Annotated in this window: 195 protein-coding genes and 6 pseudogenes (1 of these 201 running past the window's edge); 114 read left to right on the plus strand and 87 right to left on the minus strand. The window is 73.3% G+C overall.

All coding sequences use genetic code 11. The features are described 5' to 3' along the window. Window positions 1–130: 130 nt before the first annotated feature. On the minus strand, window positions 131–961 hold the full coding sequence (locus ACIRQF_RS08670) for a DUF1206 domain-containing protein (RefSeq protein WP_376634367.1): 831 nt from the start codon (window positions 959–961) through the stop codon (window positions 131–133). A gap of 135 nt (window positions 962–1096) precedes the next feature. Between ACIRQF_RS08670 and ACIRQF_RS08675 the strand changes: the two genes are divergently transcribed. Next, window positions 1097–1354 (plus strand): WhiB family transcriptional regulator, encoded by a 258-nt coding sequence (locus tag ACIRQF_RS08675; RefSeq protein WP_376634365.1) that lies wholly within the window; start codon window positions 1097–1099, stop codon window positions 1352–1354. A 101-nt stretch (window positions 1355–1455) separates the two neighbouring features. Here ACIRQF_RS08675 and ACIRQF_RS08680 read toward each other — a convergent pair whose 3' ends face one another. Together ACIRQF_RS08680 and ACIRQF_RS08685 are read right to left on the minus strand one after the other, a co-directional pair. Continuing rightward, window positions 1456–1935 carry an ATP-binding protein gene (locus ACIRQF_RS08680; RefSeq protein ID WP_382486173.1) on the minus strand — a complete coding sequence of 160 codons (480 nt, stop codon included), beginning with the start codon at window positions 1933–1935 and terminating at the stop codon, window positions 1456–1458. A gap of 78 nt (window positions 1936–2013) precedes the next feature. Beyond that, complete coding sequence (locus tag ACIRQF_RS08685; RefSeq protein WP_404090096.1) at window positions 2014–3228, minus strand: PP2C family protein-serine/threonine phosphatase; 1215 nt, start codon at window positions 3226–3228, stop codon at window positions 2014–2016. A gap of 107 nt (window positions 3229–3335) precedes the next feature. Here ACIRQF_RS08685 and ACIRQF_RS08690 point away from each other — a divergent pair, with 107 nt between their 5' ends. Then, window positions 3336–3848, plus strand: coding sequence for a MarR family winged helix-turn-helix transcriptional regulator (locus ACIRQF_RS08690; RefSeq protein ID WP_404090098.1), 513 nt, complete (start codon window positions 3336–3338; stop codon window positions 3846–3848). Between the two features lie 139 nt (window positions 3849–3987). Here ACIRQF_RS08690 and ACIRQF_RS08695 read toward each other — a convergent pair whose 3' ends face one another. The 4 genes from ACIRQF_RS08695 to ACIRQF_RS08710 all read right to left on the minus strand — a co-directional run bounded on the left by ACIRQF_RS08695 (window position 3988) and on the right by ACIRQF_RS08710 (window position 12264). Further along, a complete protein-coding gene (locus ACIRQF_RS08695) occupies window positions 3988–5163 on the minus strand; it encodes a PP2C family protein-serine/threonine phosphatase (RefSeq protein WP_404090100.1) in 1176 nt (391 codons plus the stop codon). A gap of 62 nt (window positions 5164–5225) precedes the next feature. Then, a complete protein-coding gene (locus ACIRQF_RS08700) occupies window positions 5226–5594 on the minus strand; it encodes an STAS domain-containing protein (RefSeq protein WP_404090102.1) in 369 nt (122 codons plus the stop codon). A 46-nt stretch (window positions 5595–5640) separates the two neighbouring features. Continuing rightward, entirely contained in the window at window positions 5641–8124 is a 2484-nt protein-coding gene (locus ACIRQF_RS08705; RefSeq protein WP_404090104.1) for a SpoIIE family protein phosphatase, read from the minus strand. Between the two features lie 111 nt (window positions 8125–8235). Next, window positions 8236–12264 (minus strand): HAMP domain-containing protein, encoded by a 4029-nt coding sequence (locus ACIRQF_RS08710; RefSeq protein WP_404090106.1) that lies wholly within the window; start codon window positions 12262–12264, stop codon window positions 8236–8238. Window positions 12265–12629: 365 nt separating this feature from the next. Here ACIRQF_RS08710 and ACIRQF_RS08715 point away from each other — a divergent pair, with 365 nt between their 5' ends. Beyond that, complete coding sequence (locus ACIRQF_RS08715; protein WP_376634349.1) at window positions 12630–12857, plus strand: DUF5133 domain-containing protein; 228 nt, start codon at window positions 12630–12632, stop codon at window positions 12855–12857. Window positions 12858–13043: 186 nt separating this feature from the next. Here ACIRQF_RS08715 and ACIRQF_RS08720 read toward each other — a convergent pair whose 3' ends face one another. Together ACIRQF_RS08720 and ACIRQF_RS08725 are read right to left on the minus strand one after the other, a co-directional pair. After that, window positions 13044–13205: a hydrophobic protein gene (locus ACIRQF_RS08720; protein WP_376634348.1), complete on the minus strand. Its 162-nt coding sequence runs from the start codon at window positions 13203–13205 to the stop codon at window positions 13044–13046. 150 nt (window positions 13206–13355) lie between these two features. After that, window positions 13356–13742, minus strand: coding sequence for a hypothetical protein (locus ACIRQF_RS08725; RefSeq protein WP_404090108.1), 387 nt, complete (start codon window positions 13740–13742; stop codon window positions 13356–13358). 162 nt (window positions 13743–13904) lie between these two features. Between ACIRQF_RS08725 and ACIRQF_RS08730 the strand changes: the two genes are divergently transcribed. Beyond that, complete coding sequence (locus tag ACIRQF_RS08730; protein ID WP_404090110.1) at window positions 13905–15497, plus strand: FMN-binding glutamate synthase family protein; 1593 nt, start codon at window positions 13905–13907, stop codon at window positions 15495–15497. Between the two features lie 164 nt (window positions 15498–15661). On the opposite strand, the gene ACIRQF_RS08735 is transcribed toward ACIRQF_RS08730, so the two are convergent. Together ACIRQF_RS08735 and ACIRQF_RS08740 are read right to left on the minus strand one after the other, a co-directional pair. Further along, window positions 15662–16015, minus strand: a complete 354-nt coding sequence (locus ACIRQF_RS08735) for a PRC-barrel domain containing protein (RefSeq protein WP_404090112.1) — start codon at window positions 16013–16015, stop codon at window positions 15662–15664. A gap of 60 nt (window positions 16016–16075) precedes the next feature. Next, complete coding sequence (locus ACIRQF_RS08740) at window positions 16076–16300, minus strand: DUF6458 family protein (RefSeq protein WP_376634341.1); 225 nt, start codon at window positions 16298–16300, stop codon at window positions 16076–16078. Between the two features lie 237 nt (window positions 16301–16537). On the opposite strand from ACIRQF_RS08740, the gene ACIRQF_RS08745 reads away from it, so the two are divergent. Beyond that, entirely contained in the window at window positions 16538–17686 is a 1149-nt protein-coding gene (locus ACIRQF_RS08745; RefSeq protein ID WP_404090114.1) for a serine/threonine-protein kinase, read from the plus strand. 165 nt (window positions 17687–17851) lie between these two features. Here the strand turns inward: ACIRQF_RS08745 and ACIRQF_RS08750 are convergent, their stop codons facing one another. Beyond that, a complete protein-coding gene (locus tag ACIRQF_RS08750) occupies window positions 17852–18454 on the minus strand; it encodes a TIGR03086 family metal-binding protein (RefSeq protein WP_404090116.1) in 603 nt (200 codons plus the stop codon). Between the two features lie 584 nt (window positions 18455–19038). On the opposite strand from ACIRQF_RS08750, the gene ACIRQF_RS08755 reads away from it, so the two are divergent. The 4 genes from ACIRQF_RS08755 to ACIRQF_RS08770 all read left to right on the plus strand — a co-directional run bounded on the left by ACIRQF_RS08755 (window position 19039) and on the right by ACIRQF_RS08770 (window position 23180). Continuing rightward, window positions 19039–20919 carry a transketolase gene (locus ACIRQF_RS08755; protein ID WP_389759464.1) on the plus strand — a complete coding sequence of 627 codons (1881 nt, stop codon included), beginning with the start codon at window positions 19039–19041 and terminating at the stop codon, window positions 20917–20919. A 123-nt stretch (window positions 20920–21042) separates the two neighbouring features. Then, window positions 21043–21216 (plus strand): hypothetical protein, encoded by a 174-nt coding sequence (locus ACIRQF_RS08760; protein ID WP_376634334.1) that lies wholly within the window; start codon window positions 21043–21045, stop codon window positions 21214–21216. A gap of 137 nt (window positions 21217–21353) precedes the next feature. Continuing rightward, on the plus strand, window positions 21354–21623 hold the full coding sequence (locus tag ACIRQF_RS08765; protein WP_376634332.1) for a GlsB/YeaQ/YmgE family stress response membrane protein: 270 nt from the start codon (window positions 21354–21356) through the stop codon (window positions 21621–21623). Between the two features lie 126 nt (window positions 21624–21749). Next, entirely contained in the window at window positions 21750–23180 is a 1431-nt protein-coding gene (locus ACIRQF_RS08770; protein ID WP_404090119.1) for a DEAD/DEAH box helicase, read from the plus strand. A gap of 177 nt (window positions 23181–23357) precedes the next feature. On the opposite strand, the gene ACIRQF_RS08775 is transcribed toward ACIRQF_RS08770, so the two are convergent. The 4 genes and pseudogenes from ACIRQF_RS08775 to ACIRQF_RS08790 form a co-directional block, all read right to left on the minus strand. Next, window positions 23358–24485, minus strand: a complete 1128-nt coding sequence (locus ACIRQF_RS08775; protein ID WP_404090121.1) for a glutamate--cysteine ligase — start codon at window positions 24483–24485, stop codon at window positions 23358–23360. A 230-nt stretch (window positions 24486–24715) separates the two neighbouring features. Further along, a complete protein-coding gene (locus tag ACIRQF_RS08780) occupies window positions 24716–26431 on the minus strand; it encodes a PP2C family protein-serine/threonine phosphatase (RefSeq protein ID WP_404090123.1) in 1716 nt (571 codons plus the stop codon). Window positions 26432–26653: 222 nt separating this feature from the next. Continuing rightward, a complete protein-coding gene (locus tag ACIRQF_RS08785) occupies window positions 26654–27619 on the minus strand; it encodes an LLM class F420-dependent oxidoreductase (protein ID WP_404090125.1) in 966 nt (321 codons plus the stop codon). A 453-nt stretch (window positions 27620–28072) separates the two neighbouring features. Then, window positions 28073–28531: pseudogene (locus ACIRQF_RS08790) on the minus strand (SRPBCC family protein); the annotation flags it as partial. A gap of 197 nt (window positions 28532–28728) precedes the next feature. On the opposite strand from ACIRQF_RS08790, the gene ACIRQF_RS08795 reads away from it, so the two are divergent. The 7 genes from ACIRQF_RS08795 (at window position 28729) to ACIRQF_RS08825 (ending at window position 37133) form a co-directional block, all read left to right on the plus strand. Beyond that, window positions 28729–28938 (plus strand): hypothetical protein, encoded by a 210-nt coding sequence (locus tag ACIRQF_RS08795; protein ID WP_404090127.1) that lies wholly within the window; start codon window positions 28729–28731, stop codon window positions 28936–28938. Window positions 28939–29133: 195 nt separating this feature from the next. Continuing rightward, window positions 29134–30513 carry a glutamate--cysteine ligase gene (locus ACIRQF_RS08800; protein WP_404090129.1) on the plus strand — a complete coding sequence of 460 codons (1380 nt, stop codon included), beginning with the start codon at window positions 29134–29136 and terminating at the stop codon, window positions 30511–30513. After that, entirely contained in the window at window positions 30501–32285 is a 1785-nt protein-coding gene (locus tag ACIRQF_RS08805) for an N-acetylglutaminylglutamine amidotransferase (RefSeq protein WP_404090131.1), read from the plus strand. Before ACIRQF_RS08800 ends, ACIRQF_RS08805 begins: the two co-directional genes overlap by 13 nt. After that, on the plus strand, window positions 32258–34321 hold the full coding sequence (locus ACIRQF_RS08810; protein ID WP_382486320.1) for a S9 family peptidase: 2064 nt from the start codon (window positions 32258–32260) through the stop codon (window positions 34319–34321). Before ACIRQF_RS08805 ends, ACIRQF_RS08810 begins: the two co-directional genes overlap by 28 nt. 352 nt (window positions 34322–34673) lie before the next feature. Then, on the plus strand, window positions 34674–35891 hold the full coding sequence (locus ACIRQF_RS08815; protein WP_404090133.1) for an amidohydrolase: 1218 nt from the start codon (window positions 34674–34676) through the stop codon (window positions 35889–35891). Window positions 35892–36108: 217 nt separating this feature from the next. Continuing rightward, window positions 36109–36681, plus strand: a complete 573-nt coding sequence (locus ACIRQF_RS08820; protein WP_404090135.1) for a hypothetical protein — start codon at window positions 36109–36111, stop codon at window positions 36679–36681. Between the two features lie 170 nt (window positions 36682–36851). Next, window positions 36852–37133 carry a hypothetical protein gene (locus tag ACIRQF_RS08825; protein WP_404090137.1) on the plus strand — a complete coding sequence of 94 codons (282 nt, stop codon included), beginning with the start codon at window positions 36852–36854 and terminating at the stop codon, window positions 37131–37133. Window positions 37134–37275: 142 nt separating this feature from the next. Here ACIRQF_RS08825 and ACIRQF_RS08830 read toward each other — a convergent pair. The 4 genes and pseudogenes from ACIRQF_RS08830 to ACIRQF_RS08845 all read right to left on the minus strand — a co-directional run. Beyond that, window positions 37276–37546: pseudogene (locus ACIRQF_RS08830) on the minus strand (transposase); the annotation flags it as partial. A gap of 229 nt (window positions 37547–37775) precedes the next feature. After that, on the minus strand, window positions 37776–38114 hold the full coding sequence (locus ACIRQF_RS08835; protein WP_376634307.1) for an ArsR/SmtB family transcription factor: 339 nt from the start codon (window positions 38112–38114) through the stop codon (window positions 37776–37778). A 190-nt stretch (window positions 38115–38304) separates the two neighbouring features. Continuing rightward, on the minus strand, window positions 38305–38679 hold the full coding sequence (locus tag ACIRQF_RS08840) for a hypothetical protein (RefSeq protein WP_376634305.1): 375 nt from the start codon (window positions 38677–38679) through the stop codon (window positions 38305–38307). 372 nt (window positions 38680–39051) lie between these two features. Beyond that, window positions 39052–39753, minus strand: a complete 702-nt coding sequence (locus ACIRQF_RS08845; RefSeq protein ID WP_376634303.1) for a 2-phosphosulfolactate phosphatase — start codon at window positions 39751–39753, stop codon at window positions 39052–39054. Window positions 39754–40119: 366 nt separating this feature from the next. Here ACIRQF_RS08845 and ACIRQF_RS08850 point away from each other — a divergent pair, with 366 nt between their 5' ends. The 8 genes from ACIRQF_RS08850 to ACIRQF_RS08885 all read left to right on the plus strand — a co-directional run bounded on the left by ACIRQF_RS08850 (window position 40120) and on the right by ACIRQF_RS08885 (window position 57540). Next, window positions 40120–41400, plus strand: coding sequence for an extracellular solute-binding protein (locus ACIRQF_RS08850; RefSeq protein ID WP_404090140.1), 1281 nt, complete (start codon window positions 40120–40122; stop codon window positions 41398–41400). Between the two features lie 417 nt (window positions 41401–41817). After that, on the plus strand, window positions 41818–43062 hold the full coding sequence (locus tag ACIRQF_RS08855; RefSeq protein ID WP_404090142.1) for an SUKH-4 family immunity protein: 1245 nt from the start codon (window positions 41818–41820) through the stop codon (window positions 43060–43062). Between the two features lie 312 nt (window positions 43063–43374). Continuing rightward, a complete protein-coding gene (locus ACIRQF_RS08860; protein ID WP_404090144.1) occupies window positions 43375–44259 on the plus strand; it encodes a DUF4132 domain-containing protein in 885 nt (294 codons plus the stop codon). Next, window positions 44256–49169, plus strand: a complete 4914-nt coding sequence (locus ACIRQF_RS08865; RefSeq protein ID WP_404090146.1) for a DNA-binding protein — start codon at window positions 44256–44258, stop codon at window positions 49167–49169. The genes ACIRQF_RS08860 and ACIRQF_RS08865 overlap by 4 nt, the downstream gene beginning before the upstream one ends. A 267-nt stretch (window positions 49170–49436) precedes the next feature. Beyond that, on the plus strand, window positions 49437–50591 hold the full coding sequence (locus ACIRQF_RS08870) for an AAA family ATPase (RefSeq protein ID WP_376634800.1): 1155 nt from the start codon (window positions 49437–49439) through the stop codon (window positions 50589–50591). Further along, window positions 50588–54700: a DUF5682 family protein gene (locus ACIRQF_RS08875; RefSeq protein WP_404090148.1), complete on the plus strand. Its 4113-nt coding sequence runs from the start codon at window positions 50588–50590 to the stop codon at window positions 54698–54700. The genes ACIRQF_RS08870 and ACIRQF_RS08875 overlap by 4 nt, the downstream gene beginning before the upstream one ends. Then, entirely contained in the window at window positions 54697–56694 is a 1998-nt protein-coding gene (locus ACIRQF_RS08880; RefSeq protein WP_404090150.1) for a hypothetical protein, read from the plus strand. Before ACIRQF_RS08875 ends, ACIRQF_RS08880 begins: the two co-directional genes overlap by 4 nt. 189 nt (window positions 56695–56883) lie before the next feature. Beyond that, complete coding sequence (locus ACIRQF_RS08885) at window positions 56884–57540, plus strand: hypothetical protein (RefSeq protein ID WP_389758422.1); 657 nt, start codon at window positions 56884–56886, stop codon at window positions 57538–57540. A gap of 256 nt (window positions 57541–57796) precedes the next feature. On the opposite strand, the gene ACIRQF_RS08890 is transcribed toward ACIRQF_RS08885, so the two are convergent. Continuing rightward, window positions 57797–58510 (minus strand): alpha/beta fold hydrolase, encoded by a 714-nt coding sequence (locus tag ACIRQF_RS08890; RefSeq protein ID WP_404090152.1) that lies wholly within the window; start codon window positions 58508–58510, stop codon window positions 57797–57799. Window positions 58511–58613: 103 nt separating this feature from the next. On the opposite strand from ACIRQF_RS08890, the gene ACIRQF_RS08895 reads away from it, so the two are divergent. Beyond that, window positions 58614–59366 carry a hypothetical protein gene (locus tag ACIRQF_RS08895; RefSeq protein WP_404090154.1) on the plus strand — a complete coding sequence of 251 codons (753 nt, stop codon included), beginning with the start codon at window positions 58614–58616 and terminating at the stop codon, window positions 59364–59366. Here the strand turns inward: ACIRQF_RS08895 and ACIRQF_RS08900 are convergent. Continuing rightward, window positions 59315–59864 (minus strand): annotated as a pseudogene (locus ACIRQF_RS08900) (IS5 family transposase); the annotation flags it as partial. The gene ACIRQF_RS08895 and the pseudogene ACIRQF_RS08900 overlap by 52 nt on opposite strands. Window positions 59865–60062: 198 nt before the next feature. Between ACIRQF_RS08900 and ACIRQF_RS08905 the strand changes: the two are divergent. Continuing rightward, window positions 60063–60770, plus strand: a complete 708-nt coding sequence (locus ACIRQF_RS08905) for a response regulator transcription factor (protein WP_404090156.1) — start codon at window positions 60063–60065, stop codon at window positions 60768–60770. A 197-nt stretch (window positions 60771–60967) separates the two neighbouring features. Here ACIRQF_RS08905 and ACIRQF_RS08910 read toward each other — a convergent pair whose 3' ends face one another. After that, entirely contained in the window at window positions 60968–61765 is a 798-nt protein-coding gene (locus ACIRQF_RS08910) for a CAP domain-containing protein (protein WP_404090158.1), read from the minus strand. A gap of 248 nt (window positions 61766–62013) precedes the next feature. Between ACIRQF_RS08910 and ACIRQF_RS08915 the strand changes: the two genes are divergently transcribed. The 8 genes from ACIRQF_RS08915 to ACIRQF_RS08950 all read left to right on the plus strand — a co-directional run bounded on the left by ACIRQF_RS08915 (window position 62014) and on the right by ACIRQF_RS08950 (window position 70112). Next, a complete protein-coding gene (locus tag ACIRQF_RS08915) occupies window positions 62014–62562 on the plus strand; it encodes a hypothetical protein (protein WP_382484910.1) in 549 nt (182 codons plus the stop codon). Window positions 62563–62836: 274 nt separating this feature from the next. Then, window positions 62837–63634 carry a thioredoxin family protein gene (locus tag ACIRQF_RS08920; RefSeq protein ID WP_404090160.1) on the plus strand — a complete coding sequence of 266 codons (798 nt, stop codon included), beginning with the start codon at window positions 62837–62839 and terminating at the stop codon, window positions 63632–63634. Between the two features lie 35 nt (window positions 63635–63669). Then, on the plus strand, window positions 63670–64242 hold the full coding sequence (locus ACIRQF_RS08925; protein WP_404090162.1) for a TlpA family protein disulfide reductase: 573 nt from the start codon (window positions 63670–63672) through the stop codon (window positions 64240–64242). After that, window positions 64239–65021, plus strand: coding sequence for a cytochrome c biogenesis CcdA family protein (locus ACIRQF_RS08930; RefSeq protein WP_404090164.1), 783 nt, complete (start codon window positions 64239–64241; stop codon window positions 65019–65021). The genes ACIRQF_RS08925 and ACIRQF_RS08930 overlap by 4 nt, the downstream gene beginning before the upstream one ends. Window positions 65022–65306: 285 nt before the next feature. Further along, a complete protein-coding gene (locus ACIRQF_RS08935; protein ID WP_404090166.1) occupies window positions 65307–65750 on the plus strand; it encodes a hypothetical protein in 444 nt (147 codons plus the stop codon). A gap of 257 nt (window positions 65751–66007) precedes the next feature. Further along, the gene (locus ACIRQF_RS08940) at window positions 66008–67396 is read left to right on the plus strand and encodes a HAMP domain-containing protein (protein ID WP_404090168.1); all 1389 of its coding nucleotides are present in this window, start codon (window positions 66008–66010) and stop codon (window positions 67394–67396) included. A 189-nt stretch (window positions 67397–67585) separates the two neighbouring features. Then, on the plus strand, window positions 67586–69655 hold the full coding sequence (gene ligA / locus ACIRQF_RS08945; protein ID WP_404090170.1) for an NAD-dependent DNA ligase LigA: 2070 nt from the start codon (window positions 67586–67588) through the stop codon (window positions 69653–69655). Between the two features lie 229 nt (window positions 69656–69884). After that, complete coding sequence (locus tag ACIRQF_RS08950; protein WP_382484927.1) at window positions 69885–70112, plus strand: hypothetical protein; 228 nt, start codon at window positions 69885–69887, stop codon at window positions 70110–70112. Between the two features lie 330 nt (window positions 70113–70442). Here the strand turns inward: ACIRQF_RS08950 and ACIRQF_RS08955 are convergent, their stop codons facing one another. Together ACIRQF_RS08955 and ACIRQF_RS08960 are read right to left on the minus strand one after the other, a co-directional pair. Continuing rightward, complete coding sequence (locus tag ACIRQF_RS08955; RefSeq protein ID WP_404091741.1) at window positions 70443–71780, minus strand: MFS transporter; 1338 nt, start codon at window positions 71778–71780, stop codon at window positions 70443–70445. 259 nt (window positions 71781–72039) lie between these two features. Then, on the minus strand, window positions 72040–72999 hold the full coding sequence (locus tag ACIRQF_RS08960) for an adenosine kinase (protein WP_404091744.1): 960 nt from the start codon (window positions 72997–72999) through the stop codon (window positions 72040–72042). 342 nt (window positions 73000–73341) lie between these two features. Between ACIRQF_RS08960 and ACIRQF_RS08965 the strand changes: the two genes are divergently transcribed. Then, on the plus strand, window positions 73342–74556 hold the full coding sequence (locus ACIRQF_RS08965; RefSeq protein ID WP_404090172.1) for an aromatic acid exporter family protein: 1215 nt from the start codon (window positions 73342–73344) through the stop codon (window positions 74554–74556). 108 nt (window positions 74557–74664) lie between these two features. Next, complete coding sequence (locus ACIRQF_RS08970) at window positions 74665–75084, plus strand: archease (protein ID WP_404090174.1); 420 nt, start codon at window positions 74665–74667, stop codon at window positions 75082–75084. Window positions 75085–75133: 49 nt separating this feature from the next. Here the strand turns inward: ACIRQF_RS08970 and ACIRQF_RS08975 are convergent, their stop codons facing one another. Then, window positions 75134–75811 (minus strand): response regulator, encoded by a 678-nt coding sequence (locus ACIRQF_RS08975; RefSeq protein WP_404090176.1) that lies wholly within the window; start codon window positions 75809–75811, stop codon window positions 75134–75136. Next, entirely contained in the window at window positions 75808–77037 is a 1230-nt protein-coding gene (locus tag ACIRQF_RS08980) for a sensor histidine kinase (RefSeq protein ID WP_404090178.1), read from the minus strand. Before ACIRQF_RS08980 ends, ACIRQF_RS08975 begins: the two co-directional genes overlap by 4 nt. A gap of 367 nt (window positions 77038–77404) precedes the next feature. On the opposite strand from ACIRQF_RS08980, the gene ACIRQF_RS08985 reads away from it, so the two are divergent. Together ACIRQF_RS08985 and ACIRQF_RS08990 are read left to right on the plus strand one after the other, a co-directional pair. Next, window positions 77405–79642 carry an MMPL family transporter gene (locus ACIRQF_RS08985; protein ID WP_404090180.1) on the plus strand — a complete coding sequence of 746 codons (2238 nt, stop codon included), beginning with the start codon at window positions 77405–77407 and terminating at the stop codon, window positions 79640–79642. 592 nt (window positions 79643–80234) lie between these two features. Next, entirely contained in the window at window positions 80235–81320 is a 1086-nt protein-coding gene (locus ACIRQF_RS08990) for an NUDIX domain-containing protein (protein ID WP_404090182.1), read from the plus strand. An 85-nt stretch (window positions 81321–81405) separates the two neighbouring features. Here the strand turns inward: ACIRQF_RS08990 and ACIRQF_RS08995 are convergent, their stop codons facing one another. Next, window positions 81406–82140, minus strand: a complete 735-nt coding sequence (locus ACIRQF_RS08995) for an SDR family oxidoreductase (RefSeq protein WP_404090184.1) — start codon at window positions 82138–82140, stop codon at window positions 81406–81408. A gap of 92 nt (window positions 82141–82232) precedes the next feature. Between ACIRQF_RS08995 and ACIRQF_RS09000 the strand changes: the two genes are divergently transcribed. Beyond that, on the plus strand, window positions 82233–83096 hold the full coding sequence (locus tag ACIRQF_RS09000; RefSeq protein WP_404090186.1) for a LysR family transcriptional regulator: 864 nt from the start codon (window positions 82233–82235) through the stop codon (window positions 83094–83096). Between the two features lie 90 nt (window positions 83097–83186). On the opposite strand, the gene ACIRQF_RS09005 is transcribed toward ACIRQF_RS09000, so the two are convergent. Further along, window positions 83187–83597 carry a hypothetical protein gene (locus ACIRQF_RS09005; protein ID WP_404090188.1) on the minus strand — a complete coding sequence of 137 codons (411 nt, stop codon included), beginning with the start codon at window positions 83595–83597 and terminating at the stop codon, window positions 83187–83189. Between the two features lie 195 nt (window positions 83598–83792). Here ACIRQF_RS09005 and ACIRQF_RS09010 point away from each other — a divergent pair, with 195 nt between their 5' ends. Beyond that, window positions 83793–84224, plus strand: a complete 432-nt coding sequence (locus tag ACIRQF_RS09010) for a hypothetical protein (RefSeq protein WP_389758363.1) — start codon at window positions 83793–83795, stop codon at window positions 84222–84224. Between the two features lie 87 nt (window positions 84225–84311). Here the strand turns inward: ACIRQF_RS09010 and ACIRQF_RS09015 are convergent, their stop codons facing one another. Continuing rightward, the gene (locus ACIRQF_RS09015; protein WP_404090190.1) at window positions 84312–84890 is read right to left on the minus strand and encodes a hypothetical protein; all 579 of its coding nucleotides are present in this window, start codon (window positions 84888–84890) and stop codon (window positions 84312–84314) included. Between the two features lie 275 nt (window positions 84891–85165). Between ACIRQF_RS09015 and ACIRQF_RS09020 the strand changes: the two genes are divergently transcribed. After that, window positions 85166–85468 (plus strand): hypothetical protein, encoded by a 303-nt coding sequence (locus ACIRQF_RS09020; protein ID WP_376634853.1) that lies wholly within the window; start codon window positions 85166–85168, stop codon window positions 85466–85468. Between the two features lie 146 nt (window positions 85469–85614). Beyond that, entirely contained in the window at window positions 85615–86163 is a 549-nt protein-coding gene (locus ACIRQF_RS09025) for a GNAT family N-acetyltransferase (RefSeq protein WP_382484955.1), read from the plus strand. A gap of 114 nt (window positions 86164–86277) precedes the next feature. Here the strand turns inward: ACIRQF_RS09025 and ACIRQF_RS09030 are convergent, their stop codons facing one another. Both ACIRQF_RS09030 and ACIRQF_RS09035 read right to left on the minus strand, forming a co-directional pair. Then, window positions 86278–88131: a glycerol-3-phosphate dehydrogenase/oxidase gene (locus tag ACIRQF_RS09030; protein ID WP_404090193.1), complete on the minus strand. Its 1854-nt coding sequence runs from the start codon at window positions 88129–88131 to the stop codon at window positions 86278–86280. Further along, a complete protein-coding gene (locus tag ACIRQF_RS09035) occupies window positions 88128–88745 on the minus strand; it encodes a TetR/AcrR family transcriptional regulator (RefSeq protein ID WP_382484959.1) in 618 nt (205 codons plus the stop codon). The genes ACIRQF_RS09030 and ACIRQF_RS09035 overlap by 4 nt, the downstream gene beginning before the upstream one ends. 224 nt (window positions 88746–88969) lie before the next feature. Between ACIRQF_RS09035 and ACIRQF_RS09040 the strand changes: the two genes are divergently transcribed. Together ACIRQF_RS09040 and ACIRQF_RS09045 are read left to right on the plus strand one after the other, a co-directional pair. Further along, entirely contained in the window at window positions 88970–90580 is a 1611-nt protein-coding gene (locus ACIRQF_RS09040) for an FAD-binding oxidoreductase (RefSeq protein WP_404090196.1), read from the plus strand. A gap of 372 nt (window positions 90581–90952) precedes the next feature. Further along, a complete protein-coding gene (locus ACIRQF_RS09045; RefSeq protein WP_404090198.1) occupies window positions 90953–91834 on the plus strand; it encodes a YegS/Rv2252/BmrU family lipid kinase in 882 nt (293 codons plus the stop codon). A gap of 171 nt (window positions 91835–92005) precedes the next feature. On the opposite strand, the gene ACIRQF_RS09050 is transcribed toward ACIRQF_RS09045, so the two are convergent. Together ACIRQF_RS09050 and ACIRQF_RS09055 are read right to left on the minus strand one after the other, a co-directional pair. Further along, window positions 92006–92857, minus strand: coding sequence for a TauD/TfdA family dioxygenase (locus ACIRQF_RS09050; protein ID WP_404090200.1), 852 nt, complete (start codon window positions 92855–92857; stop codon window positions 92006–92008). A gap of 273 nt (window positions 92858–93130) precedes the next feature. Continuing rightward, a complete protein-coding gene (locus ACIRQF_RS09055; protein ID WP_404090202.1) occupies window positions 93131–93970 on the minus strand; it encodes a YqjF family protein in 840 nt (279 codons plus the stop codon). 359 nt (window positions 93971–94329) lie between these two features. Here ACIRQF_RS09055 and ACIRQF_RS09060 point away from each other — a divergent pair, with 359 nt between their 5' ends. Both ACIRQF_RS09060 and ACIRQF_RS09065 read left to right on the plus strand, forming a co-directional pair. Next, window positions 94330–95229 carry an NAD-dependent protein deacetylase gene (locus ACIRQF_RS09060; protein WP_404090204.1) on the plus strand — a complete coding sequence of 300 codons (900 nt, stop codon included), beginning with the start codon at window positions 94330–94332 and terminating at the stop codon, window positions 95227–95229. A 195-nt stretch (window positions 95230–95424) separates the two neighbouring features. Beyond that, window positions 95425–96465, plus strand: coding sequence for a vWA domain-containing protein (locus tag ACIRQF_RS09065; protein WP_376634869.1), 1041 nt, complete (start codon window positions 95425–95427; stop codon window positions 96463–96465). A gap of 170 nt (window positions 96466–96635) precedes the next feature. On the opposite strand, the gene ACIRQF_RS09070 is transcribed toward ACIRQF_RS09065, so the two are convergent. Continuing rightward, window positions 96636–97691, minus strand: a complete 1056-nt coding sequence (locus tag ACIRQF_RS09070; protein WP_404090206.1) for a GlxA family transcriptional regulator — start codon at window positions 97689–97691, stop codon at window positions 96636–96638. Window positions 97692–97956: 265 nt separating this feature from the next. Between ACIRQF_RS09070 and ACIRQF_RS09075 the strand changes: the two genes are divergently transcribed. Then, a complete protein-coding gene (locus ACIRQF_RS09075) occupies window positions 97957–98769 on the plus strand; it encodes a dienelactone hydrolase family protein (protein WP_404090208.1) in 813 nt (270 codons plus the stop codon). Between the two features lie 144 nt (window positions 98770–98913). Here ACIRQF_RS09075 and ACIRQF_RS09080 read toward each other — a convergent pair whose 3' ends face one another. The 3 genes from ACIRQF_RS09080 to ACIRQF_RS09090 are packed head-to-tail and all read right to left on the minus strand — an operon-like array spanning window position 98914 to window position 101782. Next, the gene (locus ACIRQF_RS09080; RefSeq protein ID WP_404090210.1) at window positions 98914–100149 is read right to left on the minus strand and encodes a cytochrome P450; all 1236 of its coding nucleotides are present in this window, start codon (window positions 100147–100149) and stop codon (window positions 98914–98916) included. A 24-nt stretch (window positions 100150–100173) separates the two neighbouring features. After that, entirely contained in the window at window positions 100174–101565 is a 1392-nt protein-coding gene (locus ACIRQF_RS09085; protein ID WP_404090212.1) for an NAD(P)/FAD-dependent oxidoreductase, read from the minus strand. Further along, complete coding sequence (locus ACIRQF_RS09090; RefSeq protein ID WP_404090214.1) at window positions 101555–101782, minus strand: ferredoxin; 228 nt, start codon at window positions 101780–101782, stop codon at window positions 101555–101557. Before ACIRQF_RS09090 ends, ACIRQF_RS09085 begins: the two co-directional genes overlap by 11 nt. A gap of 389 nt (window positions 101783–102171) precedes the next feature. Here ACIRQF_RS09090 and ACIRQF_RS09095 point away from each other — a divergent pair, with 389 nt between their 5' ends. The 3 genes from ACIRQF_RS09095 (at window position 102172) to ACIRQF_RS09105 (ending at window position 104249) form a co-directional block, all read left to right on the plus strand. Then, window positions 102172–103059 carry a DUF4436 family protein gene (locus ACIRQF_RS09095; protein ID WP_404090216.1) on the plus strand — a complete coding sequence of 296 codons (888 nt, stop codon included), beginning with the start codon at window positions 102172–102174 and terminating at the stop codon, window positions 103057–103059. Between the two features lie 94 nt (window positions 103060–103153). Beyond that, the gene (locus ACIRQF_RS09100) at window positions 103154–103645 is read left to right on the plus strand and encodes a hypothetical protein (protein ID WP_404090218.1); all 492 of its coding nucleotides are present in this window, start codon (window positions 103154–103156) and stop codon (window positions 103643–103645) included. Beyond that, window positions 103602–104249, plus strand: a complete 648-nt coding sequence (locus ACIRQF_RS09105; protein ID WP_404090220.1) for a class I SAM-dependent DNA methyltransferase — start codon at window positions 103602–103604, stop codon at window positions 104247–104249. Before ACIRQF_RS09100 ends, ACIRQF_RS09105 begins: the two co-directional genes overlap by 44 nt. Before the next feature lie 55 nt (window positions 104250–104304). On the opposite strand, the gene ACIRQF_RS09110 is transcribed toward ACIRQF_RS09105, so the two are convergent. After that, window positions 104305–104943: a TetR/AcrR family transcriptional regulator gene (locus ACIRQF_RS09110; RefSeq protein ID WP_404090222.1), complete on the minus strand. Its 639-nt coding sequence runs from the start codon at window positions 104941–104943 to the stop codon at window positions 104305–104307. Between the two features lie 89 nt (window positions 104944–105032). On the opposite strand from ACIRQF_RS09110, the gene ACIRQF_RS09115 reads away from it, so the two are divergent. The 9 genes from ACIRQF_RS09115 (at window position 105033) to ACIRQF_RS09155 (ending at window position 114200) form a co-directional block, all read left to right on the plus strand. Beyond that, window positions 105033–105452, plus strand: a complete 420-nt coding sequence (locus ACIRQF_RS09115) for a DUF4345 domain-containing protein (protein ID WP_404090224.1) — start codon at window positions 105033–105035, stop codon at window positions 105450–105452. A gap of 410 nt (window positions 105453–105862) precedes the next feature. Beyond that, a complete protein-coding gene (locus ACIRQF_RS09120) occupies window positions 105863–106252 on the plus strand; it encodes a tyrosinase cofactor (protein ID WP_376634890.1) in 390 nt (129 codons plus the stop codon). A gap of 23 nt (window positions 106253–106275) precedes the next feature. Continuing rightward, a complete protein-coding gene (locus ACIRQF_RS09125; RefSeq protein ID WP_376634892.1) occupies window positions 106276–107103 on the plus strand; it encodes a tyrosinase family protein in 828 nt (275 codons plus the stop codon). 375 nt (window positions 107104–107478) lie between these two features. After that, a complete protein-coding gene (locus tag ACIRQF_RS09130; RefSeq protein ID WP_404090226.1) occupies window positions 107479–108615 on the plus strand; it encodes a helix-turn-helix domain-containing protein in 1137 nt (378 codons plus the stop codon). Window positions 108616–109257: 642 nt separating this feature from the next. Beyond that, a complete protein-coding gene (locus tag ACIRQF_RS09135) occupies window positions 109258–110646 on the plus strand; it encodes a rhodanese-like domain-containing protein (protein WP_404090228.1) in 1389 nt (462 codons plus the stop codon). Between the two features lie 299 nt (window positions 110647–110945). Continuing rightward, window positions 110946–111542 carry a rhodanese-like domain-containing protein gene (locus ACIRQF_RS09140; RefSeq protein WP_404090230.1) on the plus strand — a complete coding sequence of 199 codons (597 nt, stop codon included), beginning with the start codon at window positions 110946–110948 and terminating at the stop codon, window positions 111540–111542. Next, entirely contained in the window at window positions 111539–112477 is a 939-nt protein-coding gene (locus ACIRQF_RS09145; RefSeq protein WP_404090232.1) for a sulfite exporter TauE/SafE family protein, read from the plus strand. Before ACIRQF_RS09140 ends, ACIRQF_RS09145 begins: the two co-directional genes overlap by 4 nt. A gap of 76 nt (window positions 112478–112553) precedes the next feature. After that, complete coding sequence (locus ACIRQF_RS09150) at window positions 112554–112820, plus strand: metal-sensitive transcriptional regulator (RefSeq protein ID WP_376634901.1); 267 nt, start codon at window positions 112554–112556, stop codon at window positions 112818–112820. A gap of 174 nt (window positions 112821–112994) precedes the next feature. After that, on the plus strand, window positions 112995–114200 hold the full coding sequence (locus ACIRQF_RS09155) for a PP2C family protein-serine/threonine phosphatase (RefSeq protein ID WP_404090234.1): 1206 nt from the start codon (window positions 112995–112997) through the stop codon (window positions 114198–114200). A 318-nt stretch (window positions 114201–114518) separates the two neighbouring features. Here ACIRQF_RS09155 and ACIRQF_RS09160 read toward each other — a convergent pair whose 3' ends face one another. Beyond that, complete coding sequence (locus ACIRQF_RS09160) at window positions 114519–115400, minus strand: hypothetical protein (protein WP_404090236.1); 882 nt, start codon at window positions 115398–115400, stop codon at window positions 114519–114521. 276 nt (window positions 115401–115676) lie between these two features. Next, window positions 115677–116486: a hypothetical protein gene (locus tag ACIRQF_RS09165; protein ID WP_382487727.1), complete on the minus strand. Its 810-nt coding sequence runs from the start codon at window positions 116484–116486 to the stop codon at window positions 115677–115679. Window positions 116487–116649: 163 nt separating this feature from the next. Here ACIRQF_RS09165 and ACIRQF_RS09170 point away from each other — a divergent pair, with 163 nt between their 5' ends. The 4 genes from ACIRQF_RS09170 to ACIRQF_RS09185 all read left to right on the plus strand — a co-directional run bounded on the left by ACIRQF_RS09170 (window position 116650) and on the right by ACIRQF_RS09185 (window position 120698). Continuing rightward, window positions 116650–117417, plus strand: coding sequence for a class E sortase (locus ACIRQF_RS09170; protein WP_404090239.1), 768 nt, complete (start codon window positions 116650–116652; stop codon window positions 117415–117417). 237 nt (window positions 117418–117654) lie between these two features. Further along, entirely contained in the window at window positions 117655–118755 is a 1101-nt protein-coding gene (locus tag ACIRQF_RS09175; protein ID WP_404090241.1) for an NADH:flavin oxidoreductase/NADH oxidase, read from the plus strand. A gap of 385 nt (window positions 118756–119140) precedes the next feature. Then, entirely contained in the window at window positions 119141–119536 is a 396-nt protein-coding gene (locus ACIRQF_RS09180; RefSeq protein ID WP_376635256.1) for an iron chaperone, read from the plus strand. Between the two features lie 121 nt (window positions 119537–119657). Continuing rightward, entirely contained in the window at window positions 119658–120698 is a 1041-nt protein-coding gene (locus ACIRQF_RS09185; RefSeq protein ID WP_376634912.1) for a LacI family DNA-binding transcriptional regulator, read from the plus strand. Window positions 120699–120783: 85 nt separating this feature from the next. On the opposite strand, the gene ACIRQF_RS09190 is transcribed toward ACIRQF_RS09185, so the two are convergent. Further along, window positions 120784–123564: a glycosyl hydrolase gene (locus tag ACIRQF_RS09190; protein WP_404090243.1), complete on the minus strand. Its 2781-nt coding sequence runs from the start codon at window positions 123562–123564 to the stop codon at window positions 120784–120786. A gap of 320 nt (window positions 123565–123884) precedes the next feature. Here ACIRQF_RS09190 and ACIRQF_RS09195 point away from each other — a divergent pair, with 320 nt between their 5' ends. From ACIRQF_RS09195 to ACIRQF_RS09225, 7 genes are all read left to right on the plus strand, one after another. Continuing rightward, window positions 123885–125189 (plus strand): extracellular solute-binding protein, encoded by a 1305-nt coding sequence (locus tag ACIRQF_RS09195; RefSeq protein WP_404090245.1) that lies wholly within the window; start codon window positions 123885–123887, stop codon window positions 125187–125189. Between the two features lie 117 nt (window positions 125190–125306). Then, window positions 125307–126263 (plus strand): carbohydrate ABC transporter permease, encoded by a 957-nt coding sequence (locus ACIRQF_RS09200; protein ID WP_382483462.1) that lies wholly within the window; start codon window positions 125307–125309, stop codon window positions 126261–126263. Continuing rightward, a complete protein-coding gene (locus ACIRQF_RS09205; protein WP_404090247.1) occupies window positions 126260–127165 on the plus strand; it encodes a carbohydrate ABC transporter permease in 906 nt (301 codons plus the stop codon). The genes ACIRQF_RS09200 and ACIRQF_RS09205 overlap by 4 nt, the downstream gene beginning before the upstream one ends. A 122-nt stretch (window positions 127166–127287) precedes the next feature. Continuing rightward, window positions 127288–128715, plus strand: coding sequence for a GH1 family beta-glucosidase (locus ACIRQF_RS09210; RefSeq protein ID WP_404090249.1), 1428 nt, complete (start codon window positions 127288–127290; stop codon window positions 128713–128715). A gap of 668 nt (window positions 128716–129383) precedes the next feature. Then, the gene (locus tag ACIRQF_RS09215; RefSeq protein ID WP_404090251.1) at window positions 129384–131387 is read left to right on the plus strand and encodes an ATP-binding protein; all 2004 of its coding nucleotides are present in this window, start codon (window positions 129384–129386) and stop codon (window positions 131385–131387) included. Window positions 131388–131529: 142 nt separating this feature from the next. Then, a complete protein-coding gene (locus tag ACIRQF_RS09220; RefSeq protein ID WP_376634926.1) occupies window positions 131530–132720 on the plus strand; it encodes a cytochrome P450 in 1191 nt (396 codons plus the stop codon). 77 nt (window positions 132721–132797) lie between these two features. Further along, window positions 132798–132989, plus strand: coding sequence for a ferredoxin (locus ACIRQF_RS09225; protein WP_376634928.1), 192 nt, complete (start codon window positions 132798–132800; stop codon window positions 132987–132989). A gap of 275 nt (window positions 132990–133264) precedes the next feature. On the opposite strand, the gene ACIRQF_RS09230 is transcribed toward ACIRQF_RS09225, so the two are convergent. Beyond that, complete coding sequence (locus tag ACIRQF_RS09230) at window positions 133265–134698, minus strand: M48 family metalloprotease (RefSeq protein ID WP_404090254.1); 1434 nt, start codon at window positions 134696–134698, stop codon at window positions 133265–133267. A 262-nt stretch (window positions 134699–134960) separates the two neighbouring features. Between ACIRQF_RS09230 and ACIRQF_RS09235 the strand changes: the two genes are divergently transcribed. Continuing rightward, complete coding sequence (locus tag ACIRQF_RS09235) at window positions 134961–135332, plus strand: PadR family transcriptional regulator (RefSeq protein WP_376634932.1); 372 nt, start codon at window positions 134961–134963, stop codon at window positions 135330–135332. Continuing rightward, window positions 135329–135901 (plus strand): HAAS signaling domain-containing protein, encoded by a 573-nt coding sequence (locus tag ACIRQF_RS09240; RefSeq protein WP_404090256.1) that lies wholly within the window; start codon window positions 135329–135331, stop codon window positions 135899–135901. Before ACIRQF_RS09235 ends, ACIRQF_RS09240 begins: the two co-directional genes overlap by 4 nt. Before the next feature lie 105 nt (window positions 135902–136006). Here ACIRQF_RS09240 and ACIRQF_RS09245 read toward each other — a convergent pair whose 3' ends face one another. Continuing rightward, the gene (locus ACIRQF_RS09245; RefSeq protein ID WP_404090258.1) at window positions 136007–137803 is read right to left on the minus strand and encodes a S8 family serine peptidase; all 1797 of its coding nucleotides are present in this window, start codon (window positions 137801–137803) and stop codon (window positions 136007–136009) included. A gap of 363 nt (window positions 137804–138166) precedes the next feature. Here ACIRQF_RS09245 and ACIRQF_RS09250 point away from each other — a divergent pair, with 363 nt between their 5' ends. Continuing rightward, on the plus strand, window positions 138167–138529 hold the full coding sequence (locus ACIRQF_RS09250; protein WP_376634936.1) for a YrdB family protein: 363 nt from the start codon (window positions 138167–138169) through the stop codon (window positions 138527–138529). 52 nt (window positions 138530–138581) lie between these two features. Here the strand turns inward: ACIRQF_RS09250 and ACIRQF_RS09255 are convergent, their stop codons facing one another. The 3 genes from ACIRQF_RS09255 to ACIRQF_RS09265 all read right to left on the minus strand — a co-directional run bounded on the left by ACIRQF_RS09255 (window position 138582) and on the right by ACIRQF_RS09265 (window position 141177). Next, window positions 138582–138983: a hypothetical protein gene (locus ACIRQF_RS09255; protein ID WP_404090260.1), complete on the minus strand. Its 402-nt coding sequence runs from the start codon at window positions 138981–138983 to the stop codon at window positions 138582–138584. Between the two features lie 83 nt (window positions 138984–139066). Continuing rightward, window positions 139067–139528, minus strand: coding sequence for a hypothetical protein (locus tag ACIRQF_RS09260; RefSeq protein WP_404090262.1), 462 nt, complete (start codon window positions 139526–139528; stop codon window positions 139067–139069). Window positions 139529–140238: 710 nt separating this feature from the next. Then, complete coding sequence (locus tag ACIRQF_RS09265; RefSeq protein WP_404090264.1) at window positions 140239–141177, minus strand: LysR family transcriptional regulator; 939 nt, start codon at window positions 141175–141177, stop codon at window positions 140239–140241. A gap of 83 nt (window positions 141178–141260) precedes the next feature. On the opposite strand from ACIRQF_RS09265, the gene ACIRQF_RS09270 reads away from it, so the two are divergent. Continuing rightward, a complete protein-coding gene (locus ACIRQF_RS09270) occupies window positions 141261–142712 on the plus strand; it encodes an MFS transporter (protein WP_404090266.1) in 1452 nt (483 codons plus the stop codon). Window positions 142713–142986: 274 nt separating this feature from the next. Here the strand turns inward: ACIRQF_RS09270 and ACIRQF_RS09275 are convergent, their stop codons facing one another. Then, window positions 142987–143892 carry a dihydrodipicolinate synthase family protein gene (locus ACIRQF_RS09275; RefSeq protein WP_404090268.1) on the minus strand — a complete coding sequence of 302 codons (906 nt, stop codon included), beginning with the start codon at window positions 143890–143892 and terminating at the stop codon, window positions 142987–142989. Between the two features lie 71 nt (window positions 143893–143963). Between ACIRQF_RS09275 and ACIRQF_RS09280 the strand changes: the two genes are divergently transcribed. Further along, window positions 143964–144869 carry a LysR family transcriptional regulator gene (locus ACIRQF_RS09280; protein WP_404090270.1) on the plus strand — a complete coding sequence of 302 codons (906 nt, stop codon included), beginning with the start codon at window positions 143964–143966 and terminating at the stop codon, window positions 144867–144869. A 114-nt stretch (window positions 144870–144983) separates the two neighbouring features. On the opposite strand, the gene ACIRQF_RS09285 is transcribed toward ACIRQF_RS09280, so the two are convergent. Then, window positions 144984–145514 (minus strand): GNAT family N-acetyltransferase, encoded by a 531-nt coding sequence (locus ACIRQF_RS09285; RefSeq protein ID WP_404090272.1) that lies wholly within the window; start codon window positions 145512–145514, stop codon window positions 144984–144986. A gap of 93 nt (window positions 145515–145607) precedes the next feature. On the opposite strand from ACIRQF_RS09285, the gene ACIRQF_RS09290 reads away from it, so the two are divergent. Beyond that, window positions 145608–145958: a hypothetical protein gene (locus ACIRQF_RS09290; RefSeq protein WP_404090274.1), complete on the plus strand. Its 351-nt coding sequence runs from the start codon at window positions 145608–145610 to the stop codon at window positions 145956–145958. Between the two features lie 28 nt (window positions 145959–145986). On the opposite strand, the gene ACIRQF_RS09295 is transcribed toward ACIRQF_RS09290, so the two are convergent. Together ACIRQF_RS09295 and ACIRQF_RS09300 are read right to left on the minus strand one after the other, a co-directional pair. Continuing rightward, a complete protein-coding gene (locus ACIRQF_RS09295) occupies window positions 145987–147000 on the minus strand; it encodes a phosphotransferase (RefSeq protein ID WP_376634952.1) in 1014 nt (337 codons plus the stop codon). Window positions 147001–147206: 206 nt separating this feature from the next. Then, complete coding sequence (locus ACIRQF_RS09300; RefSeq protein ID WP_376634954.1) at window positions 147207–147614, minus strand: DUF5997 family protein; 408 nt, start codon at window positions 147612–147614, stop codon at window positions 147207–147209. A 151-nt stretch (window positions 147615–147765) separates the two neighbouring features. On the opposite strand from ACIRQF_RS09300, the gene ACIRQF_RS09305 reads away from it, so the two are divergent. Further along, entirely contained in the window at window positions 147766–148524 is a 759-nt protein-coding gene (locus tag ACIRQF_RS09305; RefSeq protein ID WP_376635258.1) for a LysR family substrate-binding domain-containing protein, read from the plus strand. An 88-nt stretch (window positions 148525–148612) separates the two neighbouring features. Here the strand turns inward: ACIRQF_RS09305 and ACIRQF_RS09310 are convergent. Further along, window positions 148613–148711, minus strand: a pseudogene (locus ACIRQF_RS09310) (3-ketoacyl-ACP reductase); the annotation flags it as partial. A gap of 20 nt (window positions 148712–148731) precedes the next feature. Beyond that, complete coding sequence (locus ACIRQF_RS09315; protein ID WP_404090277.1) at window positions 148732–150183, minus strand: MFS transporter; 1452 nt, start codon at window positions 150181–150183, stop codon at window positions 148732–148734. A 152-nt stretch (window positions 150184–150335) separates the two neighbouring features. On the opposite strand from ACIRQF_RS09315, the gene ACIRQF_RS09320 reads away from it, so the two are divergent. The 5 genes from ACIRQF_RS09320 to ACIRQF_RS09340 all read left to right on the plus strand — a co-directional run bounded on the left by ACIRQF_RS09320 (window position 150336) and on the right by ACIRQF_RS09340 (window position 154701). Next, on the plus strand, window positions 150336–150803 hold the full coding sequence (locus ACIRQF_RS09320; RefSeq protein WP_404090279.1) for a MarR family winged helix-turn-helix transcriptional regulator: 468 nt from the start codon (window positions 150336–150338) through the stop codon (window positions 150801–150803). A 70-nt stretch (window positions 150804–150873) separates the two neighbouring features. Next, window positions 150874–151596, plus strand: coding sequence for a (Fe-S)-binding protein (locus ACIRQF_RS09325; protein WP_404090281.1), 723 nt, complete (start codon window positions 150874–150876; stop codon window positions 151594–151596). Then, complete coding sequence (locus tag ACIRQF_RS09330) at window positions 151593–153011, plus strand: lactate utilization protein B (RefSeq protein WP_404090283.1); 1419 nt, start codon at window positions 151593–151595, stop codon at window positions 153009–153011. The genes ACIRQF_RS09325 and ACIRQF_RS09330 overlap by 4 nt, the downstream gene beginning before the upstream one ends. After that, window positions 153008–153673 carry a lactate utilization protein C gene (locus ACIRQF_RS09335; RefSeq protein ID WP_376634963.1) on the plus strand — a complete coding sequence of 222 codons (666 nt, stop codon included), beginning with the start codon at window positions 153008–153010 and terminating at the stop codon, window positions 153671–153673. Before ACIRQF_RS09330 ends, ACIRQF_RS09335 begins: the two co-directional genes overlap by 4 nt. Window positions 153674–153771: 98 nt before the next feature. Beyond that, on the plus strand, window positions 153772–154701 hold the full coding sequence (locus ACIRQF_RS09340) for a tellurite resistance/C4-dicarboxylate transporter family protein (protein ID WP_404090285.1): 930 nt from the start codon (window positions 153772–153774) through the stop codon (window positions 154699–154701). Here the strand turns inward: ACIRQF_RS09340 and ACIRQF_RS09345 are convergent. Beyond that, window positions 154674–155858 carry a 4-hydroxybenzoate 3-monooxygenase gene (locus tag ACIRQF_RS09345; protein ID WP_404090287.1) on the minus strand — a complete coding sequence of 395 codons (1185 nt, stop codon included), beginning with the start codon at window positions 155856–155858 and terminating at the stop codon, window positions 154674–154676. The two genes, ACIRQF_RS09340 and ACIRQF_RS09345, sit on opposite strands and share 28 nt — an antisense overlap. A gap of 204 nt (window positions 155859–156062) precedes the next feature. Between ACIRQF_RS09345 and ACIRQF_RS09350 the strand changes: the two genes are divergently transcribed. Further along, on the plus strand, window positions 156063–157715 hold the full coding sequence (locus ACIRQF_RS09350; protein ID WP_404090289.1) for an IclR family transcriptional regulator C-terminal domain-containing protein: 1653 nt from the start codon (window positions 156063–156065) through the stop codon (window positions 157713–157715). Window positions 157716–157878: 163 nt separating this feature from the next. On the opposite strand, the gene ACIRQF_RS09355 is transcribed toward ACIRQF_RS09350, so the two are convergent. The 7 genes from ACIRQF_RS09355 to ACIRQF_RS09385 all read right to left on the minus strand — a co-directional run bounded on the left by ACIRQF_RS09355 (window position 157879) and on the right by ACIRQF_RS09385 (window position 164070). Further along, window positions 157879–158373: a hypothetical protein gene (locus ACIRQF_RS09355; RefSeq protein WP_382483491.1), complete on the minus strand. Its 495-nt coding sequence runs from the start codon at window positions 158371–158373 to the stop codon at window positions 157879–157881. Between the two features lie 320 nt (window positions 158374–158693). Continuing rightward, the gene (gene pcaD / locus ACIRQF_RS09360; protein ID WP_404090291.1) at window positions 158694–159812 is read right to left on the minus strand and encodes a 3-oxoadipate enol-lactonase; all 1119 of its coding nucleotides are present in this window, start codon (window positions 159810–159812) and stop codon (window positions 158694–158696) included. After that, entirely contained in the window at window positions 159809–161116 is a 1308-nt protein-coding gene (gene pcaB / locus ACIRQF_RS09365) for a 3-carboxy-cis,cis-muconate cycloisomerase (protein WP_404091749.1), read from the minus strand. The genes pcaD and pcaB overlap by 4 nt, the downstream gene beginning before the upstream one ends. A gap of 149 nt (window positions 161117–161265) precedes the next feature. Continuing rightward, complete coding sequence (gene pcaG / locus ACIRQF_RS09370) at window positions 161266–161832, minus strand: protocatechuate 3,4-dioxygenase subunit alpha (protein ID WP_404090293.1); 567 nt, start codon at window positions 161830–161832, stop codon at window positions 161266–161268. A gap of 5 nt (window positions 161833–161837) precedes the next feature. After that, complete coding sequence (gene pcaH / locus ACIRQF_RS09375; protein ID WP_376635262.1) at window positions 161838–162572, minus strand: protocatechuate 3,4-dioxygenase subunit beta; 735 nt, start codon at window positions 162570–162572, stop codon at window positions 161838–161840. A gap of 32 nt (window positions 162573–162604) precedes the next feature. Then, a complete protein-coding gene (locus ACIRQF_RS09380) occupies window positions 162605–163321 on the minus strand; it encodes a CoA transferase subunit B (protein WP_382483493.1) in 717 nt (238 codons plus the stop codon). Beyond that, window positions 163318–164070 carry a CoA transferase subunit A gene (locus ACIRQF_RS09385; protein ID WP_404090296.1) on the minus strand — a complete coding sequence of 251 codons (753 nt, stop codon included), beginning with the start codon at window positions 164068–164070 and terminating at the stop codon, window positions 163318–163320. Before ACIRQF_RS09385 ends, ACIRQF_RS09380 begins: the two co-directional genes overlap by 4 nt. A gap of 223 nt (window positions 164071–164293) precedes the next feature. Between ACIRQF_RS09385 and ACIRQF_RS09390 the strand changes: the two genes are divergently transcribed. Continuing rightward, window positions 164294–164755 carry a MarR family winged helix-turn-helix transcriptional regulator gene (locus ACIRQF_RS09390; protein ID WP_376634980.1) on the plus strand — a complete coding sequence of 154 codons (462 nt, stop codon included), beginning with the start codon at window positions 164294–164296 and terminating at the stop codon, window positions 164753–164755. A gap of 25 nt (window positions 164756–164780) precedes the next feature. Here ACIRQF_RS09390 and ACIRQF_RS09395 read toward each other — a convergent pair whose 3' ends face one another. Both ACIRQF_RS09395 and xylB read right to left on the minus strand, forming a co-directional pair. Then, the gene (locus tag ACIRQF_RS09395) at window positions 164781–166139 is read right to left on the minus strand and encodes an MFS transporter (protein WP_404090298.1); all 1359 of its coding nucleotides are present in this window, start codon (window positions 166137–166139) and stop codon (window positions 164781–164783) included. A 528-nt stretch (window positions 166140–166667) separates the two neighbouring features. Then, window positions 166668–168143 (minus strand): xylulokinase, encoded by a 1476-nt coding sequence (gene xylB / locus ACIRQF_RS09400; protein ID WP_404090300.1) that lies wholly within the window; start codon window positions 168141–168143, stop codon window positions 166668–166670. Between the two features lie 108 nt (window positions 168144–168251). Between xylB and xylA the strand changes: the two genes are divergently transcribed. Together xylA and ACIRQF_RS09410 are read left to right on the plus strand one after the other, a co-directional pair. Next, window positions 168252–169421: a xylose isomerase gene (xylA, locus tag ACIRQF_RS09405; protein ID WP_404090302.1), complete on the plus strand. Its 1170-nt coding sequence runs from the start codon at window positions 168252–168254 to the stop codon at window positions 169419–169421. Window positions 169422–169463: 42 nt separating this feature from the next. Beyond that, window positions 169464–169592 (plus strand): annotated as a pseudogene (locus tag ACIRQF_RS09410) (sugar ABC transporter permease); the annotation flags it as partial. 1 nt (window position 169593) lies between these two features. Here ACIRQF_RS09410 and ACIRQF_RS09415 read toward each other — a convergent pair. After that, complete coding sequence (locus ACIRQF_RS09415) at window positions 169594–170193, minus strand: exonuclease domain-containing protein (RefSeq protein WP_404090304.1); 600 nt, start codon at window positions 170191–170193, stop codon at window positions 169594–169596. Between the two features lie 219 nt (window positions 170194–170412). Between ACIRQF_RS09415 and ACIRQF_RS09420 the strand changes: the two genes are divergently transcribed. The 3 genes from ACIRQF_RS09420 to ACIRQF_RS09430 all read left to right on the plus strand — a co-directional run bounded on the left by ACIRQF_RS09420 (window position 170413) and on the right by ACIRQF_RS09430 (window position 172356). Beyond that, window positions 170413–170775: a DUF1304 domain-containing protein gene (locus tag ACIRQF_RS09420; RefSeq protein WP_376634988.1), complete on the plus strand. Its 363-nt coding sequence runs from the start codon at window positions 170413–170415 to the stop codon at window positions 170773–170775. A gap of 5 nt (window positions 170776–170780) precedes the next feature. Further along, entirely contained in the window at window positions 170781–171338 is a 558-nt protein-coding gene (locus ACIRQF_RS09425; protein WP_382483504.1) for a TetR/AcrR family transcriptional regulator, read from the plus strand. A 97-nt stretch (window positions 171339–171435) separates the two neighbouring features. Next, window positions 171436–172356: a poly-gamma-glutamate hydrolase family protein gene (locus ACIRQF_RS09430; protein WP_404090307.1), complete on the plus strand. Its 921-nt coding sequence runs from the start codon at window positions 171436–171438 to the stop codon at window positions 172354–172356. 211 nt (window positions 172357–172567) lie between these two features. Here ACIRQF_RS09430 and ACIRQF_RS09435 read toward each other — a convergent pair whose 3' ends face one another. From ACIRQF_RS09435 to ACIRQF_RS09450, 4 genes are all read right to left on the minus strand, one after another. Then, window positions 172568–173065 carry a DUF1269 domain-containing protein gene (locus tag ACIRQF_RS09435; RefSeq protein WP_376634993.1) on the minus strand — a complete coding sequence of 166 codons (498 nt, stop codon included), beginning with the start codon at window positions 173063–173065 and terminating at the stop codon, window positions 172568–172570. A 56-nt stretch (window positions 173066–173121) separates the two neighbouring features. After that, complete coding sequence (locus ACIRQF_RS09440; protein ID WP_404090310.1) at window positions 173122–174216, minus strand: chemotaxis protein; 1095 nt, start codon at window positions 174214–174216, stop codon at window positions 173122–173124. Window positions 174217–174292: 76 nt separating this feature from the next. Next, entirely contained in the window at window positions 174293–174781 is a 489-nt protein-coding gene (locus tag ACIRQF_RS09445) for a DUF1269 domain-containing protein (protein WP_376634997.1), read from the minus strand. 209 nt (window positions 174782–174990) lie between these two features. Then, window positions 174991–177912 (minus strand): glycoside hydrolase family 48 protein, encoded by a 2922-nt coding sequence (locus ACIRQF_RS09450; RefSeq protein ID WP_404090314.1) that lies wholly within the window; start codon window positions 177910–177912, stop codon window positions 174991–174993. 263 nt (window positions 177913–178175) lie between these two features. Here ACIRQF_RS09450 and ACIRQF_RS09455 point away from each other — a divergent pair, with 263 nt between their 5' ends. From ACIRQF_RS09455 to ACIRQF_RS09465, 3 genes are all read left to right on the plus strand, one after another. After that, entirely contained in the window at window positions 178176–179720 is a 1545-nt protein-coding gene (locus tag ACIRQF_RS09455; RefSeq protein ID WP_404090318.1) for a cellulase family glycosylhydrolase, read from the plus strand. Window positions 179721–179735: 15 nt separating this feature from the next. Next, window positions 179736–181496 (plus strand): glycoside hydrolase family 6 protein, encoded by a 1761-nt coding sequence (locus tag ACIRQF_RS09460; RefSeq protein ID WP_382483514.1) that lies wholly within the window; start codon window positions 179736–179738, stop codon window positions 181494–181496. Between the two features lie 180 nt (window positions 181497–181676). After that, window positions 181677–182423 carry a GNAT family N-acetyltransferase gene (locus ACIRQF_RS09465; RefSeq protein ID WP_404090321.1) on the plus strand — a complete coding sequence of 249 codons (747 nt, stop codon included), beginning with the start codon at window positions 181677–181679 and terminating at the stop codon, window positions 182421–182423. 176 nt (window positions 182424–182599) lie between these two features. Here ACIRQF_RS09465 and ACIRQF_RS09470 read toward each other — a convergent pair whose 3' ends face one another. Further along, on the minus strand, window positions 182600–183631 hold the full coding sequence (locus ACIRQF_RS09470; RefSeq protein WP_404090323.1) for a LacI family DNA-binding transcriptional regulator: 1032 nt from the start codon (window positions 183629–183631) through the stop codon (window positions 182600–182602). A 282-nt stretch (window positions 183632–183913) separates the two neighbouring features. Between ACIRQF_RS09470 and ACIRQF_RS09475 the strand changes: the two genes are divergently transcribed. The 5 genes from ACIRQF_RS09475 (at window position 183914) to ACIRQF_RS09495 (ending at window position 189547) form a co-directional block, all read left to right on the plus strand. Then, window positions 183914–185263 (plus strand): ABC transporter substrate-binding protein, encoded by a 1350-nt coding sequence (locus tag ACIRQF_RS09475; RefSeq protein WP_404090325.1) that lies wholly within the window; start codon window positions 183914–183916, stop codon window positions 185261–185263. Window positions 185264–185361: 98 nt separating this feature from the next. After that, window positions 185362–186372 (plus strand): carbohydrate ABC transporter permease, encoded by a 1011-nt coding sequence (locus ACIRQF_RS09480; protein ID WP_376635011.1) that lies wholly within the window; start codon window positions 185362–185364, stop codon window positions 186370–186372. Window positions 186373–186377: 5 nt separating this feature from the next. Next, window positions 186378–187298 carry a carbohydrate ABC transporter permease gene (locus tag ACIRQF_RS09485; RefSeq protein ID WP_404090328.1) on the plus strand — a complete coding sequence of 307 codons (921 nt, stop codon included), beginning with the start codon at window positions 186378–186380 and terminating at the stop codon, window positions 187296–187298. Between the two features lie 77 nt (window positions 187299–187375). Then, complete coding sequence (locus tag ACIRQF_RS09490) at window positions 187376–188821, plus strand: GH1 family beta-glucosidase (protein ID WP_404090330.1); 1446 nt, start codon at window positions 187376–187378, stop codon at window positions 188819–188821. Window positions 188822–188899: 78 nt separating this feature from the next. Next, window positions 188900–189547 (plus strand): maltokinase N-terminal cap-like domain-containing protein, encoded by a 648-nt coding sequence (locus ACIRQF_RS09495; RefSeq protein WP_389751816.1) that lies wholly within the window; start codon window positions 188900–188902, stop codon window positions 189545–189547. A 71-nt stretch (window positions 189548–189618) separates the two neighbouring features. On the opposite strand, the gene ACIRQF_RS09500 is transcribed toward ACIRQF_RS09495, so the two are convergent. Next, window positions 189619–190536: a glutaminase gene (locus tag ACIRQF_RS09500; protein WP_376635018.1), complete on the minus strand. Its 918-nt coding sequence runs from the start codon at window positions 190534–190536 to the stop codon at window positions 189619–189621. Between the two features lie 123 nt (window positions 190537–190659). On the opposite strand from ACIRQF_RS09500, the gene ACIRQF_RS09505 reads away from it, so the two are divergent. Next, the gene (locus tag ACIRQF_RS09505) at window positions 190660–191598 is read left to right on the plus strand and encodes an endonuclease/exonuclease/phosphatase family protein (RefSeq protein ID WP_404090335.1); all 939 of its coding nucleotides are present in this window, start codon (window positions 190660–190662) and stop codon (window positions 191596–191598) included. A 306-nt stretch (window positions 191599–191904) separates the two neighbouring features. After that, window positions 191905–192669: a VOC family protein gene (locus ACIRQF_RS09510; RefSeq protein WP_376635022.1), complete on the plus strand. Its 765-nt coding sequence runs from the start codon at window positions 191905–191907 to the stop codon at window positions 192667–192669. 292 nt (window positions 192670–192961) lie between these two features. Here the strand turns inward: ACIRQF_RS09510 and ACIRQF_RS09515 are convergent, their stop codons facing one another. Continuing rightward, entirely contained in the window at window positions 192962–194038 is a 1077-nt protein-coding gene (locus ACIRQF_RS09515) for an enoyl-CoA hydratase/isomerase family protein (RefSeq protein ID WP_404090338.1), read from the minus strand. 156 nt (window positions 194039–194194) lie between these two features. On the opposite strand from ACIRQF_RS09515, the gene ACIRQF_RS09520 reads away from it, so the two are divergent. From ACIRQF_RS09520 to ACIRQF_RS09535, 4 genes are all read left to right on the plus strand, one after another. Next, window positions 194195–194680 carry an SRPBCC family protein gene (locus tag ACIRQF_RS09520; RefSeq protein ID WP_376635025.1) on the plus strand — a complete coding sequence of 162 codons (486 nt, stop codon included), beginning with the start codon at window positions 194195–194197 and terminating at the stop codon, window positions 194678–194680. Window positions 194681–194782: 102 nt separating this feature from the next. Continuing rightward, on the plus strand, window positions 194783–197554 hold the full coding sequence (locus ACIRQF_RS09525; RefSeq protein ID WP_404090341.1) for a SpoIIE family protein phosphatase: 2772 nt from the start codon (window positions 194783–194785) through the stop codon (window positions 197552–197554). A gap of 44 nt (window positions 197555–197598) precedes the next feature. Then, window positions 197599–198009 carry a VOC family protein gene (locus tag ACIRQF_RS09530; RefSeq protein ID WP_376635029.1) on the plus strand — a complete coding sequence of 137 codons (411 nt, stop codon included), beginning with the start codon at window positions 197599–197601 and terminating at the stop codon, window positions 198007–198009. A gap of 212 nt (window positions 198010–198221) precedes the next feature. Then, entirely contained in the window at window positions 198222–198806 is a 585-nt protein-coding gene (locus tag ACIRQF_RS09535; protein ID WP_389751808.1) for a TetR/AcrR family transcriptional regulator, read from the plus strand. A 57-nt stretch (window positions 198807–198863) separates the two neighbouring features. On the opposite strand, the gene ACIRQF_RS09540 is transcribed toward ACIRQF_RS09535, so the two are convergent. Both ACIRQF_RS09540 and ACIRQF_RS09545 read right to left on the minus strand, forming a co-directional pair. Further along, window positions 198864–200132 carry a phosphoribosyltransferase family protein gene (locus ACIRQF_RS09540; protein WP_404090345.1) on the minus strand — a complete coding sequence of 423 codons (1269 nt, stop codon included), beginning with the start codon at window positions 200130–200132 and terminating at the stop codon, window positions 198864–198866. Between the two features lie 49 nt (window positions 200133–200181). After that, window positions 200182–201312, minus strand: a complete 1131-nt coding sequence (locus ACIRQF_RS09545; protein ID WP_404090348.1) for a CapA family protein — start codon at window positions 201310–201312, stop codon at window positions 200182–200184. A gap of 142 nt (window positions 201313–201454) precedes the next feature. On the opposite strand from ACIRQF_RS09545, the gene ACIRQF_RS09550 reads away from it, so the two are divergent. Next, entirely contained in the window at window positions 201455–202813 is a 1359-nt protein-coding gene (locus tag ACIRQF_RS09550; protein ID WP_404090351.1) for a serine hydrolase domain-containing protein, read from the plus strand. Here the strand turns inward: ACIRQF_RS09550 and ACIRQF_RS09555 are convergent. Then, window positions 202810–203403, minus strand: coding sequence for a hypothetical protein (locus ACIRQF_RS09555; protein ID WP_404090354.1), 594 nt, complete (start codon window positions 203401–203403; stop codon window positions 202810–202812). The two genes, ACIRQF_RS09550 and ACIRQF_RS09555, sit on opposite strands and share 4 nt — an antisense overlap. Window positions 203404–203549: 146 nt before the next feature. Between ACIRQF_RS09555 and ACIRQF_RS09560 the strand changes: the two genes are divergently transcribed. Further along, entirely contained in the window at window positions 203550–204197 is a 648-nt protein-coding gene (locus ACIRQF_RS09560) for an NADPH-dependent F420 reductase (protein WP_404090356.1), read from the plus strand. 6 nt (window positions 204198–204203) lie between these two features. Here ACIRQF_RS09560 and ACIRQF_RS09565 read toward each other — a convergent pair whose 3' ends face one another. Then, the gene (locus ACIRQF_RS09565) at window positions 204204–205631 is read right to left on the minus strand and encodes an aspartate ammonia-lyase (RefSeq protein ID WP_376635043.1); all 1428 of its coding nucleotides are present in this window, start codon (window positions 205629–205631) and stop codon (window positions 204204–204206) included. Window positions 205632–206042: 411 nt separating this feature from the next. Beyond that, window positions 206043–207083, minus strand: a complete 1041-nt coding sequence (locus ACIRQF_RS09570) for an asparaginase (protein ID WP_404090359.1) — start codon at window positions 207081–207083, stop codon at window positions 206043–206045. A 108-nt stretch (window positions 207084–207191) separates the two neighbouring features. Between ACIRQF_RS09570 and ACIRQF_RS09575 the strand changes: the two genes are divergently transcribed. From ACIRQF_RS09575 to ACIRQF_RS09585, 3 genes are all read left to right on the plus strand, one after another. Next, window positions 207192–207647, plus strand: a complete 456-nt coding sequence (locus tag ACIRQF_RS09575; RefSeq protein WP_404090362.1) for an Lrp/AsnC family transcriptional regulator — start codon at window positions 207192–207194, stop codon at window positions 207645–207647. 178 nt (window positions 207648–207825) lie between these two features. Next, complete coding sequence (locus ACIRQF_RS09580) at window positions 207826–208140, plus strand: hypothetical protein (protein ID WP_404090365.1); 315 nt, start codon at window positions 207826–207828, stop codon at window positions 208138–208140. Window positions 208141–208171: 31 nt separating this feature from the next. Beyond that, window positions 208172–208969: an endonuclease I family protein gene (locus ACIRQF_RS09585; protein ID WP_376635050.1), complete on the plus strand. Its 798-nt coding sequence runs from the start codon at window positions 208172–208174 to the stop codon at window positions 208967–208969. Between the two features lie 190 nt (window positions 208970–209159). Here ACIRQF_RS09585 and ACIRQF_RS09590 read toward each other — a convergent pair whose 3' ends face one another. The 3 genes from ACIRQF_RS09590 to ACIRQF_RS09600 all read right to left on the minus strand — a co-directional run bounded on the left by ACIRQF_RS09590 (window position 209160) and on the right by ACIRQF_RS09600 (window position 211704). Next, the gene (locus ACIRQF_RS09590) at window positions 209160–210251 is read right to left on the minus strand and encodes a sensor histidine kinase (protein ID WP_404090369.1); all 1092 of its coding nucleotides are present in this window, start codon (window positions 210249–210251) and stop codon (window positions 209160–209162) included. Then, window positions 210244–210936, minus strand: a complete 693-nt coding sequence (locus tag ACIRQF_RS09595) for a response regulator transcription factor (protein ID WP_376635056.1) — start codon at window positions 210934–210936, stop codon at window positions 210244–210246. Before ACIRQF_RS09595 ends, ACIRQF_RS09590 begins: the two co-directional genes overlap by 8 nt. A 63-nt stretch (window positions 210937–210999) precedes the next feature. Further along, window positions 211000–211704: a VanZ family protein gene (locus ACIRQF_RS09600; protein WP_404090372.1), complete on the minus strand. Its 705-nt coding sequence runs from the start codon at window positions 211702–211704 to the stop codon at window positions 211000–211002. 544 nt (window positions 211705–212248) lie between these two features. Here ACIRQF_RS09600 and ACIRQF_RS09605 point away from each other — a divergent pair. The 4 genes from ACIRQF_RS09605 (at window position 212249) to ACIRQF_RS09620 (ending at window position 216004) form a co-directional block, all read left to right on the plus strand. Next, window positions 212249–212980: a flavodoxin family protein gene (locus ACIRQF_RS09605; protein ID WP_404090375.1), complete on the plus strand. Its 732-nt coding sequence runs from the start codon at window positions 212249–212251 to the stop codon at window positions 212978–212980. Window positions 212981–213216: 236 nt separating this feature from the next. Continuing rightward, window positions 213217–213816: a hypothetical protein gene (locus ACIRQF_RS09610; RefSeq protein ID WP_404090378.1), complete on the plus strand. Its 600-nt coding sequence runs from the start codon at window positions 213217–213219 to the stop codon at window positions 213814–213816. Window positions 213817–213902: 86 nt separating this feature from the next. After that, window positions 213903–215195 (plus strand): VWA domain-containing protein, encoded by a 1293-nt coding sequence (locus ACIRQF_RS09615; RefSeq protein WP_389751788.1) that lies wholly within the window; start codon window positions 213903–213905, stop codon window positions 215193–215195. Further along, window positions 215195–216004: a hypothetical protein gene (locus tag ACIRQF_RS09620; protein WP_382482025.1), complete on the plus strand. Its 810-nt coding sequence runs from the start codon at window positions 215195–215197 to the stop codon at window positions 216002–216004. Before ACIRQF_RS09615 ends, ACIRQF_RS09620 begins: the two co-directional genes overlap by 1 nt. 76 nt (window positions 216005–216080) lie before the next feature. Here the strand turns inward: ACIRQF_RS09620 and ACIRQF_RS09625 are convergent, their stop codons facing one another. The 8 genes from ACIRQF_RS09625 to ACIRQF_RS09660 all read right to left on the minus strand — a co-directional run bounded on the left by ACIRQF_RS09625 (window position 216081) and on the right by ACIRQF_RS09660 (window position 225302). Continuing rightward, window positions 216081–216770 (minus strand): response regulator, encoded by a 690-nt coding sequence (locus ACIRQF_RS09625; protein ID WP_389751784.1) that lies wholly within the window; start codon window positions 216768–216770, stop codon window positions 216081–216083. After that, window positions 216767–218119: a sensor histidine kinase gene (locus ACIRQF_RS09630; RefSeq protein ID WP_404090383.1), complete on the minus strand. Its 1353-nt coding sequence runs from the start codon at window positions 218117–218119 to the stop codon at window positions 216767–216769. Before ACIRQF_RS09630 ends, ACIRQF_RS09625 begins: the two co-directional genes overlap by 4 nt. After that, entirely contained in the window at window positions 218112–219278 is a 1167-nt protein-coding gene (locus tag ACIRQF_RS09635; RefSeq protein ID WP_404090385.1) for an acyltransferase, read from the minus strand. Before ACIRQF_RS09635 ends, ACIRQF_RS09630 begins: the two co-directional genes overlap by 8 nt. Further along, on the minus strand, window positions 219271–220302 hold the full coding sequence (locus ACIRQF_RS09640) for an alpha/beta hydrolase (protein ID WP_404090388.1): 1032 nt from the start codon (window positions 220300–220302) through the stop codon (window positions 219271–219273). The genes ACIRQF_RS09635 and ACIRQF_RS09640 overlap by 8 nt, the downstream gene beginning before the upstream one ends. Before the next feature lie 212 nt (window positions 220303–220514). Continuing rightward, entirely contained in the window at window positions 220515–221081 is a 567-nt protein-coding gene (locus ACIRQF_RS09645) for a hypothetical protein (protein WP_404090391.1), read from the minus strand. A 223-nt stretch (window positions 221082–221304) separates the two neighbouring features. Beyond that, window positions 221305–221961 carry a maleylpyruvate isomerase N-terminal domain-containing protein gene (locus ACIRQF_RS09650; RefSeq protein WP_404090394.1) on the minus strand — a complete coding sequence of 219 codons (657 nt, stop codon included), beginning with the start codon at window positions 221959–221961 and terminating at the stop codon, window positions 221305–221307. Between the two features lie 464 nt (window positions 221962–222425). Beyond that, on the minus strand, window positions 222426–222905 hold the full coding sequence (locus ACIRQF_RS09655) for a (2Fe-2S)-binding protein (RefSeq protein WP_376635077.1): 480 nt from the start codon (window positions 222903–222905) through the stop codon (window positions 222426–222428). Between the two features lie 33 nt (window positions 222906–222938). Next, entirely contained in the window at window positions 222939–225302 is a 2364-nt protein-coding gene (locus tag ACIRQF_RS09660; protein ID WP_404090397.1) for a molybdopterin cofactor-binding domain-containing protein, read from the minus strand. Between the two features lie 196 nt (window positions 225303–225498). On the opposite strand from ACIRQF_RS09660, the pseudogene ACIRQF_RS09665 reads away from it, so the two are divergent. Together ACIRQF_RS09665 and ACIRQF_RS09670 are read left to right on the plus strand one after the other, a co-directional pair. Then, window positions 225499–226200 (plus strand): annotated as a pseudogene (locus ACIRQF_RS09665) (NADPH-dependent F420 reductase); the annotation flags it as partial. 109 nt (window positions 226201–226309) lie between these two features. Continuing rightward, window positions 226310–226725: the 5' portion of a class I SAM-dependent DNA methyltransferase gene (locus ACIRQF_RS09670; RefSeq protein WP_404090400.1), read on the plus strand. 232 nt of this gene lie beyond the right edge of the window; the window shows 416 of its 648 coding nt (coding positions 1–416); its start codon is at window positions 226310–226312; the stop codon falls past the right edge of the window.

Genomic DNA, 226725 nt, shown 5'->3' on the forward strand with positions numbered 1-226725 from the left:
GGGGGGCCGGCCCGGCCGGGGCCGCGGGCCCCGCGGGGGCGCGGCGGCCCCCGCGGCGGGCCGGCCCGCCGGCCCCGGCGCGGGCGGCGGGGCCCCGGCGGGCCCCGCGTCCGTGGATTCCGCGACGTCATCAGACCTCGCGCCACTTCGCCTGGCCGAAGGAGAAGACCCCGAAGAGCACGAGGCCGACGGCCACCGCGAGCAGCAGCCAGGGGCCCGCGGGGGTCTGCGCGAACGAACGGATCGCGTCGTCCATGCCCTTGGCCTCGCTCGGGTCGAACGCCATCGCCGCCTTCAGGCCGGAGAAGCCGAGGGCGGCAAGGACGAGACCGCGCCCGATGCCCCCGGCCACGCCGGTCACGTCCATGAAGCGACGCTGGTACGACGTCAGCCGGCCCCACGCCAGGTGGTCCCGGTACTTCCGCAGGACCGCTCTGCCCGCCATCCACAGCCCGGCCGCCACCACACCCGCGGCTATCGCACCGGCCCACCAGCGGCCGCCGGGCAGTTCGAGCAGGCGCCCGGTGACGTCCCGGCTCTGGCGGTCGGTCGAGCCCGCGCCGCTCCCGCGCTCCCCCACCGCGAAGGAGAGGACGAGGAAGGCGGACCCGGCGTAGAAGACGGCGCGGCCTGCCGACGCGGCGCGCTTGTGCGCCTTGTTCCCCTTGGGGCCGGCCGCGCCGAACACGGCCTCCGACAGCCGCCACACCGCCATCCCGGCGAGGCCGGCGCCCAGGGTCCAGAGGAGTACCGCCCCGAACGGGGCGGCGGCGACCTGCGCGAGGGCGCCTCCCCGGTCGGCCTGGTCGCCCGTACCCGTCAGGCCGACCCGTACGGCCAACGCTCCGACGAGCAGGTACAGCACGCCCCGTGCCGCGAATCCCGCCCGGGCGCCCGCCCGTACCGCCCCACCCCGGCCCGCCCTGCCCACCCCGCCCGTGTACGTCCTGGCTGTGGTCATGTCGACTCGCTCCTCTCGATCGACCCTCCAGGTGCCCCGTCATCCCCGAACGAATCCCCGGCCGCGCCGTTTCGACCGCTGACGGGCGGTGACACGAACGGAGACGGATCCCGACTCAGCCATAAGGAGGACCCCATGGGCAGCTGGCGCGCGGCCGCGGCCTGTCAGGATGTCGACCCCGATCTGTTCTTCCCGGTGGGGGCGGGTCCCTCCGCCCTCTCCCAGGCCGAGGAGGCGAAGGAGGTCTGCCGGGGCTGCCCGGTGCGCGAGGAGTGCCTTCGCTGGGCCATGGACGATTCCCGTCAGGTGACGGGCGTGTGGGGCGGCCTGACGGAGAACGAACGCCGCTCCCTGCATCGGCGCGTGCGCCGCAGGGCGGACGAGCGGCGGTGAGGTCCGGGCGGGCGGGGCAGCGGGACGCCGTCGCGGCACGGCTCCGCCGGCGCCCGTCCGCCCGCGCGGGCGCCGGGCTTCCCGCTCCTCTCCCCGGCTTCCTAGGCCTGGAGGGAGAGCCGCGCCAGGACCCTCTTCCCGGCCGCGTGCGGCTCCACGGTCACGCTCTCGCAGACGGCGACGACGATCTCCACGCCGTGCTGTCCGATCCGGCGCGGGTCGTGTCCGCGGGGTACGGGGGCGGCCGCCGCGCCGTCGAACACCGAGATCTCCAGGGCGTCCCGGCGCAGCTCCAGCAGCAGTCGGCAGGGGCCGGGGGCGTGCCGGCGCGCGTTGGTCACCAGCTCGCTGACCACCAGCTTGGCGAGGTCGACACGGTCGGCCGTCACCGGCCCGTACCGGACGGCCGGTACGGCCGTGAGGAAGTCGGACGTGAAGGCGCGGGCGGCCGCGATCGCGCCCTCGTCGGCGTCGTCGTAGACGGCGCTCGCCGACAGCAGGGGCTCCGGCGCGGCACACTCCGCGGACATCGCGTCCCTCATGGCCCTGATACTCCCCTCGTTCGGCTTGGTGAGCGCCATGCGCACCTCGTACACGCCCTTCCCCCCATTACGATTCCCACACCGCCGACGACGAGGATCACACGCGCAACCGTCCGGTCAGGCGAACCCGGGCGGCGCAGGGTCGGCCGCACCCGGGTCCGTCTCCGCACCGGATCGCCCTGCCTCGTGTCCCCGCCAGTCGAGGCAGAGGACGAGGACGGCGTCCGGCACGTCTCGCGGCATCTCACGCAGCGCCCGGACGACGGCCCTGGGTACGTCCGCACAGCTCAGGTGGCCGGTCAGTGCCAGGGCCCGGGCCACGGGACCGTCCGGCGACTCGTTCTCCCCGCCGGGCGGGGTCTCGCCCTGTTCGCAGGCGACGAAGACGACCCGGTCGCCGGGCAGCAGGCGCAGGCGCTGTGTGGTGTAGACGGTGTCCTCGAACATGCCGAGGGGGAGCTGGCGGTCGAGTTCGATGCGCTCGGTCAGGGCCCCGCGCCTTCGCCACACCGTCGGCGAACCGGCGTCGACCACCTCGATCGCGCCCGTGGCCAGGGTGATTCTCAGCAGGAGGGCGGCGAGCGTGCTCTTCCCGCGGTACTGCCCGTAGAGCGCCTGGTCGGTGAGGCTGGCCTGTCCCACCAGGTCGAGTCCGGCGCGCCGGGCGTTGCGGATGGCGTTGAGGGCGAGGGTGCTGACCAGGGCGGCGGGGGTGCCGGCGCCGGCGCCGTTGGCCACGACCAGCAGGAGTTCGTCCTCGGTCACGCTCCAGTCGAGGACGTGCCCTCCGGACGTGTAGGCGGGTTCCCAGTAGGCGTGCAGGTCGAAGGCGGGTCCCGAGCAGGCGCGGCCCGGCAGGGTGTCCCACTGCATCTCCCCGGCGACGCTGAGGGCGCGTGTCCTGCGGGTGCTGCGGTAGAGGTCGGTGTGGCGGTCGGCGACGCGCAGGGCGTGCCCGAGGCTCTCGGCGACGCGACCGAGGCTCTCCGTCGCGTCCGGGGTGGCGCGGTCCGCGGGCAGCACGACGACGAGGACGCCGAACCGCTCGCCGCGGACCGTGACGGGAAGGTACGCGGTCGCCGTGGGCCTGTCACCACGGAAAAGATATGGTTGCTGGGTGCGGAACGCTCGACCGGCCGGCCCGGTGTCCAGGGGCCCGTGCCGCACCGCGGCGGGCGTCTGCACGGGCTCCACGGCGCGCAGGGACGTGTGCCCGTAGTCGATGAGCAGCAGGTCGGCGGAGGACGCGGCGTACTGCTGCGTGAGACTGACACGGAGGGAGTCCAGCAGGAGGTGTGGTGCCGCCCCGCGCAGTGCGCTCTCCACTGTCACGTGTCGATCCACCGAATCCGTACCGCCTTCTGGAGAGATGTGGAGATGACCGGTCCGTCGGAAGGCCGACGTCCTCGGCTCCGGACGCCCGAGGAGTGTCGGCAGGCATGAAGAGCAACTCCGCCCCGTCCCCGCGGGAACCGCAGCAGACGACCGAGGCCGCCCGGGAGCTGATCGAGCTCCTGGAGGTGCTGTGGGAGCGAGGTCGGGACATGGTGTCGCCGACGCCGGTGTCGGCGAGTCAGCTGCGCGTGCTCTACAGCCTGGACCGCGAGGAGGGCATCAGCCTCCGTACCCTGGGCGAGCTGCTCGGGTCCGCACCGCCGTCGGTCAGCCGCATGTGCGACCGGTTGGAGGCGCTTGGCTTCGTCCAGCGGCTGCCCAGTCCCGTCAGCCGGAGGCAGCTGGAGCTGCACCTGACCGCGCCTGGCAAGGCGTACCTGCGGGACCTCCGGGCCCAGCGCGAGGAGGCCCTGCTGGCGGTCATCTCCGCCATGTCGCCGACGAGTCGCAAGGCATTGCTGCGGGGACTCACCGGGTTCCACGAGGCGCTGGGAGAGGGCACGCCCATGGCCTCGTCACGCCCTGACACGCCGCTGAAAGACGTCAGCTCCGCCTGATCCCCGCGCGCCGCCGGCTCCGGCCGGCCGCACACCCCTTGTCCCCATTGCCGCCCTCTGGTCATCGTCGAAGCGTTCACCGGGCACGGGCCAGGCCACGGCCGGACACACGCCAAGTGTTGCCCCAAGGATACAGTTGTCACACGGCAACTGTTGACGCGGTCCCGTGCCAGTCGAGACAGACCACGAGGGCGTCGTCCTCCAGCGGCGTGGCGCCGTGGTACGTGGCGAGCTCGCGCAGCACCGCCTGCGGCACGTGCGTGGGCGGCAGCAGCCGCGTCCCGCTGAGCGCCCGGGCCAGCGCCCTTTCCCCGTAGCTCTCCCCGGCGGGCGAGACTGCGGCGTACACCCCGTCGCTGCCGAACAGCAGGCGGTCCCCTCGGCGCACGGTGAACCGCTCGGGGACGTAGGCGGTCTCCTCGAACATGCCGAGCGGCAACTGCGCCTCGAAGGAGACGGACTCGACGGAGTTGCCCCGCAGCCGCCACAGACGCGGCGAACCGGCGTCGACCACCTCCACCTCGCCCGTGGCGAGGTCGAAGCACAGGAGGAGCGCCGACACGAAGGCGCGGCCCCGGTACTGCGCGTACACGGCCTGGTCGGCCAGGGCGGCCTGGTCCGCGAGGCCGAGGCCGGCCCGGCGGGCGTTGCGGAGCGCGTTGATCGCGAGATTCGTCAGGAGGGCGGCCTCGATGCCCTCGCCCATGCCGTTGGTGACGGTCAGGGTCAGCCGGCCGGCCGAGACCGACCAGTCGTAGTTGTCGCCGAAGATCGCGTAGGCCGGTTCCAGATGGGCGCCGAGGGCGAACTCCGGGCGGGCGCACGCGCGGCCGGGCAGGAGCTGCCACTGCATCTCGGCCGCCAGGGTCAGCCGCGCCGCCCGCCGCGCCAGGACGTACAGGTCCGTGTCACGCTCGGCCACCAGGATCTCGTGGCCGAGGCTCTCGCAGATCTGGCCGAGTCCGGGCAGCAGGGGCCCCACCTCGGCCCCCGACGGCAGGCAGACGGTGAGCACACCCAGCCGGTCCCCCCTGACCGTGACGGGAAGGTGGACCAGGACCGGGTCCGTCCCCTGGGTGACGTACGGCTCCTGGGCACCGAAGGCGCGTCCCTGCGGACTGTCGTGGATCGGCACCGACACCGCCGCCCCGGGCGTGCTCTCGACGAGCTGGAGCGTCCGCAGCCCGTAGTCGGCCAGACGGAGCTCCACCCACCGGGCATCGCAGTACCTCCGCAGGGCGTCCTCGACGACGCCCACCAGACGGTGCGGCGCGGCCCGGCGGAGCGCCTGCTCGACATCGGCGATCTCCAGCACGTTCTCCCGCTTCCTTCCTTCCTCGGGCGCGGTCCCTGCGCAGGGACCGCGCCGGCCGTCGTCTATCTCTCGTCGCCGGCGGCGGCGAGGGCCTCCGCGACCCCGGCGTGGGGCGGGGCCGTCATCGTCACTCCGGTGATCTCCAGGATGCGTCGCACGGCCGGTGTGGGCGCGGCGAGGTACAGGTCTCCCCCGACGTCGCGCGCCTTCTGGACCGCCCTGATCAGGACGTTCAGACCGGACGAGTCCATGAAGTCCAGGGCGGACAGGTCGAGGACGAGACGCCTCCGACCCTGCCGGAGCTGCTCCGTGAGGTGGGCGCCGAGCAGGTCGGCGGTCTCCATGTCGAGTTCGCCTTCCACGACCAGTACGGCTGTGCGGTCGTCGCGGACCACGACGTCGACGTCCAGGTTCAGTTCTCGCTCGGGCATGTTCCTGCTTTCCACGGGGGGACGGGCGGTGGGCGGGCGATGGGGGTCAGGTCACCCGGACACCGACGAGACACGTGTCGTCGTCCGTGTCCGACTTGCTGCGCGCCAGCAGCAGGTCCAGCCGGCGTTCGAGGCTGTCGGCCGGCATCCGGGCGACGGCGAGCAACTGGGCGACGGATTCGTGAACGGAGGTGTCCCGTCGTTCGACGAGACCGTCGGTGTACATCAGGACCGTGTCCTCGGGTTCGAGCCGGAGCTCCGCCTCCTCGTACTCGGCCTCGGCCAGGGCCCCGAGCAGCATCCCCCTGAGGAGCGGGAGGTCGGCCGCTTCGCCGGCCCGTACGAGCACGGGCGGGAGGTGTCCCGCCCGGGCCCAGCGCAGCGTCCGGCTCTCGGGGTCGAAAAGACCGCAGATCGCGGTCGCCGTGACATCGGCGGTGAGGTGGTGGGCGACACCGTTGAGCCAGGACAGCAGCTGCGCCGGTCCCGCGCCGGTGACGGCGAGGCCGCGCAGGGCGTTGCGGAGGACGACCATCCCGGTGGCGGCGTCCACGCCGTGGCCCGCGACGTCCCCGACGCAGACGAGCACCTTCTTGGACGGCAGCACGACGGCGTCGTACCAGTCGCCGCCGACCAGGGACTCCGACTCGGCCGGGCGGTAGCGCACGGCGACGTCGAGTCCCGGCGCGTCGAGCGGGGGTTTGGCCGGCGGCATGATGGCGTGCTGGAGCTGGAGGGTGAGCCGGTTGCGCTCCTCCGCCTCCTCCTCGGTGGCGGCCAGACGGTCGCGGGTGGCCGTGAGGGCGACCTCGGTCCAGTGCTGCGCCGAGATGTCCTGGAAGGCGCCCCGGACCGCCTGGAGTCCGTCGCCGGCGCCCAGGGTGGGTTCGGCGATCACCCGGATGTGCCGGACGACGCCGTCGTGGCGCAGCAGGCGGAAGGCCGTGGAGCCGGCCCGCCGCTGGTGCAGCACGGACTGGAGGAAGCGCCGGATGGTGGCGGCGTCGTCGGGGTGGGCGTGGACGGCCAGGTCACGCAGGGAGACAGGAGGTTCCGTCAGCTCTCGGCCGAAGAGGTCGAAGAGCTGGGCGTTCCAGGTGATCTCGCCGGTGAGGACGTCCTCCTCGAAGGCGCCGATCCGGCCGAGTCGCTGTGCGTGCTGCAGCAGACTCGCCAGACGGGCCGCCTCGTCCTCGACGCGCCAGACGAGCAGGACGCTGTCCCCGTGCCGGCTGATGCTGATGTCGGCGAGCGAGGAGAGCGGCACCTGGTCCACGAGGGCGGTCAGCCGGGTGCGCCGGGAGCGGAAGGGCTCCCCCGTGGCATAGACCCGCTCGATCCGTTCGAAGAGTTCGCTCTCGCCCGCGGTGGCGGGGTACGCCTCCAGGAGCAGCGCCCCGTCGACGGCGCTGCGGGGCCGGCCGGCCGGGTCCTGGAAGTGCGCGTTGGCGTGCCGGATGCGGAAGTCGGCCAGCCTCCCCGCCTCGTCCAGGTGGGGGGCCAGGACGAGGACCGGGTCGTGGAGCCCGTCGGCGAGTTCGGCCAGCTCTTGCGCTCCGTCCCCGGCGGGGACGAGGGAGCCCGCGGGCACGGCCTGCGCGGGACGTGACTCCAGCGTGTGGGCGCAGAGCTCGGCGAGGGCCTCGATCTGGCGCTCCACGGCCTGGGGCAGCGGCTCCAGCGGCCGGGCCCAGCAGATCTCCAGGACACCGTGGATCCGGCCGCCGGTCCCGGCGGGGACCACGACCCGGCCCCCCTCGGGGTGGCGGGCACGTCCGATCGAGGGGACGCCGGCGGCTGCCAGTGACGGGTACCGGACCGTCCGGCGGCCGGTGAGGGCCTGCCGGGCCGCGGTGCTCACGCCGGGCGGGACGTAGTGCCAGCGGGCCGCCTCGTCGGCGCCGAATCCGGCGTGGCCGCACAGGGTCAGTGAGGCGTCCGGGCCGGTGGTCCAGATCGCCACGGCGACGGCGCCCAGGGGTTCGAGCGCGTGCGCCAGCAGCGACTCGGCGACGGACTGGGTGTCGCTCGCACCGAGCGCCGCGCTCTCGGCCGTACGCAGCCGGACGGCGACCGAGGCGTCGGACCCGGCGACCGGGCCGGGAGTGCCGGGCCCGCCGACGGTGGTCCTGACGAACTCGTCGGCGACCTCGGCAAGCCGGTCACGGGCCGCTTGGTTGATGATGTCCGCGGCGAACTCCAGCGGGGAGAGCCCGGCCCGCTCGGCCAGCTCGGCGAGTTGCCTCGCCGCCTGGGCGGGGCCGCAGCGCAGACGCTCGACGATGACGCCCTTGGCGAGTTCGATCAGGGCACGCCCCTCGGCCGCGGCGTGCGCGGCGCGCACCTCCCCGCGCAGCCGTTCCACCGTGGCGGCCAGCCGGCCGAGCGTGAGCCTGTCCTCCGTGGACGCCCGGTCGCCTTCGCCGGCAGCGGGGCGGGGGATGCCCACGAGGGACGCCTCGGGCGCCGGAGCGTCTTCCCCGGGGGTGCCGGAGGACGGGTCTCCGCCCCGGAGGTGGGGGACACTCACTTCGACGACTCCTCGGGTAGGGCGGCTGTGGGGCCGCCGGAAAGGCGTGGACACGGCGGGCGTGGAGCCCGCCGCGGGGTGCGGTACGGGCCGGTGGGGACGGCCACGGGGCTATCCGTCGTTCAGCCAGCGGCCGACGCAGGCGATGAGTTCGTCGGCGTCGACGGGCTTGGTCACGTAGTCGCTGGCGCCCGAGGCGATGCTCTTCTCCCGGTCGCCCCGCATGGCCTTGGCGGTGACCGCGATCACGGGCAGTTCCGCGTACTGCGGCATCTCCCTGATGCGTGCGGTCGCGGTGTAGCCGTCCATCTCCGGCATCATCACATCCATCAGGACGAGGTCGACGGCCGGTTGCGCGAGGAGGGTCTCGATCCCCTTCCGGCCGTTCTCGGCGTGCAGCACCGTGATGCCGTGCAGTTCCAGGATGCCGCTCAGGGCGTAGAGGTTGCGGGCGTCGTCGTCGACCACGAGAACGGTGCGGCCGTGCAGCGCCGTGTCGATGGTCTGCGGCGCCGGGGCCCGGTGTTCGCCCCGGACCAGGGGGACGACGTCGCCGGGCTGCTCCGCGGACAGGTGCAGGGCGATCCGCTCGCGCAGTTCGTCGAGGCTGGAGAGGAGCTCCAGCGGCCGTCGGCGGGCGAGCTCCTGCAGGGCACGCTCCTGGTCGGCGGCGAGGCGCCGGTTGTTGTGGGCGAGGACGGGTACGGTGCGCAGGGCCTCGTCCCCGTCCATGGCGTCGAGGAAGCGCAGGGCGTCGCCGTCCGCCATGTCGACGTCGAGCACGACGCAGTGGAACGCCTGCGTGGCCAGCGCGGTGGCGGCCTCCTGGGGGCCCACGACCGCGATCAGTTCGATGTCCTCCCGGTCGGCGTGGCCGCCGTCGGCGGCGAGTTCCGTGACGGCGTTCTCGGCGACGAGGGCGAGCAGCCCCCGCGGGCGCTCCTCGATCACCAGGAGGCGCCTCGTCGGCCGGACGGACGGCGCGCCGGGCCGGCCGAGCGGTGCCGGGGCGCCGCCCTGGTCGGGCGTCGCGGCCGGGGGGAGCTCGGCGGCGTCCGTCGTCGAGGCGGGGAGCGCGGGCTGTTCGGTGAAGTCGGGGCGGGTGACGGGCAGGTAGAGGGTGAAGGTGCTGCCCTCGCCGGGCACGCTGGTGACCGTGAGGGCGCCGCCGAGCAGGTAGGCGATCTCGCGGCTGATGGACAGACCGAGACCCGTGCCGCCGTACTTCCGGTTGGTCGTTCCGTCGGCCTGCTGGAAGGCGCCGAAGATGGCCTCCAGGTTCTCGGGGGCGATGCCGATGCCGGTGTCCGCGACGCGGAAGGCGACGACCGGGCCGCCGCGGTGGACCGTCGCCGGGAGTTCGTCGTCCGAGGCCGGTTCGATGCGGAGTTCGACGCTCCCCTGCTCGGTGAACTTGACGGCGTTGGACAGCAGGTTCCGCAGCACCTGCCGGAGCCGGGAGTCGTCGGTGATCAGATCGACGGGGACGCCGGCGGCGGTCGAGACCGTGAAGGTGAGGCTCTTCTGCGAGATCAGCGGACGGAAGGTGGCCTCGACGTAGTCGAGCAGCCGGCGCAGCGCCACGCGCTCGGGGTTGAGGTCCATCTTCCCGGCCTCCACCTTGGACAGGTCGAGGATGTCGTTGATCAGCTGCAGCAGGTCCGATCCGGCCGAGTGGATGATGCCGGCGTACTCGACCTGCTTGGCCGTGAGGTTGCGGGTCGGGTTCTGAGCGAGCAACTGGGCCAGGATCAGAAGGCTGTTGAGCGGGGTGCGCAGCTCGTGGCTCATGTTGGCCAGGAACTCGGACTTGTACGTCGAGGCCAGCGCGAGCTGCTGGGCCCGGTCCTCGAGTTCCTGCCGGGCCTGCTCGATCTGCAGGTTCTTGGCCTCGATGTCGCGGTTCTGCGTCGCGAGCAGGGCCGCCTTCTCCTCCAGTTCGGCGTTGGAGCGCTGGAGTTCGTCCTGCTGCACCTGGAGTTCCTCGGTGCGCGAGCGCAGTTCGCCGGCCAGCCGCTGGGACTCGTCCAGGAGTTCGTCCGTCCGGGCGTTGGCGACGATGGTGCTGACGTTGACGCCCACGGTCTCCATGAGCTGCTCCAGGAAGTCCCGGTGCACGGAGGTGAAGCGGCTGAAGGACATCAGCTCGATGACACCGAGGACCTGGTCCTCGACGACGATGGGCAGCACCATCAGGCTGCCCCGGGCCGTCCGGCCGAGTCCCGAGGAGATGGAGACGTAGTCGGCGGGGACGTCCTCGGCGGCGATGGTGCGCCGGCTGCGGGCGGCCTGCCCGACCAGCGACTCTCCCAGCCGGAACCGGTCCCGCCCCTGATCGCCGGCGGGTCGGCCGTAGGAGCCGACGAGCCCCAGCTCGATGCCGTCCGCTCCCTCCTCGGCCAGGTAGAACGCGCCGTACTGGGCGGACACGAGCGGGGTCAGCTCGTCCATGACGAGTTCGGCGACGACGGCCAGGTCACGGTGGCCCTGCATGAGCGCGGAGATCCGGGCCAGGCTGGACTTCAGCCAGTCCTGCTGCTGGTTGGCCCGCGTGGTCTCGCGCAGCGAGCCGACCATGGCGTTGATGTTGTCCTTGAGCTCGGCCACCTCGCCCGAGGCCTCGACGGTGATCGAACGGGTCAGGTCACCCTCGGCGACCGCGCTCGCGACCTCGGCGATGGCGCGGACCTGGCGGGTGAGGTTGCCGGCGAGCTCGTTGACGTTCTCGGTCAGCCGCTTCCAGGTGCCGGAGACGCCCTCCACCTCCGCCTGTCCCCCGAGCCGGCCCTCGCTGCCGACCTCGCGGGCGACGCGCGTCACCTCGGCGGCGAACGAGGACAGCTGGTCGACCATCGTGTTGATGGTCGTCTTCAGCTCCAGGATCTCGCCGCGGGCGTCGACGTCGATCTTCTTGGAGAGGTCTCCGTTGGCGACGGCCGTGGTGACCTGGGCGATGTTCCTGACCTGTCCGGTCAGGTTGTTCGCCATGGAGTTGACGTTGTCGGTGAGGTCCTTCCAGGTGCCGGCCACGTTCGGCACCCGGGCCTGGCCGCCGAGGCGGCCCTCGGTGCCCACCTCGCGGGCGACGCGCGTCACCTCGTCGGCGAAGGCCGACAGGGTGTCCACCATCGTGTTGATGGTGTCGGCGAGGGCGGCGACCTCGCCCTTGGCCTCGACGGTGATCCGGCGGGAGAGGTCGCCGCGGGCCACCGCGGTGGCGACCTGGGCGATCGAACGCACCTGCCCGGTGAGGTTGGACGCCATCACGTTGACGTTGTCGGTCAGGTCCTTCCACGTGCCCGAGGCTCCCCGGACGGTGGCCTGACCACCGAGATTGCCCTCCGTGCCCACCTCGCGGGCCACCCGGGTCACCTCGTCGGCGAAGGCCGAGAGCTGGTCCACCATCGTGTTGATGGTCGTCTTCAGCTCCAGGATCTCGCCGCGGGCGTCCACCTCGACCTTCTTCGACAGGTCGCCGGTGGCCACCGCGGTGGCCACGTGGGCGATCGCCCTGACCTGGGCGGTGAGGTTCCCGGCCATGGAGTTGACGGAGTCCGTCAGGTCGCGCCAGGTGCCGGAGACGCCCTTCACGTCGGCCTGGCCGCCGAGGATGCCCTCCGTGCCCACGTCACGGGCCATGCGCGTGACCTCGTCGGCGAAGGAGGACAGCTGGTCGACCATCGTGTTGATGGTGTTCTTGAGCTCCAGGATCTCGCCGCGCGCGTCCACGTCGATCTTCTGGGAGAGGTCTCCCTTGGCGACGGCGGTGGCGACCTGGGCGATGTCCCGGACCTGGGTGGTGAGGTTGCCGGCCATCGCGTTCACCGAGTCGGTCAGATCGGCCCAGGTGCCGGAGACCCCGGGGACCACGGCCTGCCCGCCCAGGGTCCCCTCCGTGCCGACCTCACGGGCGACCCGCGTCACCTCGGAGGTGAACTGGGAGAGCTGGTCGACCATCCCGTTGAACACACTGGAGATCTCGCCCATCAGCCCGCCCGCCTCGTCGGGCAGCCGGGTGCCGAAGTCGCCGTCCCGCACGGCCGTGAGACCGGCCAGGAGCTGCCGGAGCTCGGGCTCCCCCACCGCGGCCGGCCCCGGCCGCCCATCGGTCGCGGAGCCCTTGATCGTCGTCTCAGACATGCCCATCCTCGTTCGCCCTCAGGCATCCGCTCACGTTCCATACGGGCACGGTCACGCGCTGGAACCGACCGCCTTCCGTGCGGTTCAGCAGCTCGGACCGTTGCCGTACGGCAATTATGACGACAGTACTCCCTCGTGATCGACACGAGGAGGGCGATGCCGCGTCAAGCGGCCGGAAGACGCCGTCGTCAGGGGCTCCGCCGCCGCCACCGCGGCCCGGCACGGCCCGCCACGGCGGACGTGAGCGGAGCCGGATTCCGCCGCTTCCCCGGCCGCCGCGCCCCGGGGTGTACTCCGCCGGGGCGGGGGTACACGCCGCGTCAAAGCCGGGCGGCCGACGCCCTGACGACGAGGGGACTCCCAACGTGTTGATGGCCCATCCCGCGGTCCTGCGGAATCTCATCGAGCAGTACGAGACGCTCAAGGTCCTCCGTGCGGAGGACGGCGGCACCGAGGTACGCAGGCGCATGGACGACCTCGCCTACACGCTGTGCGTCTGCACCGGTACGCGCGACGTGGACGCGGCGCTCATCGCCGCCCGCCACCGGCTGCCGGGCGCCCGCCCGGAGGACGACTCGGTCCTCACCGCTTGAGGACGCGAACAAGCCCGGCACGCTCTCCTCGGGGTGTGCCGGGCTCAGTCATGCCGTGACCGGGACGGCCTGCGTGGGTGTGGCCCGTGCATGGGCGCGACCTGTGACGAACCTGACGCGAGACGCCCTGCGCCCGCGGCCGGATTCCGGCCGCGGGCGCAGGGCGTCTCAGGCGTGCGGGGCCGCCTACCAGCGGTACCAGCGGCCCGTGCTCCCCTTCGGCCGGGCCACGAAGCCGATCAGCCACAGGACGAGCACGATCACGGCGACCCACCAGAGCGCCTTGACCGCGAAACCGACGCCGAAGAGCAGCAGGGCGAGAAGCAGAACCAGCAGCAGGGGGACCATGTGCGTCAACCTCCGGAATGACAGTTAAAAAAGAAACGGACGGACGGGGCGTACGGCCCCAGGGGAAGGCACAACCCTCCCTCGTACCTCAGGAGCGGCGTGCGAGCCCTCGTGCCTCAGAAGCGGCGCGCGAGCGCGAACCGTCGTGCCTCAGAAGCGGCCACCGAGGAGCCGGGCCAACGGGCCGCGGCTGCGTCGCCCTGCCCGGTGACCGAGTGCGTACGCACCGGTGAGCGCGGCCGTCGCGCTCACGGCGGCGCCGCCGGTCACCGCCTTGTGATGGCGCACGGCGGTCCACAGCATTCCCCCGGTGCCGCGCGCCACGTACCCGGCCGCACGGGCCTTCTCGGCGAACGGGGCCGGAAGGGCGTGCAGGGCCCCCGTGGCGGCCTGACCGGATCCGGTCGCCTCTCTACGGCTCGCTTCTTCCGCCGGTACGGCGCGGTCCGCGCCGTAGGGCGTACCGACGGCATCCGGCACGGCGTGCGGGCCGGTCCGACGGGACGGGTTCTGGTCGCTCTTGTCCGAAGCACTCATGACGGTCGTGTAGCCAGGCTCGCCGACCGCAAACCCCCGTTCTCCGCGGCGCGGCACATTCCCACGGGCCCATCCCCGGTCTTCCGGGCTCCCGTGGCGGGCGGACCGCCGGTATCGGTCCGCGGCGGCTTGGCCCGCCCGATCCGGGACAGACGGCCGTGCATGGTGACGATTCTTCTCGCGGCCCTCCCGGCCCTGACCGCCCTCGCCCTCGGCCTCCTGGCCGTCCTGGTGTCCCCGTGGTGGTGGTGCGCGGCCGTCCCCGCCCTGCTGCTCGCCGGCGTGGCGTTGCACGACCTGCGCCAGCGGCGCCACTCGGTGCTCCGCAACTACCCGCTCCTGGGACACCTGCGGTTCGCGATGGAGGCGCTCCGTCCCGAGGTGCAGCAGTACTTCGTCGAGCGGAACGTCGACGGCGTGCCCTTCGACCGGGACGCGCGCTCCATCGTCTACGAGCGGGCGAAGGGAACCGACGCCGAGGACCCCTTCGGGACGGAGCTGGAGCTGGACCGCCCGGGCACCGAGTACCTCGTCCCGTCCATGGCTCCCCGCCCGGTGCCGACCGAGCAGCCCCGGGTCCGGATCGGCGGCCCGCACTGCACCAGGCCCTACGACATGGCCCTGCTCAATGTGTCCGCGATGAGCTTCGGCGCCCTGTCGGACCGGGCGATCCATGCCCTGAACGAGGGCGCCCGGCGCGGAGGCTTCGCCCACGACACCGGCGAGGGCGGGATATCGGCGCACCACCTGGCCCCCGGTGGCCACCTCGTATGGGAGGTCGGCACGGGATACTTCGGCTGCCGCACCGAGGACGGCGGCTTCGACCCGCGGCTGTTCGCCGAGAAGGCCTCTCTCGACCAGGTCGCCTGCGTGCTGCTGAAGATCAGCCAGGGAGCCAAACCCGGTATCGGGGGCGTGCTGCCCGGCTCCAAGGTCGGCCGGGAGATCGCCTCGGTCCGAGGCGTTCCGCAGGGCCGCACCGTGATCTCGCCCCCGTACCACCGCGTCTACCGGACCCCGCGCGAGCTCGTACGCTTCCTGGACCGGATGCGGGATCTCGCCGGGGGCAAGCCGGTCGGGTTCAAACTGTGCGTCGGTTCGCGCCGCGAGTTCCTCGCCGTCTGCAAGGCGATGCTGGAGGAGGACGTCACGCCCGACTTCATCGTCGTGGACGGAGCCGAAGGCGGCACCGGGGCCGCGCCGCTGGAGTTCGCGGACACCGTCGGGCTCCCCCTTACGGAAGGCCTGACGACGGTGCACCGGGCCCTCGTCGGCACGGGCCTGCGCGACCGGATCCGGATCGGCGCCTCCGGCAAGGTCGCCACCGGCAGCGACATCGTCAAGCGGCTGATCCAGGGCGCCGACTACACCAACTCCGCCCGGGCCATGATGTTCGCCCTCGGCTGCATCCAGGCCCAGCGGTGCCACACCAACACCTGTCCCGTCGGGGTGGCGACCCAGGACCCGCGGCGCGCCCGGGCCCTGGACATCGAGGACAAGGCACGGCGCGTCCAGCGCTTCCAGGAGGCGACGGTGAAGAGCGCCCTGCAGATCATGGCCGCCATGGGCGTCGAGCGCCCCGGCGACCTGGCCCCCGGGATGCTTCTGCGCCGGGTCGGCCCGGACGACGTCCGGTCCCATGCCGACCTGTACGCACCGCTGGCCCACGGGCAGCTTCTCGCGTCCGCCTCGGTTCCGGACTCGTGGGAAGGCGACTGGAAGGCGGCTCATCCGGACCGGTTCACCCTCCGGTGACCGGTCCGGTCGGTGAGCGACACCGCTTTCGGCCGGTGGCCGGCGCCGGGCAGGCCAGGTCAGGAACCGGACAGGGCGGTCAGGAACAGCCGGAAAGCCCTCGGCCCGGGACGAGCCTTCCGGCTCGTCCCGGGCCGAGGGACGGGGGCGGGCGCCCCCACCGGCTAGAACGGGCCGCCGACCCGGTAGTACGCCACCAGGTCCTCGCGGTACTGCCGGTCGGCGAGGTGCTTCTCGGAGTGGAACTCGGGTGCGCCCTTGACCTGGTCCTTGGTCAGGGCGAGGTGGACCGTGTGCCCCTCCAGGTCGACCCGGGTCACCGCGCTCGCCGGGATCAGCACCTCCTTGCCGAAGATCCAGACTCCGGTGTCCACGACCAGATAGGCGTCGTCGACCTCGTCGGAATGCTTGTCGACCTTTCCGATGGAACCGTCGGCGGCCTCGACCCGCCATCCGGTGAGGTCCGTGCCCGCCAGGTACCCGGAATCCGTTCCATAGGTCCAGAAGTGGTCGGTCATTGCTGTCACTCCTCTGCTCGTCCACGTCGAGTAGGTCACTGCGCGAGAATGCGAACCGCCTCAGAGCAGGTCGCGGCGGTCGTCCTCGGTGACCGTGGGGGCCACGGGCGGGACGACCATCCGGCGGCGGCGAAGAACGCTGGTGTAGACGGCGGTTCCGATGATGCCGACCGCCATCAGGATGATGCCGACCAGATCGAGGTCGAGCCCTTGGAGTTCCCAGTCGGACGCGAAGGTCAGTATGGCTCCGACGGCGATCAGAATGATGAACAGTCCCAGACCCATGATTGCTCCCTCCCATGCGGGTTGGTCAGCGTCCGCGTACCCGGGCATCCGGAATTCACTCGACCCGATCGCGAACCGTCGGCATCGGTGCGATTCCCGATTCCCCGTACCGCACAGGGATGTTCATGCCTCGACGGGGCACGCGTGAGCCGCGGGCCCACGCACGCCACCGGGCGACGCGCCCCGCCCCAGGGCCGGCACCAGAGGCCGACGGACGACGACCCCCAGGGAGAACCGATGCAGGTCGACGAGCGGCCCCTCAACCCGGAACTCCGGCTGACGGCTCACCACGTGTCGGGCCGCTACCGGCTCGACGGCCTGCTGGGGCGTGGCGGCGCTGCCGACGTGTACGAGGCGCTGGACCTGCGACTGCGGCGGGCCGTGGCGGTGAAGCTGTTCCGGCCCGCCGACACCCGCCGGCCGGTCGAGCGGTGCGAGGAGCAGTGCGACGAGGAGGGCCGGCTCCTGGCGCGGATGCAGCACCCCGGACTGGTGACCCTCTACGACTCGGGCCACGACGAGGGCCGCCCCTATCTGGTGATGCAGCTCGTGAGGGGGACGACCTTGCGCCGGCGCCTCGCCCGGGCCACCCTCACCCCCGCCGAGACCTGCCGCATGGGGGCGACCCTGGCCTCGGCCCTCACGCATGTGCACGCCCGCGGTGTCGTCCACCGCGACGTCAAGCCGTCGAACATACTGCTGGACCGCGCGGACGCCCCGCACCTCGCCGACTTCGGCATCTCCCGTCGGCTCGACGCGGCCTCCGGGCCCGAGCCCGTTCCCGACGCCGACGCCGACGCCGACGGCAGGCTCCTGGGCACCGCGTCCTACATGGCTCCCGAGCAGGCGCTGGGCCGGCAGACGGGCCCTGCCGCCGACGTGTACAGCCTCGGTCTGGTGCTCCTCGAAGCCCTGAAGGGCGAGGCGGAGTACGGAGGGGCGCCGCTGGAGGCCGCACTCGCGCACCTGGAGCGCCCTCCGGTGGTCCCGTCCGATCTCCCGGCCGACCTCGCCGGCCTGCTGACGGCGATGACCGCCCAGGCACCCACGGCCCGGCCGGACGCCCGTACCTGCGCCCGGGCCCTGGCCGACCCGCGGACTGCGGCCTCACCGGCGCACCACGCGTCCGCCCCACGCGGGCCTGGCCGTCTGCGAAAACACGCCGGGGTCCCCGGCCGCGCACGGGCCGTGGCCGCGACGGTGGCCACGCTCGGACTCACGCTGACCGGCTCGTGGGGCAGCGCCCCCGCCGGCGGCGACGCGGCCGCGGCCCGGTCGGCGGGCCGGGCCGTCCTGCACGACCGGCCGGGGGCCGTGGAGCACCCGCGGACCACCGCCCCGGCACCCGCCGCACCGCATCCGGGCGAGCCGCACGCACACGCCTGACCCACTGCAGGAGCGCCGCCCTCCTCCCGCGGCTCACAGGAATGACTCTCTCCGCCGGCAACGGGGCGCCCCGGCGCCGGGCCGTGGCGGCACTTCTCTCCGCGTCCCCTCGCCACGCCCCGGCGCCCGGCCGTGGCGGCGCTTCTCTCCGCGTCCCCGCGTCACTCACGAGACCGGCGGCACGGCCCAGTTCGGGTCGCGGCCGCTCAGGCCCACGGTGCGGTCCAGCAGAGGGGCCCGTTCCGGGACGCGCACCACGGTTCCGAAGATGCCACCGCCACCGTCCTGCTCCTCGGCCGCGGCCAGCAGGAAGGCGTGCGAGGCGCGCAGCGCGGCCTGGTCGGGTACGTACTCCTGGCCAGTGGCACGGGCCAGGTCCCAGCCGTGGATGACCAGTTCGTCGGCGGCGACGATCCCCGTGACGCCGCCGGGCAGATCGACGCCGCCCGCGCGGGTCGTCCCGGTCCAGGCGCCCGGATCCCGCCAGGCCTCGGCCAGGTCCTGGAGCAGACGGGGCAGCTCCGTGCGCCAGTCGGCGGGCAGCAGGGGCTTGGCGGTACCGGGCGCGGTGTCCGTGGTGGGGCCCAGGTCCTTCCGGGCGGCGTCCCGGAAGGCCACGGACAGTCCCGCCAGGTGGCCCAGCAGGTCGCCCACCGCGTAATCGGGACAGGGCGTCCGGTCGGCGAGGCGCGCGTCCGGCACGCCCGCCGCGAGACGCGCCACGATCAGCGCCTGGGGTCCGAGGTCGAGACCCGTCATGTCTGTCATCTGCCGCTCCTTGGAGACGAGGGATCCGTAGGGTGGACCGTCGGCGGAGCGGGAACTCATCGCCGGCGCGGGAAGGAGATTCCCGCGGGTGGTCCTGCCGGGAGCCGGGCCGCGCCTGTCGGGCAGGGCCTCCGCGGGGTGAGCGCAGGGCCTCGGCCGGTGGTGCGCAGGGCCCCTGCCGGTGGTGTGCAAGGCCCCTGCCGGTGGTGCGCACGGCCCCTGCCGGTGGTGCGCAGGGCCTCTGCCGGTGGTGCGCAGGGCCTCTGCCGGTGGTGCGCAGGCCTCCGGCCTTGGGGAGCAGGCCTCCGGCCTTGGTGCGCAGGCCTCCGGCCTTGGGGAGCAGGCCTTCCGCCCGTGATGGGAAGAGCCTCCGCCGCGGGTGTCGTCGACGCGAAGTCGTCACTTCCCGCCGGGGCCGAGGAATGCCGTCCGGGGTTCCGGAGCAGACGCAAAAGGGTCAATGCCGCACCCGAGGGGCCGAAGCCGGGCGCCGGGCGTGATCGACCGTGCGCGGACGGGAACCCCTGACCGGGCGCGGGGTCCACTCCCCGTGCCGGCTTCCTCCCCAGGAAAGGACCTCCGACATGAGCGCAGCGCCCACGACCGTCACGCTGGGACCCGACAGCGACCTCGCCCAGGTCTCCGAACTCGCACAGCAGCTCAGGGTCGACTCGGTGCGCGCCAGCACGGCGGCGGGCTCCGGCCACCCCACCTCCAGCCTGTCCGCCGCCGACCTGATGGCGGTCCTGATGACCCGCCATCTGCGCTACGACTGGGCGGCTCCGGACGACCCGGCGGGCGACCACCTGATCTTCTCCAAGGGGCACGCCTCACCGCTTCTGTACGCGATGTTCAAGGCCGCCGGTGCGATCGACGACGACGAGCTGATGACGACCTACCGGCGTTTCGGCCACCGGCTCCAGGGTCATCCGACGCCCGTGCTGCCCTGGGTGGACCTCGCGACCGGCTCCCTCGGTCAGGGCATCGCCTACGGGGTCGGGATCGCGCTCGCCGGCCGCGACCTGGAGCGGCAGCCGTACCGGGTGTGGGTGCTGTGCGGCGACAGCGAGATGGCCGAGGGGTCGGTGTGGGAGGCGCTCGACAAGGCCGGGCACCATCGGCTCGCCAACTTCGTCGCCCTGATCGACGTCAACCGCCTCGGCCAGAGCGGCCCCACGGAGCTGGAGTGGGACACCGCCGCGTACGCCCGGCGCGTCGAGGCCTTCGGCTGCCGGGCGCTCGTGGTCGACGGCCACGACCTGGCGGAGGTCGACCGGGCGCTGACCGTGGCCGCGGACGGCACGGCGCCGACCGTCGTCGTCGCGAGGACCGTCAAGGGCCGCGGCGTGTCGGAGGTCGCCGACAAGAACGGCTGGCACGGCAAGCCGCTGCCGAAGGACATGGCCGAGCGCGCCGTCGCCGAACTGGGCGGCGTGCGCCACCTGGCCGTGCACGGCCCCAAGCCGCCGGCCGCCGCTACCACCGGCGCCCGGGCCGGCAAGGCCGGTCCGGTGGAGCTTCCGCGCTACGAGGTAGGGGACGAGGTCGCGACGCGGGTCGCCTTCGGTGCCGCCCTCACCGCGCTCGGCGCGCGGCCCGAGGTGGTCGCGCTCGACGCCGAGGTCGGCAACTCCACGCACAGCGAGGACTTCGGGAAGGCGCATCCGGAGCGGTTCTTCCAGACGTACATCGCCGAGCAGCAGATGATCGCCGATGCCGTCGGCATGGCCGTACGCGGCTTCCGCCCGTACGCCACGACCTTCGCCGCGTTCCTCACCCGGGCTCACGACTTCATCCGCATGGCCGCCGTCTCGCAGATCACCATGTCCCTGTGCGGGACGCACAGCGGGGTCGAGATCGGCGCCGACGGCCCCTCGCAGATGGGCGTCGAGGACCTCGCCATGATGCGTGCCGTCCTCGGCTCCACGGTCCTCTACCCCAGCGACGCCACCTCCGCGGCCGCGCTCACCGCCGCCATGGCCGACCTCGACGGCATCTCGTACCTGCGCACCACCCGCGGCGCGTACCCCGTGCTCTACGCCGCCGACGAGAGTTTCCCGGTGGGCGGCTCCAAGACCCTGCGGCGCGGCGAGCACGACCGGGTCACGCTGGTCGGCGCGGGCGTCACGCTGCACGAGTGTCTGGCCGCCGCCGAGGAACTGGCGGCCGACGACATCCAGGCCCGTGTCGTGGACCTCTATTCCGTCAAGCCGGTCGACGCCGACACTCTCGTGCGCGCCGCCCGCGAGACCGGTGCCCTCGTCGTCGTCGAGGACCACCACCCCGAGGGCGGGATCGGCGAGGCCGTGCTGTCGGCGCTCGCCGCGGGCGGCCACCAGCCGGCCTTCGCCCACCTCGCGGTCACCGACCTGCCGGGCTCCGGCACGACCGAGGAACTCCTCGACGCGGCCGGCATCTCCCGCAACCACATCGCCCGTGCCGCCCGCACGCTGGTGGGCCGATAGCGGGGGGCGCGGTAGGCCGTGACGTCCGTGGTGGCCCCGGGGCCCGCGTCCGGCGCAGAATCGAGCTGTAGCCGCGGATACCGTCCGGCGGTTTCGTCCCGGTTCCCGTTCCGGAGGACGGACATGAGCGCGACCGAGAAATGGAAAGCCTCTGCGGAGCAAATAGTGGGAAAAGCCGTCAGGAAGACGGCTCATGCGCTGGGGAAGGAAAAGACGGCACTCAAGGGGGCCGGATTGCAGGCGCGCGGCAAGGCCAGGCACTGGAAGGAAAAGACCAAGGACGCCTTCAAGCACTGACCCCGTCGGTTTCCGTTTCCGGGTGCCGCTCGCAGCCTGAGGGCCCCGCTTTCCGACCGACGCCGTTCCTCAGGTTTGGAGCGCGGTGTTCGGCGCATACGGAGTAGCAGAAACCACGCGCTGGAAAGAGGTGCACCGTGAGCATCATCGGTTGGATTCTGGTGGGCCTGATCGCCGGAATGATCGCGAAGCTGCTGATGCCGGGAAAGGACCCCGGCGGCTTCTTCATCACCATTCTGATCGGTATCGCGGGAGGGCTCCTGGGCGGGTGGCTCGGGAAGGTCATTTTCGACGTCGACTCCATCGACGGCTTCTTCGAGCTCTCCACCTGGGTCGCCGCCATCGTCGGCTCTCTCATCCTGCTGGCCGGATACCGCCTCGTTTCCGGCTCCAGGCACCGTCACTGACGGGCTTCGCACACGGCTCTGCCCGGCGCACTCCGCGCCGGGCAGAGCCGTGTCGTCGACGCGAAGGGGATTCGGCCCGCCCGCCCCCGCCGTGCTTTCCTTGGTGGGAACCCCATCGAAGAAGGCATGGCATCCATGAACCGCTCGGCCGCCCGTACGGGAGATCTTTCCGGCCTCGCCGATCTCGCCGGCAACACCGGCACCCCGTCGCTCCCGGCCGCGGAGCGCTTCGACGACATGGAGCTGCCCGCCGCTCTCCTGACGACGCTGGCCGCCCAGGGCGTCACCACCCCGTTCCCTATCCAGGCCGCCACGCTGCCCAGCGCCCTCGCGGGCCGCGACGTCCTCGGCCGGGGCCGCACCGGGTCGGGCAAGACGCTCGCCTTCGGGCTCCCGCTCCTCGCGCGCACGGCCGGCCGTCGCGCCGACGCCAAGAAGCCCCTCGCCCTGGTTCTCGTACCGACGCGCGAGCTGGCCCAGCAGGTGGCCGAGGCCCTCACGCCGTACGCCCAGGCCCTGAAGCTGCGCCTGGCCACCGTCGTCGGCGGCCTTCACTCGGGACGCCAGGCGACCGAGCTGCGCTCCGGTGCGGAGGTCGTCGTCGCCACGCCGGGCCGCCTCAGGGACCTCGTCGAGCGCAGGGACTGCCGCCTGGACCAGGTGGAGATCGCGGTCCTCGACGAGGCCGACCAGATGGCCGACATGGGGTTCCTGCCGCAGGTGACGGAGCTGCTCGACCAGGTGCGGCCCGGCGGACAGCGCATGCTGTTCTCGGCGACTCTGGACCAGGACGTCGAGGAGCTGGTCCGCCGCTACCTCCAGGACCCGGTGAGCCACGCCGCCGACCTCACCGACGAGACCGCGTCCACGGTGGAGCACCATGTGCTCCACGTCCAGGGCGCCGACAAGTTCGCCACGGCGACGGAGATCGCCGCCCGCGACGGGCGCGTGATCATGTTCCTGGACACGAAGCTCGCCGTGGACCGCTTCACCCGGCACCTCGTCGACAGCGGCGTACGGGCCGCCGCGCTGCACGGCGGCAAGTCCCAGCCCCAGCGCACCGACACCCTGGAGCGGTTCAGGACCGGGGCGGTCACCGTCCTCGTGGCGACGAACGTCGCTGCCCGCGGGATCCATGTCGACGATCTCGACCTCGTCGTCAACGTCGACCCGCCCACCGACCCGAAGGACTACCTCCACCGGGGAGGCCGTACGGCACGGGCCGGGGCCTCCGGAAGCATCGTGACCCTCGCCCTGCCCGACCAGCGCCGTGACATGGCACGGGTCCTCGCGGAAGCGGGCATCCGGCCCCGGATCACGAAGGTCCGGCCCGGCGAGCCCGAGCTGCGGCGCATCACCGGTGCCCGAACGCCCGCCGCCACCCCTGACGACGGCAAGCCCGCGTCGGGCGGCGACCGGCGCGGCGCCACCTTCCGTGGGATCGGCACCGTCCCGGGGAAGCCCGGCCGCGCCAAGAACGAATCCCGTAAGTCCGCCGAGGCACGGCGCACGGCCGAAGCCCGCAGGGCCGCCCGCGTGCGGCGCGGCGGCGCGTGAGCGCCGTCCCGGCACCCATGTCCGCGCTTCGGAGCCACGCTCCGCTGGACGCCGACGCTCCCCGATGCCTGCTTGCCGAGGCTCTCCGATGCCGGCCTCGGAGCTTCGACAGCCCCGCGTCCGGGCCGGCACGAGGACGGGTCCGGCCGGGGAGGCCGACGGCCCGGCTCTGCCGGGTCAGGCGTCGTCGCCTGCCGTGATCCGCACGCACTCCCGTACGACCTCGCCCAGATCACAGCCCCCGCGCTGAAGGTCGCGCTGGCGTTGGGCGCCGCCACCCTGGGCGAGAAGGGCGGCCAGAGCGCGGTGGGCACGGTCGCGGTCGCCGCAGGCGCGCAAGGCCGGGTCCGTGTGCTCCAGCAGGGCCTCCAAGGCCACCTCGGCGGGCGTCTCGCGCATGGTGCGGGGGTCGAGGAGCGGCCCCCGGAGCCCGGAACGGGCCGCTCGCCACGACGCCAGCCGCAACAGGGTGGCCGGGATCCGGGCAGGCGGCTCCCCCGCGCGCCACGCGTCGGCCGCGGTCTGCACCAGCCCCCGGGCCAGGGTCGCCACCAGAACGGTGGTGTCCGGCTCCAGACAGACGTCCGCGACGCGGATCTCGACGGTCGGGTAGCTGTGGGAGAGCCGGGCGTCGAAGTAGACCATGCCCCGGTCGCGCAGGACCCCCGTCGCGAGCATGTCGCGCACCCGCTCGTGGTATCCCTCCGCGCTGCCGAACGGCTCGTAAGGTCCCGCCGAGGGCAGCCGGTTCCAGACTCGGCTGCGGTAACTGCTGTATCCGCTGTCCTGGCCGCCCCAGAACGGCGAGTTGCCGCTGACGGCGTTCAGGAGGGAGAGCCAGGGTCTGATCCGGTCCAGCACGGCGACGCCCTCCTCGTCCGACTCCACGGAGACGTGGACGTGGCACCCGCAGGTGAGCTGCTCCTGTGTCGTGAGGGCGAACTGCTCCGCCATCCACAGGTACCGGCGCCCGAAGTTCCGTGAGGGGTCCACCGGAAGCGGTGAGGTCGCCAGGGCCGCGACCCGGGCGCCGGCCTCCTTGGCGTACCGAGCCGCATCCCCGCGCCACCGGACGATCTCCGCCCGCAGTTCGCCCATGTCGCTCACGGGGCGGGTGGCGAATTCCAGCTGTTCCTGGTGCAGCTCCTTCTCGAAGCCGCCTTGCGGGTCATCGCCCCCGCCGCCCTGCTCGTCCTCGTCCCGGCCTTGTGCCGCGGCCGCGAGCACCGCGGCCGACACCGCGAGCGGCTCCCCGGTCGTGGCGCTGACGAGCAGCAGTTCCTCTTCGACTCCTACGGTGCGCATCCATGCTCCTGTACGACACTCGGTACGCCGAACGGCGCCGGGCGGTCGGGTCCGCCGGTCCTACGCCTGCCCAGGACGGCCCGGGTGATGCTCGCAGGTGGATGGGCCGTAGCGGCGGTGCCCCGCCGATGACGAACCCCTGGCGCCACCCGCTCGCCGGTCTCCCCCGGCAAGGAACGCCGGGCTTCCTCGGCGGTGTCCGACAGCCGTTGGCGCGGCTCGTTGCAGTTTCAGTTGACACGGATCGCGAGCATGCAGGCGTCGTCGTCGGGCCCGGCCTGCTCCGGATCGGCGAGCAGCACGTCGATCATCTGCTGCGGGGCGAGTGCGGAGGACCGCCCCATCGCGTTCGCGAGGCGCTCGATGCCCTTCGTCACGTCCTCTCCACGGTGCTCCACCATGCCGTCGGTGTACAGCAGGAGAACGTCGCCCGCCCGTAGCGGAGTCGAGGTCGTCTCGTACCCGTAGCCGGGTAGGGCACCGAGCAGCGGTCCTCTCCGGCCGGTGTCGAGGGGCTCGGCCCGGCCTTCGCGCAGGAGAAGCGGCGCGGGGTGCCCGGCGTCGGCCCAGCACAGGGCGCGGGTCTCGTCGATGTGTCCGGCGACCACCGTGGCGGTCTGACCGGCGGGATCGCTGCAGACCAGCTCGTTCAGCCAGGTCGTGATCTCCCCGGCGTCGGCCCCGGTCTGGGCGAGGCCGGCCAGGGCGTGGCGTTGCTGGGCCATGCGGGCCACGGCGTCGAGGCCGTGCCCGGCGGCATCGCCCATGGCCACCAGCACCCGGCCGTCCGGCAACAGCCGGCACTTGTACCAGTCGCCACCGACGGCGGCGTCGGGCTCGGCGGGCCGGTAGGAGGCGGCCACGGTGAGTCCGACGGCCGCCAACGCCTCCGAGAGCGTGGGCAGCAGGGCCTCGCGGAGCGCGTCCGCCACCCTGCGTTCCGCCTGGGCCTGGCGCCGCAGCCGGTCCGACTCGCGCTCGGTCTCGGCGAGCCGTCGGCGGCTGCGGATCTGCGGTGTGAGGTCGCGCGCGACCAGGTTGACGGCCCAGGGTCGGCCGTCGGTCCCGGCGACGGGGCGGCCGAGCAGGTCGAGGGTGCGCACCTCGCCGAGGACCAGGAACCGTATCCGGGTCCACGCGGGTTCCTCACCGGCGAGCACCGAGGTGAGGAACTCGGAGAACGCGGTGAGATCGTCCGGCACCAGGGCGTCGCAGAGCTGGTCGAGCGTCCAGGGCATGCCGATCTCGGCGTGGAAGATCCGGCTGAGTCCTTCCGACCAGGTCACCTCGCCGGACAGCAGGTCCCAGTTGCCCCACCCGAGGGAGGCCAGGTACTGGGCGTCGATCGTCAGGAGTTCCGTCTGGCTCCGCACGGGCCGCCAGGTGGCGAGCACCTGCTCCCCGCAGAGCGCGGCCGAGTACAGCAGCGGAGCCCGGTGGAGTCTGCCGAGCCGTTGCTCGGTGTAGTCGACGACGCGGCCCTCCAGCGAGCCGCCGTTGTCGACGAGGCCGGCGAGCGCTGCAAGGAGCCCGCTGTGCACCGCTCCGGGCCGGGCCTCGAGAAAGCGCTGGCCCACCTGACGGTCCGGTGCCTCCAGCCAGGCGGCGGACCGCATCCGGTTGCCCGCGACGATACGGAAGTCCCGTACGGTCCCCGTGTCGTCGCGGAGCGGTTCCAGCAGCACGGCGGACGCGGGGATGGCGCTGAGCGCGGAGCACGTCCCTGTGGCGCCCTGGTCGTGTGTGCTGCACAGACATCGGGGCGCGGCGTAGGAGTCGTGGGAGGGGCCGGCAGCCAGCGACTGCACCGGCGTGGTGACGGCCGTTCCCGGCTCGGCCGGAGCGGGCCGATCGGCGGTGCGGCGCACCCCGTCACGCAGGGAGGCGACCTCCCGTCCGATCATGGCCTTCAGCTCGTCGACGTTGTCAGGCAGCGGAAAACTCATGATCGCCTCCTTGGCCGGGCGGACATGACTCCGGAAGCAGGATCGGCCGACGTGCCCGCCTGCCGCCGAGGGCGCCGGTGCCCGTCAGGGCCCGTTCCCTGGACGGACTTCCTGCGGAGACGGGGCTCGCCGGGTGTGTGTGCCGACGTACGCTCGCCGCCTCTGCGGTTCCGCGTGTGCGGGCCGACGTACGCCCGCCATCTCTTCGGTTCCGCGCGGCCGTCACTGTTCGCGAAGGGCGGGCAGCAGGGTGGATTCGGCCCAGCGGATGAAGGGCAGTTGCCGGGAGCCTCCGATCTGGACGAGGGCGAGGTCGGTGAATCCCGCCTCCTCGTAGGCGCGCACGGCCTTCAGGACCGCGTCCGTGTCGTCCCCGCAGGGAATGGCGGCGGCGACGTCTTCGGGGCGGACGTGTTCGGTGGCCTGGTCGAACCCGGCCGGCAGGGGCAGTTCGGCGTTCAACCGCCAGCCGCCGAGGGACCAGCGGAACTGTTCGTGGGCACGGGCGACCGCCGCGTCGCGGTCGGTGTCGTAGCTGAGGGGGAGTTGGCCGATGCGGGGCTTGCCGGCGCCGCCGTGGCGGTCGAATGCGTCCAGGAGTCCTGCCTCGGGCTCCGTGGCGATGAGGAGATCGGCGTGGCGACCGGCGATCTCGCACGAACGGGGGCCCGAGACCGCGATCCCCAGGGGCGGCGGCGTGTCGGGGAGGTCCCAGATCCGGGCGTTCTCGACCTGGAAGTGGCGGCCGCGACGGGTGACGTATCCCCCGTCGAACAGCTCGCGGATGATGAGGACGGCCTCCTCCAGCATGTCGAGCCGGACGCCCGCCGAGGGCCAACCCGCCCCGACGATGTGCTCGTTGAGGTTCTCTCCCGACCCGAGGCCGAGCCGGAAGCGGCCATCGGACAGGAGTTGGAGTGTGGCCGCCTTCTGAGCGATCACGGCGGGGTGGTAGCGGAAGGTCGGACAGGTGACGAAGGTCGTCAGCGGGATGCGGGAGGTGGCCTGGGCGGCCGCTCCGAGGACGCTCCACGCGTACGGCGCGTGTCCCTGCTCCTCCAGCCAGGGGAAGGAGTGGTCCGAGACGACGGAGAAGTCGAACCCTGCGTTCTCGGCCGCGACCACGTGCTCGACCAGCTCCCGGGGCCCCGCCTGTTCGGTCATCATCGTGTAGCCGATGTTCATCATGACGGGCGCCTTGCCGCGACCACTGTTCCGTAAACGGACGAGTCGATACGTATCGGGCGTGTGAGCCCGCGGCCGGCAGCGAGCGCCGTAGGGTGCCGCCTACCCTTCCGCCCCCGTCACCGAGGACCACGGCGGGCGCGCAGAAAGGCGGACGGGCCCGCGCCGAGGCGCGGGCCCGTGGAACTCGGCGGCCCCGACTTGCCTTGCCGCGCCACACCCGCCCCCAACTCGGGGCCGCCGCCCGGTAGGCGGGTACGCAGCGACGCGGGGCCCGGGGCGTCAGCGCATTCCCGGCTCACCCGGCTCCGGCGGGAGGCCCCAGGTGTCGGGCGCGGGGCGGGACCCGGTCCCACCTGTCGTGCCGCCGCCCATCGCGCCCCCATCCTGACGCCCACCCGGGGGCATGCCGCCCGGGGACGTCCCACCCGAGGACATCTCGCCCGAGGACATCTCGCCCGACGGGCTGATGCGGCCGCGCCACTGACCGGTCTCGTGGCCGTGTTCCTCGATGAACCCCTTGAACCGCTTGAGGTCGCCCTTGACGCGGCGGTCCAGGAAGCCGAGGGCGTCACCGGCCTTCTCCGTCATCCCCTCGGGCTCCACGTCCATCGCGAGCCGGACCCGCGTGTGGTCCGGGTCGAGGCGCTGGAAGGTGACGACGCCCTTCTGCTTCACGTCACCGCCCACGGTGCGCCACGCGATGCGCTCGTCCGGCAGCTGGTCGACGATCTCGGTGTCGAACTCGCGCCGGACTCCCGCGACCTTGGTCCGCCAGTGACAGTGACGCGCGTCGACCTGCCGCACCTCCTCCACGCCTTCCATGAAGTTCGGGAAATCCTCGAACTGCGTCCACTGGTTGTAGGCGTTCCGCAGCGGAACGTCCACGTCGATCGTCTGCTCCACCATGCTCACGGTCATTCCTCCTTCATGCCGTCCAGGACTAAGCGGGATCGGTGCGCGCGTACCCGACGAAGTACGGCTCAATCTCGCAATTTCCGAACACAGCAGAGGCGTCCCGTCACTCTCCGCTGTCGTCGACATGCAGGTCATCACCCCCCGTGTCACGTTGGTGGGGCAGGCAGCCGCCACACCGGAGAGGAGACGCCGTCATGAGCGGCATGCAGGACAAGGAGCAACAGCCGGGCACAGGCCGCGAGCAGCGGATCCGTCCCCACGACCCGGAACACGAGTCCGCTCGATCGCCGCAGGGCGGCAAGGGCCCTGGCGAACTGCGCCGCCCCGGCGACGACGACGGGCGGCCGAACCGGGGGCGCGACAGGGAGGAAATGGGGGACGACGAGCCGGACGAGATGCAGTGAGCGGCCGATTCCCGGCCGCCGCCCCAGCCGGCCGGCACCCGCACACCACTCTCCCGCTCGTTCGTGCGCATGGAACATCAGATGAGCGCTCCAGGCATACGAGGCCCCAGGAGGGGCACTCGTACGTCGAACGGGCTGACGCCGATCATGGCGCGGCTCGTCGGAGACCACGTCCATGAGTCGGTAGGAGTCACCGTGACCGTCCGGATCGGAGTGGAAGAAGAGTTCCACGTGATCGACGTCGAGACCGGGGAACTCGTTCCACGGGCCGAGGCCGTCCTCAGCAAAGTGGCCCGACCGCAGGACGGCTACGCCCGTGAACTCCCGCAATCCGTAGTGGAGTCGAACAGCGGCGTGCACACGTCCCTGGACAGCCTCTACGTCGATCTTTCCGCCACCCGTCATCGCCTCGACGAGAGCGCGTTCCGCCAGGGCCTCGGGGTCGTCGCGGCGGGCACCGCGCCGCTGACCCGGCTCGGCACCGTCCCGCCGACCCCTGAGCGCCGCTACCACGACATGACCGACGAGTACCGTCGGCTGGCGGACGAGCAGCTGATCTGCGGCGCCCAGGTGCACGTCGACGTGCCGGACCGCGACGACGCCGTGCGGGCGATGTGCGCCGTCGGACCCTGGCTGCCGCCGCTCCTGGCGCTGTCGGCGAGTTCGCCCTTCTGGCTGGGCGCCGACACCGGCTATGCCAGCTGGCGCACCATGGTCTGGCAGCGGTGGCCCACCTCAGGACCGCCGGGATGCTTCGACAGCGCCGCCGAGTACGACCGGGCCATGGACGAACTGGTTCGCTCGGGCGTCATCAACGACCCCGGGATGATCTACTACGACGTCCGTCCCTCGGCCCATCTGCAAACCCTCGAACTGCGTGTCTGCGACGCGTGTCCGCGCGTCGAGACCGTCGTCCTGATCGCCGCCCTCTTCCGGGCCCTCGTGGTCGACGCCTGCGCGCAGCTCCGTACGGCGGGCGGCTCCAAGTGCGACGGCCGGCACGAGTGGTTGCGGGCCGCCACCTGGCGGGCCGCCCGGTCCGGTCTGGAAGGCGAGCTCATCGATCCCACCACCCGTCGGGCAGCGCCCGCCCCCGTGGTCGTACGCGGCATGCTGCGGCGGCTCCGCCCCTCACTGGAGGAGTACGGGGACTGGGCGACCGCGCGTTCCCTGGCGGAGGAAACACTGGCCCATGGCAGCGCCGCCCACCGGCTGCGCAGGACGGTCGCGGCCCAGGACCTGCTGGCGGGCGTGGACGACCTCCTCGCCGAGACCCGCGGCGGCTCGCCCAGGCCCGGCAGGGGAGACCGGGCCCAGCGGGCCCGGAGCTCGGCGCCGCACCCGGCGGGGCGGCAGAGCGGTGGTGGGCGTCTCGTGACCCGGCCGGCCAGGGCGCGAGGCGTGCGGCACGCGCCCGCCGACCCGGGCGTCGCCGACGACCCTGCCGACGAGCACATGGCGAGCGGGGCCGGAACGATCGCGCTGCGACGACGGCGCGGCGGTCCCGCTCCCGCCCAAGGCGTCCGCCCCGCGCCCGCCGTCCCGTCCGAAGGAGGCCCGGCGTGTGCGGCTTGAGCGGAGAGGTGCGCTTCGACGGCGAGCGGCCCGACCTGGCCGCCGTAGAGCGCATGACCGACCGGCTGGCGGCGCGGGGGCCCGACGGCCGGGGCCTGTGGTCCGCAGGGGCCGTGGCCCTCGGGCACCGCCGGCTGAAGATCATCGACCTGTCGGACCGCGCCGCCCAGCCGATGACCGACGCCGAGGCGGGTCTCACCTGCGTCTTCAACGGCTGCGTCTACAACTACCGGGAACTCGCCGAGGAGCTGCGGCGGCGCGGCCACCGTTTCGAGACCACGTCGGACACCGAAGTCGTGCTCAGGGCGTACCGCCAGTGGGGCACCGGCTTCGTCCGGCACCTCGTCGGCATGTTCGCCGTGGCCTTGGTGGAGCACACCACCGGCAGAGTGGTGCTCGCCCGGGACCGGCTGGGCATCAAGCCGCTCTACCTGGCGGCCCGGCCCGGACGGCTGCGGTTCGCCTCCACGCTCCCCGCCCTCCTCGCCGCGGGCGGGGTCGACACCTCCCTCGACCCGGTCGCCCTGCACCACTACATGAGCTGGCAGTCGACGGTGCCGGCGCCGCGCACCGTCCTGGCCGGGGTGCGCAAGCTTCCCCCCGCGACCGTGCGGGTCGTGGAACCCGACGGCACGCAGCACGACCACCTCTACTGGCAGCCGTCCTACACGCGCCGGGCCGAGTTCGCCGACATGGGGGCCGAGGACTGGCGCGACGCCGTCCTCGGTGCGCTGCGGACCGCCGTACGCCGCCGGATGGTCGGCGACGTGCCGGTAGGGGTACTGCTGTCCGGCGGGCTGGACTCCAGCCTGATCGTCGCCCTGCTCGCCGGGGAAGGGCAGACCGATCTGAGGACCTTCAGCGTGGGCTTCGAGTCGGAGGCCGGGGAGGAGGGCGACGAGTTCCCCTACTCGAACCGCGTCGCCCGGTCCTTCGACACCGACCACCACCAGCTGATCGTGCCCTCGGACCGCGTCTCCACCGCTCTCGACGGAGCCGTCGCCGCCATGAGCGAGCCGATGACCAGCCACGACGCGGTCGCCTTCCATCTCCTGTCGGAGCAGGTCTCCAAGGAGGTCAGCGTCGTCCAGAGCGGTCAGGGCGCCGACGAGGTCTTCGCCGGCTACCACTGGTACCCGGCCATGGCCGACGTCCCCCGCGAGGCCGAGCCGGACCGGTACGCCGAGGTCTACTTCGACCGCCCGCACGCCGAGCTGGCGAGGATCCTCCAGCCCGACATGCTCCCCGGCTTCGACCCGTCGACGGAGTACGTCCGTACGCACATGTCCGCACCCGGCGCCGAGACGGCCCTGGACGCGGCGCTGCGGACGGAGACCCACGTCATGCTCGTCGACGACCCGGTCAAGCGGGTCGACAACATGACGATGGACTGGGGACTGGAGGCACGCGAACCGTTCCTCGACCACGAGCTCGTCGAGCTGGCGGCCGCCTGCCCGCCGGAGCTGAAGCTCGCCCAGGGCGGCAAGGGTGTCCTCAAGGACGCCGCGCGCACGCTCCTGCCCAGGGACGTCGTCGACCGGCCGAAGGGCTACTTCCCGGTGCCGGCGATCCGCCACATGGCGGGGCCGGTGCGGCAGCGGGTGAGGGACGTGTTCGCCGCGCCCGCCGCACGCGGTCGCGGAGTGTTCCGCGACGAGTACATCGCCTCGCTCCTCGAGGCGCCCGACGGCCACCGCACGAACCGTGGGGCCAACGCCCTGTGGCAGGTAGCGTTGTTGGAGACATGGCTGCAGACGCACGGCATCCACTGACCGCCCCCGTCCTGTCCGGGGCGCCCGCGGCACTGCCCCTCGGCAGCGCCGCCGGTCCGCCGGACGAACGGCCACGCGTCGGGGCACACGCCTGCTGGTACCCGACGGCCGACCCGGCGGCCGAACACGTGGCGTTCATCTGCGACCGCGGCGGCGTGCCGCAACTGTGGACGGCGCCGGTGGGCGGCTCCGAGGTCCGGCTGCTGGATGCCGCCCCGGACCACGTGACGGAGGTCTCCTGGTCACCGGACGGCCGCTGGATCGCCTACACCGTCGCCCCCGGCGGCAGCGGGCACACGCGTGTGCTCTGCGTCCGCCCCGACGGCTCCGACCGCCGGGTCCTGGCCGGCGCGGACCCGGGCTCCTCGGCGTACCTGGGCTGCTGGACCAGGGACGGCACGGCGCTGGCCGTCACGATCGCCCAACCCACCCCCGACGGGCCGGGGGAGCTCCGCGCGCATGTCGAGGGGCCGCCGGGGTGGACCGAGCGCGACGGTCACGCCGCCCTGCTCCAGGACGGCGCTCACCCCGCGGGCGGGGCCGGCTCACCGCCCGCCAGGGACCGGCTCACCGCCTATCTCCTCGACCCGGCGGCCGCCGGCGCGCCCGTCCTGCTCGCGGACGAGACCGACGCCGCGACGCTGCGGGTGTGCGACATCAGCCCGGACGGCGGCCTTGCCCTGCTGCGCCGCGGACCGCGCGGACGCCGGGAGGCGGTCGTGCTCCGGCTGGCCGACCGGACCCCGGCGCACGTGTTGCCCGTCGCCGACGGCGACCCGTGGATCGGCCGCTTCTCCCCGGACGCCCGCACCGTGTGGTTGCGCAGCGACCACGGACGCGAGTACGCGGCACTGCTCGCCCTCGACCTGCGCGGCGCGGGAGAATCCGCGAGCGACGTGCGCGTGGTGGCTCACCGCGAGGCCTGCGATCTGGAACTGCTCGCCTTCATGGAACACGGCCGACGGGCCGCACTCGCGTGGAACGTCCGAGGAGCCAGCCTTCTGGAGACCCGAACGCTCACCGGCTTCGGAACGGCTCCGCTCGACGGCAGCACGGCCGCCGCCCGGGCGCCCCGCGAGGTGGATCTCGAGCACGAGGTGGTCACCCGGGTCGCGCCGGCCGGAGCGCAGGGCATGCTGGTCGCCCTCTCCGGCTCCCAGCGGCGGCCCGGAGTGTGGCACCTGCCGGACGCGTCGCCCCCCGCGCGCACGCCCTGGTCGGCGCGTGACGCCGACACCGTACCGCCGGGGCGCGCGCCCGTACGGCCGTTTCCCGCGCGCCCGACCGCCCGCGACGGGCTGCTCCTGGGCGGCTGGTACCACCGGGCCCCCGGCCGCGCCGTCGGCGAGCCGGCCCCCTGCGTCCTCCATCTGCACGGTGGCCCGGAAGAACAGGAACGTCCGGTCTTCGACCCGCTCTACCACGAGCTGCTCGGCCGGGGCCTCGACGTCTTCGCCCCGGATGTGCGCGGCTCGTCCGGCTGGGGCCGTACGTTCCGCGACGCCGACCTCGGCGCAGGCCGCTTCGCGGCGATCCAGGACGTGGCCGCCTGCGCCGCGCACGTGATCGAGACGGGGCTCGCCGACCCCCTGCGTCTGGCCGTCATGGGCCACTCGTACGGCGGCTACCTCACCCTCGCCTCCCTCGTCTGGCACCCCGAGCTCTTCCGCACCGGGGTCACCGTCTGCGGCATGTCCGACTTCGCGACCTTCTTCGCCGGCACGGAGCCCTGGCTGGCCGATTCGGCGGCGCACAAGTACGGCCACCCGGTCCGCGACCGGTCCTTGCTGCGCGCGCTCTCCCCGATGAGCCGTGTCGACGCCCTGCGGGTGCCTCTGCTCGCGATCCACGGCGAGCACGACACCAACGTCCCCCCGCGCGAATCCGAGCAGATCGTCGCGGCCGCCCGGGCCCGCGGACTCGAGGCGGAACTGCTGTTGCTGCACGAGGAGGGCCACGACTTCCGCCGCGCGGAGAGCCGACGTCTGTTCAGGCTGACCGCCGCGGACTGGATCCAGCGCCGGCTCGCCGCGTGAACGGGGCCCGGGCGCGACGAGCGGGTGGCGGGGCGCGGGCGCGCGGACGGGCTCCGCTTCGGCAAGCGGGTGGACGGCCGAGGGGCGCGGACGGGCTCCGGCTCGGCGGGCGGGAGGACAGGCCGGGGCGCGGGGACGGGCTCCGGCTCGGCGAGCGAGCGGACAGGCTGCGCCGCCGGGACGGGCTCCGGCTCGGCGGGCGGGAGGACAGGCCGGGGCGCTCGGAACGGATGAAGGATCCCTGGCTGCCGGCCGTCGGCGCACGTACCGGTCGCACCAAGGCGCCGGGGGCCGCTCGCGTGGAAGACGCGGAACGGGCGCGGCGTTCCGCCCTGGTCGGAGGAGGCCCGACGTGTCACGGATTCCCGAACCCCAGGACCTGCACGCTCGCATCGCACGGCAGGTGGCCGCCCGTGCGGAACGGCTCTGGGACCTCAGCCTCGCGCTCCACCGCGAGCCGGAGACGGCCTACGAGGAACACCGGGCGGCCGGACTGCTCGGGGACGAGCTGGAGCGGGAGGGCTTCCGGGTGGAGCGCGGGGTGGCGGGGCTGCCGACCGCCTTCGTCGGCCGCGCGGGAGCCGCGTCCCTGAGCCCCGAGGCCACCGGTCGCCGCGTGGCCCTGCTGATGGAGTACGACGCGCTGCCGCTGCTCGGGCACGCCTGCGGCCACAACCTCATCGCCACGGCCGGCCTCGGTGCGGCGCTCGCGCTGCACACCGTGCTCGGTGAGGTAGAGGGCGGCCTGCTGGCCGTCGGGACGCCGGCGGAGGAGCGCGGCGGTGGCAAGGTCACGCTGGTGGAAGCGGGGGCGTTCGACGGGGTCGACGCGGCGCTGATGTTCCACCCGGGTGTGTACGACTGGGCCTGGGCGCCGCTGACGGCCAGCGCGCAGGTCCGGGTGGGGTTCCACGGGCGCGCCGCGCACCCGACGGGCAACCCGACCGAGGGGATCGACGCCCTGGGCGCCCTCGTCCAGCTCTTCAACACGCTGGGCGTCCTGAGCAGGCGACTCCCGCCGGGATCGCACGTCCAGGGAATCGTGTCGGACGGTGGCCGCGCGACGAACATCGTCCCGGAGTACGCGGAGGGCCTGTTCGGGCTGCGCGGGGCGACCACCGCGGCGCTGGAGGCGCTGCTGGACGAGTTCCGCTCGTGCGCGCGAGGAGTCGCTCTGGCCACCCGCACGACGGTGGAGGTGACCGACGTCGGTGGCCGCTACGAGCACTTCCGTGACAGCGAGGTCCTCTCGGGTCTCTTCTCGGGTCACCTCGCGCGGACGGGCATCCGCTTGTCGGAGCCCACCCCCGGGGTCTACGTGGGGTCGTCGGACATCGGGAACGTCAGCACGCGCGTGCCCGCCATCCACCCCTTCGTCGCGATCCTGGGGTCGGAGTCGTCCACACACACGCCACAGTTCGCGGAGGCCTCCGCCGGGCAGCGCGCACGACAGGTGATGCTGGCCGCCGCGGAGGCGCTGGCCTGCACGGCGGTCGACGTCCTGCTGCGCCGGGACGTCGCGGAGATCGCCTGGGCGGGCCTCCGGAAGAAGGCCTCCGCCGGCCTGTGAACGGACTCCGGCCGAGGGGCGGTCGGCGGAGGGGCGGTCGCCTCTTACGTCGGCACGCTCTCGTCACGGCCCCTCGTCGCCGACCGGCCGGTCAGGATCCCCGTACGTACACGCTCGTGCGCACGTACCAGGTTTCACCGGGAGCCCTGCGGGCACTTGCGTGGCCGGAAGCCCTCGACGGCGGCCACGGGTCGCCCGCAAGCGAAAGGCTGCGGTCATGGCACGGCGACATCGCGCGCCCGCGGATGCCGGGCAACTGCTGGCCATCTACCTCAACGACCACCTTGCGGGTTCCAGCGGCGGGCTGTCGCTGATCCGCCGGATCGCCCGGAACCATCGGGACACGCCCCTGGAGGCGTCTCTGACCCACCTCGCGCGGGAGATCGCGGAGGACCGTGACAGTCTGCGCGAGATCATGCGGGTCCTGGGCATACCGAGGCGTCGCGCCCGCGCGGTCCTGGGCGCCCTGGCGGAACGGGCCGGACGCCTGAAGCTCAACGGCCGCCTGATGTCCCGCTCGCCTTTGAGCGACGTCCTGGAGTTCGAGGCCATGCGGCTGGGCGTGGAGGCCAAGGGCGCCCTCTGGTCCGCCTTGCGGAGCGTGGCCGGCGCCGACCCGCGTCTCGACCGTGGCGCGTTGGAACGGCTACTGGACCGGGCCCGCCATCAGGCCGGCGTGCTGGAGGAATTGCGCCTCGCCGCGGCGGCCCGCGCGTTCGAGCCCTCGGGGACGGCGCCGCGCCCCACGGCGCAAGCGGCTGCAGGCGGCCGGGGGCGGACAGGCCCGTAACCGGCTGCCGACGTCCGCGGCCGCGGCTCGGGCGGCCGCCCGAGCCTCCGATCCGAGCGCTGCCCCTTCCTTCCGCACGGCGGCCGACTCCGCGCGCCGGTGCGGTCGTTGCGCCCGCTCCCCCACGCTCTCAGGCATGACGTGACCAGCCGGGACGTAGGATTCCCGGCGTGGACATCGACTCGTTCCGCTGGATGTTCCTCGTCCTGGCGGCCCTGCAACTGATCACCCTCATACCCGTCGTGCGGCGCCTGCGGGGTACGGAGCCCACAGCCCGCGCCGGAGCCCGGCTGGACCTCCTCGACTCCCTGGGCGGCATGACGCTCCTCAGCGGCATCGGCCTGGGCAACATCGTGGTCATGTGCGCCGGACTGGCCCTGCTGACCGCGACCATCGCGGCGAAGGCCGTCCGCTGGAACCGCGCCAGGGCCCGGGCCCGATCAGGCTCCTAGGGCAGCGGACGCTTCGTGCCGTCCGAGGCTCCGGCGGCGAGGGCAGGGGGTCCCGGTTCCGGCCCGACGGCGGGAAGCGCCGCCGAGCTCTGCTGTTCCCCGACGCAGGGGTGTCCGGTGCGGTCCACGGTCCAGGCGGTGTCGTCCGCGTCGGCGGCCGCGGCCCGAACCGCGACGAGGATGCGCTCCCAGGTCCCGTCCCCGGCCCACCTGATCAGCCGCTTGTGAGCGGTCTGGAACGAGCCGAGCTCGGCCGGCAGGTCCCGCCAGGGTGAGCGGGTCCGGTACTTCCACGCGATGGCCTCCACGGTTCGGCGGTGATCGGCCCACCGCCGACCGCGTACCGGATCGGCCGGCATCAGCGGCTCGATCCGGTCCCACATCGCATCAGTGATGGCTAGAAGGTCGGACACACCCGATCAACCGACCGACCGATCGAAGAGACACGCGTCAGTCCCGCCCAGAGGTGACGCCCTCTGACGCTCCGATGCGTCTGCGTGGCGTGCAACGATCGCGTCGGCGCGGGCGCGCAGCGACCGGCGATCCCCGGCCTGACGGCCGAACCCGGAGGGGCGCCGGCCGTCGCGTGATGCGATCCGGCTCGGGCCCGCCCTGTCGGTCCGCAGCTCCCCGGCGGACCGTCTAGGCCGAGGTGTCGGCGTGGCGGAGTTCGGCGAGCAGCTCGCTCTGTCCGGCGAGGAGTTCGGTCAGGATGCGGCGTGCGGCGCGCAGGAGGTCCGCCACGTCGCCGCCGGCGAGGGCGTAGCTGACGGTGGCGCCGTCACGGATCGAGACGACGATGCCTGATCGGCGCAGCACGGCGAGCTGTTGGGAGAGGTTGGACGGCTCGATCTCGATCTCGTTCAGAAGCTCGCGGACAGGTACGGGGCCGTTCTGGAGAAGTTCGAGCACGCGGATGCGAACGGGATGCCCGAGCATGCGGAAGAACTCCGCTTTCGCCTGGTACAGCGGCACCTGCATGCGACAACACTCCCACCCGGTTCGACCGTTCCGAGGGCCGGCAGCCGGAACTGCCGGCTCCTCGATGTCCAGCTTCCGTCATCCTCCCGCCTCCGGCTCCGACCCGCCCCCGACTGATCACATTCAGATGTGCCGAGTTGAAAACTCTTTCAAGTCCGGGGCATGCGGGAGCCGGGAAGCGGGACGAAGGCTACAGCTCCAGCGATTCCTCGATGCGCCGGAGCTGGTGCCTGGCCATGGCCAGATTGGCCCTGCCCTTGTCGAGGACGAGGTATAGGAAGAGGCCGTTGCCCCCGCGGCCCCTGATCAGCCGGATGAGGTGGTACTGACTCCCGAGGGTGATCAGCACGTCCTCGATGTCCTCCTTGAGGTCCAGCATCTCCATGGTGCGGACCTTCGCCCGGATCACGTCGGTGTTGCCGGCCGCGGCCACCGCCAGATCGAGGTCCTTGCCACCACCCAGGGTGCCGAGGGCCATGCCGCTCGTGTAGTCGACCAGTGCGACCCCCAGGCTCCCCTCGATCGAGGTCATCGCCTCTTTGAGAGATGTCTCCACACTCAACATCAGTTCCTGCTCCCTCTGTTCTGGAAGAACCCGGCCGCCCTCACAACCCGGCCGGGTGACGACGGCAGACGCTACCCACTGGGTGTCGGAACTTCAGGAAGATCGGGAATCCGGCAGGAATCGATCCCCCGTGCCCTAGCATCGACTGTTGCGGGAGCACCGGGGGCGCACCCATGAATACGTGGCGGAGCAGGCGAATCGTCTCACCTCACCGCGCCGAAGGAGCGGCGCTCGATGGCTGGTTGATGCGCATCCGTCGAACCGCCGTACCCACCGACACGCGTGCAGCTCCGGCCGCACTCCCCCACCGCCGCCGTCGGAGCCGGCCGGGACGCGCCGTCACGCCGCCGGACGGGTCGCGCCCACCAGACGTCAGATCGGTGCAGCGTCCGTCAGCGAAGGCACTTCGTGGGGACGGAGAACCATGAGGGAGTCCTCCAAGGCCGCCACCATCGCGAAGGGGAACCGGTCGAGCTCGAGGCAGAGTTCGACATCGTCGGGGTGGACTCCCTGACGCACCCCGTCGGCCAGCTCGCCGGCGGCCCGTGACTCGCCGGCACGGCGCAGGAACTCGGCAGCGTCCGTCGCGGCGTCCGCAGCTCTCCGGGCGATGTACTGAGCGCACGCCAGGTCTTCGTCGGCCCGCCCGTCCTCACCGGTCACCACGAACGTGACGCCGTCGCAGCCGCGTGTGCGCAGGCACTGCGCCGTCGCCTCCGCCACCACGAAGCCGGCGCACAGCACCAGCGACGCCTCCTTGACGGCGAGCGCCCCGACCGTCCCTGCCGTGGTCTTCTGCACGACGGTACGCCCGCCAAGGTCCGTGGACCGCAACATGCCCGGCGAGTTGACGGCGTCGAATCCGGGCGCCGGGGGACCGTCCTTCAGCGCCACCCAATCCGGGTGGCGCCCCTTGAGCTCCAGGGCCGCGTCCAGCGACTCGGCGAGAACGATCTTCTCAGCGCCCCGGGCGAACGCCCAGGCGGCGACCGTGAAGGCGCGCATCACGTCGACGACGACCGCTACGGAGGGGACTTCGGTCAACTCGGCGATCCCAAGGAAACGGGTGTCCATCCGACCATGATCACTCCTGCACCACCCGGGGCGCCGGAACAGTGGCGCACCTCACGTCGAAGGTGTCGAAGCACCGCTCGCAGACCGCTGGGAGGGGGCTGCACCGGCATCACTGCCGCCGGGTCGTCGCGTTTCGACGCGAGGCGGCGAGGGCGCGAGGTCGCGGTCGCGGTCGCGAAGAGGGGCGCTTTGGGCATCCTCAAAAGTCTACGCGCGTAGCGGTCAGTCTCGGTATATCGGAAGACACCAGCCGCAACAGGCGCAGTTGGAGCAAGGGCCACAATCGTTGGTCAGGGCACGCAAAACGTCCTGGGGCGGGGGAGAATTCCGGACGCACATTGTCCAAAAAGATCAGAGGAAACATCCGTGCGACCAAGACTCTTCGGCACGGCAGCCTCCGTGGCCGCACTCGGACTACTCGGCTCCCTCGTCACGGCCTGCGGCTCGTCCACGGGCGACGGAGGAACGACACTGCGCCTGGTGGCCGCCGAGTACGGTGACACCCCGGCAACCAGCTCCAAGGCGTACTGGGACAAGCTCACGGCCGCCTTCAGCGCCGCTCACCCCGGCACGCACATCGAGGTGACGCTCTATCCCTGGGCCGACGTCGACCGCGAGGTCACGCGCATGGTGCAAGAAGACAACGCCCCGGACGTGGCACTCATGGGCGCCTACTCCGACTTCGCCGCGCAGGGCCGCCTGTACGCCGCCGACGAAGTGCTGTCGATCCGGGCGGAGGCGAGCTTCCTGCCTCCGCTCGCCGAGGCGGGCTCGATCGACAGCACCCTCTACGGCCTGCCCTTCGTGGCCAGCAGCCGGCTCCTCTTCTACAACGAGGAGCTCTTCGACAAGGCAGGAGCGGAGCCGCCGAAGACCTGGTCCGGCCTGAAGGCCGCGGCCAAGGCGCTGAAGAAGGAGGGTGTGCCCTACCCGTACGCCCTCCCGCTCGGCCCCGAGGAGGCGCATGCCGAGGCCCTGATCTGGGAACTGAGCAACGGCGGCGGGTACACCGACACCCGCGGCGGGTACAGCATCGCGTCCGACCGGAACGCGCAGACGTTCCAATGGATCAGGAACAACCTGGTCACCCCCGGCCTCACCGGCCCGGTCCCGCCCGCCCAGCTCAATCGGCAGGACGCCTTCGCCGCGTTCCTGCGCGGCGACGTCGGCATGGTCAACGGCTACCCCTCGCTCCTCCACGAGGCGAGGGCGCAGGGCATGAAGGTCGGCACCTTGAGCATGCCGGTGTCGGACACGCTGGACGACGGCGAGACGCCGCCCTCGGCCGGCGTCGCCGACTGGATGATGGCCTTCAAGCACGACGACAACCGCAAACTGGTCGGGGAGTTCCTGGACTTCGTCTACGAGGACAAGAACCTCCTCGAGTTCGCCGGGCGCTACCACCTGCTGCCCTCCACGTTCTCGGCCACCCAGGCGTCGCAGGACGGGGCGGCCGACCCCAGCGTCGAGCAGTTCCTGACCGCACTGCGGGTCTCCCAGCTGTACCCGGTCAACGAGCCGTCCTGGCTTCAGGTCAGCAACACCATCAAGCAGAACATCGGCAAGGCCGTCGCGCCGACCGCCGACCCGAAGGCCGTGCTGGAGGACATCGCCCGGCAGGCGGACGACATCGCGAAGCGGAGCTGAGGCTCCGGGATCAGGATCCGTGGGGGATGACCTCCTCCCTTCCCCACTGTCGAATCCTCCTCCCCCTCGTCGGGGCCTCTCCCTGTCGCCGGAGTTGACGTCGGTTCCCGCTCCCCGGTTCTTCCAGGTGCGGTCCGCTCCACTTCTCCATCCGCTTCTCTCCGTGGCCCACTCCTACGCGGCCACCCACCCTTACGCCGGCGTCTACCGGACGCCCGCCCCGTCGCCCGCTCCGTGCCCACAAGGCATACAGGGCGACAACCGTGGCGTGCCGTACCGCGCGAGCCGACAGCGGCCGAGCAATGCCGCACGGCCTGACCGGCTCTGATGCGAACCGGCCGCGGACCGCGGGAGCGCGCACCCCCGTGAGCCATGACCCCGCGTCAGTCCGGGTCCACGCGCTGACAGCATGGCCGCATGACACACGACGATCTCGACAGGCTGTTCGCCTCCCCGACGGCCCTGCTCGATGCCCGGCCCGAGGGCTTGCGGGACCTGCCCGCCGACGGCGGCGGGGCGGGCCGCGAAGCCTTCGCCCAGGCCGTCACGATCCTCGACGGCGCCGAAGTGCCGCGGGCGGAGTTCGCCTCGTGGCTGCACTTCGGTGCGAAGGTGCTGGGCCACGACGCCTACGCGGATCTCGTCGCCGAGGCCGAACCGGGTATGCCGTGGCGGACCGTCTGGGCATGGTGGCGCCCGGTCGGCGCCTACCGGGCCAAGCCGAATCTGAGCGGCGATGCCGACGTCCAGGTCCACGAGGCGCAGGACGGGCGCCTGTTGCTGAAGCTGTGGGCGCAGTACACGCAGGAGCGCTGGCTCGATCCTGCTACCGGGAAAGAGGTCCCCGCGCCCGCCGACGGCGAGTTCGCCGAGCGGCCGTACGGCGCCCCCGCCGACGGTCCCGTGCCGTTCGACCCGGACGAGGACCACGGTCTCCATCAGCCCGGGACCTGGGAGGAGCCCGTACCGTTGGGAGGCGGCCGCGTCGTGCTCTTCGAGCCGCGCGGTGTCGTGGTCCTGGAGCACAACGGCGCGGGCCCCCACCGAGGTGAAGGCGCCGACGCAGTCCGCTGGGGCGAGCGCGGACCGTGGTTCACGGGGCCGGGCGCGGCCGGGACCCCTCTGGACGCCGCCCGCATGGAGGAGGCCTTCGACGCGGACGGGACGGTACGGCTGACGCAGGAGCAGTTGCCCGCCGCGCTCACGCACGCGCCCACCCGGCAGCTCGCCGTGACGGCGGGGCTGCCGACCTGGTTCGCCGCGGGTGTCGCGACGTTCACGCTGGCCTGGGCCGACGGGAAGGCGCACGGGTCGGCGCCAGACGAGCACGGCCTGCTGCACCTGGGCACGTTCGAGCTGGCGTACGCCGACACCGGCCGGGTGCTCGTCCACCCCGACACGGGCGCCGTGTCCATGGTGCGCAACGGCGAGGGTCCGTTCCCCTTCGCCCGTGACACCGAGACGTTCGTACGACTGCTGGAGGCCGTGTACCGCTTCATGGGTGCCTGTTGGAACGCGTACCCGGGCGAGGACGGCAGGCAGGACTTCCTCCTGGAGGTTGCCGCTCTCGAGCCCCTCACGGTGGACGAGGAGTGTCCCGCGCAGGACGTGTGGGAGCACCTGTTCGCGGCCGTCGTCGAGCTCGGTCCGTGGGGTTTCTGACCTCCGTTGTGCGGCGTCCTCCCCCGGCGCCGGCTGGACCCGGGGGCCGGGATTCCCTGCCGCCCGGCGTCGGCACGTCCTGCCGGCCGGTGAGGCGGCGCGTCGGCGTTCGACGGCCGAGGACCGCCGGACGTCGGCGCCGGGCAACGCCGGGACGGACCTCTGGCGCCCACTCCGCGGCCCGGGTTCCGGGGGGCCGACCGCGTTGTCAGTGGCCCTCGTTAATCTCCCCTCATATCGCGGCTCAGGGGCGTCGTTCCCCTTGGTTCGGGCTGCGCTGACATCTCATGGACAGGCGGAGGGGCGCGGCTGATGGCGTGGCTGGCAGCGGGTGAGGGGTACGAGATCACCCTCGAGGACGGGCGTGTGGTCGCACGGCGCGCCGGGGGGCGGCAGTTGAAGACGCTGCCGAAGGCGGTGCGCGACAGTGCCGAGGCCGACATGCTGAAGCAGCTCGCCGAGTGGCTGGACCGGCACGCGGCTTCGTGCGTGGCCCAGGTGGACGCCTGGATGGTGTCGTCGCTGCCGGTTCCGACCGAGCTGATCGCGCGGGTGTGGCCGGACGCGGCATGGCAGGCCGCGCTGCGCGACATGGCCGTCGTGGGCGACGACCCGGACGAGGTCGGCTTCCTTAGGGACGTCACCGCGGACGGCGAGCTCAAGGTGGTCGACCTGGACGGTGAGACCGTGCGTCTTTCGCCGCGCACGGTGACCCTCCCCCATCCCGTGCTCCTGCCGGACCTGGACGACGTGCGGGACTTCGCGGCCGACCTCGGCATCACCCAGAAGGTGGAGCAGATCCACCGGGCCACCTGGGAGCGGCCAGACGGGTCGGACGCCGGGCGTCCGGGGACGGCGACGGCGACCGCGACCGCGACGGAGGTGCGGGACTACGCGGGCGGGAAGTTCGCCTCGCGGTTCGGTCTCGCCGCGCGCGCCACGGGCCTCGGCTACCGGGTGTCCGGTGGCTACGCGACGTGCAAGGTGCGCGACGGCGGCCGCAGCACGGAGGCGTCGGTGTGGATCGGCGAGCCGTACTGGGACGGGGAGTCGGAGACCGGCGCGCTGAGCTGGCACGACGAGGACGGCCGCGCGGTGCGGCTGGCCGAGGTCGGGCCGGTGGCCTGGTCCGAGGGGATGCGCATGGCCGCTGCGCTGTACGCCGGCCGCACGATCGAAGAGGGTGGGGAAGCGTGAGCGGCACGGGTGTGAACGACAACGGGGAGCTGCTCGCGGCGGGGGCGGTGCTGCCGGCCGACGCACAGGGAGCGGGTCCTTCGGCGGTCGAGCTGACCGCGCGGACCTACCGCCACGCGGTGCTCGGTGAGGACCGGGTCGTCGTGCGGCTGGCCGCGGCCGAACTCGGCCCGGCCGAGGACCTCGCCGCCGGTTTCCTCGGTCTCGAGCTCCAGGGCGAGCCCGCCGTGGTCGGTCTCGGTCGGCGCCGGGAACTCGGCTTCCCCGAGTGGGTCCTGGTGCACCACCCGGAGGACGGGCACCATGCCCTCGCGGTCGTGCCGGAGCTGGACCGGCTGGCCCGGCAGGCCAAGAGCAAGCCCAAGGCGGCGCTGGACGCGTGCCACGAGCTGGCGGGGCGGCTCGCCTCGGCCGTGCCGCACTTCCTGCCCGTCTTCTACGAGCAGGCCGCGCGGGTCTTCCTGGCCGTCGAGAACACCACGTACGCCGGCCAGTTGTTCGGCCGTGCCCGTACGAGCGAGGCGCAGCACGGGCTGACGGTCGACGAGGACCGGCTGGACGCCGTGTTCCTGGAGTTCGCGCTGGCCGGCGCCCTGCCGGTGAAGGTCCTCGCCGGTTACGGCAAGGACCTGTCGGCGCGGCTCGCGCCCGTCGAGGCGTACGAGCGCTTCCGGCGCCTGTGCGTACGCCGGACGGCCGGCGGCCTCGCGCCGTCCGCCCAGGCCGCGGTGGAGCTGAAGCGGCTCGCTCGTGCCGCGGCCCTGCCCGGCGACGAGGCCGAGCAGGACTACCTCGCCGAGATCCTGCCGCTGCCTGCCACCTTGCGGGCGGCCGCCGGCTGGTGGAAGTCACACCGCGGCGCGCTGGTGGCGCTGGCCCGGCGCGTTCCGTCGGTGCGGGGCACGCTCTTGTCGATGACCCTGCCGGGGGACAACGGCGACATGGCCGAGACGTGGCTCGGGGTGCTGGCGGAGTCGGGGGCCGACGCCGGTCTGACGGAGGCGGACCTGCCGCAGGAGGAGCGGTGCTCCGACGGTGCCGCGGGCTGGCTGGAGCGCTTCCACGCCGCCCGGCACCGCGGTTGGGGTCCGCGCCCCACGCCGCCTGCCCTGCTGGAGCTGGTGGAGCGGGCGGCCGGCCGGCTGCGTGCCGATCTGGCGGCGCGGCCCGAGGGCGAGCGGTGCCTGCGCATCGGTGTGGAGGACGCGAATGTGCTGGACCTCCTGCTCTCCTTGGGGATCGCGGTCGCCGATCCCGAGGAGGAGGACGGACGCGGTCGGCGCGGCGACGCCCTGAACCTGTCGGACTGGGCGCGCGGCGCGGAGCCGCGGGACCTGGTCGCGCTGGCGGCCGACCCTCGATTCCGGCCCGCCTTCCGGCGCGGGGCGAACGGCTACAACAGCGCGTCCTCCGGTGCGGACGTCATGCGGCGGCTGGCCGCCTCGCCGGGCGGGCGCCCGATGCTCACCGAGTGGATGCGGGAGGTGGCCGTCTCGTCGGTGGCGGCCGGGCTGCCCGGGCTGCCGGGTGCGATCGAGCGGCTCTCGTGGCTGCCCTCCGAGGCACTCGCGCTCGCGCCGCAGGAGGTCGCGGCCGCGGCCGGGGCCGATCTCGGCGAGACCGTGGCACGCACCCTGCGCGGCGGACTGTGGGAGGAGCTGCGCTGGCCGGCGTGGGAGGAGGCGCTGTCGGAGCTGGCGCCCGGGCAGTACAGCACCGACGGCCTGACCGTCGTCGAGGCCTGGCCGTACCTGATCGTGGCCAACGCGACGCAGGTGCGCGTCATCGACGCGGACACCACCGTTCTCGTCCACGATCTGCGGGTGCCCTCGGGGTCGGTGTGGCGGACCGGCTTCCACTACGTGGACGGTGCGCTGCTGGTGTTCTGGAGCACCTACGGTCAGAGCGAACCGCAGGGCTACTGGCACACCGCGCCGGACACGGTGTTCGGCCTCGCCGGCACCGACTACTGGACCATGCGTTCGCAGCACCTCAGTCTGCCGTTGCCCGGCGGCGGGCGCACCACCGGCGGCGGGGTCCTGCACAGCGGCGACACGAAGCTGCCCGGGGAGCTGCCGCTGGTGTCCGACGGCACGTCGTACTGGGTGTGGCAGAGCGGTTCCGGCGAGGACCGGGGCGGCTGGGTGGAGTACGACCCGGTAGGCGGCGCGTACGGGCGACGTTCGCAGCCCGGATTCCTCGCGGACGCGCTGCTGCGGCACGCACCCGGGGCCGAGCTGTCCGCAGGCTCGTCCTGGCTGCGGCCCGCCCCGACCGTGGAGGGTTCGGCACAGGGAGCGCCCGTGGACGGGCTCCTGGGGTGGCGTGTCGTGCGGCTGCCCGACGGCAGCCGTCACGGCGAGGACACCACCGGACGGTTCGTCACGCTGCCGAAGGACGCCGGCGAGCCGGTCGCCGCGCTGACGTTCCCGGGCGACGACCGGCCGCGGGCCCTGACCCAGCAGTGGCGCGAGCTGTCGCTCAGCGACCCCGAGGGCGTCGTCACGACCACCGCCCGGTGCGACCACCGCAACGAGCTGTACGGGACCGCGGGTCAGGCCCTGCCGCCGGTGCCGTATCTGTACATGCTGCGCGCGCGTGATCCGCAGGGGTCGGCGGCCCTGCGAGGGGCCGACGCGGAGTCGGCCGGCGTCCTGCTGAAGGCGGCCGCGCTGGCCGAGCGGGCGGCGGACCTGCCGGAGCTGGTGGCCGCGGCGCTGCCGCAGGTCTCGGCGCCCGAGCTGATCGCCGGCGTGGTGAAGGTGCTGCGCTTCGCGGTGCGGCAGCAGAAGGCGCTGGACGCGGTGGCCGCGCGACTCGACCCGGCCGCCGAGCAGGCTCAGCCCCGGGTCCAGGGGCCGAGCGACCAGGTGATCGGCAAGGCGCTGCACGGCATCGTCGGCGCCGGCTACTACCGCTACGGCGCGGACAGCGACGCGACCCACCGTTACCTGGAGGCGCTGGCGTCCGTACGGGCGGACACCGCGGCCGAAGCGAAGCCGGGCCGGCTGCACTTCGACCTGCCGTCGCTGCCGTACACCGGGCTGCCGTTCGCCTCGCTCCTGGACGAGCCCGCCGCGATCGCCTACCGCGCCGTCGCGCCCGGCAGCGACCCCGCGCACCGTGAGGCCCTGCTCGGTCTCCTCGACCGGGTCGACGCCCTGGGGCTGGCCTCGACCGCGGCCTCGGCCGGTCACTGGCGCCGGGTCCTGGTGCACCTGACGGCGCCCCACCTGCGCACCCCGGACGGACAGGAGCGCAATGTCTCGCACCGCAGTGTGCTGCCCCTGGGCGGCGGCGCGGCGCTCGGCATCACCGAGCACACGTCGAGCGTCGCCGACGGGCAGGAGTTCGGTGCGCTGTTCCACGACCCGAGCGGGCGTTTCGAGGTGCCCGGGCCGTACACGGTGCGCGGTGACGCGCTCGTGGGCGACCGGGTGCGCGGCGCCGACTGGCTGACCGGCTTCCTGCGGGAGGCGCGCTCCCGCGCCGAGGCGCCGTTCCTGGCGGAGGCCGCCGACGAGTTCAGCCGCCTCACCGGCGTGTCCGGTGCGCTGGCCCGGATCGTTCTGGTGGGCATGCCCGACGTGGACAGCTGGGAGAACAACTTCCTGCCGACCGAGCTGCGCAAGGCCCTCGGACTGAAGGTGGCCGAGGCAGGGCACGCCCGCGACGAGCTGCGCGCGCTCACGGTCGAGGTGCGCCGGGCGGTGCTCGCGGCGCTCCTGCCCGACGAGCCGGCGCGGCTGTGGACCGAGGGCCCGGACGTCGCCTCGGCGGCGGCCGTGTGGAACGAGAAGGTGGGGCGGCGCCGACAGGTGCCCGACTGGCTGGCGGCGGAGGCCGCGCGCGCCGCGCGCAGTGGCTGGCCCGTCCACCGGGCGCTCCCGGCGCTGCTGGACCCGGCGGCGTCGCCGGAGCTCGGCGTCGACGTGGCGTGGCGCATCGAGGGCGACCACCCGGCGACGGTGGCCCCCGCCGAGGCGCCGTTCACCTCGTCGGTACTGGCCGGCGCGATGAGTCTGGCGGCCTGGCTGGCCCACCGGCTGCCGGCCGGCGATCCGGTACGGGCGGCGCTGCCGAGTGCTCTGACCGCCGTTCGGCAGCGACTGGCGGCACCCGAACTGCTGCTCTCCGCCGGGCATTACACGAGCCTCGCGGACTTCAGGAAGGTGGCCGGCGCGCCGACGGAGACGGCCCCTGACCACGAGCGGTACGGAGCGGTGCTCATGGCGACGCAGGACGGCCAGCCCCAGCCCGCCGTACGGCCCGCCCTCCTGGACTCGACCGGGTCGGACCCGTATCTGGTGGCGCTGCGCGGCGCGGACCAGCAGCCGACCGGCGTCGAGACCGCCCTGCGGCGTGCGCACGACCCGGCGTTCGCCCGTCTCCTGGCGGACCCGGGCGCGCCCGCGGCCGGTGAGGCGGACGACGAGGGCATGTGGTGGCCGCAGGATCCGGCGCGTTCGGTGCCCGGGTTGGTGGCCGAGGTCGCCGGGACCCACGGCCTGGGCGCCGACGCGGCGACGCTGTACCTGATGCTGCTGGCCATGCCCGACCCGACGGACCGCAACACCGCGCGGTGGACGGGGTGGAAGCCGGCCCGCCTCAAGGCGGCGCGGGCCGAGCTGGCGGACACCGAGCTGGTGGTGTCGGCTGTACGGGCCCGGGCGGGACGCGCGCTGTTCCTGCCCGGCGCCTGGGCCGAGCAGTCCTCACCGCTCCTGCCCGTCGAGCAGTGGAAGCTGCCGATGTACGGGGTGGTCACGGGCAACCGGCCGGCGCTGGGGGCGCTGGTCCCGATCGAGCCGGCCGTGGAGCTGTTCACGCGGGCGTGGCAGCGGATCCTCGACGGTGACGTCCCGCGCTTCGAGGAGCTGAAGGTCCGGCGTACGAGGCGCCGCCGCTGAGGCACGGCCGTGGAGCCCGGGCCGGTGAGGCACCGCTCGGGCACCGCGCCGACGCGGCTCCGTGGAGGGGCGGGGGGGGGGCCGGCGGCCCCCCCCCTGCGGGGGGCGTCGGGGGGGGCCCGCCCCCCCCCCCCCCGCCCGGCGCCCCCCGCCCCCCCCCCCCCCCGGCCCGGGGGGGGGGGGGGGCCCCCCCCCCCCGGGGGCCCCCCCCCCCGACCCCCTCCTCCTGTACGCCCGCATGTCGAACCATCACGAAGGAATCCCCGAATGACCGTCACCGAAGAGACCGCCCCCGTCCGGCAGGGTCAGCCGGCCGAGGAGCGCCACGCCGCCGAGCTGGCCTTCCTCGCCGCCCAGGACCCCGGCCCGCGGCCGCCCGGCTGGGCGCTCACGCCGCGCGCGGTCGTCACGTTCGTCTGCGGCAGCGACGGCAGGGAGCTGACCTTGCCGGAGCGTCGGCCGGACCTGCCGTCGAAGCTCGTGATCGCCCCGAAGTTCGTCGGAGAACGCGCCCTGGTCGAACGCTGTGTCGTCACGCTCGCGGGAGAGCGCGGGCTGCTGCTCACCGGTGAGCCCGGTACGGCCAAGTCGATGCTGTCGGAGCTCCTCGCGGCCGCCGTCAGCGGGACCAGCGCGCTGACCGTGCAGGGGACGGCGGGCACGACCGAGGATGCCTTCCGCTACGGCTGGAACTACGCCCTGCTGCTCGCCCAGGGCCCGACCCCGCAGGCCCTGGTGGACTCCCCCGTCCTCGCCGCCATGCGGGCCGGGCGCGTCGTGCGGGTCGAGGAGATCACCCGCTGCCTCCCCGAGGTCCAGGACGCCCTCGTGTCCATCCTGTCGGACCGGCGGATCAGCGTGCCCGAACTGACCGCCACCGAGGACGCGGTCGTCCGTGCCGTCCCCGGCTTCACCGTCATCGCCACCGCCAACCTGCGCGACCGGGGCGTCTCCGAGATGTCGGCCGCCCTGAAGCGCCGCTTCAACTTCGAGACCGTGGACCCGATCGCCGACGCCGACGCCGAGGCGGTCCTGATCCGCCGCCAGGCCGTCGCCGCCGTGCAGCGCGCGGGCGCGGCCTTCGCCGTCGACGACGCCGTCCTGGACGCCCTCGTCACCGTCTTCCGCGACCTGCGCTCCGGCCGCTCCACCGAGGGCTGGGACGTGGAGCGGCCCGGCACGGTCATGTCGACCGCCGAGGCCGTGCAGGTGGCGGCCTCGCTGGGAGTCGCCGCCGCCTATCTGCCCGGTGGTGACGTGCTGGACCTGCTGCCGGGCCATCTGCTGGGCGTCGTCCGCAAGGACGACCCGGCCGACCACGCGCGCCTGCTGGGCTACTGGGACGGCCCGGTCCGCCGCCGCGCCGAGAACGGCTCGGCGATGTGGCGCCGTCTCTGGGACCTGCGCGGGAGCCTGCGTTGACGACCGTCGATCCACGAGCGGCGGTGGACGCGCTGGCCGCGTCGCGCGCGCCGTACCTGCTGGGGGTGCGGCACCACAGCCCGGCTCTCGCCGCGGTGGTGCCCGCGCTGCTGGACGAGGCCCGGGCCGAGGTGGTCTGCGTCGAGCTGCCGGCCGATTTCCAGCCCTGGCTGGAGCACCTGGCGGACCCCGAGACCGTCGCCCCGGTCGCTCTGGCCGGGGCGGGCGAGGCCGGACGTCTGTCGTTCTACCCGTTCGCGGACTTCTCGCCGGAGCTCGCGGCGGTCCGCTGGGCCAGGGAGCGCGGGGTGGAGGTCGTCTGCTGCGACCTGCCCCTGGGCGACCCGGGCTGGTCGGCGGAGACACCCGGACCGGTACGCGAGCCGGAAGGGAGCGGGGCCGTGGGCGCGGACGCCGACGCGTGCGCGGGTGCCGCGGGAGCTGCGGGTGCTGCGGGAGCCGCGGGTGCCGCGGGTGCTGCGGGTGCTGCGGGAGCCTCCGCGGCCCCGGGGGCCCCGGAGGCCCCGGAGGCCTCAGAGCCCTCGGGAGCGACCGAGGCTCCCGGCTCCGGTCTCGATGACGGTCGAGGTGACGGCCACGGTATCGACGCGGGTCCCGTCGACGGGACCGCGCAGGGGCGCCGTTCGTACGCCGAGGCGCTCGCCGCGGCGGGGACCGGCCGGGACGGAGACGACCTGTGGGACCGGGCGGTGGAGGTCCTCGCACCGGGGTGCCCGCCGGACGCGGTGCGCCGCGCGGCACTGGGCGTGGGGTGGGCCCTGCGCGCCGACGCCGCCGTACCCGCCACCGACCTGGCGCGGGAGGAACGGATGCGGCAGGTGATCGCCTCCGCCTCGGCGGGCGGTCGCCGAGTGGCAGCCGTGATCGGCGCCTTCCACGCGCCCGCGCTCCTCACGTCCGACCTCCTCTCGTCCGTTCCCCTCGGGGGCGCCGAGGCAGACGCCGGCGCGGACGCCGGCGCGGGGTCGGTGTCGGGCGCGGACTCGCGCGCAGCTTCGGGCACCGCTTCCGAGACTGCTGCGCGTACGACCTCCGAGGCGCTCGACGGCACCACGGCGACCGGCGGGGCCGGGGAAAGCGTCCCCGCGGGGACCGGCGGGACCGGGGAAGACATCCCCGCCGGGACCAACGGGACCAGGGAAGGCGTCCCCGCTGGGACCGACGGTCCGGCGGTGACCTCGCTCGTCCCGTACTCCTTCGACCTGCTCGACTCCCGGTCCGGCTACCCCGCCGGTATCCGCGACCCGTTGTGGCAGCAGGCGGTGCTCGCCGCGGCCGGCGACCCGGAGCGGATCCGTGCGGCGGCCGCCGACGCGGTGACCGGCCTGTGCCGGGAGATGCGCCGTGCGGGTCACACCGCGGGGACCGGCGAGGCCGCCGAGACACTCCGGCTGGCCTGCGACCTGGCCACCCTGCGCGGTCTGCCCGCGCCAGGCCGCGGCGAACTCCTGGAGGCCGTCACCACCGTCCTCGGTCAGGGCGAACCCCTGGGCCGGGGCCGGGCCCTGGCCCGTGCGCTGGAGGCCGTGTTCGTCGGGACGGCGCGCGGCCGGATCAGCCCGCACGCGCCCCGGTCCGGGCTCGGCCCCTCGGTCGAGGAGGAGCTCGCGGAACTGCGGCTGCCCCGCCCGGACGACCCCGACCGCCGCGACCTGCGCCTCGACCCGCTCCGTTCGCCCCTGGACGGCCGGCGCGAGGTGCTGCTCCAGCGCCTGCTCGTCATCGGGGCCTCCTACGGCGAGCCGCTCGCCGTGGCGAGCACGGGCGACGGCACGGCGCTCGGCACCAAATGGCGTGCGACATGGACGCCGTCCGTGCCCGCGCGCCTGGACCTCGCGGGAGTGCGCGGAGTCACCGCGGCCCAGGCCGCGGCCGGCACGCTCGCCGCGACCGCGCGCCGCGAGGCCGCCGAGGGCGGCCCCACCCCGGACCAGGTCCTGGCCGGGCTGGCCGCCGCAGCGCGCTGCGACCTGCCCGAACTGGTCGACGCGCGGTTGCGCGAGGCTTCCGCCGTGCTGCCCGACAGCGCCGATCTGCCCGTGCTCCTTCAGGCCCTTGACCTGTTGGAGGGGCTGCGGCGCGGCCACTTTCCCGGCACGACGCGGGACACCCGCACCAGGGCCGGCGCGCTCTCGGAGGAGCTGCTGGAGGCCGCCGTCCGGTCCCTCCCCGGTCTCGCCGGGAGCGACAGCACGGCCGACGCGGGGGCGCTGGTGGCGCTGGCGGAGCGGGCGGCCGCACGTCATCTGGGTCTCCGGCTGGACCGGGCCCTGGCCGAACTTGCCGCAGACGGCTCCCCGCTCGTCCAGGGGGCAGCCCTCGCCGTCCGGGTCCTGCTCGACCTGGACGACGCGGCCGGCCTGGGCGAGCGCACGGCCGGCTGGATCGACGGGGCCACGGCTCCCGAGACGCGCCGGGCGCTGACGAAGCGTCTCGCCGGACTGCTCACCGCGGCAGGACCCCTGCTGCAGGCCTCACCGGACGCGCTCACCCCTCTCCTGGACCGGGTCGACGAGCTGGCCGACCAGGAGTTCCTCGACCGGCTGCCGGCCCTGCGCGGCGGCTTCGACACCCTGGCACCGGCCGCGCGCGACCGGCTGCTCACCACCGTGACGGAACGGCTCGGCGACCCTCTCGACCTCTCGCTCGACGCCCCGCCGGAGCTGCTCGGCCTGTGGGCGGCGGCCGACGCGGCCGGCACGGCCGCGCTGAAGGCCCTCGGTCTGCCGGGGACTGACGCCTCCGACGGCCCCCGGCCCGTGGCACCCGCAACCGCACCCGCACCCGCACCCGGCACCGCCATTACCACCGCCACCGCCACTACCACTACCACCGCCACCGCCACCGCCACCGCCACCGGAGAACTCGCCCCCGGATCCCCGGAGGAGGCGCTGACGGATGCGCTCACCGACGCGCCCCCGGCCACGCCCTCGGCGGACACCGCTGCCACGGCGGACGCGGACCGGCGGCTCGACCGCACCGACCGCTGGCGGCTGCTCCTCGGCCGCCACAAGGATCGGCTCGCCGGGGACGCGCGCCGCTACGCCCACGCCCTGGACGAGCTCTACGGCCGCGGGCGCGGCGAGGGTGCGCAGGACCTCGACGGGGGCGCATCCGGCCAGGGTGGCGGCCAGGACCCGTCGTTCCCCACGGCCCGGGAGTGGGCACAGGAGCTGGAGGCCCTCTTCGGCGCCGACGTACGCGAGGAAGTGCTCGCGGACGCGGCCGACGCGGGGCGCACCGACGTGCTCGCGCAGCTCGATCCGGCGGCGGTACGGCCTTCGGTGGAACTGCTCGGTTCGGTGCTGTCCCTGGCCGGCGGCATGCCCGAGGCCCAACTCGCCCGGCTGCGGCCGCTGGTGAAACGGCTCGTGGACGAGCTGGCCCGGGAGCTGGCCACCCGACTGCGCCCGGCGCTCTCGGGCCTGGCCACCCCGCGCCCCACCCGGCGGCCCGGCGGACGCCTCGACCTGGCGCGCACCCTGCGGGCCAACCTCGCCCACACCCGGCGCACGGAGGACGGCCGACTCGTCGTCGTACCGGAGCGCCCGCTGTTCAGCACGCGGGCGAACCGGGAGGCGGACTGGCGCCTGATCCTCGTGGTCGACGTCTCCGGCTCGATGGAGGCATCGGTGATCTGGTCGGCGCTGACGGCCGCCGTCCTGGGCGGGGTGCCGACCCTGTCCACCCACTTCCTGGCCTTCTCCACCCAGGTGATCGACCTGACCGACCGGGTCGACGATCCGCTGTCGCTGCTGCTGGAGGTCAAGGTCGGCGGCGGTACGCACATCGCGGCCGGACTGGCTCACGCGCGTTCGCTGATCACCGTACCGAGCCGCACGCTGGTCGTCGTGGTCAGCGACTTCGAGGAGGGCGCGCCGCTCGGCGGGCTGTTGGGCGAGGTGCGTGCCCTGGCGTCCTCCGGCGCGCAGCTGCTGGGCTGCGCGGCCCTCGACGACACCGGCACGCCGCGCTACTCGGTGCCGGTGGCACGCCAACTCGTCGCGGCCGGCATGCCCGTGGCCGCCCTCAGTCCGCTCGCCCTCGCCCGCTGGGTGGGCGACCGCCTTCGTGGAGAAGCCCGTTGAGCACCGAACTCCTGCCTCCTGTCGCCCCCGACGTCCTTGCCGACGCGGTGGAGCAGCTCAGTGCACGGCTGCGCAAGAAACTCGACGCGGCGACCGCGGGCTGTGCCGGCCTGGCAGCCACCGCGGCCGACGGATCGGTCGAGGTCCGTCTCGGCGAGGACGCGACGGTCACCCTGCGCCCGGGCCCGTCGGGCGCGGTCACGAGCGCGGAAGAGGCCGTGTGCAGCTGCCTGTTGGCGCCGCGTTGTCTGCACCGGGCCGCGGTCCTGGGCGCGGCCCCTCTCGCCGACCGGGTGGACGAGGGGGGCGAGGAGGGCGAGTCCGAGGCCCCGGACACGGACGGGGCCTCGGACTCGAGAGCGCCCTCCGGCACGGGTTCGGGTACGGCCGCGGGCGCGCCGACGGCCTCGGGACCCGGGGAGCTGGGGGCCTCTCCCCCAGGAGGCGGCGGCTCGCCGAGCACCGGCCCCGGGGCGCCCGCCGAGGCGGCGAGGAGCGGCCGTCGCCGTCCGGCCGACGCGGCGCCGTCCCGAGGCGACGCCGGGGCGGCCGCGTCCGTCGCGCTCACCGCGGCACAGGTCGGCGCCGCCGGGGCCCTGTGGGACGCCGCCGCCGAGGCGCTGTCCGCCGGGGTCGGCGCGGGTGGAGCGGTGGTGCAGGCCGAGCTGCTCCGCGCCGCCCACACCGCCCGGCTGGCCGGGCTCCCGAGGGCCGAGGCCGCCGCGCTGCGTGTCGTGCGGGGCCTGCGGGCCGCGCGGGAGCGCAGCCAGGGGCAGCGCCTCGGCGACCTCGCGGAGGCCTTCCGCGAACTGCTGGCCGGTGCCGCCGTGCTGGCCTCCGGGTCGGCCGACACGGGTGCCGCGGGCTCCGCGCGCCGGGTCTACGAACAGGGCGGCAGCCTGCGGGTGTACGGCCTGTGCCGGGAGCCGGTGCTGTCCGCGACCGGGTACGGCGGCGTCACGACACACCTGGTCGGTGCGGACGGCGCCGGGTACACGGTGTCCGACGTACGTCCCGGTGGCCTCGCCCGTGTGAAGGGTGCGGGCTCCGCGTCCGTGGCGCTCGGCGGCGCCGTCCTGGACCACGCCGGCCTGGCGCGCGGGGGTCTGCGGATCGTCGGCGCGACCGTCTCCGAGGACGGGCGGCTCGGGGCGGGTCGGGGCGTCGGTGCCACGCCGCTGCGGGGGGTGGACTGGTCCGAGGAGCCGGCGGCCGCTCTCTTCGCCCGGCCGGTGCGGGAGGCCATGGCCACCGTGCTCGCCCAGGCCGGCGACGGGGTGGGCGAGCACGGCACTGCGGCGGCGCCGGGTCTGCTGGGCTGTGACGTCGAGGTGATCGGTGCGGCCGGCGACTGCGTCGTCGTACGCGTAGCCGGGGAGGGGCCCCTGCTGCGGCTCCGGGCCGCACACCCCCATCCGGAGCTGCCGCACGCCGCCAACCTGCGCCGTGTCGCCGAACACCCGGGCCTGGCAATGCGCGTGCTCGGCCGTCCGGACCTGGACCGGGCGGCGACCCTGCGGCCGCTGGCGGTCGGGCCGGTGCCGGGGGCGGCGGCCACGCTGCGGCTGCCGGACGAGTGGAAGGGCCGGGCCGACCTGGGCTACGACCGGCTCCAGGGTGAGCACTTTCCCCGCGCGACGACGGAGGCCCCGGCCATCGGGCCGGTGCCGACGGGTCCCGACCCTCTGGCGGACGCGCCTCTGTGGCGGGTGCGGCGTCTGCTGGAGACGGGCGTGGCGGGCGGTCGCCGTGCGGTGGCGGAGTCGGGCCGCGGTACGGACGCGGCCTCGCTCGTGGCCCGGCTGACCCGGGCGGGACTCGGCGGAGCGGCGCACCTCGCGCAGGCCCTGAGGGCAGAGGCGGGCCGTCGCCCGCGCGACGCCTTCGGCCGTCTGACCGACGCCTCGGCCGACGCCTACGCGCGGGCCTGGCTCGCGTCGGCCGTCCATCTGGCGGCGGCGGAAAGGGCGTTGGTGGCGGCGTCCTGGTCCTGAGTACGGCTGAGCCGGCCGGGCGACAACGCCCGCCCGGCCGGCTCGAGCCGAGGTATCCGTCGGCGACTCCTCGACGACGACCCGCGGGCCGAGACGACAGCAGCAGCCTGATCACCCCTGCCGGCGCACCCTCACGGACCACGCCCCAGACGGAAGGGGGGCCTTCTCCTCCCGCGATACGGTGCCGTCATGTCTCGAACAGTCGAAACCGAACCAGTTGCGTCTCCCGTCACCGCGGACGACGTCGACCTCGCCGTGCGGCTCGCCGTGGGCGTCCTTCGCGAGGCGCCCCCGGAGGGGTGGAGCGACAAGGCGGGTTCGCTGGAGTGGGACTGCTGGGAGACCGTCGAGCACCTCGCCAACGACCTGTTCTACTACGCCGTGCAGCTGGGGCCGCAGAACCCGCCGCTGGACACCCATGTGCCTTTCGCGTTGAGCCGGAAGAGGCCGGACGCACCCATGGTCTTCGTCTACGCGGACCGTGATGCGGGTCCGGCCGGCCTGGTGCAGGTGATGGAGGCGTGCGGCGCGCTGCTGGTCGCCATGGTGCGTACGACGCCGCCCCAGGTCCGCGCCCACCACGGGGCCGGGGTGTCGGACCCCGAGGGCTTCGCGGCGTTGGGGGTGCGGGAAATGCTGGTGCACATGCACGATGTGGCGGAAGGCTTCGGGTTCGACTGGACCCCGCCCTCCGCTCTCTGCTCACGGGTGCTCGCCCGCCTGTTTCCCGAGGCTCCGGGCGGTACGGATCCCTGGCTCACCCTGTTGTGGGCCACCGGCCGCGCCGAACTCCCGGGCCACCCCCGTCTCACCACATGGCGCTCGGACAGCACACCGCGGGCCTAGCCCGACCAGGCGCGTCACCGCGACAGCGCGCGCCTCTCGTGGTGCCGGCCGCCGAAGTTCGACCCCGTCGACTACCGTGAGCGCGCGCGGTCGAGGGTGGGATCAACCGCCTCAAGAGGTACCGCGCCGTCGCCACGCGATACGACAAGCCAGCGGTCGCTACGAGGCGACCGTTCTCAAAGCGGCCATCTGCGAATGGCCGTGCCCGGCACACATCAACCGCGTCCAAGACAAGCCCGCAGGCACGGATGTGCCCTCACTCCACGGCAGCATCGAGGAGAATCTGTGCCAGCTCGCGCGGCTGGGAGAACATCGGCCAATGGCCGGTGTCCATCTTGACCAGCCGCCAGCGCTTGCTGTTCACCAGCTCGGCCACATTTTCGTCGGGCTCGGCGTCGTCCGGCTCGGCCCCCGGCATCACGCACAGGATGTATGTCGCCGGAAGTTCACCGAGCGGCCCCGCCAGCACAGCGGGCTCGGTCAGCGTGGCGCCTGGGTGAGGCGTCGAGCCACGCACGAGGCGTGCGATCTGCTCATCGGTGAGACCTTCGCCCTCGTAGTGAGCAGCCGGCGCGAGCGGCCAAAACCCTCCGTTCCCGGCGATCGACGCCTCCACTGCCGCCCCGCCGTCCGGCCAGGCGGAGACAAACGACTCGCCGTCAGTGGGAACACTCGAGTCGACGAATACCACGCGGGCCAGTCGGTCACCGATCCGCTCCGCGGCCTGGCCGACCGGGATGCCCGAGTAGCTGTGGCCCACCAGGACCACCTCACGCAGACCCTGGCGTTCCACCTCGGAAACGATGTCCTGGACGTGGGTGGCCTGCCCCGCCGGTACACCCCGCTTGTCAGCAAGACCGGACAGCGTCAACGGATGGACGCCGTGGCCGGCCGCACGCAAATACGGCACTACCTCGCCCCACGCCCACGCCCCGAGCCGTGCCCCTGCAACCAGCACGAAATTCACCATGCCCGCACCGTAGCCGGGCACCCTAGCGATCTCCTAGAAAATACTTTCGATACACACCTAGGCCGCTTCGTTCGGATCTTGCGAGGCTTGTCATACTCCCCGAGTGGGGTTGCAAGCCGAGGAAGCAGCGCGGCGTTGGCTGGCTGATCAGGGCGTCAGCCAGGTGCGCGACGGGTGGGTGAGTGACGAGGAGCCGGACACGTTGCTCACCGCCAACCAGGTGGCGCACTCCTGGGCTGGCGATGTGTTCGCCGAAGACCTGGGTGCGGCAGATCAGGTGCGGTTGGCTTTCGGGCTGCTGGACCTCCTCGACGAGTACTGGGTCACGTGCGAGATCCGGTTCGCGAACGACGACGCGGAGGGCCCTTTGCCGGTCGACGTGCTGTGGGACGGTTATCGTCGGCGGCTGGAAGCGGACCGGGACGCCGAGACCGTCACCTACTCGCTGTGGGTGGACTGGTTCGAGGACCACACCACTTCCGCGACGGCCTTCGCCGAGGTTCTCGGTAACGACATCGACCGGGTCGTGGCCGAGCGGTCGGAGGCCCTGCTCCGCCGAGCCCGCCGGGTTCTGGAGTGCTCGGGCCCGGTCCGCTGGACGGTGAAGGAGCCCGCGTATCGCACCGCCATGCGGCTTCCCACCCTGCATCCGGCTCTCTTCCGCGGCCTTCTGACGAGCTTCCACGACGTCTACGGCGACCTGGAACCGGCCGCCGCACAGGGCCTCCTCGACCACCTGGATCTCCCCGCGAACACCCGGCACCTTGCCGAACTGCGCCACGTGCTCGCCGCGGGGCACAAGAATCACCACCGGAGTCCCGGCGCCTGGGACGATGCGGTTCGCTCCTGCTCTTGAGGCGTTGGCCTGGCAGACCAGAGGAAGATGCGAGCGACGTTGAGTCCGGCCAGGTAGATGGTTGCGGTCTTTTCGTGGCGGGTGGCGATACCCCGCACTGCTTCAGGCGGTTGATGCAGCGTTCGACGGTGGTGCGCTGCTGGACACCTCGCGGTCGAAAGCGGGTGGTCTGGCACCTCGGCTGCCGAGCCGCAGCCGGTGGCCGCTTTGATCGGCCGGAATGGGGATGACCGCCCGGATTCCGCGCTTGCGCAGGTGCTCGCGGATCGCTCGGGAGGAGTACGCCTTGTCGGCCAGGACCAGGTCCGGCCTGGTACGGGGACGTCCTCGCGGCCGAGGTACGCGTAGGCGGGCCATGACGAGGGTGAAGGCGGGTGCGTCACCGGCCTGTCCGGCGGTGAGGACGAAAGTCAGTGGTCGGCAGTGGGCATCGGAGGCGAGGTGGGTCCTCGTGGTCAGCCCGCCGCGGGACCGGCCGATGGCATTGTCATCGGGCTCGCCGACCGGGGCCCCTTTTTGCGGGCCAACGCTCGTGATCAATACGCCTGGGCCCGCCCGCGGCCAGGCTGGTGACCGCCCCCTCACCGCGGTGGGACCGGGCCGGCCGCCCCCACCGGCAACCCGGCGGACCCGTGCGTCACGGCACCGGGTACGGCCCCGTCCGGATCGTGGACAGGCCGCTGTAGGGTGACCGCCATGCCGTGCGTACTCGTGGTCGAAGACGACCCCAGCATCCGTGCCTCGCTGATGGAGATCCTCGCGGAGCACGGTCATGCGGTACGCAGCACGGGCGACGGTTTCGGCGCCTTGCGCGAGGTCACCGGGGGCGGGTTGGACGCGGTGGTGCTGGATCTCGGTCTGCCCGATCTGGACGGGGGCGACGCCCTGCGCATGATCCGGGGCATCTCGAACGTGCCCGTGGTGGTCGCCACCGCCCGCGACGACGAGAACGAGATCGTCAAGCTGCTGAACGCGGGAGCCGACGACTATCTGGTGAAGCCCTTCTCCGGGGCCCAGCTCATGGCACGACTGTCGGCGGTCCTGCGGCGCAGCGCGGGCCCCGCGCCGGCCGCCGGCCCGTCCCCCGCCGTCGACCCGACGGGTCCGGTGACGGTCGGAGAACTCGCGGTGGACCCGCTGGCCCGTTCGGCCTATCTGGCAGGACGTGAACTGGTGCTCACCCGGCGGGAGTTCGATCTGCTGGCCTATCTCGCCCGGCATGCCGGCGCGGTCGTCTCCCGGCGCCGTCTGCTCGCGGAGGTGTGGCGCGAGGCCTACATCGAGGACCAGACCATCGACGTGCACGTGTCGTCGCTGCGCCGCAAGCTCGGCGAGCGGGCCTCCGCACCGCGTTATCTGCGCACCGTGCGGGGCGTCGGCATCAAGCTCGTGGCGCCGCACTGACGCGTGCCGGAGAGACAGGCGCGACGGTGGGCCCACGCGCGAGCGGGCACGCGCCGCTCCGGGACGGCTCCGGGGGCGGACGGATGGCGTGGCATCGTGCCGGTCCCCGGACGAAGGAAGCGCCTCGCGCCGACGGCCCGGCCACCCGGCGGCCCGGCGGCCCGGCGGCCGCGCGAGGTCAGGCGGGGGTGCGAGGGTCAGGCGGGGGTGCCGAAGTCCTGGGTCCACCAAGGGCCGCCGTCCGTGGTGACGCCGACGCCGATCTCGGTGAAGCCGCAGTTGAGGATGTTGGCGCGGTGGCCGGGGCTGTGCATCCAGGCGTCGACGACCGCGGCCGCGTCGGCCTGTCCCTTGGCTATGTTCTCGCCGGACCGTGACCACGTGTACCCGGCCGCCTCGATCCGGTCCTGGGGCTGGGAGCCGTCCGTGCCCGTGTGGGAGAAGTTCCCGGTGGCGGCCATGCTGTCGCTGTAGTCCTGGGCGGCCTGCGTGAGGTCCGCGTCCACCGCCAGGGCCTTGCAGCCCGCGGCCGCGCGCTCCACGTTCACCAGGCGTACGACCTCGTCGGCCTCACTGCTGCCCGCGGGCCGGGAGCCCGTGTCGTGTGCGGGGGCCCGCGTCCTCTTCTTGGCCGAGGAGGTGGCCGGCGCGGGCGTAGGCCGTTGGGCCGGGCGGGTCGGGTCGGTGGTCGTGGACGGGGACGTGGTGGTCGGGGCCGCCTCGGGCGAAGGTGTGGTGCCGGAGCGGGTGGTGAGGATCGGCGGAGCGGGTGCCGGGGCGGGGTCGGAGGTGGAGGGGACGGCCGCGGGCGTTCCGGGTGCCCCGGTGTCGAGGGCGACGGAGCCGGCCCGGCCGGCCGTGGAGCCGGTCAGTTCGGCCCCGGCCACACAGGCCGCGGCGAAGGCCAGCGCTCCCATGCCCGCCACGACCGCTTTGACGCGCGGGGGCCGGGGGGCACGGTGTCCGCGGCGTCCATGGGCGGCACGGGAACTCATCTCGGGATCCTCCAGGGGGTGGGGTGAATACGTCGGCCACGGGAGGGCCGACCTCGGCGAGTGGGCCGCGACGTGCGTTCCGCCGCTCGCCGTGACCGGATCGTAGGCGGGCCCGGGCCTCCGGAACGCTGTCTGAGGGATCCGCTCAGAACGGCCTAAGCCTCTCTTCAGGTTCGGCCGCTGCCACGCGAGGGCGGCATGCCGGGGGCCGCGCGGGCGGCCGACCGGCCGTCGGCCACACTGATGCCGTGCCCCGCCTCACGCGCTACCTCCTCATATGGCTGTCGTGCACCGCAGCCAGCGTCACCGCCGTCATGCTCACCGTGCATTTCGTCATCGGCCTGACCCGGCCGACCCCGCCCGCCGCGCGGTCCGTCCAGGCGATGTACCCCTCGCCGTCCGTCCTCGTGGGCGCTCCGGCCTCGTCCGTGGCCGTGACGCCCTCGGCCACCCCGACACGCACGTCCGCACCGACGCGCCCCGCCTCGCGGACGCCCTCGCCGTCGCCCTCGTCCAGCCGGGTGCCGGTCACCCCCGCCTTCCGCCCGTCGCCGAAGTGCACGGGTGGGCCCGGTCTGCACACCGTTCCGTCCGAAGGCGGCAAGGTCACCGTCCAGTACGGGCGCGACAGCGTGTGCTTCGTCTCCGCCGTGCCTGCCCCCGGCTTCCGTACGAGCACCGAGCAGACCGCGCCGGACACCCTGGTGGTCGTCTTCACCAGCGACGCCCACCGCTCGCAGATCACGGCGACCGTGGTCCCGACGGCGAAGGCGAGCGTGCGCGAAACCCGGCTGTGAGGCCGTGTCACCACGGTGTCACCACGGCGGCCTCCCGCCCGCGCGGTGCCAGGTTCCGGCCTCGGCGCCACGAACCTGAGCAGTTCCTTAAGCAACCCTCATGACCGGCATCAGAACGGTTCCACGCGCCCTCTCCGCCCCTATGCTCACGGTCGGTCAGGACGAACCATCCGACCCCGGCGGACCTGACGCCGGGCGGCGTTCTGGCCCCGCTCCGGGTGCGGGCCGTCGCAAGGCCCCCGGAGACCTCACCGACACAAGGGGTTGATTCGCCATGTCCGCACACCGGCGTCCACGTACCGCTGGCATCCAGGGGCTCGTCCGTCTCTCCGCCGTCACCCTCACCGTCGCGACCGCGGCCGTGGCCACCGCCTGTGGCGTCGGCGGCTCGAAGAACGACGCCGCGGAGAACGTCTCGGTGGCCGCGGCGCCGGACGCGCCCACCGACCAGAGCCCTGCCGGCTCCGAGCCCATGGACGCCTCGACCGCGTCCGCCACCCCGGCCGCGGCCTCCGCTTCGGTCTCGCCGGCCTCACGTCCCTCGGCGTCCGCCTCCGCCTCCGCACCTGCCCGCAAGACCGGCACCAGGACCACCACGGCGCCCCGTCCGGCCGAGGCCCCGAGGACGACCAGGCCCGCCAAGCCGTCCACCACGAAGAGCGGTTCGGGATCCGGCTCCTCGGGCTTCGCCTCCGGCTACCCCTCCGGCGCCGACGCCCGCGGGGCCGTCAAGGCGGCGATCGCCTCGGCGAAGGCCGACGGGAAGAAGGTGCTGATCGACTTCGGCGCCAACTGGTGCGGCAACTGCAAGGCCGCGGACAAGGTCTTCGCCACGAGCGACGTGGGCGCGCTGCTCGACGCCTCGTACCACGTCGTCAAGGTCGACATCGGCAGCCAGGACTCGGCCGCCTTCGACCTGTTGCGGAGCTACTGCTCGGGCGAGGGCGCGTACAAGATGCCGGTGCTGGTCGTCCTGGACGGCAACGGCAACGTCGTGACCGAGACCCATTCGACGGGCAACCCGAAGCTCACCCAGGACGGTCTGAGCGCGTTCCTGCGGAAGTGGGCCTGATGGCGGCCGGCAGACGCGGACCGCGCGGAGCGGCGGTGACCACCCTGCTCCTCCTGGCCGTCATGGCGGCCACGGGTTGCGGCGGAGAGACCCCGGCGGGGTCCGGTGACCCCGGCGGGCGCGCAGCGGCGGTCGGCGCCGGTACGGCGACGGTCCTGCCCGCTGCGGAGCGCCGGCCGGCGCCCGACACCGCGGGCCGCGACCTCGCCGGCCGGGAGCAGGAGCTCCTCGCGTACCGCGGCAAGGTCGTCGTGCTCAACGTGTGGGGCTCCTGGTGTGCTCCGTGCCGCGCGGAGGCCGGCGAACTGGAGGCCCTGCGCGGCGAGCTCGCGCCCCGTGGCGTCCAGCTGCTGGGCATCAACGTCCGCGACCGCTCGGCCGGGCCCGCCCGGCAGTTCGAGAAGCTCCACGGTCTGCGCTACCCGAGCATCCACGATCCCGACGGGAAGCTGCTGCTGGCCTACCCGCCGGCCCTGCTCAACCCGCAGGCCATCCCCACCACCCTCGTCATCGACCGGCAGGGGCGTATCGCGGCGGCCGTCTCCGGGCCCGTCACACGTGCGCAGCTGGCACCCCTGGTGACCCGTGTCGCCGAGGAACCGGCATGACCGGCCACCCGTGGATCGTCCTCGCGGCCGGCATGGACGCCGGCGCCGTGTCGGGCACGCTGCTGCTGGCCGTGCCGGTGGCAGCGGCGGCGGGCCTGGTGTCCTTCCTCTCGCCGTGCGTCCTGCCGCTGGTGCCGGGCTACCTCAGCTACGTCACGAGCCTGTCGGTGGCCGACCTCGCGGAGGCGGACGGCGGGAGGCGCGGTCGGATGGTCGCCGGTGCCGCCCTGTTCGTCCTCGGTTTCAGCACCGTCCTGGTGTCCGGCGGCGCCCTGTTCGGATTCGTCGGCCGGAACCTCATCGCCTACCAGGACACCATCACGCTGGTGCTCGGCCTGTTCACCATCGCCATGGGCCTGGCCTTCGCGGGGTGGCTGCCCGGCTTCACCCGGCTCGAGCTGCGCAGCCGGCGCCGGCCCACCCTCGGACTGGCGGGGGCGCCCCTGCTCGGCATCGTGTTCGGCGTGGGCTGGACTCCGTGCATCGGACCGACCCTGGCCGCCGTGCAGGCGCTGGCCTGGAACGAGGCGAGCGCCGGGCGGGGTGCGCTGCTGATGGTCTGCTACTGCCTCGGTCTCGGGGCCCCGTTCCTGCTGACCGCGCTCGCGTTCCGACGGGCCCTGCGCGCGTTCCGCTGGGTCAGGAGCCACCACGGAACGGTCATGCGGGCCGGCGGCGCCCTGCTGGTGCTGGTCGGAATCCTGCTGGTCACCGGCATCTGGAACGACCTGGTGTACGCCCTGCAGGTGCGGCTCGAGGGCGCGAGCGCGGTGCTGTGAGCCGCCCACGAGGGGCACCGCCCCGGCAGGCCCGGACGCCCGACCACCCGTACATCCATACGCACGTAGCCCTTACGCCCCGATGCCCTTTGTCCTCATCCATCCCGGCATGAAGGAAAGACGAAGAACGACATGACGAGACACGCACCATCGAGACATCCGTCCCCCGGCGCCCGTCGCGGGGGGCGCCCGCGCCTCGCCGCGACCGCGACCGCGGCCGTGCTGCTGGGGGCCGTCTCGGTCACCGGATGCGGACAGGATCCCCGGCCCGAGCGTCCCGCCGCCGTGACGGAGTTCAACGAGAACGGCGTCACCGTGCGGCTGAGCGTCGCCGACTGGAACGCCTCCGCCGGCACCCTGGTCGCCACCTTCACCCCCGACGAGACCGGCTTCCACCTCTACAGCACGACCCTTCCTCCGCAGGGGGTCGAAGGGGTCGGCCGGCCCACCGGGGTCCGCCCCACCGGCACGGTCACCGCCGCGGGACGGCTCACCGTGGACGCACCCGTCAGGAACATCACGGTGCCGGGGGTGCGCAGCGCCCTGCCCGTCTATCCCGACGGGCCGGTGACGGCCACGCTGCCGATCCGCGCGACCTCCGCGGGCGAGGCGAAGGTACTGATCAGCTATGCGAGCTGCAGTTCGACCGCGGGGTGTACGATCCCCGTTGCCGACCGGGCGGTGGCCCTGCACACCAGCGGGGACAGCCTGACGTTCGGCTCCGGCTGACGGCCTGTCGCCGCCACCCCGGGGCCGGTGACAGCGGCCGTCCGCCACGGCGGACGCCGTGCCGGACTCCCGGCCGTGACTCCCGGCCGGCTCCCCCGGCCCGGGGTTCGTGGCCACCGCCCGGGGTTCGTGGCCACCGCCCGGGCTCCGTACCCGCGAGACCCTGTCCGTACCGACGACGTGCGGCTCACCCGTTGGAGCGCTGTTCCCGTGACCCGAGGGCCCCGAAGACGACCCGCCGAGCACGGGACTCCACGGTGAGGCGTTCCCTGGCAGGGGTGGCCCTGGCGGTCACCTCGATGGTCGCCCTGTCGTTCCTGATTCCGCTGGGGCTGATGGTGATGTCGCTCGCCCGCGAGCAGAGCATCACCGCGGCCGAGCAGAGCGCCGCGGCCATGGCACCGATCCTGGCCCTCACCACCGACCCGGCCGAGCTCCGGGAGGCCGGGGCGGGACTGCGGGCAGCCGACTACATGGTCATCCATCTGCCGGATCACGCCACGGTCGGCGGTCCCGGGCACGCACCGCAGGACCTGCTGGGCCGGGCCGAGGGGGAACGCGAGTCCATCTCCCGCGACGTACCCGGCGGCTGGATCTACCTCCAGCCGGTGATCCTGCCTCAGGACCGGGTGGCGGTGGTGGAGAACTTCGTCCCGGACGAGGACCTGACCCGCGGCGTCGCCCTGTCGTGGAGCGTCATGGCCGGGCTGGCCGTGGTCCTGCTCGCCGGCTCCGTCCTGGTGGCCGACCGGCTCGGCTCGGCCGTCGTCACCGCCGCCGGCCGCCTGGCGGAAGCCTCCCGCAGGCTCGGGACCGGAAACCTCGACACCCGGGTGAAGCCCAAGGGGCCGCCCGAACTGAAAGAGGCCGGCTCGGCGTTCAACACCATGGCCGACCGGATGACGGACCTGCTCGCCGTGGAACGGGAACTGGTCGCCGATCTGTCGCACCGGCTGCGCACGCCCCTGACCGCCCTGCACCTGGCCGTCGAACGGATCACGCCCGGCACCGACACCGGCCGCGTCCACGCGGCCGTCGCCGAACTCGAGAAGGAACTCAACGCGATCATCGCCGAGGCCCGCACTCCCCTGGCCGTGGGGCCCCTGGGCAGGGTGCTGCGCGGGGAGGACGCCGTCGACGGGCCTCCAGGCGCCGGGGAACGCTGCGAGGTCGCCGACGTCGTCCGCCGGCGGGCGGCGTTCTGGGCCGTACTGGCCGAGCAGCAGGCACGCCCCTACGACCTCCGGATCACCGACGAGACGACCCCCGTGTGTCTGCCCGACTCGGACATCACTGCCGTCGTCGACGCCCTCGTGGGCAACGTCTTCCGCTACACCCCGTGGGGCACGGCGCTGGAGATCTCGGTGAACCGCACCGCACACACCGTGGAACTGGCCGTCCACGACGCCGGACCCGGCATCGCCGACCCTGACGGCGCCCTCGCGCGCGGCGGCAGCACGGGTTCCACCGGGCTGGGCCTCGACATCGCACACCGCGCCGCCCTCGCCGCCCGGGGCGCCGTCCGCATCACCCGCGGCCCGCTGGGCGGCGCACACGTCGCCGTCACCCTCCGACTGGCCACGGAGCCCGCGGCGGACCGCCCCCGCTCACGCCGCCGGTCACGCACCGCCGGCCGCGGCCACTGACGGGCGCTCCGGAGGTGCGGCCCTCATCGCTGTTCGCCGACCTGCGGCGCTCGGGCGGCGCCTCACCCCGGGTGCAGCGGGGCCTGCGACACCGTCGACCCGTCGATGTCGACCGGCGCGAGGAAGTGATGCCTAAGACCCCTCGGGCAGCCCTCGGGCATTGTCAGACCCTCACGACATGATGCGTGCATGACCGTACTTCCCGCCGTCGAGGCGTCCCCTGCCCTGTCCACCAGCGCCGACTACACGTCCGCGCTCGACCTGCTGCGTGAGGCGTCGCGTGCCTACTACGGCGATGGGAACAGCCCCATGGACGACGCCTCCTTCGACGCGCTGCGCCGCGCCGTGCTGGAGTGGGAGGCGGAGCACCCGAGCGAGGCGGCCGGTTCGCCGACCGGGCTGGTCGCCGACGGCGCCGCCCCCGAGGGCGACATCGCGCACACCACCCGGCTGCTCAGCCTCGACAACGTCTTCAGCCCCGAGGAGCTGACCGGCTGGGCGGCGTCGCTGACGCGGCGGCTGGGCCGGGAGGCCGAGGGCGGTTTCACGGTCGAGCCGAAGCTGGACGGCGCGGCCGTCGCCGCCCGCTACCGCGGCGGCCGGCTCGTGCAGATCGTCACCCGTGGCGACGGCACCCACGGCGAGGACGTCAGCCACGTGATCGGCAGCGTCGTCGGCCTGCCCGAGCACCTGGCCGAGCCGGTGACGTTCGAGGCCCGCGGCGAGGTCCTCTTCACGCAGGCGCAGTTCGAGATCGCGAACGAGGTGCGCGCCGCGCACGGGGCGGCGCTGTTCGCGAACCCGCGCAACGGCGCGGCCGGGACGCTGCGGGCGAAGGACCGGCCCTACCGGCTGGAGATGACGTTCTGGGCGTACGGTGCGGTCGACCTGGACGGCGAATCGTTCCTGCCCGTCGAGGCGACGCACGCGCAGGTGCTGGCCGCGGTCGCCGGGGCGGGCGTGCAGACCACGGCGGCGACGCCCGCCGGGCTGCACGTGGTGGACACGATCGCCGAGGCCCAGGCGCAGGTGGACGCCATCGCCGCCCTACGCGCCGGACTTCCTTTCGGCATCGACGGCGTGGTCGTCAAGGCCAACAGCGCCGCCGAGCAGGAAGCGGCCGGGCTGGGCAGCCGTTTCCCGCACTGGGCGATCGCGTACAAGCTCCCCGCCGTCGAGCGGCAGACCGTGCTGGAGGACGTGGTCTGGGAGGTCGGGCGCACCGGTGTGCTCGCTCCGACCGCCGTCCTCGCGCCGGTCGACATCGACGGGTCGACGGTGTCGCGGGCCACGCTGCACAATCCGGCCGACATCGCGCGCCGCGGCCTGCACCTCGGGGACACGGTCACCGTCTACAAGGCCGGCGACATCATCCCCCGCGTCCAGGCGCCGGTCGTCGAGCTCCGTCCCCAGGGGGCGGTGCCGGTCCCGCTGCCCGACGCGTGCCCGAACTGTGGTGGCGACATCGACCGGAGCCAGGAGCGGTGGCGGTGCGCGAAGGGCACCACGTGCGCGCTCGCGCCCCTGATCGGGTACGCCGCAGGCCGCGACATCCTCGACATCGACGGCCTGGGCAAGACCTACGTCAAGGCGCTGATCGACGCCGGGCTCGTCGGGGACGTGGCGGACCTGTTCAGCCTGACCGAGGAGCAGCTGACAACCGCTTCGGGCAGCGCCAAGCGGGGTGCGAAGCTCGTCGAGCAGCTCGCCCTGGCCAAGACCCGTCCGCTCAGCCGCGTCTTCTGCGCGCTCGGCATCCCCGGCACCGGCCGCAGCATGTCGCGGCGGATCGCCGCGCACTTCGGCACCATGGACGCGATCCTCCGGGCGAGTGCGGAGGACATACAGGCCGTCGAGGGCATGGGCCCCGAGAAGGCACCCGTCGTCGTCGCGGAACTCGTCGCTCTCGCCCCGGTCATCGACAAGCTGATCGCGGCGGGCGTCAACATGTCCGAACCGGAGCGGCCCGGCGTCGCCACACCGGTCGTGGCCGAGGGGCCCCTGGCGGGCAAGACCGTCGTCGTCACGGGCAGGATGACCGGCCGTCTGGAAGGCTACGGCCGTACCCAGATGAACGAGCTGATCGAGCGCGCGGGCGGCCGCGCCGGAAGCAGCGTCAACGCGAAGACCTCCTACCTCGTCGCCGCCTCCTCGCCCTCGGGCAAGCCGAGTTCGAAGGCCACCGCCGCTCTGAAGCTCGGCGTCGAGGTCCTGACGCCCGAGGAGTTCGCCGACCTCGTCACGGAGCACCTCGCCTGACCACGCGCCGCGCGCGCGTTCAGCGGGGCGGCGCGCCCCTCGCTGTGGTGCGCGCCCGGCTCCAGCGCTCACCGCCCCCGCGGTGAACGGCCGGACCGAGAACGGAGCCGGTCGGCACCTGACGCCCACGCGGCCTGTTCACCGGATCCGGTCCGGCCCGGCGCGCATCTCACCGGGGCGCCTCTCGTTGGTCACGCCGTACCACTCGTGACCCTCGGAAGGCGGACCCATGAAGTCCAGGATTGTCGGTAGCGTGCTGTTGGCCGGGGCTGTCGCCCTCGGCTCCGCCGGTGTGGCCGCGGCCGACGGCCCCGGCGACGGTGACGCGCCGGCGCCGCGGCCCGCGGCGGCGGGCGATGTGTCGGCCGCGCCCGCGGCGGCGCAGAGCGCGCCGGCCCTCGGCGACGTTCCCCTGTCGGGCAACTCGATCTCGCCGCTGGGCACTCTGCTCGGCTGACCACCCGCACCATGGCGCGGACCGCGCCCGGAGCGTGCCTGATCCGGGCGCCGGGCCGGCCGTGCCGGTCCGCGTGCCTGATCCGGGCGCCGGGCCGGCCGTGCCGGTCGGCCTGCCTGAGCCGGGTGCTGAGCCGGCCGTGCCGGTCCGTGTGCCTGAGCTCGGCGCCGGGCCGGCCGTGCCGTTCGGCCCGGCGCCGAGACGACATCACCGTCCTCTCGAACGGCTACTCGTCCCCCGTGGGCCCGGCGGACGAGTTCACCTACCTGGAGTGGCCCCGGAGCTGAGCCGGGGCCCTCCCTGCCGTGGACCGCTCCAGGGGACAGACCGTCACGGGCGGGCAGTGCTCGTGCGTCCGGCCGGAATGGCGTGCCGGGCGAGGGCGGCCGCGCCGAGGTAGGCGAGGGTGCCGGCGGCCATGCTGATCCGGACGCCCGTGCCGTGGCCGGCGGTGGCGAGGAGACTGCCGCCGAGCGCGACCCCGGTGGCGCTGCCGATCTGGCGCGTCGTGTTGAAGAGGGCGGAGGCGGCACCGCCGTACGCGGGCGGCGCGGCACCCATGACGGTGGTGGTGGTGCCGGTGAGCGCGAAGGAGGTGCCGAAGCCGGCGGCCGTCATGAAGAGGGCGAGCAGCGGGTAGGCGGTGTCGGTCCCGGCGAGCGCCCAGCCGGCCAGGCCCAACGCCCCCAGCAGCATGCCGGCGACGACCAGGGGCCGGTGACCGGTGCGGGCGGCGAGCCGGCCGGACAGGATGGAGGCGAACATGGTCACCGCCACGGCCGGGAAGAGCGCAAGCCCGGTTTCCAGGGCGCTGAAGCCGCGCTGTTGCTGGAACTGCAGGCTGGCGGTGAACACCATGCCGTAGAAGGCGAAGTTGAAGAGCAGGCCGATGACCGCGCCGCCGGCCAGGGGCCGTGAGCGCAGCAGTTCCAGCGGGAGGGCGGGCGAGCGGGCCAGCCGTTCACGCAGGACGAAGGCCGCCGCGGACACCGCGGCGAGTGCCAGGCCGGTGACCACGACCGGATCGGACCATCCCCGCCGGCCCGCCTCGTTGAGGGACGCCGTCAGCAGCGCGACCCCGGCGACGACCGCGCACTGCGCCGGCCAGTCCAGTGCCCGGCCGGGGTTCCGGGGCGAGGCGGCGACGTACCGAAGGGTCAGCAGCAGGCAGGCGGCGCCGACGGGCAGGTTGATGACGAACACCCACCGCCAGCCCACGGTGGAGACGAGCAGGCCGCCCAGCAGCGGCCCTGCCGAGGCTGCGATGCCCGCCATCGAACCCCACAGCCCGAAGGCCCGCGAGCGTGCGGCCGGTGCCGGGTAGGCCTGCTGGAGCAGGGCGAGGGAACCGGGCACGATCAACGCGGCGCCGAGGCCCTCCGCCAGCCTCGCGCCCACCAGGGCGGCGGTGTCGGGTGCCAGTGCGCAGCCGGCGGAGGAGAGGGTGAAGACGACGACGCCCCAGCAGAACACCCGGCGGTTGCCGAGCCGGTCGCCGAGCGCGCCGCCGGTCAGCAGGAACCCGGCGAAGACCAGGGTGTAGCCGTCGGTGATCCACTGGATTCCGGTCAGGGAGGCCTGCAGTTCCCTGCCGATGACCGGCACGGCGACATTGAGGATCGTGACGTCCAGGATCACCATGAAGTAGCCGGCGCAGACCGCCGGCAGCGGCGCCCAGGCCCACCCGCCGTCCGCCCGTTCCGGAGGCTCCGGCGGCGAGGACCCGGCATCGCCGGCCGACTTGCCGTTCTCCACGGGCCCGGCTCCTCTCCGTCCGCGGGGGCGTCACGTCAGGAGGCACAGTAGGCCGCGCGAACGCCGGCGGCCGGGAGCCGCCCGGAAGCGACCGGGTGGGATTTCCGGACGGGTCCGACCCCACGGCAGGTGGCCCTCCGGCGGTTCTGCCCCCGCTTCGCCGTGGCGCCCGTCAGTGACCGCCTGCAGCGCCGCGCAGCCGGGCCACCTCCGCCAGGAGTGCGTCACGCCCGATGGCGTCGGCACGGGTCGAGGGCACGGTGCAGGCGTACGCCCCGGCCACGGCGCCGTGCAGGGCGCAGGTGAGGACCGGCGCACCGGCGAGCCAGGCGTGGAGGAATCCGGCGACGAAGGCGTCGCCGGCGCCGTTGCTGTCGACGACGGGAGCGGGCGGGCTGACGGCGGGGATGTGCACGAGTTCGGCGTCGGGCCCGGTGAGGAGGTGGGCGCCGGCGGCGCCGGACGTCCCGATGACCGCGGAGGCGCGGCCCCGGGCGGCGATGTCCCGCAGGGTGCGCTCGGGGTCGTCGAGCGCGGTGGTGGAGAGGAACACGAGGTCGGCGGTGAGGGCGAAGGGCTCGTGATAGGCGTCGCGTCCGTCCCAGTCGTGCAGGTCGGTCGAGATCGTGACACCCGAGTCCCGCAGCTCGGGCAGGGCGTGGGCGCAGGGCTGGGTGAGGGACACGTGCGCGTGCCCGCTGCGGGCGGCGAGCGCCTTGACGACCTGCGGGGGCAGTCGGTCGTCGTCGCGGCCGCGGGTGGCGTCGTAGAGGGACAGCCGACGGCCGTCGGGACCGACGAGGTTCACGGCCCGCTTCGTCCCGGCGGGTTGGCGCACCTCGGTCAGCGGGATGCCCTGGTCCCGGTGGAAGCCGCGGACGAGGTCGCCCTCGGGGTCGGCGCCGAGCATGTCCAGGTGATGGGTGCGCAGCCCGAGCCGGTGCAGCCCCAGCGCGACGAAGTCCCCGGTCTGTCCGGCCCGGGTCACGATGCCGGGCCGGATCATGTGGCTGTCGGCGTACGGCAGGGGCAGTTCGGGGACGTACACGATGGTGTCGACCCCGGCGCCTCCGAGGACGAGGACGTCGATGTCGGCGTCGGCGTCGGCGTCGACGTCGACGTCGACGTCGATGTCGACGTCGGCGTCGGCGTCGGCGTCGACGTCGACGTCCGCGTCCGCGTCGGCGTCGAGTTCGCTCTCGGTGGCGAGGTCGAGGTCCGTCTCGGCGTCGACGTCCGGGCCCGGGCTCGTGTCCGCATCCGCATCCGCATCCGCGTCCGTGTCCGGGTCCGTGTCGGCATCGATGCCGGCGTCGGTGCCGCCGGCGAAGTTGCCAGCGTTGTCGAGGGCGCTGTCGCTGCTGGTCATGCGGGGCAGTCAAACAGCGGACCTCGCGCCCTGCAAGATCCTTCACCACCTTTCTGTAAGAGTGGGGGCGGTGTGGACTCGCGTCCGCAGGGCAGGAGGGACCAGATGGCACAGCTCAGCGGACGGACCGCCCGGTACGCCCACGTGGCGAAACGGTTGCGGCATGATCCCTTCGTCGTCCAGACCCTGCGCTCCACGGCGGCGGCGACACTGTCGTACGTCGCCGCACTCTGGCTCAGCAGCGAGCCGGCGCCACTGACGGCACCGCTGACCGCGCTGCTCGTCGTGCAGGTCACGCTCTACTCGACGCTCACCACGAGCCTGCGCCGGGTCAACTCCGTGGTCGTCGGCGTCCTGATCGCCATCGCGTTCAGTGTCATCGTCGGGCTGTCGTGGTGGAGCCTCGCCCTCGTGATCCTGGCCTCCCTCGTCGTCGGACGGTTCGTGCGGGTCGAGGAGTTCATTCCCGAGGTCGCCATCAGCGCGATGCTGGTCCTCGGGGTGACCCAGGTCGCCGCCACCGCCTGGGACCGCGTCCTGGAGACCATGATCGGGGCCGTCGTGGGACTGCTCTTCAATCTGCTGCTCGCCCCGCCCGTGTGGGTGGACACGGCGAGCGACTCGATCGGAGACCTCGCCCGGCGCATGCGCAGGCTGCTGCTGGACGTGGCCGAGGAGTTCACCGGGGCACCCCCGGTGGAGCGCGCGGCGGCCCGGCTGCTCGAGGCCCGGCGGCTCGACAACGACGTGGCCGACGTGGATGCCGCGCTGCGCACGGCCGAGGACAGCCTGAGGTTCAATCCGCGCGTCAAGGAGGGCCTGCTGCACCGCATCGTGCTGCGCACCGGGCTCGACACCCTGGAGATCTGCGCCGTCGTCCTGCGCGTTCTGGCCCGCAGCGTCACCGACCTCGCGAAGGCGCGCGCCGGCGAGCCCCTGCTGCCCCGGCCGACCGCTCTCGTCCTGCAGGAGACGGCCCAGCACACCGCAGACGCCTTCGTCAGCTACGCCGTCCTCGTCACGGCCCCGGACACCCGGGCCGCCGAGGCGGCCGAGACGCGGCTCGCGGGCGAACTGCGAGCCGCCCGCGCCCGCCGCGCCCGCGCGGCCGAACTGCTCCTGGCCAGCGCCCTGCGGGAGCCCGGCCATTGGCAGCTCTACGGCTCCCTGCTCGCCGAGTTCGACCGCGTACTCGACGAACTCGACCCCGAACACCGGGGCCGCCGCCTCATGGAGGAACTCGACCGCCACGCGCGCGAGCGGCGCGAGCGGCGACGCCGCCTGGCCCCCGGGTCCGGCCCGGCGCCGGCAAGACGCTGACCACGCCCGTACGGGTGGCGCGACGCGTGCGCCCCGGAGGGCCGGGTAGACGACGGGCATCGGGGCCTGGAGCGTCCGGCGGGGCCCGCGAGGACTGCGGAGGTGCACATGGCCGCAAATGGCCACCGATCGGTGCCGCACGCCGCCGACGCGCGTGTGCAGGCATGGGGCTCGACTCGCGAGGCCTGTCTGGCGGAGGCGGTGCTCGGGATGGTCGAGTGCTTCGCCGAGGTGTCGGGCGTCCGGCCCACCGCCGTGGACCGGCTGCTCTTCGAGCCGGGCAGCGACGAGGACCTGCTGGCCGAACTGCTCGACGAGATCGTCCTGGGGCTCGAGGTCGCCGGCCGGGTCCCGGTGGACGTGGAGGTGGAGACGGCCGACGACGGCGGCCTGGAAGTGCGGGCGGCAGTCGCCCCGCTCACGGACGTCGACGTCGTCGGAGCCACGCCGAAGGGCGTCTCCCGACAGGGGCTCCGCATCGGTCCGGATGCGCGGGGCTGGTCGTGCACGGCGATCGTGGACGTCTGAGCGGGCGCTGCCACGCGGCCGGAAGTTCGCGCTGCGGCCGGCCCCGGTGTCACGCCTCCCGACGAGCCGCTACCAGGCCCGATTCGTACGCGGCGATGACCGCCTGGGCCCGGTCGCGAACGGCGAGTTTGGCGAAGAGACCGGTGATGTGGTTCTTGACCGTGGAGGCGCTGAGGCCGAGCCGGTCGGCGATCTCCGTGTTGTCCAGACCGGTCGCGATGAGCCGCCACACCTCCCGCTCGCGGGGCGTGAGCCCGTCGGCGCTCGCGGGCGCCGGGGGTGCGACGGCGGGCGCGGACGCGGTGACGTGGCGGGAGATGAGACGGGTGAGCAGTCTGGGCGCGAGGATCGCCTCGCCGTCGCGGACGACGTGCAGGGCGGCGACCAGGTCCTCGGGCGAGATGTCCTTGGGCAGGAAGCCACAGGCCCCGGCACGCAGGGCGGCCACCACGTGCTCGTCCATGTCGAAGGTGCTCAGGGCGAGAACGCGGCAGTCGGCGAGTTCCGCGGTGAGGCGCTCCGTGGCGGCGATGCCGTCGAGGACGGGCATGCGGATGTCCATGATGACCACGTCGGGCCGGTGCTCGTGGGCCAGGCGCACCGCCTCCGCGCCGTCGGCGGCCTCGGCGACGACCTCGAAGTCCGGTTCCGGGGCGAGCATCAGGGCGAGGCCGCGACGGACGAGGGGCTGGTCGTCGGCGATGAGGACGGTGACGGGCGGGGTCACGCGTACGCCTCCTGGCGGTCGGTGGGCAGGGGCAGGGGCAGCCGGGCGCGTACGGTGAAACCGCCGTCCCCGGGGCCGGCGTGCAGCGTGCCTCCGTGCAGCGCGACGCGTTCGCGCATGCCCATGAGACCGTAGCCGGAGCCGCGCGCGGCCGGTTGGTGGTCGGGAAGCCGGCCGTCATCGGTGACGCTGACGCGTACCTCCTGCGGTGCGTAGGTGAGGAGGACGTCCACCTTCGCGCCCTGGCCGGCGTACTTGCGTGCGTTGGTGAGGGCTTCCTGGACGATGCGGAAGACGGCGAGCGCGACGCTCGGCGGCAGCGTCCGGGGGTCGCCCTCGGTGGTGAGGGCGGTGGGCAGGCCCGCCCGGCGGCTGTCCTCGACGATGCGGTCGAGGTCGTCGATGCCGGGCTGCGGCGCGGTGGCCTCGCCCTCGTCGTTCTCGTCGCCCGCGCGCAGCACGTCGAGCAGGTGGCGCATCTCGTGCAGGGCGGTACGACCGGAGCCCTCCAGGGTGATGAGGGCCTCGCGGGCGGTCTCGGGCGACCGGTCGAGGTTGGCGCGGGCGCCGCCGGCGAGCAGCTGCATGGTCGTGAGGTGGTGGGCGACGATGTCGTGCAGTTCGCGTGCGATGCGGCGGCGTTCGTCGGCGACGGCCCGGTCGGCGAGCAGCCGCCGGTGGGTCTCGGCGTTGCGCTGCCAGCGGTCGACGGCGACGGCGGCGCCCGCGACGAACAGCCCGGACGTGGCGTTGCCGGCGAAGTCGAGCAGCGACCGCGCGGGCAGGAACGGGTGCACGAACTGGAGCAGCGCGATGCAGCCTGCGACGGCCAGGGCCCCGACGGCGGCACGGTGGTGGCGTACGACGGTGAAGAGCGCGACGACGGTCGCGGCGCCGTAGTGCTGGCCCACCGCACTGAACCAGTTGAGCGACAGGTTCATCACCAGGACCCCGGCCAGGACGCACAGCGGGGCGCGACGACGGGCGACCAGCAGCAGGGAGGCGCCGACCACGACCAGGCAGCCGGCCGCCGGCACGTGGCCCTGGTCCATCTGACTGGTGACGGTGAAGCCGACGAGGTCGACGGCGGCGGCACCGACGGCGACGAGCCCGTCGTGCTGGCTCCACAGTCCGGAGCCGCGACGCCGTGAACGGGCGGCGCTGCTCCCCGGAGCCACCGCGCCCCGTATCCGGCCCAGGCGTGTTTCGCCCTCGCGCCGCTTCATGTCGCCCCCTGGGTGCTTCCCGTGAGATCGCCGCGGTGGCGTACTGAGCTGCGGCTTGTCCGTCATGCGCCCCATTGTGTCAGCGCCGTGTGCTGCTCCGGGTCGGGACCCGGGGGGATCGGGTACCGGGAGCAGGCTCCCGGTCGTGGAACGGCGGGGGGCCGTGGTCCCAGGCGGATTCTCGTCCCCGGCGCCGAGGTCCGGGCCGATCACCGCTGATGTCCTGGAGGGGTACCGGGAGCCGCCCGGTACGCGGCGCGCCACCCCTGCCTCGCAGGCGGACCTCGTACGTGTTTCGTGCGCGGAATCGTTCCGGCGGCCGCTGACCTACCCGCCCCCTTACCCGCACCCGCACCGGAGGACTTCCGTGATTCGCGCCCTGACCGGATTCTCGACCCGCAAACCCTGGCGGGTGATCGCCTTGTGGGCGGTGCTCGGCATCTTCGTGTCCCTCATGGGCCAGGTGCTGGTCTTCCGTGTGACGCAGACCGACAGCGCGGGCTTCCTGCCCTCGGAGTACGACGCGGCCGCGGCGCTGCACGTCGCCGAGGAGAAGTTCGGCGCGAAGCCGGACGCCGGCACGGTGACGGTCCTGGTGGCCCGGCGCGACGGCAAGCCGCTGGCCGACGCGGACCGGCGCCGGGTGGGTGAGGTGGCGCGCGGGCTGAGTGCCGAGCGCGTGGAGATGCCGTGGAGCGAGGAGGAGATCCGCGGGCTGTCCAAGGACTACTCCCAGGTCCCCTCGGTGGCCCCGGCGATGACCGCGCCCGACGGGTCGTTCGCGCTGCTGAGCGCGCGCCTGCTGGGCAATACGACCGATCCGGGGATGCACGCCCTGTACCGGGCCTTCCAGGACCGTGCCGAGCAGGAGTTCGGCGACGCCGGGCTGCGTACCGGGTTCACCGGTGGCGTGGCGGACGTGGTGGACCGCGCGGATGCGGAGAAGAGCACGCAGACGGTCGTGGGTCTGGTGATGGTCGGCCTGATCGTGCTGATCAACGTGCTGGTGTTCCGCAGTGTGCTGGCCGCGTTCGTGCCCCTGTTCGCGGTGTCCGTGGTGGGCGGCGCGGCGGCCGGCACGGTGGTGGGGGCCGCCCTGCTGACGGGCTTCGACCTCGACCCGGGCACCCCGAGCCTCATCGCCACGGTCCTCGTCGGCATCGGCGTCGACTACTTCCTCTTCCTGCTGTTCCGCTTCCGCGAGGAGCTGCGGAAGCGGCCTGAGGCGGACCACCGGGAGGTGGCCGCGTTCGTCGCCCTCCGGGTCGGCACCGCGGTGACGTCGGCCGCGCTGACGATCGTGGCGGCCTTCGCCACGCTGGGCGTGGCGACGTTCGGACAGTTCCGGGTCCTCGGGCCTTCGGTGGCCGTGGCGGTGCTGGTGATGCTCCTCGCGAGCCTGACGCTGATGCCGGCTGTGCTCGCGGTGGCGGGGCGGCGGATGTTCTGGCCGTCGCGGAGCCTGCGGAAGGCCGAGCGGCCCGGTACGGCCGGCCGTACCGGAGACCTGGTGGCGCGCCGCCCGATGCTGGTGCTGACGGCGTCGATCGCGCTGCTCGGCGCGCTCGCGGTCGGGGTGACGGGCGTGCGCATGGACTTCACCACCGGCGGCACCCCGCAGGAGACGGCGGCCGCGGCGACGGCGCGGGAGATCGCCCGCGCCCTGCCGCCGGGGGTCTCCGACCCGACGACGGTGTACGTCACCGCCGAGGCCGGGCACACCTTGGACGCCGCCGCGCTGGGCGACCTGCCGAAGGCGCTGTCCCGGGTCGAGGGCGTGGGCAAGGTGAGCTCCCCCGTCTTCAACGCCGATCGCACCGCCGCACGCCTGGACACGTACCTGACGGCGGACGCGCAGAGCCAACGTGCTCGCGACCTCGTAGCGGGACCCGTGCGCGAGGCCGTGCGGGAGGCGACGCCGACCGGACTGACGGCTCATGTGGGCGGCACGGCGGCCGTGTTCGCCGACGTGGCCACGGCCGTCGACGAGGACCTGCGGACCGTGTTCCCGGTGGCCGCGGCGCTGATCGCGCTCATCCTGCTGGTGCTGCTGCGCAGCCTGCTCGCTCCGGTCGTCCTGATGCTCGCGGTCGGACTGTGCTTCGCGGCGACGTTCGGCGCCTCCACGCTGGTCTTCCAGCACCTCGGGGGCGAGCCGGGCGTGAACTTCGTCCTGCCGCTGGTCCTGTTCCTGTTCGTGGTGGCCCTCGGCACGGACTACAACATCCTCATCAGCGACCGGCTGCGCGAGGAGATGGCCCGGCCGGGCACGGCCCGCGCCGCGGTGGCCCGGGCGGTACGGCACACGGCGCCGGCGATCGCCACGGCGGGCCTCGTCCTCGCCGCCTCCTTCGGCAGCCTCGCGGTGAACGCGGAGCCGTCCACCCGACAGATCGGCTTCGCCACGGCCCTGGGCATCCTGCTGTCGGCCTTCGTCCTGTCCCTCCTGCTGGTGCCGGCGGCGGCGGCACTGCTGGGGCGGGGCATGTGGTGGCCGGTGCGGCGGGGGCACCGGGCGGAGCCCGGATCGGATGAGAGGCGGGCGGAGAGGGAGCAGGAGCGGAGGGGGTCGGGCGTCGAGGCAGGGGCGGGGGCGGGCCGGTAGAGGCCCCTCCTCAGGCCCGACTTCATCGGGGCGAACGACACAGCGGGAGCCGGGCGGCACAGCTCGGCTCCCGCTGTGCTCGGCTCCCGCTGTCCTCGGCTATCGCTGTGCTCGGCTCCCGCCGTGGTCGGCTCCCGCCGTGCTCGGCTATCGCTGTGCTCGGCTCCCGCCGTGGTCGGCTCCCGCTGTGCTCGGGGCAGCTCGGGCGCGGCCCTGGGGCGGGGGCGCGCGTTCGACGCCCGGTCGTCCGGACACAGAGGAGGGCACGCGCCCCCTCTCCAGGGAAGCGGACCAGGACCTTCCCGGCATTTCCGTACCCGCTTCTGGGCATGAGTCCCCTCTCCCCTCATCTGAGGAGCCGGCATGAATCCGTTCCCGCCAACCCCTGCTCGGGGTGTTCGCCCGCCTTCGGCCGACTCGTCGCCCCCATCCGCGCGTTCCGGCCCGACGTGGTGGTCGGGCACGACGCCCTGAGCCGGGCGACGGGCCACCCCGACCACGTACGCACGCACCGGATCACCCTTCTCACCGTCGAGGCGGCCGGCCTGGCCCACTGCCTTACCCCGCTGAATCCCCACCCCCCTGGAGAACGATGACCCCGACTTCCACCCCCGACGAACAGCCGGGCCCGGCACTGACCGACGAGGAGTACGGGGCGCTGCGCGCCTCGGCCGCCTTGTGGGCCGGCACGTCCGTGCTGATCACGAACACGCTCGGGCAGGTCATGGTCCAGCACGTCGACTACCTGGAGACCTGCCTTCTGCCCGGCGGGGCCGTGGACGCGGGCGAATCGCCCGCCCGCGCGGCCGCTCGCGAGCTGCACGAGGAGCTGGGTGTCACGGCTGTCGTCGACCAAGGCCTCGCGGTCGACTGGGTGTCCCGCGCCACCATGGGCGCACCGCCGGCGCTGCGGTTTCCCGGCGAGTTGCTGCACGTCTTCGACGGCGGGACGTGGGACGACGCCAGGATCGACGCCGTCCGACTCCCTGAACGCGAGATCAAAGCGATCGACTTCGTCGAGCCGGCCCGTCTGGCCGACCTGATGGCGCCCCGCGACGCCCGCCGCGCCCTGTCCGCGCTCCGTGCCCGCATCAACGGCGCCGGCGCGGCGATCCTGGAGAACGGCGTCCCGATCGCCCCGGGCGTCCTCGATCGCCTTGGCGCCCTGAGCACTCCGCGGCCCCGTGACCACTCCCCCTTCCGGCGTGGCCCGGCCCCGGACGGTCTTCCCGTCGGCCCGTGTTCGGGCTGGCTGTTCGCGCCCGACGGCCGAGTACTGCTCCTCCTCGACCCGGACACGGGCGCCGCTGCCCTGCCCGGTGGCCCGCCCGTACCCTCGGACGACGGCGACGCGCTCGCCACGCTGATCCGCACCGTCGCCGACAGCGCCCTCGCGCACCTGACCGATCCGGTCCGCGTCGGCCATCTGACGGCCCCGGCCGCACCCGTGGCCCACGTGCGGTGGGCCGCACGCCTCACCGGCCTCGGCCCCGAAGCGGCAGCGGGATCCCGCTGCCGACGGATCCTCGCCACACCCGAACAGGCCGTACAGCTCTTCGACTGGGGACCGCGGACGGCCGACCACCTCGCCGCCGTCCTCCAAGCCCGAGAACGCTTCGCCCTCCCCCGAGCCGCACTTCAGGCCGTGACCGAACTCGCCCACCCCGTCGCCTGGTAGTCCTCCGACTCGCAGGCACCGCACCGCAGTGCACCGCACCGCACCGCACCGCACCGCACCGCACCGGGCGAGGACGGGTTGGTGATCACCAGGGGACGACGCCGGCGTCCTCGAAGAACGAACCGGTGGGTCCGCCCTCGGGCAGGGTCGCGAGCCGGATCGCTGTGGCCGCGCCCTGTTCCGGAGTGCGGGGGCCCTGGAAGCCGGTGAAGTCGGTGGCGACCAGACCCGGGCAGGTGGCGTTGATCAGGATGTTCGTTCCGGCGAACTGCCGGGCGTACTGCACGGTGAGGGCGTTGAGGAACGACTTCGACGGCGCGTAGGCCGCCATGATCGGGATCTCGATGTCCGGGTCCGTCTGCCGGGCCAGGGAGCCGACGCTGCTGGACACGTTGACGATGCGTGGCGAGGCAGAGCGCCGCAGCAGTGGCAGCATCGCGTTGGTCACCCGGACGACACCCATGACGTTGGTGTCCACGACCGCGCGGAGCACCTCCAGGTCGAGCGCGGTCGGGTCCTGCACCCAACCCGGGCCCATCTCCCCCGAGATGCCGGCATTGTTGACCAGGGCGTCCAGGCGCCCGGCCCGCCGTTCGACCAGTTCCGCGGCATCGGTGACGCTCTGGTCGTCGGTCACGTCCAGCGGGACCCCGAACGCGTCCACGCCGACGGCGCGCAGCTTCCCGACGGCGGATTCGCGCCGGGCGGCGTCGCGGGCTCCGACGCCCACGCGGTACCCGAGGCTGCCCAGCCCGGCCGCGATCTCGTACCCGATGCCCTTGTTCGCGCCGGTCACCAGCGCGATCATCGTTTCGCTCATGCCGATGATGTTGGCTCGCGGACGAGTGGCGCGGCCAACACCGATACGGTGTCCTGTCATACCTGCCAGGTATCACCGCGTATGCTGCGGCCGTGGACACCCTGGAGACCCGCGAGTTGAGGTACTTCGTGGCCGTCGCCGAGGAACTGCACTTCGGGCGTGCCGCCGAACGCCTCGGCATGGCCCAGCCGCCGCTGTCGCGCGCGATCCAGCAGCTCGAACGGCGCCTCGGGGTCTGTCTGCTGCAGCGCAACCGCCGTGGCGTCCGCCTGACCGGTGCCGGCGAGGTGCTGTTGCACGAGGGACGGGCGGCCCTCGACGCGACCGCTGCCGCCGCCCGCCGCACCCGGCGCGCCGGCGGTGCCGACAGCCCGGACGGCCCCCGCGGTCGGCTGGTCCTCGCGGTGAAGGCCGCCGCGTCCCACGAACTGCTGCGTCAACTCCTCGACGCCTACGCGGCCGAGCCCGACAGTGCCGACATCGAGGTGCTGCCGTGCGGCATCTCCGAGCAGGAGGAGCTGCTGCGTGACGGACGCGCTGATGTCGCCCTCATGCACACGCCCTGGAACTCCCTCGCCGGGTTCGACAGCGAGGCACTGACGACCGAGGGGCAGGTTGCCGTCCTGCCTGCCGGGCACCCCCTGGCCGCCCGCGGGACCCTGTCCCTGGCCGATGTCAGGAACGTCCCCGATCTGCCGCTCGCCCGCTGGCCCACCCACGGCACCTACGCACCCGGACCGGGCCCCGAGATCCACAACCAGACGCAACTGGCCCAGTTGATCGCCCTCGGACGCACCGTGGCGGTCGTCCCCGACTCCGCCCGCTCCTGGCTGTGGGCCGAGCACACGGCCGTCCCCTTGACCGACGCGCCTCCCGTCGTGACCCACATCGCCTGGCCCGCCCACAGCCGCTCCCTCGCCCTGGCCGGCCTGATCCGCACGGCCGCACGGCTGTGACCGTCCTGCCCCCATCGGTCAGGACCCGAGAAGATCGCTGTTCAGTCGGCGGAACGCTCGCCCACGCCGGCCGCGCCACATCGCCCGCCCCTACCAGGGCGCGAGAACCCTCCTGGCCTGTTCGGCGACGGAGGGGTCCGCATCGGACACCAACGCGGAGGCGAGGGTGTCCAGCCGTTCGCAGCCCTCGTCGGACTGGCGGAAGACATTGGTGAGGGCGGCGGCGAGATGATCCCCCGCGTCGTCGTCGGCCACCGCGCGTGCGGCGAGGACCAGTCGCAGTCCGCAGACGTCGCCGCGCCCGAGCAGCGCTTCCGCCGTCTCCTGGGTCACCGCCGTGTCCTGCCCGTCCAGCAGCAACCGGTGGAGCACCCCGGCCACTTCAGGGTCCTCCGCCGCGTTCGCCAGCCGCCGGCCGGCATCCGCTCTGAGGGACCACGACGTGGAGCGGGCATCGTGAAGGGCGGTCGACACGTCGTCGCCAGGGGCGGAGTGGTTCATGGCCGCCATCCTGTCATGTACGCCTGTCCGGCCACGCGCGCCTTCTCCGTCTGGGCCGCGCGACAAGCTCACGGTGCGCCAAGCCCCGAGGCCCGCCGGATCGCGGGGTGGCCGTAGTGCCTGAGCCGCACGGTCGCCACCGTGGTGAGGGGAAATTCCGCTGCCTGCGGCTCCGTCCGTCCCTACGGTGGAGCCGTGAAGAACGATCGACGCCTCCGCCGCCTCGTCACCGACCGGGGAACCTGGTACTGGTCGGTGCGGCAACGCCTGCGCCCCGCCTACGAGGACTGTTCCCTGGCGTTGTCCTTGTTCCCGGATCCGGCGCGCCGTGGAGGGCGGTCCGGACGGCGCCTGTCGTTCGTGTTCCGGCCCACGCCGGACCGCGTCATCTCCCACTGCTACTTCGAGTCGGGCACGGCCATCCGGCTGTCCGACCGAAACCATCTCAACCTCTACGAACCAGGGACGGTACGGCGCCTCCTGGAGGCCGCCGCGCCCGTCCTGGACCTTGGGCCAGGACGGAAGAACGTCGAAGTGGACGGCTGGACCTACTTCGACAAGGTCGTCGACGACCTCGGTCACGGACCGACGTGCGCACCTGGGCGGCGCGCCGTACCGTCGCAGTGACACCCCGATGGGTGCTTCTCCAGGCGGCCTCGCGTAATTCGCACGGCGCGGGGCCCGCCCAGAACCTCGCCCGCACGAGGTGGACGGTCAACACGCGCTGCGCGCGGCGTCCTCGAAGGCCTCTCGTGTCATAGCGCCCCGCGCGGTCAGTACCTGCCCCGGGGGCAGCGCGGCCAGTTGTCCGGCGTCGAAGGTCACCAGACCGTTGTAGACGTAGGAGTCACTCGGGTCGGCGAAGCCCAGCTCGTACTCGTAGCCCGGCCGCAGGGTCTGCGGGCCCCTGCTCACGGCCTTCCACGCCGTCGGCGGCGAGAAGAGGGGGAAGTCCGCGGCCTCGTGCAGGCCGGCGGTGTCCCAGCCGATCCACGGTTGCGCCATCGCGGACGCCTCGCCCGCGGACGCCTCGGCCTCGGCGTCCTGCTCCTCCGCGTCCGCAGTGGCGCCGTCCGGAGCCTCCGTAGGCAGTCTGCCCTGCAGCCACGGACCGCGGATGCGGCCGTCCTCGTCGCACGCTCTCAGCAGCGCGTGCGGCGTCCCGTCCCCGTCCAGGTACACCGCGGCGAGCGGGCGCAGTTCCGGTGAGCAGGCCGCCACCGACACCATGATCGCGCCCACCAGGGCCGGGACCGGCCAGGACCGCCCCCACGTCGCCTTCCACCGGCTCATCCGGCTCCCCCTCCCCTTCCGTCCCGGCGTGCAGTCTCGCAGGCGACTCCCTCATCCGTGCTGCCGTCAGCCGGCCACCCGGTGAAGCCCGGACGAGCGCCACCTTGCGCCGCGGCACGGTCACGCCCCTTCCTTCCCGCCGCCGGTCCACCAAGGACCGCATACGACCCGTGCATGGTTGAACCGGACACGTTCCAGGGCTCGGTGGCACCGGGTTGCCTGCTGCGAGACGATGGTCGAGGGGCTCCAAGCACCCGACGCCGGGGAGCGCAACCATGAACACCAAGCCCGCCTGCGGGCCAGAACGCGACCCTGACTTCTTCGAAGAAGTCGACAAACTGTTTGCCAGGCACCCCGAGGCAGCCAAGCGGTATGCGGTGACCTGCAGAAGGTTGGAGCTCGAGATCCTCAAGATCGACTTCAAGAAGCAGGTAGGGGTCACGCGCATCGACGACGGCCGCATCGTCACGGAGTTCGTCGATCGCGACACCGTCGAGGCCACACGCTCGGCGCACCACGCCTGCTGTGAGTGGCCCCGCAACGACGACGGCAAGTGCAACAAGATCTGTCCGGAGTGAAGCAGGCCGCGGAACACGGCCGGGCCGGTGGGGGCGTACGCTACCCGGTCAGGTGAGCACCGCCTCTGCCCCGGCCCGTGAGGCGTCCGTACGGGCGGTAGAGCCTAGCCCGGGTACCCCTCGGCCCACTGCCCTAACGTTGAGGCATGATCAAGACGCCGTCACGGGTTGAACTGCACCCGCTCACCCTTTCCGACCAGGACGAGTTCTGCACGCTCGTGCGGGCCAGTGCCGAGCTGCACCATCCGTGGATGCAGCTGCCGGCCGACGCCGGGGAATTCCACGCCTGGATGCGCCGCTTCGACGACGGCAGCAACCGGGGCTTCCTGATACGCGTCCGGGAGACCGGCGCGGCAGCCGGCATGGTGAACGTCAACTCGATCATCAGGGGCCGCTATCAGGGCGCGTCCCTCGGGTACGCGGCCTTCGCGCCGTCCGCGGGGCACGGTTACGTGACCGAAGGGCTGGCCCTCACCCTGCAGCACGCCTTCACCGACCTGCGGCTCCACCGGCTGGAGGCCAACATCCAGCCCGGGAACAAGGCGTCCCTGGCCGTCGTCCGGCGACTGGGCTTCCGCTACGAAGGCGTCTCGCCCGCCTACCTCTACATCGACGGGGACTGGCGGGACCACGAACGCTGGTCCGTCACCGCACCCACGCCCTGGACGCCCGACCCTTCGCTCCCGGCCGTCTGATTCGTACGGCGCTCCCCGGGAAACGAGCACGACCCGGGTCGTGCCTGATGGTCCATCAGGCACAGCCCTTGTCGTCTCGTCTCCAGGGCAGGGCTGCCGTCCGGAGCGGCTCGGTCACGGCAGCGCGTCCTCGATGATCTCCCTCACGGCGGCCAGGGCTTCGGCACGGTCCTCCGGGACCAGGCCGATGCGCGTGCGGCGGTCGAGGAGGTCCGCCTCGTCCAGGGCGCCTTCGTGGCGGGCCGCCCAGAGGACTTCGGCGCCGGTGACGGGGTGGCCGGGCAGGAGCGGGGCCGCGAGGTCAGGGTGCCGTTCGGCGAGGGCGTGCACGGCCTCGGCCTCGGTGCCGTAGCGCTGGACGAGGCGACGGGGGGCACGGAGTGCGGAGAGCGTGCGCGGCGTGGCGGCGCCCACGAGGGGAAGGGTGGCCGTGGGTGAGGGGCCCGCGGGCAGATTGTGGGTCGCCACCGCGGCGTCGACGGCGTCCTGGGCCATGCGCCGGTAGGTCGTGAGCTTGCCGCCCACGACCGTGGTCACCCCGACGGAGGACGTCAGGACGGCGTGGCGGCGGGAGATGTCAGCGGTGCGCGGGGCGGCGCCGGGCCGGGTCGGCGGCGCGTCCAGCAGGGGGCGCAGTCCGGCGAAGGCTCCGACGACGTCCTCGCGGCGCACCGGACTGTCCAGGACGGAGCCGAGGACGTCGAGGAGGAAGCCGATGTCGGTCTCGGGGACCTCGGGGACGTCGGGGATGTCTCCGTCCACCGGCTCGTCGGTGAGTCCGACGTAGACGCGGCCGTCGCCCTGGGGCAGGACGAGCACGAAGCGGTTGGTCTCACCGGGGATGGGGATGTGCAGGCCGGCCGGGAGCGGGCCGAGGTGCTCGGAGCGCAGGACGAGGTGGGTGCCGCGGGAGGGGCGGATACGCACGCCGTCGACGAGGTCTCCTGCCCACACTCCGGAGGCGTTGATGACGGCGCGGGCGCGGATCTCGCCTTCCTGGCCGGTGAGTTCGTCGCGTATGCGGGCGCCGGTGGAGGTCAGGTCGAGGGCTCGGACCCGGGTGAGGATCCGGGCGCCCTGCGCCGCCGCGGTGCGGGCCAGGGCGGTGACCAGGCGGGCGTCGTCCGTCACGCGCCCGTCCCAGGACAGCAGGCTGCCCCGCAGGCCGTCGGCGCGCAGCGCGGGAGCGAGGTGGCGGGTCTCGGCGGCGGAGAGGCGGCGTGGTGCGGGCAGCGTCGCGCGGGCGGTGCGGGCGGCCAGGCGCAGGGTGTCGCCGGCCCGGAATCCGGCCCAGGCCAGGGTTGCCTGCGCGCGGCTGACCATGGGGGTCAGGGGCAGGACGAACGGCTGGGCGCGTACGAGGTGGGGGGCGGTGCGCTCCATCAGGATGCCGCGTTCGACGGCACTCTCGTGGGCGACGTCGAGCTGCCCGGAGGCCAGGTAGCGCAGGCCGCCGTGGATGAGCTTGGAGCTCCAGCGCGAGGTGCCGAAGGCGAGGTCGTGGGCGTCGATGGCGACCACGCTCAGCCCGCGGGCGGCGGCATCGAGGGCGGCTCCGGCACCGGTGGCGCCCAGGCCGACGACCAGCACGTCGACGGTACGGCCGTCGGTGGCGCGGGCGAGGTCGTCGGCACGGCGGGCGGCGTTGAGCGAGGAACCGGCTGCGGTCGGGGAGGCCGCGGTGGCCGGGCCGCCGGACGGGCGGGACGGCTTCGCCGCGCTCGCGCGAGCGGACGGACGGGCCGCGCGGGCCGGAGCAGCCGGACCGGCCCCGCGAGGCGAACCGGCCGCACCGGCTCCACCGGCCGGACCCGCCGAGGTCTCCGGACGCGCCGGACCTCCCGAACCGGCCGGAGTCGCCGGGCTGGAACAGCCGGCTGCCATGGGACCGCTCGGGTTCGAGGATCCGGTCGCGGAGGCGCCGGTCGGGCCCGGGGATCCGGCTGCGGTGGGGCTGGTCGGGCTCATGGGGTGAGGATCCTTTCCAGGAGGGTGTGCAGCTCGGCGTAGAAGGCCGCGCCGTTCAGCTCGTCGTCGTCCTCGTCCGTCATGGTCCGCAGCGACAGGGCGAAGGACTGGACGGTGAGCAGGACGGCGCGTGCCTGGCGTTCGGGGTGGGTGGTGCGGACCGAGCCGTCGGCGTGCCCTTCGCGGAGGGTGGCGCCGAGCAGTTCGAGCAGGGCGTCCTGGCTGGCACCGCGGCGGTCGAGCATGTACGGCAGGAGCAGCTCGGGGTCGACGTCGAGGATCTTGTGGAAGAGCGGGTGCGTGCGGAAGGCGCGTACGCCTGCCACCAGTCCGTCGACCATCCGGGTGCGGGTGTCGGTGCCGGCGCGGGGTTCGGGCATGGCGCCTGTCGCCACGTCGATCCACTCACGGGTCATCAGGTCGCCGACGAGGGAGCGTACGTCGGGCCACCGCCGGTACAGCGTCATGCGGGAGACTCCGGCCCGGCGGGCGACGTCGGTCATCGTCGTACGGCGGACGCCGACGGCCATGACGCAGTCGCGTACGGCGTCGAGGACGGCGTCGTTGTCGGAGGGGCTCTGGCGAACCGAGTGGTTGTGACGGTTGGGCGTCATGTGTAACAGTGTAACGCCCCTGGGGATCCCCGGGGCGGCCACATCCCCTCGACACCACCTCGACCTGGCGGGCTCGGCACGATCCGGCTCGACATGACGGGTCGCGTACACCGCGACGACATGGCCGGGCTCGGCGCGACCGAGACCGGTACGACCGAGGGGGCGGCTCGCCCGAGAGGTTCCTGGGGCCGCATCCCTCGAAACGACCGATGAGGACGACAGGCATGGACATGCTGTTCAACGGCTGGGGCGACCCGGCCAAGGCGACGCCGCTGCCCGAGGCCGTGACCGGCCTGCTGCGCGACTGGCTGGGCGTCAAGCCGCTCACCGCCGCGTCGTCCCGGCTGGAGGAGATCACCCTCCCGCTGCCCGCGCTGGACGACGCCGCGCACCAGGCCCTGCTCGCGGCCGTCGGCGGCCGCGAGGACGGCGTGCGGGTGGACGCCGAGAGCCGTATCCGGCACACCCGCGGCAAGTCCACCCCGGACCTCGTGCGCATGCGGAACGGCGACGTCGCCGAGGACGCCCCGGCGGCCGTCGTGCTGCCCGCCGGCCACGACGAGGTGCTCGCCGTGCTCGGCGCCTGCGCCGCACACGGCCTGGCGCTCGTCCCGTTCGGCGGCGGCACCTCGGTCGTCGGCGGCCTGGCCCCTCAGGCGCGGGCCGGGTTCGTCGCCCTCGACCTGCGGCGGATGAACCAGCTGCTCGACATCGATCCCGTTTCGCGCACCGCCACCCTGCAGCCGGGCCTCAGGGCACCCGAGGCGGAAGCACTGCTCGCCGGACACGGCTACACCCTCGGCCACTTCCCGCAGTCCTTCGAGTGGGCGACCATCGGCGGCTTCGCCGCGACCCGCTCCAGCGGGCAGGCCTCGGCGGGCTACGGCCGCTTCGACGAGATGGTCCTCGGCCTCACCCTCGCCACACCCCAGGGCACCCTCGAGACCGGCCGGGTCCCGCGCTCGGCCGCCGGTCCCGACCTGCGCCAGCTGATGCTGGGCTCCGAGGGCGCGTTCGGCGTCATCACCGCCGTCACCGTCCGGATCCGGCCCGTTCCCGAGGTGCGGCGCTACGAAGGCTGGCGCTTCGCGTCCTTCTCGGAGGGTGCCGCCGCCCTGCGCACGCTCGCCCAGGACGGGCCGCGCCCGACCGTGCTCCGCCTCTCCGACGAGACCGAGACCCTCATCGGCCTCGCCCAGCCCGACGCCATCGGCGCGGCTGCCGGCTCCGGCGACACACCGAGCGCTGGTTGCCTCGCCATCGTCGGCTTCGAAGGCACCGAACAGGACACCACGCAGCGCCGCGAGGCGGCCGCCGCCGTCCTCACCGCCTGCGGCGGGACCTTCGCCGGCGACGAGCCGGGCGAGCGCTGGGCGCACGGACGCTACTCCGCCCCGTACCTGCGCGACTCGCTCCTCGAGACCGGTGCCCTCGCCGAGACGCTGGAGACGGCCGCCTACTGGTCGCGCCTTCCCGGCCTGTACACCGCCGTACGCGACGCGCTCACCCACACGCTCACCGAGGCCGGGACACCGCCCCTCGTGATGTGCCACATCTCGCACGTGTACGAGAACGGCGCCTCCCTGTACTTCACCGTGGTCTCCGCCCAGGGCGACGAGCCCGTCTCGCACTGGACCCGCGCCAAGCACGCCGCGAACGACGCCATCATCACGGCCGGCGGCACCATCACCCACCACCACGCCGTCGGCACCGACCACCGCGACTGGTACGTGCGCGAAGTCGGCGACCTCGGCATCGCGGCCCTCCGCGCGGTCAAGGACCGCCTCGACCCGGAAGGTCTGCTGAACCCGGGCGTACTGCTGCCGACGGACTGACGCGGCGGCGGGGACGCCAGGGCCGGGGCTACCAGGCCTGGCGCCGTTCGCGGGCCTCGTACGCCGGGGCTCGTTGGACGGGGCTCGCGCGGCGGGGCCCCAGGCTCGCGCCGCGGGGCCCCAGGCCCTGGCGGCGGGGCTCGCGGGCAGGGCGGGAGCCCGCGAGCCCGGCCGGCCGGAAGCCGGCTCGCGAGCGGAACCGGCCCCGCCACCCGGACCGGAGCCCCCGCCTCCCTCCCCCGCATCCGTCACGAGCTCCCCCTCCCCCGGCCCGTTCTGCGGGGCAGCCGCCTGCCCACCAGGGCCCCATCGGCACACACGCACCAACTCCCTCACCCGCCCGGCACCACCCCCTTCGCCCGGAGGCATCTGATGCGACAGTTCACGGCCGTCGTCAACCCCACCGCGGGCAGCGCCACCGGCGCAGCGGCCCTGCTGAAGGTCGCCCGGCTGTTGCGGGAGGCAGGCGCCGGCCTGGACACCGAATACAGCCGGAGCCTCGCGCACGCCCGCGAGCTCGCCCTGCAGGCCGCCGAGCGCGGACGGGTGGTACTGGCCGTCGGTGGAGACGGCATGGCCGGCGGCATCGGCGGTGCGCTCAGCGGCACCGGGGCGCTGTTCGGACTCGTACCGGCAGGACGCGGCAACGACTTCGCCCGCGCGCTGGAGCTGCCCACCGAACCCGAACAGCTCGCGCGCCTGCTCCTCGAGGGCGATCCGCGCCCCGTCGACACCGTCGAGGTCACGTCCGCCGTCCACGACCGCACCGTCGTGCTCGGCAGCCTCTACGCGGGCATCGACGCGCTCGCCAACCGTCACGCGAACCAGGCCCGCCTGCTCCGCGGCACGGCGTCCTACTACGCGGGGGCCCTGCGCGCGATCACCACCTGGCGCCCGACCCGCTACCGCGTCACCGTCGACGGTCACGAACACGCCTACACCGGATACACCGTGGTGGCCGCCAACTCCGGTTACTACGGCTCGGCCCGTCACATCGCGCCGGGCGCCCGCCTCGACGACGGCCTCCTGGACGTCGTCATGATCCACGACGCTCCGCGCCGCCTGTTCTTCTCCCTGATGCAGGAACTCGACACCGGCAGCCACATCCACCGCCCCCAAGTACGCGTCGTCCAGGGCAAGGAAGTACACATCGAGGCCGACCGCCCCGTCCCGTACGGTGCCGACGGCGAGGTCGAAGCCTCCCTCCCCCTCACCGCCCGCGTGCTCCCGGGAGCCCTCCAGGTCCTCCACTGACCCGCCTGAGGGGGCGGCAACGAGACCGACCGCGTTCCGCTGTCGCCGACCTGCACGACGTCGGACATCCGTCGTGCGCCGGGCCGAGCCGCCCTCAGCAGGCGGTCCCCGGCCTCCTCGCCGATGTGGCGCTCGACGGAGTTCGCCGCCGCATCGGGCCCGGGCCGCGCGTCAGTCCGCCCAGACGCGCGCGTAGCAGCGTCCGGTTCCCGGCTGACCGCTGTCCCGGAAGGGTCTCCTGCCGTGCAGCACGGCGGAGTTGTTCACCAGCAGAAGGTCTCCACGATGCAGCGGCAGGCTCAGCACCATGGCCGGATCGTGGAGCAGCCCTTCCATCGCGCCGAGGGCATCACGCCGCGCCGGGCCGAAGGGTGTGCCCGTCTCCTCCTGGCCGCGCCGGATCCAGTAGCGGTTGTAGTGCACCCGTAGAGTCCTGCCGTCGAGACGGAAGACCGGACGGACGCGGTCGAAGTCCGGGCCGCGGCCGAAACGGAAGTCCCGGGAGAGTTCCCGCAAGGCTTCCGGCCGTTCGGCGGCGAGGCGCTCGTGCAGGGCGGGACCGCTGGCCAGAAGGGACTCACCGCCCTCGGAGGCCGGCCTGACGCACAGGAGCGCCAGAAGCCGGGGCGGCCGGGGGCGCTCGCCCCGGTCCATGTGCGGGAGGAGAAGCTGGGCGTCTCCGTCCGGGGTGACCGAAGCTCTCGCATCCGGCGTTCGCGGGACGGCGGGGGCCGTCGCCGCGGTCAGGAGTTCGCCCGCGGACCGCTGGAGACGGAACCCCACCGGGGCACACACGTGCCCGACGATCTGCGCACACCGTTCGACGCACTGCTGCTCGGTGAGTCCCCCGAGTTCCAGACCCCGGACCAGGACGAAGCCCGTTCCCCGCCAGAGACGGGCATTGACCTTCTCCGCCCATGCTTCGTCAGGCTGCGCCTCCGGCGCCGGAAGCAGCCACTCCTCTCTCTTCAGTGCGGCCGGAACCCAGCTCAACGGTCGCTCCAGCATGCGGAGTTCGGTCATCGCGGCCCCTCCTCCGTACCACCCATCCACCCGCCCTGCCGGCGGGCGCCCCTTGACAGACTGGCGGCGCCAGAGCTGTTTCAAACCGGGCAATGCGGTGGCGCCCCCGCTCCTCGCACGGCCGGACGGCACGAGGTGGCAGGCGAAGCGGCTCAGCTCTGCAGGGCGTCCTTCACGAACACGATCCCGTCGCTGCCCGCCGGACGGGCCGGGTCGAAGGGGGCGTATCCGAACGCGAGATCTTCGACCGTCTGATCTGAGGGAGGAGCGTGATCAGGGCTCCGAGCGTTCCGCCGGGGCCGCCGACGACTCCCGGGCGGGCGCCGGGCGCTGGGCCGGGATGCGGGGCGGGCTGCCGAAGCGGACCGGGACGCCCGGTGAGTAGAGCACGCTGACCGGGTCGCCGGGCGGGCGGGTCAGGCCGGCCGCGGCCAGCAGGTCCTCCTCGTACGAGAGCAGTTCGGCGCGGTGCAGCGGCCAGCGGGGATGCGTGTTCGGCAGGTACAGCGGACGCCCGAAGCAGGAGCTGTGCATGCCCCAGCGGGCGGTGAGGAAGTGCTCGAGGTCGGTCGGGTGCTCGATGCGTTCCCCGACCCGCACGGAGAGGGCGCTGCGGGCGCCCCGCGGCCCGGGCCAGCGCCGGTGGCTGGTGTACGTGAGGGTGTCGCCGTCCTGCCGGACGCCCATCTTCGACCAGACGTACGGGATGCGGAACGCCCAGCGGCCGATCGCCACCGGGATCAGCCGGGAGGCGTCGAGCGAGCGGAAGACCACCCCTCGGCGCCCGTGCTCGTCCACGGAGTAGAGCCGGACGTTCGTCTCCGGGAAGCTGCCGAGGTACGGAATGCCCGGGAGGCGGAACCAGCCGACGCGATGCATCCGGAAGGCGACCAGGCCGGCGTACGTGACCCCGTCGTGGGTGTCGGGGACGGTCCCGGGCGGGAGCAGCGGCGCCACGTCGGCAGGATCCACGGCCCAGTGCAGAAACGCCAGGTCAAGCCATGACTGGGTCAGCAGCGCGGGCTTCGCCTCGTGCCGGGGATCGGCGGTGATGGGCTCGGGCCCGGGTGCGGGGCCGGGCGCTGGCGCGAGGACTCGCGTGGGCGGCTGCATCGCAGCAGTATGACAACCCGCGCGGAGGCGGCGACACGACCGTACGGCGGGCCGCCGACGGCGGGGGCCACGCGCCATCGGGGGGCGACCGGATCCAGCCCTCCCCGGGCACGTGCCGGCCGGCCGTGCCTTCGAGGCCGGGCTCGGGGCACCTCCGATCCGCTCCGACACGGGCCATACGCCGAGCATCGCCGGAGGGCTCGTCACTCTCCGCGAGTAGCCGATTCCGGCTGCGTGACGGCGGGCCGGTCGGGCGCGAGGCCTTCGGGGCCCCGCCCCCGCCGGGCTGCTCCCGGTTGCCGTCGACGGTCCCGGGCGGCGGCCGGGCGGTCGCCCGGGTGGTTGCGTACCCTGGCGGCATGCGCACGCGGCCCACCTTGAGCTGGACCCCCACCGAGGACCTGCCGCCCGGTACCACGGACCTGGGGCCGGTCGCCGACGCGCTCGCCGCCGGCAAGGTGCTGGTGCTGAGCGGCGCGGGGATCTCCACGGAATCCGGCATCCCCGACTACCGGGGCGAGGGCGGAAGCCTGAGTCGGCACACCCCGATGACCTACCAGGACTTCATCGGCGGCACGCAGGCCCGTCGCCGGTACTGGGCGCGCAGCCACCTCGGCTGGCGCACCTTCGGCCGCGCCGTGCCCAACGCGGGGCACGGAGCCGTGGCCGCGTTCGGGCGGCACGGCCTGCTGGGGGGTGTGATCACCCAGAACGTCGACGGCCTGCACCAGGCCGCCGGCAGCGAGCGCGTGGTGGAGCTCCACGGCAGCCTGAGCCGGGTCGTCTGTCTGTCCTGCCAGGCCGTCAGCACGCGGCACGAGCTCGCCGGGCGGCTGGAACGGGCCAACCAGGGTTTCGAGCCGGTGGCCGCCGGAATCAACCCGGACGGTGACGCCGACCTCACCGACGAGCAGGTCGTGGACTTCCAGGTGGTGCCCTGCACCGTCTGCGGCGGCGTCCTCAAGCCCGACGTCGTGTTCTTCGGCGAGTCCGTCCCCCCGCGGCGCGTCGAGCACTGCCGAGCGCTGGTACGGGAGGCGAGCTCGGTACTGGTCCTCGGCTCGTCCCTGACGGTGATGTCCGGGCTCCGGTTCGTCCGCCAGGCGGCCGAGGCCGGCAAGCCGGTTTTCATCATCAACCGGGACCCGACGCGAGGCGACCGGCACGCCGTCAGCCGCGTCGCGCTTCCTCTCGGCATGGCCCTGACCAGCCTGGCCGGCCGTCTGGACGTGCCTCTCGACGCACGGCGGGCATCCTGACCCTGGCCCCGCAGCGGCGTCGCGTGCCGTCGGACGGGCGCGGCCGCCCCCGTCCCGGTGGGCAGGAGGTGGCGCGCCGACCGGCCGACCTTTCCCCCCGCAGGGGGCCGTCAGGGCCCCTCCCGTGACCAAGGTCGATTGTCAGTGGTGGGTGAGACGGTAGGGCTACCGATTGGGAAAGAGGGGGAGCCACCCGTGTCCGGAAGCCAGAACTACATCAACCACGTTGCCCTCGTGCTGGATGCCAGCTCGTCCATGTCCCACCTGAGCGGCAAGGTCGTCGAGGTCGCCGACCAGCAGATCGAGTATCTCGCCCGTCGTTCCCGGGAGTTGGACCAGGAGACCCGCGTCACGGTGTACGTCTTCGCCGACAAGGTGGAGTGCGTCATCTACGACAAGGACGTGCTGCGGATGCCGTCGCTGAAGCAGCTGTACCGGGTCGGCGGGATGACCGCGCTGCTGGCGGCCGCGCTCAAGTCGCAGCACGAGCTCGCCCAGACGGCCCAACTGTACGGCGACCACAGCTTCCTGACGTTCGTGCTGACCGACGGTCAGGAGAACGCGAGCCACCGCTGCCCCGACGCCCCCAGCAAGAAGCCGCGGCAGCTCGTCGAGGCCGTGGCCGGGATGTTCGAGACGCAGCAGGACAACTGGACGGTCGCCGTCCTCGTGCCGGACCAGATGGGCAAGCGCGAGGCCATGCAGTGCGGATTCCCGAAGGACAACATCGCCGTCTGGGACGCCACGAGCACGCAGGGCCTGGAGGAGGCCGGGCAGGTCATCCAGGAGGCCACCGAGAAGTTCATGGTGGGCCGCACGAAGGGTATCCGCGGATCGCGGGCCGTGTTCTCCGTGGGTGCGGAGGCCGTCAACAAGGACACCATCAAGGCCGCCGGCCTCACCCCGGCGGATCCGTCCGCCTACCAACTGGTCCCGGTGACGCGTGACGTGGCGATCCGCGAGTGGGTCATCGAGTCCGGGAACACCTACCGCACCGGATGCGCCTTCTACCAGCTGAGCAAGTCCGAGAAGATCCAGGCACGCAAGCAGATCGCCGTTCTCGAGAAGAAGACGGACCGCGTGTACACCGGACCGGAGGCGCGCGCCCTGCTCGGCCTGCCGGACGTCGAGGTCCGCGTCAAGCCCGACCACAACGACGACTTCACCATCTTCGTCCAGAGCACCAGCGTGAACCGCAAGCTCGTGCCCCAGACCCGGCTGCTGATGATGATCTGACGGCCCCGGAACTCCTGGCCGGGCCTCCGGAGACATCGCCGTCCCGGCGCCCGGCCATGGAGCCGGCGAGGGAGGAGGAACGCCGGCCGTCGGGCCGTCAGGCCGTCAGGCCGTCAGGCCGTCAGGCCGTCAGGCCGTCAGGCCGTCAGGCCGTCAGGGACGGACGTCTCTCAGGGGTCGTCCTCCATGGCGGAAGCGCGGTCCGTGCGCCGGAAGGCGTCCCGGTACGCCCTCGGGCGGTGGCCCGTGTGGCGGGCGAAGAGCGTGGCGAAGGTGCCGGGGTCCTGGTAGCCGACGGCCGCCGCCACGGCGGCGACGGTGCGGTCGGTGGTCTCCAGGAGGTGGCGGGCGCGCCGGACCCTGGAGGCCTGCAGGTGGGCCAGCGGGCTGCGGCCGGTCTCCTCGGCGAAGCGGCGGAGCAGTGTGCGGGTGCTGACCCGGAAGGTGTCCGCCAGGGCGGCGAGGTCGTACCGGTCGGCGAGGTTCTGGTCGAGCCGACGCATCACCCGCTGGGCGAACTCGCCACCGGGCTGCGGAAGGAGCCTCGGGTCGACGTACGGGGTCTGTGAGGTCCGCGCCTCGTCGACGAGCGCGACCCGCGCCGTGGTCCGTGCCACTCGGGCGCCGCTGTGCCGCCGGATGAGGTCCAGTGCGAAGTCGTACATGGCGCTGAAGGCGGCCGTGGTCGTCACGCCGGTGTCGGTGACGACCAGGTGCTCGGGCCGGATGTCCGCTTCCGGGCAGCGCCTGGCCAGTTCGGCTGCGTAGAGCCAGGAGGTGGTGGCCCGGCGCCCGTCGAGAAGTCCGCACTCCGCGAGCAGGAAGGCGCCGACGCAGAGGGAGACGACGGCGGTCCCGGCGGCGGCCTGCGCGCGGATGGCCGCTGTCTCCGCCCTGAGGTGCGCGAGGCGGGCGTCGAGGTCCGTGTCCGGGGACAGTTCGAAGCCGGGGACGACGAGGACGTCGACCTCACGCAGGGGCCCTACGTCCAGGATCGCGCCGCCGGAGGCGGTGACCTGGCGGCGCGGTGACACGATCGACACCCGGTAGCCGGGTGCGTCCGGTCCGGCGACGTGGGCGGCCATCGTCAACAGGTCCGGGACGCCGAACACTTCGGACGCGAAGCAGCCCGGGTACGCCAGGACACCGACCCTGAGCGCCCCTGGCTCGGCGTCACGCCCCGCACGGCCGGCGGTCTGCCGTCCCGCCTCCTGCGGTGCCACCATCCGATGTGCCGCCACCAGAGGTGCCGCCACCCCGGGTGCCGCCCTGCCATCCTGGCCCACGGCTTCCTACCCCCTTGCATCCGGCTTTCCCGGGCTTCCCCGGGCTTCCCCGGACCTCCTGGACCTCCTGGACCTCCCGGACCTCCCCGACCCGCTTCCCGCCCCGTCGGTATACCGCCGGGCCCGTGACGTGTGGCGAGATTACCCCCGGCCTTGGCGATCCGGCCCCTCAACCGGCGGCCGGTCCCGGGCCACGCTGTCCCTCATGAGCTTTGACGATCCCCTCACCGACTTCACCCGCCGGAGCGTCACCGTGGAGGGGGTGAAGAAGACGGTGTACGTGGCCGGGACCGGGCCCGCGGTCGTGGTGCTGCCCGAGATGCCGGGCATCAGTCCCGACGTCCTACGGCTCGCCCGCTGGGTGCGGGACGCCGGCTTCACCGTCCATGTGCCTTCGCTGTTCGGGACGGACGGAGCCTTCCCCACGGTCGACGGCGGCCGGGAGGTCGTCCGCCGCGCGTGCGTCAGCGCCGAGTTCCGCGCCTTCGCCGGGGGCGGGACCAGCCCGGTGACGGCGTGGTTGCGGGGCCTGGCGCGCCAGGCCCACGACACCTGTGGCGGGCCCGGCGTGGGCGCGATCGGCCTGTGCTTCACCGGCAACTTCGCCCTCACCATGGCCCTGGAGCCGTCGGTCATCGCTCCGGTCGTCAACCACCCGTCGCTCCCCCTCGACGATCCCGGCGGGCTCGAACTCGACCCGGCCGACGCGCGTGCGGTGCGCGACCGGCTCGCCCGCGACGGACTCACCGTTCTCGCCTACCGCTTCGAGGGCGACCGCTGGTGCACCGGGCAGCGCTTCGCCGCGTACCGCGCGCTCCTCGGCGACGCCTTCGACGGCCGCGTCCTTCCGGACAGCGCCGCCAACACCACCCCTCCGCCGTTCTTCGCCGAGCTGGTGGGCACCCCGCACAGCGTCGTCACGGCCCACCTCGTCGACGAGGCCGGCCAGCCCACCGTCCGGGCCCGTGACGAGATCCTCGCCTTCCTCACCAGCCGCCTGCAGCCCCACGGAAGCTGACCACCACCGCCTCACGAAACGAACGCCGGAGAAGCGCTTCCACGCCGGTGGTGAGGAAGACCGCCAGCCGCTCGGAGCTGACCGCCGCCCCCTCACGTCACCCGGCGGCTGGATTGCCGTCTCCCCGCCCCTGGTGAGGGCGACCTACGGCCGGATCCCGTCGCAGGCGATCCGCAGATGCCGCGGTCCGCGCAGCACCGCGTTCTGCCGGTACGGGGGCGGATCCTCCAGTAGGCGGGGATTCTCCAGTCTCCGGGCCAGCTCCGACAGGGCGAGTTGGGCCTCGAGGCGAGCGAGCGGGGCGCCGAAGCAGCTGTGGATGCCGCTGCCCAGGCCCAGGTGCTGGACGTCCCGGCGGTCGGGGTCGAAGCGGTCCGGGTTCTCGAAGCGCTGCGGGTCGCGGTTGCCGGAGGCCAGGACCAGCCAGAGGGAGGCGCCCTTGGGGATGGTGACGCCACGGAGCTCGATGTCGGCGATGGTGGTGCGCTGCGGCAGCAGTTGCACGGGCGGCTCGAAGCGGAGGAGTTCCTCGACGATGGGGACGGCCAGTCGCGGTTCGGCCCGCAGCCGCTGGAGGACGTCGGGGTTGCGCAGCAGGGTGAGCATCCCGTTGGTGATGAGGTTGACCGTGGTCTCGTGCCCGGCGATCAGCAGCAGCGCCGCGGTGCTGAGCAGTTCCATCGTGGTCATCGGGCCGTCCCCGCCCTTGGCCGTGGCCAGTTGGGACAGCATGTCGTCGCCGGGGTTCTTGCGGCGCTCCTCGATCAGTCCGGCCAGGTACATGCCCAGTTGCATCCGGGCCTCGTGCGCTCCCTTGCCGCGTTCGGCGGGATCGGCGTCCGGGTCGGGGTCCAGGCTGGCCGCGAGGGTGTCCGCCCAGGTGTGGAAGCGCGACTCGTCCTCGCGCGGCACTCCGAGCAGCCTGCAGATCACCGTGACCGGGAACGGGTACGAGAACTGCTCCACCAGGTCGATCCGTCCCGGGTCGGTGAAGCCGCCGATGAGGCCGTCGACGATCTCGTGGAGCTCCGGGCGCATGCCGTCGACGCGGCGGGGCGAGTGGGGCGGGCCGAAGTGCCGGTTCGTCATGCGCCGCATCCGGTCGTGCTCCGGCGGGTCGAGCCGGAGGAAGCCGGGCGGCAGGGCGCCCTCCTGCGGGCTCTCCTCGGCCAGCGGATCAGTGCTGTTCGAGGCCAGGTTGCGGGCGTCGGAGCTGATCCGGGGGTCGTGCAGGAGGCTGCGGATCTCGTGGTAGGTGCTGACCACGTAGGGTCCGTCGGCCTCGTGGTGGACGGGATTCCTCCGCAGCTCCTCGTAGAGCGGGTACGGATCGGCCCGGTTGGCGTAGTCCAGGATCCGGTGCAGCAGTGATGGCGTCATGGCAGGTCCTCGTGGCCGTGCGGGTCAGTGCGCGGGGGTGAACGTCATCCGGCGGTCGGCCGGCGAGTATCCGCTGAGGGTCACGGTGGGGCCGTGGCTGGGTACGGACGGGTCGGGGAAGTCCGCGTCCATCGGCCGCTGCCCGTCCCTGTGCCGATCGACCGTGGGGAACGGCGGCGGGAACGGGGCGGTGCCCTCGATCAGTTCCTGGTAGAACGGCAGCCATCGGCCGTGGTCGAAGGAGACGGCGCCGATGACGCGTCCCTGGTAGCCGTAGACGCCGACGAACCGGCGGCTGTCGAGTGAGCCCTGCGTGACGAGGATCTCCGTCGCCATCGAGGGAACGCCGACGGACTTGATGTTGACGCCGAACTGGGATGACCAGAAGGCCGGTACGTCCATGTGCGGCAGCCGGTCGACGCTCTCGCTGATCATGTTGTGTGCCGCGATCCCGGCCTGGGCGACGGCGTTGCCCCAGTGTTCGAGGGACAGGAACTGGTAGCCGAACAGCGGGTGCGGGCAGCGGGCGACGTCGCCCGCCGCGTAGATGTCGTCGGTGACGATGCCGCGGATGTCGAAGGCGCGGCAGCCGGCGTCGCAGGCGATGCCGCGGGGTCCGGCCCCGAGCCCGGAGCCGGAGAGCCATTCGGTGTTACGGATGGCTCCGAGCGAGACGACGACCACGTCGGTCCCGACGGTGGAACCGTCGGACAGATGCGCGGCGCGCACGCGTCCCGAGGCGTCGCCCTCCAGCGCGGTCACCATGACCCCGCACCGCAGGTCCACTCCGTGCTCGCGGTGGAGTTCGGCGGCGACCGCGCCGACGACTCCGCCGAGTGCGCCGACCAGGGGCGCGGCGCCGCGTTCGGCGACGGTGACGGGAATGCCGCGTTCGCGGCAGGCGGAGGCGATCTCCGAGCCGGCGAATCCGCCGCCGATGACGAGGACCCGTTCGGGGCCGTCGGCGAGCCGCCGGGCGAGCGCGGCGCCGTCGTCGCGGGTCCGGAGCACGAAGACGCCGTCGAGTTCCGCCTCCTCCTCGCGCGGCCACGGGCGCGCCCGGACCCCGGTGGCGATCAGCAGACGGTCGTACGGCACCTCGTCGCCATCGGCCAGCCGCACCCGCTTGGCGGCCATGTCCAGGCCCGACGCCGGCACGCCGAGGCGCCAGGTCGCGTCGACGGATCGGAGCCGGGGCAGTGCGGTGCGGTCGGCGCGCCCCCTGCCCAGCAGCACCCCCTTGGACAGCGGGGGCCTGTCGTACGGTTCGCAGGGCTCGTCGCCGATCATGGTCAGTGACCCGGCGAAGCCCTTGGCCCGCAGGGTCTCGGCGGCACGCAGGCCCGCCAGCGAGGCACCGACGACGACGATGCGGCCCTCACGTCTGAGCTGGTCCAAGGCTCCGTCACCGAGCATCGGACACCGCCTCGGACGGCTTGTCCACGGCGTCGACGAGGATCGCCTGTACGGGGCAGGCCGCGGCGGCCTGGGCGAGTTTGTCGCGCTGTGCCTCGTCGGCGTCGGGGTCGTAGAGCAGCGCCTCGTCGCCGTGCATGGTGAAGACCTCGGGAGCGAGGAACGCGCATTGCGCGTACCCCTGACAGCGGTTCAGATCGACGGCAATCCTTACCACGGGATCGGTCCTCTCCAATGGCCACGTCCTGTCCCCAGCCCACTCTCGGCGGCCGGGCGGGCCGCGGCGACGGGGGACGGACCGTTCGAGTGAGCAGGGCACAAGTGGCGTGACCGCCGAAGGAGGAGTCCTGCCCGCCGCCGTCGAGCACGCTCCAGGCCGCCGCGGCGGCGCCGAACAGCAGGGCGACCCGGGCGACCCCGGCGGCTCGGGCGAATGCGACGGCTGCGCCGGCTCCGACCCAGCGGATCGCGCTGCCCGCGACAGGCCCCCGGGGCGCGCCGGCCGACTGCGCCGTGCCGTCGCGGGGTCCAGTCTGGGAGAGGACCGCTCCCGCCTCGCCCGCCCCGTACCGCCTCACCCGCCCCTCCCACCCTGTCGGAGTCACCATGGGCCCACCCGCCGACGCACCCCGTCCGCACCGCTCCCGGGCGTCGATCCTCCCGGTGCTGATTCCCATCGGCCTTCTGATCGTGGTGGCGGTCGCCGTGGGATCGTGGCTGCAGTTCGCCGAGCGACAGGCTGTCGACACGGTCCACACCACCGGTTCCGACGCCCCCGACCGGGTGGACGTGGAGGCGAACGTCCAACATGTCGACGCCGCGGCCCGGGAGCTGGTCCTGCGCGTCCGGGTCGGCCTGCACGGGTCCGTCGGCGAGGAGGAGGGGAGCGCTCCGGTGGCCGACCTCGTCGTCGAGACCTCCGTGGCGACCGTCGGCGACCTGGCGTTCGAGGCGCATGAACGGCTCTCCACCAAGGACGTGCAGGTCGCCCTCGCCGACGGGTCGATCAATGACTACCCGTTCGACACCTACGCGACCGACATCGGGTTCCGGGCCCTGTTGGACGGCAGACCGGTCCCCGTGCGGCTGCTGTTCTCGAACAACGACACGCTCTTCTCGGTCTCCGCGACACCCGTCCCGTCCGGGAACGAGGCCGTCATGAGCCTGGACCTGCGGCGTTCGAGCAGCGTGCTCGTCTTCGTGACCTTCATGATGATCGTGATGTGGGCACTGGCGGCATCCGTGCTCATCGCGACCTGGTACCTGACGACCCGCAGCAAGAGCCTGGTGTGGCCGGCCCTCGCCTGGATGGCCGCCACGCTGTTCGCTCTCTCCGCGTTCCGCAACACCGCGCCCGGGTCTCCCCCGATCGGCTGTGTGCTGGACTGGTTCGCCTTCCTTTGGGCCGAGACGATCATCGCCCTCTGCCTGATCTCCGTGGTCCTCTCCGGCGTACGCAACGCCCTGCGCCCGGACGACCCGGCCCCCGGCTGAGGCCTTCCGGAGGGTGCGTCGCGCTGTACGGCGCGTGCCGCGCCCGCGGGACAGGTTCTCGCCGGGGCGCGACGGGGGAGGAAGCACTCAGGGGATGCGACACCAGGGGGCGGCGCCGATGATGTTCGGGTTCGGGGACGAGTGGTGGGTGCTGCTGTTCTACCCGGCGGTGCTGTGGGTGCTGTTCGGCCCGTTCGCCATGGTCTCGCTGGGGGTGTGGTGCGCCTCCGCGCCCGGTTCGCGACCTCGGCTGTGGTCGGTGCTCGTCCCCCTGATACCGGTGGTGACGTCGTCGATCCCCATGATCTTCCCCCTGGACAAGTGGGAGCGCCCGGTCCGGGTGGACGGCGCCCTGGAGCCGCCGGAGCAGCTGTACGAGTTCCTCGGCTACGTGGCCGTGTACGTCGGCGGCATCACGTTGCTGCCCTGGTTGCTCGGATACGGCATCACCCGCCTGGTGCGCTTCGTACGGTCCCGCCGGAGCGGCGCCGGCTTCACCGGCGAGACGCACGCAGGCACTCCTCTGCCGCTACGGTCTCCGGGTGACCGAACTCGACTCTCTGAGCGCCACCAGTCAGGCCTATGACGCCGTCGCCTCCACCTACGCCCAGATGTTCCACGACACTTTGGGCGACCGCCCCTGGGAACGCGCCCTTCTCGGCGCCTTCGCGGAGCTGGTACGGGGGAGCGGCGCAGGCGACGTCGCGGATCTCGGCTGCGGACCGGGCCACATCACCGCCCACCTGCATGGGCTCGGCCTGAACGCCTGCGGTGTCGACGCCTCGCCCGTGATGATCGGACTCGCTCGTGAGGCCCACCCGGAGCTGAGGTTCGAGGTCGGCTCGATGGGCGCCCTGGACATCGGGGACGGCGTGCTCGCCGGGGTGCTTTCCCGCTGGTCCGTCATCCACACGCCACCGCAGGACCTGCACGTCCTCGTGGGCGAGATGGCGAGGGTCCTGGCTCCTGGCGGGCACCTGCTGATCGAGTTCCCCGCGACCGACGGCCCGCACCACGAGACGCAGGCCTACGACCACACGGTGGCGACGGCCTACCGCTGGTCCCCCGACCGCTTCTCCGACCTTCTGAGCGCCCACGGCCTGAAGGAGTCGGCCCGCCTGGTGCTCGAACCGAAGCCCACCGACAAGCGGCAGTTCCAGGAGGTCCAGCTCCTCGCGTACAAGGCGTAGCCGTGCTCGTGACCGCGACCGAACACCGGCCACCAACCGGTGCCTTCGGCTGTTCTCAGGGGCGGCCGGCCGCGTCGGGCCCGTGCGCCGGCCCCCTGTCGGGGGCCGGGTCCTCGGTGAGCAGCGGTCGGAGGGCGCCGAGGACGGCCCCGATGCAGATGTCGCGCAACTGGGTGCGCGTGCAGGTCTCGTGGGCGAGCCAGTCGACGCAGAGGACCTGGACGAAGACCAGCCAGCTCTTGAGGACGCCGGACACGGCCTCGCGGGCGCTCTCGTCGGCGAGGGGCAGGACGGCCAGGAGACGGGTGCGGAGCATGTCCAGCTCGTTGGTCATGATCGTCTGGATCACCGGGTCGCCCGCCAGGACCCGGTTCGCGGTGAGGACGGCGTTGCGGTTCGCCACGAAGTAATCGAGATGGACGTCCATGCCCTGGACGAGCTGGTCCACGAGGGAGTCGGCGGGGTCGAGCCGTGTCTGCGCGAGCAGTTGGTCCGCCGCCTGCTGGTAGACGGCCGCGAAGAGGGCCTGCTTGCTGGGGAAGTGACGGTAGAGCAGGGCCCGGGAGACGCCGGCCTGTTCGGCGACCTCTTCCATCAGCACGTCGGCGTAGGGGTGCACGGCGAAGAGGCGCGCGCCGACGGCGAGGAGCTGGGCGCGGCGGTCGGCGGGGGTGAGTCGCTGGCGGGGAGGCACGAACCCACCTTAGTTGACATGTGTCTACTGACAAGTCACCGTAGTAGACACATGTCAACCAGGCATGGGTGAGACCCCCGGGAGGGGCCATGGGCAAAGCACTGCGCGCACTTACCCTGCTGATGGGCTGGTCCTGCGTGGCGATCGGCCTCTTCCACGTAGCCCTCGGAAACGCGGCGATCCCCGGCGCCGAGTCCGCCGGCGCGACGGTCGACAGCTGGGGCCGGTTCATGGGGGCGAGCTTCGTCGGCTACGGACTGGCCTGGCTCTGGGCCGCGCGGCAGCGTCCGGTCCCGGCCCAGGGCGTGCGATGGCTGGCCGGCGTGTTCCTGCTGGGCGGCGTGGGCCGCCTGATCTCGCTGGCCGTGCACGGCGAACCGCACGGGTTCCAGATCGCCCTGACCGTGATCGAACTCGCCCTTCCGCCGGTCTTCTTCTGGCTGGCCGACGCCGAGGAACGGGTCCTGCGCGACACCGTGGCGGGCGCGGCCGGCACCGTGGGGCGCTGACGCCCTCGCCCACCCCCTGCCGGCCGGGAGCCGCGCATCCGTGCGAACCGGCCGCACTGGAAGCCGGCGCCTGCGTGGCCGCGCTCGCCGAGGGGCCGGTGGGAGCCGTCCGCGATCACATCGGATCCGGACAGTCTGGAGGCGTGGGGGCCGCCACATCTCGTCCGTCAGATCGAAAGATCATCCACCTGGCGATCACTTTCTCCGCAAGATTTTCACGTACGGACTCCTTCGGGCGCTCGGACAGCAAGATCGACTTCGTTCATGTCTGGACTTTTCGGGGCGAGTTGTCCGGTTCACGGCCAACCGGATCTCGCCGATTTCCGCCCCGCCCACATCCCCCCGTACTGATGAGAGCTGCCGGGGGCATATGACCAACCCCCGGCCGCACAGACCACCAGGGGGTTTCCATGTCCAGCATCACCCGCCGCAAGGCGCTCGGTGTCGCCGCAGGCGCCGCCGGGGCCGCCGCGGGCCTCGCGCTCGCCGGGTCCGCCGTCGCCGCTCCGCGTTCCGGCGGCTCGGCCGCGGCCGCCGCTCCTGCGGAGTTCGACGAGGTCTATCTGGGGCGCCGCATCAAGGGCGGCCCCTCGCACGGCGGCGGTCACCACGGGGGGCACCACGGGGGCGGTTACTCCGTCACCATCGACGGCGAGGAACTGCACGTCATGCAGAACGCCGACGGCACCTGGATCAGCGTGATCAACCACTACGAGCCCGTCGCCACACCCAAGGCGATCGCCCGCGCGGCCGTCCGCGAACTGCAGGGCGCCCCGCTCGTACCGCTCACCCTCGCCTGATCCGATCCAGGAGCCGCACCACCATGACCGTACGCAAGAACCAGGCCACCCTCACCGCCGACGAGAAGCGCCGCTTCGTCAACGCGCTGCTCGAGCTCAAGCGGACCGGCCGCTACGACACCTTCGTCACCACGCACAACGCCTTCATCATGAGCGACACCGACACCAGTGACCGCGTCGGGCACCGCTCGCCGTCGTTCCTGCCCTGGCACCGGCGCTTCCTCATAGAGTTCGAACGGGCGCTGCAGTCCGTGGACGCCACCGTCACCCTTCCCTACTGGGACTGGACGGCCGACCGCACCTCCCGTTCCTCGCTCTGGGCCCCCGACTTCCTCGGCGGTACTGGGCGGGCCCGCGACGGGCAGGTCCTCGACGGGGCCTTCGCACGGGCCGGCAACCGCTGGACCGTCAACGTCCGCGTCGACGGCCGTGACTACCTGCGCCGCGACCTGGGCGCCGGCGGGCGTCAGCTGCCCACCCGGGCCGAGGTGGACTCCGTCCTCGCCATGGAGACGTACGACACGGCTCCCTGGAACAGCTCCTCGGACGGCTTCCGCAACCACCTGGAGGGCTGGCGCGGGGTGAACCTCCACAACCGCGTCCACGTCTGGGTCGGCGGCCAGATGGCCACCGGCGTCTCCCCGAACGACCCCGTCTTCTGGATGCACCACGCCTTCGTCGACAAGCTGTGGGCCGACTGGCAGGCGCGCCACCCCCGGTCGCCGTACCTGCCGGCCGCGGGCACCCCGAACGTCGTCGACCTCAACGACACCATGCGCCCGTGGGGCGACGTGACGCCGGCCGACATGCTCGACCACACCCGCCACTACACCTTCGACACCGCCGCCTGAGCCGACGTCTCCCACTCGTCGGGGCGCCTCGTACGCCCTGACGAGTGGGTCCGTCAGTAAGCACCGGCCCGCAGTTGGGCGTCGCGTGCGGCCGCGGTGCCCTCAAGGGTCCCCCGAACCACCGCAGACGTCACCGGTGGCGAGTCACCCGCGCATTCCAGGAGCGACGGACGCTGCGGGCGAGGTCCCGACGAGCCCCGGCGAACTCGCCGCCAGACCGTACCCACCGGTTCGCGCCTCCGCGAGGGGGCGCCACCGGCGCGGGCACCACCGGTGCGGGCGCCGGGTGGACGTCCGCCGGTCGTGGACAACCGCCGCGGGGCCCTGGCAGGAAGACGGCTTCTCAACGGGCGCGTGAGCGGGCACCATCTGCGCATGTCGCTCAGCAACGCCGCAGGGACCGATGGCACGCCTCCTCAGGGCCTCGTGACGGTGGACGCCGGCTCGGTGCCCGAGCCGGACAGGTGGGCCTGGTGGGCCGACATGGTCAGCCGTGAAGTGATGCCGGTGTCGATCCGCATTCCCCGAGCGCGTCCGTTCCAGGGGCAGGTGGAGGCCGTCGGGATGCCCGACGGGCAGGTGGCCGCCTTCGACTTCTCCCCGATGGCCGCCACCCGCTCCCTCACGCAGATCCGTCGTCATGACCGCGAGGAGTACTTCCTGGTGCTCCTCCGCGAAGGGCAGATGGCACTGGAGCAGGCGTCCGACGTCTCCCTCCTCCGTCCGGGGGACATGACGGTCTTCTCGAGTTCACACCCGCTCGCCTGCGAGTTCCTCGCCCACGCCGACCCCGCGGCCGGCACCGGCCTCACCCACGGCCCCGGATCCGCCGCCGGCTCCCGTTCCGGCCCCGGCGCCGTCACCGGCCGCGGCGCCGTCACCGACTCCGGCGCCGGAGTGACCCGGCTGACCCTGCTTCGGCTCCCCCGGCGGATCCTTCCCCTGTCGTCGGGACGGGCCGACGACCTCCTGGCCGTCCCCTTACGAGCGAACGCGGGCGCCGCCGCCCTACTCGGCCCGTATCTCGCCGGGCTGCCCGGCGCGGCACGGGGCTGCGGTGCGGCGGAACTCGGGCGTCTCGGCTCCATCGCGGTCGATCTGGCCGCCACGGCGATCGCCGCTCAACTCGACGTCCAGGAGTCGCTGCCCACCGAGACCAGGCAGGCCGTCACGCTGGCGGAGATCAAGGCCTTCATCGCACAGAACCTGCCCGACCCCGAACTCACCCCGTCGGCCATCGCCGCCCGCCACCACCTCTCGGTGCGCACCCTCCACGCCCTCTTCCGCGACGAACCCGAGACCCTGGCCGCCTCGATCCGCCGTCGACGCCTGGAGCGTTGTGTCGCGGACCTCGCCGACACGGGGCTACGGCACCGCACGATCGGGGACATCGCGGCACGCTGGGGGCTCGCGGCCCACGACTTCAGCCGGTCGTTCCGACGTGCCTACGGCATCTCGCCGGGTGAGTACCGGGCCTCCGCGCTGCGAGCGGCGGAGCTTCGGGACACCTGAGCACCGCATCCGAGTACCGAGCCGCTGCGCGCGGTGCGGATGACCGCGGCGCCGACTGCTGACGACACGGCCGGTCGGCGCACGGCAGATTGGGGCGTGGCCACGCAGCCGTGGCGCATACGCGGAGGACCTGCAAGGCAGTTGGGCTTCGCGACGGCGACGGGGAACGGCGATAGCGGGAACGCCGGCGGTGGGACGGGGCTCCACCGGTCGCCCGTCGCGGGGCCGGGGCGTCGAGCAGTGCGGCGATCGTGCCGCACCGCTCGGCGCCCCTTTCTCTCGTTCCGGGCAAGCGCAGGCAGGGAATCGCACCCTGTCCACGCAGTACAGCATACCCCCATGGGTATTTCCCTACGCGAGTACGGGATACCCATGGGGGTATTTGACATCCACCCGAACACCCACTTAACGTCGAAAGCGTCAATACCCAGGGGGGTATCGGAGAGGACGTCGCAGCATCGTCGAGCGCTCCAGCCGCACGGCCCGTACCAGCCGCGTTACCCGCACCGGCCGCAAGGGCCGTCGCCTCGGCCACACCGGTTGCGTGGACAGCAGGGGCCCCAAGGGCCGCTCGGGCAGCACCGCCCCTCCGCCTCCCCGCATCCCCCGGATGCGCACCCCTCCCCCGTCGAAGGGTTCGTCGTGTTCTTCACCCAGTACTACCTCGACTGCCTCTCCCAGGCGTCGTACCTCATCGCCGACCGGACGACCGGGCAGGCCGTCGTGGTCGACCCGCGCCGTGACGTCTCCGAGTACCTGGCCGACGCCGAGGCGCACGGGTTCACCGTGGTCGGCGTGATCAACACCCACTTCCACGCGGACTTCGTCGCCGGGCACCTGGAACTGGCCGACCGCACGGGCGCGTGGATCGGTTACGGCCGCCGGGCCGAGACCGAGTACCCGATCCGGAAGCTGGCCGAAGGCGAGCGGATCGTGCTCGGCGACGTCACCCTGGAGATCATGGAGACGCCCGGGCACACCCCGGAGTCGATCAGCGTCCTCGTCCGCGAGCACGCCGACGACACCGTCCCGTACGGCGTACTGACCGGCGACGCGCTGTTCATCGGCGACGTCGGGCGCCCCGACCTGCTCGCCTCGGTGGGCGTGACCGCCGAGGAACTCGGCGCGATGCTGCACGACAGCGTCCAGAACAAGCTCATGGGCCTGCCCGACGAGGTCCGGGTCTACCCGGCCCACGGCGCGGGCTCGGCGTGCGGCAAGAGCCTGTCCACCGCGAAGCAGTCCACGATCGGCGAGCAGCGCGCCACCAACTACGCGTGCGCCCCGATGGGCCGCGAGGAGTTCGTCGCGCTCGTCACCGCCGGACAGCCCGCCGCGCCCGGGTACTTCGCGTACGACGCCGAGCTGAACCGCAGGGACCGCGACCTGTACGACGCCACGGCCGCGGCGCGGTCGTTGTCCCTGGCCGAGTTCGCCGAGCTGCGGCGGTCCGGCGCCGTGGTGGTCGACGCGCGGTCCCCGCAGGAGTTCGCCGGCGGGCATCTGCGCGGCGCGGTCAACGTCCCGGTCGAGGGACGCTTCGCCGAGCAGGCCGGCACCGTGCTCGACCCTGCCGAGCGGCTGATCGTCATCGCGCCGGAGAACCGCGAGGAGGAGGTCGTCACCCGCCTCGCCCGGATCGGCTTCGACCGCGCGGTGGGCTACCTGCGCAACCCCGAGGACGCCCTGGAGGCGCTGGCCGACGAGGTCGCCCCCGCGAGCCGCCTCACCGCCGCGCAACTGCGCGCCGCGCTGCGAGGCGACCGGCCGCCGCTCGTCATCGACGTCCGGACCTGCGGCGAGCGCGGCGAGAACGGCTTCATCGACGGCGCTCTGCACATGGCACTGAGCGAACTCCCGGCACGTACGGACGAGCTCCCCGCCGACCGCCCGCTGGTCGTCCACTGCGCCGGCGGCCACCGCTCGTCCATCGCGGCGAGCCTGCTGCGGCACCGCGGCTTCGGGGACGTGTCCGACGTGCTGGGCGGCTACGCCGCCTGGTCACTCACGGCCGGGCCGTCCCAGCCGTGAACAACCGCTGACCGGTCGCCCCGCCCCACCGGCCGTGAGCAACCCTGACCGGCCGCCCCCATCCCGTCCGTCCCCCACCGTGACCCGACCTGCTCCGGCCCGGCCCGGGCGGATCGACAAGGCCCTCTTGCGAGCCGAGAAATACCCCACGGGGTATCCGACCCAGCGAGTCCCGCCCCTCATCCGCCCTCTTCCGCCCCCCCTGTCCCCGCTTTCTCACCTCTCCTCCTTTCTCACCTCTCTCGCTTCCTCCCGCTCTCCCGCCTTCTCCCCCTCCCCCCCCAGAACCAGGAGCCCCCATGGCCCAGCACTCCGCCCAGACCGCGTCGATCACCCCCGCCGCCCTCCATCGGCTCGTCCAGGAGGGGCGCGCTCCGCGCGTGCTGGACGTGCGGACGCCGGGCGAGTTCCGCACCGTGCACATCCCCGGCTCGTACAACGTGCCCCTCACGACCCTGCGCGAGCACCGGGCCGAGCTGCTGTCCCACCTCGACGAGGAGGTCGTGCTGGTCTGCCGCTCCGGCGCACGCGCCGAGCAGGCCGAGCGGGCGCTTGCCGAGGCGGGCCTGCCGAACCTGCGCGTACTCGCGGGCGGCATGAACGCCTGGGAGGCCGCCGGAGCCCCCGCGAACCGGGGCGACGCGCGGTGGGACATGGAGCGGCAGGTCCGGCTCGTCGCCGGGTCCCTCGTCCTGGCCACGGGGCTGGTGGGCGTGTTCGTGCCGGGCGCGCATCTGATCGGCACGGCGATCGGCGCCGGTCTGACGTACGCGGCGATCAGCAACACCTGCGCCATGGGGGTACTGCTCTCCAAGCTCCCCTACAACCGCGGACCGCGCACCGATATCCGTACCGTGATCGCGGAGCTGCGGGGCGACCTGCGGGCCAAGGCGTGATCGTCCTGATCGTCGCCGCGTCCCTCCTGATCGGGGTCAGCCTCGGCGTCCTGGGAGGCGGGGGCTCGATCCTGACCGTTCCCCTCCTGGTCTATCTGGCCGGGCAGGACACGAAGGAAGCCGTCGCGACGTCCCTGCTCGTCGTCGGGGTCACCAGCCTGGCCGCGCTGATCCCGCACGCGCGCGCCCGCCGTGTGCACTGGCGGACCGGGTCGGCCTTCGGCGCCTTCAGCATGGTCGGCGCGTACGGCGGCGGACGGATCGCGGAGTACGTCCCCGGGACGGCGCTTCTCGTCGCCTTCGGCCTGATGATGCTCGCCACGGCGACGGCGATGCTGCGCCGCCCTCGCGGGCGTGCCGGGCCCGGACCGCAGCGCCAGTCCCCCTCGCCGGTGCGGGTCGCCGTCCTGGGCGTGGGTGCCGGAGCGGTGACGGGCCTGGTGGGTTCGGGCGGCGGATTCCTCGTCGTACCGGCGCTCGCGGTCCTGGGCGGACTGCCGATCGGCATCGCCGTCGGCACCTCGCTGCTGGTCATCGCGATGAACTCCTTCGCCGGCCTGGCAGGGCACCTGTCGGGCGTACACCTCGACCGGGGCCTCGCCCTGACCGTGACGGCGGCCGCCGTCGTGGGCAGCGTCGCCGGCGCGCGATTCGCCGGACGGATTCCGCAGGAGGCCGTGCGCAGGGCGTTCGGCTGGTTCGTGGTCGTGATGGGCGTCCTCGTGCTCGCCCAGCAGATCGAGGGCGGCTTCTGGGGGCACCCCGCGGTGTGGGGCGGGCTCGGTGGCACCGCGCTGGCGGTCGGCGCCTGGGCCCTCGTCGGGCGGCGACGGACCGGCCGAGCGCGGTCGCGCGCCTCCGGGAAACGGCGGGCCCGCCGCCGCCCGCATCTCCACACCGGCGCAGGGCGCACCGAGCCCGTCACGGAGCGCTGAAATATACCCCTCGGGGTATTCTGTTGTCACAACGAACAGTCAGGTGGAACGTGGGGGCGACCAGAGGAGGGTCTCCATGCAGGTGGAAGCAGAGGTCGTACGCCCCGTCCTGAACCGGCTGCGCCGCGCCCAGGGGCAGCTGGCGGCCGTCATCGCGATGATCGAGGCGGGACGCGACTGCAAGGACGTCGTCACGCAGCTCGCCGCGGTGTCCCGCGCGCTGGACCGGGCGGGCTTCAAGATCGTGGCCGGCGGCATGCGCCAGTGCCTCAGCGAAAGCGCCGCCGGGGACCCTCCCATGTCGGAGGAGGAACTCGAGAAGCTCTTCCTCACCCTCGCCTGACCCGTTCCGCGGAAAGCGGGAAGGCGCCGGACGGCAAGGGCGGCGCCGGGACGGCCGCAGCGCTGCCGTCGCGCACCGGCGGGTGAACCCCTCCGTCTGACGGACACGCTCGGCGCGCAGACCGCCGAGCCCCTGGGAGACCATGCTTGGCAGAGGCATTGGAGGGAGGCTGACGTGGCAGGTGAGCGCTTCGGACTCGCGGAGGTGCTGGCCGCGGCAGAGGACGCCGCGCCGGGCGCCTCCCTCGATGTCGTGGCACACCATCTGCGCGAGCGATTCGAGGCACGCTCCGTGTCGTTCCTGATCGTCGACATCGTCGGGCAGTTCGTGGTGAGGGTCAGCCGGGAGGAGTCGAGCCCGCAGCGGCAGCGCCGCGCGTCGGCTGAACAGATCCCCCTCGCGGGCAGCGCCTACGAGGAGGTCCTGCGCAGCCAGGACGTCCGCTGGATGCGGGACGACGATCAGGGCTACCGGGTGCTCGCACCGGTCACCAACCGCGGCGACACGATCGGAGTCCTCGAACTGTCCCTGGCGGAGCTCGGAAAGGATGTGCTGGAGGAGATCGCGGAGGCCGCACACGCGCTGGCGTACCTCGTCGTGACCGACCGGCGCTTCACCGACCTCTACCACTGGGGCCGGCGCACCACCCCACTGAGTCTGGCCGCCGAGATCCAGCGCCAGCTGCTGCCCTCGGCCTCCTGCTTCGAGGCCGCCCAGTTCGCCCTCGCCTGTGCCCTGATCCCGGCCGACAGTGTCGCCGGCGACACCTACGACTACACGGTCGACGACGACGTTCTGCACCTGTCCGTCACGGACGCCATGGGGCACGACATCGACGCCTCGCTGATGGCCACCCTCCTGGTCAGTGCTTCCCGGAGGGCTCGTCGCAGCGGGGCGGACCTGGCCGAACAGGCCCAGCGCACTCATCGGGCCCTCATCGACCACGGCCACGACTTCGCCACCGGCCAGCTGATCCGCATCGCCCTCGACGGCAGCGGCGCCCAGCTCGTCAATGCGGGCCACCCGCGGCCGCTCCGACTGCGCGACGGCACGGTCGAGGAGCTCCGCCCCGCAGTGAACCTGCCCTTCGGATTCCGCGAACAGGGCCGGTACCAGGTGCAAGACCTCGACCTGCGCCCGGGCGACCGCCTCGTGCTCCACACCGACGGGATGCAGGAGCGCCGCGCCGCGTCCGTCGACCTCTTCGCCCTCCTCCGGGCCACCGCCGGCGAACACCCGCGTGAGGTCGTCCGCGTCCTGACGGCAGCCGTGTCCGTCGCCTGCGACAGGCATCTCCTGGACGACGCCACCGTCCTGTGCCTGGACTGGCACGGCCCCCGGGCCGGGCCTCGCCACGCGCACGCCGGAGCCGACGCCTGACCGACGGGTCATTCGGCGGACGGTCCGGCACATCGCGGGCACACGGTCGCAGCCGGTCCGGGTCGTCCGGATCGCCGCGAGCCACCCCGGCCGTCGCGGGCCACCCCCGCCGTCGCGGGCCACCCCGGCCGTCGCGGGCCACCCGGGCCGTCGCGGGCCTCGGCCGTCGCCGTCCATCCGGGCCGCTCGCGCCGTCCGGTCCGTCCGGGCCGCCCACGCCGTCGCGTCCGCCCGCGCCGTCGCGGTCCGTCCGGGCCGCCCGGCCTCGCGGGCCGTCGCGAGTCGTCGCGGCGCGTCCCTGGCTCGCGCCGAGGGTTGCTACGCCCCCTGGGGCTTCTCCAGAGTCCGCGCTTCGCGTGCAGCCGACTCGGCCGCAGCGCGCGCCTTGGCCAGGGTGGTCTCCGCGGTCTTCACCGCCTTCCGGGCGCCGGCGGTGGCGGCCTTGGCCTCGTTCGCGGCGCGGCGGGCCTGCGTCAGCTCCTGCTCCAGGGTTGCCAGGCGATCGGTCGCCGCCGTCTCCTGCGCCTCCGCCTCCTGCCGGCCGGCCCGCGCCTGGTCGAGTTCCTGTTCCAGGCGGCGTACCTCGCCCTCCGCGGCCTCCGCCTGCGCCCGAGCGCGCTCCAGCGCCCGGTTCCGCTTCGGCACCGGTACGGACGGCGCGGCAGCGGCGGGCGTACGGCGGGCGGGCGGGGGTGTCCGGCGGGCGGGCGAGGTCGTCGGGGCCACGGCCGTGAAGTCGACCGCGGCCTCGGGTACCTTCACCAGGCGTCCGCGCGCCCACGTCCCGGCGACCTCGGGGTCGGCGAGCACGCCGCGGAGGGTCTGGTCGATCTCGTGGAGCACCGTGTCGCCGACGGTCTGGCCTTCGTCGCGGGCCAGGTCCGCGGCCGTACGGGTGAGGGCTCCGACCAGTTGGTTCCGCTGCAGGCTCGCGGCGCGCAACTGCTCGGCGTCGAGCATGCGGTGAGCCTCCCGAAGGGTCTCGCCGATCTCCAGGAACCGTCGGGCCTCCTCCGGGCGCCGCCGGGCCAGCAGGTTCGCCACCCAGGCCGCGACCGTCGGCCGCCGCAGCGCGGAGACGGCCTTCGCCACGTCCTTGTCGCCCGCCTTGCGTGCCTCGGCGGCGTACGCGTCCCGTGCCGCCACGAACTCGGTCGGCTTGAGTCCGTACAGTTCGTCGGCGACTTCCTCGACATCCACCGCTCCACTCTGCGGGGCCGGCGACGGCGGTGGCGGCGCGGTCCGCCGGATGCCCGTTCCGCTCACCCGCATGGGCGGCGGCCTCCCGGCTCCGCGCCCAGGGCCGTCGAGGTCCGGACGGACACGGCCGCGTTGCACCGGGCCGCTGTCCCGTGGGAGCTCGCGCTGGAACCCTTCCCCGTGCGCGGCGGTGACCGCGGCGGGAAGCCGACGAGTCGGCGTGCCCCGCTGTCACCGCCGCGCACGCCCGCACGGGCTGCCTCGACCGCCTCGGCTTCAGACCCGGATGCCCGTGGGATCGCAGGGCAGGCGGCTGCCCGGGTGGTCCGTGCCGAAGTCGTCGCCGATGTCGGCCGCGGTCTCGGCCATCGCCTCGTTCGTGATCCGGATCTGTCCGGAGAACGGCTTGTCGATGTCCTCGATGAGGAGCAGCGAGCCGGTGAACAGTCCGGCCAGGACGAAGAGCAGGACGAAGTGCGCGGCGCCCCGTCTGCGCGGCAGTCCGAAGGCGAAGGCACCGACGGTCGCGGCCAGCGAGATGACCATGAACCAGTACACGACGGCGGGGATCGCGGGCATGGCCTCGGAAAGCCTGGTCTGGCGGGCGACGGAGCGTTCGTCGTCCGCCCGGACGAGCAGCTCGAAGGTGGCTGCATGCTTCTGTGCGAGCGCCTTGAAATGGTTACGGAAGTCCGACGACCAGACCGAGGCCTCGGCGGCCTTCTCGCCCTTGTCGACCATCGCCGGCCACTCGTACGCCATGATGGCCCGCGCGTAGCAGACCGCCGCGCCCTGCATGCGCTCACGCTCGGGCTCGGGGGCGTAGTCGGCGACCTCGTAGAGCTGGTCCACCCGGTGGGCCTCGGCCCCGGCGGCCGATCCGGCCGTTCCGTACGACTCCGCCGCCACGACGATCACGAACGCCACCAGCAGGACGGCCAGGGTCTCCAGAGGGCTGATCAGATCGCTGATCGACGCCTCCTCGTCCTCCCCGCCTGCGGGAACGCGATGTCGCCGCAGGCGGTTGGCGGTCAGACCGGCGGCGAGCGCGGCGGCCATGATGACGACGGTGATCGTGGTGAGCATGTGCGCGGCCCCCGGGTAGGCGGTCGTTTCCGTGTCCCCGCGCTCAGCCGATCATGGGGGCCGGGCGCTGGCACCCGAGGCTGCTCCGCCTGGTCCAGCCGCTTCGCGTAGCGTGGAGGTGTCGGGTGCCGCATGCAGAGCCGTGATCGGGCGGTGGTGCCGCATGAACCGCTCCCAGCGAGTCCGCTGGGCCGTCGCCGCGGTCGCCGCCGTGCTCGCGGCGGTGGTCGGTGTACTGGTCGGGTCCTCCTCCCCCGCTGACGGGGATGCCGGCAGATCCACCTCCCCCGCGCCGTCGCGCTCGTCCCGGCCGCCCTCCCCCGACCCTCCCACCGAGACCGTTCCCGCGCCCCGACCCGTCCTGGCCCAGCGTGCGACGCCGACGCCGTCGCCCTCCCCCACCCCGCCCGCCACGCGGCTCACGACGGCCGAGCTGGACATCCCCTCCATAGGCCTCGCCCATCTGCGCGTCGTGCCGTACGAGGGGACGACCGACGACCGGGCGGGCACCCGGATCCAGGACCGTGGCGTGGCGGCGAGTCCTTACGGGGAGCGGGGCGGTGTCGGGCCGGGCGAGGTCGGGAACTACCTCGTGACGGCGCACCGGCTCTCCGCCGGGGGTCCGCTGGGCAAGCTGCCGGCCGTGGAGGAGGGCGACCGGGTCTACGTGACGGCGGGCGGCCGGGTGTACGAGTACCGCGTCGTCGACACGCGCACGACGTCCTTCCGCTCCGCGCGCTCGCTGGCCGCGCAGAGGGCCGCCGTGCCCGGTGCGCCCGGCGAGCGACCCACGCGGGCGATGATCACGCTGTCGACCTGCGCGACGCCCGAGGACCACGCGAAGGGCAACTTCTGGCGCGACGCCCAGGGGAATCCGGAGCATCGGATCGACAAGATCGGGGTGCTCGTGTCGGTACGGCCGGCGAAGTAGACCCCTGCCCCGACCCGGGCCAGAACCTGCCGTCGGTTCCGCCCCGGCCGCACCCACGCCCACCTCGCACCCACCCCTCACCCACCACCCGATTACTTCCGCCTGCCTCTACCCCGCTAGCGAAAATAAAGCGCGTGTGCAATTATCTTTGGTGTGTTCACGCTGCACCGCCTCGACGCCGATCTCCGGCGCCTCCGCCGTGAACCCACCGCCACGACGCGCCCCAAGGAGTCCGGGATGAGTTCCCTCTTCGCCCCCTTCACCCTCAGGTCCCTCACCTTCCCGAACCGGATCTGGATGGCGGCGATGTGCCAGTACAGCGCCGCCCCGGACGGCGACGCGATCGGCGCCCCGACCGACTGGCACTTCACGCACCTCGCCGCGCGGGCGACCGGTGGGACCGGGCTGATCATCACCGAGGCCACGGCCGTCAGCCCCGTGGGGCGGATCAGCCCGTACGACCTCGGCATCTGGAACGACACCCAGGTCGCGGCGTTCCGGCGCATCACCGACTTCCTGAAGGCGCAAGGCACCGTCCCCGGCATCCAGCTCGCACATGCCGGGCGCAAGGCGTCGACCGAGCGCACCTGGGTCGACCGCGGGCGGCCGCTCGCGCCCGAGGAGACGCACGGCTGGACGCCGGTCGGCCCGAGCGCCGTCGCCTTCTCCGAGGCGTCGACGGTCCCTGACGAACTCAGCACGGAGCGCATCCGCTCCATCGTGCAGGAGTTCGGCGACGCCGCCCGGCGCGCGCTCGCCGCGGGCTTCGAGGTGGCCGAGATCCACGGCGCCCACGGCTACCTGGTCCACCAGTTCCTCTCCCCGTACAGCAACCACCGTACGGACGAGTACGGCGGCTCGTTCGAGGGCCGGAGCCGGTTCGCCCTGGAGGTCGTCGACGCCGTTCGCGCAGTGTGGCCCGAGGACCTGCCCGTCTTCTTCCGCATCTCCGCCACCGACTGGCTCAGCGAGAACCCGGGGGACGGCCGCGAGGGCTGGACCGCGGACGACACCGTCCGGTTCGCCAAGGAGCTGCAGGCCCGCGGCGTGGACCTGCTGGACGTCTCCACCGGCGGCAACGTCCCCGACGCCAGGATCGAGGCCGGCCCGCACTACCAGGTCCCGTTCGCCGAGCGGGTCCGGAACGAGACGGGCCTGCCGGTGGCGGCCGTCGGTCTGATCACCGAGCCGGCCCGCGCCGAGGCCGTGGTCGCCTCCGGCCAGGCCGACGCGGTCCTGCTCGGCCGCGAGCTGCTGCGCAACCCGTACTGGGCCCGCCAGGCGGCCGAGGAGCTCGGTGCCGAGGTCGCCGGACCCGTGCAGTACCACCGCGCGTGACGCTGCGAGGGCGGCGTAACCCCGGGCCCGGGCCCGGGGTTACGCCGCCCTCGCGTCCCCTCGCCCCGCCCTCGCGTCCCGTCGCCCCGCCCGCGCGTCTCCCTCTCCCGCCCTCGCCCCGCCCCCACTCCCTCACCCGTCCCGCCGCGTCGGCCGAACCAGCGTCAGCAGGTCCCGCGCACACCGCACGCGCGCCGCAGGCGATCAGTTTTCGAGAAGCCCTCGGCCGCCCCTCCTCCCTAGCATGGGAGACATGACGGAGACGAGGAAGACCGCGGCGAAGACCGCCACGCAGGCCGCCGCCAAGGCCCCGGCGAAGACCGCGAAGCGCACCGCCCGGACCGACACCGCCGCCGACAGCTTCACGGCCGAGGAGCGGAGCGCGATGAAGGAGCGCGCCAGGGAGCTGAAGGCGGCCTCGCGGCGCGCTTCGAGCGCGGACAAGGCCGCCGCCGCGGAAGCCGAGCTGCTGGCCAAGATCGCGGAGATGCCGGAGGCGGACCGCGTGCTCGCCGAGAAGGTGCACGCCATCGTGAAGGAGAGCGCGCCGTCGCTCGCCCCCAAGCTCTGGTACGGGATGCCCGCCTACGCGCGGGACGGCAAGGTCGTCTGCTTCTTCCAGAGCGCCGACAAGTTCAAGGCCCGTTACGCGACGCTCGGGTTCAACGACCCCGCACAGCTCGACGACGGTGCCATGTGGCCCACCGCCTTCGCCCTCACCGCCCTCACACCCGAGATCGAGGCGCGCATCAGCACCCTCGTCAAGACCGCCGCCGGCTGACCGCGGCCGCACGGTCGACACCCCTTGGGAGCGCTCTCAAGGCTCGATATCCTGGGCGGGCCCACCGGACCCGACCGCGGCGGCGCCGACCGCACCGCCGCACCATCCGAGGAGTCCCGCCTTGCCCGAGCCGAGCACGGGGTCCCGCCCCACGCTGGAAGCAGTCGCCGCGCGTGCCGGCGTGTCGAGGGCCACCGTCTCCCGGGTGGTCAACGGCGGCGCGGGGGTACGTGCCCCGCTGGTCGAGAAGGTGCGGCTCGCGGTCGAGGAGCTGGGGTACGTGCCCAATCAGGCGGCACGCACCCTGGTGACCCGGCGCAACGGGGCCGTGGCCGTGATCATCGCGGAGCCGGAGTTCCGGATCTTCTCCGACCCGTTCTTCGAGCAGCAGGTGCGCGGCATCAGCCGTGAACTCGCCGCGCACGATTCGCAGCTCGTCCTGCTGTGGGTCGAGGGGCCCGAGGACCACGAGCGGATCGCGCGGTATCTCGGCGGGGGTCACGTCGACGGCGCACTGGCGTTCTCGCTGCACAACGACGGCGAGTTGGCGGCGCTGATCGGCCGGGCCCGGATCCCGACCGTGTTCGGCGGCCGGTCGGCGGCGGGGCGGGACGTCGCGGTGCCGTACGTCGACTGCGACAACCGCGGCGGCGCCCGCACGGCCGTGCGCCATCTGGTCTCGCTCGGGCGGCGGCGGATCGCGCACCTCGCCGGCCCGCCGGACCTGATGGCCGCGCTCGACCGGCTCGACGGCTATCGCGACGTCCTGGCGGACTCCGATCCGGCGCTCGTCGTCCCGGGCGACTTCACCGAGGCGAGTGGTGCCCGGGCCATGGCCGAACTCCTCGACCGCTGTCCGGACGTGGACGGGGTCTTCGCCTCCAACGACCTCATGGCCTCGGGTGCCCTGCGGACGCTGCGGGAGCGTGGGGTCCGCGTCCCCGAGGACGTCGCGGTCGTCGGGTTCGACGACATGCCCTCCGTGGTGCGGGCCTGCGAGCCCGCGCTCACCACCGTGCACCAGGACATCGAGGGCATGGGCCGGCTGATGGTGAAGCTCCTGATGCGGGTGCTGGACGAGGCGGGCGACGGGACCGACGGCGGCGCGACGCCCGAGTCGATCGTCACCCCCACCGCACTGGTTCGGCGCGCCTCGGCCTGAGGTCCGGCCGGCGCCCCCGGGTGCGGGTGCGGCGGCCGCCGCGCGGGTGCGCGACGGCCGCCGGGGGAACCGCTCGGCGTGATGTTCAGCCGTACGGGATGACCAGGACCGATGTGTTCGTGCCCGTCTGGAGCTGTGACGCCCCGTTGCCGATCGCGCTCCACACCTCCAGGCGGACGGTGCCGTTCGCGAGGTCGCCGAGCGTGCCGGTGGCCGAGCGCAGGCCGCGGGTGTGGGCGTACTCCTCCCAGCCGGCGACCGGGTCGGTGGCGAAGTACTGGTACGTCTCCGTCCGGTCGAAGGTGCCGTCGCCGGTCAGGTCGTAGCTGACCCTGGCCTGCTGGCCGAGGCCGACGGCGGTGCCGGCGTCCACCTGGAGGCGGAAGGAGGTGGCCGCACCGGGGGTGAGGGTGCCGTGGACACCGCGGATCTCGTAGACGAGCGGCTTGTAGGGGGTGCCGTCGTGGTTGGCGCCGTCGGCCGAAGGGATCGTGTCTCTCGCCGCGGTGCCGCCCGTGGCGGTGGTCAGCGCGCCTCCCGAGCGCAGCTGGAAGGTGTTGCCCGTCGGCGGCTCGGGGTCGGGTCCCGGCCCGGGGCCACCCGTTCCGGAGCCGGTTGCGGTCGAACGGGCGGGCACCGTCAGGGTCTTGCCGTCGGAGAAGGTGACGGTGCGGGCCGTGCCGCCGTAGTTGTGCGCGGCGTAGGTCCGTACCGTGCCCTTGGTGAAGACGGCCGAGGTGGGCAGGTCGCCGGTGACGGTGGTGTCGGGGGCGCCGAGGGCGTCGAGGGCGCTGATCCAGTGGTAGGTGTGGGCCTTGGACTCACCGGCCTCGGGGGTGTAGCCGGCGTTGCCCGCGTCCCACTTGGCCTTGGCCGCCGCGGGGTCGGCGAGGGACTGGAACTCCCAGAGGATGTCACGCCATTCGACGGCGGGGCCGCCGTTCTCTCGTTCCATCTCGGCGATGTTGCGGCGGACGGCGTCCTTGCGGCCGGCGAGGTGGAGCGAGCCGCCGGCGGTCACGGGCAGCACGTTGATGCCGTGGATCTCCTCGGGATTGGCCGTCCACCAGGTGGAGTAGGCGGCGCCGCTCCCCCACACCATGCCGACGGTGTCGTGACCGAAGGATGCCGGGAAGACCTGCTGGTCGGCGTCGAACCAGTACTGGGCGATCGACTCCGCCTCGGTGGTGAGGAGGTAGGTGCCGAGGTCGCGCAGGGTGGTGTCACCAGTGGCCGATCCCCAGAGGACGAGGGCGGCGCTGAGGTTGGTCGACTCGGAGGACGACTCCTGGTTGTTGCCGGCGGCGAAGCCCTGGTGGCCGGAGGCCCAGCTGTGTCCCGCGTAGACGTCGAAGCCGCGCAGGAAGGGGAAGGCGCCGTCGGTGCGAGCGGGGTTGGCGGTGTCGCGGATCAGGGTCTTGACCATGCCGCCCCAGGCGGAGTCGGCGGCCCAGGCCGGGTCGTACTGGGCGATGATCGCGGCGGCGTAGACGTAGTAGCCGTAGTGGAAGTGGTGGTCGTTGAGCTCGGTGTCGCTGCCGTAGGAGGCGGGGTAGCCGATGAGGGTCTTCCAGGCGGGGTCGTACGAGAACTCGTTCGCGCCGCCGGCGGTGAGCCAGTCCTGGAGGCGCCCCTTCATCAGGCCCAGCAGCTTGTCGCGGGTCCCGGTCGCTCCGATCCGGTCGGCGATCGGGACCAGCTGGGCGAGCTTGCCGAGGGCCTTGCCGGTCCAGTAGGTGTCGACGGCGCCGGAGAAGGGGTCGGAGGAGTTCGCGACCTCGTCGAGGTAGGCGCGCAGCCGGGCCGGGTCGGTGCCGTCGGCGCCGGGCAGGGCGGGCAGCACGGCGGAGGCCGGCTGGGTGGTGGTGAAGGAGGCCGCCTCGCGGACCTTCATGGTGCCGCGGGGCGAGACGTACGTGTACGGGGTGAGGGCGTCGGTGGTGTGGAGCCACTGGTGGCGGTAGAGCGCCTGGAGCGTGCCGCGTTCGGTGCCCTCCTTCGCCTCGGTGGTGAGGGTGTAGGCGGCGCGGACGGTGCCGCCGGTGTAGCTCCAGTTCACGGTGGAGCCGGTGACGAAGCTGAAGGCGTACCTGCGGAAGGTGGCGAGGGCGTCGGTGGAGGGCAGGACGGCGACGGAGAAGTAGTCCTTGCCCCCGAGGCCCGCGGTGATGCTGCTCCCGGCGACGGTCCAGTCGGTGCCGGTCGGGGCGAACAGCGCGTAGTGGTGGCCGGCGACGGTGATGCCGAGGACGTTGCCCTGGTCGGCGAAGACGGTGGGGGCGACGGCGGCGGTGATCTGGGCGTTGCCGCCGGTGCCCTTGGCGTACACGAAGGGGCTTCCGTGACCGATGGTGGTGCGCAGGGTGCGGGTGCCGTCGGACCAGTAGGGCGTGACGGTCCAGTCGGACCAGGCGTCGGCCTTGGTGTCGGGCGAGTTGAGGCCGCTGAGGCCGATGGTGAGGTCGCGCTTGTGGGCGTACTCGTACTGGCGCCCGTCGCCGACGATCTGCGGGCTCGTGGGGTAGCCGACGTCGAGGCCGCCGGCGGTGGCCTGGTAGGTGAGGGGGTGGCCGTACATGGGGGTCGAGTACGGGTTGTCCCCGTAGCGCTGGAAGGCCAGTGAGGACCACCAGTCGTTGGTGGGGACCGGCTTGCCCTGGGCTGCCGGGGTCACCTTGGGGGTGACGGGCGTGCCCGTGTTGGTGGTGGGTCCGGAGGTTCCGGCGGGGCGGCTGTCGGAATAACTCCCGGAGCCTACGGGGACGGTGGCGGCGGCCGCCGGGGACGCGGCCGGGACGAGTCCGACGGCGGCCAGGGCGGTGGCCAGGACCAGCACGGCGGCCGGTCTGTTGCGGGGGGCGGGCATGGACGGCACCTCGTGTCACTCGTGTCATCACGACGGATTGGGGTGTGTCAGCGCGGGATCTGGTTGCGTGAGAGCGCTCTCAGACGCTGGGGAACGTAAAACTCCTGAAACTTCGCTGTCAAGAGAGGGCGCAGCAGGCGCAGTTGAGTGCACCTCCCACGGACTCGGTCGCGAATCCAAGCCGTTACGCCTTCGAGTCTTGACGTGAAGGACACCTGGCGGGCACGCTCCAGTCGCATCGCTGAGAGCGCTCTCAAGACGTTCCTCCGCGACTCTCTCGATGCACTTCTCTCTCCGCTCCGAAGCCAAGGGAGGCTTCCATGCCCATCGCCCGAGCCGCCAAGAGGGCCACCGTCCGCCTGGGGGCGGTCGTGCTGGCCGGGGCCCTGCTCGCCGCCTGCGGAGGATCGTCGGACGGGACCTCGTCCGACGGCGCGGGCGGCGACGTCACCGTCACCGTCGATCTGTTCGGCTCCTTCGGCTACAAGGAGGCCGGGCTCTACGCGGAGTACGAGAAGCTCCACCCGGGCGTGAAGATCAAGCAGACCGACACCGAGGACGAGGCCGACTACTGGAAGTCGCTCCAGACCCGGCTCGCCGGCGGTGGCGGCCTCGCCGACATCCAGGCCGTCGAGGTCGGCCGTATCGCCTCGGTCACGCAGGAGCAGGCGAAGCGGTTCGAGGACCTCCGGAAGTACGGTGCCGACAAGCTCAAGAGCCGCTTCCCCGAAGCCAAGTGGGCCGCGGGCACCGGGCACGACGGCGAGGTCCTCGCCCTCGGCACCGACGTCGGCCCCGAGGCCCTGTGCTACCGCACGGACCTCTTCCGGCAGGCCGGGCTGCCCACCGACCGCGAGGAACTCGCCAAGAAGTGGTCGACCTGGGACGGCTATCTGGAGCTCGGCAAGCAGTACAAGGCGAAGGCCCCGGCGAACAGCGCCTGGATCGACACCGTCGGCAGCCTGTACTCGATCATGATCGGCCAGGAGAAGGAGCGTTACTACGACGCCTCCGGCAAGCTGATCTGGGAGACGAACCCGGCCCTGAAGACCGCCTGGGACACCTCCGTCCGCGCGGCGCAGGGCGGGCTCAGCGCCAAGCTCGACCAGTGGTCGCCCCAGTGGAACCAGGCCTTCGCCGCCGGTTCGTTCGCCACCCTCCCCTGCCCGGCGTGGATGCTCGGCTACATCAAGGGCCAGGCCGGCGACGCCGGCAAGGGCAAGTGGGACGTCGCCACGCTGCCCGGTGGCGCCGGCAACTGGGGCGGCTCGTATCTCGCGGTCCCGAAGGCCGCCCGCCACAAGAAGGAGGCGTACGAGCTGATCCAGTGGCTCACCGCCCCCGAGCAGCAGGCCCGGCTCTTCGAGAAGAACGGCAACTTCCCCTCGGCCACCGGCGCCATCGACAAGGCCGCCGGCGCCAAGGACCCGTACTTCTCCGACGCCCCGATCGGCCGGATCTTCGGGGACGCCGCCAAGGCCGCCCCGGTGCAGGTGCTCGGAGCCCACGACCAGAACATCGCGCAGCAGATCACCAATGCGCTGAGCGAGGTCGAGCGCAAGGGAACGGCTCCGGAGAAGGCGTGGGAGAACGCGCGGAAGGGTGTGGCCAACACGATGGGCTGACGCCGCGGGGCGGCACCCCGGCGCCCCCCGCGTCTCCGCATCGCCTTCGGGCCGGCCCGTCGCCGGCCCGGAGGATCCTCCTCCATCCCGGCACCGACTCACCCCCAAGGGCCGCCCGTGACCCTCGTCTCGCCCGCGAAGCCGCTCGCACCGTCCCGTCCGCCCCGACCGCCCGCGCTCCGACGCGCGTGGCGGAAGGTCTCGCCGTACGCCTACATCGCTCCCTTCTTCACGCTGTTCGCCGCCTTCGGGCTCTTCCCGCTGGTCTACACCGCGTTCGTCTCGCTGTACCGGGTCGAGCTGCAGACGCCCGGCGACATGGAGTGGCGGGGCCTCGACAACTACACAGCGCTGTTCACCGACGAGTTCTTCTGGACCTCCCTGCGGAACACCTTCACCATCGGGGTGCTCTCCACGGTCCCGCAGCTGCTCATGGCCCTCGGCCTCGCGCACCTGCTCAACTACCGGCTGCGCGGCCGCACCTTCTTCCGTACGGCGATGCTGCTGCCGTACGCGACCTCCGTCGCCGCGGCCACCCTGGTCTTCGCACAGCTCTTCGGCCGCGACTTCGGTCTGGTCAACTACGCGCTCGGGCTGGTCGGCATCGACCCGGTGGACTGGCAGACCGGCACGGTCGCCTCACAGGTCGCCGTGTCCAGCATCGTCGTCTGGCGCTGGACGGGCTACAACGCCCTGATCTACCTGGCGGGCATGCAGTCGATCCCGCACGAGCTGTACGAGGCGGCCGAGATGGACGGGGCGTCCCGGTGGCGGCAGTTCTTCCACGTGACCCTGCCGGGACTGCGCCCGACGATCCTCTTCACGGTGGTCGTCTCCACGATCGGCGCGACCCAGCTCTTCGGTGAGCCGCTGCTCTTCGAGGGATCCGTCTCGGGCGGCATCGCCCACCAGTACCAGACACTCGGCCTGTACCTGTACGAACAGGGCTGGGGCTTCTTCCACCTGGGCCGCGCGGCCGCGATCGCCTGGGTGATGTTCCTGCTGATCCTGCTCGTCGTCGGCGTCAACGCCCTGCTCGCACACCGTCGTTCGTCGAAGGAGGCCGGCCGATGACCGCGCTCGCCGATCCGCCGGTGGACCGCCCGGCCGCTCCGACTCCCGCGGCACCCGTGCGCCGCCGCCGGTCCCGGGCGGGCCGCACGATGCGGGGCGGGAAGCTGGCGTACGCGTTCCTCGCCGTCGCCGTGCTCGTCTCCGCGTTCCCGTTCTACTGGACGATCGTCGCGGCCAGCCGCTCCAACGCCGAGCTGGCGCAGGTGCCGCCCGCGCTGCTGCCGGGCCGGCACCTGATGCGCAACTTCGAGGCGGTGATGGAGGAGGCCGACATCGGCAAGGCGCTGGTGAACTCGTTCATCGTCTCCGGCTCGATCACCGTGGGCACGGTGCTGTGCTGCACGCTCGCCGGATTCGCCTTCGCCAAGCTGCGGTTCCGCGGCCGGGGCGCCCTGCTCGCGGTCACGGTCGGCACGATGATGATCCCGCCGCAGCTGGGCGTGATCCCGCTCTTCATGCTCATCGCCGAACTGCAGTGGGCCAACCAGCTCCAGGCGGTCATCCTGCCCGGCCTGGTCTCCGCCTTCGGTGTCTTCTTCATGCGCCAGTACCTCGTGCAGTCGCTCCCGGACGAGCTGATCGAGGCGGCCCGGGTCGACGGCGCCTCCACCGCCCGGATCTTCTGGTCGATCGTGGTCCCGATCGCCCGGCCCGGGATGGCGGTACTGGGTCTGCTGACCTTCATGGCCGCCTGGAACGACTTCTTCTGGCCCATCGTCGCCCTCAGCTCCTCCGAGCCGACCGTTCAGGTCGCGCTGCGCCAGCTCGGCGGCGGATACGTCCACGACCAGTCCGTGATCATGGCCGGCACCCTGCTCGGCACCCTGCCGGTCCTGCTCGTCTTCGGCCTCCTGGGCCGCCAGATCGTGGGCGGGATCATGCAGGGAGCGGTGAAGGGCTGAGCCGGGCCCGGGATCAGGTGACCGACCTCCGACGGCCACCACCAGCCTGCCGACACCCGATCTCCGTCCTCCCCCTCCACACGTCCCTCGACGACGTCTCGACTCCAGGGAGTTCCCTCCTCATGACCGCGCTCGATCCACGCCCCGCACCCGACACGACGACCGCGCTCCGGTTCCCGACCGGGTTCCGCTGGGGCACCGCCACGGCCGCGTACCAGATCGAGGGAGCCGCCCGCGAGCACGGCCGGACCCCCTCCATCTGGGACACCTTCAGCCGAGTGCCCGGCAAGGTCCGCAACGGTGACACCGGCGACATCGCCGCCGACCACTACCACCGCGTGAGCGAGGACATCGCGCTCATGCGGGAGCTCGGCGTGACCGACTACCGCTTCTCCGTCTCCTGGCCCCGCGTGCAGCCGACGGGCCGCGGGCCGGCCGTACGCCAGGGGCTCGACTTCTACCGGCGGCTCGCGGACGAGCTGCGGGAGGCCGGGATCCGGCCCGTGGCGACGCTCTACCACTGGGACCTCCCGCAGGAGCTGGAGGACGCGGGCGGCTGGCCGCAGCGCGAGACGGCCCTGCGCTTCGCCGATTACGCGGCCGTCATGGCCGAGGCGCTGGGCGACCGGGTGACGACCTGGACGACCCTCAACGAGCCGTGGTGCGCCGCCTTCCTGGGCTACGGCAGCGGCGTGCACGCACCCGGCCGTACGAGCGCGCTCTCGTCGCTGCGCGCCGCCCACCACTTCAACCTGGCGCACGGTCTGGCCACGCGGGCGCTCCGCGCCGTCCTGCCCGGGGGCGCGGCCGAGGTGTCGCTCACCCTCAATCTCCACGCGGTACGGGGCCACACGGACTCGCCGGAGGACCTGGACGCGGTGCGCCGGATCGACGCGGTCGGCAACCGTGTGTTCCTCGACCCGGTCTTCCGCGGCACCCTGCCGGAGGACCTGGTCCGGGACACCGCGTCGGTGACGGACTGGTCGTTCGTCCAGGACGGGGACCTGGCGACGGCCTCGGCGCCGATCGACTCGCTGGGCATCAACTACTACTCCCCCACCGTGGTCGCGGCAGGCTCCTCCGTGTCCGACGGCCGGTCTCGGGAGCCGTCCCCCTGGGCGGGCGCCGAGCGGCACGTACGCTTCCTGCCGGCACCCGGCCCGCGGACCGCGATGGACTGGCCGGTGGACGCGGACGGGCTGCACGAGCTGCTGGTCCGGCTGCGCGACGAACTGCCGGGCGTACCGCTGATGATCACCGAGAACGGCGCCGCGTACGACGACTACGCCGACCCGGAGGGCCGGGTGCGGGACCCGGAGCGGGTGGCGTACCTGCGCGCGCACCTCGCGGCGGTGCACCGGGCGATCGAGGACGGCGCCGACGTCCGCGGCTACTTCCTCTGGTCGCTGCTCGACAACTTCGAGTGGGCGTACGGCTACAGCAAGCGCTTCGGCATCGTGCACGTGGACTTCGCGACCCAGCGCCGCACGTTCAAGGACAGCGCCCGCTGGTACGCCGAGGTCATCGCGCGGGGCGGGCTCGAGTCCTAGGGCCTCCGTCCGGCGCCGGAGGCCTATGGGTCAGGCGTTCGGCGGTTCGTCGCGGAGGGTGATCCGGTGCGCAAGGGCGCCACCCCGTGCACCGGCCGCGCGTTGGGGTTCCCAAGACGCCGTGTGCAGTGACGGTTCTGCACGCTGGGCCAGCGGGTTTGCGGCCACTGCCGTGCCCTTGAGGCCTTGCGGCATCCGCGACGGGAAGCAAGGGCTGCATCGTGTGGGAGTACTCGACCGCGGGGACACGGGACGGCGCGCAGGCGGCCTCGGAGACCCGGAAACGGGACGCGGGCGACCCGCCCGTACGAGGAACGGCCGATCCACCGGTACCGGGAGCGGGCGGCTCGCCCGTACGGGGAAAGGCCGGCCCGCCCGTACGGGGAGAGGCCGGTCCTCGGGGGCAGGGAACGGAGGGTGATCCGGGGCAGGGAACGGAGGGCGCTGCGGGGCGGGGAACGGAAGGTGATCCGGGGCAGGGAACGGAAGGTGATCCGGGGCAGGGAACGGAAGGTGATCCGGGGCAGGGAACGGAAGGTGATCCGGGGCGGGAAACGCCCGGCTCGCCGGGGCGGGAAACGCCCGGCTCGCCGGGGCGGGGAACGGCCGGCTCGCCGGGGCGGGGAACGGCCGACCCGTGGGGGAAAGGCGGAGCGGCCGGCGCGCCGGTGCAGGGTGCGGGCGGCCTTCTGGTCGGCCGCGGCCGGGAGTCGGCCGAGCTGCGGACGGCTCTGCGCGTGCACCGGTTGGTGAGCGTCACGGGAGCGGCCGGGGTAGGCAAGAGCCGGCTCGCCGTGACCGTCGCCGCGTCCCCCGCCGAGGGCGCCTGGCAGGCGATGGTCCGGGTGCGGTGGCACGATGCCGTGCCCGTCGGGCCGCGGGCGCTGTCGGCGCGGGTCGCGCGCGCCCTCACGGCCGCCGCGGGAGCGCCGCCGGGCGCGCACGGCACGGACGTCACCGCGGCGGCGCGCGCCGTCGCCGGGACCGACGGTCTCCTGCTGGTCCTGGACGACGTCGACCCCGTACACACCGAATGCGTGGGCCTGGTCCAGCGTCTTCTGCTGGCAGTACCCGCTCTGCGCGTCCTGGTGACCGCCCGCAGCCCGCTCGGGCTCGGCGACGAACGCGTGCTGCCACTGGCGCCGCTGGCGGTCGAACCCCCGGCGGACGGAACGGGGCCGGCCGCGGCCGTCGCGCTCCTCCTCTCCGCGGCGGGCGACGGGCCACCGGTCGCGGAGTCGGACCTGCCCGAGCTCACGCGTGTGTGCCGGCTCCTCGAAGGGATGCCGCTGGCGATCGAGTTGGCCGCGGGCCAGCTGGGCGACCGGACGGTGCGGGACCTCGCCGCCCGGCTGGAGGTCGACCAGTGCTGGCTGGCCGGCCAGGGACCCGTGCTCCGGCGGCACCGTTCGCTTCGTGCCTCCCTCGGCGCCGTCCACGCGCTGTGCGCGCCGGCGGTACGGCGGGTCTGGCAGCGCGCCGGCGTGTTCGCGGGCTCGTTCACCGAGCCCGCGGCGGCCTTCCTCTGCGCGGGAGCCGGGATCGAGCCGGACCAGGTGCCGTCCTGCCTGGCCCTGCTGTGCGCGGTGGGTGTCCTGGAGGCGCTGGGCGAGCCGGGTGCGCTGCGCCTGCCCCGCTACCGCATGGCGCGGGCCGCACGCGACTTCGGCGTCGAACGCCTCCGCCAGTCCGGGGAGATGCCGTCCGCGCTGGCCCGGCACGCGATCCACTACCGCGGTGTCGCGGCCGTCGCCGAGACGCTGTGGCACATGGGACTCCAGCGCCAGGCGGCCCGGGTCGTCATGGACGAGCACGACGACCTCATGGCACTGGTGGACCGCGCGACGGCTCTTGAGCCGCTCCCGGCATCCGCCGGCACCAGGACGACGGGGGCCGCCGAGGGCGGCGACGGCGCCGAGGCCGCACTGGAGGCCGTGCTCCGTCTGTGGTTCTGGTGGGCGGCGTACGAGCGCGGCGCGGAGGGCACCGCCCTGCTGCTGCGTCTGCTGCCGCTCCTCCCCGCCGACAGCCCGCTCGTGGCGCGCGGCCGCTGGCTGGCGGCCTGGCTGACCGCCGCGCACGACCCGTCCACCGCGCGGCGGCAGCTGGAACTCGCCTGGCCCGCGGCCGTCATGGCGGGGGACGACGCGCTCGTGGGCCGCATCGCCCACGTCCACGGCACCCTGGCGTGGCGGCGCCGCGACCTGGACGCGGCCGCCGGTTACTACCGGCAGGCGGCCGACGGCATCCCGGAGACGGCGTCCGGCGGCCCGCCGCCGAGCGTCAGTCTCGCCGCCCTGGCGGTCGTCCAGGCACACGCCGACCCCGGCACCGCCGTACGCACCGCCCACCGCGCCCTGGCTCAGGAAGGCAACCGCGACGACCCCTGGGCGGCCGCCCTCGCCCACTACGCGCAGGCCTTCGCCGAGCACCGCGCCGGACACGCCGGCCGTGCCTGGATCCGCGCCCACCACGCACTCGCCCGCCTCGCCGCGGACCCGGACGAGGCGCCCCAGCCCCGTACCGCCCTCCAGCGTCTGGTCGACCACCTCGAACAGACCCACTTCGTCGCCCACCCGGCCCCTGGAGGTCCCTCGTCAGGAGGTGGAGTCGCGGCCGCAGGCGCGGAGGGGGAAAGACGGCGCACGCGCGCGGAGGCGGGCGCCGGTTGAGCGTGATCAGGCCGAATGGACCCACTCGTTCCGGCGGTTTGGCCGAACTACGCGTAGACCAGATAGATGCCTGAGGCATGTAGTGGAGCTGGCGTGCACGCCAGCCCCCCGGAACCGACGATCCGCCGTCTGCGAGGTCCGCATGACCGAAACCGTGGCGTTTCCCCAGAGCCGATCCTGCCCCTACCACCCGCCGGCCGCCTACGACCCCCTGCGCGAGGACCGCCCGCTGGCGCGGGTGACCCTGTGGGACGGGCGGGAGGTATGGTTCGTGACCGGCCATCAGGCCGCCCGCGCGCTGCTCTCGGACCAGCGGCTGTCCACCGACTCCACGCGTGAGGACTTCCCCCTCCCCACCGAACGCGCCTCCGCCGTACGCCGGCGCCGCCGCGCCGCGCTGCTCGGGTGGGACGACCCGGAGCACAACGTCCAGCGCCGGATGCTGATCCCGAGTTTCTCGCTCAAGCGCACCGAGGGCCTGCGGCCGCGCATCCAGGCGACCGTGGACCGGCTCCTCGACGCGGTGGAGGAGGCGGGGCCGCCGGCCGAGCTGGTGCGCGCGTTCGCACTGCCGGTGCCGTCGATCGTCATCTGCGACCTCCTCGGCGTGCCGTACGAGGACCACGACTTCTTCGAGGAGCAGTCCCGGCGGCTGCTGCGCGGCCCCACGGCCGAGGACACCGAGGACGCTCTCGCCCAACTGGAGGGCTACCTCGGCGATCTCGTCGACCTCAAGCGGCGGAAGCCCGGCGAGGGCGTCCTCGACGACCTCGTCGCCCGCGGGCTCGAGGACGGCGGGCCCGATCGCGAGGAGCTGGTGCAGCTGGCGTCGATCCTGCTGGTCGCGGGGCACGAGACGACCGCCAACATGATCTCCCTCGGTACGTACACCCTGCTGCGCCACCCCGACCGCCTGGCGGAACTGCGGGCCGATCCCGCGCTCGTGCCCACGGCCGTGGAGGAGCTGCTGCGGTTCCTGTCGATCGCCGACGGCATGCTGCGGGTGGCACGCGAGGACGTGGAGGTGGGCGACACGGTGATCCGCGCGGGCGAGGGCGTGGTGTTCTCCACCTCCGTGATCAACCGCGACGACGCCGTCTATCCCGAGCCGGACTCACTGGACTGGGCCCGGTCGGCGCGGCACCACGTGGCCTTCGGCTTCGGCATCCACCAGTGCCTGGGGCAGAACCTGGCCCGCGCGGAGCTGGAGATCGCCCTCGGCACCCTGCTGCGCAGGCTGCCCGGGCTGCGGCTCGCAGCCCCGGCCGAGGAGATCCCCTTCAAACCGGGCGACACGATCCAGGGGATGCTCGAGCTGCCCGTCGCGTGGTGAGTCACGTGCCGTCGCCGCAGTCGGCGTCTCCGTCGAGCCCTTCCGACGAGACCTCCCCCACGAAAGGAACCCGGGCGATGCACATCTCCATCGACACGGACGTCTGTATCGGCGCCGGGCAGTGCGCCCTGGTCTCCCCCGCCGTCTTCACCCAGGACGACGACGGATTCAGCACGCTGGTCCCTGGTCACGAGGACGGAGCAGGCGGTTCCCTGGTCCGCGAGGCCGCCCGCGCCTGCCCCGTGCAGGCGATCGCGGTCCGGGAGTAGCCCTGTCACCATCAGCGCATGGTCGGCGGAGGGTTCGGTCGGGCGGTCGGCGCGATCCGCGACGTCGATGTGTTCGGTCACCCGGAGGCCGAGGTGCCGGACGCCCTGCCGGCGCTCCCGCACCCGCCCCGTGCGGCGTCACCGACGCACGACTCGCGGAGGTACGGCTGACGGCGGTGTGAGCGGCCGCCCCTACCTCCGGCGGGCTCCGTACGAGCGGAGTCCGGCGCACCCGAGACGGCGTCGCCGCGTCCGCGGGCCGGGCGGGTCCGGCCTCAGGCGATGTGCCCATCGCGCATCACCCTGCGCGCCACCTTCCTGCCAGCATCCGCCAGTTCGGCGTCCAGGGCAGCGGCGCGCGGCGCGTCCAGGACGACGCCGGGCGGGACGGTCTCACCCCTGGTCACGTGGCGGCGGCGCAGATGCGTGGGCGGGTGGGTGGCGTCGACACTGTGGCCGCGCAGTTCGGCGACCCGGCGGAGGCGCTCGTACTCCCGCTCCGGAACGGCCGCGACCTGAACCGCGACGCGTTCCCACAGCCCCTCGGCCGGGTCCTCGCTGCGGGCGGTCCGGCCGATCCGGGTGCGGGCGGCGACGGTCTCGCGCTGGAGCACGGACTCGGCGCTGTCGGTGACGAGGAGCCGGTCCATCAGGCCGACCGTGGCGTCCACCCCGGCCGCGCGGGCGGCCGAGGTGTCCGCGAGGTACTCGGCTCGCTGCGAGGCGCGCAGGGTCGCCTGGTCGAGCAGCAGGGTCATGCCGTGGACGGCGAGCCTCGGGAGGGCCGTGAGCAGGTTGCCGAACTGGTCCATGAACGTCTCCCCACGGTTCGGGGCGAGCATGTACCGCCAGGTGGCGAGGGACCGCAGCGCGCTGCCGACGAGGACGCCGTGGCGGGTGTCCCCGTGGGCGTAGTGGCCGAACTCGTGGCCCAGCAGGGCGACCCGCTCCTGCCGGTCCAGGACGGCCCACAGACTGAGGCCGAGGGTGAGCGCACGGCGCTGCCGGAGGCCGTACGTGCGCACGGAGGCGTTCGCTTCCGCGTCGATGAGCACGACGTCGACGCCCCGCGTCCCGACCGCACCGGCGACCTCGTCCAGGAGAGCGAACAGCTGGGGAGCGTCGGTCCGTTCGAGCACGGGGGCGTCGTCCCGGATGTCGGCGAGACTGCCGAACCGAGGCCGCAGCGTGAAGGCGAGGGCCAGGCACAGGGCACCCACCGCGGGCTGGAAGCCCTCGCCCCAGCGCCCGATCAGCAGCCAGAAGCCCAGCAGTACGAGGGCGACGGTGCTCCCGTGCACGATCAGTGCGAGGACGGCCGCGAGCAGCCCGGCGGCTCCTGACGAACCGGACTCGGCGGCCGTGACGGAGGTCGTGGGCGAGGTCGCCGCATCGCCCGGGGCCGGGGTCGAGGCGGACTCGCGCCCCAGGTCGGCGAAGAGCTGCTCGCCGTAGCGGTGTGCCAGGGTCCGCCGCAGGCGGTCGATTCGACCGCTACCGCGCTCGCGCGTGTCGCCGCCCGGGTCGACGTTCCAGCCGCACGCGGCGCACCACACGACGAACCGGCGGTCGTCGGGTATCCGCTCCCCGCATGCGGGGCATTCCTGCTGCCCCGCCACCTCCGCCCCCGCCGGCCGCAGCGCCGATCCCTGTTCCTCACCGGGTCCGTTCCCGCCCGGCCCCTCGACCGCTTGCGCCGTCTCCGCCATCCCCACCCCTCATTACGTGCGTGTCGCAGACCGCACCCTAGGGGCTCGAACGACCGTACGCACAGGGGATTTCACCCGGCGGCGGGCGAGCCGCGGCGGTGAGCCGCACCCCGCGGACCGTCGCACCCCGCGGACCGTCACGCCGGGCACACGGCACACAGCGCAGGACGCCGGGGCGCGCTTCCTGCGGGCAACGCGCCCGAAAGGGGCTTCAACCGGCTCCTCTTGCTGGCAACCGCCTCACGGAGCTATCTTGCATTACATGGTTCCTGGTGAAGCAATGAACGAGGCGGGGGGCAAGGTCCCCAGCCAGCTCCGCAAAGGCGTCCTGGAGCACTGCGTTCTGGCACTGCTCAGGGACAGGCCGCGGTACGGAGTGGAGCTGCTCGCCGAGCTGTCGGCGGTGAGCGTGATGACGACCAGTCAGGGGACGATCTATCCCCTGCTGTCCCGGCTGCGCCGGGAAGGGCTCGTCGACACCGAGCTCCGCGAGTCCCCGAGCGGGCCGCCGCGCCGGTACTACACGCTCACTGCCGTCGGCCGGGCGGCTCTGGCCGAGTTCACCCGGGCGTGGCCGCTGTTCCGGGACGCCGTCGACCACTTTCTCAACGATCCACAGGGGGAACCCTCATGAACACCACCGACCACCCGCTCGTGGCCGAGTACCTCGACGCCGTGGCGCGCGAGACGGCCGAACTGCCCGCGGAGCGCCGGGCGGAACTCCTGGCCGACCTGCGCGAGCACATCGAGGTCAGCGGCGCGGGGGACGACCAGCGGCTCCGCGAGGTCCTGGCCGAGCTCGGCGAGCCGCGTACGGTGGCCGCCTCCGCCCTCGCGGAGGAGCCGCAGGCCGGCGGGGCGCCCGAGCCCAGGGCCCCCGTCCTTCCCGAGCGCCCGACGCGCGCCCGCCTGACCGTGGGGCTCCTCGCCGTGGCGGGGCTGCTGGTCCTGCTCAACTCGTTCGCCGGCGGGGTGGCCCTGATCGCGGGCCTGGCGCTGCTGTGGACCTCCCCGTACTGGGACAACCGTCACAAGGTCATCGGTACGGCCACCGCCGCCGGCGTCCCCCTGCTCCTGCTCCTCGCGGCCGTACTCCTGGCGGCGACGCGCCTCGGCCCGGTCGAACTCCTCGTCCTCATGGGCGTCTCCGTCGCGGTCCCCGCCTTCGGCGCGATCACCCTCCTGCGCGCACTGCGCCGCTGACGCCCGCGAGCCCCAGGCACGCGAGGCCCCGTATGCGGGGAGCCCCCCGGGAGATCCCTCCCGGGGGGCTCGTCGCGTACAGGGCCTGTCGGCGTGGTCGGCAGCCTAGAAGGTGAGGTTCCAGGCGTCGATGCGGCCCGTGTCCTGGGACGCGACGTCCTGGACGCGGAGCTTCCACGTGCCGTTGGCGACCTCGGATGAGGCGTTGACCGTGTACGTCTTGACGACGTCGTCGGCGCTGTCGCTGTTGGCGAAGTCCTCCAGCAGGTACACCGTGCCGTCCGGAGCGACGAGGGAGAGCACCAGGTCACCGCGGTAGGTGTGCTTGATGTCGACACCGACCTTGAGGGTGGACGGGGCGTTGCCCGTGACGCCGGAGACCGCGATCGGGCTCTCGACGGTGGCGTTGTCGACGACGGCGACGTCGGTGAGGTTCTCGAAGTACCGGCCGGTGGGCGGCTGAGTCGTACCGCTCACGGCCTTCAGGGCGTCGACCTGGCCCTCGCCGAAGAAGCCGTTCTTGGTCGCGGTGCCCGTGCAGCGGCTGTCGGACGGGCAGGCCTTGTCCGTCGCCTGGGTGCCGAGCGCGCCGCGGATGTCGGCCGGGGTGTAGGTCGGGTTGGCGCTCGCGATGAGCGCGGCGACGCCGGTGACGTGCGGCGAGGCCATCGACGTACCGCTCATCGAGCCGTACTTGCCGCCCGGGAGCGTGGAGTAGACACCGGTGGCACCGTCGCCGCCGGGGGCGGTGACGTCGATGACGCCGTTGCCGAAGTTGGAGTACGAGGCCTTCGCGCCACCGTTGGCCTGGGCGGAGACCGTCACGACGCCCGGCAGCTCGGTCGGGATGTCGATGCAGGCGTTGGTGATGGTGCGGGTGGTGGGCGTGGAGTCGTTGGGGCTCTCGGAGTCGGTCGTCTTGTTCGCCAGGTCGTAGTTCGAGTTGCCGGCGGCGGCGACCTGCAGGGAGCCCTTCGACTCGGCGTACGCCTGAGCGCGGCGGACGCCCTCGATGATGGCGGCCTGGTCGATGTTGTCCGGGCAGTTGAACTGCCACGGGTCCGTGTAATAGCTGTTGTTGGTGACCTTGAAGCCGTGGTCACCGGCCCACATGAAGCCGCAGACGGTGTTCTCGGCGAAGAACAGGCTGCTGGTGGGCTCGGCGATGCGCACGGAGGAGATCTTCACTCCGGGGGCGACGCCGATGACGCCCTTGCCGTTCTTGGCGGCGGCGATCGTGCCGGCGACGTGCGTGCCGTGGCTGCCGACGTCGCGCCAGGCGCCGGCGCGGGTGTCCGCCTTGCCGTAGGCGCAGGAGACGGAGTCGGCGGCGTTGAAGTTCGGGGCGATGTCCTGGTGCTGGTCGTCGACGCCGGTGTCAAGGACGCCGACCTTGACCGCGGCCGAGCCGGTGGTGACGGCCCAGGCCTGGTCGGCCTTGATCTGGGTCATGTCCCACCGGTTGGACTCGGTCAGCGTGGTGGCCGACTGCGACGGGTTGGCCGGCAGCGCCGGGTTGTACGCGTCGGCCGGGACGTCGGAGGTACGGGTCGCGCCGACCTGCTGGACGCCGGAGACGCCGCGCATGGTGGCGGCGAAGGAGGCGGAGGTCGAGTGCGCGACGACGACGCCGATGGCGTCGTAGGAGGCGAAGACCGTGCCGCCGTTCGAGGCGACGGCGTTGCGGACCGCGGTGGTGTCACCGGGCGTCGTGATCACCAGGTACGCGCGCGTGCCGGCGGCCCAGGCGCCGGCGAGGGCGGGCGCGGTGCGGGCCGACGTGGCGGCCGGGGCCGCCTGGACGGGGGCCTTGGCCCGCGACAGGTCGCGAGCCTGGGGCTCGACCGTGGCCTGGGCGGGAGCGGCGATGGCGACGGTGGCGCCGACGACGGCGGCAGCCACGACCGGGAGTCTCAGCCGACTCGATATGTGGGAAAACAATGCGTCCTCCGATGGCCCGGAGGTGCTGGTGGCACCGGCCGGACCCTGTGTTGTGTGGGGTGGACGCAAGATCCCAGGCGGCCGGTAGCGGAGGAAAGGATTCTGCCCGCCATATCCCTTTCCGTTACCCATTGTTGATCTGACGGCACGCCACGTCGGGGACGAAGGAGTGCAGTGACGACATTCCAGGACCGGAACTCCTGGTCACGACCCGGCGCCGGTCAGGGGAGCGAGGGCGGGTGCGCGCCGGCCAGGGGAGCGGAGCCGGACCGTACGCCGTCACGAGGCGGACCCGGCGCGGCGATCACGGCGCACAATGCCCCCATGAGGCTTCCCACTCCCGTCCACGTGCTCAACGAGGGACTCGCGTTCCTCCTCGAACTGGCGGCCCTCGCGGCACTCGCCTGGTGGGGCTGGCAGAGCGTCGGGAACATCGCGCTCCGTCTCGCCCTGGCCCTCGCCACGCCCGCGGCGGCCGCCGCCCTGTGGGGTCTCTTCGCCGCCCCCAGGGCCCGGATACGCGTTCCGCTCCCGGGCGTCCTCGCCGTGAAGGCACTGGTCTTCGGCGCCGCCGTGGCGGCCCTGTACGCCCTGGGCCGGCACACCGGAGCCATCGCGTTCGGCGTCGTGGCGGTCGCCAACACGGCGTTGGCCACGGTGGACCGACGTGCGGCGACGCACCGCTGAGCCCGACACGTCGGCCGGCCTCACCGGCGCACGTGCCCGGACAGCGAGACGCTCAGACGTCGAGAGCCGCCTGGAACGCCTCCGCCGTCGGGGCGATGACCGTCGCCCTTTCGCGGAGTTCGGCGGGCAGGTGGTGGCGATCGGACTCATCGAAGACCAGCGCTCCGCCGTCCTGCGGCACGATCGAGGCCCCGAGCGCTGCCGCCAGCCGGGCAAGCACGCCACTCATCGCGCCGCGGGCGAAGTGCGTCGCCGTCACACAGCGCAGGTCGCCCTCTTCGTGGGACGCGTGATAGAGGTCGGCCTCGCCCCCGTCCTCCGCGCGTAGCTGCGAGAATCCCTCCCCGGGTCCGCCCACCACGACATACGGCTCCGCCACCTGACGGAACCGTTCGGCGTCGAGGGTGACGACCTCACCCTCGACGAACCGGAGCATGAAGATGCTGTAACTCACGGGCACACTCTGCCGCACCGTGCTCCACGGGAGATGCCCCCTGCCAGGTCAGCGCTCGAAAACGCCGCCATGGAGACAACCCCTCAGCCGCACTCCCCCGTGAGGCACGCGTGGCAGAGGCAGTGGTCCGGGTGTGGAGAGTGGGGCGACACGTCGGCGCGGTACCGCTGCGCGTACCGTTCGAGCGTTTCGGAGGTGTCGAGGGCTTCCTCCGGACCGAACCGGCCCGGGTTTCTTACGTCGTTCAACCGCGCCAGCACGCGCGGCGTGTGGACGAGTCTCGGGCGGAAGCCGTACAGATGGCGGGTCGCGGTGTCGATGACGATCCAGCGGCCGGTGTGCCGTTCGCGGCCGATCACCGTGAGGCGGTCGCCCCCGGGGCCCCAGTGCACAGCCGCCACGTACACCTTCGCGCCGCCCTTGAAGCTCTTCGTCCCGGGGAACAGTTGCTGTCCGCCGACGCCGCGGCGACGCCAGGCGACGACGTTCGCGGCCACGAGCCACGCCGGCTCCGGCGGCGATTCCGGTTCCGTGCTGTCACTCATGGGGCTCCCTCCCTCAGCGCTCTCGAGGGCGCCACCACCACCAACGGCCCGCCGTCCGCGGGCTCGCCGGGGCCACCGGATCCGGCAGCGCGCGGCGTGCGTACTCGTCGTCTATCCGCCGCACCGGCCGCCACCTCGCACGGGTGAGAGCGGACACACCGGCAATCCGTTGCACCGGAACGTACTTGGGCGGCCGCCATCGCTCCGCGCGGACGGCTTTCGGACGCCTACGCGGCATCGGCCTTTCGGATCAGCAGGCCGTCATGCTGGCACGGACCCCTCCGCCACAGGAAGCCGATTTCGAGCGGTGAGCGCGCCCACCGTGGCTCGACGCGGCCGTCCGAGCCGGGCACGTGGGCGGCGTCTGGTCCGAACGTCCCGCGCCGGACCCCGAGGGGAGCCGACGGCACGGGTCGGGCCGGCGGCTCCCCACGCTCACGCCTTGGCGGCGCAGATCACGTCGTACTGCCGGCCGATGGCGAGCGTCAGGCGCATCGGCCCCGTGGTGCCGGTCGGGCATTCCTTCTCGTCCTTCGCCAGGCCGAGGACCTGGTATCCGCGGCCCGCGGCCAGCCGGGATCTCCTGGGCGGTGTCCGTCACGCAGTCGCCCTTCACGAGCTATCCGCCTCCCGCGAGGAGCGTCACCATGCGTGGGCCCGTTCGGGCCCTGAGGCAGGTGCCGGCCCTTCCCGCCCGGATCGCGCCTGCCTCACGCCCACCCCCGCGCCCATTCGGGCGCCCAGGCGGCCCCGTCCGCGCGATCGGCCGCCCCTGCGGCCAGGTGGGCGCGGAGGGACGCGAGCGCGGGGTGGGGGTTGTCGCGGCGCCACAGGAGGGCGTGCGGGTACACGGGCGTCGGGTCGACCACCGGGATGCGGCGCAGGTCGTGGCCGGTGGGCCAGACGAGACGGGTCTGCGCGCCGACGAGGGTCGCGAGGGCCGGCGTGTCGGCGATGACGTCCAGGAGCGCGTCGACCCCGAAGTTGGGGCCCGTGGACTCGATGGTCAGACCGAACGCGGCGGCCAGGTCCTCGTAGTACGCGGCCCACTCGGTGCCCGGCACGATGCCCGGGATCCAGATCCGGTGTCCGACGAGCCGCTCGGGGGTCAGCGAGGCGGCGCCGGCGAGGGCGTGAGCGGGGCCGGTCAGGAGGTCGTGCGGCTCGTCGTGCACGCGCTCCGCGATGATGTCCTCGGGCAGCGGGTGCCCGGGAGCCGGGGCGGCGCGGAAGGACGCGTCGATGCTGCCTGCCTGGAGGGCGGCGAGCGCCTCCGCGACGTCGAAGAGGTGCACGACGTCGAGCTCGGTGCCGGGGTGCGCCCGGTGGAACTCGCGCAGCAGCGCCGACGGGGCGAGGCGGGAGCCGATGACGTCGACGCGCAGCGCGCGCCGGCCGGGGCGTACCGAGGCGACGGCGCGGTCCGCCGCGATCAGCAGGGTGCGGGCGTGCGGCAGGAAGGCCTGTCCGTCGAGGGTGAGTCGCGCCCCGCGCGGGGTGCGCGTGAACAGGCGCACCCCGAGATCCTTCTCCAGGGCGGCGATGCGCTTGGAGACGGCCTGCTGGGTGATCGACAGGTCGACGGCGGCCAGGTGGAAGCTGCCCGCGTCGGCGGTGGCGACGACGGTGCGCACGGCGTCGAGATCCATGCGGACCACTCTAGGGACACAACCATAGGTTGTGGGACTGCATCGTCCAGGTTGTTTGACCTGCCGCTCCTCCGGCCGCTTTGATGCCGCGGGTCAACGATCGGTGGGAGGTGTGCGGGCGGGTGGCTCTGGGACGACGGTTCGGGTTCCTGTGGGCGGCGTACGGGGTGAGCGCTTTCGGCTCCTCGCTCGCCTTCAACGCGTTGCCGCTCCTCGCGATCCGCGAGCTGCACGCCGGCCCGACCCGGGTGGCGGCGCTGGCCTCGGTCGGTGCCGCCGTCGGTGCGGCGCTGGCGGTGCCGCTGGGGCCGTGGGTGGAGTTCCGGCGCAAGCGGCCGGTGATGATCGCGATGGATCTGCTGCGGTTCGGGGCGCTGGCGAGCGTCCCCGCCGCTTACGCGCTCGGGCTGCTCGGCTTCCCCCAACTGCTGGTGGTGTCGGCGGTCGTGGCCGCGGCGGGCATCACGTTCGGCGCCGCCTCGGGCGCGTACCTGAAGTGGCTCGTCGGGCCTGACGACCTGCTGACCGCCAACAGCCGCTTCGAGGGGACCACCTGGACGTCGATCCTGCTGGGGCCGCCGCTCGGCGGTGTGCTGCTGGGTGCCCTCGGCCCGGTGGTGACGGTGGCGGCGGACGCGCTCAGCTACCTGCTCTCGGCGCTGGGAATCCGCGCGATCGGCGGCCACGAGCCGCTCCCGGCGCGCAAGGCCTCGCCCACTCCCACCGGTGAGCGTTCATTCCCTGACGTGGGGCAGGCGTCGACGGGCCAGGTGCCCGGGGACACGCACACGAACCGGTCCGTGCGGGAGGCCCCTGCCGCCCCCCTGGGCGAGCCCGCGGCCGCACCCGCGCTCACCTCCGCGCCCACCCCCGGGGCCGACGCGCCTCGACGGTCGCGGGCCGGCGGCCTGACGGAAGGATGGCGCTACATCCTGGGCGATCCGGTGCTGCGGCCGCTGTTCTTCCACACGATCCTCGTGAACGCGCTGATCCTCGCCCCGGAGCCGTTGCTCGCCGTCCTGCTCCTGGACCGGCTCGGCTTCTCCCCCTGGCAGTACGGACTCGCCTTCGCGCTCCCCTGCGCGGGCGGTCTGGTGGGCTCGCGGGTCGCCCGCCCGCTGGCCGCCCGGTTCGGGGCTCGGCGGGTCCTGCTGGCGAGCGGGACGCTGCGGACGCTGTGGCCGATCGGGCTCGCGTTCGTCGGGCCCGGAACGGCGGGTCTGCTGCTCGTGATGGTGATCGAGTTCGGGCTCATCGCCTGCATGGGCGTGTACAACCCGCTCTTCGCGACCCGGCGGCTGGAGCGGACGCCGCAGGAACGCACGGCCCGCACGCTGTCCGCGTGGACCGTGAGCGGCCGGGCCGTCATCGCGACGCTGACCGCGACCTGGGGGCTGCTCGCCGCCGCCGTGGGCCCGCGTACCGCGATCGCGGCGGCCGGGGTGCTGCTGCTCGCGACCCCGCTGCTGCTGCCCTGGCGCGACAAGGAGGAGACGCCGGCGCGGGAGGCGGCGGAGCGGGCCGCGGTCTCCTGACCAGGAGGAGAGTCCGCGCCCGGCGCGGACGCGCCCGCGAGGGGTTGCGCCTGGCGGGAACTCCGAAGGCTCCCTGCCTGGCGAGGACGTACCAGAGGGACCCCGCCTGGCGAGGACGTCCGAGAGGGGGCCCCGCCCGACGAGGACGTCGGAGAGGGGCCCCGCCTGGCGAGGACGTACCAGAGGGACCGCGCCTGGCGGGGACGTCCGAAAGGGTTCCTGCCCGGAGGCGGACAAGCTCGACGCGTCACTTGGCCACCGCCCGCTCCTCTCCCTACCCGAGCGCCTCCACCGCGGCCAGTTCCTTCAGGGCCGCTGCGAGCGACTCCTCCGAGGCCGGAAGGAGCGGAAGGCGGACGTCCGGGGTGGGGATACGGCCCTGGGCGTGGAGCACGGCCTTGAGGACGGTCGGATTGGGCTCGGCGAAGAGGCGGGTCGAGAGGCGGGCGAGGTGGTGTCCCAGAGTGCGGGCGCGGCTCGGGTCGCCGGTGCGCCAGGCGTCGACGAGGGCGGCGAATCGCGCGGTCGCCAGGTGGGCGGAGGCGAGGATGCCGCCGGCCGCGCCGAGGGCGAGCAGCGGCGCGGCGTAGGTGTCGTCGCCGGCCAGGACGGCGAAGCCGGGCGGTACGTCGCCGAGGAGGTCGACGGTGTCCTGGTCGACGCCGCCCACGGCGTACTTGACCGCGACGACGCCGGGGATGGCGGCCAGGGCCCGCAGGGTGGCGGCATCGAGCGAGCGGCCGGTGCGGTACGGGATGTGGTAGACGATCAGCGGTACGGGGCTCTCGGCGGCCAGGCGCGCGAAGTGGGCGGTCACTCCGGCCTGAGAGGGCCGTACGAACGCGGGGACGGTCACCAGGGCCGCGCGAACCTCCGGCCGGCCGCGCAACCCGGCGAGGTCCCGGGCGGCCTGCGCGGTGGCGCCCCCGACCGCGCCGACGACGAGCTGGGCGTCGCGCGCCCCGCACACCGCCGCGCAGGTGTCGACGACCGCGCGGCGCTCGTCGGGGTCCAGGGCGCCGACCTCCCCGGTGGTGCCCAGAGCGACGAGTCCGGCCGCGCCCTCGTCGAGAGCGGCGTGGGCGAGGCCCGCCAGTGCGTCGAGGTCGGGGCGGCCGTCGCGTGCGAAGGGGGTGACGAGCGGTACGTGGACCCCGTACGGGGTGAAGTCCTGTGCCATGGAGTCGAGGGTGGGCGAGCGGAAGCCTCAGGTCCAGTTCGCTTTTCCGATGCGAACCGTAAGCTGAGCTGATGCTCGATGTACGACGCCTCCGCCTGCTGCGTGAACTCGCCCTGCGGGGCACCATCGCCGCGGTCGCAGAGGCCCTGTCCTTCACCCCGTCGGCGGTCTCGCAGCAGCTCGGCACCCTGGAACGGGAGGCCGGGGTCGCGCTCCTCGAACGGTCCGGGCGCGGTGTGCGGCTGACGCCGGCCGGGGAGAACCTGGTCCGGCACGCCGAAGCCGTCCTCGAACGCCTGGAGCGGGCGGCGGCCGAACTCGCCGAGGCCCGGCACGGTCCGGCCGGACCGTTGCGGATCGGGGCCTTCCCCACCGCGTCCCGCACGATCGTGCCGGGAGCGCTCGCCCGGCTCGCGGCCCGGCATCCGGCTCTGGAGCCGAGGGTCTCCGAGACCGACCCGGCGGGGGTCGCGCACGCCCTCCGCGCCGGCGACCTGGACGTGGCGCTCATCCACGACTACGACCTCGTGCCCGCGCCCCTCGAACCGGGTCTCGCGGCCGAGCCGTTGTGCGAGGAGGTGATGTTCCTCGCTTCACACGCTCCGGCACCCGGCGATCTCGAGGGGCTGGCGCTCCTCGCGCACTGGCGGGACGCGCCCTGGATCATGTCGGCGCCGGACACGCTGTGCCGGCAGGTGACCGAACAGGTCTGCCGCACCGCCGGGTTCGTGCCTCGGGTACGGCATCAGGTGGACGAGTTCGCGACCGTGCTCGCCTTCGTCGCCGCCGGTCAAGGATGTGCCGTCGTACCGGAGTTGGGGGCGACCTCCGCACCGTCCGGAGTGTTCCTGACCCCGTTGCCGGTCCGGCGCCGGACCCGCGTCGCCTTCCGCAGCGGCGCCGGCCCGCACCCGGCGGTGACGGCACTCACCCGCGCCCTGAGGGAATCCGTACCGGGAAGACTGGGTGACGCCTGAGCCGACGGAACCCGCCCGCGGACCGGCCGTACGGGCGGACCGGTCGTACGGGCGGCCCGACCAGCGCGGCCGGCCCGTCGCCGGACGTCCGCCGTGAACGCCCGTCCCCTGTCGCTAGGCCGGGTCCCCCGCGAGCCGCACGGTCTTCTCGAGGAGCGTGAACGACTTGGGTGCACCGCCCGGCTGCGGCTTGCCCTCCTTGCGTCCGACGGCCCGGTAACCCGCCTTGAGGTAATAGGAGTTGAGTCGCTCGTTGCCGGCCAGGCAGTCCAGGCGCACCACCGACCGGCCCGCCTCGACCACGCGCCGCTCCGCAGCGCGCAGAAGCCGCCGCCCGGTTCCGGGCGGAACGCTGCCGTGGTCCACCATCAGCCGGTGCACGTAGCCGGCCGTCGGCGGCTGCGGCCCCCAGGCGTCCTCGTCCTCCCACCACAGCTCCCAGGCCCCGACCACCCGGCCCTCCGCCTCCGCGAGCCAGACCTCCCCGCCGTCCATGATCCGTCGGAAGTGGTCCCGGCCCAGCTCACCGGGCTGCCACTGGCCGGTGACGCCCTGGGCCAGCATCCAGCGGGCGGCGTCGTCCCGCAGACGCACCACGGCCGGGAGGTCGGCATCACCGGCGAGACGGAAGCGCAGTTCGTTCACGCCGCGATCCTCGCACAGGCGTCCCCGCCGCCTCGACCCGGCCGCCGAGGTGCACCCCAGGAGAGAGCGGCCTGCCACGGCAGGATGGTCCGCATGCGCATACACCGACGGCCACAGGACCAACACGTCTGGATCAAAGGGCCCTTGGAGGTCGTGGCCGACGGGGGAAGGCGAGTCTGCCTCGACTGCGGCACGCCGATCCGCTCGTACGTCTTTCGAGCCCACCCGCCGGAGTCGGACTCGTTCGAGCGGTGCATCTCGTTGGCCTGGTGCGGCGTCTGCCGGCTCTACACGGGGAACGTGGTCCACGTTCCGCGGCGCCGCGTGCTCGTCGACGCTCTGGCCGACCTGTCCGCGGACGCCAGGCAGGGCCTGCTGGGGAAGGAGGCGGTCCTGGTGGCCCACCTGGACCGCCTCTTCCGGGGCGCGGACGGTCACGCCTGACCGGGCCGTTCACGGGCAGCGCCCCGGATCAGAGCAGGTCCGGCCCGGCGAAGAGTTCCTCGATCCAGTAGGCGCTCGCCTCGTGGCAGTCGTCGGCCGGGGTGCCCGGGAAGAGGCGGAACCACGAGACCGCCCGTCCGATGGCGGCGAGGCGGACGGCGAGGGTCGCGGCGCGGCGCAGGTCGGGGAGCGGGATGCCGAGGTCGGTCCACGGCTCCAGGTACGTGTCACGGACGCCGGCCACGGCCTCCGGCCCGTAGCGCTCGCGTACGTCGCGGGCCGGGACCAGGAGGCTGGAGAACGGGTGGCCCACGGCGGCGTCGCCCCAGTCGAAGAAGGTGAAGCTCCCGGCGCCCGGGGCGAGGACCTGACCGTCGTGCAGATCGCAGTGGTCGAGCGAGTCGGGGATCCCCACCGCGTCGAGTTCGGCGCACCAGTCGAGCAGCCGCGGCCGCCCGGCCCGCAGGGACCGGCGGGTGTCGGGGGCGAGGGTGGGATGGGTCTCGACGAGTCCGTCGAAGATCTCCGGCAGGTGCCGGGTCCGGGCGCTGGGCACGCCGAGGCCGGTCATCCGGTCCGTGTACGGGGTCAGGGCCCGTTGCATCCGTGCGTACTGCGCCACCGCCGCGAGCCAGTCCGCCGGCCCGGCACCGCCCGCGTCGAGGACGTTCCGGAAGAGCGGGCCGCCATCGGGCAGCAGCGACCAGCCGCGGTCGGGGTCCACCGCGAGCGGTGCGAGGACGTGCTCGGGTACCCACTCGGCGAGCGCCCCGCCGAGCGCCGCCTCGAATCCGGCGGCCGGCGCGCTCGCCTTGAACCACACGGCGTCCCGCTCGCCGGCGCCGGTCCGGAAGCGCACGAGGATCGACCAAGGCCGTACGCGAGCCTCCCGGGGTCCGGTCTCCGCCCGTCCCCGCCCGGCCAGCTCCCGCTCCGCCCAGCGGAGCGCGGCCTCGCGCCAGGCCGGCTCCTCCCATGGCGTGACCGCTTCGGCGAACCGTCCGCGGTCGACGGTCATCGGGGGCTGGGTGTCGGGTCGCATCCGGTGATTGCACCACCAGGGGTGCGGCGGACGCATCCCGATTACGGCCGGGGGTCCGGCCGGGTGTACGTACGGGAGTGCGGGCACACGAAGACGCCGGGCGGGGACGGCCCCTGCCCGGCGTCGTGCTCGCGGTCGGCCCTCGGGCCCGCGCCGTGCCGTCCGGCGCGCGAGGCCTGCGCCCCTCGCGCCGGCGGTCGGCGTGATCAGTCGCGCTCGGCCCGCGCCGCCTTCTCCGCCTTCTCCGCGCGCTGCTCCTTGATGCGGACGGATTCCTTGCGGACCTCGGCCTGGGTCTCGCGCTCCTTCCGGAGCCACTCCGGGTTCTCGGCCTTGAGGGCCTCGATCTGCTCGGTGGTGAGGGCCTCGGTGACCCCGCCGCGGGCGAGACCCGAGATGGAGACACCCAGCTTGGCCGCCACGACCGGGCGGGGGTGCGGGCCGTCGCGGCGCAGGTCGCGCAGCCACTCCGGCGGGTCGGTCTGGAGGGCGTTGAGCTCGGCGCGGGAGACGACACCCTCGCGGAAGTCGGCGGGGGTGGCATCGAGGTACACGCCCAGCTTCTTCGCCGCGGTGGCGGGCTTCATCGTCTGGGCGGTCTGGTGCTGCGTCATGCTGACAAGAATATCGGCCAGGTACGCCGGTGCCGACCACGGCCGGTAATCTGGCCTGGTGACAGGCTCGGACGCATCCTCCTCCCCCACTCCCGCCGCCGCTCCGCCCCAGGAGCCCCCGGCGGCCCCTTCCGCCGGGCCGTCGTTCCGGCTGGTCTACGTGCCGGGCGTGACGCCCTCGAAGTGGGTGCGGATCTGGAACGAGCGCCTGCCCGACGTTCCGCTCGAGCTCGTGCAGGTGTCGGCGGCCGACGCGGAGGCGCGGCTGAAGGAGCGCGGGGCGGACGCCGGTTTCGTACGGCTCCCGGTGGACCGTACGGAGCTCAGCGCGATCCCCCTGTACACGGAGACGACCGTCGTCGTGGTCCCCAAGGACCACCTGGTGGCCGCCGCCGAGGAGGTGACCGTCGAGGACATCGCGGAGGAGATCGTCCTGCACCCGCTGGACGACACGCTGGACTGGGAGACCCCTCCGGGGCTTCCCGCGTTCGAGCGGCCGGCGACCACGGCGGACGCGATCGAGTTGGTGGCGGCCGGGATCGGCCTGCTCGTCGTGCCGCAGTCCCTGGCCCGGCTGCACCACCGCAAGGACCTCACGTACCGCACGATCACCGGGACGCCGCAGTCGCAGATCGCGCTCTCCTGGCCGGAGGACGCCACCACGGATCTGGTGGAGGACTTCATCGGGATCGTGCGCGGGCGGACCGTGAACAGTTCGCGGGGCCGCAAGCCGGACGAGAAGGCCGCCAAGGCTCCGCAGGGCGCGAAGGGCGGGCGTCCCGCGAAGCAGGGACAGCAGCGCCAGGGGCAGGGGCAGAAGGCGCAGGGCTCCGGCGGGCGCGGGCGCCGCACCGGCGGCGGCCCGGCCCCCAAGAGCGGTCGCACGGGCAAGCCGCGCCGCAAGTCCTGAGAGCCGGCCCGCCCCGGCCGACCGGCCCGCAGGGAGCGGCGGGGGCAGGGGACGCCCGGCCCGCCCGGCGTCACCTGCCCCCTCCGCGTCACACCGCCGACCAGCCGCCGTCCACGGGCAGCACCGCCCCGTTGATGTCGCTCGCCGCGTCGGAGGCCAGGAAGACCCGGGCCGCTGCTCTCTTCTCTCGGTCCGTGGAAGCGGTGCTCAGGCCGCCGTCTCCGCCGCCGGCGCGGGTTCCTCGGCCGGTACGGCCGGCGCCGGGGCGGGCCGCACGGGGATGAGGGACGCGACCAGCGCGGCGGCGAGGCCGACGCCGCCGCCGATGAGCATGGCGACGCGGAAGCCGTCCTCGGACGGCAGCGGGTGGCCACCGAAGTCCGTGGTCAGCTGGGCCAGGACGACTCCGATGACGGCGGCCGACACGGAGCTGCCGATGGAGCGCATGAGCGTGTTGAAGCTGTTCGCGGAGGCGGTCTCGTGCAGCGGCACGGCGCCCATGATGAGGGCGGGCATCGCCCCGTAGGCGAGTCCGACGCCCGTGTTGCAGACGAGGGTCACGACAAGCAGGCCCCAGGTGGAGCCCATGAGGAGGAGCGAGGAGGCGTAGCCGACCGCGATGACGAGGCTGCCGACGGCGAGGGTGACCTTGGGGCCGCGCGCGGCGGAGAGCTTCGCGCCGAGCGGGGCGAGGGCCATCATCATGAGGCCGGCGGGGGCCATCCACAGGCCCATGGCCATCATCGACTGGCCCAGTCCGTAGCCGGTGGCCTCGGGGAGCTGGAGCAGCTGGGGGACGACGAGCGACTGGGCGTACATCGCGAAGCCGACGAGGACCGAGGCCGCGTTGGTCATGAGGACCTGCGGGCGGGCGGTGGTGCGCAGGTCGACGAGCGGGTCGCGGGTGCGGAGCTCCCAGAAGGCCCAGGCGAGCAGGACGACGCCCGCGGCGACGAGGAGGCCGAGGGTGGTGGCGCTGCCCCAGCCCCAGACGGAGCCCTTGGAGACGGCGAGGAGCAGGGCGACGAGTCCGCCGCCGAGGCCGACGGCGCCGAGGGCGTCGAAGCGACCGCCCGAGGGGGCGACCGGGCCGGTCGGCGCGAAGAAGCGGACGAGGACGCCGACGAGGAGGCTCAGGGCGGCGGCGACCCAGAACAGCACGCGCCAGCTGGCGTGTTCGGCGACCGCCGCGGAGAACGGCAGGCCGAGGGCGCCGCCGACGCCCATGGAGGCGCTCATCAGGGCGATGGAGGAGCCGAGCTTCTCGGGCGGCAGGACGTCGCGCAGCAGGCTGATGCCCAGCGGGACGACGCCCATGCCGAGGCCCTGCAGTCCGCGGCCGACGACCATCGGGGCCACGGAGCTCGACAGGGCGCAGACGACCGAGCCGGCGACGAGCGGGGCGGTGGAGGCGAGGAGCAGGCGGCGCTTGCCGAACATGTCGCCGAGGCGTCCGGCCACGGGAGTGGCGACGGCGGCGGCGAGCAGGGTGGCGGTGATGACCCAGGAGGCGTCGGAGGCCGAGGCGTGCAGGAGGGCCGGGAGGTCACCGATGAGGGGGACGACCAGCGTCTGCATGAGGGCGGCGACGATGCCCGCGAGGGCGAGCACGCCGACGAGGCCGCCGGAGCGGGGAGCTGGTGTGGGGGCGGCGGACATGGGGTCTCCCTGGATGGCGTACGGCAAGCATTGTGCAACGTACACATGATGTGCATGATGCACAAGCACTGCAGGCTGCATATGCTGGAGCCGACGCCGGCCCGGCCCCGCCGACCGGACGAGCCCGACCGACCCGCCGGAACAGGAACGCGATGGACCACGCGAAGGACAAGCCCACGCATCTGATCGAGTTCGAGACCATGCTCCTCGGGCGTCACTCGCACCTGTACGCGCCCCGCTCCCGCGCGGCCGGCGGCAATCTCGACCGCAGCGCCTACGTCCTGCTCAGCCGGATCCGGATGGACGGTCCCATGTCCATCAGCCAGCTCACCGAGGCCTTCGGCCTGGACACCTCGACGCTCAACCGGCAGACCGCGGCCATGCTGCGCGCCGGCGTCGTCGAGCGCATCCCCGACCCGGACGGCGGAATCGCCCGCAAGTTCCGCATCACCGAGGAGGGCGAGCAGCGCCTCGACGCCGACCGGGACTTCAACATCCGCGGCCTCGAGCGGGTGCTCGCCGACTGGACGCCCGAAGAGGTGGCCGACTTCGCCGCCGCCCTGCAACGCTTCAACCGCGACATCGAGCGACTCGACGGGCGCCCCTGGCCACGCCCCTGACCGCCGGCCCCCGGGCCCGCACGACACCGCCCGACCCGCACGAGGCCACCCGACCCGGAGGAACCCGTCCATGCGCGTCGCCCTGTTCGTCACCTGCGTCAACGACGCCCTCTACCCGGCCACGGGCGTGGCCACCGTCCGGCTCCTCGAACGCCTCGGCGTCACCGTCGACTTCCCCACCGCGCAGACCTGTTGCGGGCAGCCGCAGTTCAACACCGGCTACCGCGAGCGGACCGCCCCCCTCGTGCGGCGCACGGTCCGTGCCTTCGAGGGCTACGAGCACGTCGTGACGCCCTCCGGATCGTGCGCGGCCATGGTCCGCCGGCACTACGGGCAGTTCGGCCCGGAGGCCGCCGAACTGGGCCCGCGGACCTACGAGCTGACGGAGTTCCTGGTCGACGTCCTCGGCGTCAGCGATGTCGGGGCGTACTTCCCGCACCGGGTGACCTACCACCCCTCCTGCCACGGGCTGCGGCTCCTCGGCCTCGGCGACCGGCCGCGCCGGCTGCTCGAAGCGGTGAAGGGCCTGGAGCTGGTCGAACTGCCGGGGGCGGAGGAGTGCTGTGGCTTCGGCGGCACCTTCGCCGTGAAGAACCCGGACGTGTCGGCCGCCATGGGCGCCGACAAGGTCCGCAACGCCGCCTCCACGGGTGCCGAGGTGCTGTGCGGGGCGGACAGCTCCTGCCTGATGCACCTGGGTGGCACGATGAGCCGGATGGAGGTGCTCCCGGCGATGCGGCCGGTGCATCTGGCGGAGATCCTGGCGAGCACCGAAGAGGAGCCCCTGGCATGAGCGGCACGTTCGTCGGGATGCCCGCGTTCCCCCGGGCGGCCCACGAGGCGGTGCGTGACGAGCGCCTGCGGGGCAACCTCCGGCACGCCACCCACACCATCCGGGACAAGCGGGCCCGCGCCGTCGCCGAGCTCGCCGACTGGGCGGAGCTGCGGGAGGCCGGCCGGCAGATCAAGGACCACACGCTCCGGAACCTCGACCGCTACCTCCTCCTGCTGGAGCGGTCCGTGACCGCGGCCGGTGGCACCGTCCACTGGGCGGCGGACGCCGACGAGGCCAACCGGATCGTCGCCGGCCTCGTCAAGGCCACCGGTGAGACCGAGGTGGTCAAGGTCAAGTCCATGGCCACCCAGGAGATCGGCCTCAACGAGGCCCTGGAGGCGGAGGGCATCCGCGCCTACGAGACCGATCTCGCCGAGCTCATCGTGCAGCTCGGCGACGACCGTCCCTCCCACATCCTGGTCCCGGCCATCCACCGCAACCGGGGCGAGATCCGCGACATCTTCCGTTCCGAGATGGCGAAATGGGGCCGCCCGGCGCCCGAGGACCTCACCGACTCGCCCGCCGAACTCGCCGAGGCCGCCCGCCTGCACCTCCGCGAGAAGTTCCTCCGCGCCAAGGTCGGCATCTCCGGCGCCAACTTCATGGTCGCCGAGACCGGCACGCTCGTCGTCGTCGAGTCCGAGGGCAACGGCCGCATGTGCCTCACCCTGCCCGAGACGCTCATCTCCGTCGTCGGCATCGAGAAGGTCGTTCCCACCTGGCGGGACCTGGAGGTCTTCCTGCAGACCCTCCCCCGCTCCTCGACCGCCGAGCGCATGAACCCCTACACGTCCATGTGGACCGGCACCACGGACGGCGACGGGCCGAGGACCTTCCACCTGGTGCTGCTCGACGCGGGCCGCACCGACGTCCTGGCCGACGCCACCGGCCGTCAGGCACTGCGCTGCATCCGCTGCTCGGCCTGCCTGAACGTCTGCCCGGTGTACGAGCGGGCCGGCGGCCACGCGTACGGCTCGGTCTATCCCGGGCCCATCGGCGCGATCCTCACGCCCCAGCTGCGCGGTACGGCGAGCGAGGTCGACGCCTCCCTGCCCTACGCCTCCTCACTGTGCGGGGCCTGCTACGACGTGTGCCCCGTCGCCATCGACATTCCCGAGGTCCTGGTCCATCTGCGCGAACGGGTCGCCGGGCAGGGCGGCCCCGGACACCGGCTCGAACGGGCGGCCATGACGGCCGCGGGGTGGGTCCTCGACCGGCCCGGTGTGCTCGCCGCCGGGGAGCGTCTGGCGGCCCGCACCCGCGCGCTGCACCCGAGGAAGCCGCCCGGCGCCGGTGCGTGGACCGAGACGCGCGATCTGCCCGAGATGCCGGCGGAGTCGTTCCGCGACTGGTGGAGGAGGAACCGTACGTGACCGGAGTCCCGCAGCCCGCCGTCCCCTCCTCACGGGACCGGATCCTCGCCCGGATCCGCGCCGCCGTCGCCGGTGCGCCCGAGGCGCCCGAGGCGGAGCGCCGCTATCAGGACCGGCACGCGCCCGACGACCCGGCGGCGCTCGTCGAGCTGCTGCACGAGAACCTCGCCGACTACCGGGCGGTGGTCCGGCGCACGGACGCCCCCGGGCTCGCCGGGCTGGTCGGCCGGGTGCTCTCCGAGCACGGGGCGCGCAGCGTAGCCGTACCGCCCGGGCTGCCCGGTGCGTGGTTGTCGGGCCGGGCGCCGGACGTCGAGCTCCGGCTCGACGACGGATCGCTGACGCCGGGCCGGCTGGACGGGACCGATGCCGTGGTGACGGGGTGCGCCGTGGCCGTGGCCGAGACCGGCACGATCGTCCTCGACGGCGGGCCCGCTCAGGGCCGGCGCGCCCTCACCCTCGTGCCGGACCTGCACGTGTGTGTCGTGCGGGTGCCGGAGCAGGTGGTGGCCTCGGTACCGCTCGCACTGCCCCGTCTCGACCCGGCCAGGCCGCTCACCTGGATCTCCGGCCCCTCCGCCACGAGCGACATCGAGCTCGACCGGGTGGAGGGGGTGCACGGTCCGCGCCGGCTCGAGGTGGTCCTCGTCGCCGAGGGATGAGCGGCAGGCCGTGGCCGTGCGGTCGCGCCCGGTCGGCAGGTCAGGACCGGCCGGCGCTCCGGTGGCGGGGCGGTGCGCCCGGCGCTGGGATGAGGAGCATGGACGATCGTGCCGCCCCCTGGTGGGCCGTGCTCCCACCGGTCGCCGGGGCGGCGGTCATGGCGACCGGCATCCTCTCCGTCGGCCTGCATCTCGTCGGTCCGGAGGTCGTGTCGCTGGTGGCCTTCGGGCTCGCGGGGGCCCTGTGGATCCTGCTCGCGGGTGACTTCGCGGCCCTGTCGCTGGGCCGTCGACACGACTGGGAGGCGTGGGCGGACACCCCGCCCGCGCTGACCGCCGTGGCGGCGACCACCATCCTGGGAGTGCGGTGCTCGCTCCTGGGGTGGGGGCCGGTGGCACTGGTGCTGCTGGTGATCGCCGCCGTCGCCTGGGTCGCCCTCCTGCCGGCGGTGCTCCGGCATCTGGGACACCGGATGCCGGGAGGCGCCTTCCTGATCTGCGTGGCGACCGAGGGACTGGCGGTCCTGTCGGCCACGCTCGCGCCGCGCTACGGCCGCCCGCTCGCCTGGGCGGGTCTGGTCCTGCTCGTCCTGGGGCTCGTGCTGTACGTGGACGCCCTCGTCCGGTTCGACTTCCGGCAGGTCGTGGCGGGCGCGGGCGACCAGTGGGTGGCGGGCGGTGCGCTCGCCATCTCGGCGCTCGGCGGGGCGAAACTGCTGGCGACCGGGGTGTGGACGGGTGAGGTGCTGCGGACGGGCACCCTGGTCGTCCTCGGGCTCTCGCTGCTCTGGTACGCGGTGCTGCTCGTCGCCGAGGTGGTGCGGCCCCGTCCGGCCTACGACATGCTGCGGTGGGCGACGGTCTTCCCGCTGGGGATGACGGCCGTCGCCTGCCTGTCCGTGTCGGACGCGGCGGGGATCGGGTGGCTGGACCCGCTCGGGCGGGTGCTGCTGGGGATCGCCGCCGCGGCCTGGTTGCTCACCGCGTACGGGCTGGTGCGTCAGGCGTCGAGCGGGAGGCCCGTGTAGTTCTCGGCGAGTTCCGCGGCGGCGTGCGGCGAGCCGGCGATCCGGTCGAGCTGGGACTGCTGCAGCCGGGTGTCGAAGGACGACTGGCCCGGGTCGGCGTGGAGGGTGGTGGTCATGAAGTACGAGAAGTGCTCGGCCCGCCAGACCCGGCGCAGGCAGGTGTCGGAGTAGGCGTCCAGGAGTTCGGTCGAGCCGGTCTTCGCGTGGTGGGCGAAGGCTCGGGCCAGGACGATGACGTCGGCGGCGGCCAGGTTCAGGCCCTTCGCCCCGGTCGGCGGGACGATGTGCGCCGCGTCCCCGGCGAGGAAGACCCGGCCGTGGCGCATGGGCTCGGTGACGGAGCTGCGCATGGGCAGGACGGACTTCTGGGTGACGGTGCCGCGCGTCAGGCGCCATCCGGGGTCGGCGGTCAGCGAGAGGCGGGCGTCGAGTTCGTCCCAGACGCGCTCGTCGGGCCAGTCGGCCGGGTCGGTGCCGTTCGGGACCTGGAGGTAGAGCCGGCTGACGGAGGGCGAGCGCATGCTGGCGAGGGCGAAGCCGCGCTCGGAGTGGGCGTAGATCAGCTCGTCGTACACCGGCGGCGCCTCGGCGAGGATGCCGAGCCAGGAGTAGGGATAGGTGCGCTCGAAGGTGCGCCGCACGCTCTCGGGGACGGCGTGCCGGGTGACCCCGTGGTAGCCGTCGCAGCCGACCACGTAGTCGCAGGTGAGGGTCTTCTCGCGACCCTCGTGGGTGTAGCGGATCAGGGGACGGTCGGTGTCGGCGCCTTCGACGGCGGTGACCTCGGCCTCGAAGTGCAGCGGGCCGCCTTCGGCGAGTTGGAGGGCCACGAGGTCCTTGACGACCTCGGTCTGGGCGTAGACCCAGACGCGCCGGCCGCCGGTGAGGGCGGGGAAGTCGATGCGGGTGGCGCGGCCGTCGTGGCGGAGCTCGACGCCGTCGTGCGGGAGTCCCTCGGCGTCGAGGCGGGCGCCCGCGCCGGCGGCGCGGAGGGCGTCGACGGTGGCCTGTTCGAGGATGCCGGCCCGTTGACGCCGCTCGACGTAGTCGCGGTCGCGGCTCTCCAGGACGACGCTGTCGATGCCCGCCTGGTGCAGCAGGCGGGCCAGGAGCAGGCCGGAAGGGCCTCCGCCGATGATGCCGACGGTGGTGTGCATGGGGTCTCCTCGTTGCGTCGAACCGGTGTGTCCGGGGGCTCGGCGGTCGCGGAGGGGTCCCCGGGGTGCGCCGGCGCGGCGGATTGTTCGCATAGTGAAGACAACTTCACTATGCTGGGAGTCTGGTAGCGGGCGGGTTCGCCTGTCAACGGGGTACCCGGCCCCGTTCGCTACGGTGGACCGAAGATCAGCGACGGAGAGCCGATGCCCCCTGCCTACGATTCGCCCGCCGAGACGCCCCCCGAGGCCGTGACCCCCCTGCTGCGGGGGGTCGGCGTGCTGCGCCGGCTCACCGACGCCGGCGGGCGGATGCCGGTCGGTGAACTCGAGCGCGCCACCGGGCTCGCCCGGTCCACCGTGGACCGCGTCACCGGCACGCTGGCGCGCATGGGCTACGTGCGGATCGACGGCCGCGACGTACTCCTCGCGCCGCGCGTCCTGGAGCTCGGCAACGCCTATCTGGCGTCCGTACGGCTGCCCGACCTGCTCGGCGCGCGGGCGGACGCGCTCGCCGACGAACTGGACGAGTCGGTGTCGCTCGCCGTCCCGGACGGGGACGGGATCCGCTTCGTGCACCAGGCCACCCGGCGCCGCGCGATGTCGGTGAGCTTCCGCATCGGCGACCTGCTCCCCGCCGAACGCACGGCTCCCGGCGCCCTGTTCGCCTCCGAGTGGGACGCGGCCGCGTGGGAGGGATGGCGCGCCCGGCGGGCCGCCGACCCGCAGGGCCGGGGGTTCCCCGCCGCGCCCTCGCGTACGGCGGGCGGCGTGGACTTCGAGGAGCGCGCCGCCGCGGCGGGGACGGCCGGCTGGGCCCTCGACGACCAGCTGGTCGAGCCCGGACTCGTGGCCCTCGCGGTGCCGGTGCGCGGCGGCGACGGGCGGATCGCGTGTGCGCTGAGCACCGTGAGCCACACGAGCCGGCACGACGCCGCCGCGCTGCGCGAGGCGCTGCTGCCGCGGCTGCGGACGGCGGCCGCCGCGATGGAGCGCTCGCTGCGGGAGGCGCCGGCGGCGGCCCCGGCCGCGCCGACCGGGCTCGCCACCTGGACGGGTGCGTCGAAGCAGGAACTGGGCCGGGAGTTCGTGGAGTCGCTGGCGCGCGGGCTCACGGTCCTCACGGCCTTCGGCGAGGGCCGTGCCGCGCTGCCGCTGACGGCGGTCGCCGAGGCCACCGGGCTCGCCCGGGCCACCGCCCGGCGGGCGCTGATCACCCTCGAACACCTGGGCTGCGTGGCGGTGGACGGCCGGGAGTTCCGGCTCACGCCCCGGGTGCTCTCCCTGGGCTTCGCGCCGCTGTCCCGTACCACGCTCACCCGGATCGCCCAGCCGCATCTCGCCGACCTGGCCGAACGGGTACGGGAGTCCACCTCGCTGGCCGTCCTGGTCGGCGGCGAGGTCCAGTACACGGGGCGGGTCGAGACCAGCCGCATCATGAACGTCCACATCACGATCGGCACCCGTTTCCCCGCGTACGCGACCTCCATGGGCCGCGTCCTGCTCGCCGACCTGCCGCCCGAGGAGCGCGCGGCCCGGCTCGACGCCTCCGAGCCGCGCGCCCTCACCCCGCACACGGTGACCGGGCGCGCCGAACTCGGCGCGCTCCTGGACCGGGTGGGGAGCGAGGGGTACGCGCTGGTCGACGAGGAGCTGGAGGAGGGCCTGCGATCGATCGCGATGCCGGTCCGCGACCGCACGGGCCGGGCCGTCGCCGCCGTCAACGTGGCCCTGCACGCCAGCCGGAGATCCGCGGAGGAATGCGTACGCGAGGTCCTCCCGGAACTGGCGACGGCGATCACCGGCATCGAGGCGGACCTCCACATGACGGAACGCTTCGCCCGGGTTCCGGCGTACTAGCCGCGGTACCGGAACCGAACCGTGAGCTCCTCGTGAACCAGGCGTACCGATGCCCCCGAACCGTGCGCGCTCGGGGGCATCGATGACCGATCGTTCCGTTGCCGACGACGTCAGTGAACGGGGTCCTCGGCCCGGACCTCGGCGCCGATCCCGGCGGAGTGCCTCACGGGGAGATCTGAATGCGCGTGGAGTAACTGGCGGGCTGCGAGCCGGTCTCCATGTTCCTCACGAAGCACCTGGCGTAGATCTCCTCGCCTCCGAGTTCGGTGTCCAGGTCGCTGCTGCTGATGGTGAAGCTTGCCGTGCGACTCTGGTTGACGGGGCTGACGTTGGCCTTCTTGCCTCGCCTGATGAGGTCGTCGTCATCACTGTCCTGTTCCCAGATGTCGCACCAGGACTGGAATGCGAATTGGTTCGTGCGGTCGAACGTGGTGAAGTTCAAGTTGTAGTCGACCTTCATGTCCCACAGGGTGCCGCCCGAGCGCTGACGAACCCCGTACAGCGTGGCGCCGTTGATCCCCAGCGTGGGGACGAGGTCCGGAGCAGCCTCCACGGACGCCGTGGTGGAGGCTGCCGCCACGGGTATGCTCCCCACGAGCGCCAGTACTGCCGCCGCCGCGGATACGGTTGCTTTGCCGGTTCGCATGGTGACCTCCAAGGGGCGTCCTTCGGAGACCTGCACGCGCAACGAGAAGGTTTGCCGGGTCGCCGAAGGCGCCACTTTTCCGATGACGCCAGAAGTGGTTTCTCATCGCCGCACTCGCACCCGCACCCGCATCCGCACCCTCAGTGGTTGAAGTGCCGTCGATGCCGGATGCAGCCGACCACATCAGGCAGTTGATGTTTATACCTGATGGTTCACGCGGCAACCTACGTGTCGCGTTCCGCGATGCTGCGGCCACATTCAGATTACGCCTGGCCCTGACCGGCAGCAAACAAAGCTACGGCCGCCGGGGCCCGGTCCGAAGGAATCGCCCTCTACTCCTCCTCCCCCAGCACCCGTTGGGCCACGGCGAAGGCCGTGTTGGCCGCCGGGACTCCGCAGTAGACCGCGGTCTGGAGCAGTGCCGCCGCGATCTCTTCGTCGGTCAGCCCGTTGCGGCGGGCGGCGCGCAGGTGCATGGCCAGCTCGTCGTGGTGGCCGTGAGCGACGAGGGCGGTGAGGGTGATCAGGCTGCGTTCGCGCCGGGACAGGGTGGGGTCGGTCCAGATCTCGCCCCAGGCGTAGCGGGAGATGAAGTCCTGGAAGCGGGCGGTGAGCGGGGTCTGCCGGGCCTGGGCACGGTCCACATGGGCGTCGCCGAGGACCTGACGGCGGACGGCCGTGCCGCTTCGGGCGGGCGTGCCCGTGAGATGGGCGCGGAGAGCGGCGAGCACGGCCTCCGGCTGTTCGGCGGGGGCGAGGTGGGAGGCACCGGGGAGTTCCGTCAGGGCGGCACCGGGGACGGCGTCGGCGATCTCCCTGAGGTGGGCCGGCGGGGTCGCCGGGTCCTCCCGGCCGGCGACGAGCAGCGTGGGCGCGGTGATGTCGGCGAGCCGGTCGCGCAGATCGAAGGCGGCCAGCGCGTCGCAGCAGGAGGCGTACGCCTCGGGGTCGGCGGCCCGGTGGTCGGCCACCAGGCGCGGCACGGTGAACCCCGGTGTGAACCAACGGGTGTCGGCCGTCCCGGCGAGCTTGTCCAGTCCTTCGCGGCGGACGGTGGCGGCCCGTTCCTCCCAGGGGGTCGAGCCGCCGAAGTGGGCGGATGAGCAGAGGACGGCGAGGCGGTCGACCCGCTCCGGGTGGTGCACCGCGAGGTGGAGTCCGACGGCGCCGCCGAGTGACACACCGGCGTACGAGAAGCGGTCGACGCCCAGGGTGTCGGCGAGGTCGAGGACCAGTCGGGCCAGGTCGGCCATGGTCGCCCCCGGGCCGATGAGGTCCGCGGGCGAGCCGCCGTGCCCGGGCAGGTCCCACCGGACCACCCGGTGGGTGACGGAGAGTTCGGGGGCGACGGCGTCCCACAGGGCGGTGGAGGTGCCCAGCGAGGGTCCGAGGACGAGGACCGGTGCGGTGGCGGGCCCTTCGACGAGGTGGTGCGGGGTGCGGGGGCTCATCGGCGCTCCAGGGCTCGGTCGGTGAGGGCTCCGGCGCAGCCGGTGGCGCGGGTCGGATCGGTCAGGGCGACCACGTCGATCCCGGCCGACTCGGGATGCCCGTCGAGGAGTTCGGCGAGCGGGCGGCCCTCGGCGCGGCTGCGCGCGGTGAGTTCGGCGAGCAGGGCACGTGCGCGGCTCCGGCCGAGGAGGGGGGTGAGCGCCACGGAGAGGCGCTCGGCGACGAGCAGCCCGCCGGTGAGGTCCAGGTGGGCCCGCATGGCGGTCGGGTCGACGCGGAGTCCTTCCGTGAGGGCGGCGGCGTGGTGGGCCGCGCCGCCGACGAGCCGCAGCAGTTCGCGCAGCGGTTCCCACTCGGCGTGCCAGGTGCCGGCGGGTCGTTCGTCCTCGGCGGCGAGGCAGCCGTAGAGGCTCGCGGCGAGGTGCGGGGCCCGTCGCGCGGCGGAGGCGACGAGGGTGGCGCGCACCGGGTTCGCCTTGTGGGGCATGGCGGAGGACCCGCCGCCCGCGCCTTCGGCGACCTCGGCTATCTCGGTGCGGGACAGGACGAGGACGTCGACGGCGATCTTGCCGAGCGCCCCGGCCGTGAGGGCGAGGACGCCCGCCAGATCGGCGACGGGGGTGCGGAGTACGTGCCAGGGCAGGAGCGGCGCGGCGAGGCCGAGTTCCCGTGCGTACGCGGCGGGCAGCGCGATCGCCTCCTCGCCGCCGGCGCCGTGGTCGGCGAAGGCGGCCAGGGTCCCGGCGGCGCCGCCGAGTTGGACCGGCAGTCCGTTCCGCACCGCCTCGATCCGGTCCCGCGCGTCGAGGACGAGCGAGCGCCAGCCGGCCGCCTTCAGACCGAAGGTGGTGGGGACGGCGTGCTGGGTGAGGGTGCGGCCGGGCATCGCGGTGTCCCGGTGGGCGGCGGCGAGGGCGGCGAGCGTCCGTTCCGTCCGGGTGAGGGCGTCGAGGACGAGCCCCAGGGTGCGGGCGGCCACCAGCATGGCGGCCGTGTCCAGGATGTCCTGGCTGGTGGCGCCCCGGTGCACGTACGGGCCCCATTCCGCCACGGCCTCGGTCAGGTCCGCGACCAGCGGGATGACGGGGTTGCCCCCGCTGCGCGCCCGCAGGGCGATCGACCGGACGTCGAGGCGGGCCGCCCGGGCCGCGGCGGTGACCGCGCGGGCGGCCTCCGCGGGAGCGGCGCCGGTGGCCGCCTGGGCGCGGGTGAGCGCGGCCTCCGCGTCCAGGAGAGCCTGGAGGAAGGCCGTGTCGCCGGTGGCGGCCTCGGCGGGCGAGCCCGCCCGTACGGGGTCGAGCAGCCCTGCGTCGACCGCTCCGGCGGCGTCGTCCGGCGGTCCGGCGTCGGCCGGAGCTTGTCCGGCCGTGGCACGCGCGGTCGGGGCGGAGCCGGCGGCTGCGGGGCCGATGGGGCCGAGGCCGGTGGCAGCGGGGTCGGGAGCGGGGTCGGTCACGGGAACTCCAGGAACACCGTCTCGCCCTCACCCTGCAGCCGGATGTCGAAGCGGTAGGTGCGGTAGGGCTCCTCGGCGGCGACCAGGGTGTTGCGCCGGTCGGCCGGGAGCCGGTCGAGCAGCGGGTCGGGCCCGTCGGCGAGGTAGGCGCGCGTGTAGAGGTGGTGGAGCAGCCCGCGGGCGAACACGCAGACGCTGACGTGCGGTCGGCCGGAGTTGCCGGGCGGCAGGGTGTGCAGTGCGTAGTGTCCGTCGGCGTCGGTGGCGACGCGGCCGAAGCCGGTGAACCCGGTGCCGGCCCGGCCGAGGTGGCCCCCCGTGACGGGGTCCCGGCGCAGCGAGCCGGGCGCACCGGCGAGGGAGCCGTCGGGCGCGGCCTGCCAGAACTCGAGAAGGGCGTCGGGCACGGGCGCGCCGGCGCCGTCGAGCACGTACCCGTGGAGGGTGATGCGCTCGGGGTGACCGTCGGGCGCGATGCGCTCGCCGCCGGGGAACGGCAGCGCGTAGCCGTAGAACGGTCCGACGGTGTGGGACGGTGTGGGCAGCAGGGGCGTGGACTCCACGGCGGTCAGCGTCCTTCCTCTGTCCAGGTGGCGGCCGGCCCGTCGAGGACGATGTCCCAGGCGTAGCCCAGCGAGAACTCCGGTACGGACAGGCCGTGTTCGTAGCGGGCGACGAGCCGGTCCCTGGCCGCCTCGTCGGTGACCGAGCGGATGATCGGGTCATGGGCGACGAGCGGGTCGCCGGGGAAGTACATCTGCGTGACCAGCCGCTGCGTGAACGCCGTGCCGAAGACGGAGAAGTGGATGTGCGCGGGGCGCCACGCGTTGGTGTGATTGCGCCAGGGGTAGGCGCCGGGCTTGATCGTCGTGAAGGAGTAGCGGCCCTGGTCGTCCGTCAGAGTGCGTCCGACACCGGTGAAATGGGGATCGAGGGGCGCCGGGTGCCGGTCGCGTAGGTGGGCGTATCTCCCCGAGGCGTTGGCCTGCCAGATCTCGATCAGCTGGCCCCGCACCGGTCGGCCCGCCCGGTCGAGGAGGCGCCCGGAGACGGTGATCCGCTCGCCGAGGGGTTCGCCGGTGTGCATCCGGGTGAGGTCGTGGTCGTGTTCGGTGACGTCGGTGACGCCGAAGACGGGTCCGGCGAGCTCGACGGCCTCGGGGTCGCCGTCCACGGCGACCAGCGGGCGGCGGGGATGCCGGAGCAGGGAGCTGCGGTAAGGGGCGTAGTCGCGCGGCGGATGGTGGCGGGGTGGGGCGCCGGCGGCCAGGGCGCTGTCGTAGGCGTCCTGAAGGGCGCCCATCTCGGCGTCGACGCGTTCCTGGGTGAGGTCGTTCACGAGAGCTCCAGCGAGTCGGAGAGCGAGGGACGGAGACGGTGGCGCGCCGCTGCCGGGTCCGGCACGGGGACCGCCGTCAGCTCCGGCCCGAGCACGGGCGCGGCCGTCCGGGCGACGACCTCCCCGGCCGTCACACCGGGCGCCGTCTCGACGAGGACGAGGCCCTCCTCCGTGACGTCGAGGACGGCGAGGTCGGTGATGACGCGGTCGACACAGGCGCGTCCGGTGAGCGGCAGGTCGCACTCCTGGACGATCTTGGGGGTGCCGTCCTTCGCGGTGTGGGTCATGACGACGATGACGGTGCGCGCGCCGTGGACCAGGTCCATGGCGCCGCCGATGCCGGTGACCAGGCGGCCGGGGACGGCCCAGTTGGCCAGGTCGCCGCGGGCGGAGACCTGCATGGCGCCGAGGACGGCGACGTCGATGTGGCCGCCGCGGATCATGCCGAAGGAAAGGGCGGAGTCGAAGTAGGAGGCGCCGGGCAGGACGGTGACGGTCTCCTTGCCGGCGTTGATGAGGTCGGGGTCGACCTCGTCCTCGGCCGGGTAGGGGCCGGTGCCGAGGATGCCGTTCTCGGATTCGAGGACGACCTCGACGCCTTCGGGGAGATGGTTCGGGATGAGGGTCGGCAGGCCGATGCCGAGGTTGACGTACTGGCCGTCGCGCAGTTCGAGGGCGGCGCGGGCGGCCATCTGTTCGCGGGTCCAGCTCATCGTGTGGTCCTCTTCTCTATCGCCTTGTCGGCGGCCTGCTCGGGGGTGAGGGCGAGGACGCGCTGCACGAAGATGCCGGGCAGGTGGACGTGGTCGGGGTCGAGGGCGCCCGGCTCGACGAGCTCCTCGACCTCGGCGACGGTGATCCGGCCGGCCATGGCGGCCAGCGGGTTGAAGTTGCGGGCCGAGGCGTGGAAGACGAGGTTGCCGTGGCGGTCGCCCTTGGCGGCGCGGACGAGGGCGTAGTCGGTGCGGATGGCGTGCTCCAGGACGTACGGGACGCCGTCGAAGTCGCGTACCTCCTTCGGCGGGGAGGCGAGCGCGACGCCGCCCTCGCCGTCGTAGCGCCAGGGCAGTCCGCCGTCGGCGACGAGGGTGCCGACGCCGGCGGGGGTAAAGAAGGCCGGGATGCCGCAGCCTCCGGCGCGCAGGCGTTCGGCGAGGGTGCCCTGCGGGATCAGCTCGACCTCCAGCTCGCCGGCGAGGTACTGGCGCGCGAACTCCTTGTTGGCGCCGATGTACGAGCCGGTGACGCGGGTGATGCGGCCGGCGGCGAGGAGCACCGCGAGGCCGGAGTCCAGGGCGCCGCAGTTGTTGGAGACGACCGCCAGGCCGCCGACGCCACGCTCGTGGACGGCCTGGATGAGGGCGTTCGGTACGCCGCTGAGGCCGAAGCCGCCCACCGCGAGCGACGCCCCGTCCGGGACGTCCGCCACCGCCTGCGCGGCGGTGGCGACCACCTTGTCCATGGGATAGCCCTTCGTTTCTTTGCGGTCGGACCGATCCGGGGGCTCCGGACCGTCCTGGGAGTGACGAGCGGAAGAGTGGCAGGTGCATTAATCAGTGCACTGACTATTTCCGATGGCGAGGCCATGCTGGCAGGCGACTGCCCCGTCGTCAACGGGTTCTGATCGGCCAGAGCGAGGCAAGGTATCGTTCCGTGCACCGACGAAACCCCAGGAGGAGGCGCTCATGGCCGCGGTGGATCTGGCCACGCATCCCGGGCATCTGGCCCGGCGACTGCAGCAGGCGCACCACCTGCTCTGGACGACCATGGTCTCGGAGGAGATCACCTCCCCCCAGTTCGGCGTCCTGAACGCCCTCACGGCCGAAACGGGTCTCGACCAGCGCACGGTGGGCGAGCGGGTGGCCCTCGACCGTTCGACGATCGCCGAGGTGGTCGGCCGCCTCATCCGCCGCGGGCTGCTCGACAAGGTGCGCGACCCCGCGGACGGGCGCCGCTTCCTGCTGCACCTCACGCCCGAAGGGGCGCGCGTCCACCGCAAACTGACGGTTCGCACGGCGCGCATGAACCAGATCTTCCTGGCCCCGCTCTCCGCCGAGGAGCAGACCCTCTTCCTCTCCCTGATCCGGCGGGTGTCGGATGCGGCGGAGGAGCTCCGCAATCCCCCGGAACCCCTCCCCGCACCCTGAGGCACGGGTCGCGGGTCCGGAGTAGTCACTCCCCCACGGCCGCCGCCGACGCCGCCGCGGGGGCTCCGGCGGGTGCGGCCGGCCGCCCGAGGCGCGCGGCGAGCGGCACCAGGACGACGGCGACGGAGCCGAGGATGCCGGCGACGGCGAAGGTGGTGAAGCCCCAGCTCTGGTTGCCGGCCGCGGCGAGCGCACCCACCAGCCAGGGGCCCACGACCGCGCCGATGCGGCCGACACCGGTGACGAGGCCGAGGCCGGCGGCACGCTCGGCACCCTGGTAGACGGCGCCGGTCGCCGCGTACACCATCACCTGGGCGCTGAACAGCCAGACACCGGTCACGGCGACGACGACGTAGGTGACTCCGAGCGGGAGGTGCGCCCTGAGCAGGAGCGCGCCCACCGCGGTGAGGACGAACCAGATCGCGGCGATCCGGAGCGGGCCGAAGCGGTCGGCGAGCCGGCCCGAGATCAACAGGCCGACGATGCCACCCGCGTTGATGACCATGAGGAAGGCGACGGAGGAGTCCAGGCCGTAGCCGGAGGCCCGCATCATCGTCGGCAGCCAGGTGGCGACGCCGTAGACGAGGAGGAGCCCGCAGAAGGAGGCCGCCCACAGAAGCGGTGTCACCCAGCGGGACTCGGGACGGAACAGGGCCCGCACGGCGGCGACGCGCCCCAGCGCGCCGGCCGTCGACGCGGCGACGGGAGTCGGCCGGGCGAGGCCGTAGCGGTCGGCGACGGCGTCGGCCCGCTCGCGCTGACCACGGGCGAGCAGCACCCCGGGCGATTCGGGCAGCAGGGCGAGCAGCAGCGGTACGGCGACGACGGCGGGCAGGACGCCCGCCCAGAACACCCAGCGCCAGCCCGCGGTGGGCGCCAGGCCGATCCCGAGGCCCGTGGCCGTCATGCCGCCGACGTGGTACGAGGTCATGAGCAGACCGGTCATCAGGGCGGCCCGCCGGGGCGGGGCGAACTCCAGGACCATGGCCAGACACAGGGGCATGAGACCGCCGAGGCCGAGTCCCGAGACGAAGCGCCCGGCACCGAAGAGGACGAGGTCCCCGGCGAGGGCGCAGACCGCGGAGCCCGCGGAGAAGAGGACGATGCTGGCGACGAGCATCGGCCGGCGGCCGAGCCAGTCGGTGACGGTTCCGGCCGTCAGTGCACCGACCAGCATGCCGAAGGTGGTCCAGCTGCCGATGGTGCCGGCGCTCGCGGGCGTGAGGCCCAGACCGGGGTCGTCGAGCATGTGCGGCATCACGGCGCCGTAGATGGTGACGTCCATACCGTCGAAGAAGACCGCGACCCAGCAGAGGGCGAGCACGGGGAGGACGGACCGGAGGGTGTGGGCGCGGGGTTGGGGCGGAGCGGTGGCGTTCGTCATGGGATTCCCTGGGGACGCGGCTCGTTCGGCGGCTCTTGCTCGCCAGTCGTGTTCGCCTGGTGAAATTCGTTTCACTGGCTAGGTGGCATGAGTGTCCGCACGGATCGACCGGGTGTCAACGGTCACGGCGAAAACCGTTGGTGCACTGACGATCTCCCGGGACCTTGCGCGGTGGCGCCGGGCGGGGCGGCCGCGCCGGGCCGGGCGGCGGGCCGGGCCGGGCGGCGGGCCGGGCCGGGCGGCGGGGCGGGCCGGGCCGGGCGGCGGGCCGGAAGACCGCAGGAGGCAAGCCGGACGGGGCGGCGGGCCGGGCCGTGCGAACCGTACGAGAGCGGGCCGGACGAGAGCCGGCCGGACGAGAGCGGGCCGGACGTGGCGAACCGGGGCGCGGCGCGGGCGCACTGCTGGTACGGGCCGGCCCGGGCCGGCGGGCGCACCGCTGAGCCGGGCCGGCAGTGCACCGCCGAGCCGGGCCGGCCCGGGCCGGAAGGCCGGACCGGCCGAGCCGCGCCCCACCTCCCGTCGCGGTCAGCCGAGCAGCGTCGGGGCCGCGTGAGCCAGCACTCCGGCGATCCGCTGCCAGGTGTCCTCGTCCTGCTCGACCGGGTCGAGTTCGCGGCCCGCGCCCGCGCCCCAGACGGTCGCGAGGGCGACCGGGTCGACGCCGTTCGCGGCAGCCCCGGCGAGCGCGGCCGCGCCCAGGGCGACCAGTTCCGTGGCGGCGGGGACCACCACGGGTCGGCCGGAGAGGCGGCGGACGGTGTCGGTCCACACCCGGCCCCGCGCGCCCCCGCCGATGAGCCGCAACGGCAGCTCGCGTACGGACGGCGCGGCGGGGTCCAGACCGCAGGCGGCGAGGAGTTCGTCGAGGGCGCGCAGCACGGTGAAGACGGCGCCCTCGTAGGCGGCGCCGAGGAGGGCCTGGGGGGTGGTGGCGTGCCGCAGGCCGGTGAGCAGGCCGGTGGCGTGCGGCAGGTCGGGGGTGCGCTCGCCGTCGAGGTACGGCAGGAGGACGAGGCCGTCGCCGCGGGTGGCGTCCTCGCGGTCGAGGCCGAGGAGCGCGGCGATGCGGTCGACGGCGAGGGTGCAGTTCAGGGTGCAGCCGAGGGGCAGGTGACTGCCGTCGGCGGCGGCGAAGCCGGCGATCCCGGGGCTGGCGGGGCGGGTGCGGGTGGCGGCGAAGACGGTGCCCGAGGTGCCGAGGCTGACGACGGGACGGTCGAGGAGTCCGGCGCCGCCGAGTCCGAGCCCGACGGCCGCGGCCATGTTGTCGCCGGTGCCGGCGGCGACGGTGACACCTGCCGGGAGGCCCAGCGCGTCGGCGGCGGCAGGGGTGAGCGTGCCGACCCGGGTGCCGCCCGTGGGGGCGACGGCCGGGAGCAGGGCGGGGTCGAGGCCGAGCAGCGCGAGCAGTTCGTGGTCGTACGCGGCGCGGCCGGTGTCGTACCAGCAGGTGCCCGAGGCGTCGCCGGGATCGGTGACGGCGGTGCCGCAGAGCCGCTCGGTGAGGAAGTCGTGCGGGAGGCGGACGGCTGCGGCACCGGCGGCGGTGCGGGGTTCGATCTCGCGCAGCCACTGCCACTTCGCGGCGGTCATGGAGGCCACGGGGACGGACCCGGTGCGGGCGAGCCAGGCGCCGGGGCTGCCGAGGGCGTCCGTCAGCGCGGCGGCCTGCGGGGCGGAGCGGGTGTCGTTCCAGAGGAGCGCGCGCCGCAGGGGCCGGCCGGCGGCGTCGAGGACGACGAGGCCGTGCTGCTGGCCGGCCACGGCGATGCCGGTGACGGCCGCGGGCGGAACGGCGGACTGCCGCAGGGCGTCGGCGACGGCCCGGGTCAGGGCGGTCCACCACTCCTCGGGGTCGGTCTCGCGCGCGCCTTCCGCACCGCCGACGGTGTGGGGCGCGCGGCCGAGGGCCAGCAGGGCGCCGGTCTCCGTGTCCACGAGCGCTGCCTTCGTGGACTGGGTGGAGCTGTCGACGCCGATCACCACCGGGCCTGTGGGCATGGGCCAGGTCTCCTTTCCCGGGTGCGGGCTCTGGCGCCCGGCCTTCGCTGAGAGTATTAGTTATCTCAGAAAACAAATCTGGCGGCCAGCCTCACGAAGGAGCCGGACATGCCGCAGCATCTCCTCCCCACCCCCGACGACCGCTTCACCTTCGGCCTCTGGACGGTCGGCTGGCAGGGCCGTGACCCCTTCGGCGACGCCACCCGGCCGGCCCTGGACCCGGTCGAGTCGGTCGAGCGGCTCGCCGGTCTCGGCGCGTACGGGGTCACCTTCCACGACGACGACCTCATCCCCTTCGGCGCCGGGGAGGCCGAGCGCACGCAGACGGTGAAGCACTTCCGGGCCGCGCTCGACCGCACCGGCCTGAAGGTTCCGATGGCCACGACGAACCTCTTCACGCACCCGGTCTTCAAGGACGGCGCCTTCACCGCCAACGACCGAGACGTGCGCCGCTTCGCACTGCGCAAGACGATCCGCAACATCGACCTCGCCGTCGAGCTCGGGGCGTCCGTGTACGTGGCCTGGGGCGGCCGCGAGGGCGCCGAGTCGGGCGCCGCCAAGGACGTGCGGCTCGCGCTCGACCGGATGAAGGAGGCCTTCGACCTGCTCGGCCAGTACGTCACCGAGCAGGGCTACGAACTGCGCTTCGCGATCGAGCCCAAGCCGAACGAGCCCCGCGGCGACATCCTGCTGCCGACGATCGGCCACGCCCTGGCGTTCATCGAGCGCCTGGAGCGGCCCGAGCTCGTGGGCGTCAACCCCGAGACGGGCCACGAGCAGATGGCCGGGCTCAACTTCCCGCACGGGATCGCCCAGGCGCTGTGGGCGGGCAAGCTCTTCCACATCGACCTCAACGGCCAGTCGGGCATCAAGTACGACCAGGACTTCCGGTTCGGGGCGGGCGACCTGCGGCAGGCCTTCTGGCTGGTCGACCTCCTGGAGACGGCCGGATACGCGGGGCCGCGCCACTTCGACTTCAAGCCGGTGCGCACCGACGGCTTCGACGGGGTGTGGGAGTCCGCGAAGAACTGCATGCGCAACTACCTGATCCTCAAGGAGCGCGCCGCCGCGTTCCGGGCCGACCCCGAGGTCGCCGCCGCGCTGACCGCCTCCCGTCTCCACGAGCTCGCCGCCCCGACGGCCGCCGACGGCCTCGCGGGGCTGCTCGCCGACCCGACGGCGTACGAGAGCTTCGACGCGGGCGCGGCGGCCGAGCGCTCGATGGCCTTCGAGCGGCTCGACCAGCTCGCCCTGGAGCATCTGCTCGCGGTGCGCTGATCCGCCGGAGCGGCCTTCACCCCGGCATGTCCCCGGCAGCGCGGGCTCGTCCTCGGCGTCCTCGGCAACGGCAGGTCCCTCGTCGGCATCGGCACCGACGACCAGCCGGTCGTCAAGGGTCTGGTGCTGCTCGCGGCGGGCGGCTCCGGCGTCTGGAACGCCGGGCGGGCTGCTAGAACAGCTCTCCCGCGGGCGGACCGGCAGGGGGCCAGGCCTCGCGGTCCACCAGGTCGAGGACGAGGGCGGCGATGTTCCACGCGTCGTCCTCGCCCCGGTGGTGGCGTCCCTCCAGGGGCAGTCCGGCGATCTTCAGCGCGCCCGCCATGCCGGGTCGCTTGCGCAGACCATAGGCCTCCGTGAAGACGGCCTTGGCGTTGGTGTGCCCGTGCTCCGCGGGCCGCCCGAAGGGGTAGGGCGCGCCCGTGGCCCGGCACTGGCGGTCGAACTGCCCGCGGTCGTAGTCGCCCCAACTCGCCCAGGGTCGCCGCCGCGCGTCGTACGTGTCGGCCAGCAACCGGCAGGCCTCGTCGAAGGCGACGCCGGAGGCCACCTCGGCCAGGGTCAGACCGGTCAGCTCGGTGCAGAAGGCGCTCACGTCGGAACGGGAGGGGCGGACCAGGACGCGGTGCCGGGAGACCCGGCGCCGGGCGGCGAGATCGACGACCGTGAGTCCGATCTCGATGATCTCGCTCACCTGACCGGGAGGGGGCTGCCCTTCCCAGCAAGTGGCCTCCACGTCGACGACGTTCAGTAGGACGGGTCCGCTGTTCATGGCGGCAGCGTAGGGAGGCGCGCAGGTCCCGGGCATCCGAATTCTTCTGCGCACGGGCGCCGGGCACGCGCGCCCCGGTCATCGGACGGTGCGCGGATGGCGAGGTTGACTTCCTGGACAGGTGTCCATACATTCGAGACAGCTGTCCATTTACATGGCGAGGGACGCGCCCGGCACCGGGCGACGGGATCCGCGCGACCTGAGGGAGTGAACGCACCGATGGAGACGACCGGAAGCGTGCTGGTGGGCCTGGTGGCCTTCCTGCACCTGTCCTTCATGGCCCTGGAGATGTTCCTGTGGCAGCGTGCACCGGGACGCAGGCTCTCCGGTTTCGACGCGGACCTGGCCCGCGCCACCGCGCCGCTCGCCGCGAACCAGGGCCTCTACAACGGGTTCCTCGCGGCCGGTCTCGTCTGGGGACTGTTCGCCGGGGACCCGACCGGTTTCCAGGTCCGGGTGTTCTTCCTGGTCTGCGTCGTGATCGCCGGCGTCTACGGCGGCTTCACCGCCAACCGCCGCATCCTGATCGCCCAGGCCCTGCCCGGCGCCCTCGCGCTCGGCGCCGTCCTGTCGGCCGGGTGAACGCGGTGCCGGAGGACCCTCGCACCGAGCGGACCCGGGCCCGGCTGCGCGAGGCCCTGCTGGAGGAGTGCGCGAGCGGCCCGCTGGAGAAGGTCAGCGTCGCGGCGCTGGTGCGCCGGGCCGGGGTCGGCCGGGCCACGTTCTACGTGCACTACGCCGATCTGGAGGCGCTGGCCGTCGACGCCTGCGCCGGAATCGTCCGCGAGGCGGTGGACGCCCTGCACGCCTGGCGCGGCGTAGCCGACCCCGCGAGCCCGCCGCCCGCCCTGGTCGACTTCTTCGAGCGTCTCCCCTCGCACCGCACGCTCTACGGCGAGCTGCTCCGGCCCGGCGGTGGTGGCCCGCTGGGCCAGGTCCTGCACCGGGACCTGCGCGCCCGCAGCCGGGCCGAGCGGGAGCTGGCCGGCGCGCCGGAGCCGGAGCTGGTCGCCTCGGCCGTGGCCTCGGCCTTCGCCGGGGTACTGGCCGACTGGCTGCACGGCATGATCGAGGCCACACCGGCCGAGATCACCGGAAGGGTCTGGCGCCTGCTGATCAGCCTGCACCGCACACCGCTGCCCTGACCAGGCTCCTCCGACAGCTCCCTCGGCGGGGCCGGGGTTCCTGTCATGTCCAGGACCCGACGCGGGAGCTGTCGGAGGCATCGGGCAAGATCGCGCCATGACCCACACCAGCAGACGCACCGTTCTCGCCTCCGTGGCAGCCGTGGCCGCCGGCCTGCCCACCCTCAACGCCGTCGTCGGCAACGGGGCCACCCGGGCCGCCGCGGCCGACACGTACGCCTCCAACACCGAGCTGTACACGAAGACGGCGAGCAAGGAGGGCAGCGACTGGGTGCGCCGGTTCCGTATCGGTGCTCCGGTCCAGGTCACGGACAACGTCCGTGCCTCGAGCGTCCCGGTGTCCACCACGGCCGTCATCGCGCCGCACGGCGGCGGCATCGAGGCGGGCACCAGCGAGCTCTGCATGGCCGTCGCCGGATACACGCCCTTCGAACAGGGCGGCGATCCCACCGACTCGGCGGTGCCGGGCACGCCCCAGCGCGACTTCTGGATGTTCGAGGCCCTGGCGAACTCACAGGCGCAGCACGTGACTTCCACGGGCTGCGACGATCCGGCCGCGCTCGCCGCCTGCGGCAACAACCTGTACGCCGTCTCCCTGCACGGTTTCTCGGACACGGCGAACAAGCGGGTCATCGTCGGCGGCCGCGACGAGCGGCTGAAGCGGAACCTGGCCGCGGCCTTCGCGCGGAACGGTCTCAAGCCCGGCAACGGCGACGCCGCGCTGGACGTGAGCATCGAGGTGAACGGCACCGACCCGGGCATCGACGGCAACCACCCGTCGAACATCGTCAACCGCACGCGCACCGGGGCCGGCGCCCAGCTGGAGATATCCACCGCACTGCGCGCGGCGATGTTCGGCGTCTGGGACCAGGGAGCGAGCGGACGCATGTCCAGCTATGGCACGCCCTCGACGAAGAACCCCTACGCGGACCACTTCTGGACCGCGTTCGTCACCGCCGTCCGGGAGGCGATCCGGAACCACGAGCTCGGCAAGGATCCCCTCTACACGGAGGGCTGAGCCGCACCCGTACCGCGGCACGTCTCCGCCCCGCACACCTCCCGGCACGCGGTACGTGGCACGCGCTGCGGAACAGCCGGACCGGTCACCGCCCGTCACCGCCCTCCTCGTCACCGCTCACGGACGCGCGACGGGCCGCCGCCGATCCGCAGGAGGGCCGGCGGCGGCCCGGTCGCCGGCCCGGTACCGGGGATGCCCGATCCGGCGTGGCTCATGCCGCCTCGGGGCCGGCCAGCTGCTCCGCGAGCTCCTTCTCGCTCTCCTCGGAGAGCGAGGTCTTGAGCACTGTTCCGCCGAAGGGCGCCATCGCCGCGGCGAACCGGTCCTCGGTGACCTTGGAGGCCATCACGACCACGGCCGAGTGGCCGGGCCTGAGCAGCTCCTGCACCTTCCCGCGGAACTTCCCGTCGACGCCCATCTGGTTCAGCTTGCCGATCAGTCCGCCGACCGCGGCACCCACCACCCCCATGGCCGGCGTGAGGATGACCATGCCGAAGACCATGCCCCACAGGGCGCCGGCCGTGGCCGAAAGAGCCACTTCCTCGCTCCTGGCGGGCGTGTCCACATGGGTCTTGCCGTCCTCGTCCACCGTGACGACCGCCAGACCGGTCAGGTCGACGACGTGCCCGTCCTTCAGCTTCTGCACCTCCGCGAAGGCCTTGTTGGCGACCGCCTGGTCCTCGTAGCCGATGACGATGAGCTCGGACATCCGTTTCTCCTTACAGGGGAGGGGCCGGTGGCCCGGCACTCCGGGCCGGTACCGCGTCAGTAGCGCAGCACTCCGGCGATGCGCCCCCGGCCGTTCAGGGAGTCGTCGGGCACGAAGCGGACCTCGGCCCCGGTCTCGAGGGCCTGCTCGACGATCTCGTCCACCATGTCGTCCCTTGCCCCCGACTCCGAGGCCTCCGTGGGCTCCAGGTGGCCGCCCTCGTCGCGGACGGTCGCCTGGTAGTGCTCCTCCACGGCCAGCAGACGCATCCGGCCGTCCCTCACCGCCTGCCACACCTCGTCGATGCCACCGGCGTACTCGCGGCGGCCCCTGGCCGCGTCGAGCTCGGCGACGACGGTGGCCGTCGCGGCGGCGTCGCGTGCGGTCCGGATCGGCTCGACCGCGTCCCACACGGCGGCGGCCGGCCCGGCGGCCAGTCCGCCGTGCTCGACCGTCAGAGTGGCCGGGCCGAAGGAGCCGAGGTCCGACAGGAGCGCGAGCGCGGCGGACGATCCGACCACGTAGAGCGGCCGCGGTTCGGAGGCCAGCACGACCCGCAGCTTCTCGTGCGCCTCGCGCAGGAACTGACGCGTGGCCTCGTCCTGGAAGGTACTGGGGAGGTCGCCGATGCGTTCCTTGCGCTCCGCGTCCGGGTCCTCCAGGCTGCGGGAGAGCGGGAAGCCGTCGCCGGTGTGCTCGGCGGCCCGCTCGGATCCGCCGTCCCACAGGGACACCCGGTCGGCGGCCACCGCCAGCACCCAGTACGGCTGCTCGGCGGCCTGCGCGGCGACGAGGTTGCGGGTGAGGAAGGTGTCGGCCAGGACCACGCGTTCCGGGACCTCCCGGGCCACCGACCAGACGTGACGCTCTCCCGGAGCGACGAAGACCACCAGTCCGTCCTCGGCGTGCGCCAGGTCGATCTCGGCCTCGGCCCGCCGCAGTTGGTCGAGGACGTCGGCCCGCTTCTCGCGCGTGACCGCCGGGTCGTCCTGGAGGGCCTTCTCCGCCTCGGCGATGAGGTTCCGCAGCCGGACCGGGTCCTGGCTCTTGTCCGGTTCTCGCCGGTGCGTCGGCATGACGAGGGAGAGGGCGGGGTACGGCCGGGGCTGCCGGAGCTTCGCGAGCGAGCCCGGGGTGAGCACGGGGTCCATGGGATGGCCTTCCTGGGCGGTGGCGGCGGTTCGGGTGCCCGGTGCGCCGCCGAGGGGGTCACGGGGGACGCGGCGGCTACGGCGTGCCGGTGAGCTGCTCGGCCAGGTCCCTCTCGTCCTCGTCGCTGAGCGAGGTCTTCAGGACGGTGCCGCCGTGCCGCTGCATGGCCGCCGCGAACTTGTCCTCGGTGACCTTCGACGCCATCATCACGACGGCTGCGGAGCCGGGCCCGAGCAGGTCGCCCACCTGCCGGCGGAACCGCTCGTCGACACCCGACTTGCTGAGCCTGCCCACGAGGCCGCCGAGCGCCGCCCCGGTCAGCAGACCGAGCCCGGGCACCAGGAAGAGCACGCCGAAGATGGCGCCCCACAGGGCCCCGGAGGCGGCGGAGACTCCGACGATGCGGCTCGACGAGTCGACGTGGGTCCGGCCGTCCTCGTCCACGGAGACGACCGCGAGGCCGTTGAGGTGGACGACGTGGTCCCGCTGCAGGTCCTGGACGGTGCCGAAGGCCTCTTCGGCCACGCGGGGGTCGTCGTATCCGATGACGATGAGCTCAGCCAACTGACGCCTCCTGGTCGGCGGCCGCGCCACGGCGACCGAAGCCGCGCGGTGCGCGTGCCCCTGAGGGTCCACAAGATCCCATGGTGCCCCGGTCGTCCCTTTCCCGCGACCCGGGCCGGGGGGTGGGAAGAGGAGGCCGGGCGGACCCCGTGTGAGGGTCCGCCCGGCGTCGTCGTACGCGGAGCCGGCTCGCTTTCGCGGGGCGGCGGTTATTCGAGCAGCTCCGCGTACGAGCCCATGGCCAGGGCGATGTCCGCCTGGGCCCAGAACCGGTGGTAGGTGAAGACGGGGGCGGCGCCGCCCGCCAGATAGGCCTCGATCTTCGGCCAGGCGGGGTCGTTCCGGTAGAAGGAGCGGATCGAGGCGAACGTGGACGCGGCGTTCACGGCGTCGCCGTTCGGCATGGTGCCGGTCCAGCCGCTCGGGACGTACACGGGGTCGTCGAAGCGGTTGTAGTCGGCCCGGGTCTCCGGGACCGCGATGCCCAGCGGGTCCTGGTGGTGGGCCCACATGCCGTCGAGGAGCGCCCTGGCGACCCGCTTGGCCTCGGCGTGGCCGGACCTGGCCGCGTAGTAGGTCAGGGTCTTCGCGTAGGCGGCGGCCACGCCGACGTCGTCGGTGTAGTCGGCGACGGTCACGTGCAGCCCCTTGTTGGCGCCGGGGCTCGCGGCGTTCCAGGTGTCGGGTGCGCCGGACCACTGCAGGGTGGAGGGGATGCGGTAGGTGCCGTCGGGATTGACCGTGGTCTTGGAAAGTGCCCAGGCGACCCACTTGTCGAGCACGGTTCCGGCGGCCGGGTCGCCGGTCTGCTGGTAGTACTCGGCGACCCGCTCCATGGACCAGGCCTGGAAGCCGAACCACTGGTTGGACGGCGGGTCGTGGTAGACCGGCTTCTCGTCGTAGAACATGCCGTGGAAGGTGGGGGTGCCGGCCGGCGGGGTGGCGTAGCGGCCCTGCCAGCTGTTGGTGGCGCCGCCCGCGATGGCCCCTTCGTCGGACTGCAGCCAGCGGTAGAACTCCAGCTGCCGGGTCAGGCTGGTCGCCCAGTCGGCGGCTCCGGTGGCCGACTTGGGCTTGAGCGGGGCGTAGGAGCTGAGGGCGTAGGCGGCCAGCGGGTTCTGGTACCCGCCGTGGGCGTGGCTGGAGCCGATGCGCCAGGCCCAGCCGGCCGAGGTGTCCGTGGCGCCGCCCCAGGCGTAGTACCAGGACATCAGGTAGTGGGAGCTGTCCTTGCCGGTCCCCGCGGGGCAGGCGGTGGGTCCGACGCAGTCGCCTACCTTCTTGAAGTACTTGTCGACCATGGCGTAGCGCAGGTAGTCGCCCATCTTGGCGGCCTTGCCGACGGTCGTGGCGATCTGGGCGCCCTTGCCCTGCTGCCTGGCCCAGACGTCGGCCCAGTAGGCGGCCTGGACGGCGCGCGCGTCGGCGTCGGGGGCGTTGGTGAACTTCCACTGCCTGGCGTACGAACTGTCACCGGTGAACAGGTCGAGGTAGCCGTTCCTGCCGCCGTAGGCGAACCGGTCGCAGGTGGGGTGGGGGACGGTCTCCCAGACGGACTCCTGCGGGCCGCGCTGGAAGGTGTTGACGTACGAGGGGCCGGTGGCGGTCGGGCCGGTCGAGCACTTCCCGGGCTCGTTGCCGTAGCCGTAGACGTTGTCGACGTCCTGGATCCAGTGCATGCCGTAGACGTCGTCGGTGCCGTACGCGCTCTTCAGCTCGGCGGCGAGCGGGTCGGCGCCGGCCGTGACGGCGGTGTCGAGCTTCGCCGGGTACTGCGAGGGCAGGTCCCACTCGGGCGCGTAGGTGGCCGGCTTGGCGGCGTTGTAGAAGGAGTTGGTGGGCTGGTCGGCGTGGGTGGGGATCATGTACTTCTCGAGGGTGTCCCACGCGCCGTTGAACTTGGACCAGTCGCCGGTGATCTTCCCGTACATGGCCTGGAGCCAGACGAGGTAGCTGTAGGCCTCCGAGGTCGTCTCGTGGCCCTGGTCGGGGGCCTCGACGATCAGGGTCTCGACGGAGTGGTACGGGATGCCCTCGGGCGAGAAGTAGCCGTTGGCCGGGTTGGTGATCCTCCCGTAGAGGTCGAGGAAGCGGGCGTCGTACGTGGAGTTCGCGGCCAGTTGGGCGACGGTGACCTCGGCCTTGGCGTGACCGGGGGCGGTCGCGGTGAAGACGGCCGTCCCGGTGCCGGTGGCCGCGGCGGCGACGGTCACCTTCTGGGCGGTGTTCCAGTTCGCCGGGGTGAAGGTGAGTGCGGCCGGGCTCGCGGTGAGGCCGGTGACGCCCGAGGTGCGGGCGACCCCCACGGTCACGTTCGCCGTGGGCGGCGTGGAGAGCTTGAGGTCGAAGGTGCCGCTCCCGCCCTGCCGTACGGAGAGCTGGGCGGGAGTGGCGACGAGCGCGGGGCCGGCGGCGACGGTGATGCCCACGGGCGCGGACTCGCCGGTGGCCCCGAGGGAGTCGTACGCCTTGGCGTAGAGGGAGTGGGCACCGGCCGGCAGGGAGGTGGCACCCAGGGTGAAGGGCGCCGTGGTGTCGGTGCCGATGAGGCTGGTGTCGCTGTAGAACTCGACCTTGCCGATCGTGGCGCCGTCTGCGGCGGCCGCGGTGGCGGCGAGCGGGACGGCGTCGCCCTCGGTGTACACGGCGCCGGGCGCCGGGCTGGTGAGGACGGTGACCGGGGGCTGGTTGGCGCCGGTGCAGGGGGTGCCGTTGACGCTGAAGGAGGTCGGCGCGGTGTTGGTACCGGTGTACGCGAACTGGGCGCCGGTGGTGACGGCGGCGCCCGCGGCGACCGTGCCGTTCCAGGCGGCGTTGGTGACGGTGACGGTCCTGCCGGACTGGCTCCAGGTGCCGTTCCAGCCGTTGCCGAGCTTCTGGTCGCCGGTGTACGCGTAGCTCAGCGACCAGCCGTCGAGGGCGGTGGTGGCGCGGTTGGTGAGGGTGAGCTCGGCGGTGAAGCCGGAGCCCCAGTCGTTGGTCCTGTAGTCGACGCTGCACTGCACGGTGGCGGCCTGGGCGGCCGGTCCGACCGTCAGCAGGGCGGCCGGCAGGGCGAGAACGGCGGCCAGCGCGGTGAGGGGCCGGACCGGACGGCGTGGGCCGTGGGGCCGGTGGGGGCGTGGTGGCATGCGGGTGGTTCTCCTCGCGGCTCGAAAGGTGGGGTGGTGCGAGGGCGAGTGGTCAAGCTCTGAACCAGTGGGAGCGCTCCCACTGTGCAGACCTGACGAGACGCCGTCAAGACAGCCGAAGAGTCGAAGGCATCCGGTCCGGAAATTTGGCCAACTCCTCTTTTCCTTGGGGTCAGTTGCCGCTACGGTCTGCCCGACCAGTGGGAGCGGTTCCATCCAGTCGGCACGCCACCGGGGCGTGCCCTCGCTGCGAGGACTCGCTCATGCGACATCCCCCACGTCTGACGGCGCTGCTCGCGGGAGCGGCGCTCACGGCGGCGAGCACCGCTCTCGTCGTCTCGGGTACGGCCTCGGGAGCCGCGGCCGCACCGCTCTGCACCGTGCAGTACTCCGTCACCGGATCCTGGTCCGGCGGCTTCCAGGGCGCCGTGACCGTCACCAACGACGGTCCCGCCGTGAGCTCCTGGAAACTCGGCTTCGACTTCCCGGGCGGCCAGGTGATCAGCCAGGGCTGGGGCGCCAAGTGGTCCCAGTCGGGCGCGAGCGTCACCGCCGTGAACGAGAGCTGGAACGGCTCGCTCGCCACCGGGGCCGGCGCGACCACCGGCTTCCTCGCCACGTGGTCGGGCAGCAACCCGGCACCGGGCGCGTTCACGCTGAACGGCACGGTCTGCGACCAGGACCCGGGCCCCACACCGACCCCGACCCCCACCACCCCGACCACTCCTCCCACGACCCCACCCACTACTCCGCCCACGACTCCCCCGACCACACCACCGACCCCGGTCACCGGCGCGCCCGAGCTCGGCGTCACCGGCAACCGGCTGACCGACCGGAACGGCGCCACCCGCCGCCTGCTCGGCGTGAACCGCTCCGGCGGCGAGTTCATGTGCGTGCAGGGGTACGGCATCTTTGACGGTCCTGTCGACGACGCGTCCGTCCAGGCCATCGCCGACTGGAAGGCCAACGCCGTCCGCATCCCGCTCAACGAGGAGTGCTGGCTCGGCCTGACGAACATCAAGCCCGAGTACCGCGGGGCGAACTACGTCTCCGCGGTCAAGGACCTGGTGAACCGGGTGATCGCGCACGGCATGACGCCGATCGTCGAACTCCACTGGACCTACGGGCAGTACACCGGAAACTCGGCGGGCTGTGCCGACGTCCACGCGAGCTGCCAGAAGCCGATGCCCGACGCCCAGTACACCCCGGCGTTCTGGACCTCGGTCGCCGACACCTTCAAGAACGACCGGCGGGTCGTGTTCGACCTCTTCAACGAGCCCTACCCGGACCGGGCCACCCCCACCGCCGCGCAGGCCTGGACCTGCTGGCGCGACGGCGGGAGCTGTCCCGGGATCGGCTACGAGGTCGCCGGCATGCAGGACCTGGTGGACGCGGTCCGCGCGACAGGAGCGCAGAACGTTCTCCTGGTCGCCGGCCTCGCGTACTCCAACGACCTGAGCCAGTGGCTCGCGCACGCCCCCGCCGATCCGGCGGGCCGTGTCGCCGCCGCCTGGCACGTCTACAACTTCAACACCTGCGCCGACGAGTCGTGCTGGACGGGCACGCTCGCCCCGGTCGCCGCCCAGGTCCCCCTGGTGGCGGGCGAGATCGGCGAGAACACCTGCGGACACGCCTTCGTCGACCGCGTCATGAAGTGGTTCGACGAGCGCGCACTCTCCTACCTGGGCTGGACCTGGAACACCTGGAACTGTGCCTCCGGGCCGGCCCTGATCACCTCGTACGACGGCACTCCCACCACCTTCGGCATCGGGCTGCGCGACCACCTGCGCTCCCTGAACGGAAACTGAAAGGGCTACCACCCCATGAGCCGCACAACCAGCCGCACCGCCCTGCTCGCGGCCCTCGGCCTGATTACGGCGACGGGCGCCACCGCCACCGTGTTCGGCACCGCCGCCGCCGGCGCCGCCACCCCGGGCTGCCGGGTCGACTACCAGATCTCCAGCCAGTGGAACTCCGGATTCGGTGCCAACGTCACCGTCACCAACACCGGCGACCCCGTCTCCGCCTGGACCCTGGAGTGGTCCTTCGGTGGGGACCAGAAGGTCACCCAGTCCTGGAACACCACGCTGACCCAGTCCGGGTCCGCGGTCACCGCGAAGAACGTCTCCTACAACGGCACGCTCGGCACCGGGGGTTCGACCTCCTTCGGCTTCAACGGCTCCTACAGCGGGACCAACGCCGTGCCGGCGGTCTTCACGCTGAACGGCGTCGTGTGCAACGGCGCGACGCCGCCGACCACACCGCCCACGACCCCGCCGACCACTCCCCCGACGACCCCGCCCACCACGCCTCCCACCACCCCGCCGCCCGGTACGAAGGCCGACAACCCCTACGCCGGGGCCAAGGTGTACGTGAACCCGGAGTGGTCGGCGAAGGCCGCCGCCGAACCGGGCGGAACCAAGGTGTCCAACCAGCCCACCGGGGTGTGGCTGGACCGGATCGCCGCCGTCCACGGCTCCGCGACCTCCATGGGGCTGCGCGCCCACCTCGACGAGGCGCTGAAGCAGAAGGGCAGCGGCGAGCTCGTCGTCCAGCTCGTGATCTACAACCTGCCCGGCCGTGACTGCTCCGCGCTCGCGTCCAACGGCGAGCTCGGACCGACGGAGATCGACAAGTACAAGTCGCAGTACATCGACCCGATCGCGGCCATCCTCGCCGACCCCGCCTACGCGGGCCTGAGGATCGTCACCACCGTCGAGATCGACTCGCTGCCCAACCTCGTCACCAACGTGACCGGCCGCCCCACGGCGACCGCGAACTGCGACGTGATGAAGGCCAACGGCAACTACATCAAGGGCGTCGGCTACGCCCTGAACAAGCTGGGCGCGATCCCGAACGTCTACAACTACGTGGACGCCGGCCACCACGGCTGGCTGGGCTGGGACGACAATTTCGGCGCCTCCGCCGAGCTCTTCAGGACGGCCGCGACCGCCGAGGGCTCGACCGTCGCCAACGTCCAGGGCTTCATCGTCAACACCGCCAACTACAGCGCCCTCAAGGAGGACCACTTCACCATCAACGACTCCGTGAACGGGGTCTCGGTGCGCCAGTCGAAGTGGGTGGACTGGAACCGCTACACCGACGAGCTGTCGTACGCCCAGGCGATGCGCGACAAGCTCGTCTCGATCGGCTTCGACCCGAAGATCGGCATGCTGATCGACACCTCCCGCAACGGCTGGGGCGGCGCGGCGCGGCCCACCGGGCCCGGCGCGTCGACCAGCGTCGACACCTATGTGAACGGGGGCCGCTACGACCGGCGCATCCACCTCGGCAACTGGTGCAACCAGTCCGGCGCCGGCCTCGGCGAACGGCCCCAGGCGGCGCCGGCCGCGGGCATCGACGCGTACGTCTGGATGAAGCCGCCGGGCGAGTCCGACGGGGCGAGCAAGGAGATCCCGAACAACGAGGGCAAGGGCTTCGACCGCATGTGCGACCCGACGTACACGGGCAACGTCCGCAACGGCAACAGCATGTCGGGCGCCCTCCCGGACGCGCCGCTGGCGGGCCAGTGGTTCTCGGCGCAGTTCCGGGAGCTCCTGAAGAACGCGTACCCGGCGCTGTGACCCGCGCCTGAGTCGGCCCGCCGGGCGGGCCGGAACCTCCGGGTCCCGGCCCGCCTCCGGCGGGTCCACCCGCCCATCGCCGCGCGCTCCGCGCCCCGGACTGGTAAATCCGTTGCCCCACCGGGGCGGGCGACGGAACATGGGCCCGCTCGGCGCTACCCCCTACCGACAGGCGCACAGGTGACCTCGAACGACGAACGACGCCAGACCCTCTCCGACCCCGACGGCCGACCGGTACTGACCTACGTCCCGGGTACGCGCGACGGGCACCCCTGGGCCGACCTGGCCGAAGTGGTCGGCCCCGATCCCGTGCCGGCCGTCCTCGCCGGCATGTCCGGATGGGCCGTATCGGGATCCGTGGAGCTCGGCGAGGAGCTGATCCGGCGCGGCGCCCGCACCCTGCGCCACGCCCATGGCATGCGCCGTGACCTGGTCGCCGACCCGCCCCCCGCCGAGTGGGCCGCCCCGGTCCTGCCGGACGGGCTGCGCGCCGTCCCCTGCACCCGGCCGGCCGCGGACCTGTTCCCGGCCTGGCGCGCCGCCTTCGCCACCGGCCATCCGGACCACGACGAGGGCAGCGACGAGGACGTGCTCTCCGCGCTTCTGGCCCCGCTCCTGGCCGGCGACCGCCTCGGACCGGTCCTCCCCTGCAGCGCGCTGGCCGTCGACGCGGCGGACAGTGTCGTCGCCGGTGTCGTCGTCACGGACCGGGACGGCCTCCCGTGGATCGCGAGCGTCTTCCGCCGGCCGGGTGCCGCCGGGGCCGGGCTGGGCTCGGTCCTCCTGCGCCGCATGCTGGCGGACGCGGCAGCGCGCGGCCTCCGGGAGATCGAACTGGTGGTGAGCGAGGGCAATCCCGCCCGCTTCCTCTACGAGAAGCTCGGCTTCGGGCTCACCAGGACCTCCCTCACCGTCCTGGTTCCCTGACCGTGACGGCGCGATCGGCCGGGCACCCGTGGCGGTGATCGGCCGGGGCACCCCTTGGCAGTGATCGCCGGGGCACCCGTCGCCCCCGTCCGGTCTCCGAGCCGTCCGCCCCCGCCGGGCCGGCGGGGGCCGCTTCGTGGCCGCGGGCGGCAGTCGCCCCGGCCGGTGACACCGGCTCAGGACGAGTCCCGCACCACCAGCTCCGTGGGCAGCACGCGCCGCTGCGGCTCCGGCGCCTCCGCCGGGGCGGCGATCCGGTCGAGGAGCATCCGCGCCATCGTCCGGCCCATCTCCTCGATGGGCTGCCGGACGCTCGTGAGCGGCGGGTCCATCAGGCGGGCCACGGCCGAGTCGTCGACGCCGACGAGGGCGACGTCCTCCGGGACGCGCCGGCCCGTCTCGCGCAGGACGCCACGGGCTCCGGCGGCCATGACGTCGGAGGCGGCGAAGACGGCGTCCAGGTCCGGGGCGCGGTCGACGAGTTCGCGCATCGCCCGCCGGCCGCCCTCCTCGGTGAAGTCGCCGGTGGCGACGAGCAGGTCGTCGGGATCGAGGCCGGCCGCCGCGACGCCCTCGCGGTAGCCGTCGAGGCGGGCGCGGGCCACGTCCATGTCGAGCGGTCCGGTGATGGTCGCGATCCGGCGGCGGCCGCGCTCGGCGAGATGGGCGACGGCGGCGCGCCCGGCGCCCGCGTTGTCGGAGTCGACGTAGGCGGCGGACTCGTCGGCGGAGCGCCGCCCGTTGAGGACGACCGGGAGGCCGAGTTCGCGCACCAGGTCGGGCAGCGGGTCGTCGGCGTGCACGGAGGCCAGCAGGACGCCGTCCACGCGCTGGGCGGCGAGGTACTGCTCGAAGCGCTGCCGCTCCCGCTCGGTGCGCACGAGGGTGAGCAGCAACTGCTTGTCGGCCTCGCCGAGTTCGGCACTGACGCCGCGGATGATGTCGAGGAAGTACGGCTCGGCGAAGAGGCGGGCCTCGGTCTCGGGGATGACGAGGGCGATCGCGTCGGTGCGGCTGCCGGCGAGCGCGCGGGCCGCCTGGTTGGGCACGTAGCCGAGTTCCTCGATGGCCCGGTGGACGGCCGCTCGGGCCTGTTCGCTCACCCGGGGCGAACCGTTGATGACCCGGGACACGGTGCCCCGGCCGACCCCGGCCCGGGCCGCGACCTCTTCGAGTGTGGGCCTGCCGCTGTGCCGTCCGCCGTTCACGTCTCTCGTGCTCCCCTCGCCATGTGCCTCGTACTCTCCTCGTACGACCGCCCCGCGCGCCCGCGGCGATCAGGTCAAGATAGGCCACGGCCGCCGACTCCGTCAGAATCGCCGCTCTTCGACGACCGAACGGTGGGAGCGCTCCCACCGTAGCGGAACGCGGACGGCCGCGAATTCGCGTTCATCTCTTGACACCCCCACCCGCGAGGCAGGAACCTTCCGGCAACGACGACGTGGGAGCGCTCCCATCGCAGACACCACCTTTTGGACGAGGAGAGTGGAATGCGCACTACCAGCAGCAGACCGGCCCCCGGCCGCGCACGCCGTACCGCACTCGCGGCGGTCGCGGCCCTGACGGCGGGCTCAGCCCTGCTCACCGGATGCGGGGACGGCGGCGACGGAGGGGACGCCGCCGGCGGCGGGACGATCACGCTGCGGGTCGGAACCTTCGGTTCCTTCGGCTACGACAACAAGACCGGCGCCAAGCTCTACGCCGAGTACGAGAAGGCCCACCCGAACATCAAGATCGTCGAGTCCAACGTCGCCGACGGGCAGAAGTACTGGGACACCCTCAAGCTGCGTCTCTCCCGCAACAGCGGCCTGGCCGACATCCAGGCGATCGAGGTCGGGTACATCGCCGAGGCGACCGGCTCCGCGATGGCCGGCAAGTGGGTCGACCTCTCCAAGAACGGCGGCGCCGACGTCGGCGCCTACCTGGACTGGAAGACGAAGCAGGCCACCACCGCCGACGGCAGCGTGATCGGTCTCGGTACCGACATCGGTCCCATGGCCATCTGCTACAACAAGGACCTGTTCGCCAAGGCCAAGCTGCCCACCGACCGCACCGAGGTCGCCAAGCTGTGGTCGGGCGACTGGGCGAAGTTCCTGGAGGTCGGCAAGACCTACCAGAAGAACGCGCCCACGGGCACCTTCTTCCACGACTCCGGGAGCGGCCTCTTCAACGCCGTCGTCAACAGCGACCCGGAGCAGTACGCCAACGCGAGCGGCGAACTCGCCTGGGAGACCAGCCCCGGTGTGAAGAAGGCCTGGGAGACCGCCGTCGCGGCGGCACAGGGCGGCCTGACGGCCAAGCTGCGCCAGTTCGACGAGAAGGGCACCTGGAACGCCGCCTTCAAGAACTCGAAGTTCGCCACGGTCGCCTGCCCGAGCTGGATGACCGGCATCATCAAGGACCAGGCCGGCGCGGCCAACCAGGGCAAGTGGGACATCGCCGCGCCGCCGGTCGCGGGCAACTGGGGCGGCTCGTTCCTGGCCGTGCCGAAGTCCGGGAAGCACGCCAAGGAGGCCGCCGAACTGGCCGCCTGGCTGACCGCTCCGGCGCAGCACGCCAAGGTGTTCGCGGTCAACGGCAACATCCCGTCCACCAAGGACACGCTCTCCTCGGCCGCGGTGGTCGGCGCCAAGCTGCCGTACTTCGGCGACACCCCGGTCGGCGAGATCTACGCGGCCGCCGCGGCGCACATCCGGCCGGCCCCGATCAGCCGCTGGGACGGACAGGTGAAGACCTTCCTCACCGACAACGGCATCCTCGACATCGAGCAGCGCGGCACCGACCCGGCCAAGGCCTGGGAGAACGTCAAGAAGCTGGTCGACGACAAGATCGACCAGTAGCGGGAGCGGGGGTGTCCCGCCGCGCCGGGCCGGCCGGCGAGACACCCCTGACCCACCGACCGCGCCACCCGTACGCACCGATCTGGAAGGACGCCCCCGTGGCCACCTCCGTACGGGCGAGGAACGGCGGCTCCCCGTCGCCCGACGCACCGCCCTCCCGCTCCCCGCGCCCCGGCGCCCGCCGGCCGGACGGCCCGTCCGCCCGGCGCAGCAGGCTCTACCGCTGGGACCTGAAGGCGACGCCGTACGTCTTCGTCGCCCCCTTCTTCCTGACCTTCGCCGCCTTCGGCCTCTTCCCGCTGCTGTACACGGGCTGGCTCTCGCTCAACCGGGTGGAGCTCGGCGGCGATCCGCAGTGGAAGGGCCTGGAGAACTACACCGACCTGGCGGACAGCGACTTCTTCTGGAACGCGCTGGCCAACACCTTTACCATCGGGGTGATCTCCACCGTCCCGCAGCTGCTGATGGCGCTCGGGCTCGCGCATCTGCTCAACTACAAGCTGCGCGGCCGGGGTTTCTTCCGGGTCGCCGTCCTCGCCCCGTACGCGACCTCCATCGCGGCGGCGACTCTCGTCTTCACCCAGCTCTTCAACACCGACTACGGGCTGATCAACTCCGCGCTCGGCCTGGTCGGTTTCGACCCGGTCGACTGGGAGTCGTCCAAGTGGCCCGCGCAGATCGCCATCTCGGTGATCGTGACCTGGCGGTGGACCGGCTACAACGCCCTGATCTACCTGGCCGCGATGCAGGCGGTCCCGCAGGACCTGTACGAGGCGGCCGCCCTCGACGGGGCCTCCCGCTGGCGCCAGTTCCTGAGCGTGACGATCCCGTCGATCCGCCCGACCATCCTGTTCACGGTCATCGTCTCGACCATCGGCGCCACCCAGCTGTTCGGCGAGCCGATGCTGTACGGCGGCAGCGTGGGCATCTCCGGCGGCAGCGGCAACCAGTTCCAGACGCTGAGCCTGCTCATGTACGAGAAGGGCTGGGTCACCGGCGCGCTGGGCCAGGCCTCCGCCATCGCCTGGGTGATGCTGCTGCTCCTGCTCCTCGTCGGCGGCCTGCAGGCGCTGATCTCCCGCGTGAACCGCAAGAAGCTGGGGGGCTGACCCGCATGCGTACCCCTACCCGTACCCCGACCCCGGCTCCGGCCCCGGCCCCGGCTGCCGTTCCCGCCCGTGGCCGTGCCCGGTTCCGGCAGTCGGCCGGCCGCCAGCACCACGCGGGCCCGCTGACGTACGTCCTGCTCGGCGGCGCCGCCCTGCTGTCGCTCTTCCCGCTCTACTGGAACCTGGTCGCCGCCTCGCACAGCGGCGATCGGGTGGTCACGGCCCCCGCGCCGCTCCTCCCCGGACCGCGGCTCCTCGACAACCTCTCCTTCGCCTGGAACCAGGTCGACATGGGCGAAGCGCTGGTCAACACGACGGTCGTGGCCGGACTCGTGGCCCTGTCCACGGTGCTCTTCTCCACGCTCGCCGGTTTCGCCTTCGCCAAGCTGCCGTTCAAGGGCCGCAACGTGCTGCTCACGCTGGTGGTGGCGACGATGACGATCCCGCCGCAGCTGAGCGTCATCCCGCTGTACCGGATCGTCACGGACCTCGGCTGGGTCGACCAGCTGCAGTCGGTGGTCCTGCCCTCCCTGGTCGCCGCGTTCGGCGTGTTCTTCATGCGCCAGTTCCTCATCGAGGCCCTGCCCGTCGAACTGGTGGAGGCGGCCCGGATGGACGGCGCGCATTCGCTGCGGATCGTCTGGCACGTGGTCTTCCCGGTCGCCCGGCCCGCGATGGCGGTCCTCGGAATGCTGGTCTTCGTGCAGGCCTGGAACGACTTCTTCTGGCCGTTCATCGCGCTCACCCCCGACGGCAATCCCACCCTCCAGGTGGCGCTCGCCGGCCTCGGCGCGGGTAACCACACCGTCGACCAGGCGGTGGTGCTCACCGGCGCGCTGATCTCGACGGTGCCGCTGCTGCTGGTGTTCGCCCTGCTCGGCAAGCACATCGTCGGCGGGATCACCGCGGGTGCCGTCAAGAGCTGACGGCCCCGCCCACCCGCTCCGGCACCCGCCCTTCCCTGCCCGTCATCCACCCGTCTCTGCGTTGGGAGCGCTCTCTCATGACCGCGTCCGAAACCCGGCCGCTCACCGCCGTCCGCCGCTTTCCGTCCGGCTTCCTCTGGGGCGCGGCGACCGCCGCCTACCAGATCGAGGGGGCTGCGGCGGAGGACGGGCGCACACCGTCCATCTGGGACACCTTCTCGCACACCCCGGGCAAGGTCTTCCAGGGCCACACGGGCGACGTCGCCGTCGACCACTACCACCGCTTCCGCGAGGACGTCCGGCTGATGTCCGAACTCGGGCTGAACGCCTACCGGTTCTCGGTGTCCTGGTCCCGGGTGCAGCCGACCGGCCGGGGGCCGGCCGTGCAGCAGGGCCTGGACTTCTACCGGCGCCTCGTCGACGAACTCCTGGAGGCCGGCATCGAACCGGCCCTCACCCTCTACCACTGGGACCTGCCGCAGGAACTCGAGGACGCGGGCGGCTGGCCGGAGCGCGCGACCGCGGAGCGCTTCGCCGCGTACGCCGGGCTGCTCGCCGACGCCCTGGGCGACCGGGTGAGCCGCTGGACCACCCTCAACGAGCCCTGGTGCAGCGCCTTCCTGGGGTACGGCTCGGGGGTGCACGCCCCCGGCCGCACCGACCCCGTGGCCGCGCTGCGCGCCGCGCACCACCTCAATCTCGGCCACGGACTCGCGGTGCAGACGCTGCGTTCCGCGCTGCCGGCCGGGGCGAAGCTGGCGGTGTCGCTCAATCTGCACGAGGTGCGGCCGCTGACCGGATCGGTGGAGGACCGGGAGGCCGCCCGCCGGATCGACACGGTCGGCAACGAGGTATGGCTGGGGCCGATGCTGGACGGGCGGTATCCGGAGCAACTCCTCGCGGACACCGCGCACCTGACGGACTGGGGCTTCGTGCGGCCCGGCGACGAGGCGACGGCCGGGCAGCCGCTGGACTGGCTGGGAATCAACTACTACACACCGACGGTCGTCTCGCGGGTCGCGGAGGGCGAGGAGAAGCGGCAGGACGACGGGCACGGCAACAGCGCGTTCTCGCCGTGGCCCGGTGCCGACGACGTCGCCTTCCACCAGGCGGACGGGCCGCGTACGGCGATGGGCTGGCCGGTGGACCCGTCGGGCCTCACGGATCTGCTGACCCGGGTCTCGGCCCGGTACCCCGGCCTCCCGCTGGTGGTCAGCGAGAACGGCGCGGCGTACGAGGACGAGGTCGGCGCGGACGGTTCGGTGCACGACCCGGAGCGCGCCGCCTACGTCCACGCGCACCTGGAGGCGGTCCACCGGGCGGTCGAGGAGGGGGCCGTGGTGCACGGCTACTTCCTGTGGTCGCTGCTGGACAACTTCGAGTGGGCGTACGGCTATGCGAAGCGGTTCGGTGCCGTGCACGTCGACTACGAGACGCTGCGCCGCACACCGAAGTCGAGCGCCCGCTGGTACGCCCGGGTGGCCCGCTCGGGCGAGCTGCATGCTCCCGGGGCGGGCGCCTGACGGCCCGTCCGGGGGAGGTACGGTTCCCGGGCGGACCGCCGACCGGGAACCGCTTCGTCACGGAGGAGTGCAGGAGACATGGCCGAGATCCACAGGACCACCATGACGCCGACCAAGCTGGAGTTGCTGGAGTCCTGGCTGCCGACGCGTCCCTGGTACCGGGGCGGTGCGGAGTCCGTGCCCCGGCTCGCGAAGGCGGGCGGCTTCCGGCTCGACGACCCGGAGGGCGAGGTGGGCATCGAGTTCATGGTGGTCGCGGACTCCTCCGGTGACGAGGTCCATGCCTACCTCGTGCCCATGACCTACCGGGCGGCGCCGCTGGAGGGCGCCGAGCGCGCCCTGATCGGCACCTCGGAGCACGGGGTGCTCGGCACCCGCTGGGTCTACGACGGGGCCCACGACCCCGTGCTCGTGGGCCGGTTGACCGCGCTCCTCGAAGGCCGGGCGGAGCCGCAGGCGCAGAGCGCGTCGGACACCCCGGACCCGACGGTCGAGGCGCGTTCCGACGGGCCGGGCACGTGGGACGCGGCGGGCGCGGCGGTCGTGGAGGACGGGGCGTACGGCACCGACCTGCGGCTCGGCGCGGGCGTGCCGGTGCTGCGGCTGGCCCGGGTGCTCGACCCGAAGGCCACGGGCTCGCGGGGCCACGTGATCACCGGCTGGCACCTCCCGGACGGCGAGGAGCTCCGCGGGGCGTACGTCCTGGCCTTCGACCCGGCGGCCTGACGGGTCCGGACCGGGCGGGACGGGCCTGGCGGGCCGGGCGAGCGGAACCGCACCACGCCCGGCCGGACCGGTCAGAAGACGGACAGGCCCGTGATCGTGGTGAACCGGTCGAGGGCGGCGACGCCCGCGACCGAGTTCCCCCGCTCGTCGAGACCGGGGCTCCACACGCACAGCGTGCAGCGCCCCGGGACGACGGCGATGATGCCGCCGCCGACCCCGCTCTTTCCGGGCAGTCCCACCCGGTAGGCGAAGTCGCCGGCGGCGTCGTACGTGCCGCAGGTGAGCATGACGGCGTTGACCTGCTTGGCCTGGCTGCGGGTGAGCAGCCGGGAGCCGTCGGCGCGGATGCCGTGCCGGGCGAGGAAGCCGGTGGCGAGGGCGAGGTCGGCGCAGGAGGCCTCGATGGAGCACTGCCGGAAGTACTCGCGCAGCAGGGTCGGCACGGGGTTGGCGATGTTGTCGTAGCTCGCCATGAAGTGGGCGAGGGCCGCGTTGCGGTCGCCGTGCGCGGTTTCGGAGGCGGCGACGTCGCGGTCGAAGTCGAGGTCGTGGTTGCCGCTCTCGGCGCGCAGGAAGTCGAGGAGGACTCCGGAGGCGTCGCCGGTGATCCGGTGCAGCTGGTCGGTGACGACGAGGGCGCCCGCGTTGATGAAGGGGTTGCGCGGGATGCCGTTCTCGTACTCCAGCTGGACCAGTGAGTTGAACGGGTTGCCCGAGGGTTCGCGGCCGACGTGGTCCCACAGCGGTTCGCCCTTGCGGGCGAGGGCCAGGGCGAGGCTGAACACCTTGGTGACGGACTGGGTCGAGAAGGGCTGCTGCCAGTCCCCCACCCCGTACACCGTGCCGTCGAGCTCGGCGACGGCCATCCCGAAGCGGCCGGGGTCGGCGGTGGCGAGCGCGGGGATGTAGTCGGCGGGCCGGCCGCGGTCGACGAGGTCGGTGATCTCCTCGGCGATGCGGTCCAGGACGGGTTCGAAGGTCAACAGCATGCGCACATCATGCGTCGGAAGGTCCCCGGGCGTTGTCGGCACCCCCTTCTATGATCGTTCCCGTGTCGCTAGGGTGCGGCATCCGGCCGCAGGACCGGCCGGTCACGGAGGGGGGATCCCGTCATGCGACGCAACATCCGGCGCGGCCTTCGGCTCGCGCTCACGGGCGCGCTCGCCGCGGTGCTGCTGCCGGCGTCGGCCGCGCAGGCCGCGACGCCGGCGCCGCGCACCTACACGGTCTGGCAGTGGAACGTGGCGGGCAACACGATCCACGACGGTTCCACGACCGACGGCCTGGTCACCCAGGCGGCCGCGTCGATCGTCACCCGGGGCGCCGACTTCGCCGCGTTCAACGAGCTGTGCCAGGGGCAGTACAGCGCCCTGGTGAACGAGCTGCGGACCAGGGGCTGGCCGCAGGACCAGGCGAACTTCGCCCGTTTCGAGCCGAGCCGCGCGGCCGGGAACGCGGCCGTGTGCCAGGGCGAGGCGTTCGGGAACGCGATCTTCAGCAAGCGCCCGCTCGGCGGCGCCGCCCGCTTCGCCCTGCCGGACGACGGCACGGCCGAGAAGCGCAACCTGCTGTGCGCGCCGCTCACCGACGGGACGGCCACCCGGTTCTGCACGACGCACATCACGACGAGCCAGTCCTTCAACGTGGCCCAGCTGGACTTCGTGCACCAGAAGCTGGAGGAGTACGCGGCGTCCGGCGAGACGGTCCTGACCGCGGGCGACTTCAACGCCCAGCCGCACTACGGCCGCCTGAACTCCTACTACGCGCCCAGCGTGAACACGCCGAACAACGCGGACAACACCGGTCAGTACCGCGAGCTCGACGACGACGACCCGGGCCACTGCCCCGGCTACGGCGAGTGGACCGCGGACGGCACGCCCGGCGCGACGCCGCCGTGCGGGGGGAACGCGAAGATCGACCACATCTTCGTCCGGGAGAGCGCGCTGGCCGGGGCGTACAGCGCGGACTCGCTGGCCGTCTCCACGGCGTGCACGGGCGTCACGGTCTGCTCCGACCACCGCATTCTCGTCGGGACGGTGACGGTGAAGTGACGCCCTCCTCACCTCGCGCGCCGCACGGCGGACGGTGAGCTCAGATCGTGCCACGGCTCCGGGGCCCTAGCCGGGCCGGCGGCGCGGACGCAAGCAGCCGGGCCAGGTGAGGCCGGTGACGCACAGCATCGGGACGCATCGCTTCGGTGCGGCGGCGGCCGGGGCGCCGGGGAAGGCGCTCATTGAGTGGCGCGGCCGGTGCGTCCGGGTGAGGGTGGCCTGGGGGCAGAACCGGGGGCGAGGCCGAACGGGAGTGAGGTGAGCCGGGTGCCGTTGACCGCGGATGAGCCGGGAGCGCCCTGCTGGATGAATCTGGCGGCGCGCGATCTCGATGCGGCGGAGGAGTTCTACGGGGCCGTGCTCGGCTGGACCTTCCGCCGCGGCCCCCTGGGCGACGGCTTCTCGATCGGCGAGCGGGACGGGGTCCCGGTGGCCGGAATCGGCGAGGTGGTCGTCCGGATGGGCGTACCGGTTGCCTGGACGGTGTACTTCGCGGTGTCCGACGCGGACGCCGCAGTCGCGCGTATCCGGGAGCGCGGCGGCACGGTCGGCGTGGGCCCGGTGCCCTTCCCGCCGCGCGGGCGGGCGGCGCTCGCCACCGACCTGGAGGGGGCCGTGTTCGGGATCTGGGAGGGCCGGATCTCCTCCCGCTGGCGGCTCGGCGAGCGTCACGCCCCCGCCTGGCTGGAGCTGCACACCCGCAACGCGTTCGACGCCGCCCTCTTCTACGGGGGCGTACTGCAGTGGGTCGACGGCGGCGCGGACCGTTTCGAGGTCGCGTACGAGGACGAGCAGGTGGTCCTGCGCAGCCACGGCGAGGCGGTCGCGCGGCTGAACAGCGGCCCCGCCGAGGCGGCCTCGGCGCAGCCGCAGCTGCGCCCCCGCTGGCTGATCCACTTCCGCGTCCCCGACCTGGAGCGGGCGACCGCGGCGGCCCTCTCCCTGGGCGGGACGCTGGTCCCGGAGGCGGACCACGGCTGGCCCGCCGCGGCGTCCCGCCAGGTGACGGTGCGGGACCCACAGGGCGGCCTGTTCACTCTCGACGAGTCATCGGCGGACGACCAGGACTGAGAGCCAGATCCGGCCGACAGATCCGGCCGACCCCTTCGGCCCGCGCTCACGCCAGGTCGCGTAACTCCGGACGCACCGAATGCCGGCCGCTCCCGGCGCACGGGTACACCGGATGCCGGCCGCTCCCGGCGTACGAGTACACGGGATGGCGGCCGCTCCCGGCGTGCGGGTACACCGGATGCCTGCCGCTCTCGGCGTACGGCTACACCGGATGGCGACCTGACCGCTCTCGGCGTACGGGTGCCGCGGGTCCTCGTCTCGGCCCCCGGCGGGAGTCTCGCGGCGGCCCGGCTCAGCTCTCCGGACGCGCTGGAGGGGTGAGCCCCAGCTCGCCCGCGGCGCGCGGGGCGAACCAGCCCTCGGTGGCCTGCTCCGTCACCTGGGCGAGCGTCGGCGGGGTCCAGCGCGGGTTCCGGTCCTTGTCGACGACCTGGGCGCGGATGCCCTCGACCAGGTCCGGGGAGGCCAGGGCGGCGCAGGAGAGGCGGAACTCCATGTTCAGCGTCTCTTCGAGGGAGTCCTGGGCCCGGGCGCGGCGCACCGCGGAGAGGGTGGCCTTGAGGGCAGTGGGCGAGCGGGTGAGCAGGACGGTCGCGGTCTCCTTGGCCTCGGGCACGCCGGAGTCGGTGAGACGCTCCACGATGCCCTCGACGGTGCCGGCCGCGTAGCAGGCGTCGATCCAGGCGCGCCGTGCGGCGAGGTCCCCTTCGGGGGCCGGCCGGGCGAAGCGGGCGACCGCTTCGGTGGCGGGCTCGGTGGTGAGGGCGGCGGCGAGCGCGGGCAGGTCGGCGGCGGGGACGAAGTGGTCGGCGAGGCCGGCGAGGATCGCGTCGGCGGCGCCGGCCGGTGTGCCGGTGAGGGCGAGATGGGTGCCGAGTTCGCCGGGGGCGCGGCTGAGCAGGTGGGTGCCGCCGACGTCGGGGACGAAGCCGATGCCGGTCTCGGGCATGGCCACGCGCGAGCGTTCGGTGACGATGCGGACGGAGCCGTGGCCGGAGACGCCGACGCCGCCGCCCATGACGATGCCGTCCATGAAGGCCACGTAGGGCTTGGGGTAGCGGGCGACGCGGGCGTTGAGCCGGTACTCGTCGCGCCAGAAACCCACGGTCGCGGTGCCGCCGGCGCGGGCGTCGTCGTGGATGGCGCGGATGTCGCCTCCCGCGCACAGGCCCCGCTCCCCCGCGCCGCGGAGGACGACGGTCGTCACGGCCGGGTCGTGCTCCCAGGCGGTCAGCGCCTCGTCGATCCGGCGCACCATGCCGTGGGTGAGGGCGTTGATGGCCCGGGGCCTGTTCAGGGTGAGGAAGCCGGCGCGGCCCTCGGTGTGGACGAGGACCTCCGGCTCGGGGAGGCCGGTGGGTACCGACATGCTGCCTTCTTCCTTCCTGCGTGCCGGACCGGGGTCCGGGCTGTCCCTGGGCATGAAACGATCTTCCGTCCACCGTAGCCGTCGGGACCGTGCCCGCACAGGCCCCTCGTCCGCTACCGTACCCGCGGGTAACGCAGTGGACCGAGGGGAGCGGACATGGCACGGCAGCGGAGTCTCGAGGAATCGGTGCTGGTGGAGGCGGAGCGCGCCACCTTGTACGGCCTGGTCGCGGACCTGCGGAACATGGGGCGCTGGAGCCCCGAGTGCCGTCGGGTCCTCACGGGCAGGCCGCCGGTGCGGACCGGGAGCCGCTTCGTCGGGCTGAACCGGCGCGGCCCGTTCGTCTGGTTCACCACCGGCCGCGTCACCACGGCCCGCCCGGGCGAGGAGTTCGTCTTCGACGTGGGCGTCTTCGGGCTGCCGATCGCACGCTGGGGATACCGTTTCGAGGACGAGGGCACGGGCACCCGGGTCACGGAGACCTGGCAGGATCTGCGTACGGGAACAGGCTCGGGCTTCGCCGACCTGCTCGGCACGGTCTTCGCGGGCACCTCCCCGGAGCGGCGGATCGCCGTGAACCGGCACGGGATGCGCACCACGCTCGCGCGCCTCGCGCGCGCCGCCGCTCCGGCCGCCGGCTGAGCCGGCGGTAGCGCTCCGTGGCGGCCTCCCGTTTCCCCTGCCGGTGGCGGCGGGGGCAGCATGGAAGGAAGCCCCGGCTAGCAGGGCGGGAAGGAGCGCACCGTGACGCGAGGCGCGGACGGGTCCCCCGGTGGCACCCACGGGCGGCCCACCGGACTACGGAGCGTCGCGAGCCAGGTCTTCGCCCTGCAGGCGGTCATCGCGCTGCTGATCGTGGCAGCCGCCGCGCTCGCCCTGGTGCTGCAGGGCAAGTACGACAGCGAGCAGGACGCCCGCAACCGCTCCCTGGCCGTCGCCGAGACCCTCGCCCACGCGCCGGGGATCGTGGAGGCGCTGCGCTCGCCCGATCCGTCCTCGTTGCTGCAGTCCAAGGCCGAGGCGGCGCGCCGGGGATCCGGGGTCGACTTCGTCGCGGTGCTCGCTCCGGACGGGGCCCGCTACACGGACTCCGACCCCTCGCTGATCGGCCAGCGGGCCCAGGGCGACATCGGCCGGGCCCGGGCCGGCGAGTCCTTCACCGAGGTCTTCCACGGGGCGCCGAACGACGCCGTGCGCGCGGTCGTCCCGGTCCGGGACGAGACGGGGGCCGTGGTCGGCATGGTGTCCAGCGGCGTCGAGGTGGCGACCGTCGGGCACGCCGTGCAGGGGCGGCTGCCGCTGCTGCTCGGCGCGGCGGGGATAGGCCTCGCGTGCGCGGTGGGCGGCGCGGCGCTGGTGAGCGGCCGGCTGCGGCGCCAGACGCACGGTCTGGGCCCGGCCGAGATGACCCGCCTCAAGGAGCACCACGAGGCCGTCCTCCACTCGGTCAAGGAGGGCGTGGTGATCGTCGCGGGCGACGGGCGGCTGCTGCTCGCCAACGACGAGGCCCGTCGCCTGCTCAAGCTGCCGGAGGACGCGGAACAGCGGCATGTGCGGGAGCTCGGCCTGGAGCCGCGTACGGCCGCGTTGCTGCTGTCCGGGCGGGCCGCGACGGACGAGGTGCACCCGGCCGGCGACCGGCTGCTCGCACTGAACGTACGGCCCACGGGCGACGGCGCGGCCGACGGCGGCTGTGTGATGACCATGCGCGACACGACCGAGCTGGCCACGCTGACCGGTCGGGCCGAGGTGGCCCGCGGGCGGCTGCGGCTGCTCTACGAGGCGGGCACCCGGATCGGCACGACGCTGGACGTCGTACGGACGGCGGAGGAGCTGTCGGAGGTCGCCGTGCCACGGTTCGCCGACGTCGTGACCGTGGAGCTGCTCGACCCGGTGGTGCGCGGCGACGAGCCCTCGGGTGCGTTCACGGAGATGCGGCGGACGGCTCTGAGCGGGGTGAACCAGGAGGCACCCTTGCAGCCGGTGGGCGACCTCATCCGGTTCGTCGTGCCGAGTACCCCGATGGCCTCGGCCCTGGACGAAGGGCGCGCCGTGCTCCAGGCGGATCTGGCGGCGGCGGACGGCTGGCGGGCCCAGGACCCCGAGGGCGCCGCGCAGGCACTCGCGTACGGGCTGCACTCGCTGCTCACGGTGCCGTTGCTGGCCCGCGGCGTGGTGCTCGGGATGGCCAACTTCTGGCGTGGGCGGGAGACCCCGGAGCCCTTCGGCGAGGAGGATCTGTCGTTCGCCGAGGAGCTTGCGGCGCGTGCGGCGCTCGCGATCGACAACGCGCGGCGGTTCACCCGCGAGCACTCGATGGCGGTGGCTCTGCAGCGCAGCCTGCTGCCGCGGGTGCTGCCGGAACAGAGCGCGATGGAGGTCGCGTTCCGCTATCTGCCGGCGAAGGCGGGGGTCGGCGGCGACTGGTTCGACGTGATCCCGCTGCCGGGGGCGCGGGTGGCGCTGGTCGTCGGGGACGTGGTGGGGCACGGTCTGCACGCGGCGGCGACCATGGGCCGGCTGCGGACGGCCGTGGCGAACTTCTCGACGCTCGACCTGCAGCCGGACGAGCTGCTGAGCCACCTGGACGAGTTGATCGACCGGCTCGGCGAGGAGCACGAGCCGGGCGGCGACGGGGGCGGCGAGGCCGGCAGGGACGGCGGTGCGGAGGGCACGACGGGCGCCACCTGCCTCTACGCCATCTACGACCCGACCACGGGTTCCTGCACGATGGCGAGCGCCGGGCATCCGGGCCCCGCGCTGGTCCGTCCGGACGGGAGCGTGGAGTTCCCCGCGGTGCCGGCCGGCCTGCCGCTGGGCCTCGGCCTCGGCGACCGTCCCTTCGCGTCCGCGCGCCTGAAGCTGGAGCCCGGCAGCAAGCTGGTGATGTTCACCGACGGACTCCTGGAGGACCGGCACCGGGACTTCGACACCGGCCTCGAGCTGCTGCGCAAGACGCTGGCACGACCGGGGCGGTCGCCCGAGCAGGCCTGCGCGGACGTGCTCGCGACGCTGCTGCGGCCGATGCCGAACGACGACATCGCCCTCCTGGTGGCGGGCGCCGACCGGATCCCGTCGGACCGGATCGCGGAGTGGGAGGTGCCGAGCGATCCGTCCGCGGTCTCGCCGGTGCGGTCGGCGGCGGCGGCGCGGATCGCGGCTTGGGGGCTGGACGAGGCCGGGTTCACGGCGGAGCTGGTGCTCAGTGAGCTGATCACCAATGCGATCCGCTACGGGCGCCCGCCGGTGCGGGTGCGGCTGGTGTACGACCGGATGCTGATCTGCGAGGTGTCGGACGGCAGCAGCACCTCGCCCCACCTGCGGCACGCGACGGACACCGACGAGGGCGGCCGCGGGCTCTTCCTGGTGGCGCAGTTCGCGCAGCGCTGGGGCACCCGGTACGCGCGTCGCGGCAAGACGATCTGGGCCGAGCTGCCGATCGCGCCGGGCCAGGCGGGCGGCAACGGTGCGGGGCCCGTGCCGGACCTGGACGCCCTGGAGGATCTGGCCTGGTGAGGGCGGGTTAGGGTCGGCGCGAGCGAGCGACCCTGGAGGAGCGTATGACCGGCCCGGCCGTGACCGGCACCCTGCACCACGTGGAGATCTGGGTGCCCGACATCGGGCGGGCCGCGGCCTCGTTCGGTCCGCTGCTCGCGGCGCTCGGTCACGAGCCGTTCCAGGAGTGGGAGCGGGGCCGGAGCTGGCGGCTCGGCGCGACGTATCTGGTGTTCGAGGAGTCCTCGGCGCTGAGCGCGGACGCGCACGACCGGCTGCGTCCGGGCCTCAACCACCTGGCGTTCCACGTGGCGACGCGTGCGGAGATGGACCGGCTGGTCGAGGGGGCCGTGCGCGGCGGCTGGCGGCTGCTGTTCCCCGACCGCCATCCGCACGCGGGCGGGGAACAGAGCTGCGCCGCCTATCTGGAGAACGCGGACGGTTTCGAGGTCGAGCTCGTCGCGTCGGAGTGGTGAGGGTCCGGCCGGCGGCTCAGCCGAGACCGGTGCGCAGGGCGTTCATGAGGGTGCCGTCGGCGGTGTCGCCCGGCATCTCCCGCGCCTTTCCGTCGACGCTCTGCGCCGGGCGGCGACCGCCGAACCGCGCACCCTGCCCGACGGACCATGTTTCACTGCGCCCGTAGTACTCTCCCCGCAGTACTGGTGAGGGCCGACGACGGGAGACGACGGTGGCGCGCAGGAACCCGGAGCGCAGGGCGGCGCTCGTCGACGCCGCGATCGAGGTGCTCGCCCGGGAAGGGGCGCGGGGGCTCACCTTCCGGGCCGTGGACACCGAGGCGGCCGTCCCGCCCGGCACCGCGTCGAACTACTTCGCCAACCGCGACGACCTGCTCACCCAGGCCGGCGCCCGCGTCTACGAACGCCTGCAGCCCGGCGAGGAGGAGATCTCCCGGCAGCAGGCCGCGTCCCCGGACCGGGAGACGTACAAGGAGCTGATGAAGGAGGTCGTCGGCCGGGTCAGCTCCTTCCGCACGGGCTATCTGGCCCTCCTCGAACTGCGCCTGGAGGCCACCCGCCGCCCGGAGTTGCGCTCGGTCCTCACCGAGCGGGTGCGCGCCGACGTCGACGCCAACGTCACCTACCACGAGGCCTCGGGCCTGCCCGGTGACGCGACCGCCGTCAAGCTGCTGATGCTCGCCTTCAACTGGCTGATCACGGAGCAGCTCACGCTGCCGGGCGTGTTCTCGGAGGAGGAGCGGAACGCCCTGATCGAGGCCGCTGTGGACCGCATCGTCGGCGGCGCGCAGGCGTAGTCCGCCTCCGTCGCCCGGTTCCCGTCGCCGTCGCTCCGGTCACGGCGCTCGGCGGCGTCACAGCCGCTCCGCGAACCAGGCCGCCGCGAGCGTGCCCACCTCCTCCAGGGCCCCGGGCTCCTCGAAGAGGTGGCCCGCGCCGGGGACCGTGACGAGCCGGTGCTCGCAGCGCAGCCGCCGCTCGGCCTGGTGGTTGAGGTCGAGGACCAGGGTGTCCGCGCCGCCCACGATCAGCAGGGTCGGAGCGGTGACCTCGGGCAGACGCTCGTCCGCGAGATCGGGCCGGCCGCCCCGGGAGACCACGGCGCCGATACCGCTGCCGGGTTCCGCCGCGGCCCACAGCGCGGCCGCCGCGCCCGTACTGGCCCCGAAGTAGCCGATGCGCAGCCCGCCCGTGCCGGGCCGGGCGGCGAGCCAGGCGGCGGCCTGGCCCAGGCGCTCGGCCAGCAGCGGGGTGTCGAAGACGTTGGCCCGGTCGGCGGCCTCGTCCTCGGTGAGCAGGTCGAAGAGCAGGGTGCCGAGTCCGGCCCGGTTCAGGGTCCCGGCGACGGCGCGGTTGCGCGGGCTGTGCCGGCTGCTGCCGCTGCCGTGCGCGAACAGCACCACGCCGGTGGCCCCTTCGGGCACGGTGAGCCGTCCGCCGACGGCGAGTTCGCCGAGCGGTATGCGGACCTCGGTGTCCTCCCCGCGCGCACCGCGCCGCAGGCGCAGCAGGGCGACGACGTCCTCGTCTGGCGTCTGCGAGAAGTCCTGGTAGAACTGCCCGATGGCGTAGAAGGCCGCGGGGTCGTGCACGCAGTACGTCTCGTCCGCGGCCGCTCCGAGTCGCGTGGTCCAGCCCTGCGGCGCGACCGGCACCGCGAGGACGATCCGGGCGGCGCCGCGGGCCCGGACGACCTGGCACGCGGCGAGCGCGGTGGCTCCGGTGGCGAAGCCGTCGTCGACGACGACCGCCGTACGGCCGTCGATGTCTGCGGGCTCACGGGCGCCGCGGTAGCGCCGGGCGCGCTCCTCCAGAACGGCCCGTTCGCGCCGTTCGACCCCGGCGAGGTCACGCTCCGAGACGCCGGTCTGGACGAGGACGTCCTCGTTGAGGACCCGCACGCCGCCCTCGCCGATGGCGCCCATCGCCAACTCGGGCTGGTAGGGCACCCCCAGCTTCCGTACGAGACAGATGTCGAGCGGCGCGCCGAGCGCGTCGGCGACCTCGGCGGCGACCGGCACTCCCCCGCGGGGCAGCCCGAGAACGGTCACGTCCTGCCCCTTGAGCCCTTCGAGCCGGGCGGCGAGCTGCCTGCCCGCGTCGGTGCGGTCGGTGAAGTACATGTCCTGCCCGCCTTCCTGCCCGTCCGCGCGCACCGGCCCCGACGGGCCGTCACACGGGCCGGGCGATCAGGGCCGGTTCGCCGTCATCCCCCACGGGGGCGGCGGCGATCCGCATCCCGTAGGGGCGACTGATCCGGCCCAGCACGTCGTGGAGCCACCGGACGTCCTGCTCGGGGGCCCGTTCGAGGCGCAGGCGCCGACTGCGCAGCGGCACGAGCCGCACCTCCGCCAGGCTGCCGTCCTCGTCGTGGACGGTGACGAGGTGGAGGAGGCGCAGGTCGTCGCGGTAGCGCTCCTGTCCGGTGATCCCCTCGTAGTCGTTGACGAGGTCGCCGCAGCCGTGCAGGACGAGCCTGCCCCGGTACACCTCCAGGGGCCGTGGGTGGTGCGAGGAGTGCCCGTGCACGATGTCGGCCCCCGCGTCGACGAGGGCGTGGCCGAGGGAGACCTCGGCGCGCGCCGGGGCGTAGCCCCAGTTGGAGCCCCAGTGCACCGAGACGACGACGAGGTCGCCGGGGCGGCGGGCTTCGCGCAGCCGGGCGGTGAGCCGGGTCGCGGCCTCGTCGTCGGGCCCGGCCGCGTAGTGGACCCCGCCGCGCCGTGCGGTGGCCGCCCAGTCCCGCGGCACCCCGCTGGATGCCAGCCCGATCGCGTGGACGAGCAGCCGGCGCCCGCCGGGCAGCGGGACGGCCGCGGGGCGCCGCGCCTCCGCGGCGTCGCGCCCGGCGCCCGCGGTGCGCAGCCCCGCCTCGTCGAGGGCGTCGAGCGTGTCGTCGAGGCCGCCCCGCCCGTAGTCGAGGACGTGGTTGTTGGCGAGGATGACGACGTCGGGGCGTACGGCGGCGAGCGCGGGCAGGTTGGCCGGAGCCATGCGGTAGTGGACGGCCTTGCCGGGGAAGGGCTCGGCCCGGCGGGTGACCGAGGTCTCCAGGTTGACCACGCGGGCGTCGGGCCGCCCGGCGTCGATCAGGTCGAGGGCCTCGCCCCAGGGGTAGGCGGGCGCCACGGATCGGGGCACCGGTCCGGAGAGGGCTTCGGCGAGGGTCACGTAGTCACGGGCGTCGCGCACCCACCGCTCGGGCAGGGCGGGATCGAGGGGATGGGGAAGGATCTGGTCGATTCCCCGGCCGAGCATCACGTCGCCGCAGAGGAAGAGACCGGTCAGACCGCCGCCGCCCATACACCCAGGGTAGTCCGCCGGACGTCATGCGTTCCGGTGATCGTGATCGTTCCGGGGAAGGACGCGTGACGCGGGCGGGCCGTACCAGGATGGACGGTCCGCGCACGGACGGTGCGCGGACCGCACGCGGAGAGGACCTCCTTTGACGCGCACCACGCCCACCGCACGCTCCAGCCGCTTAGGCCTCGGGCGCCCGGCCCGTACGTCGGCCGTGCTCTCGACCGCCCTGCTCGCCCTGTCCCTGGGCGTACTGCCTGCCCAGGCCGCCGACGCCACGGGGGCGTCGGCCGGCCGGGCGGCGGCCCGCCATGTGCCCGCGCTCGACCGCGCGGCCCTGCGCGATTCGCTCGACGCCTTCCACACCGCCGGCATGTACGGAGCGTTCGCGGCGGTCCGCGACGGCTCCGAGCAGTGGCGGGGCGCCACCGGCCTCGCCGATCCGTCCGGCGGACGACCCATGGCCCCGAACTTCGAGCACCGGGTCGGCAGCATCACCAAGAGCTTCACGGCCGTCGCGATCCTCCAGCAGGTCGAACGCCACCGGATCGACCTGGACGCACCGGTCGCCCGCTACGTCCCGGACCTCGTGCCGGGCGAGCGCGGCGAGCAGGTGACGGTCCGCATGCTCCTCAACCACACGAGCGGCATCGCCGACTACGTCCTGCCGGCCTTCCCCGGCCTGCTGCAGGACCCGGGGAAGACCCTGGACGAGAACCGGCTGCGGCACGTCGAGCCGGAGGAACTGGTGCGCCTCGGCCTCGCCGCCCCGCCGGCCGCGCAGCGCGGGGAGTTCGCCTACGCCAACACCAACTTCGTCCTCGCGGGGCTGATCCTGGAGCGGGTCACCGGCCAGGACGCGGAGGCGTACATCACCCGCAACGTCATCCGCCGCGCCGGCCTGCACCACACCTACTTCCCGTCCTCGGCGTCCCTGAAGGGCCCGCACGCGGGGATGTACGAGTCGTTCTTCGGCTTCATCGACCCGCCGCGCGACTACAGCACGTACGACATGTCGTGGGCGGGCACGGCGGGCGCGCTGGTGTCGACGACGAGCGACCTCGACGTCTTCTACCGCAAGCTGCTCGGCGGCAAGCTCCTCGGTCCCGCCGCACTGCGCGCGATGAAGACCACGGTCCCGGCGGCCGTGACGCCCGACGGCGAGGTCGTGATGCGCTACGGCCTCGGTCTCTACACCCTCCGGATGCCGAGCGGCTGGTACTGGGGGCATGACGGCGCGGTCTTCGGCGCGGGCACCTGGTCCCTCGCCACGGAGGACGGGCGCCGTCAGGTCTCCGTCGCCTTCAATCTGATGAAGTACCAGCGTCTCGACGAGCAGGGGCACACCCTTCCGGAGCCGATCACCCCGGCGCTCTACGCGTTCGTCGACGGCGCCCTGAGCGGCGGCGCCCCGACGGCCGTCCCGCGCTCCGCGGTCCCGCTGCCGGCGGCCGGCCTCCCGCCGCTGGTCGACCAGCTCCCGACCGGGCGCCAGGCCTCCTAACGACCGGCCCGGGCCGCGCGGCGGATGGTGGCGTCCACGAGGGCGAGCGCCTCCCCCGCGGTCCGGCCCGGGGCCCGGTTCCAGGGGCCGATGAGCTGGTACCAGCCGCGCGAGCGGAGCTCTTCGAGCATCCACGCACCGGCCTCGTTCATGGTGCCGGAGCTGCCGTAGCCGAGGCGGTGGGCGGCGAGCATCGCCCCGCAGACACAGCGCGCGCCCCGGGCGTCCCGGAGCTTGTACGGGGTGTTCTGCCAGCCCCAGTCGGTCAGGACGCGCCGGGCGTGCGCGAGGTGGACCGAGGGGCGCACGTCGGGCTGCCCGATACGGCGCCAGACGTGCAGCCGGTCCGGCAGCATCGCGCCGATCCGCCCCGGGAGGGCCCGCTCCTCGGGCCGGGGGGCGAGCGAGGCGAGCGCGTCGGAGACGAGCCGGTCCACGGGGACGGACAGCAACGTCCGCCAGTCGGCCTCCTCCTCCCGTACCGGCTGGACCTCCGTCCACGCCGCCACGATCTCCTGCCAGGCCTCGCTGTCGAGCAGGGCCGCGGCCTCCTGGTCGAGCGCGTCGGGGGTGGTGGCTGCGGTGGTCATGCGGGCGACTCCACGACTCGATTCTTCCTGCTTTGGTAGGAATGTCGGCTTTGTCGCGCGAGAACTTGAGTCGTACGCCCTCTCGAAGGCAGGCCAGGGCGTACGGTCGCCTCGGGTCCCCGACGTCACGAAGGAGCGCAACACGCATGAGAATCGCGGTACTCGGCACGGGAGAGGTCGGCCGTCGACTCGCGAGCAAGCTGGTCTCGCTCGGCCACGAGGTGACCCTCGGCTCCAGGTCCGCGGATCACGCGGGCGCGACGGCGTGGGCCGCGGAGCACCGCTCCGCGCACGGCACCTTCGCCGCCGCCGCGTCCGGCGCCGAGCTGGTGGTGAACGCGACCGGCGGGCTCGTGTCACTGGCCGCGCTCGAGGCGGCCGGCGCGGAGAACCTCAAGGGCAAGGTCCTCGTCGACGTGTCGAACCCGCTGGACTTCTCGGAGGGCCTGCCACCGAAGGTACAGACGCCGGACGGCGGCAGCCTGGCCGAGCAGATCCAGCGGGCGTTCCCCGACGCGCGGGTGGTGAAGACGCTCAACACCATGACCAACACCGTGATGGTCGATCCGTCCCGCGTCCCGGGCGACCACGTCGTCTTCGTGTGCGGCGACGACGAGGAGGCCAAGTCCGGAGTGACCGACCTGCTGAAGTCCTTCGGCTGGCCGGACGACCGGATCCTCGACCTCGGCGACCTGACGGGGGCCCGGGCCACCGAGCTGGTACTGCCGCTGTGGCTGCGCCTGTTCGGGACCTTCGGCACCGGGGACTTCAACTTCGCGGTGCCGAGGGCCTGATCCGGATCAGTCCTTCAGCACACCGCCCGAGGTGCCCGTCAGGTACTCGGTGGTGAGCAGCTCGGCGAGCCGCTCGGGCGGGAGCAGACCCTTCTCCAGGGTGAGTTCGGCGACCGAGCGGCCGGTGGCGAGGGCCTCCTGCGCGATGGCGGTGGCCGCGGTGTAGCCGAGGTGCGGGTTGAGCGCGGTGGCCAGGCCGATCGAGTTCTCGACGCTCGCACGCAGCGTGTCGACGTTGGCGGTGATGCCGGTGACGCAGCGCTCCGCGAGCGTGAGGCAGGCCGCCTTCAGGGAGGTCAGGCTCTTCGACAGGGCGTGGAAGATGACCGGCTCGAAGGCGTTGAGCTGCAGCTGACCGCCCTCCGCCGCCATCGTGATCGTCATGTCGTTGCCGATCACCTCGAAGGCGACCTGGTTGACGACCTCGGGGATCACCGGGTTGACCTTGCCCGGCATGATGCTCGAACCGGCCTGCACGGGGGGCAGGTTGATCTCGCCGAATCCGGCGCGCGGGCCGGAGGACAGCAGCCGCAGGTCGTTGCAGGTCTTGGAGAGCTTCACGGCGATCCGCTTGAGGACGCCGGACAGCTGCACGAAGGCACCGCAGTCCTGGGTGGCCTCGACCAGGTTGGCGGAGGTGACCAGCGGCAGGCCGGTGATGTCCGCGAGGCGCCGGCGGGCGGTCTCGGCGTAGCCGGGGGCGGCGTTGAGGCCGGTGCCGATGGCGGTGGCGCCGAGGTTGATCTCGTGGATCAGCTCGACGGCCTCGGCGAGCCGCCCACGGTCCTCCTCCAGCATCACGGCGTACGTGGAGAACTCCTGGCCCAGCGTCATGGGCACGGCGTCCTGGAGCTGGGTGCGGCCCATCTTGACGACCCCGCCGAACTCGACGGCCTTCTCGGCGAACGCGTCCTGGAGCACGGCCATCGCGCGCAGCAGCTCACGGGCGGCACCGATGGCCGCGATGCGGATGGCGGTCGGGTAGACGTCGTTGGTGGACTGGCCGAGGTTGACGTCCTCGTTGGGGTGCAGGTGCGCGTACGCGCCCTTGGCGTGGCCGAGGAGTTCGAGGGCGCGGTTGGCGACGACCTCGTTGGCGTTCATGTTGGTCGACGTGCCGGCACCGCCCTGGACGACGTCCACGACGAACTCGTCGTGCAGCGCGCCGCCCCGGATCTCACGACAGGCGGCGACGATCGCGGCGGCCTTCTCGGCAGGCAGCAGACCGAGCTCCTCGTTGGCGAGGGCGGCGGCCTCCTTCACGGCGGCGAGAGCGTCGATGAGCTGCGGGTAGACGGAGATCGGGGTGCCGGTGATGGCGAAGTTCTCCGTGGCGCGCAGGGTGTGCACACCCCAGTACGCCTCGGCGGGGACGTCCCGGTCGCCGAGCAGGTCGTGCTCGCGGCGGACGTTCTTCTGTTGTGCGGGGATCACGGTGTGGGTGCCTTACGCGTGGGGAGGGAGGGGAACGAGCGTGCGCCGACGACTCTCCGATGCGAGGGAGGGCCGACGACGGCGGGGAGAAGTGGAACGAAGTGGAGCTCGCAGTCCGGACACCCCCTCCCCCGCGGAGACGCCGGCCCCCGTGGGTCCACGGGTTTCGCGCAGCGCCCTCAGGGCGAGCGTCCCTACGCGGCACGCCCCGCGGGACGGACGCTTTCCGGGCGGGTGAGCGCGCCACGGGGGCGGGCGCGGGTGCAGGGAGCCTGGGCCCGGCAGGGGCTTGCGTCCCGTGTGCCCACCCGTCCCGCCCTGCGGGACGATTGCCCACACTCAGGTGGGCGGGTGCAGCGAGCGGGCCGACGTGGGGTGGGGTGGGTGCGTCCCGTGGGGTCTCGCCGCGGGTCAGTGGGCGACGGCGAGAACCGGCTCGGGGCGCACCGGGCCTTCGAGAAGGTCGCGCAGCAGCGCGGTACGACGCTCCGGCGACGTGTGGTCGGCGAGCAGCGCGGCCAGCAGCGCGATCCGGGCCTGACCAGGACGCAGGGTCCCGGCCAGGACGGCACCGGCGGCCGCCAGGTCGACGGCGCCGCCGCCCGTGTAGACCTCGGCCACGGGGCCGGAGGCGACGCGGGTGGACAGCACGACGTGGACGCCCTGGTCGACGGCGCGGGCGACGGCCGCGGCCATCTCGGGAGTGGCGTTGCCGGCGCCGGTGCCGACGAGCACGATGCCCCGGGCGCCGGCGGCGAGGGACGCGTCGAAGAGGACCGGGTCGGCATCGGAGTGGTGCATCACGATGTCGACGCGGGGCGCGGGGCGCCCGTCACCGGGCAGCGGGAGCGGCGCGGGCCGCTCGGGCTCGCGCTCGATGTCGACCTGGCCGAAGCCGAGGCGGCCGAGCCGCTCGCCGGAGGGGTCGGCGAACGGGTCCGCGGCGAGCGTCTTGGTCTTGACGGTGCCACGGGCCGCGTGGACGAGGCCGTCGAAGACGACGAGCACGCCGATGCCGTGGACCGTGGCCGCGACCTGGAGGGCGTCGTAGAGGTTGCCGGGGCCGTCGCCGTCACCCGTGCCGAAGGGGCGCTGGGCGCCGGTGAAGACCACCGGGCGCGGGTCGGAGTGGTGCAGGTCCAGGAAGAAGGCCGACTCCTCGAGGGTGTCGGTGCCGTGGGTGACGACGATGCCGTCGACGCCCGGGTCGGCGAGGGTCTCGTGGACGGTGCGCAGCAGGGTGAGCTGGCGGCCGGTGGTCATCCGGGAGCTGTTCACGTTGAAGAGGTCGACGACCTCGACGTGCACGTTGTCGGGTACCGCGGCGGTCGCGACGACGTCGTCGCCCGACGCGTCGGCGGCGTATCCGCTGCCGGTCCAGCGGCTGGCTATGGTGCCGCCGGTGCTGATGACCACGATGCGGCGCGGCCGGGCGTCTCGCGTCCACTTCATGATGATGCTGTCCTTCCTCGGGGTGCGCGGCAACGATAGATCAGCAGACGCGCAACGCGATTGCGAAATCTGCCCGGACTCATGAACTCCGTGGTGGATAATTGCGCCATGGACCGTATCGATCTTCAGATCTTGCGCGAGCTTCAGCAGGACGGCCGACTGAGCAACCAGGAGCTCGCCCAGCGGATCGGCCTCAGCCCCTCCCCCTGTATGCGCCGGGTGCGCCAGCTGGAACAGGACGGCGTGATCCAGGGCTATCGCGCGGTGATCGCCCCCGAGGCGGTCGGGCGGAGTTTCGAGGTCCTGGTCTCGGTGGAGGTGAAGCGGGACCGGGAGACGGTGGAGGCCTTCGAGGAGGCGCTCCAGGACATCCCGGACGTGATCGAGGCGTACCGCCTCTTCGGCAGCCCCGGCTGCCTGCTGCGGATCGCAGTCGCGGACCTGGCGGCGTACGAGCGTCTGTGGATCGAGCGACTGACGACGCTGACCGGGGTCACCGAGGTGAACTCGCAGATCATCATGAAGCGGGTCAAGGAGCCGCGGGGTCTGCCGGTGGAGCGCTGATCGTTCACCGGAAAGCCGACTTCCGTACGGAGCTGGGCATTCCATGGGCGGGATTTGGTCATGTACGGTTCAACCGCGCGTGACGTGAGCGTCCGATCCCCGACGTTCTACGCGCGCAGAGTGGGCGCCCGCACCGCCTTTCCGCCCTTCCGCCCCATCCCTCACGGAGGTCTGACGGATGCTCGGACTCAGAAGGTCCACCCGCCGTTTCGCCGCCCTGACCGCCGGCGCGGCCCTGGTAGCCGCGGCAGCCTCCCCCGCCCTCGGCTCGCCCGCGGCCGCCGCGCCGGAGACCGCCGCCGCCACGCCCCTGCGCGTGCTCTTCGACAACTCCAGGGCGGAGACCACCGGGAACGCCGACTGGATCATCGGCACCGGCCAGCCCGACCCCCTCAGCCAGGACCCCACGCCCTCCGTCGAGACGGACCGGACCGGAGCCCTTTCGGCCCGGGGCATGGCCCTGATCGACGACACCTCTCTCACCGTCCGCTGACACCCGCTCCCCCACCTCAGAAGGGACACCCATGTCCGTAGCGCACAGACGCGGCTGGAAGACCTGGGCCGCGATATCCGCCGCCCTCACCGGCCTCGTCCTCCCCACCCTCACCGCCTCCCCCGCCGGGGCCACGACCACCGCGTACGACAGCACGTACTACAAGAACGCGGTGGGCAAGTCCGGCACGAGCCTCAAGTCCTCGCTGCACACCATCATCAGCAGCCAGAGCAAGATCTCGTACGACGCGGTCTGGAACGCGCTGAAGGTCACCGACCAGGACCCCAACAACGCCAACAACGTGCTCCTGCTCTACAGCGGTGTCTCACGCAGCAAGAGCCTCAACGGCGGCGCCGTCGGCAACTGGAACCGCGAGCACGTGTGGGCCCAGTCCCACGGCGACTTCGGCACCTCGGCCGGCCCCGGCACCGACCTGCACCACCTGCGCGCCGCCGACGTCCAGGTCAACAGCACCCGCGGCAACAAGGACTTCGACAACGGCGGCAGCGCGGTCAGCGGCGCCCCCGGCAGCTACACGGACTCCAACTCCTTCGAGCCGCGCGACGCCGACAAGGGCGACGTGGCCCGGATGATCCTCTACATGGCCGTCCGGTACGAGGGCGACGACGCCTGGCCCGACCTGGAGGCGAACGACTCCATCAACGGCAGCGTGCCCCTGCACGGCCGCCTCTCGGTCCTGAAGCAGTGGAACGAGCAGGACCCGCCGAGCGCCTTCGAGGAGCGCCGCAACGACGTCATCTTCAACTCGTACCAGGGCAACCGCAACCCGTTCATCGACCACCCGGAGTGGGTCGAGGCGATCTGGTGACCCGAGCGTGAGGCGGCCCGGGGCTCCCCGCGGGTGCGGGGAGCCCGGGCCGCCGCGGGTGCGGGGGCCCCTGGGCCGCCGGGTTCCTCCTGCTGCGTCAGCGGTGGCCCGGCACACGTTGACCCGGCCGTCGGGGTCACGGACGAAGAACCGCCGCACGGGCCCGCGCACGCACCTCCTCCGCGCGCCCTCAGACCCGGGGCGACGGCTCGCCGGGGAGCCGCACCGTGACGAGGAGGCCGCCGGCGGGGCGCGGGGCGAGGTCGAGGGTGCCGTCGTGGGCGCGGACGATGCTGTGCACGAGGGCGAGGCCGAGGCCGACGCCGGCGTGTTCGTCGGTGCGCGCCCGTTCCGTTCCGCGCTGGAAGGGTTCGGTGAGCGTCGGCACCAGTTCCGGCGGGAGCGGATGTCCCGTGTTCTCCACCCGCAGCAGGCTCGCGTCGCCCTGCGCCGCGCTGTGGACGGTCACGGTGCCTCCGGCGGGGAGGTTGTGGACGATCGCGTTCTGGACGAGGTTCGTCGCCATGCGCAGCAGGAGCTCGGCGGAACCGCTGGTCCGGTTCGGCGCGCCGGTGACGTCGAGGGCGACCCCGCGCCGTTCGGCGAGGGGGAGCAGGGTCTCGGCGGCCTCCTCGGCGACGAGGGAGAGGTCGACGCTGTCGCGGGTGAAGTTCCCGCGGTCGCTGCGGCTGAGCGTCAGGAGTGCCTCGGTGAGGCCGATGGCCCGGGTGTTGACGGCCTGCAGGCGGGCGAACACTTCGCCCGGGTCCCGGGAGGGGTCCTTGCGGGCGACGTCGAGCAGCGTCTGCGAGATGGCCAGGGGCGTGCGCAGTTCGTGGGAGGCGTTCGCGGCGAACCGCTGCTGCTCGGCGACGTGCGATTCGAGCTGTTCGAGCATGGTGTCGAAGGCGTCGGCGAGTTCACGGAACTCGTCCTGGCGCCCCTCCATGCGGATCCGGTGGGACAGCGATCCGTCCCCGGCCTCGCGGGCCGCGGCGGTGATCCGGGTGAGCGGGGCGAGCATCCGGCCGGCGAGGAGCCAGCCGCCGACGAGGCCGAATACGAGCAGGACCCCCATCGCGGTGGCCGCGGCGGGGGCGAAGGTCCGCACGAGGAGCCAGCGGTTGGGCGAGACACCGAGGAGGCCCTGGGGGTTGTCGGGGACGTAGCGCAGCAGATACGCCCACACCACGGTGAGCAGCAGCGCACCGGCGACGGCGAGGAAGCCGGCGTAACTGAGGGTGAGTTTCAGGCGGGCGCTGAGCCCGGGGCGTCTAGGCATCCGTCCGGCCGCCGCGGGTGCCGGGACCGGCGTCGATGCGGTAGCCGACGCCCGGCACCGTGGCGATGACGCCCGGTTCGCCGAGTCGTTTGCGCAGGGCGGAGACGGTGATGCGCACGGCGTTGGTGAAGGGGTCGGCGTTCTCGTCCCAGGCGCGTTCCAGCAGCTCTTCGGCGCTGACGACGCCGCCCTCGGCCGCGACGAGGATCTCGAGCACGGCGAACTGTTTGCGGGTGAGCGCGACGTAGCGCCCGTCGCGGAAGACCTCCCGCCGGAAGGGGTCGACGCGCAGGCCCGCGATCTCGCGGACGGGGGGCCGGGCGTACGCGCGGCGGCGGTCGAGGGCGCGCAGCCGCATGACGAGCTCCCGCAGCTCGAAGGGCTTGGTGAGATAGTCGTCGGCGCCGAGCTCGAATCCGGACGCCTTGTCGTCGATCCGGTCGGCGGCGGTGAGCATGAGGATGGGGATGCCGCTGCCGGAGGCGACGATGCGCCGGGCGACCTCGTCGCCGGAGGGGCCGGGGATGTCGCGGTCGAGGACCGCGAGGTCGTAGGAGTTGACGCCGAGCAGCTCCAGGGCGGAGTCGCCGTCGCCGGCGATGTCGGCGGCGATCGCCTCCAGCCGGAGACCGTCCCGGACGGCTTCCGCCAGGTAGGGCTCGTCCTCCACGATCAATACACGCATGTCGGAAGCCTAGGGGGTGGTGTCGTGCCGGTCAGGTCGGGCTCGGACGGGGCCGCACCCGGCTCAGGCGGCGGGCACCGGCGCGGGGCGGGACCGGTCCGCCGGCTCCTCCGCCGTGGTGCGCCACCAGCGGCGCGACGCGAGCGCGGCCAGTACGGCGCCGGCGGCGTTGACCAGGACGTCGTCGACGGAGGACACCCGGTCCAGCCGCAGGACGTACTGCGCGGTCTCGACGAGGACGGAGCAGCCCGCCCCGAGCGCCAGGATCCGCGGCAAGGACGCGAGCGCCGCCCACCGCATCGGGGCGAAGAATCCGAGCGCCGCGAAGACCAGCAGGTTGCCGGTGATGCCGAGCGGCCCCATCGTCGCCAGGTCCCGCAGCGGCACCAGGCTCAGCCGACCGGGCACCGCACCGGCCGCGGCGCCGGGCATCATGGTCATCCACACGAACGGCACCGTCCCGTGGACCATGCCCACCTCGGCCAGCGAGCTCCGCCACGCCGAGGCGACGCCGGCGGCGCGACGGCGGCGCGCCAGGAGCCAGGCCACCAGCCCGGCCGGCGGCAGCGCGACCAGCGTGACGAGCACGACGCCGTTGAAGGTGTCGAGGCAGCCGTGCCACCGCCCGGCCAGGCACGTCGGGGCGGCCATCATGAGCGGCCGCCGTAGGACGAACGCGGCACCGGCCACGCCGAGGGTCACCAGGACGAGGAGCACGATGCCGCGCGTGCGGCGGGGCGGTGCCGACAGGGGTGCGTGGTCGTTCATGCCCCCAGGGAAACCTGAGGCCCGTTCCGGTGGCGTATGCGATTTTCCATACGCCCGCGATACACGCGCTCCCCCGTCGCCGCGGGGCCTCCGCCGCGCGGCTGATGGACGTGGCCCCGTCCTGGCGGGAGACCCCGGGCTCCACCGGCTGATCCCGCCGTCCGGCCGCCGGGCCCGGCGGGTGCGGGACCCGCCGGTGGTCCGGCTGCCGCGGGCCTCGCGATCCGGGAGGATCGCCCCGGTCTGCGAGGTGCCCGCGGACGGACTCGACCGCGTACCGCTACCACGATCTCCACGGGCATCCGGCCCGACGGGCCCGCCCGATCGCTTCCTTCTGCTCCTGGCCACGGCGGAGTTCGCGGGTCGGGGCGGAACCCGGTGCGCCACGCCCGGCCTGGAACGAGTCCGAGCAGACAGCCCTGGCCGGCGGACCGGAGGGCCGCCTGTCAGGCAACCGGCCCAGCTCCGCGAGCGCCCGGGGCGAAGGCCTGGTGAGCTGTACTGGGAGATCGCCGGCGCCTTCGCATCCGGACTCCCGGAGCGTATGGAGGAGGATTCCGTGCCGGACCCGACGACGTCGTACACCGACCTGCGCGCCCTGGTGATCAACTGCACCCTGAAGCGTTCCCCGGAGCGCAGCCATACACAGGGGCTGATCGACATCAGCACCGGGATCATGGAGCGCCAGGGCGTGCAGGTCGAGGTGCTCAGGGCGGTGGACATCGACATCGCGACCGGTGTCTGGCCGGACATGACGGAGCACGGGTGGGAGACGGACGAGTGGCCGGTGATCTACTCCCAGGTGATGGCCGCCGACATCCTGACCCTGGCCGGGCCCGTGTGGCTGGGTGACAACTCCTCGGTCATGAAGAAGGTGATCGAGCGTCTGTACGCCTGCTCGTCGATCCTCAACGAGCGCGGCCAGTACGCCTACTACGGTCGTGTGGGCGGCTGCCTGATCACCGGCAACGAGGACGGCGCCAAGCACTGCGCGATGAACGTCCTCTACAGCCTCCAGCACCTCGGATACGTCATTCCGCCGCAGGCGGACGCGGGCTGGGTCGGCGAGGCCGGCCCGGGCCCGTCGTACCTCGACCCCGGCTCCGGCGGGCCGGACAACGACTTCACCAACCGCAACACGACCTTCATGACCTGGAACCAGCTCCACCTGGCGAGGTTGCTCAAGGACGCCGGTGGCATCCCCGCCCACGGGAACCAGCGCTCCGAGTGGGACGCCGGCTGCCGGTTCGACTTCGAGAACCCCGAGCACCGTTAGGGGCGGACTGGGCGCCGTGAGGCAGCCGGGGATCCGGCCGCCGGCCGGACTTCGCCCATCCCGAGCACCGCTGAGGCCGGCTCCGGCGCTCGGTCGCCGACCGCATCCCACCTGGGCGGATGCGCCGCGTGCCGGTTCGTGCGACGTCCGTCACGATCCACTTGACTCCAACCCAGGAGGCACTTAGCTTCGCCTTACCTAACCATCGCTTTCACGCCAGCCGAAAGAATCGGGACATGCCGAGAACCCTGCCGCGTCCGCCCCGCACCACCGCTGTCACGGCGGACGCGACAGGGCGCGGGGCGCCGCTCCGGGACCTCACGCCCGGCTGGCACCTCACCGTCGCCGGCGTGCTGGCGGCCGGCATCCTCGCGGCCTCCTGCTGGACGGCCGGGCACGTGCACGCGGACCTCACCCTGCAGACCACGGCCCGCTTCCTCCACGTGGCGAGCATGGTCGCGGGACTCGGCTCGGTCCTCGCCGTCGACTGGTTCGCGGTGCTCTGGCTCACCGGCCGCCGACCGCTCGCGGGCGTCCTGGACACGGCCTGCGCCCTCCAGACCCCGATATGGGCGGGTCTCGGCGGTCTGACGGTCTCGGGCCTCTTCCTGCGCCCCGACCTCCACTCCCCGCTCACGCTGGTCAAGCTCGGCCTCGTCCTCGCCGTCACGGTCAACGGCCTCTACGCCCATCGCCTCGGCCAGCTCCTCGAACGCCACCGGGACGACGGCGACGTGCCCCGCCGGCTGCTCGTCCGGTCCGGGGCCGCCGCCACAGTGAGCCAGGTCGGCTGGTGGGGCGCGACCTTCATCGGCTTCCTCAACAGCCAGACCTGACCCGATCGGAGCCGAGCGGACGCCCGCTCAGGAGCCCCCGGTGGACCCGGTTTTGGTTTTCGGAGGATCATCCCTACGATCCTCCGATGATCACGAGAAAACGGCTGGCGACCGGGGCCTGCGCGCTGCTCGCCGCCCTGACCGTCGGGCTCCTCCCGACCAGCGCCGCCGCCGACGACGGACCGGCGGCCACGGACTCCCCCAAGGAATCCCCCAAGGTCGAGCTGGTGCTCGACGTCAGCGGCTCGATGCGCGCCCGCGACATCGACGGACAGTCCCGCATGGCGGCCGCCAAGCAGGCCTTCAACGAGGTCCTGGACGCGGTCCCGCAGGAGGTGCGGCTCGGCATCCGCACCCTCGGCGCCGACTACCCCGGCCAGGACCGCAAGCGCGGTTGCAAGGACACCCGGGCGCTCTACCCGGTCGGTCCGCTGGACCGCACCGAGGCCAAGACCGCCGTCGCCACCCTCGCCCCCACCGGCTGGACCCCGATCGGCCCGGCCCTGCTCGGCGCGGCCGAGGACCTCAAGGGCGGCGAGGCCACCAAGCGGATCGTGCTCATCACGGACGGCGAGGACACCTGTGCCCCGCTCGACCCGTGCGAGGTGGCGCGTGACATCGCCGCCCAGGGCATCCATCTGGTCATCGACACCCTCGGGCTCGTCCCGGACGTCAAGACCCGCCGCCAGCTGATGTGCATCGCCGAGGCCACCGGCGGCACCTACACCTCCGTGCACCGCACGGAGGAGCTGTCCGGCCGCGTGCGGCAGCTGGTGGACCGCGCCGCCGATCCGGTCGTCACGCCGATAGCCACCGAGGGTGCCGCGCGCTGCGCCGGCGCCCCGCAGCTCAAGCCGGGCCTCTACACCGACCGCCAGGTCTTCGGACAGCACCGCTGGTACCGGGTCGACGTCCTGCCGGGCCAGGAGCTGCGCGCCTCGGTGAGCGTCTCCGCCGACCGGGCCGTCAACGAGGACTACGGGGTGCTGCTGCGCGCCGTCACCACGCACGGCCGGGAGATCGTCCGCGGCTCGGAGGCCGGCGACGGACGCACCGACGTCGTCTCCACCGGTCTGCGCTACCCGAAGAAGGACGACGAGGACGCCCTCGACGACGACACGAAGAGCGCCGCCGAGACCGTCTGTCTCCAGGTCAGCAACTCGTTCTCCGCTCCCCCGTCGGTGAAGACCACCCCGGGCATGCCGATCGAGCTGGCGATCGACGTCGTCGACGGGCCCGACTCCGCCTCCGACGTCGCCTCCTTCGGCCTCGGCCGCGGCTGGTGGCTGCTCGGCGTCCTGGTGCTCGCCGGCTTCCTCGGCGGCCTGATCTGGGGCTGGCTTTCCCGCTGGCGCTTCGCTGTCTGGAGGACCCACTGATGCGTACCGTACGCACGATGCTCGCGGCCGCCGCGCTCGCCGGCGCCGCCCTGCTCGGGCCGGCCGCCTCGGCCGGAGTCGCCGACTCGGCGACCCCCACCCCGAGCGGCAGCGCGAGCGGCGCCGCCTCGGAGGCCGGGCCGACCGAGGCCGGCACGTCCTTCCGTACCGCGGCCTTCTTCAAGCAGGGTCAGCAGGCCACCGCGCAGGCGTCCACCGGTGACTACCTCTACTGGGTGTTCCCCGCCGACACCGGCGAGCGGCCCACGGTCACGGCGACCGTCACGCTGCCCGAGGCGGCGCTGCGGCACGGCTCGTCCACGTGGCGGATCGACGTGTACGACGGTCTGCGCCGGCGTCAGCCGTGCATGTACGGCATGCAGTCGCGGCCCGCGGCCAAGGAGGCGTCGACCGTGGAGCTGGCGTGCACGCTGCGCCCGGTGCGGGCCGCCGCGGACACCTGGTCGAACGACCCGCTGCCGGGCAGCTACTTCGTCCGGCTGACGGTGACCGGGCTGCCCGAGGAGGACTCGGGCCAGCCGTTCTCGGCGCGCGTCGGCGCGACCTCGCGCGACATGGGCGGGGCGTACGCCACGGACGGCGCGCTCTCCGTGCCGCTGGTGCCGGGCGCCACGACCCCGGAGACGGTGGAGGCACGAGCGCCCGAGGACGGCTGGTCCTCGGGCTGGTGGTCCGACCGCTGGCTGTGGACCGCCGCGGGCGGGGTGCTCGCCGCCCTCGCGGGCGTCGGCGGCTACGTCCTGACGCGCGGTTCGGGCCGCCCCTCGCGCGTCCCGCCCGCCGTCTGACCCCGGACCGGTTCCCCGGACGCACCGGCCCCCGCCGTACCCACGGCGGGGGCCGGTGCCGTGTCCGGCCGGATCGTCACGGGCCGCCGGGCCGGACGAGACCCGTCTCGTACGCGTGGACGGCGGCCTGGGTACGGTCACGCAGGGACAGTTTGGTGAGGATGCGGCTCACGTACGTCTTCACGGTCTGCTCGGCGACCACGAGGCGTCCGGCTATCTCCGCGTTCGACAGGCCGTGCGCGATGAGGGTGAGGACCTCGGTCTCGCGCTCGGTCAGGGCGCCGAGCCGGTCCATCAGCGGGGCGCGGGGCGCGACGCTGAGCCGGGAGAACTCGGCGATCAGGCGCTTGGTGACGTTGGGCGCGAGCAGCGCGTCGCCGCGGGCCACCACCCGTACCGCCTGGGCGAGTTCCTCGGCGGACGCGTCCTTGAGCAGGAACCCGGCGGCGCCCGCGCGCAGCGCCTCGTACACGTACTCGTCGAGGTCGAAGGTGGTGAGGACGAGCACCTTGACGGTGGCGTCGGCGGGGGCGGTGAGGACGCGGGTGGCCTCGATGCCGCCGGTGCCGGGCATGCGGATGTCCATCAGGACCACGTCGGGGGCGAGTTCGGCGGCCTGGGCGATCGCGTCGGCGCCGTCGACGGCCTGACCGACGACCTGGATGCCGGGCTCGGCGTTCAGCAGGACCGTGAAGCCCTGCCGGACCATGACCTGGTCGTCCGCGATGAGAACCCTGATGTCGTCGCCGGTGATTCCGTCGCTCATGAACCGTCCTTGGGGTGGGGCTGGGTGGGGAGAGGGGCGGGCAGGGTGGCGGTGACCTCCCAGCCACCGTCGGGGGTCGGTCCCGCGGCGAGTTCGCCGCCGAGCATGGCGGCGCGCTCGCGCATGCCGAGCAGACCGTGCCCGGGCTCCCGCGCGAAGCCGGGGGACACCCCTCCGGCGGGCCGGGTGGCGGCGGTGTTGGTGACGCGTACGGTCAGTCCGCCGGGGTGGTAGTGGGTCCGCACGCAGGCCCGCGCGCCGGGCGCGTGGCGCATGGCGTTGCTCAGGGCCTCCTGCACGATGCGGTACGCGGAGAGTTCGGTGCCCGGGGAGAGCGGCCGGGGCGCGCCCTCGGTCCCGGCGGTCACGTCGAGACCGGCCGCGCGGACGTTGGCGAAGAGTTCGCCGAGCCGGTCCAGGGTGGGCTGGGGCGCGTGCCGTACCCCGGCGGCCGCGTCGTCCGCCGCCCCGTCGCCGCGCAGCACGCCGAGGACGCGCCGGAGTTCGGTGAGCGCGTCGACGGCGTTCTGCCGGATGCCGGCGAGGTTCTCGCGCAGCTCCGGGGAGGGGTCGGCGACGAGGTGCGGGGCCACCTGGGCCTGGATGGAGATGACGGACATGTGGTGGGCGACGACGTCGTGGAGCTCGCGGGCGATCCGGCCGCGCTCCTCCAGCAGGGCGCGCCGGGCGCGTTCCTCGGCGGTGACCTCCTCCTGCTCGGCGAGGCGGGTGCGCGAGACGCGGCTGGCCCGCAGGGAGCAGCCGACGACCACGGCGGTGACGAAGGCGACGGAGCCCTGGGGCAGCGTCGGCAGGTGCGCCACGGCGCGCGGGACGGCGGTGGCGGCGCCGCTGAGCAGGGTGAGGCCGAGTGCGGCCACGGCGGCGGCGGGCCGCACCCGCAGCGAGAGCAGCAGGAGCACCAGGGTGTGCAGGGCGATGCCCGCGCCGGTCCACGGCCAGTGGGCGCCGAAGACGGCGGCGGTGAGGGCGCCGGACACGAGCAGGGCGCCGCTGGAGAGCCAGAAGGCGGCGGCGGGCCGGGTGAGGGCGAGAACGGGGGCGGCCCCCTGGCAGAGGACCAGCAGCGTCATGCTGCCCGGGGCCGGGTCCATGGCGTTCTCGTAGAGGGCCATGTCCCACATGCCCAGGAGGACGGAGAGCAGCACGAGATGTGCGTGCGGCAGCCAGCTGAGCCAGCGGTTGCGGGGCAGCGGGTCGCGGCGGCCCGGCCGCAGGTCGGCGCGCAGGACGCCCGGGGCCGCACGCAGGGCGGCCTCCCATCGTGCGGTGTCCGTCACCGTGCTCCCCCCGCTCGTGTGATCGTTCTGCCGCCACAGCCTAGGCATGTCGTGCCTCCGTCGTTCTGTCGGGCCTCGGCCTCGGCGCGCGGGCCGCACGGGTGCGTTCGTGTACGTGGAAGGCGGCGCCGCAGATCAGCAGCGCGCCGGCGAACAGGGGCAGCCAGCCGACCCGGGCGAGGACCCAGGCGTAACCGTCGGGGACGGTGTGCAGTCCGGTGAGCGGGGCGTGGCCGAGGAGGTTCGCGGTGAGGAGTCCGCCGGCGGTGACGGCGATCATCGCGGTCTGGTGCCAGAGGAAGACGGTCATCGCGCACAGGTTGAGCAGGGCCACCGCCGCCCAGACCAGGGGCCGGCGCAGGGCGCGACGGAGCGGACCGAGCAGCAGGGCCGCTCCCCCGGCCTGGGCGAGGCCGAAGGTGACGGCGGCGAGCGTGGGCGGGTTGAGGTTGGAGACGGGTGCGCCGGGGACACCGACCATGGAGCCGGGGTAGCCGGCGAACGCCACGAGCAGGCCGGTCGCGGCGGCGCCGCCGAGGAGCAGGGTCCAGGCGGCGGACGGGCCGAGCGGGCCTCGGCGGGCGAGGAGGGCGCCGAGGCAGTACGGCACGAGCCAGCCGGCCGGCAGGTTGAACCAGCCCAGCCACTCCGGTCCGTCGAAGCCGAAGCGGACCACGTCGACGTGGAGGACGACGGCGAGCGGCCACAGCGGGTGGACCCGGGCGACGAGCGGGGTCGCGGCGGTGAGCGCGGCGAGGACCAGCAGGAACCAGAGCGGGGACAGCACGAGCTTGCCGAGCGTGTACAGGCTCGGCCAGGGCACCCCGCAGCCGAGCATGACGGCGGACGCGAGGAGCCACACCCCGAGCAGCGGGAGGACCGGCCGGAACAGCCGGGCCAGGCGGGCGGCGATCCAGCGGCCGTGACCCTCGCCCCGGGCGCGGGCGGCGGCGTGGCCCCGGGCGGCGACGTGTCCGCCGACGAGGAAGAAGACGGCGAGGGTCTGGAACACCCAGGAGACCGGAGTGAATTCGGGCAGGTGTCCGAGGGGGCTCTCGACGTGCAGGGTGCCGCTGTCGACGACGAGGGCGGTGACGAGCCAGTGACCGAGGACCACACCGAGGATGGCGAAGGCCCGCAGCGCGTCGAGGGCGCGGTCACGGTCGGGCGGGGTGGCGGCGGCTATGCGGTGGGCGAGGTCACGCACGGTCCGGCTCCTGTCCGCCGACGAGTCGGGCGAGGTTGCGCAGGGACACGGAGCCGCGGGCCAGGTAGTCGCTGTGGCCGCCGTCGCCCGCGGCGAAGCGACGGGCGCCGAAGCCAGGGTCCACGGGGTCGGTGCCGAAGCCGAGTTCGGTGCCGGGCAGCAGCGGGAGGCGTACGTGGGGCACCTCCCCCACCCAGTCGCCGGAGGCCCGCCCGGCCCAGACGGCGGCGGAGGCGTGCAGGTCGGCGGCGGTGTCGAAGCCGGTGCCGGGGCTGCCGTAGAGGACGACGGCGGCCACGGGCAGGCGGGCCGCCGCCAGGGCGCACACGACGGAGCCGTAGGAGTGTCCGAGCAGGGTGATCCGCGCCGCGGGGCGGACCGCGCGCAGTTCCTCCACGAAGGAGCGGAGTGCGGGCGCGGCCTGTGCGGCGCGGCCGGGGGTGACGGAGGCGGCGCTGCCGGTGGCGGGGGTGCGGTAGCCGAGCCAGGCGACGACCGCTGTGCGGGCGCGGGACTCCCGCCGGAGGGTCTCCTGGAGGGCGGCCGCGCCGGCCCGGAAGCGGTCGTAGCTGTCGAGCCCGGTGTCGGCGCCGGGGACGAGCACCGCGATCCGCTCGGCGCGCGCCAGGTCCCCGACGACCTCGACGCTGCGGCCGCCGTCCCGCCCGTCGAAGGAGAGGATCCGGCGGCCCGGAGCCGCCATCGCGCGCAGCGAGGCGGCCCGGCGGTGCGCCCCGTAGGCGTCGGCGGTCCGCTCGGCCGCCCGCAACGCCTCCCGGCCGGCCGCGTACCGCGCGGCGAGCTCCCCCTCCAGCGCCGTGGGCTCGGCGGAGGTCAGCCGCGCGATGCCCGCGGGCGCGGGCGCGGGGACCTCCGCCGGCCGGGCGGCTCCCGCGACCGGCACCGCCACGGCGGCGGTGACGAGCGCGGCGAGCACGGTGCGGCGGAGCCGGCCGGTGCGCCGGGGTCGGCGGAGGCGGACGGGGGCGGGGGCGCGGCGGTCGCCGCGCGCGAGGGGCGCCATGGGGGTCCTTCCGGGACGGAGTTCGTTCCGTCACGGACGGTAGGAGGCGGCTTCTGTAGTCGGCGTCCCGCGCAGGGGCCAACCTCCCGGGTAGCTCTGGGGTATGACGGGTACTCGGCCGTGGAGGGCCCCGACATGACCTTCGGCCGACCCGGACGGACCGCTCCTCACGGAGCGTCCGCTCCGCGCGATCCGACCGCCCGGTTCCGGCGTCACCGGCGGACGACGGTCCGGCCTCCGATGACCCACAGGTCCGCCGGAACCGGCGTGCACATGGTGGCGCGGGAGGGCTTGCCCGGATCCGACAGGTCGGCGCCGGCCCAGCCCACCCGGCGCTCGCCGTGCTCGTCGGCCGAGTAGAAGGTGAGCCCGGTCTCGGGGTGCCAGCCGGCCGGCCCGGTGGTCGGCGGCCGGCCGCCGACCGGGGTGGCGGTGGCCGTGGTGACGGGCCCGGTGACGGTGACGGCGCCATGGCCGGTGGTCAGGCAGTCGACGTCGAACTCGACCCGTACGGTGCCCTCCCCGATGAACTCGTGCTGGACGACGGCGTGCCCGCGGGTGCGGCCGCCGACGGTCCGGGCGTCCACCCGTGCGGTGAGCCGCTCGCCGGGGTTCGCACCCGGGCCGTGCTCGTTGAGCAGCGTCCAGCTGCGCAGGGAGAGGTACTCGGCACGGGCGGGCGCGGGGGCGGGTACCGGAACCGGCGCCGCCGCGGCGGTTCCGGAGACGAGGGCCACGGCCGCGGTGACGAGTGCGGCGGCGGCGATGAGCTTGCGCATGGGCAATCCTCCATGGGTCGAAGGGCGTCGGGTGATCTCCCGCTGCCTCCGAACCTTCCACCTCACCCCGGTCCGCGGCCTCCTCCTCACGGTGGGACCCGCTCCCCCGGGCGGGGGAGAGCGCCTTCCTTCACCCGGCCCAGGACCCGCACCGGAAGGGCGGCCCGGCCCTCGTGACGGGCGACTGGGCGGCCCCATGGAGCCGCCGTCGGGCGTACGCCCGTCAGCCGAGCGAGAGTGGGATCCGCACGCCCGCCTCGGCCAGGGCGGTCCGTTCCGCGGGGCCCGGCGCACGACGGCCGGTGCCCACGAGCAGCGCCTCCGTGTCGGACAGCGTGGCCGGGAACGGTGCGCCGGCGATCCGCTCGAACAGCCGGCGCGCGGCTGCCACGCTCTCCGCGGGCGGTCGCGGCGCGTGTGGCAGGTGGGCCACGAGGTCCAGGTGGTGCAGCGTCCACTCCACGACGTAGGCGGAGAGGTAGTCGCCGACCGTGAGCACCTCGCCGCGGGTGCCGACCCACCCGCCCGGTTCGGCGAGCACGGCCGCGCGCCCGGCGGCTGAGCCGACGTCGTCCAGGTGGAACCTCAGCAGTCCCGGGTCCTCGTACGCGGCGGCGAGCCGTACGGTCAGCGCGTCGAGCGGGTCCTCGCCCGTCGGCGGCGTCTCGGAGACCTCCCAGTAGGACGCGGCGTCGCGCGTGGGAGGGGTGTCCGCGGGCGTCGCGAGGGTGATCAGGACGTCCTGGGCGTCGATGACGAGGTGGCACACCAGGTCGCGGACGAGCCAGCCGGCGCAGCCCGAGGGCCGGGCGAAGTCCTCGTCGGCGAGACCTGCGACGGCCGCGCGCAGTGCGGTCCACGAACGTGAGAAGTCGTCCACGCCCCGCAAGCTACCAACACGGGCGGGGCGGCCGACGCAACACGGGCGGGGCAGCCGACGCGTTCCGGCCGCCTGACGCCCGGGGGCCGCCCGGCCCGAGGGCCTCCGCTCGATCGGAAGGTGCCGCGTGCACGGGACCCCCGGGCTCGGGACCCCCGCGTGCGGGACCCCCGGGCTCGGGCCCTGCGCGCCAGACCCCCGGGCGCAGGGCCCCGCTCGGGACCCCCGCGTGCGGGCCCCCCGGGCTCGGGACCCCCGGGCTCGGGATCCCCCGCGTGCGGGCCCCGCTCGGGACCCCCGGGCGCGGGCCCCGCTCGGGACCCTCCGCGCGCCTTCGCTCCTCCCCCTCGATGTGTCCGTCGGGGGAGACGGACATCAAGGGGACGATCTTTCCGGGCATGGGCGGCCTTTCCGGGCATGGGCGGCGCTCCCTCACGTCGGCGGAGGCCGCCCGGCGGGCCGGTTCACCCCATACGGCGGGCGCCCTCCTTGATGGCCTCACGGATACGGTTGTAGGTCCCGCAACGGCAGATGTTGCGGATCTGGTCGAGGTCGGTCTCGTCGATCTCCCGCCCTGCCTCGTGGGCGCGCCGTACGGCGGCCACGGCGGTCATGATCTGGCCCGGCTGGCAGTAGCCGCACTGGGCGACGTCGATGTCCAGCCAGGCCTCCTGCATCGGGTGCAGGTCCTTGCCGACGGTGGCGGGCAGGCCCTCGATGGTGGTCACCTCGTCGGTGTCGGCGAGGTCCCCCACCGGCACGGAGCAGGGCGTGAAGGCCCTGCCGTTGAGATGGCTCGTACACGCCTGGCAGACGCCGACGCCGCAGCCGTACTTGGGCCCGGTGACGCCGAGGACGTCCCGGAGCACCCAGAGCAGCCGGACGTCGTCCTCGACCTCGGCGGTGACGGCCTTGCCGTTGAGGATGAAGGTGTGCTGGGGCACGGTGGCTCCTGAGATCTGTGGTCGGTCCGGGGATCAGAGCGCGCGGGCGCGGCCGTCGGTCGGCGAGGCGGGGATCGGCGGGACGGTGGGCGCCGGGGTGAAGGGCAGGGGCGCGCCGTGGTTGACGGGGAAGGTCGTCGGCATGGTGCCGGTGGCCCGCCCGTACGCGCAGGCCACGGCGGCCATGGAGGCGGCGACGGCCAGCTCTCCGGCGCCGCCGGGCTTGTCTCCGGTGGAGGGCATGACGACGATCTCCAGCTCGGGCGGGGTGTTCCACTGCCGCGTGTAGAAGTAGTTGTCCCAGCTGCTCTCCAGGAAGCGCCCGTCCTTGAGGTGGAGGCCGGAGGTGAGCGTGAGCGCGATGCCGTCGATGATGCCGCCCATCATCTGGGCCTCCAGACCGCGCGGGTTGACGGCGAGGCCGACGTCGACGGCGCACACGATCCTGGTGACCCGGGGCCCGGTCCAGGCGTCGCGGATCTTGCGACCGGTGGTCTCCGGGCGGCAGTCGATCTCGGCGAGGACGGCGACGACGGAGTGGTACTCGGGGTGGAGCGCGATGCCCTGCGCGGTGCCGGGCGCCATCGTCCGCCCCCAGTGCCCGATGTCCGCGACCTTGTCGAGGACGGCGCGCGCCCGCTCGTCCTTGAGGAAGCGGCGGCGGAAGGCGAGGGCGTCCTGGCCGGTCCTCCTGGCGAGTTCGTCGACGACGAGCTCCTGGGCGCAGCGCACGTTGGGCGAGTAGATGCCGCGCATGGAGCCGGTGTTGAAGCCGTGGTCGACCTCGCTGAGAAGCTGGGTCGTCAGGCCGAAGTGGTACGGGCTGGTCTGGGTGAGCGTGAACATCGTCTCGGAGAACGTGAGGTCGGCGACCGGGAGCTTCGCCGCCTCGGAGGTGATGATCTCGCCGACGCCGTGGCCGAAGTCGGTGGCGACGGAGGTGTGCCGCTGCTCGTACGTGAGGACCTCGCCGAGCGCGTAGGTGGCGCGGACCCGTGAGGTCGACATCGGGTGCGTACGCCCCTGCCGGAAGTCGTCGGTGCGGTGCCACATGAGGCGTACGGGCTTGCCCATGGCCTTCGAGATCTCGGCGGCCTCGCCGGCGGCGTCGTGGAACAACTTGCGGCCGAAGGAGCCGCCGCCCTCGGTGACATGGACCTTGACGGCCGAGGGAGGCAGACCGAGTTGGAGGGCGATCTTCTCCTGGGCGACGATCGGCGACTTGAGGCCGGCCCAGATCTCCGCGGAGCCTGGCCGTACGTCGGCGACGGCGCAGTTGGTCTCCAGGGCGGCGTTGCTGGCGAAGTGGAAGGTGAAGCGGGCGTCGACGGCCTTGGTGAGGAGGTCGAGCGGCGGGACGACGAGGGGCAGTTCGGCGCCACGGAGTTCCTGGAGCACGGTGGCGTCGGAGGCTCCCTCGGCCGTGCCCGGGCCCCAGGTGACCTTGAGAGCGCGGACGGCGTCGACGCACTGCCCGAAGGTCCGACCGCGGACGGCGACACCCGTGGAGACGGTGACGACGTCGGTGATGCCGGGCATGGCCCGGACCTCGGGCAGGTTGGCTACGGAGCGGACGGTTCCGTTGATCGTGGGCGGGCGGCAGACCATGGTGGGCAGGGCGCCGGGCACCTGGACGTCCATGGCGAACTTCTTGCGCCCCGTCACGGCGTCGAGGGCGTCGACGCGATTCCGGGCGGTGCCGATGACCTGGAAGTCGCCCGGGTCCTTGAGGGTGACGGCGACCCGGGTGTCGCTGAGCGCGGCGGCCTTGACGGCCAGTTCGCCGTAGGTGAGCCGGATGCCCGCGGCCGAGGTGATCACACCGGCCTTGGCGGTGAGGGTGCCGACGGCCTCGCCGAGTTCCAGCGCCGCGGCGCGCAGCAGCCGGCCGCGGGCGACGGCGGCGGCGACCCGGATCGGGGTGAAGGTGGACACGGTGGTGTTGGAGCCGCCGGTGAGCTGGTTGAAGAGCAGTTCGGGGCGGGCGTCGGCGAGGGTGACCTCGATCCGGTCGAGCGGCAGGTCGAGTTCCTCGGCGATGATCATGGCGGTGGAGGTGGTGATGCCCTGGCCGACCTCGGCGCGGGGCAGCGCGAAGTGGGCCGTGCCGTCGGGATCGACGCGGAGGGTGATGAGGTCCGCCGTGGGCAGGGCCGCGGCGGTGAGCAGGTCGTTGAGGTCGAGGATCTCGGCGGGCCCGGGGAGGGTCGGGATGATGCCGGGCGCGGTGGCGGGGGTGGCGGCCGCCGCCGGGGCGGGGGCGAGGACGTCCTCGCCGATCCGGGCGGCGACCGTGAGGGTCGGTGCCGCCAGTACGTACCCGAGGAATCGGCGCCGGCCGATGCCGCGTGGCGGCTCGGACTCCTGCTCGTGGCGTGCGCGGTCCTGCGCTTCCATGGGCGCTGCCCTTTCGACGTGTGGCCTGGGTGGCCTGGACGAGGCCCGGATGTGGCCTGGACGAGGTAAGTGGATCATCACCTGAACGGATCGGTCACGGGGTCGGAACGGGCCGTCTTTCACTCCGGACCCGCCAAGCCCTCGCCTCGGGGGGAATAGCACCCCGTCCGGGCCGGTTGGCCAGTGCCGTGACGGCGACACGCGCCGCCGCTCGCTCGGCCCGGAAGGAACGACGATGAAGATCGGCATCATCGGAGCAGGCAACATCGGCGGCAATCTCACCCGCCGACTCAGCGCGCTCGGACACGAGGTGTCCGTGGCCAACTCGCGTGGCCCGCACACGCTCACCGCCCTCGCGGAGGAGACCGGTGCGAGCCCGGTCCCGGTCACGGAGGCCGCGCGGGGCGCGGAGGTCGTGATCGTGACGGTCCCGTTGAAGGCCGTCCCCGAGCTGCCGGCCGGCCTCTTCGACGGGGCCGCGGAGGGCTTCGCCGTCATCGACACCAACAACTACTACCCGCGGGAGCGCGACGGGCGGATCGCGGGCATCGAGGACGAGGGCCTGACGGAAAGCCGCTGGACCGAGCGTCACCTCGGTCACCCGGTCGTCAAGGCCTTCAACGGCACGTACGCCCAGGACATCGTGGAACGCCCCCTGCCGGCCGGCGCCCCCGAGCGGATCGCCCTTCCGGTCGCGGGCGACGACGAGGCGGCGAAGACCACGGTCCGCGCCCTCATCGACGAACTGGGCTTCGACACCGTCGACGCGGGCGGCCTCGACGAGTCCTGGCGCCAGCAGCCGGACACCCCGGTCTACGGCCTGCGGGCCGGCGTGGACGCCGTCACCGCGGCCCTGGCCGCGGCCTCACCGGAGCGCCCGGCGGCCTTCCGCGGCTGAGAGCGACCTCCGTGCGGCAGGACCGGCGCCGACGTGCGACGCGAAGACGGCCCGATCCATGTCTCCTCCCGGGAAGGCCGACCGGTGAACGCCGGTACTGTGCCGCGTCATGACCGAGTCCGCACGCGTCACCGCCACCCGCCGTTCCTACGACACCGTCGCCGTCTCCTACGAGCGCCTGCTCGCCGCCCAGTTGGCGGCGGAGCCGCTCGACCGGGCGATGCTGGCCGCCTTCGCCGAGGAGGCGCGGGCCGGCGAGGGCGGACCGGTGGGGGATCTGGGATGCGGGACGGGGCGGGTGGCGGGGCATCTGCGGGGGCTCGGGGTGGACGTGTTCGGGATCGACCTGTCGCCCGGGATGGTCGCGGTGGCCCGGGAGACGTATCCGCAGGTGCGCTTCGAAGTCGGTTCGATGACGGCGCTCGACCTGCCCGACCGCTCCCTCGGCGGAGCGCTGTCCTGGTACTCCACCGTCCACATGGCCCCGGATGAGCTCACGGCCGTGTTCGCCGAGTGCCACCGGGT

This window comes from Streptomyces sp. NPDC101191, assembly GCF_044767915.1.
Lineage (GTDB): Bacteria > Actinomycetota > Actinomycetes > Streptomycetales > Streptomycetaceae > Streptomyces.

Coding starts and splice junctions, on each gene's coding strand:
- ACIRQF_RS09265 (WP_404090264.1), bottom strand. CDS start 141,177: ATGGATCTCGACGCCGTGCGCACCGTCGTCGCCACCGCCGACGCGGGC.
- ACIRQF_RS08990 (WP_404090182.1), top strand. CDS start 80,235: ATGACCCCGACTTCCACCCCCGACGAACAGCCGGGCCCGGCACTGACC.
- ACIRQF_RS09575 (WP_404090362.1), top strand. CDS start 207,192: ATGGACCGTATCGATCTTCAGATCTTGCGCGAGCTTCAGCAGGACGGC.
- ACIRQF_RS09420 (WP_376634988.1), top strand. CDS start 170,413: ATGGAGACGACCGGAAGCGTGCTGGTGGGCCTGGTGGCCTTCCTGCAC.
- ACIRQF_RS08725 (WP_404090108.1), bottom strand. CDS start 13,742: ATGAGTGCTTCGGACAAGAGCGACCAGAACCCGTCCCGTCGGACCGGC.
- ACIRQF_RS08680 (WP_382486173.1), bottom strand. CDS start 1,935: ATGGCGCTCACCAAGCCGAACGAGGGGAGTATCAGGGCCATGAGGGAC.
- ACIRQF_RS09455 (WP_404090318.1), top strand. CDS start 178,176: ATGCGACATCCCCCACGTCTGACGGCGCTGCTCGCGGGAGCGGCGCTC.
- pcaD (WP_404090291.1), bottom strand. CDS start 159,812: ATGAGCCCCCGCACCCCGCACCACCTCGTCGAAGGGCCCGCCACCGCA.
- ACIRQF_RS09050 (WP_404090200.1), bottom strand. CDS start 92,857: ATGACCGAACTCCGCATGCTGGAGCGACCGTTGAGCTGGGTTCCGGCC.
- ACIRQF_RS09555 (WP_404090354.1), bottom strand. CDS start 203,403: ATGACCACCGCAGCCACCACCCCCGACGCGCTCGACCAGGAGGCCGCG.
- ACIRQF_RS08710 (WP_404090106.1), bottom strand. CDS start 12,264: ATGTCTGAGACGACGATCAAGGGCTCCGCGACCGATGGGCGGCCGGGG.
- ACIRQF_RS09225 (WP_376634928.1), top strand. CDS start 132,798: ATGCACATCTCCATCGACACGGACGTCTGTATCGGCGCCGGGCAGTGC.
- ACIRQF_RS09100 (WP_404090218.1), top strand. CDS start 103,154: ATGCGACACCAGGGGGCGGCGCCGATGATGTTCGGGTTCGGGGACGAG.
- ACIRQF_RS08675 (WP_376634365.1), top strand. CDS start 1,097: ATGGGCAGCTGGCGCGCGGCCGCGGCCTGTCAGGATGTCGACCCCGAT.
- ACIRQF_RS09600 (WP_404090372.1), bottom strand. CDS start 211,704: ATGAACGACCACGCACCCCTGTCGGCACCGCCCCGCCGCACGCGCGGC.
- ACIRQF_RS09435 (WP_376634993.1), bottom strand. CDS start 173,065: ATGTCCGAGCTCATCGTCATCGGCTACGAGGACCAGGCGGTCGCCAAC.
- ligA (WP_404090170.1), top strand. CDS start 67,586: ATGACCGTACTTCCCGCCGTCGAGGCGTCCCCTGCCCTGTCCACCAGC.
- ACIRQF_RS08810 (WP_382486320.1), top strand. CDS start 32,258: ATGGCTGCAGACGCACGGCATCCACTGACCGCCCCCGTCCTGTCCGGG.
- ACIRQF_RS09270 (WP_404090266.1), top strand. CDS start 141,261: ATGCCGCGGGTCAACGATCGGTGGGAGGTGTGCGGGCGGGTGGCTCTG.
- ACIRQF_RS09430 (WP_404090307.1), top strand. CDS start 171,436: ATGACCCACACCAGCAGACGCACCGTTCTCGCCTCCGTGGCAGCCGTG.
- ACIRQF_RS09440 (WP_404090310.1), bottom strand. CDS start 174,216: ATGGACCCCGTGCTCACCCCGGGCTCGCTCGCGAAGCTCCGGCAGCCC.
- ACIRQF_RS08740 (WP_376634341.1), bottom strand. CDS start 16,300: ATGGGTCTGGGACTGTTCATCATTCTGATCGCCGTCGGAGCCATACTG.
- ACIRQF_RS09125 (WP_376634892.1), top strand. CDS start 106,276: ATGACCGTACGCAAGAACCAGGCCACCCTCACCGCCGACGAGAAGCGC.
- ACIRQF_RS09075 (WP_404090208.1), top strand. CDS start 97,957: ATGAGCTTTGACGATCCCCTCACCGACTTCACCCGCCGGAGCGTCACC.
- ACIRQF_RS09345 (WP_404090287.1), bottom strand. CDS start 155,858: ATGCACACCACCGTCGGCATCATCGGCGGAGGCCCTTCCGGCCTGCTC.
- ACIRQF_RS08910 (WP_404090158.1), bottom strand. CDS start 61,765: ATGAGTTCCCGTGCCGCCCATGGACGCCGCGGACACCGTGCCCCCCGG.
- ACIRQF_RS09505 (WP_404090335.1), top strand. CDS start 190,660: ATGCGACGCAACATCCGGCGCGGCCTTCGGCTCGCGCTCACGGGCGCG.
- ACIRQF_RS09380 (WP_382483493.1), bottom strand. CDS start 163,321: ATGAGCTGGACCCGCGAACAGATGGCCGCCCGCGCCGCCCTCGAACTG.
- ACIRQF_RS09630 (WP_404090383.1), bottom strand. CDS start 218,119: ATGCCTAGGCTGTGGCGGCAGAACGATCACACGAGCGGGGGGAGCACG.
- ACIRQF_RS08785 (WP_404090125.1), bottom strand. CDS start 27,619: ATGATGAACATCGGCTACACGATGATGACCGAACAGGCGGGGCCCCGG.
- ACIRQF_RS09250 (WP_376634936.1), top strand. CDS start 138,167: ATGAGGCTTCCCACTCCCGTCCACGTGCTCAACGAGGGACTCGCGTTC.
- ACIRQF_RS09275 (WP_404090268.1), bottom strand. CDS start 143,892: ATGGCACAGGACTTCACCCCGTACGGGGTCCACGTACCGCTCGTCACC.
- ACIRQF_RS08690 (WP_404090098.1), top strand. CDS start 3,336: ATGAAGAGCAACTCCGCCCCGTCCCCGCGGGAACCGCAGCAGACGACC.
- ACIRQF_RS09020 (WP_376634853.1), top strand. CDS start 85,166: ATGAACACCAAGCCCGCCTGCGGGCCAGAACGCGACCCTGACTTCTTC.
- ACIRQF_RS08720 (WP_376634348.1), bottom strand. CDS start 13,205: ATGGTCCCCCTGCTGCTGGTTCTGCTTCTCGCCCTGCTGCTCTTCGGC.
- pcaH (WP_376635262.1), bottom strand. CDS start 162,572: ATGGGCGCCCTTCAGGACGCCTACGACAGCGCCCTGGCCGCCGGCGCC.
- ACIRQF_RS09390 (WP_376634980.1), top strand. CDS start 164,294: ATGGCCGCGGTGGATCTGGCCACGCATCCCGGGCATCTGGCCCGGCGA.
- ACIRQF_RS09070 (WP_404090206.1), bottom strand. CDS start 97,691: ATGGTGGCACCGCAGGAGGCGGGACGGCAGACCGCCGGCCGTGCGGGG.
- ACIRQF_RS09195 (WP_404090245.1), top strand. CDS start 123,885: ATGCCCATCGCCCGAGCCGCCAAGAGGGCCACCGTCCGCCTGGGGGCG.
- ACIRQF_RS08845 (WP_376634303.1), bottom strand. CDS start 39,753: ATGGACACCCGTTTCCTTGGGATCGCCGAGTTGACCGAAGTCCCCTCC.
- ACIRQF_RS09485 (WP_404090328.1), top strand. CDS start 186,378: ATGCGTACCCCTACCCGTACCCCGACCCCGGCTCCGGCCCCGGCCCCG.
- ACIRQF_RS08775 (WP_404090121.1), bottom strand. CDS start 24,485: ATGCGCACCGTAGGAGTCGAAGAGGAACTGCTGCTCGTCAGCGCCACG.
- ACIRQF_RS09030 (WP_404090193.1), bottom strand. CDS start 88,131: ATGAGCCCGACCAGCCCCACCGCAGCCGGATCCCCGGGCCCGACCGGC.
- ACIRQF_RS09220 (WP_376634926.1), top strand. CDS start 131,530: ATGACCGAAACCGTGGCGTTTCCCCAGAGCCGATCCTGCCCCTACCAC.
- ACIRQF_RS09240 (WP_404090256.1), top strand. CDS start 135,329: ATGAACACCACCGACCACCCGCTCGTGGCCGAGTACCTCGACGCCGTG.
- ACIRQF_RS09170 (WP_404090239.1), top strand. CDS start 116,650: ATGAACCGCTCCCAGCGAGTCCGCTGGGCCGTCGCCGCGGTCGCCGCC.
- ACIRQF_RS08670 (WP_376634367.1), bottom strand. CDS start 961: ATGACCACAGCCAGGACGTACACGGGCGGGGTGGGCAGGGCGGGCCGG.
- ACIRQF_RS09130 (WP_404090226.1), top strand. CDS start 107,479: ATGTCGCTCAGCAACGCCGCAGGGACCGATGGCACGCCTCCTCAGGGC.
- xylB (WP_404090300.1), bottom strand. CDS start 168,143: ATGCCCACAGGCCCGGTGGTGATCGGCGTCGACAGCTCCACCCAGTCC.
- ACIRQF_RS09625 (WP_389751784.1), bottom strand. CDS start 216,770: ATGAGCGACGGAATCACCGGCGACGACATCAGGGTTCTCATCGCGGAC.
- ACIRQF_RS09095 (WP_404090216.1), top strand. CDS start 102,172: ATGGGCCCACCCGCCGACGCACCCCGTCCGCACCGCTCCCGGGCGTCG.
- ACIRQF_RS09330 (WP_404090283.1), top strand. CDS start 151,593: ATGAGCGGCACGTTCGTCGGGATGCCCGCGTTCCCCCGGGCGGCCCAC.
- ACIRQF_RS09015 (WP_404090190.1), bottom strand. CDS start 84,890: ATGAGCCGGTGGAAGGCGACGTGGGGGCGGTCCTGGCCGGTCCCGGCC.
- ACIRQF_RS08920 (WP_404090160.1), top strand. CDS start 62,837: ATGTCCGCACACCGGCGTCCACGTACCGCTGGCATCCAGGGGCTCGTC.
- ACIRQF_RS09205 (WP_404090247.1), top strand. CDS start 126,260: ATGACCGCGCTCGCCGATCCGCCGGTGGACCGCCCGGCCGCTCCGACT.
- ACIRQF_RS09315 (WP_404090277.1), bottom strand. CDS start 150,183: ATGTCCGCCGCCCCCACACCAGCTCCCCGCTCCGGCGGCCTCGTCGGC.
- ACIRQF_RS08735 (WP_404090112.1), bottom strand. CDS start 16,015: ATGACCGACCACTTCTGGACCTATGGAACGGATTCCGGGTACCTGGCG.
- ACIRQF_RS09140 (WP_404090230.1), top strand. CDS start 110,946: ATGGCCCAGCACTCCGCCCAGACCGCGTCGATCACCCCCGCCGCCCTC.
- ACIRQF_RS09290 (WP_404090274.1), top strand. CDS start 145,608: ATGCGCATACACCGACGGCCACAGGACCAACACGTCTGGATCAAAGGG.
- ACIRQF_RS09190 (WP_404090243.1), bottom strand. CDS start 123,564: ATGCCCGCCCCCCGCAACAGACCGGCCGCCGTGCTGGTCCTGGCCACC.
- ACIRQF_RS08760 (WP_376634334.1), top strand. CDS start 21,043: ATGAGCGCGACCGAGAAATGGAAAGCCTCTGCGGAGCAAATAGTGGGA.
- ACIRQF_RS09025 (WP_382484955.1), top strand. CDS start 85,615: ATGATCAAGACGCCGTCACGGGTTGAACTGCACCCGCTCACCCTTTCC.
- ACIRQF_RS08745 (WP_404090114.1), top strand. CDS start 16,538: ATGCAGGTCGACGAGCGGCCCCTCAACCCGGAACTCCGGCTGACGGCT.
- ACIRQF_RS09500 (WP_376635018.1), bottom strand. CDS start 190,536: ATGCTGTTGACCTTCGAACCCGTCCTGGACCGCATCGCCGAGGAGATC.
- ACIRQF_RS08770 (WP_404090119.1), top strand. CDS start 21,750: ATGGCATCCATGAACCGCTCGGCCGCCCGTACGGGAGATCTTTCCGGC.
- ACIRQF_RS09520 (WP_376635025.1), top strand. CDS start 194,195: ATGGCACGGCAGCGGAGTCTCGAGGAATCGGTGCTGGTGGAGGCGGAG.
- ACIRQF_RS08755 (WP_389759464.1), top strand. CDS start 19,039: ATGAGCGCAGCGCCCACGACCGTCACGCTGGGACCCGACAGCGACCTC.
- ACIRQF_RS09515 (WP_404090338.1), bottom strand. CDS start 194,038: ATGTCGGTACCCACCGGCCTCCCCGAGCCGGAGGTCCTCGTCCACACC.
- ACIRQF_RS09180 (WP_376635256.1), top strand. CDS start 119,141: ATGAAGGAGCGCGCCAGGGAGCTGAAGGCGGCCTCGCGGCGCGCTTCG.
- ACIRQF_RS09645 (WP_404090391.1), bottom strand. CDS start 221,081: ATGCGCAAGCTCATCGCCGCCGCCGCACTCGTCACCGCGGCCGTGGCC.
- ACIRQF_RS09035 (WP_382484959.1), bottom strand. CDS start 88,745: ATGACGCCCAACCGTCACAACCACTCGGTTCGCCAGAGCCCCTCCGAC.
- ACIRQF_RS09300 (WP_376634954.1), bottom strand. CDS start 147,614: ATGACGCAGCACCAGACCGCCCAGACGATGAAGCCCGCCACCGCGGCG.
- ACIRQF_RS09325 (WP_404090281.1), top strand. CDS start 150,874: ATGCGCGTCGCCCTGTTCGTCACCTGCGTCAACGACGCCCTCTACCCG.
- ACIRQF_RS08870 (WP_376634800.1), top strand. CDS start 49,437: ATGACCGTCACCGAAGAGACCGCCCCCGTCCGGCAGGGTCAGCCGGCC.
- ACIRQF_RS08965 (WP_404090172.1), top strand. CDS start 73,342: ATGGCACAGCTCAGCGGACGGACCGCCCGGTACGCCCACGTGGCGAAA.
- ACIRQF_RS09210 (WP_404090249.1), top strand. CDS start 127,288: ATGACCGCGCTCGATCCACGCCCCGCACCCGACACGACGACCGCGCTC.
- ACIRQF_RS09115 (WP_404090224.1), top strand. CDS start 105,033: ATGGGCAAAGCACTGCGCGCACTTACCCTGCTGATGGGCTGGTCCTGC.
- ACIRQF_RS08885 (WP_389758422.1), top strand. CDS start 56,884: ATGTCTCGAACAGTCGAAACCGAACCAGTTGCGTCTCCCGTCACCGCG.
- ACIRQF_RS08860 (WP_404090144.1), top strand. CDS start 43,375: ATGGCGTGGCTGGCAGCGGGTGAGGGGTACGAGATCACCCTCGAGGAC.
- ACIRQF_RS09610 (WP_404090378.1), top strand. CDS start 213,217: ATGCCGAGAACCCTGCCGCGTCCGCCCCGCACCACCGCTGTCACGGCG.
- ACIRQF_RS09590 (WP_404090369.1), bottom strand. CDS start 210,251: ATGCCTAGACGCCCCGGGCTCAGCGCCCGCCTGAAACTCACCCTCAGT.
- ACIRQF_RS08930 (WP_404090164.1), top strand. CDS start 64,239: ATGACCGGCCACCCGTGGATCGTCCTCGCGGCCGGCATGGACGCCGGC.
- ACIRQF_RS09040 (WP_404090196.1), top strand. CDS start 88,970: ATGGACATGCTGTTCAACGGCTGGGGCGACCCGGCCAAGGCGACGCCG.
- ACIRQF_RS09340 (WP_404090285.1), top strand. CDS start 153,772: ATGGACGATCGTGCCGCCCCCTGGTGGGCCGTGCTCCCACCGGTCGCC.
- ACIRQF_RS09585 (WP_376635050.1), top strand. CDS start 208,172: ATGTCCGTAGCGCACAGACGCGGCTGGAAGACCTGGGCCGCGATATCC.
- ACIRQF_RS09150 (WP_376634901.1), top strand. CDS start 112,554: ATGCAGGTGGAAGCAGAGGTCGTACGCCCCGTCCTGAACCGGCTGCGC.
- ACIRQF_RS08730 (WP_404090110.1), top strand. CDS start 13,905: ATGGTGACGATTCTTCTCGCGGCCCTCCCGGCCCTGACCGCCCTCGCC.
- ACIRQF_RS08795 (WP_404090127.1), top strand. CDS start 28,729: ATGAGCGGCATGCAGGACAAGGAGCAACAGCCGGGCACAGGCCGCGAG.
- ACIRQF_RS08950 (WP_382484927.1), top strand. CDS start 69,885: ATGAAGTCCAGGATTGTCGGTAGCGTGCTGTTGGCCGGGGCTGTCGCC.
- ACIRQF_RS08855 (WP_404090142.1), top strand. CDS start 41,818: ATGACACACGACGATCTCGACAGGCTGTTCGCCTCCCCGACGGCCCTG.
- xylA (WP_404090302.1), top strand. CDS start 168,252: ATGCCGCAGCATCTCCTCCCCACCCCCGACGACCGCTTCACCTTCGGC.
- ACIRQF_RS08840 (WP_376634305.1), bottom strand. CDS start 38,679: ATGTTGAGTGTGGAGACATCTCTCAAAGAGGCGATGACCTCGATCGAG.
- ACIRQF_RS08780 (WP_404090123.1), bottom strand. CDS start 26,431: ATGAGTTTTCCGCTGCCTGACAACGTCGACGAGCTGAAGGCCATGATC.
- ACIRQF_RS09230 (WP_404090254.1), bottom strand. CDS start 134,698: ATGGCGGAGACGGCGCAAGCGGTCGAGGGGCCGGGCGGGAACGGACCC.
- ACIRQF_RS09475 (WP_404090325.1), top strand. CDS start 183,914: ATGCGCACTACCAGCAGCAGACCGGCCCCCGGCCGCGCACGCCGTACC.
- ACIRQF_RS09450 (WP_404090314.1), bottom strand. CDS start 177,912: ATGCCACCACGCCCCCACCGGCCCCACGGCCCACGCCGTCCGGTCCGG.
- ACIRQF_RS09385 (WP_404090296.1), bottom strand. CDS start 164,070: ATGGACAAGGTGGTCGCCACCGCCGCGCAGGCGGTGGCGGACGTCCCG.
- ACIRQF_RS09055 (WP_404090202.1), bottom strand. CDS start 93,970: ATGCAGCCGCCCACGCGAGTCCTCGCGCCAGCGCCCGGCCCCGCACCC.
- ACIRQF_RS08820 (WP_404090135.1), top strand. CDS start 36,109: ATGGCACGGCGACATCGCGCGCCCGCGGATGCCGGGCAACTGCTGGCC.
- ACIRQF_RS09175 (WP_404090241.1), top strand. CDS start 117,655: ATGAGTTCCCTCTTCGCCCCCTTCACCCTCAGGTCCCTCACCTTCCCG.
- ACIRQF_RS09615 (WP_389751788.1), top strand. CDS start 213,903: ATGATCACGAGAAAACGGCTGGCGACCGGGGCCTGCGCGCTGCTCGCC.
- ACIRQF_RS08980 (WP_404090178.1), bottom strand. CDS start 77,037: ATGAAGCGGCGCGAGGGCGAAACACGCCTGGGCCGGATACGGGGCGCG.
- ACIRQF_RS09235 (WP_376634932.1), top strand. CDS start 134,961: ATGGTTCCTGGTGAAGCAATGAACGAGGCGGGGGGCAAGGTCCCCAGC.
- ACIRQF_RS09295 (WP_376634952.1), bottom strand. CDS start 147,000: ATGCGACCCGACACCCAGCCCCCGATGACCGTCGACCGCGGACGGTTC.
- ACIRQF_RS09395 (WP_404090298.1), bottom strand. CDS start 166,139: ATGACGAACGCCACCGCTCCGCCCCAACCCCGCGCCCACACCCTCCGG.
- ACIRQF_RS09280 (WP_404090270.1), top strand. CDS start 143,964: ATGCTCGATGTACGACGCCTCCGCCTGCTGCGTGAACTCGCCCTGCGG.
- ACIRQF_RS09620 (WP_382482025.1), top strand. CDS start 215,195: ATGCGTACCGTACGCACGATGCTCGCGGCCGCCGCGCTCGCCGGCGCC.
- ACIRQF_RS09320 (WP_404090279.1), top strand. CDS start 150,336: ATGGACCACGCGAAGGACAAGCCCACGCATCTGATCGAGTTCGAGACC.
- ACIRQF_RS09595 (WP_376635056.1), bottom strand. CDS start 210,936: ATGCGTGTATTGATCGTGGAGGACGAGCCCTACCTGGCGGAAGCCGTC.
- ACIRQF_RS09540 (WP_404090345.1), bottom strand. CDS start 200,132: ATGTACTTCACCGACCGCACCGACGCGGGCAGGCAGCTCGCCGCCCGG.
- ACIRQF_RS09460 (WP_382483514.1), top strand. CDS start 179,736: ATGAGCCGCACAACCAGCCGCACCGCCCTGCTCGCGGCCCTCGGCCTG.
- ACIRQF_RS09640 (WP_404090388.1), bottom strand. CDS start 220,302: ATGGCGCCCCTCGCGCGCGGCGACCGCCGCGCCCCCGCCCCCGTCCGC.
- ACIRQF_RS09005 (WP_404090188.1), bottom strand. CDS start 83,597: ATGAACCACTCCGCCCCTGGCGACGACGTGTCGACCGCCCTTCACGAT.
- ACIRQF_RS09580 (WP_404090365.1), top strand. CDS start 207,826: ATGCTCGGACTCAGAAGGTCCACCCGCCGTTTCGCCGCCCTGACCGCC.
- ACIRQF_RS09415 (WP_404090304.1), bottom strand. CDS start 170,193: ATGAACAGCGGACCCGTCCTACTGAACGTCGTCGACGTGGAGGCCACT.
- ACIRQF_RS08905 (WP_404090156.1), top strand. CDS start 60,063: ATGCCGTGCGTACTCGTGGTCGAAGACGACCCCAGCATCCGTGCCTCG.
- ACIRQF_RS09530 (WP_376635029.1), top strand. CDS start 197,599: ATGACCGGCCCGGCCGTGACCGGCACCCTGCACCACGTGGAGATCTGG.
- ACIRQF_RS09560 (WP_404090356.1), top strand. CDS start 203,550: ATGAGAATCGCGGTACTCGGCACGGGAGAGGTCGGCCGTCGACTCGCG.
- ACIRQF_RS09165 (WP_382487727.1), bottom strand. CDS start 116,486: ATGCTCACCACGATCACCGTCGTCATCATGGCCGCCGCGCTCGCCGCC.
- ACIRQF_RS09510 (WP_376635022.1), top strand. CDS start 191,905: ATGAATCTGGCGGCGCGCGATCTCGATGCGGCGGAGGAGTTCTACGGG.
- ACIRQF_RS09570 (WP_404090359.1), bottom strand. CDS start 207,083: ATGAAGTGGACGCGAGACGCCCGGCCGCGCCGCATCGTGGTCATCAGC.
- ACIRQF_RS09660 (WP_404090397.1), bottom strand. CDS start 225,302: ATGGAAGCGCAGGACCGCGCACGCCACGAGCAGGAGTCCGAGCCGCCA.
- ACIRQF_RS09045 (WP_404090198.1), top strand. CDS start 90,953: ATGCGACAGTTCACGGCCGTCGTCAACCCCACCGCGGGCAGCGCCACC.
- ACIRQF_RS09495 (WP_389751816.1), top strand. CDS start 188,900: ATGGCCGAGATCCACAGGACCACCATGACGCCGACCAAGCTGGAGTTG.
- ACIRQF_RS08890 (WP_404090152.1), bottom strand. CDS start 58,510: ATGGTGAATTTCGTGCTGGTTGCAGGGGCACGGCTCGGGGCGTGGGCG.
- ACIRQF_RS09080 (WP_404090210.1), bottom strand. CDS start 100,149: ATGACGCCATCACTGCTGCACCGGATCCTGGACTACGCCAACCGGGCC.
- ACIRQF_RS09060 (WP_404090204.1), top strand. CDS start 94,330: ATGCGCACGCGGCCCACCTTGAGCTGGACCCCCACCGAGGACCTGCCG.
- ACIRQF_RS09605 (WP_404090375.1), top strand. CDS start 212,249: ATGGAGGAGGATTCCGTGCCGGACCCGACGACGTCGTACACCGACCTG.
- ACIRQF_RS09120 (WP_376634890.1), top strand. CDS start 105,863: ATGTCCAGCATCACCCGCCGCAAGGCGCTCGGTGTCGCCGCAGGCGCC.
- ACIRQF_RS08750 (WP_404090116.1), bottom strand. CDS start 18,454: ATGACAGACATGACGGGTCTCGACCTCGGACCCCAGGCGCTGATCGTG.
- ACIRQF_RS09350 (WP_404090289.1), top strand. CDS start 156,063: ATGCCCCCTGCCTACGATTCGCCCGCCGAGACGCCCCCCGAGGCCGTG.
- ACIRQF_RS08995 (WP_404090184.1), bottom strand. CDS start 82,140: ATGAGCGAAACGATGATCGCGCTGGTGACCGGCGCGAACAAGGGCATC.
- ACIRQF_RS08700 (WP_404090102.1), bottom strand. CDS start 5,594: ATGCCCGAGCGAGAACTGAACCTGGACGTCGACGTCGTGGTCCGCGAC.
- ACIRQF_RS09260 (WP_404090262.1), bottom strand. CDS start 139,528: ATGAGTGACAGCACGGAACCGGAATCGCCGCCGGAGCCGGCGTGGCTC.
- ACIRQF_RS08835 (WP_376634307.1), bottom strand. CDS start 38,114: ATGCAGGTGCCGCTGTACCAGGCGAAAGCGGAGTTCTTCCGCATGCTC.
- ACIRQF_RS09490 (WP_404090330.1), top strand. CDS start 187,376: ATGACCGCGTCCGAAACCCGGCCGCTCACCGCCGTCCGCCGCTTTCCG.
- ACIRQF_RS09085 (WP_404090212.1), bottom strand. CDS start 101,565: ATGCTCGGTGACGGAGCCTTGGACCAGCTCAGACGTGAGGGCCGCATC.
- ACIRQF_RS08970 (WP_404090174.1), top strand. CDS start 74,665: ATGGCCGCAAATGGCCACCGATCGGTGCCGCACGCCGCCGACGCGCGT.
- ACIRQF_RS09545 (WP_404090348.1), bottom strand. CDS start 201,312: ATGGGCGGCGGCGGTCTGACCGGTCTCTTCCTCTGCGGCGACGTGATG.